Consider the following 230,686-nt stretch of genomic DNA (forward strand, 5'->3'; position numbering starts at 1 on the left):
GATACGGGTCGCTGCCATCGAGCACCAGCCAGTCGGCGCGCTTGCCGATGTCGAGGGCGCCGATCGGTTGCCCCAGGGCCTGGGCGCCGCCTTCCAGCGCCGCGTCAAACAGGGTGCGGCCGACCATCGGCTGATCCGCGCGATGCAAGCGGTTGCGCCGTTGATCCCGCAGGCGCTGGCCATATTCCAGCCAGCGCAGTTCTTCGACCACACTCAGCGATACATGGCTGTCAGAGCCGATCCCCAGGCGCCCGCCTTGGGCGAGGAAGTCCACGGCCGGGAAAATCCCGTCGCCCAGGTTGGCTTCGGTGGTCAGGCACAGGCCGGCAATCGCCCGGCTCCTGGCCATGAGGCTGACTTCCTGGGCGTTGGCGTGGGTGGCGTGGACCAGGCACCAGCGCTGGTCGACTTCAGTGTTTTCGTACAGCCATTGCAGCGGGCGGGCGCCGCTCCAGCTCAGGCAATCGTCGACTTCCTTCTGCTGCTCGGCGATGTGGATGTGCACCGGGCACTCACGGTCACTGGCGGCCAGCACCTCCTGGATCTGCCCGGGCGTCACGGCACGCAGCGAGTGGAAGCACAGACCCAGCGCCTGGGACGGCTGCCCGGCCAGGATCGGCTGCAAGCGTGACTGAAGCTTCAAGTAGTTTTCGGTGCTGTTGATGAACCGGCGCTGCCCGTCATTGGGCGCCTGGCCGCCAAAACCGGAGTGGCTGTAGAGCACCGGCAGCAGCGTCAGGCCGATACCGGCGGCGCTGGCGGCGTGGCTGATGCGCAAGGCCAGTTCCGCCGGGTCGGCGTAGGGCGCGCCGTCGGTGTCATGGTGCACGTAATGGAATTCGGCGACCGAGGTGTAACCGGCCTTGAGCATTTCGATGTACAGCTGGCGGGCGATGATGCCGAGTTGGTCGGGACTGATTTTTCCGACGAGGCGGTACATCAAGTCACGCCAGGTCCAGAAACTGTCGTTGGGATTGCCCGCCACTTCCGCCAGCCCGGCCATGGCCCGTTGGAAGGCATGGGAGTGCAGGTTCGGCATACCCGGCAACAGCGGACCGCCCAGCCGTTCGGCGCCGTCTGCGTGGGAACCGGCCTGGACATGGGTCAGGACGCCTTCGGCATCCACCTCAAGACGTACATCATTGGCCCATCCACTAGGCAGCAGCGCGCGTTCGGCAAAGAAGGCGGACATGGTTCAACCTCATCGTGCGTAATTTGTATATACATATACAGACGTTTGCCTGGCCGGTAAACTCCGGCAAGCTAGCATTCTTATCCGCAGAACAAGGAACCGCCGTGTCGACTCCGCCTGCCAAACCGCCGCTGGCCGCAAACATGGGTGACAGTCCGGCACCCCTGTACGCCCGCGTCAAACAGATGATCACCCAGCAGATCGACAGTGGGAACTGGCCGCCGCATTACCGCGTGCCGTCGGAAAGCGAACTGGTCAGCCAACTGGGCTTCAGTCGCATGACCATCAACCGTGCTCTGCGGGAAATGACCGCCGACGGCCTGTTGGTGCGCATGCAGGGTGTCGGTACCTTCGTGGCTGAGCCCAAGAGCCAGTCCGCGTTGTTCGAAGTGCATAACATCGCCGATGAGATCGCCTCCCGTGGCCATCGCCACACTTGCCAGGTCATCACCCTGGAAGAAGAAGCGGCCGGCTCCGAGCGGGCCCTGGCCCTGGACATGCGTGAAGGCCAGAAGGTGTTCCATTCGCTGATCGTGCATTTCGAGAACGACATTCCCGTGCAAATCGAGGACCGTTTCGTCAACGCACTGGTGGCGCCGGACTACCTCAAGCAGGACTTCACCGTACAAACGCCCTACGCCTATCTGAACCAGGTCGCGCCGTTGACCGAGGGCGAGCATGTGGTCGAGGCGATCCTGGCCGAGCCAAGTGAATGCAGTTTGCTGCAGATCGAAAGGGGCGAGCCGTGCCTGTTGATCCGCCGACGCACCTGGTCCGGACGCCAGCCGGTGACCGCCGCGCGCCTGATCCATCCGGGCTCCCGTCACAGTCTGGAAGGGCGCTTTCACAAATGAGCCATTTGAAGGTTTTACGCGCGGCAGACTACCCACGCATGCCGTGGAAAAACGGTGGCGGCAGCACCGAAGAAATCACCCGCGATACCGGCGCCGGCCTGGAAGGTTTCGGCTGGCGCCTGTCGATTGCCGACATCGGTGAGTCGGGCGGCTTCTCCAACTTCGCCGGTTACGAACGGATCATCAGCGTCTTGCAGGGAGACGGCATGACGCTGAACGTCGATGGCCAGGCCACGCGGCCTCTGCATCCGCTGGACCCTTTTGCGTTCAGCGGCGAGAGTCATGTGTATTGCACGCTGCTGGGCGGACCGATTCGTGACTTCAATCTGATCTACGCGCCGCAACGTTACCGCGCGCGGTTGCAGTGGTTGGGCGGCCAGCAGCGGTTTTTCAGTGAGGCGCAAACGGTGCTGGTGTTCAGTGCCGCTCCGGGACTGGCTATCAAGATCGGTGAATCCGCCGTTGATTTGGGTCTCTACGATTGTTTGCAACTGAGCGGTAACACCGGGTTGGTGGATGTCTCGACCCACGGCCAATGCTGCGTGATTGAGCTGACTGCCCACTGATTTCAGCGTCTTGAGTACCCTGTGGGAACAAGGCTTGCCCGCGACGAAGACGATGCGGTCTGCCAGAAAATCGACTCGCCTGCATCGCGGGTAAGCCTTGCTCCCACAGATAGATCCCCTCGCCACAAGGTGCCTGCCTGCTGTTTCTTCTGCGCACCAACTTGTTACCGAATGCCCCAGCGTGGCGCAACACCACGCGTCAGTGACGCTCCGATTTCCCCCTCGAAAACCCTCTTAAAAAATTTCATGTCGCTCAGCAGCCCTTAAATCACAAGGCTTTCAGCTAATTGCCCAACTGTTTCTGAACACCATCTCTAACAAGTTGGCCGCTTGATTGCATATGCTTGTACATACAAGTAAAGACGTATGCGTATGAGTCACCGATATTCAACGCAACGTTCGCTAAATCGAAGCCCGCTGCCCGGGCTGGTCTGGATTGATCGCTGAGGAGTTTTTGCTGTGACCGACGCTACCCGCAAACCCGAAAAATACCGTGACGTTGAAATCCGTGCCCCTCGCGGTAACACGCTGACCGCCAAGAGCTGGCTGACCGAAGCGCCGCTGCGCATGCTGATGAACAACCTCGACCCGGAAGTGGCCGAGAACCCCAAGGAACTGGTGGTCTATGGTGGCATTGGGCGCGCGGCGCGCAACTGGGAGTGCTACGACAAGATCGTCGAAAGCCTGACCAACCTCAATGACGACGAAACCCTGCTGGTGCAATCCGGCAAGCCGGTGGGCGTGTTCAAGACCCACAGCAACGCCCCTCGCGTACTGATCGCCAACTCCAACCTGGTGCCGCACTGGGCCAGTTGGGAGCACTTCAACGAACTCGACGCCAAGGGCCTGGCCATGTACGGCCAGATGACCGCCGGCAGCTGGATCTACATCGGCAGCCAGGGCATCGTGCAAGGCACTTATGAAACCTTCGTCGAGGCCGGTCGCCAACACTACGACTCCAATCTCAAGGGGCGTTGGGTCCTGACCGCCGGCCTGGGCGGCATGGGCGGTGCGCAACCCTTGGCCGCGACCCTGGCCGGTGCGTGCTCGCTCAATATCGAGTGCCAACAGGTGAGCATCGATTTTCGCCTGAAAACCCGTTATGTCGACGAGCAAGCCACCGACCTCGACGACGCCCTGGCGCGCATCGAGAAATACACCGCCGAAGGCAAGGCGATTTCCATCGCACTGTGTGGTAACGCTGCCGAGATCCTGCCAGAAATGGTCCGTCGTGGTGTGCGCCCAGACATGGTCACCGACCAGACCAGCGCCCACGACCCACTCAACGGCTACCTGCCGGCCGGTTGGACCTGGGACGAATACCGTGCCCGCGCCAAGACCGAGCCCGCCGCTGTGGTGAAGGCCGCCAAGCAATCGATGGCCGTTCACGTCAAAGCCATGCTGGCCTTCCAGAAAATGGGCGTGCCGACCTTTGACTACGGCAACAACATCCGCCAGATGGCCCAGGAAGAGGGCGTTGAAAATGCCTTCGACTTCCCAGGCTTCGTCCCGGCGTATATCCGTCCGCTGTTCTGCCGTGGCATTGGCCCGTTCCGCTGGGCCGCGCTGTCCGGTGACCCGCAGGACATCTACAAGACCGACGCCAAGGTCAAGGAGCTGATCCCCGACGACGCCCATCTGCACAACTGGCTGGACATGGCCCGCGAGCGCATCAGCTTCCAGGGCTTGCCGGCCCGTATCTGCTGGGTTGGCCTGGGCCAGCGCGCCAAGCTGGGCCTGGCGTTCAACGAGATGGTGCGCAGCGGTGAATTGTCGGCCCCTATCGTGATCGGTCGCGACCACCTGGACTCCGGTTCCGTCGCCAGCCCCAACCGTGAAACCGAATCCATGCAGGACGGTTCCGATGCGGTCTCCGACTGGCCGTTGCTCAACGCCTTGCTCAACACCGCCAGCGGCGCGACCTGGGTTTCGCTGCACCACGGTGGCGGCGTCGGCATGGGCTTCTCCCAGCACTCGGGCATGGTGATCGTCTGCGACGGCACCGATGAAGCGGCCGAGCGCATTGCTCGCGTACTGCACAACGACCCGGCCACTGGCGTGATGCGTCATGCCGATGCCGGCTACCAGATCGCGATTGATTGCGCGAAGGAGCAGGGGCTGAACTTGCCGATGATCACCGGCAAATAACCCCGGAGCCCCTGTGGGAGCGAGCTTGCTCGCGGTGAGGGCGTGTCAGTCAACAGCAGTGTCTACTGACCCGCCGCTATCGCGAGCAAGCTCGCTCCCACAGGGGAAACTGCAGTGCAGATGAATTCCAGAACAATCCACCAGAGGTTGAACCATGGCTGTCAGTAGCACACGCGCAAGCAGCAAGCCGTTGATCGAGAAACGCTCGATCGACTACATCCCGGAAACGGAGCGGCACGGCCGATTGTTGAGCCAGTTCACCCTCTGGATGGGGGCCAACCTGCAAATCACAGCCATTGTCACCGGTGCATTGGCGGTGGTGCTTGGCGGTGATGTGTTCTGGTCGTTGATCGGCTTGCTGATCGGCCAGCTGCTCGGCGGTGGCGTCATGGCGTTGCATGCCGCGCAAGGGCCCAAGCTGGGCCTGCCGCAGATGATCTCCAGCCGGGTGCAGTTTGGTGTGTATGGCGCGGCCATCCCGATCGTGCTGGTGTGCCTGATGTACCTGGGTTTCACTGCTACGGGAACCGTGCTTTCCGGCCAGGCGCTGGGCCAGTTGTTTGGCGTCAGCGACAGTGTCGGCATCCTCATTTTCGCCAGTGTCATCGTGCTGGTCACGGTGCTCGGTTATCGGGTGATTCACTTCATTGGCCGTGTCGCCAGCATCATCGGTGTGATCGCCTTTGTTTACCTGTTCGCTCGCCTGATCAGCCAGACGGACGTTGGCGCACTCCTGCAAATCCGCCATTTCAGTTGGAGCAGTTTCCTGCTGGCGGTGTCGCTCGCGGCCTCCTGGCAGATCGCCTTCGGCCCCTACGTGGCGGACTATTCCCGTTACCTGCCGAGCAAGACGTCTTCGGTGAAAACCTTTTTTGCCGCAGGCGCCGGTTCAGTCATCGGCGCCCAGGTGGCGATGATCCTCGGCGTGTTTGCCGCCGCTTCGGCCAATGGGCAGTTCGCCGGTCACGAAGTGGCCTACATCGTGGGCCTGGGCGGGACCGGCGCCACCGCTGCGCTGCTGTATTTCAGCATCGCGTTCGGCAAGGTCACCATCTCCACGCTGAACTCCTACGGCAGCTTCATGTGCATCGCGACCATCATCAGCGGTTTTCGTGGTCACCTGAACGTCACGCGCTTGCAGCGCCTGGTCTTCGTGCTGGTCATCGTCGGTGCCGCGACCCTGATCGCGCTGCTCGGCCAACACTCGTTCCTCGGTGCGTTCAAGTCCTTCATCCTGTTCTTGCTGGCGTTCTTCACACCGTGGAGCGCGATCAATCTGGTGGACTACTACTGCATCACTCGCGAGCGCTATGACGTGCCGGCACTGGCCGACCCGAACGGTCGCTACGGTCGTTGGAACGCCCTCGGTATCAGCGTCTATGTCTTCGGCGTACTGGTCCAACTGCCGTTCATCGCCACCAAGTTCTATACCGGTCCGCTGGTGGCGGCCATGGGTGGCGTGGACATTTCCTGGATCATCGGCCTGGTGGTTCCGGCGGTGCTGTATTACGTCGTCGCCAAGAAGTGGCACAGCGCTGTACCCGATCAATTGATCCTGCCGGTCGAGCAGGACACGGTTGACGCACAACCGAGCAGGGCGGGCCGCATTCAAGCGGTCTGATGGGACGTTGACAGGGCTGGATGCCTCTTGACTGCCGTAAGCCAATCCAACCGATTAGGAGCGTCACATAATGAAGTCGAACAAGACCCTGCTGACCACATTGTTTTCCATGGGCCTGCTGGCCAGTGCCGGCGCCACGCAAGCGGCGGGTTGGTGCGAGTCGGGTAAACCGGTGAAATTCGCCGGCCTGAACTGGGAAAGCGCCATGCTGCTGACCGACGTCCTGCAAGTGGTGCTGGAAAAAGGCTACGACTGCAAGACCGACAGCCTGCCAGGCAACTCCATCACCATGGAGAATGCCCTGAGCAGCAACGACATCCAGGTGTTTGCCGAAGAGTGGGTCGGTCGCAGTGAAGTCTGGAACAAGGCCGAGAAGGCCGGCAAGGTAGTCGGCGTCGGTGCCCCGGTCGTGGGTGCCATCGAAGGCTGGTACGTGCCGCGCTACGTGATCGAAGGTGACGCCAAGCGCAAGCTCGAACCTAAGGCTCCGGGCCTGAAGAACATTGCGGACCTGGGCCAGTACGCCGCCGTGTTCAAGGATCAGGAGGAGCCGTCCAAGGGCCGCTTCTATAACTGCCCGGCCGGCTGGACCTGCGAGCTGGACAACAGCGAAATGCTGAAAAGCTATGGCCTGGAAAAAACCTACACCAACTTCCGTCCAGGCACCGGCCCGGCCCTGGATGCAGCGGTGCTGTCGAGCTACAAGCGCGGCGAGCCAATCCTGTTCTACTACTGGTCGCCAACGCCGCTGATGGGCCAGGTCGACTTGGTGAAACTGGAAGAAAAACCCGGCGTGGATAAAAGCGTGAGCATCAAGGTCGGCCTGTCCAAGACCTTCCACGACGAGGCCCCGGAACTGGTAACCGTGTTGGAAAAGGTCAACCTGCCTATCGACATCCTGAACCAGAACCTCGGGCGCATGGCCAAGGAGCGGATCGAGTCGCCGAAACTGGCGAAGATCTTCCTGAAGGAACATCCTGAAGTCTGGCACGCCTGGGTCAGTGAAGACGCGGCCAAGAAAATCGACGCGGCTCTGTAGGTCGAATACCCCCGGCCAATCCTAGGGCTGGCCGGGACGTTCACTGCATCCACTTGATCGAGAGTCTCTTATGTTTCCCGAAAGCTTTACCTTCTCCATCGCCGACTGGGTCAACGGTTGGGTCGACTCCCTGGTGACCAACTATGGCGATGTGTTCCGGCACATCTCCGACACCCTGCTGTGGGCCATCGTCAACCTCGAAGGCCTGCTGCGCATGGCGCCCTGGTGGCTGATGCTGGCCATCGTCGGCGGCATCGCCTGGCACGCCACCCGCAAGGTCGTGACCACGGCGGTGATCGTCGGCCTGCTGTTTCTGGTGGGCGCGGTGGGCCTGTGGGACAAACTGATGCAGACCCTCGCGCTGATGCTGGTGGCGACGCTGATCTCGGTGTTGATCGGCATTCCACTGGGCATTCTTTCGGCGCGCAGCAATCGCTTGCGTTCGGTGTTGATGCCGTTGCTGGACATCATGCAGACCATGCCGAGCTTCGTGTACCTGATTCCGGTGTTGATGCTGTTCGGCCTGGGCAAGGTCCCGGCGATTTTCGCCACGGTGATCTACGCCGCGCCGCCACTGATTCGCCTGACCGACCTGGGCATCCGCCAGGTGGACGGCGAAGTGATGGAAGCCATCAACGCCTTTGGCGCCAACCGCTGGCAACAGCTGTTCGGCGTGCAACTGCCCCTGGCCCTGCCGAGCATCATGGCCGGGATCAACCAGACCACCATGATGGCCCTGTCGATGGTGGTCATCGCCTCGATGATCGGCGCCCGAGGCCTGGGTGAAGACGTTCTGGTGGGCATCCAGACCCTCAACGTCGGCCGCGGCCTGGAAGCCGGGCTGGCGATCGTGATTCTCGCCGTGGTCATCGACCGCATTACCCAGGCCTATGGTCGTCCTCGGCATGAGGTGAGCAAATGAACAACGCAACCATCAGCAAAATCGAAGTCAAGAACGTCTTCAAGATTTTCGGCAATCGCTCCAAGGAAGCCCTGGCGCTGATCCACCAGAACAAGACCAAGGACCAGGTGCTGGCCGAAACCGGTTGTGTGGTCGGGGTGAACGACCTGTCGCTGAGTATCGGCACTGGCGAGATCTTCGTGATCATGGGGCTGTCCGGTTCCGGCAAGTCCACGTTGGTGCGCCATTTCAACCGGCTGATCGACCCTACCAGCGGCGCGATCCTGGTGGACGGCGAAGACATCCTGCAACTGGACATGGACGCCCTGCGCGAATTTCGCCGGCACAAGATCAGCATGGTGTTCCAGAGCTTTGGCCTGCTGCCCCACAAGAGCGTGCTGGACAATGTCGCCTACGGCTTAAAAGTGCGCGGCGAGAGCAAGCAGGTGTGCGCCGAACGGGCGTTGCACTGGATCAACACCGTGGGCCTGAAAGGCTACGAGAACAAATACCCGCACCAGCTCTCCGGCGGCATGCGCCAGCGCGTCGGCCTGGCCCGGGCCTTGGCCGCGGATACCGACATCATCCTGATGGACGAAGCCTTCAGCGCCCTCGACCCGCTGATCCGCGCGGAAATGCAGGACCAGTTGCTGGAACTGCAAAAGACCCTGCACAAGACCATCGTGTTCATCACCCATGACCTCGACGAGGCCGTGCGCATCGGCAACCGCATCGCGATCCTCAAGGACGGCAAGCTGATCCAGGTCGGCACGCCCCGGGAGATTCTGCACTCACCGGCGGATGAGTATGTTGATCGGTTCGTGCAGCGGCGGGCGGCGGTGGTTTGAGGAATTTGTGGTGGCTGGGCTGGCCCCATCGCGAGCAAGCTCGCTCCCACATTGGAATGCGTACCCCTGTGGGAGCGAGCTTGCTCGCGATAGGGCCGGCAAAGCTGGATCCATGTTCAGGTTGTAAGCATGAGGTTGGAAATGTCCCAGGCTGAAAAAATTGTTATCGCCGACGCCCCGTTGCGTTGGCAGGACGTGGTCGCCGTCGCTCGCTTCGGCGCTGAGCTTGAGCTGTCCGCCCAGGCCTGGGCGCGGATCGACAATGCCCAGGCCATCGTCCAGCGCATCGTCGCAAGCGGCGAGCGCGCCTATGGCGTCAACACCGGCCTTGGGGCCTTGTGCAATGTCTCGCTCAAGGATGAGCAACTCAGCCAACTGTCGCGCAACACCCTGCTCAGCCATGCCTGTGGCGTGGGCGCTCCGTTGGCCGATGAACAGACCCGGGCGATTCTCTGCGCCGCCATCCTCAATTACAGCCAGGGCAAGTCCGGCATCCATCGTCGGGTGGTCGAAGCTTTGCTGGCGCTGCTCAATCGTGGCATCACACCGCAAGTGCCCTCCCAAGGTTCGGTGGGTTACCTGACCCACATGGCCCATATCAGCATCGCGCTGCTGGGCGTCGGCCAGGTCAGCTATCGCGGGCAAATAATCCCGGCGCAACAGGCCCTGGCCGCAGAAGGTTTGCAACCGGTGCAACTGGGGGCCAAGGACGGTCTGTGCCTGGTCAACGGCACGCCGTGCATGACCGGCCTCAGTTGCCTGGCCCTGGCCGATGCGACGCGCCTGCTGCAATGGGCCGATGTGATCGGCGCCATGAGCTTCGAAGCCCAGCGCGGCCAGATTGCCGCGTTCGATGGCGAAATCATCGCCCTCAAGCCACATCCGGGCATGCAGCAAGTTGGGAGCAACCTGCGGGCCTTGCTCGACGGCAGCGAAGTCATTGCCGCGAGCCTGGGCATTCGCACCCAGGATGCCTTGAGCATCCGCTCGATTCCCCAGGTGCACGGCGCGGCTCGCGACCAGTTGGCTCACGCCCGGCAACAGATCGAAACCGAACTCAACGCGGTGACCGATAATCCGCTGCTGCTGGGTACGCCGGAGAACTTCCGGGTCGTGTCCCAGGCCAATCCCCACGGCCAGTCGGTTGCCTTGGCGGCGGATCTGCTGGCGATTGCCATGGCTGAGATCGGCTCTATCGCCGAGCGTCGCCTCGACCGCTTGATCAACCCCCACGTCAGCGGCCTGCCAGCCTTCCTGGTGGCCAACCCCGGGGTGAACTCGGGGATGATGATCGTGCAATACGTCGCCGCCTCGCTGTGCGCGGAAAACAAGCAACTGGCGCAACCGGCGGTGCTCGACAATTTCGTCACCTCCGGGTTGCAGGAAGACCATTTGAGCATGGGCACCAACGCCGCCCTGAAGCTGCACCGGGCGCTGGAAAACTGCACGCAGATCCTCGCCATCGAATACCTGCTGGCGGCCCAGGCTTTTGAATTTCTCAAGGCCCAGCGCTTCGGCGCCGGCACCGACATCGCCTGGAAACTGCTGCGAGAACGCGTCCCGGCCTACGACCAGGATCGCTGGCTGGCGCCGGACATCGCCAGTGCCGCCGGCCTGCTCAAAGACCCAAACGTGCTGCACAACGTATTACCGAATTTGAACTGATCAAAAAAGCGCCAGCGTGCCAAGGCACCTATTGCCCACAAGGCATCGCCCAAAAAGCGAAGGTGACGGATAACGGAACATTCCGGAGCGACTGGCGGGTGAAAACAAAACTCTCAAAAGGAGCAATACATGACTGCCTTAAACCTGATTCCCGGCCAATTGAGCCTGGCTCAATTGCGTGACATCTATCAGCAACCCGTGACCTTGAGCCTCGACGCCAGCGCGTCTGCGCAGATCGAGGCCAGTGTTGCCTGCGTTGAACAGATCCTTGCCGAGAACCGCACCGCCTACGGCATCAACACCGGTTTCGGCCTGCTGGCCTCGACCCGCATCGCCAGCGAAGACCTGGAAAACCTGCAGCGCTCCCTGGTGCTGTCCCATGCCGCCGGTGTCGGCGAGCCGATCAGCGATGCGCTGGTGCGGCTGGTCATGGTGCTCAAGGTCAACAGCCTGAGCCGGGGTTTTTCCGGCATCCGCCGGCAGGTGATCGATGCGCTGATTGCGCTGATCAATGCCGAGGTCTACCCGCACATTCCGCTCAAGGGTTCGGTCGGTGCTTCCGGTGACCTGGCGCCACTGGCTCACATGTCCCTGGTGCTGCTGGGCGAAGGCAAGGCCCGCTACAAGGGCGAATGGCTGCCGGCCGTCGAGGCCCTGAAAGTCGCCGGTCTCGCGCCGCTGACCCTGGCCGCCAAGGAAGGCCTGGCGCTGCTCAACGGCACCCAGGTGTCCACCGCGTTTGCTCTGCGAGGCCTGTTCGAAGGCGAAGACCTGTTTGCCGCTGCCCTGGCCCTGGGCGGCCTCACGGTGGAAGCGGTGCTCGGCTCGCGTTCGCCATTCGATGCACGCATCCATGCCGCACGTGGCCAGAAAGGCCAGATCGACGCCGCCGCTGCCTACCGCGATTTGCTGGGCGAGCGCAGCGAAGTCTCCGATTCGCACCAGAACTGCGACAAGGTCCAGGACCCGTACTCCTTGCGCTGCCAACCGCAAGTGATGGGCGCCTGCCTGACTCAGTTCCGCCAGGCCGCCGAAGTGCTGGTGATCGAGGCCAACGCGGTGTCGGATAACCCGCTGGTGTTCGCTGCCGAGGGCGACGTGATTTCCGGCGGCAACTTCCACGCCGAACCGGTGGCGATGGCGGCCGACAACATGGCCTTGGCGATTGCCGAGATTGGCTCCCTGAGCGAGCGTCGCATTTCGTTGATGATGGACAAGCACATGTCGCAACTGCCGCCGTTCCTCGTCGCCAATGGCGGGGTGAACTCCGGTTTCATGATCGCCCAGGTCACCGCCGCGGCCCTGGCCAGTGAAAACAAGGCGCTGTCGCACCCTCACTCGGTGGACAGCCTGCCGACCTCGGCCAACCAGGAAGACCACGTCTCCATGGCCCCGGCCGCCGGCAAGCGCTTGTGGGAAATGGCCGAGAACACCCGTGGCATCCTCGCGGTGGAATGGTTGGCGGCCTGCCAGGGCTTGGACTTGCGCGGCGGCCTGAAGACCTCCGCTAAGTTGGAACAGGCCCGGGCCCTCTTGCGCGCAGAAGTGCCGTTTTATGAGAAGGACCGCTTCTTTGCGCCGGACATCAACGCGGCCAGTGAATTGCTGGCGAGTCGGTGCCTGAACGAATTGGTTACGGCGCAATTGTTGCCGAGCCTGTAAGGGCCTCATCGCGAGCAAGCTCGCTCCCACAGGAGGCGGGGTTGAACACTCATTTGGGGTACACCCTGCCCCCTGTGGGAGCGAGCTTGCTCGCGATTCGATTTTGAATGAGACGAGGAGACTCGGGATGAAAACCCTCTGGCAAAACTGCCACGCCGCCACCATGGCCCAGGGCGTCTACTCGATCATCGAAGACGCCGCTATCGTCACCCAGGGCGAGCACATTCAATGGATCGGCCCGCGAGCCGAACTGCCGGGCGGTGACTACCCGGCGGTCAACGACCTCAAGGGCGCCTGGGTCACCCCGGGGCTGATCGACTGCCACACTCACACGGTGTTCGGCGGCAACCGCAGCGGTGAGTTCGAGCAGCGCCTGCAAGGCGTCAGCTACGCCGAGATCGCCGCCGCCGGTGGCGGTATCGCCAGCACCGTACGCGCGACCCGGGCCGCCAGCGAAGACGAGTTGTTCGCCAGCGCCGCCAAACGCCTGAAAAGCCTGATGCACGACGGCGTGACCACGGTGGAAATCAAATCCGGCTACGGCCTGGACCTGGCGAGCGAGCGCAAGATCCTGCGCGTCATCCGCCGCCTCGGCACCGAGCTGCCGGTCAGCGTGCGCAGCACCTGTCTGGCGGCCCACGCCTTGCCGCCGGAATACAAAGATCGCGCCGATGACTACATCGAGCACATCTGCACCGAGATGCTTCCAGCCCTGGCGGCCGAAGGACTGGTGGATGCGGTGGATGCCTTTTGCGAATACCTGGCGTTTTCCCCGGCACAAGTCGAGCGGGTGTTTATCACGGCGCATGAACTGGGGCTGCCAGTGAAGCTGCACGCCGAGCAATTGTCGTCGCTGCACGGTTCCAGCCTTGCGGCGCGTTACCAGGCGCTGTCGGCCGATCACCTGGAGTTCATGACCGAGGATGATGCCAAGGCCATGGCTGAATCCGGGACCGTGGCGGTGCTGTTACCGGGCGCGTTTTATTTCCTGCGCGAAACCCAATTGCCGCCCATGGATGCCCTGCGCAAGCATGGCGTGAAAATCGCCGTGGCCAGCGACCTCAACCCCGGCACCTCGCCGGCACTGTCGCTGCGCCTGATGCTGAACATGGCCTGCACCTGTTTCCGGATGACCCCGGAAGAAGCCCTGGCGGGAGCGACGATTCATGCGGCCCAGGCCTTGGGCATGGCTCAAACCCACGGTTCGCTGGAAGCCGGCAAGGTGGCGGACTTTGTCGCCTGGCACATTGACCGCCCAGCTGACCTTTCGTACTGGCTCGGTGGCGACCTGGAAAAACGCGTCGTGCGTCACGGCGTGGAAATCGATTGAGGAGAACGGTTGTGGAGAAGGTCCTGAATTTCAAGCAAGGGCGCGTGCCGCTGTTGATCAGCATGCCTCACGCCGGCCTGCGCCTGACCCCGGCGGTACAGGCCGGGTTGATCCCCGAGGCCCAAAGCCTGCCAGACACCGACTGGCACATCCCAAGGCTCTACGAGTTCGCCGCCGAGCTGGGCGCCAGCACCCTGGCCGCCGAGTACTCGCGGTTCGTCGTCGACCTCAACCGCCCCGCCGATGACAAGCCGATGTACGTTGGCGCCACCACCGGTTTGTACCCGGCGACGCTGTTCGATGGCGTGCCGCTGTTTCGCGAAGGGCTGGAGCCGTCAGCTGCAGAGCGCGCGACTTATCTGCAGCAGGTCTGGATGCCGTACCATCAGGCGTTGCAACAGGAATTGGCGCGGCTCAAGGCTGAGTTCGGCTATGCCTTGCTGTTCGATGCCCATTCGATCCGTTCGGTGATCCCGCACTTGTTCGACGGCAAGCTGCCGGACTTCAACCTCGGCACGTTCAACGGTGCCAGTTGCGACCCGACCCTGGCCAGCCAGCTCGAAGCCATCTGCGCGCGCCATGGCGAGTTCACCCACGTGCTCAACGGGCGGTTCAAGGGCGGACACATCACCCGGCACTATGGCAACCCGGCCGAAGACATCCACGCGGTGCAGCTGGAACTGTGCCAGAGCACCTACATGGAAGAGTTCGAACCGTTCAACTACCGCGCGGACCTGGCGGAGCCGACCCAGGTGGTGCTCAGGGAATTGCTGGAAGGCTTCCTGGCGTGGGGGCGGCAGACGTACAAGAAATAAAGACCTGCGCGATTCTTCTGTGGCGAGGGGCGTCATCTGTGGGAGCACAGCTTGCTCGCGATACAGGCGCCTCGGTGTCAGGGGAGCCGCAGTGTCTTCATCGCGGGCAAGCCTTGCTCCCACAGATCCTCCCGCTACAGGTTTGTTTTGTTCTTGAGCCTCGTGCGGGAACGGTCGTCACCGTGCAAAACCGCGTCGCCACAGTTCATCTTCGGCCCCTCGACGCTGCGTAATGTTTTGGGCACGGTGCAGCAAGACACCGACCTACAATAAACCGCTGCCGCACGAGACCTTCCCGATGAAAAGACTGTTCAAACGCTGTCTGTCGATCCTCTGCGGTACCACCCTCTTGAGCGCCGGGGCGATGGCCATCGAGCCTGCGGCGTGCCAGACCGTGCGCATGGGCGTGGTCAACTGGACCGACGTGATCGCCACCAGCGGCATGGCCGATGTGTTGCTCAACGGGCTGGGCTACGACAGCAAGCAGACCAGCGCCGTGCAGCAGATTATCTTCGCGGGCATCCGCGACAAGCGTCTCGACATTTTCCTGGGCTACTGGAAGCCGGCAATGGACAAGAACATCGCGCCGTTCCTGGCGGCCAACCAAGTGAAGGTATTGGACACGCCGAGCCTGGCCGATGCCCAGGCCACCCTGGCTGTTCCAGACTACGTGGCAGCGGCGGGGCTCAAAACCTTTGCCGACATCGCCCGGTTCAAGGATCAACTGGGCGGCAAGATCTACGGCATCGAGCCGGGCAGTGGGGCCAACACCACCATCAAGACCATGATTGAAACCAATCACTTTGGCCTCAAGGACTTCAAGCTGATCGAATCCGGTGAAGCGGGCATGCTGGCCGCGGTGCAGCGCGCAGTGAATCGCAAGGAGTTCGTGGTCTTCGTCGGCTGGACCCCGCACCCGATGAACATCAACATGAACATCACCTACCTGACCGGCAGTGAGGATGTCTATGGCCCGAACGAAGGCGCCGCGACCGTCTCCACCGTCACCGCGCCGGACTATGCCCAGCGCTGCCCGAATGTGAACCGTTTGCTGGAAAACCTCACCTTCACCACCGCCCAGGAGAGTCAGTTGATGGTCCCGATCATGGAGCGCAAGACGCCCCAGGACGTCGCTCGGCAATGGTTGCGCGATCATCCCGAGGATTTGCAACGCTGGCTGGCCGGTGTCACCAGCTTCGACGGCAAGGATGGCGTGGCGGCGGTGCAGGCCAGTCTCAAAAACTGAACTACCTGGCTGCTGCGGGGTGATTTATCTGTGGTGGAGTGATTTATTTGTGGGAGCAAGGTGGTGTTCTTCATGGCCTCATATCCACTCTCTAGACAGATGTCAGCCTTCATCGACAAAACCCTGAGCTTCAACAGCCCGGACGACAGCCTCGCCGGTTTGCGCCAGGCCTACAGCCAAATGTGCCGGGCGTTCACTCCGGCATGCCCGCCAACACTGGCAATCGAGGACTTCGAGCTGGCCAGTGTGGCTGTGCGCGCCTATCACCCACGAGGTGCCGCGCCACCCGCCGGCTGGCCGTGCATCCTCTATCTGCACGGCGGTGGTTGGGTGGTGGGGGACCTGGACTCCCATGACTTCATCTGCATGGAGCTGGCGGCAGCCCTTGGTGCGCTGGTGGTGGCGATGGATTATCGGCTGGCGCCAGAGCATCCGTTTCCAGCCGGGTTGGACGATTGCCTCGCCGTGTGGCGCCACCTGGCAGCCGCGCCCTTTGCCATCGACCCGCGTCGTCGGTTGGTGGTCGGTGACAGTGCCGGCGGCAATCTCGCCGCTGCGTTATGCCTGGCCTTGCGCGATGCCGGGCAAGCGTTGCCCCGGGCCCAGGTGCTGATCTATCCGGCACTCGGTGGCTCGGCAGCACTGCCATCGCGCCGTGAATGTGCCGATGCGCCGCTGTTGAGCAGCCATGATCTGGACAGTTATCACGCGCTTTACCTAGGCGGTGCCGCACCGTCGCCCGGCGCCATGCCGTTGCTCGCTGAGCATCTGGACGGCTTGCCGCCGGCGTTGATCGCCGTGGCGCAGTGGGACCCGCTGCGCGACGATGGCGTCCTCTATAGCGAGCGGCTGAACGCCGCAGGGGTAGCCTCTGTGTTGTACATGGGCGAAGGGTTGGTCCACGGTTGCCTGCGCGGTCGGGGCCAGGTGCCGGAGGTCGATCGGATGTATCGCACGCTGCTGGCGTACCTGGCTGACATGCTTTGACTGCGCAGGGGACATGCTCATTAAGGTAATTCGGGTTTATGATGCCGGACGGCAGACTAAATAGAAGTCCCCACAGGGATGACTCGACCCCTTACGGAGCGCGCAATGCAGACTTTGTACCCGCAGATCAAACCCCATGCCCGGCACGATCTGGCTGTCGATGACACCCACACGCTCTATGTCGATGAAAGCGGTTCCCCGGAAGGCCTGCCGGTAGTGTTCATTCACGGCGGCCCGGGTGCTGGTTGCGATGCACAGAGCCGCCGCTACTTCGATCCGAACCTGTACCGCATCGTCACTTTCGACCAGCGCGGCTGCGGTCGGTCAACCCCCCATGCCAGCCTTGAGAACAACACCACCTGGGATCTGGTCGAAGACCTGGAGCGCATCCGCAAACACCTGGGCATCGAAAAATGGGTGCTGTTTGGTGGCTCCTGGGGCTCGACCCTGGCCCTGGCCTACGCCCAGACTCATCCAGAGCGGGTACACGGTATGATCCTGCGTGGGATCTTTCTCTGCCGGCCGCAGGAAATCGAGTGGTTCTACCAAGCCGGTGCCAGTCGCCTGTTCCCCGATTATTGGCAGGACTACATCGCACCGATCCCGTTGGACGAGCGCGACGACCTGCTCAGCGCTTTCCACAAGCGCCTGACCGGTAACGACCAGATCGCCCAGATGCACGCGGCCAAGGCCTGGTCCACGTGGGAAGGCCGCACCGCGACCCTGCGTCCGAACCCGCTGGTGGTCGATCGCTTCTCCGAACCGCAGCGGGCGCTGTCGATCGCCCGGATCGAATGCCACTACTTCACCAACAATGCCTTCCTCGAACCCAACCAGTTGATTCGCGACATGGGCAAGATCGCCCATTTGCCGGGCGTCATCGTGCATGGCCGCTACGACGTCATCTGTCCGCTGGACAATGCCTGGGAGCTGCATCAGAACTGGCCCAACAGCGAACTGCAGGTGATTCGCGACGCCGGCCATGCCGCTTCCGAGCCTGGGATCACCGACGCCCTGGTGCGCGCCGCTGCGCAAATGGCCCGGCGCCTGCTCGACCTGCCGCCTGAAGAAGCATGAAGGGGCTGTTGCAACGAGTTCGCTGCGCACGGGTCGAAGTATCAGGCGAGATCGTCGGGGCCGTGGATCAAGGTTTGCTGGTGTTGGTGGCCGTCGAGCCAGGGGATACCCGGGCCAGCGCCGACAAACTCCTGCATAAGCTGCTTAACTATCGAGTGTTCAGCGACGCCGACGGCAAGATGAACCTGTCCCTGGCAGATGTCGGTGGTGGGTTGCTGCTGGTGTCGCAGTTCACCTTGGCGGCCGATACAAAAAGTGGTTTGCGCCCGAGTTTTTCGACAGCCGCACCTCCGGCCCTGGGAGAAGAGTTGTTCAACTATTTGCTCACCCAGGCGAAACAGGTGCATGGCACTGTGGCATCAGGTAGATTCGGCGCCGACATGCAGGTGCATTTGGTCAACGATGGCCCGGTAACCTTCCTGTTACAGGTCTGAAAGCGTTTGAAACATCTTTTCGAGCCTGTTTCGAGGTAAAACAGGGAGTTTTCTCGATAAATACTTTGCTACCCCTGATGCGTTGTCACGCGGGCTACTAGATAATCGCGCGCTACGGGGGATCAGCGTTCGCTGGTCCATTTGACTTAGGTAGAGACTTGTCCTGGACCGTTTGGGGAATCATTTTGTCCCATCGGAGTCGGAACAATGCTCGCCAACTTGGCAAGAGTGGTCCGCAGGAACGGTTTTTCAGTGCCGTTACCGTGCAGATACTTTATCTGGCCGTTGGTTTTTTGATCAGTTTTCGGCGAGGGTTGCTCGTGATTGTTAGTCCCTGTAATGCACCAAAAATGACTGCCAAACGGTTTAGAAACGCTCTGGTAGCGGGCTCGGCCCTGCTGTGCCTGTTCGGCGCGGGCCAACTGTGGGCATTCAGCCTGGATGATGTATCGGCGAAGGCTAAAGAGCTGGCCGGGCAAAAATACGAAGCCCCGCGCAGCAATCTGCCGAACGAATTCCGCGAAATGAAATTCGCTGACTACCAAAAAATTCGTTTCCGCACCGAAAAAGCCGAATGGGCCGACCAGAAGACACCGTTCAGGCTGTCCTTCTATCACCAGGGTATGCATTTCGACACGCCGGTGAAGATCAACGAAATCACTGCGACCACCGTTGAAGAGATCAAGTACGACCCGTCGCGCTTTGACTTCGACGATCTGAAATTCGATCCCAAGGCCACTGAGCAGCTGGGTTACGCGGGTTTTCGCGTGTTGTACCCGATCAACAAGGCTGACAAGCAGGACGAGATCATGACCATGCTGGGCGCGAGTTATTTCCGCGTCATCGGCAAGGGCCAGACCTACGGTTTGTCTGCCCGCGGCATGGCCATCGATACCGCGTTGCCATCGGGTGAAGAATTTCCGCGCTTTCGCGAATTCTGGATCCAACGTCCGAAACCAACCGATAAGCACCTGGTGATCTTCGCCCTGCTGGATTCGCCGCGCGCCACTGGCGCCTATCGCCTGACCCTGCGTCCGGGCACCGACACCGTGGTCGACGTGAAGTCGCGCATGTTCCTGCGTGACCGCGTGACCAAGCTGGGTGTGGCCCCGTTGACCAGCATGTATCTGTTCGGCGCCAACCAGCCGTCCAAAGTGCTGAACTACCGTCGCGAACTGCACGACTCCAGCGGCCTGTCGATCCATGCCGGTAACGGCGAGTGGATCTGGCGTCCGCTGAACAACCCAAAACACCTGGCCGTGAGCAACTTCTCGGTAGAGAACCCGCGTGGTTTCGGCCTGTTGCAACGGGGGCGTGACTTCAGCCATTACGAAGACCTCGACGACCGCTACGACAAGCGCCCAAGTGCCTGGATCGAACCGAAAGGCGATTGGGGCAAGGGTACCGTCGACCTGGTGGAAATTCCGACCGCCGACGAAACCAACGACAACATCGTTGCCTTCTGGAGCCCGGAAAAACTGCCTGAGCCAGGCCAGCCGCTGGACTTCAGCTACCGCCTGCACTGGACCCTCGACGAGGCCAGCCTGCACTCGCCGGACAGCGCCTGGGTCAAGCAGACCCTGCGCTCCACCGGTGACGTGAAGCAATCCAACCTGATCCGTCAGCCGGACGGCAGCGTCGCCTACCTGGTGGATTTCGAAGGTCCGTCCCTGCAAGACTTGCCGGAAGACGCCGATGTGCGTAGCCAGGTGAGCGTTGGCGAAAACGGTGAGATCGTCGAGAACAGCGTGCGTTACAACCCTGAAACCAAGGGCTGGCGCTTGACACTGCGCTTGAAGATCAAGGATTCGAAACAGGCCACCGAAATGCGCGCAGCACTGGTCCGTCCATTGACGCCTGTCGAAGCCCCGGCCACCGCGCACTCCGTGACCACGACCCTGGCCAAGGCCGACAAAGTCGCCCGCCAGCAGACCGAAAAAGAACTCGCGAAAGAAAAAGAGAAAGAAGAAGCCAAGACCGTCAAGACGGCGGACGCGGCTGTTGAACCGACCCCAACCCAGCAGGAACCGGAACCGACTGAACAAGTCCTGACCGAGACCTGGAGCTATCAGTTGCCAGCCGATGAGTAATACTCCAGTACAGCCAGAGACGCTCAGCGAGTACCTGGCCCATTTGCCCATGACCGATGAGCAGCGCGCCGAACTGGCGGGCTGCAAGTCCTTCAGCGAATTGCATGAACGCCTGTCGTCATCGACCTTCGACGCGCCCGCCGAGGCGGCGCAAGCCTCGGTGGGCCGCCGGCTGACCCTGAGCACCGCCGAAGAGCTCGAAGACGCCGAGATGCTGGGGCTCGACGCCAGCGGTCGGGTCTGCCTGAAAGCGACGCCGCCGATTCGTCGGACCAAGGTCGTACCGGAGCCGTGGCGCACCAATATCCTGGTGCGTGGCTGGCGGCGCCTGACCGGTCGTACCAACCCACCGAAGCCGCCCAAGGATGAGCGCGTGCTGCCGCATGCACGCTGGCGTACCGTGGGCTCGACCCGTCGCTACATCCTGCTGATATTGATGCTCGGCCAGACCATCGTTGCCGGCTGGTATATGAAAGGCATCATGCCGTACCAGGGCTGGTCGTTCGTGGACCTGGACGAAGTCCTGCATCAACCGCTGTTGCAGACCGCCACGCAAGTGCTGCCGTATGCGCTGCAAACCAGCATCCTGATTCTGTTCGGGATCCTGTTCTGCTGGGTCTCGGCGGGTTTCTGGACGGCGTTGATGGGCTTTCTCGAATTGCTCACCGGTCACGACAAGTACCGCATCTCCGGTGCCAGCGCCGGTAACGAGCCGATTCCCAAGGACGCCCGCACTGCGCTGGTGATGCCGATCTGCAACGAAGACGTGCCACGGGTATTCGCCGGTTTGCGCGCCACGTTCGAGTCGGTGGCTGCCACCGGTGACCTGGATCGTTTCGACTTCTTCGTGCTCAGCGACAGTAACGAAACCGATATCTGCGTGGCCGAGCAACAGGCCTGGCTGGATGTCTGCCGTGAAGCCGGTGGCTTCGGCAAGATCTTCTATCGCCGCCGTCGCCGTCGCGTGAAGCGCAAGAGCGGTAACCTCGACGACTTCTGCCGTCGTTGGGGCAGCGACTACAAGTACATGGTCGTGCTCGACGCCGACAGCGTCATGAGCGGCACGTGCCTGACCAGCCTGGTGCGCCTGATGGAAGCCACGCCGGACGCCGGCATCATCCAGACCGCGCCTCGCGCCTCGGGCATGGACACGCTGTATGCGCGCATGCAGCAGTTCGCCACCCGGGTGTACGGTCCGCTGTTCACCGCTGGCCTGCACTTCTGGCAGTTGGGTGAATCCCACTATTGGGGCCACAATGCGATCATTCGCATGAAACCGTTCATCGAGCACTGCGCCCTGGCGCCGCTGCCCGGTAAAGGCGCGTTCGCCGGTGCCATCCTGTCCCACGACTTCGTCGAAGCGGCACTGATGCGCCGTGCTGGCTGGGGCGTGTGGATTGCCTATGACTTGCCGGGCAGCTATGAAGAGCTGCCGCCGAACCTGCTGGACGAACTCAAGCGTGACCGTCGCTGGTGCCACGGCAACCTGATGAACTTCCGGCTGTTCCTGGTCAAGGGCATGCACCCGGTGCACCGTGCGGTGTTCCTGACCGGCGTGATGTCCTACCTGTCGGCACCGCTGTGGTTCTTCTTCCTGGTGCTGTCCACTGCGTTGTTGGCCGTGAACACGCTGATGGAGCCGCAGTACTTCCTCGAGCCGCGCCAACTCTATCCGTTGTGGCCACAATGGCACCCGGAAAAAGCCATCGCCCTGTTCTCCACCACCATCGTGCTGCTGTTCCTGCCCAAGTTGCTGAGTATCGTGCTGATCTGGGCCAAGGGTGCGAAGGAGTTTGGTGGCAAGTTCAAGGTGACGCTGTCGATGCTCCTGGAGATGTTGTTCTCCATGCTGCTGGCGCCGGTGCGGATGATTTTCCACACCCGTTTCGTGCTCGCTGCGTTCCTGGGCTGGGCTGCGACCTGGAACTCGCCACAACGTGACGACGACTCCACGCCATGGAGCGAAGCGGTCAAGCGCCACGGCCCGCAAACCTTGCTGGGCTTCTTCTGGGCCTTGCTGGTGATCTGGCTGAACCCAAGCTTCCTGTGGTGGCTGGTGCCGATCGTGGGTTCGCTGATGTTGTCGATCCCGGTGTCGGTGATCTCCAGCCGCGTGGGCCTGGGCTTGAAGTCCCGTGATGAAAGCCTGTTCCTGATCCCTGAGGAATACGCACCGCCGCAGGAACTGCTGTCGACGGACCAGTACACCCATGAAAACCGTTGGCACGCGCTGAACGACGGCTTCATCCGGGCAGTGGTCGATCCACAACAGAACGCCTTGGCGTATGCGCTGGCAACTTCGCGTCACGGCCAGGCCGAGCCGATCGAGTGGCTGCGGGTCGAGCGCGTTCGTCACGCCTTGAAGGCCGGCCCTGCCGGTCTCAGCAACGCCGAGCGACTGGCCCTGCTGAGCGACCCGGTGGCCTTGTCCCGCCTGCACGAGCAGGTCTGGAGCGAGGCGCATCCGGAGTGGCTGGCGGCGTGGCGTGAGTCGGTGAAGGCCGATCCTCACGCACCGTTGCTACCGCTACAGCCGGTGAGCGTGCAGCCTCAAGTGGCATGACGAAGAGCCCCGCAAACTAGCGGGGCTTTTTGTTTGTGCGCTGCCAGTTCGATTGATGACTGCTTTTTGGGTTATGGAGATTTTCTCGGATAGCGAGAGTAATCGCTACCAAGAATTCGCTCTGATCAAATCGTCTCCTTTTTTCCTCAAAGCCCAGACCTGGCGAGGGAGCAGGGAAAGGTGGCACTCGGCTTTCGCGTCCAGCAATGAAATTGCGGTGACCACTGTGGTATCGGTCCAATGGATTCTGAATTCGAGGTGGTTGAGCTCGTTTATGCAGCAAAACGCCAAAACTACTTAACGTGCCAACCGCCGCCAGTGCCACCAAGGCGATCAGGAGCGGGTCATTGACGGGCGAATCAGGATGGTGCTCCTCCATTCGGTTCAGCACGATATAACTTACGGTCCCCGCAAAGGCGCTGCTGGCGGCCAGTACTTTATTAACTCGCCCGAATTTGCTACCCGCGACAAAGGGCAACCGTCGTACCAGTCCTTTAGGAGCAAGCAACGGAAGTACATAGCTTCCGCCGAACTCCATCAGCCCATTCGCAAGCCACAGTAACCCTTGCGCAATCCGCCCTGTGGGATCCGTACGATTAATGGGATCTCCCTGGCAATATGCATAACAATTCAGTCCACCGTCCCCAAAGGGGCTTAAGCGGTCAGGGCTGTTAAAGCGCATCAGAACAGGATTGAACGCGCGGTACCCATTTCCCAGCAAGTAGCAACCAGTAATCGTCTGGTTCCTTTCGCCATTGAAAGCCAGAAGACTGCTCATAGCCGTCTGAGCGGTGCGATAGCCATAAGGCGTATAGATTGAAGTGCCGTCGCTACTCTGTAGCACCGAGCGATGCTTGTCGGTCATAAGTAATGACGTACGCGTGTTGTTCTCGTAGCTTTCCGCCAGCAATACATCCATGGTCTGAAAAATCTGATACTGAAGGGGGCCTTGGATTTCTGTAGTCAGTCGATCTAGTTGATAGAAACAGTCACGCCGGGGCTGATTGGCTGACACGTGGCCGACCAAACGATCAAGAGCATCATAGTGGAATTGGATTAGCAGTCTGCCAGGAATGTTGAGCATCGATCATATCCGCAAGCCAGACGATTTCTCCAGTCTCCGTCGGTCTGGGGTAGGTGTCCACTAACAGAACTGCTAGGTTCCATGAAAGTAATGAACCTATACGATGATCAATTTCAAGGGCTTGTGAGGTACGGTGATCAGTTGTAACTGTTTAATAACGAAAGGTTACCTTGTGAAGGGATACTAATTGTTGCGCCGAGATGTTTTGTAATGTTGGGTGGGTTTTATAGTGAGTTATTCGGATTTTAATTCCTCTGCTATTGGTTTTTTCGGAAGTTGGCACGCCTGAATAGGTTGGACGATAGTGAGGTCTTCAACTTTTAAGGCGGAATATCGTTTGGGTAAATCATGTAACAAATAATTCTGTTCGTGACGATTGAAACTGTGGGGAATAAGTAAAGGAAATATTTAGATAATTAGTCACGATTAGGCTAACTTTACATGCGGGCATGTGGTTATTAAGGTTCGGCACGTCATGGAAGGCGCATCATAGGGTCATGGTCGAACTGAACTTTTAAGACTAGCCGGTTGGAAGCCTGATGAATTTTTTGCCTGATTACAAAAAACAAAGCCTGACTGAACATGAAGTTTTTGGCTTGTCAGTAAAATATAATCTTGCCGATGGTCACAGTTACATTTCCGCGAAGACGCATTTCAGGGGGGTGCTATTTAATCTACCTGATCTGTGGGATTCGGCGGTCGAAACGCCTATTCCACAAATGGAAGTGGCTTTTAAAGGTGTTTTTGCAGATTATTTTTCACTGCCAGGTTTAAAAACGCACAAGCATTTTTCAGTTTGTCCGACCGCGTCAAATAGTATCGACATAGTGGGGGCTTGGGCGCGATCGAAAAACTTGAGAGTCGGACTCGTCGAGCCAACATTTGATAATCTGGCTCAGTTGCTTCGACGTAGAGAAGTAACAATTGAAGCCGTTCCAGAAAATGTGTTTTACAACTTGGGACTGCTGGAGGATTTTGTTCAGGACAAAAAACTCGATGCTCTGTTCATGGTTAATCCCAATAACCCGACAGGATTCGTCAGTGACGCGGTCATGATGAAAAGCATTGCCGAGCTATGCTCTCGACTCAATGTGATTTTAATACTCGATACTTCCTTTCGGTTCTGCCATGAACACCCAATCGACGAGTACACGATTCTGATTGAAAAGGGTGCTTCATTTATCGTTCTGGAGGACACTGGTAAACAGTGGCCGACCCTGGATGCCAAGGCGAGCCTGCTTTCATACAGTGAGGACTTGGCGCAGGATATCAGAGCCATCTACGAAGAAATTTATCTTTGCAGCTCTAATTTTGTATTAAGAGTGATTATTGCTTTTATCGAGGCGACGCTGAAAAGGGGTGGCCTAGATTACATGCATTCGATTATTTCTAAAAATACCGAAACGGTGCGTTCCCAACTCATCGGGACGCGAGTCTCTATTGAGACTCCGCTTTCGCGTTCAGTCATGACGGTGATGTGGCTTAATATAAAGCGAACCGGGCTCTCGGATCTGGAGTTGACTGACTACCTTGCCTCCTATGATGTGGCTGTACTGCCTGGAAGGTATTTCTATTGGAATAGCCATGACCTCGCAGGACACGACCGTATAAGAATTTCCCTTTTGAAACCGGATGATCAATTCGGCCCCTCGATCTCACGCTTGAGGCACGCTTTACTCGAAATTGAATCGGCCAAAGGTCGCAATATTTCTGCAGAGAAGGTTTCGGAATGAGAAAGGTATTAGTGACTGGGGATTTTGACATCGACAAGGCGTTATTTCCAAATGACATTGAGCTTGTCCATATCAGATGCCCCGTTGACGAGCAGCAAATTCTGGATTTGTTACCCGACATACATGACTATATTCTGGGTGGGCCCGAGTATTTGTCAGTTCAGTTAATAGACACCGCGACTCAGTTGAAAAACGTCGTCGTCATGGGAACTGGGACGGCGAGCTTCGTGGATATCGAATACGCCACAAAAAAAGGCATACGTCTTACTAATACGCCGCATATGAACGTCAACGCAGTGGCAGAATTCACGTTGGCCATGCTTACCATCTGCCTGGCAAAGGTTCCTGAAAGTATTGAGGCCGTTAAAGAGGGAAGTCGGTGGATCCAAACACCCAGGCCTTCCGTGTCCGACTTGAGCATCGGTTTTGTGGGGCTGGGAGCCATTGGCACCGAGATGGCACATCAGCTACATTTGCGTGGCTGTTCGAACATGAAATATTGGTCCCGAACCAAAAAGCCTGAGCTCGAAAGAGCAATGGGAATAAAATATGCAACTCTGATCGATATGATGGCTACGGTTGATGTTCTGTGCATTCATCTTGCAGGTTGTTTGGAAACTCGAAAACTGATCGATGAAGTCGTATTGAAGGGGGCGAATCCTAAACTTAAGATTTTCAATATGTCAAGCCCATGGATCATTTGTCCTATAGCACTTGAAAAATACCTTTCCACTCATCCCGAGGCGTTTTGTTTTATCGATGGTTACTACAATGAGTGGGTAGAAAATAAAGGTCAGCATGAAGACCCTCATGGCCTGCTTTCTCTATCTGGCAAAAATCTGGTGATAACTTCTCACTTGGCTGCACAGGAACGCGGTACGGTCAGTGATATCTTCGCCAAGGCGGTAAAGCATGTCATTGAGTTTCCCATGGAGAGGTGAAGTATTCGGCCTATTGGCAGTAAATGCCATTGCGTGGATCCTATCGAAAACCAGTTCTATAGTGGATTCTCTATAAAAGTCGATGAAGGGGGGCGTGGATAACGTCCCCCAATCTTTTATGCCAACGATAATTTGCATCTCGAGCGTAAAGCGAGTTTTCCCCCTGTTCTTTCACTTCGAGCCGCGGAGACCCTGTTTCGCTACCTTCCATTAAGCAGCTTTAATAGGTTTTACCGAAAAACATCCCTGGCCAATTCGCTATTTCATCCTCCGATGCTATCGAATCGTCTAAAGAGGCTATAGACCTTCTTGACGGCTACGAAAAATGTGACGAACACTACCATCACGAATACCGAGACGAATAAAGTCAGCCCATTGAACAAGGCATCCAAGGCAACGGATGCGAACACGATCATTGGCAAGGCCGCTACCAAAAAATATAGCAATACTTTTGAGTAGAAAGCCGCTGGTAATAACGCAAACGTAAAAATTGATGAGTGAATATAGTCAACGGGTAGATCACGCTGAGTAATAAATGAAAATGAGTTCAGCGCCAGGATAAAAGTAACGCTCGCGACCACGCCTGTCAGCATGACAAATAAATACAAGCCGGAATTTACCGCGCTTGCCAGAAACGGCGAAGGGTCTATTTTATTCGAGATGGCGCAAACAATAATCACGAATATGGCACTCCACAAGTAGTGGACTTGACACCAGCGAAATAGAATCAATGTGAGCAGGTTGACTGGTCGCACCAGTAAGATATCGATCCGCCCCTGGGTGAGCTGTCGAAAGAAACCGGCTATAGCGGAACTAAAGAAGCTAACGACCAAACCGCCTAGCGCGTAGGACATAAAGAAAATCAGTAACCAGTTGGTATTTATCTTGTCCGTGGCAACGAAAGCGCTGATGACATCAAAAAAAATGAACTGTAGGCTGTAAAGTGTGACTAATGCAAGAACGCCTCCAAGTAAATTTATTTTATACCTGGCTTCTTCCTTTGCTGCATTTTTAATAAACATGAATATATGCATTTAACCTCCCGCTCCCGAGTAACGGTTGCCAGCGAATCTAAAAATGACCTTGCAAGCCATCAACATGATTGAAAACCAGATGCCATAAAGGCTCAGAAGCTCTATAAGTAACTCGTTGCTTGGGCGTAGCAGAAACTCTGCCGGACCACTGATTATCAATCTGAATGGGTTGTAGCGCATCAAGGGTTGAAGAAAGTCTGGCCAATAAGATAGTGGGAGTAACGTACCGCCGATGACATTTGCCAAGATGGCCTGGAAACTCAGGATCATGTCAGGGCGGGTTAGCCAAAACGTAGACAAAGACATTAGGAAGCCGAGTAAAAAGCAGAAAAACAGATTAAACAGGCTCAACATTATGAAGCCGATAACCCCAGTTCCTACAGCGCCTGAAGCTATTACGAAGAGGGCGATAAGCAATATGGGTACGTAATAAAGAATGCTTTCCCCCAAGAAAATAAACAGGTTGTACTTAAAGTAGCTTATCGGCTTTACAAAAATCCCCTCCAACTGCCCTTCATGCACATTCGTGGCGACTCTGAATATCAGGTCGTAAGTGTTGTTTAAGCGGTTGAGGGCTAGCACCGCGACATAATAGAGGTATGTTTCTGCTAGCGTATATTGGGGTAGGGTTTCGGTGTTGGTATCTTGGTAAACAAAGCCCCATATTGCAAACTGTATAAAAAAAGGTACACCTGTAGCGATTATCAGGTCGGTTATTAACATGGACCTGTCTCGGTATGCCGAGAGTAGTCCTGTTTGCACTAGCTTGAAATAGGCGACTGTATTCACTGTTTACTTACCGGACCATGTCTTGAAAAGATTTACGACACTATTTTCAAAATCCAGAGGAGAAACTTCCAGGTCATAGATGCCATCTTTGAATAAGCTGAAAATTGCGCCGATGGAAGCCCTGGGAACTATGTAGGATATTTGGTTGGGTCCGTCGTTAAGAATACTTATGTCTGGTTTTTTTTGAATGGCTTTCTTAAATGCCTGAAGGTCTTTCTCGCTTTGAGTTGTATTCTGAGTGCTTACCGTCAGTTTTACGTTAGCTCTGAAGTTGGCGCTTAATTCGCGCATGGATCCGTCAAAGCGAATATTTCCTTTGTCGATGATGATGGCATCATCACAACAAGATTCTATATCGCCCAAATCATGACTGGTTAGAAACACGGAAAGGTTGTTGGTTTTTCTTTCATGATTCAAGTATTTGCGTATTTCATACTTCGATGTTACGTCTAGGCCCACAGTCGGCTCGTCCAAAAAAATAAGTTTTGGAGAATGCATCAGATTCAGGGTCAGTTCACATTTTACTCGCTCACCCAGGCTTAGATTGCGGACCGGCTTGTGAAGGACTTTAGCCAGATTCAAAGCATCAGACAGCTCCGAAAGTCTCCGCTTGTAGTCTTCGTCCGCTATGCCATAAATTTCTCTATAAGTGTCGAGACTTGTTTTGACTGGTAAATCCCACCAGAGTGATGTCTTATGACCGAAGACTACCCCTATTTGTTTCAGGAATCTTTTTTCACGAAGGCTTGGATCATGTCCGAGAACCCTCACTTGTCCTGAGGTCGGTTTTTGTATGCCACACAATATTTTTATCAAGCTGGACTTTCCCGCACCATTGGGTCCAATAAATCCAACGGCTGCGCCTTCTTCAATAGTTAACTCTATGGAGTCCAACGCCTGGAATGTTTCATATTTTGGTTTTATTAATTGCTTGCACCAATCGGCTACACTTCTAGTCTCTTTGGCTAAATAATATTTTTTGCAAACGGACTTCAGGCTGATCAAACTATTCATGGGATATAAGTCTTATAGAAGTGTTTATAGCACTTGGCGGATGTGCAGCGCGAAAGCCGCTTCGGTTCTATGCTCAAAGCTCTTTAAGTGTTTCATTGGCTATTTCAAAAAAACGATTGCCAATATTTTCGATAAACCTTGCATCATGGGAAACGACTATTGCAGCGGGATTCAGGCGCTGGATTTCCTTCTCCAGTGTCTCCTGGGAGCTTATGTCCAGATGATTTGTAGGCTCATCCAGAATCAAAAAGTTTGGCTTGTTCAAGCGCAATGCCAACATGGCAAGCCGACTGCGTTCACCATAGCTGAGCTGCCCAAATTTTTTTGGGCGCTTGGGTATGAAAATCCTGCTGAGGCGAGTTTGTTGATCGCCTGCTGTTGATCAATTTCGAAATTGCTCGAGAAGAACTCCAATATGCTCGACGTTTCTGGTAAGGCGGAAATATCTTGATCGAGAAAGCTTACCTTGGCGGACGGACTAAGCGTGATCTCGGTTGCTGTTCTGGAAAGAATGGCCTTTAGCAAAGTGCTTTTGCCTGATCCGTTTACGCCAGAAATAACGATTCGATCACCTTTGTTTATGACAAGGGATTCGATGGATAAAAGCAAGTTTCCAGCGGTTGAGTGCAATTGAAGGTTTTTGATCTGGAGGATTTTTCTTGCATTGAAGTTATCGATAGCCAGGGTAATATTTTTTTTGCGTGGTGTTTTTGCGGTCGGTATGGCTGATTCTAGATTTTTAACTCTTCTCTCAATTTTTTTTGCCTTTTGAAGCGCATTGTCACTGTGATTGTTTATGCCCAGTTGTCGTTGGTAGTGTGCGCTTTTTTTTAATCTCTGAATCTCACTCAGCGCCACAGCCCTGGCTTCGGAAAGAGCCTGTTCTTGTTCCAGAAGTAAATTTCTCGCCCGTGTGAAACTCGCGTTAAAATAAGAGGATCCCCGGCCGCTAAGAAGCAAAGTGCTTTTCGTAACCGAGTCCAGGAAGTCTCGGTTATGGCTGACTACCGCAAAGGTGGGTGTAATGCGGTTATCTCTAAGCAAGCGAATGAGATGCTCTATATGTGAGCGATCCAGATGGTTCGTAGGTTCATCCAGTAGCAATACATCAGGCTCCAAAATGACCGCTTGGGCAATCATCACCATCTTTTTCCAACCGCCACTTAATTGAGCGAATCGGAGTGATCGATGGCCTTCCGGGAAATTTAGCAATTCGAGCGTGTAGTCGGCTTTCCATTTGTCCGTAGTGGCATCGGATAAACAACTTTCCAGTATCTCAACTGCACTGGACTCGTTCCATTCGTCGGGGAATCCCTGCTCTACGTAGTGGCAGCGTAGCCCTCGGACATGCGTTATGTCGCCCTCATGCTCATCCAGTATCTTTGCGATACTGCGCAGTAGTGAACTCTTTCCAGAACCGTTATCCCCGACTATGCCCAGTCGGTCACCACTGGATATTGTCAGGTTTAGGTGCGAGAAAAGTAAATTTCCATGGATAGATAAAGAAACGTTATCCAGCTTTATCAGTGACATGGTTAATTGAATTCCCATTCTCTAACAATACTTCTGCGTTTGTAGGATTTCTGCGCGGGCCACGCATCCACCTCTCGGTGTAATAACGTAATGGGGTAGCCGAATAGAAAGGAAATTCGATTTCTGAGTTCTTGTAGTATTTCAGGCATGTTTTTATGTGGCTCACCTGAGTATTGTGTAACGAGTTCTACTGTTTCTGGATTTTTTTGTATCAAGCGAAAGTTTTTCAAGGTTTTGTCGGGTGTGATCAATATGTCGTCTATCGCGGCTAGAAGAGACGCACTCGGCACGACTTCCAGGTCCCGGGTGCGGAAGGCATCGTCACGTCTACCGTTTATTTCCTTGAGAGAGGTGCATGCGCTGCCGCATTCGCAAAGGCGACTGGAGGTATTTTTCTTGGCCAGATCTCCATGATCAAACCGAATCAATGGCATCAGCTCGTTGTTGAGATCCGTGCAGATGACGTTGCCAAAGCCTCGGGCGTCGGCGTTGACAATTTCCAGATACACACCGTCTTCAACAACATGATAGTTTCCATGAATGCATTGGGTTGCAATCATTCCTATTTCTTCTGAGCTGTACTCGTCGTACAGCGGGAGACCCAGCGCGTCAGAGTAATAGTCACGCTCCTGCTGAGTGCTGGACTCGGAGTTCGTTAATATAGCCTCCACCCCGCTATTTTTCAGCTGCTCTTTGTGTTGAAGTATAAGCGGAAGATAGCTTGGTAGCGTAATAAGCAGCTTGGGCCGGAGATGGAGCAGGTGTTCGCCTAATGGGGTGTCAGGCAGTAAGTCTGGTAATTGGAACGTTCTGTATTTTCCATGAAGGGACGAGAACGCCAACCCTACGTGATGAATTAGGTACAGCCAATCATGCTCTTGTAGTTTCTCCCTCAAGCATGAGTCGTAGAAGCGCATGACTTGTAGGTGATCGAGGATGATGTCCTCGTCATCGCTATATACTGTAAACGGATTTCCGCTGGAGCCGGATGTGCGAGAGGTGTTGGCATACTTAAGGTGCCGAGGGTTATTGACTATTTTGCTTGGTTCGACACTATTGAGAAGCGATTTGCTTACGATGGGAAGCTTTTCGAAGTCTGAGAAGCTGGACAGACTTCCCAGCTCGTACCCACACGCTCCATATAATTCACGATAAAAGGGTACGTTGGTGAAAGCGTTATCGACTAGCCTCTTTATTTTCAATAGCTGAAATTTTCTTATCGCTTGCTCTGACTGACGCAAGAAATCACTCAGCTGTTCGGAATTTTTCGACCAAAGTTCCAAGGCCTGGCCTTGCAATTGATGATGGTCAGTGTCTCGTACGGGTACCGGGCTGACCAATTTTTTTATTGCTGTTAACGCACTGTGTTGTAGTTTTGGATCACAATTTTTTTCTGTCGTGACGAAGTTAGCCATCTAACGGGTCTGCCTGTGTTAAGTTGACGTTGCTGATTTTGGAAGGGTTAGATGAATATGTCTGCTGGAGCGATTTGAAAATGCTTGCCGTTATCGGGTGCGACGGTAATGCGCCGGCAGATGCTTTGACCCAGTCGTGGATAATTGCTTTATGATGAGTTGTTCCGTTTTGACGGCGGCGAATCTACAAAAAGGTAGAGGCGCCCGTAAAGCGAAAAAAATATAAAAGATATTTCGGACGTAACTGGTTACTTCTTTGTGGTTTAGTTACGTCAGGTGCCAAGGCTTTTCGGATTGGCAAATTTTGCTGGTCATGATTGGAAACAATCTAGAGGTTTTTCTTTCGCTTGATAGTCGTCTATGTTTTCTGCTTGGGGAAGTCAGGTTTTTTGAAATGATGACTATTGGAAATGCAGGATGACTTCCCTGGCAATGGCCAGGGTGGGCTTTGGTCGAATTAATAATCATGTCTCATCAAGGATGACGAGGTTTTATGGTTGATTTTAATGCGCTATTACCAGAAATGATTGTCTCTGACATGAAGTGTAGTTTGAAGTTTTACTGCAAGGTGATAGGTTTCAATGTTGAGTATGAACGGCCGGAAGACGGCTTTGCTTTCATTTCATATCATGGAAGTCAATTGATGTTGGAGCAGGACCGTCAGGATACGTCTCCCTGGCGAGTTGGTCCGCTGGAGAAACCCTATGGACGCGGAATGAATCTTTCAATCGAGTGTCCCGATGTCAAGACTTTGGCGAGAGCGCTCGTATTGTCTGGGTATACGTTGCGCAAGCCTATAGAGGAGCATTGGTATAGGGAAAATAAAGAGCTCCAAGGCGAGAGCAACTTCCTGGTGCTTGATCCCGACGGCTATTTGCTTCGATTTGCCCAGGATTTAGGCCGTAGACCATTGCCACGAGACGAGCTTTGAGGCTCAGGCTGGGCACTGCTGGGTAAGGCTGCGGTGTCCAGCTACGCGGCGGTGCTGATGACTCAACCATCCGCCTCGCTCGCGTACGCCCTGGACCTGTTTGATTCATCCAGATGTTCGGCAGGGAAAGAATGCTTCATCGACCTCAGTCGTTCAATACGTCAGAAGTCGATGCCTCCTGGATGCAACTGGTTGAGGACATCCATTAATCGCGGGAAGTGTTTTCAGGTCTTGAACTTGCCAACCAGCGATTGAAGATGCGTCCCCAACCGCGCCAGCTCAGCACTCGAAGCGGCGGTCTCTTCACTGGCCGCCGAGGTCTGTTCAGACACGTCGCGCACATTCAGCACACTACGGTTGATCTCTTCAGCCACCGCACTCTGCTGCTCAGCCGCCGCGGCGATCTGCTGGTTCATCGACTGGATCGCCGACACCGTGCGAGTAATATTCTCCAACGAACCCCCGGCACGGCGGGTCAGTTCGACGCTGCTTTCGGTCAAGCTGCGGCTGTTGTCCATGATGGTCGCGACCTGCTCGGTGCCGCTTTGCAGGCCCACGATCAGTTCTTCGATTTCTTCCGTGGACTTCTGGGTGCGTTGGGCCAGGCTGCGGACCTCATCGGCCACCACGGCGAAGCCGCGTCCGGCCTCACCGGCACGGGCCGCCTCGATGGCCGCGTTGAGGGCCAGCAGGTTGGTTTGCTGGGCCACGGACTTGATCACGTCCAGGACGCTGCCAATCTTGTCGCTCTCACGCTTCAAATCGCCCATGGCGGCGGTGGAGTTACCCACCTCTTTGGCCAGGCGCTCGATCTGGGCGATGGCTTCGCCAACAACCTTGTCACCTTCACGGGCCTGCTGATCGGCTGCGACGGCGGCTTCGGAGGCTTCCTCGGCGTTGCGCGCGACTTCCTGCACCGTCGCGGTCATTTCGTGCATGGCGGTGGCGACCTGATCGGTTTCCACTTTTTGGCTGTTGACCCCGGCGCTGGTCTGCTCGGTCACGGCCGAGAGCTGTTCGGCAGCGCTGGCGATCTGGGTAACACCTTCGCTGATGCCACCGATCAATTGCCGCAGGCCCACGGTCATGCTTTGCATGGCGCGTTGCAGTTGGCCCAGTTCGTCGCGACGCTCGGAGGTGAGGTTGTGAGTCAGGTCGCCGGCGGCCACGCGCTCGGCGACCTTCAAGGTCTCGCCGAGTGGACCGACGATCTGCCGGGTGATGAACAGGGCGGCGATCACGCCAAAAAGCAGCGCCAGGGCGGCAGCAGCGATCAGGACAGACTTGGCCTGGCCGGTATCATGGTCACGCACGGCTGTCTGGGATACGGTGAGCTTCTGGCTGGAGTCGATCAGTATCTTGCCTTGCTCACTCATTCGTTGCAGTGCTGCATTGTTATCCAGCTGGGAGTCGCGGAACTGGCTGACCGCCGCGCGATAGACGTTCATCGAGTCGCTGGCTTGTTGGAGGGTATCGGCGTGTTCCTCGGGTAGCTGGGCCGGCAAGCGTGCCAGTAGCTTCAGGACATCGGTGATAGCATCGATGGCCGGTTGCTGGGCCTCGCTTTTTCCGCTGTAGGTGTAGCCGCGAACCTGATAGCGCGCCTGTTGGATCGCCTTGCTCAGGGCCACCACACTGTTGAACTGGGTTATATCGCCGGCTTGCAGCGAGGCTTTTTCCACCCCGGCGACGTGGGCCACGGTGCTGTCGGCGCTGGCGCCGAGCTTGCTGCGGGCGTCTTCGCGGCTGACGGTGGCGCTGGTCATCTGGGCGAAGGCGCTTTTGTATTCGGCGACGGCGGCCAGTTGCGCATCGATCAGCGCGACGTCGGCCGGTTGTTCGATCAATAGGCGAGCAGTCTTCAAGCCCTCTTCGAGCTTGCCCAGCAGGTCGTTGACCGGTTGCGGTCCTTTCTCGCCCCGCGTGGTGTTGTAGTCGATGCTGGCCAGGTTCAAGTCTTTGCTCAAGTCGTTGAGACTGGCAATAAACCCCAGTTTGTCCCCCCGACTGATGACGTTGCCCAGGCCGGACCAACCGGTGAATGCAATCATCAAGGTGAGGAATAGCACCAGGCCGAAGCCTGCGCCGAGTTTGCGATTAACGCTTACGTTTCCCAGACCCTGGGCAAGCCACCGGAACATGCAGATACTCCCTTGTAGCGCTTAATTGGTTTTATCAGCGCTATATCGGCAGTTTGGGCAGTATCTGTAGAAAATAGACGTCATGCATTCCCGTGGCGAGGGAGCAAGTACCCACGCCACGGAGTGAGTTGTGCCTAAGCATCAAACCCGGAATCGCCCCACCAACGTCTGCAAATGAACCCCCAATCGCGCCAGTTCAGCGCTGGAGGCGGCGGTTTCTTCGCTGGAGGAGGCGGTTTGTTCGGAGACATCGCGAACGTTCACGACGCTGCGGTTGATCTCTTCGGCCACGGCGCTCTGCTGCTCGGCCGCAGCGGCGATCTGTTGGTTCATCGACTGGATCGCCGAGACTGTGCGGGTGATGTTTTCCAGTGAGCCGCCGGCACGACGGGTCAGTTCGACGCTGCTGTCGGTCAGGTTGCGGCTGTTGTCCAGGGTGGTCGCGACCTGCTCGGTGCCCGATTGCAGGCCCAGGATCAGCTCTTCGATTTCTTCGGTGGACTTCTGGGTGCGCTGGGCCAAGCTGCGAACCTCGTCGGCCACCACCGCAAAACCACGCCCGGCCTCACCGGCACGGGCCGCTTCGATGGCGGCGTTGAGAGCCAGCAGGTTGGTTTGCTGGGCGACGGACTTGATCACGTCCAGCACGCTGCCGATTTTGTCGCTCTCGCGTTTGAGATGACCCATGGCTTCGGTGGAGTTGCCGACTTCCTTGGACAGGCGTTCGATCTGGGCGATGGCTTCACCGACCACTTTTTCGCCTTCGCGAGCCTGTTGGTCAGCGGCGAGGGCCGCTTCGGAGGCTTCCTCGGCATTGCGCGCCACTTCCTGCACCGTGGCGGTCATTTCGTGCATCGCGGTGGCGACCTGGTCGGTTTCCACTTTCTGGCTGTTGACCCCGGCGCTGGTCTGCTCGGTGACGGCTGAAAGCTGTTCGGCAGCGCTGGCGATTTGCGTGACGCCGTCGCTGATGCCGCCGATCAGTTGCCGCAGGCTGATCACCATTCGCTGCAGGCTGCCTTGCAATTGGCCCATGTCGTCACGGCGGGTGACCACCAGGTTCTGACTCAAGTCGCCGGAGGCGACACGTTCGAGGGCAACCAGGGTCTGCTGCAGTGGACCGACGATCTGCCGGGTAATGATCCATGCGGCCAGCAGGCCAAACGCTAACGCCAGGATGGTGACGATGATCAGCGTTTCTTTCGCTTGAGCCGTTTCCTGGTTGCGCTTCTCGATTTGCGAGGTCGTCAATTGATTGTTCAGCACATCCAAACGGGTGTCTTGATCCAGCATTTTCTTGAGGGCCGCGGCACTGGCTACCTGTGAGTCACGGAACTGACTGACAGCCGCGCGATAGGCTTTCATCGATTCGCTGCTTTGTTGCAGGTTGGCGGTGTGTTGTTCCGGGACTTTGCCCGGCAGGCTTTCAAGGGTTTTCAGGACGTTATCGATGGCATCCAGTGCCGGTTGCTCGGCATCGGCCTTGCCGCTGTAGGTGTAGCCACGGACTTGATAACGGGCTTGCTGGATGGCCTTGCTCAGGCTTACCACACTGTCGAATTGAGCAACGCTATCGCCTTGGCGCACGGCATTTTCGACTTCGGTTACCTTGGCCACGGCGTTGTCGGCGTTGGCGCCCAGTTTGGATCGGGCCGACTCGCGGTTCTGCGTTGCTTGGGTCAAGTCGGCAAAGGCGCGTTTGTATTCATCGAGGATCGCCAGTTGCTGATTGAGCAACTCCTGGTCTGCCGGACGTACAAACTGTTTGAGGGCCGCCTGAATGCTCTCCTGAAGCTTGCCCAAGAGCTCGCTGACGGCCGCTGGCCCTTGTTCGCCGCGCCGCATCTCGTAACTGAGGCTCGCGACGCGCAAATCCTTGGCCAACTCATTCAGGCTGGCGATGGACGCCTGTTTATCAGCGCGGCTGATCACGCTGCTCAGGCTGTTCCAACCCGCGAAGGTGCTCAGGAGGGTCATGAGCAGCACCAGGCCAAAACCAAAACCTAGCTTGCGATTGACACTTACGTTTCCCAGCTTTTCGGTGAGCCAACTGAACATGCCGATACTCCCTCGAACCTTTTATAGGCCTTATGAGGAGAGTATCGACCATGTCACAGGGATCTGTAGAAAATAGGCGAGGGGCCACTTGCACGGTGCGGGCAGGCTCTGCAACCAGCGGGGATAAATCCACCCTGTCACAAAGGTGCTCAGGCCGCTGGGATCAGAACAACCGTGCGAGCAGCGCGGTGACCGCGGTCTCGACCCGCAGGATCCGCTCGCCCAGTTGCACCGGTTGCAGGCCGGCCTTGGCCAACAGGTCGATCTCGTAGGGAATCCAGCCGCCCTCCGGACCAATGGCCAGTGTCACCGGTTCTGTCAGCGCGCGAGGGCAAGGCGGGTAGTTGCCAGGATGACCCACCAGGCCCAAGGTGCCGTCGGTAATGGCCGGCAGGCGGTCTTCGACGAAGGGCTTGAAGCGTTTTTCGATGATGATTTCTGGCAGCACGCTATCCCGGGCTTGTTCCAGGCCCAGGATCAGTTGCTCGCGGATGGCCTCGGGCTCGAGGAACGGCGTCTGCCAAAAGCTCTTTTCCACGCGATAGCTGTTGACCAGCACCACGCGCGGCACGCCCATGGTGGCGACGGTCTGGAACACCCGCCGAAGCATTTTCGGACGCGGCAGGGCCAGCACCAGGGTCAGCGGCAACTTGGCGGGTGGAGGCTGGTCGAGGGTCACTTGCAGTTCGGCCTCGCGGGCCTCCAGGCGCAGCACCTGGGCCGTACCCATCAACCCACCGATGCGCCCGACTCGCAGGCTGTCACCGACGGCGCTGCGATGGACTTCCTGCATGTGGGTCAACCGGCGATCGCTCAGGATCACGCGGTCGGGCTCGATGAAGTCGGCCTCTTCGAGCAGCAGCAGGTTCACGCTTGGGTCGCTGGCGGCTGGTCGTTGTGGTCATCGACCGGTTGTTCCTCGGGCTCTTCTTCCCGGCGTTTGCGCACCAGGCCACCGAACAGGATGCCGATCTCGAACAGCAGCCACATCGGCACGGCCAGCAGGGTCTGGGAGAAAATGTCCGGTGGGGTCAGGATCATGCCGACGACGAAGCAGCCGATGATCACGTACGGGCGGACTTTCTTCAGGTATTTGACGTCTACCACGCCGATCCACACCAACAGCACCACCGCCACGGGAATTTCAAACGCCACGCCGAAGGCGAAGAACAGCGTCATGACGAAATCCAGGTAACTGGTGATATCGGTCATCATTTCCACGCCCGCCGGAGTGGCGGCGGCGAAGAATTTGAAAATCAGCGGGAATACGAAGAAATAGGCGAACGCCATGCCGGTGTAGAACAGCAGGATGCTCGACACCAGCAGCGGCACGGCAATGCGTTTTTCATGCTTGTACAGGCCCGGTGCGATGAAGCCCCAGATCTGGTGCAGGATCACCGGGATCGCCAGGAACAGCGAGACCATCATCGTCAGCTTCAGTGGTGTCAGGAACGGCGACGACACGTCGGTGGCGATCATCGTCGCCCCCACTGGCAGGTACTGGCGCAGCGGCGTGGAGACAAAGGTGTAGATCTGCTGGGTGAAGGCGAACAGCCCGGCGAAGATGATGAAAACCGCCGCGACGCAACGCAGCAGGCGCGTGCGCAACTCGGTGAGGTGCGATACCAGCGGCATCGGCTGGTCGTTTTCAGGGATATCGCTCATGGGGCTCGCGGCGGCAATGTAGGGTCGTTGGGCGCAGGGACTGCGGGGGACGCTGTATCCGCTGCCGTCGATATCACTGGAGCAGGCTCAGCCACGGGCACCGTGCCATCCACCGGCGCCTGGGGGGCAATCGTCGGCTCGGCCACAGGTTGGACCGGCGTCGGCTCCTGCTGGGTCGGCGTGAAGATTTTCCGCGCTTCCTGCTCCAGGGACAGAATATGTTCGTTGTGAAGCTGCCGACGGATGTCGTCGGCGCCGATTTCACGTTCAACTTCCTGTTTGATCGCATTGAAGCTGCGCTTTAGACGGCCGATCCACAGACCGGCGGTGCGCGCAGCACCCGGCAGGCGCTCGGGGCCCAGTACCAGCAGGGCGACGAGGCCGACGAGCAGCAGTTCAGTGAAGCTGATCCCAAACATTAGTCAGTGCTCACGAGTCTTTGCGGATGGGCTCTTCGACTTTCTGAGCCTGCACGTCGATGGTATTGGGCGCATTCACAGGCTGAGTGGCTTGTGGGTGTACCGGTTGGGCCGGTTGTACGGGTTGAGCCTGGGCCGCCGTCGGGTCGGCCGGTTTTTCGTCATCGTTCATGGCCTTGCGAAAGCCCTTGATCGACTCGCCAACATCGGTGCCGAGGTTCTTCAGTTTCTTGGTACCGAACACCAACACCACGACGACCAGGATGACGATCCAGTGTTTCCAGTCAAAGATACCCATGGGGCTATTCCTCTCAAAAGTTGATCAGGCGGACGGGCGCGAGGCTTTCTCGACGTGCCCGGACAGACCGAAGCGACGGTCCAGTTCATCCAGTACGGCCTGCGGATGCTGCCCCAGTTGGGCCAGCATGACCAGGCTGTGGAACCACAGGTCGGCGGTCTCGTAGATCACGTCGCTGCAATCGCCACTGATGGCGGCGTCCTTGGCGGCGATGATGGTCTCGACCGACTCTTCGCCGACTTTCTCCAGAATCTTGTTCAAGCCCTTGTGGTACAGGCTGGCGACATAGGAACTGTCGGCCGCGGCGCCCTTGCGCTCTTCCAGCACCTGGGCCAGGCGGGTCAGGGTGTCACTCATGGGTATGTCCTGAATAAATGGCATGCGGGTCCTTGAGCACCGGGTCGACGGTTTTCCAGTCGCCGCTCTCGAAGACGCGATAGAAGCAGCTTTGACGGCCGGTGTGGCAGGCAATCTCACCGACTTGCTCGACCATCAGGATGATGACGTCGCCGTCGCAGTCCAGGCGCATCTCATGCAGGTGCTGCACGTGCCCGGACTCTTCACCTTTGCGCCACAGCTTGCCACGGGAACGTGACCAATAGATGGCGCGGTTCTCGGCGGCGGTCAAGGCCAGCGCTTCGCGGTTCATCCAGGCCATCATCAATACGCGCCCGGTCTTGTGGTCCTGGGCGATGGCCGGCACCAGGCCGTCAGCGTCCCACTTGATCTCGTCCTGCCAGTTTTTCATCTTTGACTCCGACCATGGGCCGCGCACCTGACGTTGGCGGGCCCAGCGTTGAAACAGTGTGCCAGCGCGAACCGGTGCTGGCTATCGGCGAACGACCAGATACAAACCAACCGCCACCATGATCCCGGCAGGCCAGTGACCCAGTTGGCTCAACGGCCCGCCGCTCGCCAACACTGCGCCGCCACCCAGGTGAGCCGCACCCAGCAGGCGCAGGAACCAGTCGTCCTTGCGTCGGTGCCACGGTGGCGCCGGGTCGTGTGCGTGGGGCTGCGACATGCGTTCGAGCAGGTCGCGGGTCATGTTGGCCAGGTGCGGCAGCTGTTCGAACTGGCTCTGCACGTTGCCCAGCAAGGTCTTGGGGCTGACGCGCTCGCGCATCCAGCGTTCGAGGAACGGTTGGGCGGTGTTCCACAGGTCGAGGTCCGGGTACAGCTGGCGGCCGAGGCCTTCGATGTTCAACAGGGTTTTCTGCAACAGCACCAACTGCGGCTGAACCTCCATATTGAAGCGTCGCGCAGTCTGGAACAGGCGCATCAGCACCTGGCCGAAGGAAATATCCTTTAACGGTTTTTCGAAGATCGGTTCGCACACGGTGCGGATCGCCGCTTCGAACTCGTTGAGCTTGGTTTCGGCCGGTACCCAGCCCGAGTCGATGTGCAGTTGGGCGACGCGGCGGTAGTCACGCTTGAAGAAGGCGAACAGGTTGCGGGCCAGGTAGTCCTGGTCTTCCGGGGTCAGGCTGCCGACGATGCCGCAGTCGATGGCAATGTATTGCGGGCTCCACGGCTGCACCGTGCTGACGAAGATGTTGCCCGGGTGCATGTCGGCGTGGAAGAAACTGTCGCGAAACACCTGGGTGAAGAAGATCTCCACGCCACGTTCGGCCAGCAGTTTCATGTCGGTGCGCTGGTCGGCCAGGGTCGCCAGGTCGGTGACCTGGATGCCGTAGATGCGCTCCATCACCAATACTTTCGGTCGGCACCAGTCCCAGTAGACTTGCGGCACATAGAGCAGCGGCGAGCCTTCGAAGTTGCGACGCAGCTGGCTGGCGTTGGCCGCCTCGCGCAGCAGGTCGAGTTCGTCGTAGATGGTTTTCTCGTAGTCCTGGACCACGTCCACCGGGTGCAGCAGGCGGGCATCGGCCGACAGCCGCTCGGCGGCCCGAGCGAGGATGAACAGCCATGCCAGGTCCTGGGCAATGATCGGCTTGAGGCCTGGGCGGATGACCTTGACCACCACTTCTTCGCCGCTCTTGAGTTGCGCGGCGTGCACCTGGGCGACGGAGGCCGAGGCCAGGGGCTCGACATCGAAACGGCTGAAGACTTCGCTGATTTTCTTGCCCAGTTGCGCTTCGATCAACGCCACCGACAGCTTGGAATCGAACGGCGGCACGCGGTCTTGCAGCAGCATCAGCTCATCGGCGATGTCTTCGGGCAACAGGTCGCGACGGGTCGAGAGGATCTGCCCGAACTTGATGAAGATCGGCCCCAGGTCCTGCAACGCCAGGCGCAGGCGTGCGCCGCGACTCAAATCCAGCGTCCGGCGGGGAACCAGCGCCACGGCAGCACAAAGCGCAGTGCCAGGAGAAACCAGGGCAGCGGCAGGGCGAACAGCAGGTCATCGAGGCGGTAGCGGATCACGACGCGCTGGATGCGCAACAAACGGCGGACGGCAAGCAGCTTCATGCGTTATCGCTTGGTTTCAAGGGATCGGGAAAGGCGCTCGAAACGCGCCTCGAGACGTTCCAGGTCAAGTTTGATCTGGTCCAGTTCATTAAAACGGGCTTGTGCTTCGCGTTGGCCTACGAGGGTACGCGATTCTTCAGCCAGGTATTCACTCAGATTCTGCCCCAGGCTGGCGAAGCCCTGGCGATACCAGCGAGTGCGACTGCGCAGATGACCGCTGAGCAATTGTGTGGCCACCGGGCCGATCCAGCGGGACACTTCGTATTCCCAATCCAGCTCCAGGTCCTGGAGAATCGCCGCCAGCTCCAGCAGCACGCCACTGTCGCCGTCGAGCTCCACGTCGGGGCTGTGCAGCACCGCGGTCTTATCCTTGCCCAGGGCCAGGTTCAGCAGGCTCGACGCTGGGGCGCGCAACGTGCAGTCGACCTCGGCCTCCCAGTGCCCAGCGAGCATCAGGCCTTCGTCACTGGGCAGGATGAACAACCGCAACGCCGGGCTGCGGCAGTCGACGGCGATCACGCTGCCGCTCAAGCGCGCCAGGCGCGCGAGCGCCGTGCTGTCCAGGCGCAACACCCGGTTGAGGCCGAGTTCGACGCTGGCAAGCAGCCCGGTGAGCAGCATCAGGGTTTGATACCGCGGTGCAGGGCGACGATGCCTGCGGTCATGTTGTGGTAGGTCACGCGGTCGAAACCGGCCTCGACCATCATCGACTTCAGGGTTTCCTGGTTCGGGTGCATGCGGATCGATTCGGCCAGGTAGCGATAGCTTTCCGAGTCGTTGGTGATCAGCTTGCCCATCAGCGGCATGAAGGCGAACGAGTAGGCGTCATAGGCCTTGGACATCAGCGCATTGGTTGGCTTGGAGAACTCCAGCACCAGCAGGCGGCCACCGGGCTTGAGCACGCGCAGCATCGAGCGCAGGGCATCTTCCTTGTGGGTGACGTTGCGCAGGCCGAAGGCGATGGTCACGCAGTCGAAATGGTTGTCGGGGAACGGCAGCTTTTCAGCGTCGGCCTGGACGAACTCGACGTTACCGGCCACACCCAGGTCCAGCAGGCGGTCGCGGCCGACCTTGAGCATGGATTCGTTGATGTCGGCCAGGACCACCTGGCCGGTTGGCCCGACGATATGGGAAAACTTCTTCGTCAGGTCGCCCGTGCCGCCGGCGATGTCGAGCACGCGATTGCCGCTGCGCACGCCCGACAGTTCGATCGCGAAACGCTTCCACAAGCGGTGCATGCCGCCCGAGAGCAGGTCGTTCATCAAGTCATACTTGGCGGCTACGGAGTGGAAAACCTCAGCGACTTTTTCCGCTTTCTGGCTTTCCGGCACGTTCTTGAAGCCGAAGTGAGTGGTGGGTTCGGCATCGCTGCCTTTGCGCTGATCAGTCATATCGCGGTCACCAAAAAAGAATGCGGGACATTCTAATCCCGGTGGAGGGCTTTGTCTTGGCAAGGCTGAAGGTAAGATGGGCAACCGCCGGGACGTTTTGACGCAGCCAGGGTCTGAAACGTTCAGGCAAGTCCCGATAACACAGGAGTCACCCGATGGCCCGTATAACTGTTGAGCGTGCCCATGGCCTGGGCAAGGAAGCGGCGCGAGAGAAAGCCGACAAGCTGGCGCAGAAGTTGTCCGACAGCTATGGCCTGGAGCCGCAGTGGGAGGGCGACACCCTGAAACTCAAGCGTTCCGGGGTCAAGGGCGAAGTGCATGTGGGCGAGGACTCGATCCGCGTCGACGTGGAGCTGGGCATGTTGATGTCGGCCATGAGTGGGACGATCAAGACGGAAATTGAAAAAGCGCTGGATAAAGCGTTGGCCTGATCGACCGAAAGGGTGGGTGGAAGGCATGGCTCAAGTTCACCACCGATAACCTGTGGGAGTGAGCTTGCTCGCGATGGCATTGTTTCAGTCACATCAACGTTGGCTGACACTCCGCCATCGCGAGCAAGCTCGCTCCCACAGGAAGGCGTTACAGCCGGTGAGATGTGGGTCAGTTGTTAGGGTGCCCTTTCTAATTATTGTCACTACTTTGTGCCTGAGCCCGACCGTGTGCGGGCAGTTCCTCAAACCTTTTTTCGAGTGAGGTGCACCATGGCCAAAGTTATTCTGAAGAAAAAAACCGACGTTGAATCTTCCACGCTCGGCGACGTGAAAACGTACGCGCGCAAGATCTGGCTGGCGGGCCTGGGCGCCTACGCGAAGGTCGGCCAGGAAGGCGGCGAGTACTTCCAGGAGTTGGTTAAGGCTGGCGAAGTTATTGAAACCAAAGGTAAAAAGAAAATTGCCGGGAAACTTGAAGCGGCCAACAGCGAATTGATTGAAGCCAAGAGCGACGTCAATACTTTCAAGGCTCGGGTTGAAGTACAACTCGATAAAGTCGAGAAGGTATTTGATGCCCGTGTTGCAAGTGCCTTGAATCGTATCGGCATTCCGTCTAAACATGACGTTGAGACACTCTCTGCTAAGCTCGATGAGCTGACAGCATTGCTCGAACGTGTCGCGCGTAAACATTAAGGAGAACGGGATGGCTGGCAAAAAAATCACTGAAAAAGAAGGCAGCTCGTGGGCCGGGAAGATTGAAAAATACTCCCGCAAAATCTGGCTTGCTGGTTTAGGCGTGTACTCGAAGATCGACTCTGACGGCAGCAAGCTCTTCGAGTCCCTGGTAAAGGACGGCGAGAAGGCCGAAAAACTCACCAAGACGGCGGTCGGCAAACAAGTCGATGCGGCCAAAGACACTGCCGAGTCCGCCAAGTCGCGAATCGGCGGCGTGAAGGATCGTGCGCTGGGCAAATGGGACGAACTGGAAGGGGCTTTCGACAAGCGCCTGAACAGCGCAATCTCGCGCCTGGGGGTGCCAAGTCGTAATGAAGTCAAGGCGCTGCACAGCAAGGTCGACACCCTGACCAAGCAGATCGAAAAGCTCACCGGCGCCAAAGTCGCACCCGTGGCGACCAAGACTGCAGCGGCCAAGCCGGCCGCTAAAACGGCGGCCAAGCCACTGGTCAAGGCTGCGGCAAAACCCGCCGCCAAACCTGCGGCGAAGGCAGCAGCCAAGCCCGCGGCTAAAACCGCAGCGGCCAAACCTGCTGCCAAGACGGCGGCCAAACCGGTCGCGGCGAAAGCAGCAGCCAAGCCTGCGGCCAAGCCAGCAGCCAAGACTGCAGCGGCTAAACCTGCTGCGGCTAAACCAGCCGCTAAGCCTGCGGCAAAAGCGGCGGCCAAACCTGCTGCGGCGAAAAAACCGGCCGTGAAAAAACCGGCCGCGCCAAAAGTAGGTACCCCCAGGGCGCTGGCTACGGCGGCCAAACCGGCAACCCCGGCGAGCACGGCGAACTCCGCTTCGGCTCCGACCCCGGTTGCCACTCCGACTACCGCGCCGGCTCCATCGACGCCTACCACCCAGTCCTGATTTTTACGGACATGCAAAAACGCCCGGCCTGTGAAGGTCGGGCGTTTTTTATGCGCCATGGATCCGGTGTGGGAGCGAGCTTGCTCGCGATTGCATTGTTTCAGTCACATGCAGGTTGACTGACACTCCGTCATCGCGAGCAAGCTCGCTCCCACAATGGACCATTGTACAAAGGCCTTCCCACTGCCGGCGGTCAGTCGTGCTCTTCCAGATAGCGCAACGCCAGTTGCTCTGTCGCCACCTTGGTCGCGGGCGGCAGGTGCGAGGCCACCAGCATCATGATCTGGTAGACCACCAACCGAACCTCGCCCTCGCGGTCCAGGATCCGCTGGTAGTCCAGGGAGAACAGCAAGGTCATGGTGATCTGTTCCACCAGTTGCCCCAGGGCTTGGGTATCGCTGACCAGCAACCCCTGGGCCTTGAGCTGCGCCAGCAGTGAGGCGAGGGTGCGCTTCAGGGCATTGAGCAACTGGCGGATGCCCTTGGCCAGCTTCGGCAGGCGTCCGGCCAGGTTCGACAGGTCCTGGAATAGAAAGCGGTACTGAGCCAGGCGCTCGACGATCAAGTGCAGGAACAGCCAGTAATCTTCCGGCGCCAACTGCACGTCCGCCGGAGGGTCCAGCAGCGGCGCCAGTTCGCCCTGGAATCGCTCGAACAGCCCGAGGATCAGCGGTTCCTTGCCATGAAAGTGGTAATAGAGGTTGCCCGGGCTGATGCCCATTTCGTTGGCAACTTCCAGGGTGGAGACGTTCGGTTCGCCCTTTTCGTTGAACAATTGCAGGGCACATTCAAGGATTCGGTCGCGGGTTTTCATCCGGTCTTCTTAATGATCAAGTCATGCCACGGCCAATCGCCTGGCCGTGGGGTCATGGCCTTCAGCGCACGCGAACATAGGTGCCGGGAGCTGCGTCCAGGGGCGGGTAGTTCGCATTGCCCAAGGTCATCCGGGTTTCGTGCTGGGCGCCGGAACGCTCCTGGATCCAGCCCAGCCATTGGGTCCACCAACTGCCTTCGACGTGTTTGGCGTCGTAGTACCAGGCCCGCGGGTCGCTGCTCAGTTTCACGCTTTCGATGTAGTTGGCCTTGGGGTTGCCCGGCGGGTTGAGGATGCTCTGGACGTGGCCGCTGTTGGAGAGCACGAAGCGTTTTTCGCCACCGAGCAACAGGGTCGAGCGATACACCGCGTCCCACGGCGTGATGTGGTCGTTGATGCCGCCCACGCTGAAGCTGTCCACCGTCACTTTCTGCAGGTCGATGGGCGTGCCGCACACTTCCAGGCCGCCGGGATGGGTCAGTGGGTTGTGCTTGAAGAAGTCCAGCAGGTCGCCGTGGTAAGCCGCCGGCAGGCGGGTGCAGTCGTTGTTCCAGTAGAGGATGTCGAAGGCCGGCGGCTCCTTGCCCAGCAGATAGTTGTTGATGAAGTAGGTCCAGATCAGATCGTTGGGGCGCATCCAGGCGAATACCCGGGCCAGGTCGCGACCATCGAGGATGCCCTTCTGGTAGGAGCGGCGCTTGGCGGCTTCGAGGGTCTGCTCGTCGATGAACAGCGTGGCCGGGCTGTCGATCTGGCTGTCCAGCAGGCTCACCAGGTACGTGGCACTGGCGACCCGGCGCAGCTGGCGCTTGGCTTGCAGGTGGCCTTGCAGGGCGGCGATGGTCATGCCCCCGGCGCAGGCGCCCATCAGGTTGACCTCGCGGGCGCCGGTGATCGCCCGGCAGACGTTCATGGCCTCTTCCACGGCCTCGACGTAGCTGGACAGGCCCCATTCGCGGTGGCGTACGTCAGGGTTGCGCCAACTGATGATGAAGACCTGCAAACCGTTTTTCAGGGCGTACTGGACGAAGCTGTTGGAAGGGCTCAGGTCGAAAATGTAGAACTTGTTGATCTGCGGCGGCACGATCAGCAACGGCTTGGCGTATTGCTTTTCGCTCATGGACCGGTACTGGATCAGCTCGAGCAATTCGTTGCGAAACACCACCGCGCCAGGGGTGGTCGCCAGGGTCTTGCCGACTTCAAAGGCATGGGGCGTGGTTTGTCGCGGCAACCCGTCGTTGTGCAGCAGGTCGTCCACCAGATGGCTGAGGCCTCGAACCAGGCTGGTGCCGCCGGAGTTGAACAGTTCCTTGACCGCCAGCGGGTTGAGCAGCGTATTGGACGGCGAAACGGCGTCGTTGAGCAGGGCGAAGGCGAAGTGGGCGCGGGTGCGGTCATCCTGGCTCATGGTGCTTTCGTCGATCCAGCTCGTCACCTGTTTCTGCCAGCTCAGGTAGGCCTGCAGGCTGCGGCGGTAGAGCGGATTGAGCTGCCAGGTGGGGTCGGCGAAACGCTGGTCGTTGGGGTTGGTGGGGTGCAGGGTCTCGCCCAGCAGCACTCGGCCCAGTTGACCGCCCAGCCTCAATGCATGCCGGGCACTGTGCACCGGGTTGCGCAAACCGTGTACGGCAACGCTGCGCAAGGTGGACAGCAGGTCCCTGCCACGCAGGCCGGTGACCGCACTTTGTGCGTTGATGAAGCTGGCAGGGGCGGGCATGGAACCCTTCGCCGGTTTGTCGCGCATGAGTCAACTCCTTCGTCATCAGGCTAAAAACAAACACACCGAACCAGATAACATAGTCGCTGTTTCGGGTCGCTGCGCGGTCCGGCGTCCTGCCAGGCGCTAATGGGCGGTTTCAGCCGCCCAGCGGCGAGGGATGCGGATGCATCACCGCACGCTGACGTTCTTCCTCCAGGAATTTCATGATGATCGGCGCCACCGCCTCGGCCCGGGTGATCAGGAACAGATGGCCGTCATCGATGATGTGTAATTGGGCATTGGGAATGCGCCAGGCCAGCATGCGCATGTTGATCAGCGGGATCAGCGGGTCGTCGTCGCCGGCCAGCACCAGGGTCGGCTGGTGGATCTTGTGCAGCCAGTGGATGCTGGTCCAGCCCAGGCCGGCGAACAGTTGCCAGTAATAACCGAGCTTGCCCGCCGAACGAACCTTGGCCGCATGGCTGGCCGCCAGGCTCGGGTCGCGACGGAACGATCCGCCGTAGATCAGCGGGGCGATACGCATCACATGGGAAGGTTGAACGTAGCGCCGGGGGCTGGCCATCATCCACAGTACCTTCGGTTTGCCCGGTACCATCACCGCCCCGGCCGCCGTGGCCGCCAGTACCAGCTTCTTGCAGCGCTCGGGGTAGTCATAGGCGAACTGCTGGGCCAGGGCGCCCCCCCAGGACACGCCGATCACGTTGACCTGCCCGTAGTCCAGGTAATCGAGCATGCGCGCGGTGAGTTTGGCCAGGCCAGGAAAGCGATACGGCCGGTTGGGCGTCGATGAACCGCCGACGCCGGGCACGTCAAAGGCGATGACTTCCAGGTCCGGGTCCAGGGCCTGGATGAACGGGAACACCAGCTCGAGGTTGGCGCCGATGCCGTTGAAAATCAGCAGCGGCGTCAAGTGAGGCTTGCCGGGACGTACCGCGGTGCGCAAGGTCTGGCCATCCAGATCGACGGTACGGAAGATGTACGGTTGCGGCATGCTTCAAGCCCTATGGGTTGGGTCGCTGTCTTTCATTTTTTTTCCCGATCCCCTGTGGGAGCGAGCCCGCTCGCGATGACGGCGGTACATCCAACATCAATGTGTTCCGATACACCGCAATCGCGAGCAGGCTCGCTCCCACATTGGATCTGCCGCGAACATGAGTTTGCGTTCACCAGCGATGCGGGCCTTACATTTTCATGTCGGCTGCCGGAGTGCTTTCGTGAGCAAACCCACTCCTGCAGCGGACGAGTTGCATCCCTTAGCGTTCATGCACATAAGTGCCGGGCGCCGCTTCACCGGCCGGGTAGGCCTTGTTGCCCAGCACGGTCGGGGCTTTCTTCAGTTTGCCCGAGCGCTCGGCCTGCCAGGCCTGCCAGTGCAGCCACCAGGAGTCGGTGTGCTTGGTTGAATTCTCCTGCCAGTCCTCGGCCTTGGCCGGCATGTCATCACTGGTCATGTAGCGCGACTTGGGGTTGCCTGGCGGGTTGAGGATGCTTTGGATATGCCCGCTGCTCGACAGCACGAACTCCACCTTGCCGCCAAACAGCTGTGCCGACTTGTAGCAGGACTTCCACGGTGTGATGTGGTCGTTGGTACCGGCGAGGGAAAAGATGTCGGCGGTGACCTGCTTGAGATCGATGGGCGTGCCGCACACTTCCAGTGCATTGGGGCGGATCAGTGGGTTGTTCTTGAACATTTCGATGAGGTCGCCGTGGAACGCCGCCGGCAGCCTCGTGGTGTCATTGTTCCAGAACAGGATGTCGAACACCGGTGGCTCGTTGCCCAACAGGTAATTGTTGACCCAGTAGTTCCAGATCAAGTCGTTGGGGCGCATCCAGGCGAACACCTTGGCCATGTCGCGACCTTCGAGTACACCGGCCTGGTAGGAATGGCGCTTGGCCGCTTCCAGGGTCTGTTCGTCGACGAACAACGCCACGTCGGTGTCCAGGGTGGTGTCGAGCACGCTGACCAGCAGGGTCAGGGCATTGACCTTTTTCTCGCCGAGGGCGGCATAATGGCCCAGCAGCGCGGTGCAGGTGATGCCGCCCGAGCAGGCGCCGAGCATGTTCACGTCCTTGCTGCCGGTGATGGCCGTGACCACGTCCACCGCTTCCTTGAGCGCCTCGATGTAGGTCGACAGGCCCCACTCGCGCTGTTCCTTGGTAGGGTTGCGCCAGCTGACGATGAAGGTCTGCACGTTGCTGCGCAGACAGAAACGCGCCAGGCTCTTGTCCGGGCTCAGGTCGAATACATAGAACTTGTTGATCTGTGGCGGCACCACCAGCAGCGGTCGCTCGTGGACCTGTTCGGTGATGGGCCGGTACTGGATCAGCTCCAGCACGTCGTTGCGAAATACCACGGCGCCTTCGGTCACGCCCAGGCTCTTGCCGACCTCGAACGCGCCCATGTTGACCTGGCTAGGCATCCCGCCGTTGTGCACCAGGTCCTTGGCCAGGTGGGACAGGCCATCGAGCAGGCTCTTGCCGCCGGTTTCGAAGAAGCGCTTGACTGCTGCCGGGTTGGCCGCCGAGTTGGTCGGGGCCATGGCTTCGGTCATCAGGTTGATCACGAAATGTCCGCGGCTGATGTCCGCGGGCGAGAGGTTGCTGTCGTCGATCCAGGCGTGCAGCTCCTTGCGCCACGCCAGGTAGGTTTGCAGGTAACGTTTGTAGAGTGGGTTCTGGCTCCACGCCGGGTCAGCGAAGCGACGGTCGTCGCCGGCCGGTTGCAGCTCGGATTTGCCGAACAGGACATTCTTGAGTTCGACGCCGAAATGGGCGACATGCTTGACGCTGTGCAGCGGTTGCTTGATGGCCTGGGTCAGCACCATCCGGGCAGAGGCCAGCAGGTCTTTCCTGCGCAAGCCGACGACGGGATTCAACCCCAGGGTATTTTCCGAGGCTTGGTACTTCAGGTCATCGTTGTTCTTGTTGCTCATCTACGACGCTCCATTGTCCTTCAGACGAGTACCCGGATCGTGCCATGAAGCCACACAGCCAATACCAGGTACGCTGCTCGGGTGACCATTAATTCCGCATCGAGGGCCAATGAGGAAACGTATGCCAGGAACTCGGCGGTTCCTTTGCAGGTAACTTGCCAGCTCCATTGGTTACCCGAGTTTAATTTTTTTCGCAAGCAGGCCAGTCATTGACCTTGTCGCGCGCGCATTCAAGCAGATGAGTCTAGAAAAATCGCCCTAAAGCGCCAGCCCTTGAGTTAGAGCATCAGCTTGACGACGGATGCGTTCGGATCGCGGGTTTTTCCGGCGGCCTTGAGTTCGCCAAGATAATCGTTCCACAAGTCTTCCTGACGCACCGCTAGCTGGTAGAGATAGTCCCAGGTGAACAGCCCGCTGTCGTGGCCGTCGTCGAAGGTCAGTTTCAGTGCGTACTGGCCGGCCGGTTCGACCTTGGTCAGGCCGACGTTGAGCTTGCCGTATTGCAGGATGGGTTTGCCATGGCCCTGGACCTCGGCGGAAGGCGAGTGCACCCGCAGGAACTCGGCGGGCAGGTGATACTCCTCGTCCGGCGCGTATTTGAGCGTCAGGGTCCTGGAGGCTTTGTGCAGGTTGATGGCGGTGGGGAGCTTGGTCATGGCCTGTGATCCGTCTCTGAAGGACATCTTGATCTATAAACGACACAGTCAAATGTGGGAGCGGGCTGTGTGGGAGCAAGGCTTGCCCGCGATGAAAACGCCGCGGTCTCTTGAGGACCGCAGCGCCTGGATCGCGAGCAAGCTTTGCTCCCACACAGCCCACTCCCACAGGTCCCGGGAAACCTGTCAGTGGGTTACAGGATATACCGCGACAGGTCTTCGTTCTGCGCCAGCTCACCCAGGTGGCTGTTGACGTACTCGGCGTCGATGAGGATCGGCGCTTCGCTGTGGGCGCTCGCCAGGTCGCCGGCGCTGAACGAGACTTCCTCGAGCAGGCGTTCGAGCAGCGTGTGCAGGCGACGGGCACCGATGTTCTCGGTCTTTTCGTTGACCTGCCAGGCGATCTGGGCCAAACGCTTGATGCCTTCTGGCGTGAACTCGATGCTCAGGCCTTCGGTCTTGAGCAGCGCGCAATACTGTTCGGTCAGGGACGCGTGGGGCTCGCTGAGGATGCGTTCGAAATCTTCCGGCGTCAGCGCCTTGAGTTCGACACGGATCGGCAGGCGACCCTGCAACTCCGGCACCAGGTCGCTCGGCTTGCTCAGGTGGAACGCACCGGAGGCGATGAACAGGATGTGGTCAGTCTTGACCATGCCCAGCTTGGTGTTGACCGTGCAGCCTTCAATCAGCGGCAGCAGGTCGCGTTGCACACCTTCGCGGGACACATCGGCACCGCCGACATTGCCGCGCTTGGCGACTTTGTCGATTTCGTCGATGAACACGATGCCATGCTGCTCGACCGCCTCCAGTGCCTTGGCCTTCAACTCTTCTTCGTTGACCAGGCGGCCGGCTTCCTCATCGCGCACCAGTTTCAGCGCTTCCTTGACCTTGAGCTTGCGGTTTTTCTTCTTGCCCTTGCCCATGTTGGCGAACAGGCTCTGCAACTGGTTGGTCATCTCTTCCATGCCTGGCGGCGCGGAAATATCGACGCCGGCCATTTCGGCCACTTCGATCTCGATTTCCTTGTCGTCCAGCTGGCCTTCGCGCAGGCGCTTGCGGAACAGTTGGCGAGTGTTGGAGTCCTGGGTCGCGGCGGCGTCGGCGTTGAAGCCCATGCGCGCCGGTGGCAGCAAGGCGTCAAGGATGCGCTCTTCGGCGGCGTCTTCGGCGCGGTGGCGGACCTTGGTGATTTCCTGTTCGCGCAGCAGCTTGATGGCGGCATCGGCCAGGTCACGGATGATCGACTCGACGTCGCGGCCGACATAACCGACTTCGGTGAACTTGGTGGCCTCGACCTTGATGAACGGCGCGTTGGCAAGTTTGGCCAGGCGTCGGGCGATCTCGGTTTTACCGACACCGGTCGGGCCGATCATCAGGATGTTCTTGGGCGTCACTTCAACGCGCAGCTCTTCAGGCAGCTGCATCCGGCGCCAGCGGTTACGCAAGGCGATGGCGACGGCGCGTTTGGCATCGTCCTGGCCGATGATATGGCGATTGAGTTCGTGGACGATTTCGCGGGGAGTCATGGACATAATAATTGGCGGTCCTCAAGCAAGAATGAATGCCGTGGCGCTAGGCCAGAACAGGCTTATTCCGCGAGGTCCTGCTCCTCAATGGTCTGGGTGTGGTTGGTGAATACACAGATGTCGGCGGCGATGCCCAGGGCAGTCTCGACGATCTCGCGGGCCGACAGGTCGGTCTTTTTCAACAGGGCGCTGGCCGCGGCCTGGGCGTAGCCGCCACCGGAACCCATGGCGATCAGGCCATCCTCGGGCTCAACGACGTCGCCGTTGCCAGTGATGATCAGGGAGGCGTCCTTGTTGGCGACCGCGAGCATGGCTTCGAGGCGGCTCAGGGAGCGGTCGGTGCGCCATTCCTTGGCCAGTTCCACGGCGGCACGGACCAGGTGGCCCTGGTGTTTTTCCAGCTGGCCTTCGAAACGTTCGAACAAGGTGAAAGCGTCGGCGGTGGCCCCGGCGAATCCGGCGATGACCTCGCCGTGATACAGGCGGCGGACTTTCTTCGCGTTGCCTTTCATCACGGTGTTGCCCAGTGAAACCTGGCCGTCGCCGCCCATGACGACTTTGCCATGACGGCGGACTGAAACGATGGTGGTCAAGGGAGAGTCTCCACGCAGCGGGGCGAAAATGCCCGGATGGAACTCATATGGGGGTGGCGCGGGGATTTTCAACTGTGGGGCGGGGAAGGGGATGAGTGGTGCTGCGGGGCGTCGAATGCGTGGAATGGCAAACCATCATGGCTGGGCTAGCAAAACAGCTATTGTGGCGAGGGAGCTTGCTCCCGCTGGAGCGCGTAGCGGTCCCCAGCTCTTGGGGCCGCTTCGCAGCCCAGCGGGAGCAAGCTCCCTCGCCACAAAAGCCACGAAGCCACAGGTGTTTTCTGCGCAGATCAGCGGCTCTGGCGTTGTTGTAACAACAGATTGCTGAAACCGCTGCCGGCCAATTGTTTCTGGGCCTTGGTCAGTTCCTCGCGGTTGCTGAACGGCCCGACCAGTACCCGGTACCAGGTTTCGTCCTTCACGGTGCCGGACTCCACCGACACGGACTGGCCCAGCAGAATGATCTGCGCCCGGACCTTGTCGGCGTCGGCTTCCTTGCGGAACGAACCGGCCTGCAGGAAGAACTTCGTCACCGGCGCGGCTTTCTGCACCGGTGGGGCCGGTGGCGGGGTGATGCCGGCCAGGGCTGCCTGGGCGCGAGCGGTGTCGATTTTCGCCGCTTCGGCCGGGGTTACCGGCGTGGTGGGCACTTGCGGTGTCGGCAGGGTTTTCTCCGGCACGGCCTCGGGCGGCACAATGACTTCCGATTCCGGCAGCAAGGTGTAGAAGTCGTACTTCGGCTTCACCGGTTGCGTCGGGCTCGGCGGGGTCTTGTTGGCCTCGGCGATCCGCGTGGCTTTCTGCTGCTCTTGCCGGACGCGCTTGACGTCATCGCCCTGGCCCGGCTCCAGCTTCATCAGAAACACAATGAAAGCGCCGACCGTCAGGCCGATGGCCATCCACAACCAGCCCGGAATCGGTTTTTTGGCTGGAGGCTGGTAACGACTGGCGCCGCGTTTGGGTGCAGGTTTTTTCTTGGCGGCCAACTTACATGCGCTCCAGGGTTTCCAGGCCCAGCAGTTCCAGGCCTTGCTTGAGCGTACGCCCGGTCAGCGCGGCGAGGCGCAGGCGGCTCTGCATTTGCTCTGGGGTTTGCGCGCTCAGGATCGGGCAGTTCTCGTAGAAACTGGAGAACAGGCCGGCGACATCGTACAGGTAGGCACACAGGGTGTGCGGCGTGCCCTTGTCAGCGACGTTATTCAACACTTCACCGAACTGCGCCAGCTTCGCCGCCAGCTCCTGTTCGTGAGCGGCTTGGAGCACGATGCGGCCGTCCACTTCATTGAAGTTTTTGCCGAGCTTGCGGAACACACCGGCCACGCGGGTGTAGGCGTACAGCAGGTACGGCGCGGTGTTGCCTTCGAAGTTGAGCATCAGGTCGAAGTTGAAGCTGTAGTCGCTGGTGCGGTGCTTGGACAGGTCGGCGTATTTCACCGCGTCGATGCCCACGACCTTGGCGATCTTGCGCAGTTCGTCTTCGGCCAGCTCGGGGTTCTTGCCCTTGACCAGGGTATAGGCGCGGTCCTGGGCTTCGGTCAGCAGGTCGATCAGCTTCACCGTGCCGCCATCGCGGGTCTTGAACGGGCGGCCGTCGGCGCCGTTCATGGTGCCGAAGCCCATGTGTTCCATGTCCATCGGATGGGTCACGAAACCGGCCAGGCGCGCGACTTCGAACACTTGCTGGAAGTGCAGGGCCTGGCGCTGGTCGACAAAGTACAGCACCCGGTCGGCCTTGAGCACGCCGTTGCGGTAGCGCACGGCCGCCAGGTCGGTGGTGGCGTAGAGGTAGCCACCGTCAGCCTTGACGATGATCACCGGCAGCGGCTCGCCATCGGCGGTCTTGAACTGGTCGAGGAACACGCACTGGGCGCCGTTGCTTTCCACCAGCATGCCCTTGGCCTTGAGGTCGTTGACCACGTTGATCAGGTCGTCGTTGTAGGCGCTTTCACCCATCACGTCGGCCATGGTCAATTTGACGTTCAGCAGCTCGTAGATTTTCTGGCAATGGGACAGGGAGATGTCCTTGAACTTGCTCCACAGTGCCAGGCACTCGGCATCGCCGGCCTGCAGCTTGACCACCAGGCCCCGGGCGCGGTCGGCGAACTCGGGCGACTCGTCGAAGCGTTGCTTGGCGGCGCGGTAGAAGTTCTCCAGGTCCGACAGCTCATCGCTGGTGATCGGGTTTTCCTGCAGGTAGGCCATCAGCATGCCGAACTGGGTACCCCAATCGCCCACGTGGTTCTGGCGGATCACCGTGTCGCCGAGAAACTCCAGGACCCGGGCCACGCCGTCGCCTATGATGGTCGAGCGCAGGTGGCCGACGTGCATTTCCTTGGCCAGGTTGGGGGCCGAGAGGTCGACCACGGTGCGCTGCAACGGGCCGGCCTTGCGCACGCCGATGCGTTCGTCAGCCAGGGCCGCGTCCAGGCGCGAAGCCAGGGCCTGGGTGTTCTGGAAGAAATTGATGAACCCGGGGCCGGCAATGTCCGCCTTGCTGACGTTCTCGTCGGCCGGCAGGGCGGCGATGATTTTCTCCGCCAGGTCCCGTGGCTTCATGCCGGCCGGCTTGGCGAGCATCATCGCGATGTTGCTGGCGAAGTCGCCGTGGGTCTTGTCGCGGGTGTTTTCGACCTGAATCGCCGGCGACAGGCCTTCTGGCAGCACACCTTCAGTGACGAGTTGGGCGATGGCTTGCTGGATGAGCTGGCGAATGGTGTCTTTCATGGTCTTCTCTTTCAACCGCAGGCGCGGCGGCGCTTCGATGCGCTGGTGGAAAAACTGGGCATTATCCGTGGCGAAGACGGGCTTGCCAACTGTAGCGGGTCCATATGGCTGTTTGCGAGACGACTGACAGTTGACCTGTCCCTCACAGATAGACTCAAACCCTGTGGGAGCGAGCTTGCTCGCGATAGCGGTGTGTCATCCAACATCAATGTTGTTGTGCCACCGCAATCGCGAGCAAGCTCGCTCCCACAGGGCATGGTATGAGTCGATGTTGCAATCAGCCCATCAATACAAATCCACCGGATCCACATCCAGCGACCAGCGCACCGCCCGCCCGCTGGGCATCTGTTCCAGCACCAGCAGCCAGGCGCTCAGCAGTCGATGCAGCGGTGCCCGGGCATTGGCCTGTAATAAAAGCTGCGCGCGATAGCGCCCGGCCCGCCGCTCCATCGGCGCCGGCACCGGGCCCAGGAGTTCGATGCCGGTGAGGTTCTGCTCCGCCAGCAAACGCTCTGCCTCGCTGCAGGCCTCATCGAGAAAGCCTTCGGCCTGCCCCGGCTTGTGGGCTTCGGCCCGCAACAATGCCAGGTGGGTAAAGGGCGGCAGGCCGGCGCTGCGGCGCTCGCTCAAGGCCTGTTCGGCGAAGGCGAAATAACCTTGCTCGGTCAGTTGGATCAGTAACGGATGATCGGCCAGGTGGGTCTGGATGATCACTTTGCCCGGCTCCTCGGCCCGCCCGGCCCGGCCTGCGACCTGGACGATCAGCTGCGCCATGCGCTCGCTGGCGCGGAAGTCTCCGGAAAACAGTCCGCCATCGGCGTCGAGGATTGACACCAGGGTGACGCGGGGAAAGTGGTGCCCCTTGGCGAGCATCTGCGTGCCCACCAGGATGCACGGCTGGCCCTTCTGGATCGTGGCGAACAACTGGTTCATCGCGTCCTTGCGCGAAGTACTGTCGCGATCCACCCGCAGTACCGGGTAATCGGGGAACAGGATGCCCAGCCGTTCTTCGGCCCGCTCGGTGCCGGCGCCGACCGGGCGCAAGTCCACTTTGCCGCACTGCGGGCAATGCCTTGGCACGCGCTCGGCGTGGCCACAATGGTGGCAACGCAGCTCGCCATGGCGTTGATGCACGGTCATCCGCGCATCGCAGCGCTCACAGCCAGACATCCAGCCGCAGTCGTGGCACAACAGGGTCGGGGCAAAACCACGGCGATTGAGGAACACCAGGACCTGTTGCCCGGCAGCCAGGGTCTGGCCGATGGCTTGCTGCATCGGCCCGGAAATACCGCTGTCCAGCGGGCGACTTTTCACGTCCAGGCGCAGGAAGCGCGGTTGCTTGGCGCCGCCGGCCCGCTCATTGAGGCGCAGCAGGCCGTAGCGGCCGGTGTAGGCGTTGTGCAGGCTTTCCAGCGATGGCGTGGCCGAACCAAGGACGATCGGGATGTTTTCCTGGCGGGCACGCACCAGCGCCAGGTCGCGGGCGTGGTAGCGCAGGCCTTCCTGCTGTTTATAAGAGCCGTCGTGTTCTTCGTCGATGATGATCAGGCCAGGGTTCTTCATCGGTGTGAACAGCGCCGAACGGGTGCCGATGATGATATCGGCCTCGCCGTCACGGGCGGCGAGCCAGGCTTCCAGGCGTTCGCGGTCGTTGACCGCCGAATGCACCAGGGCGATCCGGGCGTTGAAGCGCTGTTCGAAGCGCGCCAGGGTTTGCGGGCCGAGGTTGATTTCCGGAATCAGTACCAGGGCCTGCTTGCCGGCCTCCAGGGTCTGGCGGATCAGTTGCAGGTAGACCTCGGTCTTGCCGCTGCCGGTGACGCCCGCCAGCAGGAAGGCGTGATAACTGTCGAAGCCTGCCCGGATCGCTTCGCAAGCGGCCCGTTGTTCGGCGTTGAGTGGCAGTTCCGGCTGTGCCAGCCAATGCTCATGGCGGGCACCAGGGGCGTGCCTGCGGATCTCCACCTGGACCAGATCCTTGGCCAGCAACAGATCGAGGCTGTCTTTGCTGAGCATCAGCTTGCTCAGCAATTGATGGGCTACACCGTGGGGATGCTGGGCCAGGGTTGCCAGGGCTTCGCGCTGGCGCGGCGCGCGGGCGATGCGCGGATCGTCCAGCGAGGCGCCGGGTGCGATCGACCAGAACCGTTCCTGGCGTGCCTCGGCCGGTTCGCCCTGGCGCAGCAGCACCGGCAGCGCCCAACTCAGGGTGTCGCCGAGGCTGTGCTGGTAATACTGAGAGGTCCACAGGCACAGCTTGAACAGCGCTGCGGGCAGCGGTGGCGTGGCATCGAGCAGGGCCAGGGCCGGCTTGAGCTTGTCGACCGGGACCTCGCTATGGTCGGTGACCTCCACTAGGATGCCGATCATTTCCCGTCGGCCGAACGGTACCCGCAGGCGCATGCCCGGTTGCAACTGGGCACGCGGGACCCCGGCCGGAGCGCGGTAGTCGAACAGGCGGCGCAGGGGCGAAGGCAGGGCGAGGCGCAGGATGGCGTCGGGCACGCGGGGGATCTCGATAGGCGGACAAGTTCGCAAGGCTGAGCACGACTCAATGTGGGAGCGCGCTTGCTCGCGATGGCTGCGGCACAGCCAGCATCACTGCAACTGACCCACCGCTATCGCGAGCAAGCTCGCTCCCACAGGGATTGTGCTTGAGGCCGGGAGCCTAGCAGACGGTTGGTACAAGTCATAGCTTGCGTGATTGATGTTGTCTGGTAGAATCCGCGGCCTAATTACGTGCGGTATTCAACAATAGTGTTGGGTGGCGGCACGCTAGCCTGAGGAAAACAGCATGAAAACCGATATCCATCCGGAATACCCAGTAATTGCCGTAACCTGCAGCTGCGGCAACAAGTTCGAAACGCGTTCGACCTACGGCAAAGCCCTGGCGATCGACGTTTGCAACGAATGCCACCCGTTCTACACCGGCAAGCAAAAGACTCTGGATACCGGCGGTCGTGTTCAGAAGTTCGCCGATCGTTTCGGTGCTTTCGGCAAAGTTGCTCCAAAAGCCTGAGGCTGATCATTTTGGATGGTCGTCTCGACCGCTCCAGACTGATGAAAAAGGCGTCCCTTGTGGGCGCCTTTTTTGTGTCTGCGATTTGGCTCGGTGGTGCCCAAGCGTCCTGTCCTTCGCCGGGCAACCTGCCCCAGGTGGCGGTGCAGCGCGTGGTGGATGGCGATACCTTGTACTTGGAGGATGGCCGCCGCGTCCGGATGATTGGGCTCAACAGTCCCGAGTTGGGCAAGCGAGGCCGCGCCGACGAACCGTTCGCCGTGGCGGCGCGTCAGCGACTCGAAGCCCTGGTAGCCGCCAGCGATGGACGGGTGGGCGTGTTGCCTGGCAAGGATGACCGGGATGATTACGGCCGTACGCTGGCCCATGTCTACAACGCCCAGGGCGAGAACCTGGAGGAGCGGTTGATTGCCGAGGGGCTGGGGTTTGTGGTGGCGGTCGCGCCGAACGTCGAGCTGGTCAGTTGCCAGCAAATGGCCGAACGTCATGCGCGGCAAGCCCGATTCGGTCTCTGGAAAAAATCGCCCGTCGTGCGAGCGGAGCAAATCAAAGCACCCGGTTTTGTGCTGACGAGCGGACGTGTCGAAAGCGTGCAGCGCAATCGCGGTGGCATCTGGATTGAATTACAGGGGGCGATTGTCTTGCACATTACGCCCAGTGTGCAGCGGCGCTTCGACGCCTCGGCCCTGGAGAAGCTAAAGGGCCGAAGAATCGAGGCCCGTGGCTGGGTCGTGGACCGCGCCCGACGTGGCGGCAACAAGGCCGGGCAGGCGCGATGGATGTTGCCGCTGACCGATCCTGCCATGTTGCAAACGGTCTTGTAAGAAAAAAATTGTAGACATTTTGTTGATGGATTGTATGCATATGACCCTTGTGTTTCGCGGCTCTTGGCCCAAAGTCGTAGGGTAGGGCGCTTGACAGCAGTGACTGGTCAGTCTTGTGGGGACTTTGCGAGGCGCGTATCCTCGGCGGTCCGTCTGTCCAACACAGTAAAAAGCGGAATGCCCACATGTCTGATCTGAAAACTGCCGCTCTCGAATATCACGCTAATCCTCGTCCAGGGAAGCTGAGTGTCGAGCTCACCAAGGCCACCGCTACTGCTCGCGACTTGTCGCTGGCCTACAGCCCCGGCGTAGCCGAACCAGTGCGCGAAATCGCTCGCGACCCTGAACTGGCCTACAAATACACCGGTAAAGGCAACCTGGTTGCAGTCATTTCCGATGGCACCGCGATTCTCGGCCTGGGTAACCTCGGCCCATTGGCTTCCAAGCCAGTCATGGAAGGCAAGGGCGTGCTGTTCAAGCGCTTCGCCGGTATCGACGTATTCGACATCGAAGTCGACTCCGAGAGCCCGCAAGCCTTCATCGACACCGTCAAGCGCATCTCCATCACCTTTGGCGGCATCAACCTGGAAGACATCAAGGCACCTGAGTGCTTCGAGATCGAGCGCGCCCTGATCGAACAGTGCGACATCCCGGTATTCCACGATGACCAGCACGGCACCGCGATCGTTACTGCGGCCGGCATGATCAACGCCCTGGAAATCGCCGGCAAGACCCTGCCGGAAGCCAAGATCGTCTGCCTCGGCGCCGGCGCTGCGGCCATCTCCTGCATGAAGTTGCTGGTGAGCATGGGCGCCAAGATCGAAAACATCTTCATGGTCGACCGCACCGGCGTGATCCACTCCGGCCGCGACGACCTGAACCAGTACAAGGCCGTGTTTGCCCACGCGACCGAGAAGCGCTCCCTGGCGGACGCGCTGGACGGTGCCGACGTATTCGTCGGCCTGTCGGGTCCGAACCTGCTGAGCGCGGAAAACCTGTTGCGCATGGCGCCGAACCCAATCGTGTTCGCATGCTCGAACCCGGACCCGGAGATCTCTCCGGAACTGGCTCACGCTACCCGCAACGACGTGATCATGGCCACCGGCCGTTCGGACTACCCGAACCAGGTCAACAACGTACTGGGCTTCCCGTTCATCTTCCGCGGTGCCCTGGACGTTCGCGCCAAGCGCATCAACGAAGAAATGAAAGTCGCGGCCGCCAACGCCCTGCGCGAACTGGCCAAGCTGCCGGTGCCTCAGGAAGTGTGCGATGCCTACGGCGGCATCAAGCTGGAATTCGGTCGTGAGTACATCATCCCGAAACCAATGGATGCTCGCCTGATTACCCTGATCTCCGACGCCGTGGCCAAGGCCGCCATCGAGACTGGCGTGGCTACCCTGCCGTATCCGAAGAACTACCCGCTCAAGAGCGTGGATGACGTGTTCAACGGCTAAGTCGTTGTAGCGCTTCAACGAAAGCCCCGGCTCCTGCGAGCCGGGGCTTTTTTGTGCCTGCGAATGGGTGTGAGCGCAGCAAATCCCCTGTGGGAGCGAGCTTGCTCGCGATAGCGGCGGACCAGCTTGCATCAATGTTGAATGCCAGACCGTCATCGCGAGCAAGCTCGCTCCCACAGGGGGGATGCAGGAGCAGACAAAAAAGCCCCGCACTTCTTTCGAAGGCGGGGCTTTTAAGATTGTCGCTGATCAGAACAGATCGATCGGCGCCGCTTCGTCTGCTGGCAACGGGCTGCCCGGTGCCACGCCGTTGCCCAGCTCGTTGACCGACGGTGGCGTGTCTTCGCTCTTGAACAGTTCGAAGTACGCACCCGGGGTGCCCGGCGTGGCGGCGCGGCCACTGACCGGGTCGACCCGCAGGCTGAGGATGCCTTCCGGCTCCGGCTGGGTGTGAGGCGGTTTGTCCTTGAGGGCGGCGCCCATGTAGCTCATCCAGATCGGCAGCGCCACGGTGCCACCGAACTCGCGGCGACCCAGGCTTTCGGGTTGGTCGAAACCGGTCCAGACAGTGGTCACGTAATCGGCGTTGTAGCCGGAGAACCAGGCGTCCTTGGATTCGTTGGTCGTACCGGTCTTGCCCGCCAGGTCAGTGCGACCCAAGGCCAGGGCGCGGCGGCCGGTGCCGAGCTTGATCACGTCCTGCAGCATGCTGTTGAGGATGTAGGTGGTACGGCCATCGACAATGCGTTCGGCGATGGCGGGCGCCTGCGGCAGGCCTGGGGCCGTGGTGGCTTGGCTCGGTGCCGCATTGACCGTGAACGTCTCGCTGGACGGTGCGGCGACGCCATCGCTGGCCTGCTCGCCCGAGGGCACGCGTGGCGGGTTGGCGACGAACAGTGTCTCGCCGTTGCGGCTTTCGATCTTGTCGATGATGTACGGGGTGATCTTGTACCCGCCGTTGGCGAACGTACTCCAGCCCGTGGCGATCTCCATTGGCGTCAAGGTCGCGGTACCCAGGGCCAGGGACAGGTTGCGTGGCAGGTCCTGCTTGTTGAAGCCGAACTTGCTGATGTAGTCGATGGTGCGGTCCACGCCCAGTGCCTGCAACAGGCGGATCGAGACCAGGTTGCGGGACTTGTACAGCGCCTCACGCAAGCGAATCGGGCCGAGGAACGTATTGGTGTCGTTCTTCGGTCGCCAGACCTTGTCCAGGTATTCATCGACGAACACGATCGGCGCATCGTTCACCAGGCTGGCGGCGGTGTAGCCGTTATCCAGGGCGGCGCTGTAGACGAATGGCTTGAAGCTCGAGCCCGGCTGGCGCTTGGCCTGCAACGCCCGGTTGTAGTTGCTTTGCTCGAAGGCGAAGCCACCCACCAACGAGCGGATGGCACCGTCCTGCGGGTCGAGGGACACCAGGGCGCCCTGGGCGGCCGGGATCTGGCTGAACTTGAGGGTGTTGTCCGCCTGGCGCTGGACACGGATCAAGTCTCCGACCTGGGCAACGTCCGACGATTGCCGTGGGTTGGCGCCCATGCTGTTGGTATTGAGGAACGGACGGGCCCATTTCATGGTGTCCCAGGCCACGTGCTCCTCCTGCTCGCCGTTACGGGTCAGCACCTTGATGCCGTCCTTGTCCACCGACGTGACAATCGCCGGTTCCAGGCTGCTGATGGTGCGCTGCTTGGTCAGCTCCAGGGCCCAGGCTTCCTTGGTCTTGCCCGGCAGGCGCGATTCAGGGCCACGGTAGCCATGGCGCTGGTCGTAGCTCATCAAGCCTTCGTGCAGCGCGGTGTTGGCCATTTCCTGCAAGTTGCTCGGCACCGTGGTAGTCACGCGGAAACCTTCGGTATAAGCATCGCTGCCATAGCGCCCGACCATCTCGGCCCGGGCCATCTCGGCGATATACGGGGCGTTCACTTCCGGGGTTGGCACGTGATAGCTGGCGTTCAGCGGCTCATTGATCGCGGCGGTGTAGTCGGGCTCGCTGATTTTGCCGAGCTTGTACATGCGCCCCAGGATCCAGTCGCGACGCTCCTTGCTGCGCGCCGGGTTGGCCAGTGGGTTGAAGCGCGACGGTGCCTTGGGCAGGCCGGCAATCATTGCCATCTGTGCCAGGCTCACATCGCGGATCGACTTGCCGTAATACACCTGCGCCGCCGCCTCGATGCCGTAGGCGCGGTTGCCCAGGTAAATCTTGTTCACGTACAGCTCAAGGATTTCATCCTTGGTCAGCTGGCGCTCGATTTGCAGGGCCAGGAGGATCTCGGTGGTCTTGCGCGAGAAGCTGCGCTCGCTGGTCAGGAAGAAGTTCTTGGCCACCTGCATGGTGATGGTGCTGCCGCCGGACTGGATGTGCCCGCTCTTGACCAACTGGCTGGCGGCACGCATCAGGCTGCCTGGGTCGACGCCGTAGTGATTGGCGAAGTTGTCGTCTTCAGCACTTAGTAACGCATTGATGAAATTGGGGGGAATGTCGGCGAAACGGATCGGCGTGCGGCGCATTTCGCCAAATTCGGCGATCAACTTGTTGTCGCTGCTGTACACCCGCAAAGGAATCTGCAACTGAATACTTCTCAGTGCCTCCACGGACGGTAATCCCGGACTAAGGTAAAGGAAGGCACCGCTCAGGCCCAAGAGCAGTCCGCAGAAAACGGCGACGATGGACCATCCGAAAAATTTCAGCAGACGAATCAAGGCTTTTGGATATCCAGGCAAAGAATGAAAAGGCGCCAGGTGCAGGGATGGACCCGTGCTTGCAACAAAGCGAAAAAAAACGCTGGGCATTATAAGCATTTTTTTTCGTCGGGAATGCCATCCCGACGTCTGTCGGACCGGCGTGATTGAACGCAATGCATATTAGAGAGTCCGTAACTCACGGATAGTCATAGGGAATTGGTAGTGCTACGACTCTTCAATAAAAAAGCCCATGCGCTTCTGGGGATCGACATCAGTTCGACGTCGGTGAAGCTGCTTGAGTTGAGCCGCCAGGGCGAGCGATACCGCGTCGAGTCCTACGCGGTCGAACCGTTGCCAGCCAACGCCGTGGTCGAGAAGAACATCGCCGAGCTCGAAGGGGTGGGCCAGGCATTGTCGCGCCTGCTGGCCAAGGCCAGGACGCCCTTGCGGAGCGTGGCGGTGGCCGTGGCGGGTTCGGCGGTGATCACCAAGACCATCGAGATGGACGCCGGGCTGTCCGACGATGAGATGGAAAACCAGCTCAAGATCGAGGCCGATCAATACATCCCCTATCCCCTGGATGAGGTGGCCATTGATTTCGAAGTGATGGGTGTTTCGCCGCGCAGTAACGAGCGCGTCGAAGTGTTGCTGGCGGCGTGCCGCAAGGAAAACGTCGAGGTCCGCGAGGCCGCGTTGGCGCTCGCCGGGCTGACGGCCCGGGTGGTCGATGTAGAGGCTTATGCGCTGGAACGTGCTTTCGGCCTGCTCGCCACGCAACTGGCTGCTTCCCAGGAACGGCTGACCGTGGCGGTCATCGACATCGGCGCCACCATGACCACCCTCAGCGTGCTGCACAACGGGCGCATCATCTATACCCGCGAGCAATTGTTCGGCGGTCGACAACTGACCGAGGAGATCCAGCGTCGCTATGGCCTGACGCCCGAGCAGGCCGGCCTGGCCAAGAAGCAGGGTGGGTTGCCGGACGATTATCCCAGTGAAGTGCTGCAGCCTTTTCGCGAGGCCCTGGTACAGCAGGTCTCGCGGTCCTTGCAGTTCTTCTTCGCCTCGGGCCAGTACAGTGCGGTGGACCACATTCTGCTGGCCGGAGGCACGGCTTCGGTCGCCGGCCTGGATCGGCTGATCGAGCAGCGCCTGGGCACGCCGACCCAGGTGGCAAACCCGTTTACCAATATGGCCCTGGGCAGCAAGGTCAATGCCGGGGCGCTGGCCAGTGATGCGCCAGCGCTGATGATTGCCTGCGGGCTGGCCCTCAGGAGTTTCGACTGATGGCGCGGATCAACCTGCTTCCCTGGCGCGAAGAGCTGCGCGAAGAACGGCGCAAACGCTTTTTGCTGGCCCTGGTGGGTGCGCTGGTCGGCGCGGTCGGCGTGGTCCTGGTCGCGGTCCGGTACATCGACAGCGCCATCGACCGCCAGGTCGCTCGCAATAGCCATCTTTCCGAGCAGATCGCCGTGCTGGACGAACGCATCAAACAGATCAGCGAATTGAAGGCTCGTCGCCAGCAATTGCTGGAGCGCATGCGCATCATCCAGGACTTGCAAGGTAACCGGCCGGTCAGTGGGCGCATCTTCGACCAGTTGGTGCGGACCTTGCCGGATGGGGTGTATTTCACTGAAGTGAAGATGGAAGACCGCACGCTTTCGATCAAAGGTGCCGCGGAATCGAACAACCGGGTCTCGGACCTGATGCGCAACCTGGACTCGTCGGACCTGTTCGACACGCCCAGCCTGACGGAGGTCAAGGCCACCACCGCCGGGCAGCTCGACCAGGCCAATGTCTTCCAGCTGACGGTTCGCCAGACCCGCCCGGCCGATGCGGGGGACGCCCAATGAAACCAGGGGAGTGGTTAGACGCACTGCGCAAGATCGATTTCAGTGACCTGGACACCAACAACATCGGCTCCTGGCCGGCGCCGATCAAATGGCTGGCCGGGGTCCTGCTGGTGGTGCTGGTGCTGGGGCTGGGCTATAACTTTGCCTTGAGTGACCTGGAGAACCAATTGCAGCAGGTGCGCGAGGAAGAAAACACCCTCAAGGCGCAGTTCGAGGGCAAGGCCCACATGGCCGCGAACCTGGAGCGCTACACCGAGCAGATGAAGCAGATGGAAACGTCTTTTGGTGTGCTGTTGCGGCAATTGCCCAGCGATACCGAAGTGCCGGGCCTGCTGGAGGACATTACTCGCACCGGCCTGGGCAGCGGCCTGGAGTTCGAGGAAATCAAGCTACTGCCGGAGGTCACCCAGCCGTTCTACATCGAGTTGCCGATCCAGATCACCGTCACCGGCGGCTACCACGACCTGGCGACGTTCGTCAGTGGGGTGGCGGGGCTGCCCCGGATTGTCACGCTGCACGATTTCGAGATCGCACCGATGGAGCCCGAGGCAGGCGCAAAACTGCGCATGAGCATCCAGGCCAAGACCTACCGGTACAACGAGCAAGAGGCGCAACCATGAGGCCGGTGTGTCGCATCTGCCTGCTGGCAGGCCTGGTCGCGCTGTCGGGCTGCGGTAACGACGATGGTTTCAGCGACCTGGACGCCTACATGAATGAAGTGCGCCTGCGGCCGCCCGGCAAGATCGAGCCAACGCCGACGTTCAGGCCTTACGAAACCTTTACCTACAGTGCCGCCAACCTGCGCAGCCCGTTTTCCCGGCAGGTCCGCGTGGACCAGGCCGAGCGCCAGCGGGGCACGCGCAACGTCCGGCCGGACCCGAACCGGGTCAAACAGTACCTGGAGGGCTTCAACATCGAGCAGTTTGAAATGGTCGGTACGATCTCCAACGTCAGTGGCTCCTTCGCGCTCCTGCGGGGCGCGGGCGGGGTGCATCGGCTCAAGGTCGGTGACTATCTGGGACGCAACGATGGGCGGATCGTCAACATCAGTGCCACCCAGGTCGATGTGGTCGAAATCGTTCCCGATGGCGAGGGTGCCTGGCTGGAGCGACCACGGACCATTCCTTTGAAAGAGCATTCATAGTGGAACTCGAACAATGAACAGGTTTTTTTCAGCCCTCGGTATTTCGCTATGGATAGCGTTGTTGTCGCCGATGGTTCATGGGGCCAGCCTGAAGACGTTGGATGTGGCGGCGTTGCCGGGGGACCGTGTCGAGTTGAAGCTCACCTTCGACGGGCCACCGCCGACACCCCGGGGCTACACCACCGAGCAACCGGCGAGGATTGCACTGGACCTGCCGGGCGTGACCAATCAGCTTTCCAGCAAACGCCGCGACCTGGGCGGGGGCAATGCACGCAGCGCTACCGTGGTCGAGGCTGGGGATCGTACCCGGTTGATCATCGGCCTTACCCAACTGGCGCCGTATGACACCCGGGTCGAAGGTAACAATCTGTTCGTGGTGGTTGGCAAGGGCGCCGTCTCGACGAGTACTGCCCCGAAGAGCTCCGCCCAGGCCCCGCGCCCGGCGGTTGTCAGCGCTGCACCTGCGAGGGCCAGTGCGCCAGTGGGCAAGGCGATTCGTGGCGTGGATTTCCAGCGCGGGACCCAGGGCGAAGGCAATGTGGTGATCGACCTGTCTGATCCGTCCATTGCCCCGGACATCCAGGAGCATGAAGGCAAGATCATCCTCAACTTCGCCAGGACCCAGTTGCCCGAGCCGCTGCGGGTGCGCCTGGACGTCAAGGACTTCGCCACCCCGGTGCAATTCGTCAATGCCAGCGCCGGCAGCGACCGGGCGACCATCAGCATCGAACCCAGCGGCACCTTCGACTACTCGACCTACCAGACCGACAACAAACTCACCGTCAGCGTCCGGCCCATGACCGTCGACGACCTGCAAAAACGTAACGCCGACCGCGCGGCCTACAGTGGCGAGAAGCTCTCGCTCAACTTCCAGGACATCGAGGTGCGTTCGGTCCTGCAACTGATTGCCGATTTTACCAACCTTAACCTCGTCGCCAGCGACACGGTGCAGGGTGGCATCACCCTGCGGTTGCAGAATGTGCCCTGGGACCAGGCGCTCGACCTGGTGCTCAAGACCAAGGGGTTGGACAAGCGCAAGGTCGGCAACGTGCTGTTGGTGGCTCCGGCCGACGAAATTGCCGCCCGTGAGCGCCAGGAACTGGAGTCGCAGAAGCAGATTGCCGACCTGGCGCCGCTGCGGCGTGAACTGTTGCAGGTCAACTATGCGAAGGCGACGGACATCGCCAAGCTGTTCCAGTCGGTGACCAGTGCCGAGGCGAAAGCCGATGAGCGCGGCTCGATCACGGTCGATGAACGCACCAACAACATCATTGCCTACCAGACCCAGGACCGCCTCGACGAACTGCGCCGGATCGTGGCGCAACTGGATATTCCGGTACGCCAGGTGATGATCGAGGCGCGGATTGTCGAGGCTAACGTCGACTACGACAAAAGCCTGGGCGTGCGCTGGGGCGGCTCGGTTCAAAACAAGGGCAACTGGAACTCCTCGGGGGTCACCACTGGCAATTCCACCACCGTTGGCACGCCGGGTAGTACCAGCACCAACCAGCCGTTTGTCGACCTGGGCGCCTCGGGCAATACCTCGGGCATCGGCATTGCCTTCATCACCGACAACGTCTTGCTGGACCTTGAGCTGACGGCCATGGAGAAAACCGGCAACGGGGAGATCGTCTCCCAGCCCAAGGTGGTGACGTCCGACAAGGAGACGGCAAAGATCCTCAAGGGCACGGAAATCCCTTATCAGGAAGCCAGCTCCAGCGGCGCTACGTCGGTGTCGTTCAAGGAGGCTTCGCTGTCGCTTGAGGTGACGCCGCAGATCACTCCAGACAACCGGATCATCATGGAGGTCAAGGTCACCAAGGATGAGCCGGACTACCTGAACAAGGTGAATGATGTACCGCCGATCAAGAAAAACGAGGTCAATGCCAAGGTCCTGGTCAATGATGGCGAGACCATTGTGATTGGCGGGGTTTTCTCAAATACTCAGAGCAAGGTTGTAGATAAGGTGCCATTTCTTGGCGATGTGCCGTATCTTGGCCGCCTTTTCCGGCGTGATGTGGTTTCGGAGAAAAAATCCGAGCTGCTGGTGTTCCTCACTCCGCGTATCATGAATAACCAGGCGATTGCTGTGAGTCGTTGATTCTGTGCGAAATTTGATTCTTGTTGGGCCGATGGGCGCTGGAAAAAGCACCATCGGCCGTTTGCTGGCCAAAGAGCTGCGCCTGCCGTTCAAAGATTCCGACAAGGAAATTGAATTGCGCACGGGCGCCAATATCCCATGGATTTTCGACAAGGAAGGCGAACCGGGCTTTCGTGATCGTGAGCAGGCGATGATTGCCGAGCTGTGCGAGTTCGATGGCGTGGTGCTTGCCACCGGTGGTGGCGCGGTGATGCGCGAAGCCAATCGTCGGGCGCTGCATGCCGGCGGACGAGTGGTCTATCTGCATGCGTCTGTCGAGCAGCAGGTCGGTCGCACCGCCCGGGATCGCAACCGCCCGCTGTTGCGCACCGCCGATCCGGCCAAGACCCTGCGCGACCTCCTGGCGCTGCGTGATCCGCTGTATCGGGAGATCGCCGACCTGGTGGTGGAAACCGACGAGCGGCCGCCGCGGATGGTGGTGCTGGATATTCTCGATCGCCTTCAGCAACTGCCTCCCCGTTAATGCGTTTGGCGAAATGCGCTATCCTCGACGTCCCGTCATGGCCCGCCTGGGGCGTGGCGGATGGCCATTAACTGGTGTCAGAACAAGCACCGTGGACTTTCGTTAATTGCAGGCAGGACGCCTGATTCCATCTTCTCTGTGGGGACACATGCAGACACTTAAGGTCGACCTGGGCGAGCGCAGCTACCCGATTCATATTGGCGAAGGCTTGCTGGACCAGCCCGAACTGCTGGCGCCGCATATCGCCGGGCGGCAAGTGGCGATCATTTCCAATGAAACCGTCGCACCCCTGTATCTGGAACGTCTGACCCGCAGCCTGTCGGCCTTCTCGGTCATTTCCGTGGTATTGCCCGACGGCGAAGCCTTCAAGAACTGGGAAACCCTGCAACTTGTTTTCGATGGCCTGCTGACCGCACGCCATGATCGCCGCACCACGGTGCTTGCCTTGGGTGGTGGTGTGATCGGCGACATGGCCGGTTTTGCAGCCGCTTGTTATCAGCGCGGCGTCGATTTCATCCAGATTCCCACCACACTGCTGTCCCAGGTCGATTCGTCGGTGGGCGGCAAGACCGGGATCAACCATCCGCTGGGCAAGAACATGGTCGGTGCTTTCTATCAGCCCAATGTGGTGCTGATCGATACCACCACCCTCAATACCTTGCCGGCCCGCGAACTGTCTGCGGGGCTGGCGGAAGTCATCAAGTACGGGCTGATCTGCGACGAGCCGTTCCTGGGCTGGCTCGAGGAGAACGTCGACCGCCTGCGTGCACTGGATCAAGCGGCCCTGACCTACGCCATCGAACGCTCCTGCACCGCCAAGGCTGCCGTGGTGGGTGCTGATGAGCGTGAGTCGGGGGTGCGTGCCACCCTCAACCTGGGTCACACCTTTGGCCATGCCATCGAAACCCACATGGGCTATGGTGTCTGGCTGCACGGTGAAGCGGTCGCGGCCGGTACGGTCATGGCCCTGGAGATGTCTGCGCGCCTGGGCTGGATCAGCGAACAGGAGCGTGATCGCGGTATTCGTCTGTTCCAGCGCGCCGGATTGCCGGTGGTTCCGCCCGAGGAAATGAGCGAGGCGGATTTTCTTGAACACATGGCAATCGACAAAAAAGTGATCGACGGTCGTCTGCGTCTGGTGCTGCTGCGCCACATGGGCGAAGCGGTGGTGACCGACGATTATCCGAAAGAAGTTCTACAGGCCACGCTGGGAGCGGACTACCGCGCCCTGGCTCAGCTTAAAGGTTAATAAGATCCGATGACTAGTTTGCATGCCGACGAGGCTTTCCTCGGCCATTTCCAATTGAGTCATGACCCTTTCGCACCGCGGGTCCCGGGCTTCAAGTTCTTCCCTGCCCAGCGCAAACCGGTACTGGGCCAGTTGCATCACCTGGCGCGCTACAGCCAGTTGCTGCTGGTGGTCACCGGTCCCCAGGGCAGCGGCAAGACTTTGTTGCGCCAGGCCCTGGTGGCCAGCACCAACAAGCAGTCCGTGCAAAGCGTGGTGGTGTCGGCCCGTGGCGCCGGCGATGCTGCTGGTGTATTGCGTCAGGTGGCCCAGGCGCTGAACGTCGCGCAGGCCGAAATCGGTGCAATTCTCGATCAGATCGTGCAGTTGGCACTGACCGGGCAGGAAGTCTATCTGCTGGTGGACGATGCCGAGCAACTCGACGAGTCGGCCCTCGAGGCCCTGCTGGCCCTGGCAGCCGGTGCGCCGGAGGGTCGCCCTCATGTGTTCCTGTTTGGTGAGTCGTCGCTGATCGCCGACCTGGACCAATTGAGCCTTGAGGAAGAGCGCTTCCACGTCATCGAGCTGGCGCCCTACACCGAGGAAGAAACGCGTGAATACCTGGCCCAGCGTCTTGAGGGTGCGGGCCGGGGTATCGAACTTTTTACCGCCGATCAGATCTCTGAGATTCACGAAAGCGCCGACGGTTGGCCTGGCAACATCAACCAGGTCGCTCGCGATGCTCTGATCGAAGTCATGATTGCCAGCCGCTCAGCGGTGAAGCGTCCAAGTATGGGGTTCAACATGCCGAAGAAACACGTATTGGCAATTTCCGCCGTCGTCGTGGTCGCGGTTGCCGCCGCCTGGCTGATGCCGGGTCGTACCAAGGCACCCGCCACGGGTGCCCCTGCCAACGAACAGGCGCAACTGCCTCTCGGCCAAGGGACGCCGCAACCCAACGGTGGTGCGCCGGCAGTGGAATTCGCCGGCAACACCCAGCCGATGCCACTGCCGTTGGTCGGCCAGTCGCAACCGGTCATGCGTGGCCCGCTGGCTGAAGCGGCCGGCGGCATCACCGAAGGCGACGATGGCGCAGCGCCACCGATCGACGACAGCAGCGACGTGCCGCCGACCGTGACCACCACCGCGCCGCCTGTGGGCGTGCCAGCCGGTCCTGCTCCGACGCCTGGTCCGGCCGCCAAACCGACCCCGGCGCCCACCCAGGTGGCCACCGCCAAGCCTGCCCCGGTTCCGGCGCCTGCCGCCAAACCCGCGGCGCCAGCACCCGCAGCCAAGCCTGCTGCTGCCCCGGCCAAGGCCACGGGCGGTAGCTGGTACGCCGGCCAGGCACCGGGCAACTACGTGGTGCAGATCCTCGGTACCAGTTCCGAAGCCGCGGCGCAGAACTTCGTCAAGGAACAGGGCGGCGAGTACCGCTATTTCAAGAAAGTGCTCAACGGCAAGCCGTTGTATGTCATCACCTACGGCAGCTTTGCCAACCGTGATGCAGCCGTTTCCGCCATCAAGGCCTTGCCAGCGAAGGTTCAGGCTGGTAAACCTTGGCCTCGCACTGTCGCCAGCGTCCAACAGGAACTGGCAGCAACTCGCTGAAGATTCGGCGGCCTTACCCAGGCCGCCTCTCCCGGCAACCTCAAAATTTCCGCAAGGGCGGGCGACCTTTCAGGCCGCACGCCTTGTGGTGTCTGCGTCACAGTAGCGTTTGAGTCGTAGCGGTCGAACCCAAAAAAGTTTTGACTAGCACAGCATATAGCTTTAAACCTTTCACAAATGCGACATGGATTTGCGACAGTTCGTCGTCAAATTTGTGGGCCTCTGTGTCGGTGTGTACAATGACCTCCCTTTTGCCCCCGCAAAGCTGGCGTACGTTCGGCGCGGCATGCAACTGGTTGAATTGAAAAGAAATTTGCCTCGATAAGGGGCAGCCTGGTGAGAAAGTGTCTATGAAAGCAGGTCTGTACCAACCAGATGAATTCAAGGATAACTGTGGTTTCGGCCTGATAGCCCATATGCAGGGCGAGCCCAGCCATACCCTTTTGCAAACGGCCATTGAGGCCCTGACCTGCATGACCCACCGTGGTGGGATCAACGCCGACGGCAAGACCGGCGACGGTTGTGGCTTGCTGATTCAAAAACCCGACGAGTTCCTGCGTGCCGTAGCCCAGGAAACGTTTGGCGTGACCCTGCCCAAGCAATACGCCGTGGGCATGGTGTTCTTCAACCAGGACCCGGTGAAGGCCGAGGCCGCTCGCGAGAACATGAACCGCGAGATCCTGGCCGCCGGCCTGCAACTGGTCGGCTGGCGCAAAGTGCCGATCGACACCAGTGTCCTCGGCCGCCTGGCGCTTGAGCGCCTGCCGCAGATCGAGCAGGTGTTCATCACAGGCGAAGGCCTGAGCGACCAGGACATGTCGATCAAGCTGTTCAGCTCCCGTCGTCGCTCGTCCGTGGCCAATGCCGCCGACACCGATCACTACATCTGCAGCTTTTCCCACAAGACCATTATCTACAAAGGCCTGATGATGCCGGCGGACCTCACCGCCTTCTATCCGGACCTGAGCGACGAGCGCCTGAAAACCGCGATCTGCGTGTTCCACCAGCGCTTCTCCACCAACACCCTGCCGAAATGGCCGCTGGCCCAGCCATTCCGCTTCCTCGCCCACAACGGCGAGATCAACACCATCACCGGCAACCGCAACTGGGCCGTGGCCCGTCGCACCAAGTTCGCCAACGACCTGATGCCGGATCTCGAAGAACTCGGCCCACTGGTCAACCGCGTGGGCTCGGACTCCTCGAGCATGGACAACATGCTGGAACTGATGGTGACCGGTGGTATCGACCTGTTCCGCGGCGTGCGCATGCTGGTGCCGCCGGCCTGGCAGAACGTCGAGACCATGGACCCGGACCTGCGCGCCTTCTACGAATACAACTCCATGCACATGGAACCGTGGGACGGCCCAGCCGGTATCGTCATGACCGACGGTCGCTACGCCGTGTGCCTGCTGGACCGTAACGGTCTGCGTCCGGCGCGTTGGGTCACCACCACCAACGGGTTCATCACCCTGGCGTCGGAAATCGGCGTCTGGAACTACAAGCCCGAAGACGTCATTGCCAAGGGGCGCGTAGGCCCGGGCCAGATCTTTGCCGTGGACACCGAAACCGGCCAGATCCTCGACACCGATGCGATCGACAACCGCCTCAAGTCCCGTCATCCATACAAGCAATGGCTGCGCAAGAATGCCCTGCGCATCCAGGCGACCATGGAAGACAACGACCATGGTTCGGCGTTCTACGACGTCGACCAGCTCAAGCAGTACATGAAGATGTACCAGGTGACGTTCGAAGAGCGTGACCAGGTGCTGCGTCCGCTGGGCGAGCAGGGCTACGAAGCGGTCGGCTCCATGGGTGACGACACGCCGATGGCCGTGCTGTCGCAGCGCGTGCGTACGCCGTACGACTATTTCCGCCAGCAGTTCGCCCAGGTGACCAACCCACCGATCGACCCGCTGCGCGAAGCGATCGTGATGTCGCTGGAAATCTGCCTCGGTGCCGAGCGCAACATTTTCCAGGAGTCGCCAGAACACGCCTCGCGGGTGATCCTCAGCTCGCCGGTCATTTCCCCGGCCAAGTGGCGCTCGTTGACCAACCTCGACCGCCCGGGCTTTGCGCGCCAGGTCATCGACCTGAACTACGACGAAAGCGTCGGCCTGGAAGCGGCGATCCGCAACGTCGCCGATCAGGCTGAAGAAGCCGCGCGCGCCGGTCGTACCCAGATCGTGCTCAGCGACCGTCATATCGCGCCAGGCAAGCTGCCGATCCACGCCTCGCTGGCCACCGGCGCGGTGCACCATCGCCTGACTGAAAAAGGCCTGCGCTGCGACTCCAACATCCTGGTGGAAACCGCCACCGCCCGCGATCCGCATCACTTCGCGGTGCTGATCGGTTTCGGTGCCTCGGCGGTGTATCCGTTCCTGGCCTATGAAGTGCTGGGCGACCTGATCCGCACCGGTGAAGTGCTGGGCGACCTCTATGAGGTGTTCAAGAACTACCGCAAGGGCATCACCAAGGGTTTGCTCAAGATCCTGTCGAAGATGGGTATCTCGACCATCGCCTCGTACCGTGGCGCGCAACTGTTCGAGGCCATCGGCCTGTCGGAAGAAGTCTGCGAGCTGAGCTTCCGTGGCGTGCCGAGCCGCATCAAAGGTGCGCGTTTCGTCGACATCGAAGCCGAACAGAAAGCCCTGGCTGCCGAAGCCTGGAGCCCGCGCAAGCCGATCCAGCAGGGCGGTTTGCTGAAGTTCGTCCATGGCGGCGAGTACCACGCCTACAACCCGGACGTGGTCAGCACCTTGCAAGCCGCCGTGCAACAGGGCGACTACAGCAAGTTCAAGGAATACACCTCGCTGGTGGACAACCGTCCGGTGTCGATGATTCGCGACCTGCTCAAGGTCAAGACCCTCGACACGCCGTTGGACATCAGTGAAATAGAGCCGCTGGAATCGGTGCTCAAGCGCTTCGATTCGGCCGGTATTTCCCTGGGCGCCTTGTCCCCGGAAGCCCACGAAGCCCTGGCCGAAGCCATGAACCGCCTCGGTGCGCGTTCCAACTCCGGCGAAGGCGGCGAAGACCCGGCGCGCTACGGCACCATCAAGAGTTCGAAAATCAAGCAGGTGGCGACCGGCCGCTTCGGTGTGACGCCGGAATACCTGGTCAACGCTGAAGTGCTGCAGATCAAGGTGGCCCAGGGCGCCAAGCCCGGCGAAGGCGGCCAGTTGCCCGGCGGCAAGGTCAACGGCCTGATCGCCAAGCTGCGCTACGCGGTCCCTGGCGTGACCCTGATCTCGCCGCCGCCGCACCACGACATCTACTCGATCGAAGACTTGTCGCAACTGATCTTCGACCTCAAGCAGGTGAACCCCAAGGCGCTGGTCTCGGTGAAACTGGTGGCGGAAGCGGGTGTTGGCACCATCGCGGCCGGCGTGGCCAAGGCGTATGCCGACCTGATCACCATTTCCGGCTACGACGGTGGCACCGGTGCCTCGCCGCTGACCTCGATCAAGTACGCTGGTGCGCCGTGGGAACTGGGCCTGGCTGAAACCCACCAGACCCTGCGCGGCAACGATTTGCGCGGCAAGGTCCGGGTGCAGACCGACGGTGGCCTGAAGACCGGCCTGGACGTGATCAAGGCCGCCATCCTCGGCGCCGAGAGCTTCGGCTTCGGCACCGCGCCGATGATCGCCCTGGGCTGCAAATACCTGCGCATCTGCCACCTGAACAACTGCGCCACCGGCGTGGCGACCCAGAACGACAAGCTGCGCAAGGACCACTACATCGGTACCGTCGACATGGTGGTGAATTTCTTCACCTACGTGGCCGAAGAGACCCGTGAGTGGCTGGCGAAGCTGGGCGTGCGTTCGCTCGAAGAGCTGATCGGCCGTACCGACTTGCTGGAAGTGCTCGAAGGCCAGACCGCCAAGCAGCATCACCTGGACCTGACCCCGTTGCTGGGCAGTGATTACATTCCGGCAGATAAGCCACAATTCTGCCAGGTCGAGCGCAACCCGCCATTCGACAAGGGTGAACTGGCCGAGAAGATGGTCGACATGGCCGCTGCGGCGATCAACGACCTGAGCGGTGCCGAGTTCAACCTGGATATCTGCAACTGCGACCGTTCCATCGGCGCACGGATCTCCGGCGAAATCGCGCGCAAGCACGGCAACCAGGGCATGGCCAAGGCGCCGGTCACCTTCCGCTTCAAGGGCACCGCAGGCCAGAGCTTCGGCGTCTGGAACGCCGGTGGCCTGAACATGTACCTGGAAGGTGATGCCAACGACTACGTGGGCAAGGGCATGACCGGCGGCAAGCTGGTCATCGTTCCGCCCAAGGGCAGCGTCTACAAGACCCAGGACAGTGCCATCATCGGCAACACCTGCCTCTACGGCGCCACAGGCGGCAAGCTGTTCGCCGCCGGCACCGCAGGCGAGCGTTTTGCCGTGCGTAACTCCGGGGCCCACACTGTGGTGGAAGGTACCGGCGATCACTGCTGCGAGTACATGACCGGTGGTTTTGTCTGCGTGCTGGGCAAGACCGGTTATAACTTCGGCTCTGGCATGACCGGCGGTTTCGCCTACGTGCTCGACCAGGACAACACCTTCGTTGACCGGGTCAACCACGAACTGGTGGAAATCCAGCGGATCAGCGGCGAGGCAATGGAAGCCTATCGCAGCCACCTGCAAAACGTGCTGAACGAGTACGTCGCGGAAACCGACAGCGAGTGGGGTCGTGAACTCGCCGAGAACCTCGATGACTACTTGCGCCGTTTCTGGCTGGTCAAGCCTAAGGCTGCCAACCTGAAATCGTTGCTTTCCAGCACTCGTGCCAACCCGCAGTGATATGCGCCTGAAGAGTTTGATGAGGTTTTAACAATGGCTGAACGTCTGAATAACGACTTCCAGTTCATCGATGTCGGGCGCAAGGATCCGAAGAAGAAACTGTTGCGTCAACGCAAGAAAGAGTTCGTGGAAATCTACGAGCCTTTCAAACCCCAGCAGTCGGCCGACCAGGCCCACCGCTGCCTGGGCTGCGGTAACCCGTATTGCGAATGGAAGTGCCCGGTGCACAACTTCATTCCCAACTGGCTGAAACTGGTGGCCGAGGGCAACATCCTCCAGGCCGCCGAGCTGTCCCACCAGACCAACACCCTGCCGGAAGTCTGCGGTCGGGTGTGCCCGCAGGATCGCCTGTGCGAGGGGGCGTGCACCCTCAACGACGGTTTTGGCGCGGTGACCATCGGTTCGGTGGAGAAGTACATCACCGACACCGCGTTCGCCATGGGCTGGCGTCCTGACATGTCCAAGGTCAAGCCGACCGGCAAACGCGTGGCGATCATCGGTGCCGGCCCGGCGGGCCTGGGCTGTGCCGATGTGCTGGTGCGTGGTGGCGTGACCCCGGTGGTGTTCGACAAGAACCCGGAAATCGGCGGTCTGCTGACCTTTGGCATTCCCGAGTTCAAGCTGGAAAAGACTGTGCTGAGCAATCGTCGCGAAGTCTTCACCGGCATGGGCATCGAGTTCCGCCTGAACACCGAGGTGGGCAAGGACGTGACCATGGAGCAACTGCTCGCCGAATACGATGCGGTCTTCATGGGCATGGGCACCTACACCTACATGAAGGGCGGCTTTGCCGGTGAGGACCTGCCGGGCGTCTACGACGCACTCGACTTCCTGATCGCTAACGTCAACCGCAACCTGGGCTTTGAAAAGTCGCCGGAAGATTTCGTCGACATGAAAGGCAAGAAGGTCGTGGTGCTCGGCGGTGGCGACACGGCGATGGACTGCAACCGCACGTCGATCCGCCAGGGCGCCAAGTCGGTGACCTGCGCCTACCGTCGTGACGAGGCGAACATGCCCGGCTCGCGCAAAGAGGTGAAGAACGCCAAGGAAGAAGGCGTGAAATTCCTCTACAACCGCCAGCCGATTGCCATTGTCGGTGAAGACAAGGTCGAAGGCGTGAAGGTGGTCGAGACCCGTCTCGGCGAACCCGACGCCCGCGGCCGCCGCAGCCCCGAGCCGATCCCCGGTTCCGAAGAAATCATCCCGGCCGACGCCGTGGTGATCGCCTTCGGCTTCCGTCCAAGCCCGGCGCCGTGGTTCGAACAGTTCGAGATCCAGACCGACAGCCAGGGCCGCGTCGTGGCACCTGAGCAAGGTCAGTACAAGCACCAGACCAGCAACCCGAAGATCTTCGCCGGTGGCGACATGGTCCGCGGTTCCGACCTGGTGGTAACGGCGATCTTCGAAGGCCGTAATGCGGCGGAAGGGATCCTGGATTACCTGGGGGTCTGATCAGGCAACACAAAAGCTGTGGGAGTGAGCTTTGTGGGAGCAAAGCTTGCTCGCGATCCATGCGCCTCGGTGCCCAAGAGACCGCGGTGTTTTCATCGGGGGCAAGCCTTGCTCCCACAAAACTGCTCCCACAGTAATTTTTGTGGTGGCGAAAATTGAGCCGCACCGCGACAAATTGCCCCGATAGATAAAAGGCACGGCTCTTGCCGTGCCTTTTGCCTCGCGCTCTGAGAAAATGCCCGCACTTTTTTTCCGGATGCCGACATGACTGCCCTGAAGAACGACCGTTTCCTTCGCGCCCTGCTCAAGCAACCCGTAGACGTCACCCCGGTGTGGATGATGCGCCAGGCCGGTCGCTACCTGCCGGAATACCGCGCCAGCCGTGCCAAGGCCGGTGACTTCATGAGCCTGTGCATGAACCCCCAGTTCGCCTGCGAAGTGACGATGCAGCCTCTGGATCGGTATCCGCAGCTGGACGCGGCCATCCTGTTCTCCGACATCCTGACCATTCCCGATGCCATGGGCCAAGGCCTGTACTTCGAGACCGGCGAAGGCCCGCGCTTCAAGAAAGTCATCAGCACCCTGGCCGACATCGAGGCCCTGCCGATTCCCGATCCGCAGAAAGACCTGGGCTACGTCATGGACGCGGTCAGCACCATTCGCCGTGAACTCAACGGTCGTGTGCCGCTGATCGGTTTCTCTGGCAGCCCTTGGACCCTGGCCACGTACATGGTCGAAGGCGGCTCGTCGAAGGACTTCCGCAAGACCAAGGCCATGCTCTACGACAACCCGCAGGCCATGCACCTGTTGCTGGACAAGCTGGCCCAGTCGGTCACGTCCTACCTCAACGGCCAGATCCTGGCCGGTGCGCAAGCGGTGCAGATCTTCGACACCTGGGGCGGCAACCTGTCGGCGGCGGCGTACCAGGAATTCTCCCTGGCCTACATGCGCAAGATCGTCAGCGGCCTGATCCGCGAGCACGAGGGTCGTAAAGTACCGGTGATCCTGTTCACCAAGAACGGCGGCCTGTGGCTGGAAAGCATCGCCGATGCCGGCGCCGACGCCCTGGGCCTGGACTGGACCTGCGACATTGGCAACGCTCGCGAGCGTGTCGGTCACAAGGTTGCCCTGCAGGGCAACATGGACCCGACCGTGCTTTACGCCAAGCCCGAAGCCATCCGCGCAGAAGTCGGGCGCATCCTGGCCAGCTACGGCAGCGGCAGCGGCCATGTGTTCAACCTCGGCCATGGCATCACCCCGGAAGTCGATCCGGAACACGCCGGTGCTTTCCTGCGCGCGGTGCATGAGTTGTCGGCGCCCTATCACCAGTAATCATGCCCAGCGTTACCCAGCCTGTCCGGCCTCGTGCCTGGACAGGCTTTTTTTTGCCCGGTTGTTTATTTGTTCAATATGAAATTTGTTAGTTGTTTTGTATGAAGTATCTGTTTGTGTTCGTTTGATAGCTATTTCTATTCGTAAGAAGTTTCTCGAACTATGTAATAGAAATAGCTTCAGAGATCATTCCTTCTGTTTTGAGAGATTTTTCCTACATAGGAAATACTCAACTTTCTATAAGGTTCGGCGCTTGTCAGGTTACGCGCTGAACGACCCGGCGCACCTTTCAAGATGGCGGTGATACGTCTTTCAATCTCGATGAGTAGTCTGGAATTTATATGAACAACAACTTCAAGAAGAACAGTGTGTTAACGGGGTGTGCTTCGTCGTTAGTTCTGTTGTCGGCGATGATGGCTTCCCAGAGTGTGTTTGCCCACGGTTTCGTCGAAGTGCCACCTTCCCGTGCGCTGCTGTGCCAGAAAGGTATCAACAAAAACTGCGGCGGCGCGCAATACGAGCCGCACAGCACCGGCGAGACCTTCAAGGGCTTCCCGAATGGGGCCGGTGGCGGGCCGCTGCAAGGCCCTATCGACGGCAAAATCGCCAGCGGCGGCAATCCCAACTTTTCTGCTCTTGATGCGCAATCGGCTTCGCGCTGGCACCCGAGCGAAATCAGGGACCGCAACGTCACCTTTCAATGGCAATACGTCGCGGCACACCGGACCAGCAAACACGAATACTTCATTACTCGCGAGGGTTGGAACCCGAACGAAGCGCTCAAGCGTGCCTCGTTCGACAGCACGCCGTTCTGTACGGTGGATGGCGGTCAACAGATTCCGGTAGGCGGTACCCCGCACAACTGCGTCATTCCTGACAGTAAATCGGGTCATCACGTCATCCTGGCCGTCTGGACCGTGGGCGACACGGATAACGCGTTCTACAACCCGGTGGATGTGAACATTCTCGCCGAAGCCGCATTGCCGGGCGGCTGGTTGCCGGTAGGCAGCATTACCCCATCGACCTCGTTGCTGGCGGGTGACAAGGTCAAGGCCCGGGCGTTCTCCGCCAGCGGCGAAAATGCTGAGTACAGCGTAGAAATCAGCATCGACAACGCTGAAGAAGGCAAGCCTGAGAACTGGTCGTTCAAACTGGCCGAAGCGATCAACAACGCCCACGCCCTGATTCGTGCCGGTATCCGTGACGACGACGGCAATATCACGCCGGTCAAGGGGACTAACAGGCTGTACGCCCAGAAAGAAAGCGATGTGACCGGTTATCAAGTGCAACTGGACATGCAAGAAGACGCCAGCGCCAGCATGGAAATTTCTTCCCTGCAGCCAGAGTACGTACTCGACAAAGGCCGGGGCAGCGTGACCTTCACTGCCCAGACGAACCGCAAGATGAACCTCGAGGCCACCCTGTTCGATGAAAAGAACAAGCAGGTCGGTGTCGTCAGCCAGACCTCGGGAGAAGGCAGCACCGGCCTGAGCCTGGACGTGCGCAGCGCCCCCGGCGCCCATACCCTGACGTTGGTGGGGACCACCGAAGACGGGCGCACCACTCGTCAGAAGACCCAGGAGGTCACCCTGACCGGCGAAGGCGCCGGCATCGAGTACGACTTCGTCTTCCCTGAAGGCATCAGCGACTACACCGCCGGCACGAAAGTGCTGCAGCCCAAGACTGACGAAGTCTTCGAGTGCAAGCCGTTCCCGGCGTCCGGCTACTGCAAGCAGTACAGCCCGACGGCGAACGCTTTTGAGCCGGGTCTCGGTGCGTCCTGGCAGAGCGCCTGGGACAAGCTGTAAGTCCTGACAGGCAGGCCCCAGGCGATCCGCGCGGATTGCCTGGGGCCTTCAGACGAGGGGCGCAATGATGCCTATCAACTATTCCACGCGACGGGTGCTGCTGCACTGGCTGTCGGCGGCCATCATCTTATGGGCGCTGGCATCCGGTTTTTATGTGGCGTTCAACCCGGTGTCGGCTTCGACCGAACATTGGATCGGCTCACTCAATGTGTCGCTGACCACGCTGTTCATTCCGTTTTTCGTGTGGCGGGCCTGGCTGTTTTTTTGTGAGCTGGAGCCCCGTGGGGCAGCGCTTTCATTGAACAAGAAGCTGGCCTTGGCGGTGCATACGCTGATTTACCTGACCATCGGCGTCGTGCTGGTGACAGGCGTGCTGATGATGAAAAGCGCCATCAGTGTCTTCGGCCTTGTTCGCTTCCCTCAACCATTGGCTGAGCCGGCGCTGATCGAACTGGCCAACACCCTCCATATCCTGTCTTGCGTGGTGCTTTCGATGTTGATTGCACTGCACCTGTGCGCGGTGCTCTGGCATGAGTTTTCCGGGCGCAGGGTGGTACGGCGAATGTCTTTCGCCAAGCCAGTGGGCGCGATGAGCCGGAGAGCGCAAAGGTGAGCTTGCCTGTCCTTGGCCGCCGTCTGCCGAAGCTGCTGCTGGTGCTCGTGCCGCTGCTGTATGGGGTATTGCTGGCCGGCCAAGAGTGGCGCTTTCACCAGGGATTGGGTCGTGATGTGCCGGTGCTGGCCGACCCGCCAGTGGTTCCGGCTCGTGACCTGCCCAACGTGCAAGCCGTGGCGACCGTGCTTGGCCTGGCGCCTGAAGGTGCCCAGGCGCCCAGCGCCGAATCGATTACGTTGCAGGCCAGTTTTGTCGCCGGCCAAGGCTTGTCGCGGGCATTGCTGGCGGACGCCGCCGGCCCGCGCATTTACCAGGTGGGTGAGCGCTTGCCCGGTGGCAGCGTGCTGCGTCGGGTCGAGGCCAGCCACGTGCTGTTGTGGCGCAACGGAAGGGAAGAGCGCCTATCCCTGCAACAGGACGTCAAGCCCTTGCTGCGCCGATTGAGCCCCGAAGACGGGCGCCATGCCACGGTTCATTCCTCGCAATACCTACGCCCGGTGGCCGGGCAATCAGAGTGATCGAATTCATGAACAGCTTTATCCGGGCCCGTGTAGCGCGCGTCCTGTTCGGCCTTGCGGTGGTTTGCCCATTGACGTTCCCCGGTTTGCTGCGAGCCGAGGAGGCCCAGTGGCAACTGGCGATGAACAACGCGGAACTGCGCGATGTGGTCGAGGAGTTCTCCGAGATCCTGGGCAAGACCGTGGTGCTCGATCCCCGGGTATCGGGGCGTATTACCGTCATGTCCCGCGAAGCACTGGACCGCGAAGGCGTACGTCGGTTGTTCTACTCGGTGCTCGATGCGCACAACTTTACGGTGATCGACGAAGGCGAGCGGATCCTGATCACCCCGGTCAGCGATGCCAAGACGCGTGCCGGTATCGCCGATGAACAAAGCGCCACACCGTCGCAATTCGTCACCCGGGTCCTCGACTTGCAATCGAGCATCGCTGCTGATGTTGCCGGGTTGGTCCGGCCCCTGGTGTCGGCCAATGGTTACGTCGGCCCTTCGGTATCGTCCAATGCCTTGGTGGTGACCGACACCGCTGCCAATGTCCAGCGCATCGCCGGGGTGGTACGGCAGTTGGATTCAGGGCGCAACCGCAATCATGTGGTGGTGCGGTTGCAGCACGCCTTGGCCGCGGACATAGCGCCGCTGATGGAAGCCTCCGGCGGCAAGCGCGAGGGGGAGACGGCGGGCGCGGTGATCGCCGATGCCCGCAGCAATCGGCTGGTGATCATCGGCGCCCCGGCGGTGCGCCAGCGCTTGATCGACCTGGCCCGGAGCCTGGATGTCCCGGCCGTTGCATCCCGGGACAACGCCCGGGTCATCCGCCTGCGCCATAGCGATGCCAAGCAATTGGCCGAGGTGCTGGAGGCGGTCGGGCAGGACAAGAAAACCACGCCGGCACTGGCCGGCCTGCGGGAAACGGCCAGCGCCAGCCCGTTCATGATCAAGGCCGATGAAAGCCAGAATGCCTTGGTGTTGATTGCCGAGCCGGCCCAGGTCCGCATCATCGAGAACATCGTCCGAGAGTTGGACCAGCCCCGGGCCCAGGTGCTCATTCACGCGGCCATCGTCGAGGTCACTGGGGATATCTCCGAAGCGCTGGGGGTGCAGTGGGGGCTGGAGAGTGGCAGCGCGACAGGGGCCATCAACTTTCCGGGAACCGACATCCCGATCATCGGGTTGGACCTCAACAAGCTGGATAAGAAGACTGAAGGCGTCTTCCTGCGGCTGGGCGGCGATCGCTTCAGTGCGCTGGTCTCGGCGTTGGCGAGCAATACCCATAGCAACCTGCTGTCCACCCCCAGCCTGCTGACCCTGGATAACCAGGAAGCGGAAATCATCGTGGGCCAGAACGTCCCGTTCAAGACCGGCTCCTACGCCACCAGCGGCAACGGTGCGGACAATCCGTTCACCACCGTGGAGCGCAAGGACGTCGGCATCAGCCTCAAGGTCAAGCCCTACATCAACGAAGGCTCGACCTTGCGCCTTGAAGTCGAGCAGGAAGTTTCGGACATCGCGCCGTCTGTTTCCGGTGTGGACTCCTCTGACCTGATCACCAACAAGCGGGCCTTGAAGAGCACGATCCTGGCGGACGATGGCGAGATCATCGTGATCGGCGGCCTGATCCGCGACAGTGTCCGAACCCAGCAAAGCGGTGTGCCGTTGCTGCGCAGTATTCCGTACCTGGGCGCGCTGTTTCGCTGGAACCGCGACACCCAGACCAAAAGCAACCTGATGGTATTCCTGCGTCCGACCATCGTACGCAGCAACGAAGACTTGGCCGAGGTCAGCCGCCAGCGCTACGACGCGCTCCGGGAGTTGAGCAAACCCGGTTCGCGAGCAAACAATTCGCTGCTGTTGCCCCGGGATGCCCGCCAGTTGTTCGATTCGTCCACGGATGCGTCGGTGGCCGATCCGCAACCGCGTTCGGGGGCCCTGTGACGGACCCGCAGGCCCCGTTGCCCTTTGGTTTCGCCAGACGTTTCGGTGTGCTGCTCGAAGGCGCCGGGCCGACCCTGACCCTGGTGATGCGCGGCGATACGCCCCTGACCGCCGTGGCGGAAGTGCGGCGACTGTGCGGGCGGGATTTGCCCATCCAGGTGCTGGAGCCGGCGCCGTTCGCCGCGCGCCTGGCCAGCGTCTATCGCCAGGGCCAGAGTGCCGCCGAGCAGGTGGCCCAGGGCCTGGACGAGGAACTGGACCTGCTCAGCCTGGCCGACCAAATGCCGCAGACCACCGACTTGTTGGAGCAACAAGGTGATGCGCCAATTATCCGGCTGATCAATGCCCTGCTCAGCGAGGCGGTCCGCGAACACGCCTCGGACGTGCACCTGGAAACGTTCGAGCAATACCTGTCGGTGCGCATGCGCATCGACGGTCAGTTGCAGGAAATGCTCCGTCCACGCCGGGAGTTGGCGAATCTGCTGGTGTCGCGGATCAAGGTCATGGCCCGTTTGGACATCGCCGAAAAACGCGTGCCCCAGGATGGACGAATGGCTTTGCGGCTGGCCGGGCACGAAGTCGATGTGCGGGTCTCCACACTGCCGTCGGCCCATGGCGAGCGTGTGGTGTTGCGTCTGCTCGACAAGCAGGCCGGGCGCCTGGACCTGCAGCGCCTGGGCCTGCCTGACGACACCCTGGCCGGGCTGCGCCAATTGCTCGGCAAACCCCATGGCATCGTGTTGGTCACCGGGCCCACGGGCTCGGGCAAAACCACCAGCCTGTACGCGGCGTTGAGCAGCATCAACGACCAGAGCCGCAACATTCTCACCGTCGAAGACCCCATCGAATATCACCTGCCGGGCATCGGCCAGATGCCGGTCAATCCGAAAGTCGACATGACCTTTGCCCGTGGCCTGCGGGCCATTTTGCGCCAGGACCCGGACGTGGTGATGGTCGGTGAAATTCGCGATCGCGAGACCGCCGAAATCGCCGTCCAGGCGTCCCTGACCGGGCACCTGGTGCTCTCGACCCTGCACACCAATACCGCCGTCGGCGCGGTCACGCGGCTGGTGGACATGGGCGTGGATGCGTATCTGCTGGCGTCGTCCCTGGCCGGCATCGTGGCCCAGCGCTTGTTGCGCACCTTGTGTCCGTCCTGCAAGACGCCCTATGTGGCCGACGCCGCCACGTGTCGACGCCTGGGGCTTGAAGCCAGCGCCGCGCCACGGCTGTTCAAGGCCCAAGGCTGTGATCAATGCCAGAAAGGTTATCGAGGGCGCATCGGCATTTACGAACTGGTGAATATCAGTGCCGCGTTGTCGCAGCTGATTCACGAGGGGGCCACCGAGCAGGCGTTGGCCTCTGAGGCGCGCAAGAGCTCCCGCAGTCTGTTCCAGGACGGGCGCCAGCGGGTTCTCGAAGGCCTGACCAGCGTCGATGAACTGCTGCGCATCACCCAGGAGGATTAGCGCCATGCCGACCTTCGACTACCGGGCCGAAGATGCCCAGGGCCGACGCTGCAAAGGCCGTGTGGAAGGCGACAGCCCCCGCCATGCCCGTCAGTTGTTGCGTGAGCGCGGCTTGCTGCCCAGTGAATTGCGTGAAGCCGGGGAGCCGCGAACCCTGGGGGGGTGGCCTGGCGGGGGACGTCTGAACCCGGCTGACCTGGCGTTGCTGACGTTGCAGCTGTCCACCCTGATCCAGGCTGGCCTGCCCCTTGAGGAAGCCCTGGGGGCCGTGGCGCAACAGAGTCAGAAGCGCCATGTCGTGCACCTGCTGTCGGCGGTGCGCAGTCGGGTGATGGAAGGTCATGCGTTGGCGACGGCACTGAGGGCATTTCCCCAGGCGTTTCCCGAGCTGTTCTGCGCCACCGTTGCCGCCGGCGAGCAATCCGGCCACTTGGGCCAGGTGCTGGAGCAACTGGCGTCCTACACCCAGGCGCGCCAGGCATCGCGCCAGCGCATTCAACTGGCGTTGGTGTACCCGCTGATCCTGATGTTCGCCTGCGTCGCGATCGTCGCGTTTCTGCTCGGCTACGTGGTGCCGGATGTGGTGAAGATTTTTATCGACAGTGGCCAGCCGTTGCCTTGGCTGACCCAGGCGTTGATCACGGTGAGCGACGGCTTGCGTCGCTACGGTCTGCTGCTGTTCGGGGCCCTGGCCGGGATGCTCGGGCTGTGGCGCTGGAGCCTGCGCCAACCGGTGTGGCGCCTGCGCTGGCATTGCTTGTTGCTCAGGCTGCCGTTGCTGGGCGAGGTGCTGCGGGCGATGGAAGCGGCCCGCTTCGCCAGCACCCTGGCGATCCTGAGCAAAAGCGCTGTGCCGCTGGTGGAGGCCTTGCACATCGCCGCCCAGGTGATCGGCAACCTGACCATTCGCGCGCGCATGGCCGACGTGGCTCGTTCGGTCCGCGAGGGCGGAACCCTGACCCGTGGCCTGGAACTGGGCGGGGATATCCCGCCGCTGATGTTGCACATGATCGCCAGCGGTGAACGAGCCGGCGAGCTCGACAGCATGTTGGCCCGCGCCGCCGAACAGCAGGAGGCCAGCCTCGCGGCGCGCATCGCGCTGGTGGTGAGCCTTTTCGAACCGGCCATGTTGGTGCTGATGGGCGGCGTCGTGCTGCTGATCGTCATGGCCATTCTGCTTCCTATCTTGAGCCTCAACCAATTGGTGAATTGACCCATGAAACTTCAAAGCAACCGACCGGCGCGTCCCCAGCGCGGCTTCACCCTGATCGAAATCATGGTGGTGGTGGTCATCATCGGCATCCTCGGTGCCGTCGTCGTGCCGCAGTTCATGAGCCGGCCGGACCAAGCCAAGGTCACGGCCGCGCGCACCGATATCCAGGCGATTGCCACGGCCCTGGAAATGTACCGTCTCGACAACGCTCATTACCCCTCGACCCAACAAGGCCTGGACGCGCTGAGCAAGCGTCCGGCCGGTACGCCCGTGGCAAAGAACTGGAACCCCCAGGGTTATCTGAAAAGCCTGCCGATCGATCCCTGGGGCACGCCCTACCAGTTCCTCAACCCCGGCCTCAAATCACTCGATGGCGGCTATGACCTGTACTCGCTGGGCGCCGATGGCGTGCCGGGTGGCGAGGGGTATGCCGCTGATATCGGCAATTGGGCCGAGTGAACATGGGCCGCCATTCTCGGGGGTTCACCTTGCTGGAACTGATGGTCGTCATTGTGTTGATCGGGGTCGTGATGGGCATGGTCAGTCTGGCTATCGGCCCGAGCCCGACGCGTGAGGCTCGGCAGCAAGCCCAGGACTTCGTTCGTGTGGTCCAGCAATTGCGCGAACGCGCGGTGCTGGATGGGCTGGAATACGGGGTGCGTGTACAGCCTCGCAGCTATCAGGCGTTGCGACTCGAGTCACAGGGCTGGACGGCGGTGTCGGCGGCGCATCGGCTGCCTGAAAGCCTGACACTTGGGTTGGAGCAGGACGGCCATGTCCTGGCGCTCGATGATGCCCTAGGCCCACCACAGTTGCTGATGCTCAGCAGTGACGAGATCAGTCCGTTCAGGTTGTTCATCAAAGTCGCTGGCCAGACGATTTCCCGGGTTGTGAGTGATGGCCTGGCGGAGCCGTTGATCGATGGCTGACGCTCGCAGGCTGGCCGCCGATTGCCAGGGGTTCACGCTGTTGGAAGTCATGGTCGCGCTGGCGATTTTCGCCACGTTGGCGGCGGCGGTGCTGTCGGCCAGCCAGTTCGTGCTCAAGCAAAGCGCCGGGCTCGAGGACCGTTTGTTCGGCGCCTGGCTAGCGGACAACCAACTCAGCGAGCTCCGTCTGCAAGCCGCTACGCCACTGGGCCAACAGCGTCTGGCCCGGCGCCTGGATCAGCGCGATTGGGTCTTGCAACAGCGTGTCGCCCCGGCCCGCGACCCACATCTGCTCCAGGTCGAGATCCAGGTCAGCCGGGCTGGCAGCCCAGCGGTCGTGCACTGCACCACCGGATGGATCCGCAACCGTCATGAATAGACAGTCGGGCTTTACCTTGTTGGAACTGGTGATTGCCATCGCCGTTTTTGCCTTGCTCGGCCTGGCCAGTTGGCGCCTGTTCGATGGCGTGGTGCGTACCCAGCAGGGCGCCGGCCAACATGAGCGCGAACTCAGGGCCTTGCAACGTGCGGTGGGGGTGATCGAACGGGATGTGTGGCAGGCCGTTGCCGGTTCCATCGTGCTCGCGTCAGGGCGCCTGCAATTGCAGCGTAGCCATTGGCCCAATCCACTGGACCAGCCGCGCAGCGAGCGGCAAACGGTGAGCTTTCGACTCGAGGGCGCGGCGTTGTGGCGCGACAGTCGCGGTGAAGGGCCGGTCATCGTGCAACAGCAGAAATTGCTCGAGGACGTACGTCACCTGAGCTGGCGTGTATTCGATGCGCAACGGGGCTGGCACGACGAAACCGTGCGCGGCAACGCGCCGCTGGCGTTGGAACTGGTGATGTCCACGGGGCGTTTCCAGCAGGTCCGTCGCGTGCTGCTGTTGCCTGGGTCGTTGCCGTGAACCGGCAACGAGGCGTGGCGCTGATCAGTGTGTTGTTGGTCCTGAGCCTGGCGCTGTTGCTCACCGCCGGCATGCTGCGCAGTCATCGCCTGTTGTTGCAGAGCAGCGCACAGCAGTTGCAGCACATCCAACTGCGTCAATTGGGGCTGGCCGCTGAAGCCTGGGCGCAGGCGGTGTTGGAAGGTAGCGCGATAACGTCGTCCGGGCCGGTAGACCTGAGCCAGGATTGGGCCCGGCGCAAACCTGTGTTCGAGATGGAGGACGCCGAGGTTCACCTCAATATCGAGGATCTGTCCGGGCGCCTGAACCTCAATGCGCTGCTGGCCCAGGGTCAAACCGATCAAGTCACTCTCGGTCGTTGGACGCGATTGTTGGCATTGCTGGATTTACCCGCGTTCTCATTGCCCCAGGTCGGCTCGGTGCAGGAGTTGAGTCAACTGCGCCTGTTGCCGGACATCGACGGCCAGGCGCTGCGGCGCCTGGAGCCTTGGGTGGTGTTGCTGCCCAGGGATGCCCTGCTCAATATCAATACCGCACCACTGCCAGTGTTGATGAGCCTGGACGGCATGGAGGAGGGGCCGGCCAAAGCGTTGATCAACCAGCGTCGCCACCAGCCATACGCCAGCGTGCAGGCCTTCACCAATGATCCGCTGTTGTCCGGGGTGGGCATTGGCAGCCATGGCCTGGGCGTCAGCAGCCGCTGGTTCCGAATCACCGTGAGCGTGGCCCGTGCCGGCAGCCGCCTGCGCCTGGCCTCGGACATCGAGCGCGACCCCGTTAGCGGACGCTGGACTGTGGGTCAGCGTCGTTTTTTACCTATCAGCCCCGCGAGCTCCCTTAGATGAAAACCTGGCTTTACCTGACGGCCGATGGCATGGATGCGCCTTGCGTCAACTGGCCGTGTTGCGTGTGGTCGCCCACGGGCGAACGACGCAGCCTGCCCCTGCATGAAGCCGCCCGCGAGTTGAATGGGCGGCTCGTCGACGTGCTGTTGCCGATGGAAATGTGCAGCTGGCTGCGCAGCGATCCGTGGCCTTCCCGACGCCAGCCGCGACCCCAGGCTCTCGCATTCGCCATCGAAGAACAGTTGAGTGAAAACCTGGAGACGTTGCACATCAGCGTCGGCGCGCGCGACCGTCAGCAGCGCTATCCACTGATGGTGACCGAGCGAGGCCGATTCCAGGCACTGCTGGCGCTGCTGGCCGCGCAAGGCATCGATGTACGTGCGATGTATGTCGACGCCGACCTGCTGCCCGATGACAGGACTTTTGCGGTGCGTTGGTTCGGTCGCTGGCTGTTGGGCGGGGCATTGCCGGCGCGCGTGTCGCTGTCGGCCCAGGCCCTGGCCGTGCTCAAGCCTGACTTGCCCGAAGAGATTCACTGGCTGGACGAGGGGCGCGATCGCGAAGGTATCGATGAGTGGCTGCTCAGCGCTGGCGGACATCCCATCGACCTGATGCAAGGTGAGTTCCGTCGACGTCACCAGCCGCTGGCGTGGCGTGGCGTGGCGGTTGCCGCGTTGGGATTGCTATTGCTCACCTGGGCGTTCAGCGAGGGTCGCATACGATTTCTTGAAAGCGAAGCCCGTCATCTGTACGCCCAGGGCGAGCAGCGATTCAGGTCGCTGTATCCCGAGCAAACCCGGATCGTCGACCTGGCGGCGCAGTTCCAGGCGTTGCAGGGTCGCCGTGGGCAAAGCCAGGACACCCAGGTCGCGCGTCTGGTCCGTCTGACGGAGCAGGTCATTGGCGCGAGCAGCGTCGCAGTACAGCGCATCGATTTTCGGGAAGACGAGGGTTGGAAAATCCAGCTCACCGCCAACAGTTTCGTCGAGCTTGAGCAACTGCGCGAACGCGGGCAGCAAAACGGACTGCCCGTCTCCCTGGGTAGCGCCAGCAAACAGAACAACCGCGTGCAGGCCACCCTCACGCTGGAGAACAGTTGATGAACTTCGTTAGCTTGATTCAGGCCTGGGGGAGGGTGTCACGCCGTGAGCAACAATTGTTGCTGGGCCTCGTCGGACTGTTGCTGGTGGTCGTGGCCTACACCTTGATTTGGCAACCGACTCGGCAACGGCTGGAGGTTGCCGAGCGACAGTATCGCCAACAGGTTGAGCTGCACGCCCGAATCCAGCGCGCCGAACCCACTCGGGATCTGACCGCCGCGACACGGCCCTTGTCGGTGCGAGTCAACGACAGTGCGACCGCGGCGGGGTTGGACATTGCAGAGATGGAAGTCGATGGCGATTCGTTGCGGCTCGTCGTCAGTGGCGATGCCAATTCGTTGCTTCATTGGTTGGATCAACAAGAGCGGGAGGGCGCGGTGCTGCAATCGCTCACTCTGGAAGCTGAGAATGGTTTGCTGGGCGCGCGGGTGGTTTTGCTTCAATGACCGAACTCGGTGGCGCCTTGTAGGAACTGCCGAAGGCTGCGATCTTTTGATCTTGGTCTTTTACTCCAGATTCAGTTGTCTGGGACAAGATCGCAGCCTCGTTGCACTCGGCAGCTCCTACACCAGGTTTGGACAGAGACCTCGTTCGGCCTAAACCTGAACATTCCCCGGCAACAACGGTAACTTCGCCAGTTTCACCGCCACCAGCAACGCCACCACCAGCAACGTGCCGATGAACAGGCCGACACCGTTCCACCCGGCCAGGTGCCAGGCCACGCCGCCCGCCGTCCCTGCGACACTCGAACCGGCGTAGTAGCTGAACAGGTACAGCGATGATGCCTGGCCCTTGGCCTTGAGAGCGCGGCGGCCGATCCAACTGCTGGCGACCGAGTGGGCGCCGAAGAAACCGAAGGTGAACACCAGCATGCCCGGGATCACCAGCGTCAACGGCGTGGCCATGGTCAGTGCGAGGCCGGCCAGCATCAGCGCGATGGTTGCCCAGAGCATTTTGCGCCGACCGAGTCTGTCTGCCAGTGCACCGATTTGCGCCGAGCTGTAGATGCCCGACAGGTACACCACCGACAACAACCCGACGAAGGCCTGATCCAGATGATAAGGCTCGGCCAGCAAGCGGTAGCCGATGTAGTTGAACAGCGTCACGAACGCACCCATCAACACGAAGGCTTCGAGAAACAGCAACGGCAGGCCGGCATCGCGAAAGTGCATGGTGAAACCGTCCAGCAAGCTGCGCGGGTGCAGCGAGCGAGGGCGGAAGTTGCGTGACTCGGGCAGGATCCTCCAGAACACCGCCGCGGCGATCAGGGCCAGTCCGCCGATCACCAGCATCGCGGTGTGCCAGCTGACAAAGTCGATCAGAACCCCGGTAATCAGGCGCCCGCACATCCCGCCGATGGCGTTGCCGGCAATGTACAACCCCATCGCCAGGCCGATGTGCTTGGGGTGGATTTCTTCGCTCAAATAGGTCATCGCGACCGCAGCCAAGCCGCTCAGCGACAGCCCCACCAGGGCGCGTAGCAGCAGCACACCGTGCCAGGTCGGCATCATGGCACTGGCGATCGTGCACACCGAGGCCGCGAACAGCGCCGCGACCATCACTGGCTTGCGACCGATGCGGTCGGAAATCGGGCCGGTGATCAACAGGCCGATGGCGAGCAGGCCGGTCGCCACAGACAGGATCAGGCTGCTCTGTGCCGCGTTGATGGAAAACTCCTTGGACAGCAACGGCATCATCGGTTGCACGCAGTACAGCAAGGCGAAGGTCGCAAAGCCACCGCTGAACAGCGCCAGCACCGTGCGCATGAACAACGGCGTGCCTTTCTCGATGTAGATGTCCTTCAATTCGGCAGTGACATCATCCTGCACACGAGGTGGGATTTCATGGGCCAATGGAGCGACAGCAGTTTTCACGGTGGACCTCGAACAAGCACGGCCAGGCAGGCAATGAAAAAAGCATATAGCCAGCTAATGTTTCTATCCAATATATTGTTCGACCTGTTTAAGACGTTCTGCGACCTATTGGATTGCCCATGGAATTGCGTCACCTGCGTTACTTCATCGCTGTGGCCGAAGAGCTGCATTTTGGTCGCGCCGCCCTGGCGCTGGGCATTTCCCAGCCGCCTTTAAGCCAGCAGATCCAGGCGCTGGAGCAGGAAATCGGTGCGCGACTGTTCGAGCGCACCAATCGCCGGGTTGAACTGAGCGAAGCTGGGCGACTGTTCCTCGAAGAGGCGCGACGGGTGCTGGCCCAGGTCGATAAGGCGGCTGACGTGGCCCGCCGTGCCCAGTTGGGCGAGTTGGGCGAGTTGAAAATCGGCTTTACGTCCTCGGCGCCGTTCAACTCCACCATTCCCCAAGCGATCTTCACATTTCGCCAGCGCTTCCCGGCCGTGCATTTGAACCTGCGGGAAATGAGCAGCACCCAGGTGGCCGATGCCCTCATGGACGAGACGATCGAGGTGGGCATCATGCGGCCTTTGCCCCTGCCCGACTCCCTTCAGGAAATCGAACTCAGCCGCGAACCGCTGGTGGCCGTGCTCAGTTCCAAGCATCCCCTGGCCCAGGGCAGCGAAGCAGGGCTGTTCCTCTCGGCGCTGGCCCAGGAACCCTTCGTGTTTTTCCCCCGCAGCTACGGCAGCGGCCTCTACGCACAACTCCTGAGCCTGGCCCGCGATGCCGGCTTCAGTCCGCATTTCGCCCAGGAAGCCGGCGAGGCCATGACCATCATTGGCTTGGTCGCGGCGGGGCTGGGCGTCTCGGTATTGCCGGCGTCCTACCAGCGCATGCGGATTGATGGCGTGGTCTATCGACCGCTGCTCGACCCGGCGGCGGTGTCGGCAGTGTGGCTGGTACAGCGCAAGGATCAGCGTTCGCCGATGGCGAAGGCGTTTGTGGAGTTGTTGACCAAGGATACCGGGACTGTTTGAAGTGGTGGCCAATCAATCGAGGGCGACGTTATGTTGGCTTGAGCGGATGTATTGATCATCCTTCTGTGTGGTGGCGATAAAGGCAGTCAAACTCGCGATATAAAACAAGCCAGGCTCATTGCGAAATCCTGGCAGGAGCAAAACCCATGACCGAACAATTCACTCGCTGGGACTCTGCCGAGTACCTCAAGACCGAAGAGGACATGGCTAACTATCTGGATGCATGCATGGAAGAGGCAGGAGATGATCCTGCATTCATCGCAAAAGCCTTGGGAACCCTTGCACGCGCTCGCGGAATGACCCAGGTGGCCCGTGAAGCCGGGCTGTCCCGGGAAAATCTTTACCGCGCCTTGTCGGGGGAGGGAAATCCTGAGTTCGGCACTATTTTGAAAGTTGTCAAAGCATTGGGACTGAAACTGCATGCCAGCACCTGAACAGGTCAGCATGATGGATGACAGACCAGCCTGTTTGTGAAGGGCGCCGTAAGGCGCCCTTTCTCGTTATAGCCGCAGCATCGACTGATATACCCGGTGGGAGCAATCATCTACCGTTTTCTTCAGCCCTCCCAAACCGTCGCAGGCTTATTGACGTGATAGTCATAAAACCCTTGGAGGGTCCAGGTATCGCCCTTGCGTTCAAATGCCGCGCGCCACGCGCCCCTGCCACTTCCAGGTGACAGTTGCGCCATGTCGTACCAGTAATATTTGTTGATGCGTTTTGTCGTGGCTCTGCCGGCTCGAATGTCATCCATGATTTCTGTCATCTTGGCTCTGGCCGCTTCGGGAAAGTTGTCATATGACATCTGGGTTTCTGCCAGTGTGCTGAGGCTCACCGTAAATTTTTCTGTTGCGGTTGATGCTTCTGCCAGTACCGGCGCAGTGCTGGTGGTCGGTGACTTGCCAGGCACCTTTTTCGTCGGCAATTGGGTCACGACTTCGATATCAAAGGTGTCGTAGTTCGGGAGGTTTTTTGTGAAGTTTGTGATGTCCTCGCCGGTGACCAATAACGTCTTTCGCAGCGACGTGCCTTTGTTGGCGATGACATAGGGAATCTTGTTGTTGCGGATTTCCGTCAGCAGTCCAGGCTTGTGTCTTCTTTTCATTTCGTCCCTGAAGGCGCTGAGTTTTTTCTTTTTATATTCAAGAAAGTTTTCTGGGGTTGTTTTATAGGTTTCCCTGGCGGCTTCTGCTTCGGCCCCATCCCCTGAGTACACGTCGCCCAGATCGGCCCAGACACGCTTTTCCGCTGCTTCGCGCACATCATTAATGTCGTTCTGGATTTTGGTCATGGCCGCTTTCTTTTTTCCCTGGTCAGGGATGATGGTGATGAATAAGGCGCCGGTGAGGTTGTCGGGCAAGGAGGACATCATCATCCTGAAGTTGCCTTCGCTGTCGAAAAGCTCCTTCTTGAGTGGCAGGGTCATGTCGAATATTTTTACTTTTTGTGCGGCAGTAAGCTGGATCCCTCTGACCTGTGAATCGATGTCCCGGGTGCAGTAGTCGACGGCCTGCCAGACGTTGTATTTGTACAGCAGGCTTTCGTGGGGCTTTTTATGTTGCGCGAGACCTTGGAGTCCGTTGTTTATCTGGGTGATGCGTGAACGATAAGTGTCTATATCGCGCACGCCGATATCATTCATGCTCTCGTGCAGGATGCGCTCGGCCAACGCTTCTGGCATTGAATGGATGACCTTCGTTGCCGTATTCACCACGTCCCGGGAGGGCCAGTGATGGTCGACGAGCACGCCCTCTACCAACGCGTTATAGGTCTTTTGTTGCGGGGTTTCCGGGGGCCGTCTGAAGAGACTCAGCAGGGGGCCACCACCCAGTAGCCGTTGTGGTGCTTCGATGTGCCACCGGCCATTTTTCCAAGTCACTGGCAGTTGTTGAGTACGGTTGTTCGACGCATGGATGATCCGCTCGCCTGCTTGTATCGCGGTTTTACTGTAGCCACTCCCCAGCTTTAAATAGCCTTGTCCGCCCGCGTCCCTGAACAGGTTACGACCCTCGGGTATCAGCCCTTTGCCGTCAAAGCCTTTGAGCAGGTACGGCGCCAGTTCCGGGTCAGGCATGCGCGGCAGGGACGACAGTTCTGGGTGGTCCTGGCTTCGGCGTCGGGCTGCGCGGGCCATGATCAGGTCTTGCCCAGCCTCTGCCATGACCTCGCCCAACCCGTTGATGAAATCACCGGTCCACTGGCTGAAGGTGCCACCTTCGTCCTTTATTGCCGACACTGCGGCGCCTGCGACCATCACCGGCAGGATCGCGCGTCCCAATACCCCGCCCAGTCGGCCCCCGTAGAACATGGCCATAGCGCCCGTCAGCAACGTGACGCCATTGCGGCGCCCCGTCTGGGCCGCCGCGCTGTCGCGCTCGGTGTTGGTCACCGTCAGCACATCTACCGTTTTGAGCGCGTGGGTGAGCTGCGTTTCATGCAGCGCCTTGAGCAGGTCGCCTTTAACCACCGGGGACGCGACCTTCAACGCGAAATCATCCTGAACCCGATGTCTTATCCACGAGAAGGTGGGCTGCGTGACTTTCTTGATTTTCTCGTTGAGGGTCAGGTTTTCCGCTGCCGGCACCAGGCTGGCAAGCTGATCGGCTTGTTCCATCAACGGCAGTTGCGCAATCAGCCAGCGGGTCATGTCCAGCGTGGCGGTGAGTGCCGTGACCAGGGCCACTTCCAGCTCCCGGTCGCTTTGCGCGTGGATGTCCCTGTACATTTTTCCGTCCGGCGCGCCCGGTGTGTACAGCGTCAATGACGGCCGGCTGGAGAGTTTCCTGACGCCAAAGGCCAGCAGCTCTTTCAGCACACTGTCGCCCCACTGGATCTGACGCACCACCACCTCGTGCCCGTTGACCTTGCGGCGTTCCTCAGGCATCGCGCTGTCCAACGCCGCCAGCACCAGGTTCAGGCCGGTGTTGTCCTTATCGTGTGTAAAGTCCCCCGATATATGCGCGGCCCACGCCTGCGCCCGCATTTGTTTGGCTTTCAGAGCCATCCATTGTGCCTGACGCTCCCGGGCCGCAAGCTGCAGCGCGGGCGGGAGACGGGCACCCACATTCGCCCTTTCAATGATCTCTACGATCTGCGCAAAGCTTAGCGGCCCCTCTTCGGTGTGGTGGGAAGCGTTGCGTTCGTCCGGTGTCAGGTTGGACATTGCCCACTGCGTCATGGAACGGCAATCGTCGAATATCGCCTCCACGTTGCCTAGCGATACCCCGGACCCGAACGGTGACTCGCCCGTGGGCGCGTGCGAGTCGATGGTCTGCTTGCGAATACATAGGGATACCTGGTCAGGATCGACTGGGGCGTATTTGTCCTTGATGAACCCGGCGAGCAGCGTGCGGGTCCGGTCCTGGAGGGCGTCAGGGGACGCCAGCGTCACGGGATCTGGCGGGGGTGGGGTATCCGCCAGGGTTATCTGCAGGTCCTGCAGCGCGTTCCACCAGGCCACGCGGTCGCTGCCGATCACGTTCGGGTTGGCGTGCAGCCAGTCGTCCAGTTTTTTCTGGTACAGCCGTAGCGCGCGCTCGTCCATGGCGCCCGCCAGGTCCAGCCGGTCCTTGAGGTTCGCCGCGGTATCCAGCCTGGCGATCCAGGCGCTGATGTCCTCATCCTCTCCCAGCCCGTTCAGCAACGCGTCGCTCACGGCGGTTTTTTGCGCCGCTCGCAGATCCGTCACCAGGTAGGCAAGGAAGTCCCCGGCGATGGGGGCGATGGTCACGCCATACTGAACGTTATCGTCGGCCTCCAGGCTGGCCTTCAGCGCCGTCAGGTCCGCGTACACCTCCAGCGGCTTGCCCAAGCGGTACAACACCGCGCTTGCCGAGTCGGTATTGTCATGTCGGGTCAGTGCAACAGCGCCTGACACCGGCACGCTGAACCCCCATCCTTCGGGGGTGATCCTCAGGCTGTAGACCCCGGGCCGGTCACGCTCCGCCAGCCTGGCGCGAGACGTTGCGTCCGGTGCCGACAGCGCATGTTCCGTCAGCGCCTTGTGCAGCGGCAGGCTCAGGGTTCCATCGAGTTGGTGGAGATCGGCCTGTGCCTTGAGTTGCCTACCGAATTCATCGGCCAGCCATTGGCTGACGCTGCGGTCCTGGCTAGCGTCGGGCGGGGTGTCCCAGAAGTTGTCCAGCGCCCGCGTCAGCATTTGTTCATACGACGTCGGGGTGACGCTGATCAGTTGCTTGATTGCTTGCTTGGCGTCACGGTTATTCAGGGCTGCCGGCATATCCGTGACGCTGTTCCGATCGGTGACGATGTCGATATTGCCCAAATCGTCGAAGAACTCGTGGGCATTGATCTTTCCTGCCACCGCACACCAGAAGAGCGTGTCGAGGGGGACTGTTTGCGCCACCGTTCTAAACGCCGGCGCGTTGGCTGCGCGTTCAGTTGGGGGGACGGCTTCATCTTGCCGTCGGCACACGAGTATTTCTTTGACGGCCAGCGTGTTCACCAGGGTGGGGAAGGCTTGCCTGAACCCATCATCCAAGTGCCGCGCAGCCACTGTCGAGGCGCGCGGAACGGCATCGTTCAGGCGGATCATCTGCTGCTGCGAGGCATTGAGTTGGTGTATCAGCAGGGCGCTAGCGGTTGGTAAGGGGGTGTTCTCCAGCATGTTCTCTTCCTGAAAGTTTTTCGGAAGGAACAACCTATTGAAGACGTGCGAAGAGGGGGCGGTATATAGATACCGCATGGCGTGCTGCCAGGCGGTGTACCGAAGTTGTGGATACATGATCGATGGGGCCGCGAGCCTGTTGGCGATGGGCCTTGACGGGTCATGCTAACGCTCATGTTTTATCACGCAAAAATACCAGGATCGCCTCGCAGGTTGCCTGTGTTTTTTCTTCCAGTACCCAATGCCCAGTGTTGTGCAATATAAAAGAGTACGGTTGCGTAGTGATACATTTGACTTGCTCGGCCAAGGTATTTCCTCTCGAATGGTCCCCACCGATGGTGAGCACAGGCACCGTCAGTTTATTGTTGGCGAATGCTTGATTATCACTCACATCATGCTCTATCCAGGCTGAATAAAGCATGAAGGCCGCCTCCATGCGTCCAGGCCGGGAATGATCTTTCACCAAAGCCACACGCACCTCGTCCGGCATTGTGTCGTTGCCGGGAAATACAAAGTCGTCAAAAAACATGTCCAGGTAAGTTTGTTCCTGACCTTGGATCATGGTGAGAGCCGTCTTGCCAAAGAAGCGGAAATGCCACTTGCTCGCAAGGCGGGCTTGCGGGTCTCCGTTATAAGCCGTTTCCCACCCTGGGATGCCAGGAATGAATCCGTCCATCAGGATGATACGTTTGGTTTCATCGGGATAAAGTGCTCCGTAGGCATAGGCGATCATTAAACCCATGTCATGGCCGACAATATCAACCTGTTTGATGTTCAGGTGGATGACCAGTTCGTGCAGGTCATGCGCCATGCTTTTTTTGTCATAGCTGCTTTCTGAAATATCGGTTTCTCCAGCACCGCGATAATCAGGAACGATAGGCGTATAACCGGCACGCACCAATGGCCCCATCAATACTTCCCAATTGCGCCAGCTTCCCGGGAACCCATGCACCAGCAGCACCGGGTTTGCGCCATCACCGCTTGTGAGATAGTGCATGCGGATACCGTTCACGTACACGTAGGCCCGTGTGAATGATGCACCCCCTACAACAATGTTTTGTTCCACAGAAGGCGATGTGGCCTGGTGTCGAGAAGATAAGGCGGTGACGCCCGACCAGGCTATGGAATCCATCATTTTCTCGTCCATTTTGGGAACCGAATTAATTTCATGAGATACGCCGTGCAGCGCATAAGTAGCGCTGAACTGTTTGTCGAGCGTTAACTTGTAAGGTGTTCTTAAGGCGTTTAAAGCCTGTGGCTTTCCGAATGCCATCGATACTGTCGAAGTTGACAGTTCCGACAAGCGGCAATTGTTCCGATTGAGACCCGGCAGAGCAGCGGCAGGTGCAAAAGTAGGCCGGAACTTGCATCGGACTCCTGTTGACTGTAGGAAAAGTCGCATTTCTAGTTGCGATGTTTCCTATTCGCTCCAGATGCCCACGATGTTGGGATTGCGATTCACCAGCGTTGCAACGTTTTATTCATCATTCCGAATCATCTGGCTCAGTGCTCTTTCCCGGCAGAAAGGGGAGCAGACTGAAGCCCGTGAATAAGGCCTTGGAAATGCACTCAACTTTATACGCCTCATACACCAACGAAGTCTCCTGTGAGTATCTCCGTCATTTGGACGATTTGTACGTGGTGCAACAGCAACTCGATGGTGTTGACGAAAAAGTCATCACATTTATTAATCAACAAAAAGCATTCGTCGAAGCTCATCCCCCCATCGCTATTTACCGAGTGGCCACCGAGGGCAGCCAGACGCGTAACGGCGCAACGATCCAGCAAGTGTCATCGTCGTTGACGTTCACCTTGGATAATGGCTTGAAAGTACGAGCCGCGCAGAAAGGCGACGAGGTGGTATACGCCGATGGCAGCACAGCGCGGATCGTAACCGCCGCCGGGGCGGCCAACAGTAATATCGCCCTGGTCGGCAGCCGTTTGAGCAATGGCGACGAGATCATCAATACGCTTCAGAGACGTTTTCTGATCATCGTGCGTAAAGGCGTGCCGATGGCCGACGACTTTTTGCCCGCTCTCAAACTGGCGGATGTTCATTACTTGCACTCGAATGGGGTGAAGGAGGACATCCAATGAACGAGGGCTACTTCATCGGCTTGGGTGACAAGACCACTTGTGGTGGGAAAGTGCTAGAGGGCGATAGCAGGGGCAATCTGTTTGGCCTGCTGCAAGCCCGCGAAGGTGATCGTGTCTCGTGTGGACAGGATGGAAAAACCTATCAGATCAGGGGGGGCATTGCGCATATGGTCAGCCATGGCAGGCATCTGGCCGGCACGCTGGATAGCCAGAGTACCTGCCCCTGCAAGGCGCGACTGATCCCTTCGGTATTCTGGGCTACCTACAAATGAAGAGGCGCAGGTGATGACGGCAGCTCCAGCCAACATCAACGGTGCTGACCCACCGCAATCGCGAGCAAGCTCGCTCCCACAGGATTGGGTGGCGTACCCAGATATTGCGTACACCATAGATCCACTGTGGGAGCGAGCTTGCTCGCGATTGCGGTGGATCGGTGCACTCAGCCGTGCCGGGCTTATTGCACCTTCGCCAAATCCCCTTTCAACGCAACGCCCGCCATGATCGCGCCGGCGTGGCATTCGTAGGTAGTCGGGTCCTTGCGTTCGTTGCTCTTGTAGAAGCTGACGATGTTGGTGACGGCGTTGGCGCCGGCGTTCTTGGCCGCTTGGTGCAGGCTGATCAGGGCCGATTGCAGCACCCATTCGCAGGCGACTTCATCGGACTTGTTGAACGCGTTGGTTTTCTTGTTGGTCACGGCACCCGGGCTGACGACAGTGACGTTGCCGGCCGGTTTGTTGCCGGCCAGGTAGAACTTCACGCTGCCGTCGATCTTGCCGGTGCGGATGGCTTCGGCGACGACTTTGTCGAACGGTAGGAACAGCGCGGTATCGCGAGCCTGGCTGATGGCTGGCAGGGTGCTGAGCAACAGGGCGGCGGTTACGGCGATTTTCTTCAACGACATCATGGTCTCCTTGACGAGGGGTAACAGCAGTTTGAATTCGGTTCAGTGCCAGCGGCGGAAGATCAGCGAGGTGTTGACCCCACCAAAGGCGAAGTTGTTGTTCATCACGTATTCGTTGCTCATCGACCTGAACTCGTTGCGCAGGTAGTCGAGCTTGCCGCATTGGGGGTCAACCTCATCGAGGTTGAAGGTGTGCACGTAGAGGTCGCGGTTCATCATCTCGATGCTGAACCAGGATTCCAGCGCCCCGCAGGCACCCAGGGTGTGGCCGAGGAAGCTTTTCTGCGAACTGATGGGCATGTGTTCGCCGAACAGGCTGCTGGTGGCCAGGGTCTCGGCAATGTCGCCCTGTTCGGTGGCGGTGCCGTGGCCGTTGACGTAGCCGATGGCTGACGGTTCGAGGCCGGCATCTTCCAGGGCCAGTTCCATGGCCCGGCGCATGGTGAGCAGTTCGGGGCGGGTGGCGTGCTGGCCGTCGGCGTTGCTGCCAAAGCCGACGATCTCGGCATGGATCCGCGCGCCACGGGCCAGGGCGTGTTCCAGTTCTTCAAGCACGAGCATGCCGGCACCTTCACCGATCACCAAGCCGTCGCGGTCCTTGTCGTAGGGGCGCGGGCTGGTCTGTGGGGCATCGTTTTTCAGGCTGGTGGCGTAGAGCGCGTCGAAGACCATCGCTTCGGTCGGGCACAGTTCTTCGGCGCCACCGGCGAGCATCAATGGCAGGCGCCCGAACTTGATGGCCTCGTAGGCATAGCCGATGCCATGGCTGCCGCTGGTGCAGGCGCTGGAGGTGGGAATCAGGCGCCCGGTCAGCCCGAAGAAGATGCTGATGTTGGCCGCCGTGGTGTGGGGCATCATCCGCACGTAGGAGTTGGCATTCAGCCCTTCGGCCACGCTGTTGAGCAGCATGTTGCCAAACGCCTTGATCTCGTCGGTGCTGCCGGTGGACGAACCGCAGGACACGCCCATGCGCCCATCCTTGATCGACTCGTCGCCCAGCAGGCCGGCGTCGGCCAGGGCCTGTTCCGCCGACGCGACCGCCAGGCGCGAAACCCGGCCCATGCTGCGCAGTTGCTTGCGGGTCCAGCGGGCCGGTACCTGGAAGTCGTCGATGGGGCCGGCCAGGCGGGTGTTCAGTTCGGTGAAACGGTCCCACTCATCCATGCGCCGGATGCCGCTGCGGTTGGCGGCGAAGTTGGCGGCGATGGTCTCCCAGTCGCTGCCTATGGAGGTGATACCGGCCATGCCGGTGACGACGACGCGCTTCATCAGCACAAGCCTCCGTTGACGGCCAGGACTTGCCGGGTGATGTAGCCGGCCTCAAAGGACATCAGGAAGTTCACCGCACCCGCCACTTCTTCCGGGGTGCCCATGCGCTGGGCGGGGATCATTTTCATCAGTTCTTCCACGGGTACGTTTTCATCGAGCATGGCGGTGTCGATCAGGCCTGGCGCGACGCAATTGACGGTGATCTTGCGCTTGCCCAGCTCGATTGCCAACGCCTTGGCCGCGCCGATCAAACCGGCCTTCGAGGCGCTGTAGTTGACTTGGCCGCGATTGCCGATCAGCCCGGAAACCGAGGTGATGCAGACGATCCGCCCGGCGGCGCGACGACGGATCATCGGCATCATCACCGGGTGCAGCACGTTGTAGAAACCGTCGAGGTTGGTGCGCATCACCACATCCCAGTCGTCTTCGCTCAGGGCTGGGAAAGCACCGTCGCGGGTCAAGCCGGCATTGAGCACCACGCCGTAATAGGCGCCGTGGGTTTCGACGTCGGCTTCGAGAATGGCTTTGCAGGCGGCGCGGTCGGATACGTCGAATTGCAGCACACGCGCCTGGCGGCCCAGGGCCTGGATTTCTGCCTGGACGGCTTCGGCTTCGGCGCGGCCACTGCGGCAATGCAGCACGATGTCGTGCCCGGCCTGGGCCAGGCGCAGGGCGATGGCGCGGCCTATGCCACGGCTGGAGCCGGTGACCAGTACGGATTCAGTCATGACGGGTTTCCTGTTGCGGACGGTTCATGAAGGTAATGGGCGGCCTGGGGCGGACGGAATACGTTGAGCCGGGCCGTGGCGTGGATGCCGTGGGCGTGTATGTGGCATTCGAACACGCCCATGCCGTTGTCATCTTCCAGGGAACGCACGCCATGGATGGTCAGTTCGGTACCGACGGGAAAACAGTCGACGTTACATTCGAACTTGCGGGTGCCGAGTAAAAAGCCCAGTTCCACGGCATCGCCGCGCTGACGTGCATGGCAACCGGCAAACGCCGCCACGCTCTGGGCCATCAGCTCGATGCCGACCCAGGCCGGCAGCGCGCCGTCGTCGCGGTTGAACAAACCGCCAGGTTTGACGGTGGTGCAGGTATGGATCTGTTCGTCATCGAACGACAGGATCCGGTCGATGAGGATCATGTCGCCGGCATGGGGCAGCAGTTCGGCGAGCGGCCAGTCAATCATGGGGCGTCTCCGATAATCAGGCTGACGTTGTTGCCGCCGAAGGCAAATGAATTGCTCATCAGGCGGCGTGGGGTGGCCGGGTTCAGGCGGGTGCTGGCGGTGACCCAGTCCAGCGCTGGCAGGGCCGGATCGGCCTGGCCGTCCCAGACATGCGGCGGCAGGGCCTGGGCGCTGTTTTGCGTGCTCAGGGCCAGCCAGCAGAACGCCGCTTCCAGCGCCCCGGCCGCGCCGAGGGTATGGCCGGTCATGGGTTTGGTGGACGAGCAGGGCACGCCCGCCGGGAACAGCCCGGCCACCGCCTGGCTCTCCATGGCGTCGTTGTGCTGCGTGGCGGTGCCATGCAGGTTCAGGTAGTCGATCTGGCTGGCCTCGAGGCCAGCGCAGCGCAGGGCTTTTTCCATGGCCTGGCGGGCGCCGCGACCGCTGGGTTCGGGGGCGGAAATATGGTGGGCATCGGAACTGGCGCCGTCGCCGAGCAAGGCAATCGGTGTCCCGTCGCCTGGCGTCTTGCTCATGAGGAACAGCACGGCTGCTTCGCCAATGTTGATGCCGCTGCGGTTCACCGAAAACGGATTGCAGCGTTCGTTCGACACCGCTTCGAGTGCGGAAAAACCGTTGAGGGTCAGTTTGCACAGGCTGTCCACGCCACCGCACAGCACGGCATCGCACAGGCCCAGGTTCAGCAGGCGCCGGGCACTCATCAAGGCGCGGGCGCTGGAGGTGCAGGCCGTGGAAATCACATAGGACGGGCCGCTCAGGCCGAGCCAGTCGGAAAGAAAGTTGGCCGGCGCGCTGAGTTCCTGTTGCTGGTAGTCGTAGCCGTCGGGGAAGTGTTGCTCGCGCAGGTAATGGGCAATGCCCTGGCTGGCCTCATCGATTCCCGAAGTGCTGGTGCCCAACACGATGCCGATGCGGGCGCGACCGTAGGCCTGGATGGCCTGGTCGATCTCGGCGCGAATCTGCAGCCCGGCTTCCAGCAGCAGTTGATTGTTGCGGCTGCGATGCGCCAACAGGGTTGGGGGAATGGGGGCGAGTTCACCCGGCACCGCGGCAACCGGCAACGCACGTTCGGCGACCCAGCCGTCCTGGATACGCACGCCCGAGCAGTCGCCGGCAAACAGGTTGCGCGCGACGGCGTGCTTGTCGCGGCCCAGGGCACAGATCACCCCGAGGGCATTCAGATAGGCGGTCATGGGGCGTTCTCGGTCAACGGTGTGATGCGGTAGCGGGGGCCTTGGGTCAGGCTCATTTCAAAATCCAGCGGCTGCGTGTAGCGCACCTGCCAGCGACTCTCGAGGGTCCGTTGCGACGCCTGTTGCCGGGCGGCCGGGTAGTTGCCGGGCAGTTCGGCTTCAGGGGTCAGAGCGAACAACAGCGCGGCGAACAACTCCCGGGCCTCGGCATTGGGCGGCAGCAGACCGTCGGCTTGCCACTGGCCGGCGACCAGGCGCTGGCGGGCCACGGGAATGCCCAGCGGGTCCATCATCGACCAGCGGATGCCAGCGTCTTCGCGCTGGATCACCAACAACCAGTCCTGGCGTTGGCCGGCCAGGGTCCGCTCGATGTGCAGTTGCATCGGCAAGGCCAGGGTTGGCGTGCGCTCGGGCAGCGGCGCATGGCTGGCGCAGGCGCCGAGCAGCAACAGGCAGCCGATAAGCAGGGCACGAATCATCCGATGGCCCCTTCGACGGGCTTGCGAGCCACCACATTGACCAGGGTTTCCTCTCGCTCGCCAAACGGTTTGGCACGGCGCAGGCCAAAACGCTCCAGCAAGCCGAAGTCCTTGGCGCGGCTCCACCACAGGTAGGGGTAGGACACATTACGGGCTTCGAACTGGAAGCCTTGCCCGCGGATCATCTCCAGGTACTGCGCGGCACTTTTCTGCACGTGCATGGGATGACGGAACAGCCAGCGAATCACCCAGGTATCGATGTAGGCTTCGGTGGATTCGGCGAACATCAAGTAGCCGCCGGGCTTGAGTACGCGGTAGAACTCGGCGAGGGCCTTTTCCTGTTCCACCAGGTGATGGAACGTCTGGTGGCAGAACAGCAGGTCGACGCTGGCATCGGGTACTGCCAATGTCGCGCAGTCGCTGCCGATCAGTTCCACGGCCATGCCCTGGCGCGCGGCTTCCTCCCGACTCAAGTCCAGGCTGTGGGGGTCGGCGTCCACGCCGATCAGATGTTGCGGCGCGAAGACCTGGCGCAGGTACTGGAAGGACTTGCCCTGGCCGCAGCCAGCGTCCAGCAGCACCGGGTTGGCCGGCAGCGGGGTGCTGAACAGGCTGCGCAGGTCGTTGATCGCCACGCGCAACACATGGTGCTGCCAGGTGTGGCTGCGCAGGAACCAGAAGCCGAAACGGGTTTCTTCGACGTAGTTGTCGCTCAGGTAGCTCATGGTTGCTGACTCATGGTGCCGGGCTCGCACAGATTTCCGAGAGCATGCGCAGGCGCCGCTTGGGTTCGCTGACGAACGGGTTGCGCTGATCCCAGGCGTAGCCGGCCAGGATCGAGCTGATCATGCGACGAATGTCGTCCGAACCTTCGGTGTAGAAAATCACGTCCTGGAAGGTGCCGGCGTACCAGCCCTCGACGTAGCAGCGGAAGGTGTCGACGCCGCGCTTGAGGGGTTCGGCAAACTCGCTTTGCCAGTCCACGCTTTCACCTTGCAACTGACGGTGGAGTAAGGCGGCGGCCATGCTCGCCGAACGCATGGCGATGGTCACGCCAGAGGAGAACACCGGGTCGAGGAATTCCGCAGCGTTGCCCAACAGGGCAAAGCCAGGGCCGTGCAGGGTCTTGACGTTGGCCGAGTAGCCGCCGATGGTTCGCGCGGGGGTGTCCCACACCGCGTTGCGCAGCAGGCCGGCCAGGCTTGGGGTTTCGTCGATGAAACCGCGCAAGCAGGCATCGAGGTCGTCGGTGCGGCCAGCGAAGTGTTCCGCGGCGGCGACCACGCCCACCGAGCAACGCCCGCCGCTGAACGGAATGGTCCAGAACCACACGTCGCGTTTGCTTGGGTGGGTGGTGATCAGAATCTTTTCTCGATCGAAAGCCGGGGCGTCGATGCGATCCTCGATGTGCGTGAACACCGCCTGGCGCACCGGGAAATTCGACGGGGCTTCAAGATCCAGCAGGCGCGGCAGGACACGGCCATAGCCGCTGGCATCGAGCACGAAGTCGGCCTCGATGCCGTACTCGCTGCCGTCTTCGCGCTGCACGCCCAGTTGGGGCTTGGCGAGGCTGAAATCGGCCTTGGCAATCGCTTGGCCGTAGCGGATCTCCACGCCTTGCAGCGCGGCCTGGTCGGCCAGCAACTTGTCGAAATCGGCGCGTTGTACCTGGAAGGTCGTGGGCTTGCCATTGCTGAAGGTATCGCCGAAATCGAAGGCGCTGTAGCGCTCGCCCCAGGCAAACGCGGCGCCGTTCTTGCGCTGGAACCCGGCGGCATTCACCGCGTCGAGCATGCCGGCTTCTTCGACAAAATCCAGGCAATGGGACAACAGGCTCTCACCGATGGAGAACCGGGGGAAATGCTGGCGCTCGATGACCAGCACATCGTGGCCCTTGCGCTTGAGCAGCGCGGCGGCGATGGCGCCGGAAGGGCCTGCGCCGATGATGACGACCTGTCGACGTTCCATTTCAACTATTGGCACTGGAGCTCCTGGCCGGGACGGCAATCGAGGGAATACGGTGGAAACCGGTCACGGCCGGTAGCAATGTGGCGATCAGCCCCATCAGCATCAGCGTGAAATACAACGCGGGGCTGATGAGCTGTTGTTGCAAGAGCAGATTGAGGAAGACGATTTCACTCAAGCCGCGAATGTTCAGCAAGACACTCTCGCGCCAGCGACTGGCGCTGGCGAATGACGCCTCGGCCCAACCCAGGCCCAGCCAGTTGCCCAGCAGTTTGCTGGCAATGGGCAAGAGCAGCAACGCCGTCAATTGCAGCCAGTCGAGGCTGCCGATGGCGCTATGGACGTCGATCTGCACAATGCCGAACGTGAGGATCAGCGGGATCGCCAGGTACGTCTGCAAACCCTGCATCCAGGCGATATTGAGCGCCAGCCTCAAGGGCACTTTGAGCGCGGCCATGCACAGCAGATAACCAATGCCGACGATCAGCGCATTGAGCCGGTAGTGCTCGGCCACCACCAGCAGGGCAAAAAACACACCGCTGTACAGCAACGGCTGGCGCAGGCCAACCAGGCGCAACAGCAGCGGCACACAGGTGCCTGCCAACGGCAACAGCAGGCTGCCCAGGTGGAGGCTGCCCTGGGCCAGGCCGAACAGGGTCCAGCAGGCGAGGTCGATCAGGATCGCCGTTTGTACCAGTCGCCGGGTGGCGGCGGGTGGGTAATCGATGTGACGCAGGTACAGGTACAGCACCGGGATCGCAGTGAGCGCAAACAGCAGTCCCACCGCCAGGGAGCTGATCCAGGGCTGGGGCGGCAGCAGCCAGCACGCTGTCGCCAGGCCGCAGGCGAACGGAACGACGAAGCTTGGCAGGGCGATTTTCACGCTCTGGCGGTCCAGGCGCAGGTCGATCACGTCGCTGAGGATGTGCCCCAGCAACAGCGCGAACGCGAGGCTGTAAAGGTTCTTCAGCCACACCGGTGACACCAGTTGCGCGCCGCTGAGCTGCCAGCCCGGCTCGATCCAGAAATACATCAACAGCGGCAGGCCGAAGGTCGCCAGCAACAATTGGCTGACAATCGGGATCAACCCGAAGCGAGCGCCTAGGCGAGTGGCGACTGCGAACAGCCCCAGGGCCATGAGCCAGAACAACAGGATCATCATCGGGCGGGCTCCGCGACCGCAGCCGCGTGGGCTTGATGTCCGGCCCACGGCGCCAACATGAAGCTGAAGGCCAGCCCCAGGCTCACCGCCAGACCGAAGTTGCTCACCGCCGGTGTGCTGGACAGCGCCAGCAGGCCGAACGACAGCCAGGTAGTGACCGCCGCCAGCAACGTGCCCAGCAGGCTCACGGCGGCACCGCCGATCTGCTCGCGCATCAGGATCGCGTAGTCGACGCCGATGGCCGTCACCAGCAACAGGCCGAACAGGCTGAACAAGGTCAGTGGCTGCCCCAGCCAACCGAGGCTCGCCAGGCTGCACAGCGCGGCCAGCAACGGCAGTGCCACGATGCGCAAGGCGCCGCCGACGCCAAACGGCCAGATCAGCAGCACAATCAGCACGCAGGAGGCCAGTTTCAACTCGGCGGCGCTGACCTGCGTGGCGGCGAAGACCCGGTTCAGGTCGCCCAGGCGATCCACCAGTTGTACGCCCGGCAAATCCACCGCCTGCACCCGCAGCAATGCGGCATTGTTCAAGCCTTGGAGGCTGATCATGGCGGCCACGCCTTGCCCTGTCGGCCCGAGCCAGAGTGTGCGATAGGGCTCGGCCAAGGGTCCGGTCAACGCGACATCGATGTCTTGCACCGGCAAGGCTTGCAGTTGCGCCAGCTCCGCTTGCAGCGCGGCGACCGGCACACCCAGGTCCAGCAGCGGTTGCCAGAAGGCTGGCAAGCGGGCCAGGGCCTCACGCACCTTCTGCTGTTCGGCGGGCGGGCTGACCAGTTGATTCAGCGACAGGTAGCCCTGGAGTTTTTCCAGGCCGATCAACTGATCCAGCCGCTCGTTGAGGGCGGTCTGGCGCTCCAGCAGTTGGGACTGATCGTCGGCGCGGATCAGGAAGAACTGGCTGGTGGGCTGGAAGCCGGTGATGCGCGCGATGTCCCGGGCTTCGTCGGTGAGGTGCTGGGGCGTGCCGATCCACTGGCGAATGTCGTTTTTGGTGGTCAGGTGCCAGAGGCCACCTGCGCAAAAGCTCAGCAGCAACACCAGCAGCACTGGCGTGGGTACCCGCGCCAACAGCGCTTGGCGGGCCTGGAGCAGGCATTCGCACAACCGCAGCGGCCACTGGGCCGGACGCAAGTCGGCACCCTTGAGCAGTGCCGGCAGCAGGCAGACGGCGGTCAAGTAGGCGCCCACCAGCCCGGCGGCGGAAAAGATCGCGATCTGGGTCAGGGCCGGGAACGGTGTCCAGGCCAAGGCCAGGTAGCCGATGCAGGTGGTCGCCAGGCTCAGGCTCAGCCCCGGCAGGGTCAGGCGCAAGGCCGGCCAACTGCGCCATGGCTTGAGGCTCCAGCTCTTGGACAGGTAGTGCAATGGGTAGTCCACTGCGACGCCGATCAGGCTGGAACCCAGTACCAGGGTCATCACATGCATGCGCCCGAACAGGGCCACGCAGGCCACCGCGCCGAACAGCATGCCCACCAGCACCGGCATGAACGCCAGCCATACGCGCAGGCGTCGGAAGGCCAGCAACAGCAGCAGCAAGATGCCGACCGTCGCGCCACCGCCGACCCAGGTGATTTCTCGCGACGCTTGTTGCTGGCCGCTGGCGGCGTACAGCAGGCCGCTGGCCGCCAGCAGTTGACCTTGGGCCTGGCCCGCCTGGTCGCGACTGCGTTGCAGCAGTTCGGCCACTTGCAACGGCAGGTTCATGTCGAAGGCGTTGCCTTGGGCGCGGGCCCGCAGCATCACCCAGCTTTTACCGTCGGCATCGGCGACCAACGCACCGCTGCCCAGGTCGAACTTTATCGCGCCGCGTTGTGGCTGGCTGTTCTGGATGCGTCCGGTCAGGCCCAGCCAGTCGTCCTGGTTCGGCACCAGGCTGAAGCCGCTGAACGGGTCGAACAGGGCCTGCACCCGTTGCTGGATGAACGCCTGGGGCTGTTCGATCAATTGCTGCCGGTCCGCCGCCGAGAGCATCGCCAGCCGCCCGTTGAGCAATTGTGCGCGCAGCGCCGGCAAGTCGGCCTGCAACGTCCACTGGACCTTGTCGAACAGACCGCTGGCCTGCCATTGCTCGCCGAGGGTTTGCGCCAGGGCGATGGCTTGCTGGCGATCGGTGTGACCAACCAGCACCAGCATCTCGCGATTGAGCGGCTCCTGCATGCGTTGTTCGGCGATGAGTTCCAGGGCATCGGGCGACGTGCCCGGCACCAGCTCCATGAGATTGGCCGACAGCGGCGCGCCGTTGCGCCATTGCCAACCGGCGAGCGCGAGCACTGCCAGCAGCAGGATCAGGAACAGCCGGGGCAGCATCCGTTCACTCGGTAAAATCATGTTGCTCCGCTTCGCTCAAGGGTTGTGCGCTGTTGCTGTCCTGCATGCGCAGCACGGTACTGTCGCCTTGGGTTTCCAGCAATTCGATGCGCTGCACCAGTTCGCCACCGTCGATGTTGATCTGCTTGAAAACCTGTTTGAGCAGCACCGAGCGCGGGGTCAGGGTGAGCTTCCATTGTTGCGGCTCGCCCGACAGGCTCAGTTCGAAATCCCGTTGCAGGCCACTGCTGTCGCCCTGCAATACCGCCAGGAACAAGCGATTCTGCTCGGCGCCGGCGCTCTTGTTGGGCAGCATCTGCCAGGCGTTGCCATCCCGCCGGGCGATGCCCTGGGCGGTGATGCGGTAGTCCTGTTGCAGCGGGGTTTGCAGCAGCCACAGCAGCCCGTGGTTTTTCGCCAGCACGAAGCGCCCCTTGCTGGTGAGGGGCTGGGGCAGGGCCCGCAGGTGTTTTTCCTGGATGAACTGTCCGTGAATCACTTGCGGGCGGGCCAGTTGGTCGCTCAACTGTTGCAAGTCGAACGCCTGGGCCAGGGGTGCCAGGCAGCACAGCAATAGCCAGACTGACAGGCGCTTCATGGCAGTTTCCTTTCCACGGCTTCGACAAAGACCCGGGGCGAGGCCAGCAGCATTTCACGGTTGCTCATGTCCACGGCTACCTGTACGGAGCTGGCACGGGTCAGGCGTTCGCCGGTTACTGCGTCGCTGATCAGGTAATTGATCTTCAGTCGGTTTTCCCACTCCACCAGGCTGGCTCGCACGGTCAGGGCCTGGCCGAACACGGCGCTGCGCACGTAGCGCAGTTGCAGGTCGATGATCGGCCATGCGTGGCCGGATTCGAGCATGTCGTTGTAATTGTGGCCGATCAGGTCGAGCAAGGCGCAGCGGGCCACTTCCAGGTATTTGACGTAGTGGCCGTGCCAGACCACGTTCATCGAATCGACATCGAAAAATGGCACCACGATCTGCGTGTCGACGTGCAAAACACCTTGGTTACGCATGCAGCCTCCAGTGTTGGTCGGCGATACGTTGCAGGCACAGGCGCAATTCGCCTTCCAGGGCGCGGTCTTCGATCACCGGGGGGAAATCCTCGGCCAGTTGCTCGTGCATGGCGGCCAGGGCCGGCGGCAGTGGGCGGGCGTCTTTGGCACGGCTGCGCAGCCACACGCCCTGGTTGGCGGCCAGCAAGGTGGCGGCGGCGACTTGTTCGGTCAGCTCCAGTACGCGGATCGCATCCCGGGCGGCGATGGTACCCATGCTCACCTTGTCCTGGTTGTGGCACTCGGTGGAACGCGAGAACACGCTGGCCGGCATGGTGTTTTTCAGGGCTTCGGCGGTCCAGGCACTGGTGCCGATCTGCACGGCCTTGAAGCCATGGTTGAGCATCGCCCGTTCGGCGCTGGCGCCGGACAGGTTGCTTGGCAGGCCGTGGTTGTAGCGCTCGTCCACCAGCAGTGCGAGCTGGCGATCCAGCAAGTCGGCGACGTTGGCCACCAGGTTCTTCAGGCTGTCCATGGCGAAGGCGATATGCCCACCGTAGAAATGCCCGCCGTGCAGCACGCGCTCGGCTTCGGCGTCGATGATCGGATTGTCGTTGGCGCTGTTGAGTTCGGTTTCGATGAACGCGCGCAGCCAGTTCAGGCTGTCGGCCAATACCCCAAGCACATGGGGCGCGCAGCGCAGGGAGTAGCGGTCTTGCAGGCGATGCAGGGGCGCGGTGGGGGCGTCGATCGCCAGGTCCTTGCGCAGCCACGCGGCGACTTGCATCTGCCCCGGGTGTGGCTTGGCGGCGAACAGGCGTTCGTCGAAGTGTTCCGGGTTGCCTTGCAGGGCGACGACGTTCAGCGCGGTGATGCGGGTGGCCAGTTGCAGCAGGTAGTCGGCGCGGGCGAAGGCCAGGCAGGCCAGGCCGGTCATCACGGCAGTGCCGTTCATCAGTGCCAGGGCTTCCTTGGGCCGCAGCACCAATGGGGTCCAGCCCAGTTCGCGGTGCACATCAGCGGCCAACCGCCGCTCGCCACGGAACATCACTTCTCGTTCGCCGGACAGCGTGGCGGCCACATAAGACAGCGGCGTGAGGTCGCCGCTGGCGCCGACCGAACCCTCTTGCGGGATCAGCGGCAGGATGTCGTATTCGAGGAAGGCCTGGAGCCGCTCCAGCAATTCGACCCGCACCCCGGACACGCCGTGGCACAGCGACTGCAAGCGCGCCGCCAGCACCGCGCGGGTGGCCTGGGCGTCGAGCAGCTTGCCCAGGCCGCAGCCGTGGAACGTGTACAGGTGACGCGGCAGGGCTTCGACGTGGTGCAACGGCACGGCCACCACGCAGGAGTCGCCGTAGCCGGTGGTCACGCCGTAGATCACGCCTTCCTTGTCCAGCAGGGAATCGAGGAATTGCGCACCCTTGGCAATGCGTTGGCGGAACGCCGGGTCGTCCTGCAATTGCGTCGGTGCCTGGCGGTTGGCCAGGGCCAACACATCTTCAATGCGTAAGGGGCGTTCGCCGAAGGTTACCGGCTCAAGAGTGGGCATCGTCATCGGTCTTCCAGAAAGGGTAAAAGTTGAACCACTGTTGGGGGCCCTGGAGGCAGTACTGCGCCAGGCGCTCGGCGTAGCGGCCGGCCCAGTGTGCGATCACTTGCTCGCGCTCGTTGCGCTTCCACGCCACGGCATCGGCGAAGGGTTCGAGGGTGACGCGATAGCGCCCCTCGTGCTTGAGGCACATCAGCAGGTTGACCGGGCATTTGAGCAGGCCGGCCAACAGCCAGGGGCCCTGGGGAAATGCCGCCGGGTGGCCCATGAAATCCACGGTCACGCTGCGCCCGCCGTGCAGCGGCACGCGATCGCCGGCAATCGCCAGCCACTCGCCGCGCTCCAGGCGTTCGCTCAACTGCAACATGATCACCGGGTCCAGCTCGCTGACCTGGATCAGCCGCAGGTGTGTGGCGCCCGCTTCACCGAGCAAGCGGTTGAACTGCTCGGCGTGCTTGGTGTGCACCAGCACATTCATGGTGACTTTCTCGCCCAGCTCGGCCAGGGCACGGCACATCTCCAGGTTGCCCAGGTGCGCGCCCACCAGCATCTGCCCGCGGCTATCGCGCAGGTGGTTGCGCAGCTGTGCCGTGTCGACGATTTCGATCTGGTCGATGCTCAGCTTGCCGTTCCAGACATCGAGTTTGTCCAGCAGGGAGTCGGCAAAGGCCATGAACTGTCCGAACACCCGCCAGCGGGTCGGGCGCAGCTCGGGACGTGCGCTCCAGTCGGCCAGGCGCTGCTGGTACTGCCAGGCCGCCCGGCGCGCGCTGCGGCCGAAAATGAAGAAGTACAGGACGATGCCGTACAGCACCGGGGTCAGTAAGCGCCGGCCCAGCACCTTGGCGGCGACTGCGGTGAGTTTCATCAGCCAGAAACTGCCGCGCTCCTGGCGGTCGGCCCAATGTTGCTTGTCTGCCTGAAGGCTCATGTCCGCCACCGTCGCCAGAGAATCAACGGCGCGCGCACCAGCATGCCGAAGAACAACCGGGTGTGCATGCTGGAGATCAGCACGTTGTCGTGGAACAGGCGAAAGTGCGAGACCCCATCCTGGGGGTAATGGACCCGGGTGTGCAGCCAGTGCATCGGTTGATTGCGCCAGGCCAGGCGCACGAGGATGTCCGAATCGAAATCCATGCGTTTGCCGATGTTGGCCGAGTCGATCAGTGCCAGGGTTGGCGGCAGCGGGTAGACCCGAAAGCCGCACATGGAGTCGCGGATTTGCAGGGACAGGCTGTTGATCCAGACCATGACGTGGGTCAGGTAGCGTGCGTACAGACGACCTTTCGGCACGCTGGCGTCGTAGCGCGGGTAACCGCAGATCACCGCATCCGGATGGGCACGGGATTGCTCGATGAAGGTCTTTACGTCGCTGAGGTCGTGCTGGCCGTCGGCGTCCACCTGCAAGGCGTGGCTGAACCCCAGGCGCGCGGCTTCGCGCAGGCCGGTCATCACTGCGCCGCCCTTGCCCTGGTTGACGGCCAGCCTGACCAGATGAACCCGCTCGCCTTCGGCCAACCGTTCCAGCACGGCGGCACACGCCGGGCTGCTGGCGTCATCCACCAGTACGCAGGGCAGGCCGTTGGCGAGCAACGCCTGGACCACGGCCGGGAGGGCGGTTTCGTGGTTGTAGACCGGGATGACGGCGCAGGGGTTATGCATGATTGCTGCCCTCCACAAATCCATTGTGGCGAGGGAGCTTGCTCCCGCTGGGCTGCGAAGCAGACCCTGGTTTTTCAAGAGCGAGTGCTTCGCACTCGAGCGGGAGCAAGCTCCCTCGCCACAGGAGGGCGGTGCAATTAATCATGAGTCATCCCCAGCACAATCCGTCCACTGGAACAGGCCGCCGTGTCATTGCGGTAGGCGAAGTACAGCTTGCCGCGTTCGCGGTCGAAGCGCAGGTGCAGTTGGACCTGATCGCCGGGGCGGACCAGTTGCTGGAATTTCAGCACTTCCATGCCGACGAATCGGGGCGGCAGGTCCAGCAATTGGCGGCCCAGGCTCAAGGCCCAATCGACCTGCACCACGCCCGGCAGTACCGGCGCTGTGGGAAAGTGGCCGCTGAAGTACGCAAGGTCCGCAGGCACGACCAGTTGCAGGTTCCACTCACCGTCGGTTTCGACGTGTTCCAACACTTCAGGCGCCTTGGGGCGTGGCGCCATCAGCAGCGCCTCGACCTCGGCCTGGGGCAGCTTGCCCTGGGCGTTGAGCGGCAACTGCCGCAACCAGCGCCAACGCCGTGGCAGGGCGAGGGTTTCGCAATGTTCGCTCAGGTGCCGGCGCAGGCCTTCGGTAACGGCGCGACGGCCCTGATTGCGCAAGGCACGCAGGCCAGCCTCGCTCAGCACCAGCAGCGCGCCAAGGGAGGCACGATTCTCCTGCACCACCCCCAGCCGCGCTTCGCTGACCCAGTCGTGGGCCACCAGCGCTTGTTCGAGCATCGGCAGGGAGATGCGTTTTTCTTCGAGTTTGACGATACGGTCTAGTCGTCCGAGGAGCTCAAAGCGCCCATCTTCTGCGATTCGGGCCGCGTCAGCGGTGTGTTCCACATGCCCGGTCGGCAGATAGGGCGAGGCGATCAGCAAGGCGCCGTCGCTGTCCTGGCTCAGTTCGACGTCGGCAAAGGGTTGCCACAATCCGCTACCCTGGCGCCAGGCGATGCCGCCGGTTTCCGAACTGCCGAAAATTTCCGTCGGCCATTGCCCCAGGCGCTGCTGCAAGCTTTGTGCAGCGTCGGGTGGCAAGGCGCCGCCAGAGGAGAACACCCGGCGCACGCTGCTCAGGGTCGGCCAATCGAGGTTATCGCCCATGCGTTTGAGCAGCGCCGGGCTGGCGACCCAGGCGAACGCCGGTTGGTCGCGGCTGGCGCGTTGCAGGTCTTCGGGGAACGCCAATTGCCGCCGCACGAACGCCCGCCCGGCGCACAGGGGCCAGAGCACCCGGAACAGCAACCCGTAGATGTGCTGGGTAGCCACGCTGCCGATCATGCAGGCCGGGCCCAGGTCGGCACCCCACAGGTGCTCCAGGGCCTGGACCTCGTTACTCAACTGGCGCAGGGTTTTCTCGATGCGCTTGGGCTCGCCGCTGGAGCCAGAAGTGCACAGGCTCAGCCAGCAGTGATCCAAATCCAGTTCGGCGGCGTCCATCGGCGCCTGTTGCAGGTCGCCGGGATGGGTGTCGCCGGGCTGGTCGGTCAGCCACAGGTCCACGTCCGCCGCCCAGCGCTGGCGTGTCTGCGCTTGCAAGTCGGCGGGAAGCAGGACCCGGACCCCAGCGCGCCAGGCACCGAGCAGGGCGACGGCCAGGTCGGCGGCATCTTCCAGGTGCACCGCCACCTGCCGCACGCCCCGGGCATGCAGGCCGGTCGCCAGGCGCAACGCCGCGTCCCGCAGTTGCGAGTGATTCAGCGCCGGATCGACCGCAACGGTGCGTTCCGGCTGAGCCTTGAGCAGCATCTGCTCAAGTGTTATCCAATTCATGGGCGGCCTCTTACCCGTTGTCGTATGAGCCATTCAATGGCAAACAGCAGCCCCATCAATCCGTAGGAAATCAGGCCGGTGTACAACATCCACCAGCTCAGCGGCGCCCAGAGGGTCAGGGCGGCGGCGAGCAAACCGTTACATAGGAAAAACACACTCCAGGCCACCGTGACCTGGCGGGTATACACCACCGCCTTGGCCGGCAGCTGCGGTTCGCGCAGGCGGGCCAGGCGTTCGATCATCGGCGGGCCGTATTTCAGGCTCAGCACGAACAGCCCGAGCATGAACGCGCTGATCAGCACCGGGTACCAGCGCAGCAGGAGCGGGCTGTCGAACAGCGCGAGCAATATGCAAAACACGATCGCCGTGGCCGCCATCCAGCGGCTGCCGGCCCCACCCTTGCCAAGCAATGCCCGGGCCAGCCACAGGCTACCCAGCAGCAGCCCGAACTGCCACGGGGCGAAGTGCTCCATGCCGAAATACACCGCAAAGGGGTACAGCAGGCCCGCCAGCAGCAGGCCGAGGCCAATCAGCCGGGTCATGCGGCCGGTTGGACCAGTCGATAAACCGCCTCGACCACGTCATTGACGGTGCGCACCGACTTGAATTCTTCGGCAGCGATTTTCTTGCCGGTCTGACGCTTGATATGGTCGATCAGGTCGACCGCATCGATGCTGTCGATTTCCAGGTCCTGGTAGAGGTTCGATTCCAGCGTCACACGCTCAGGGTCCAGCTCGAAAAGCTCGACCAGAGCATCGCGCAGGGTGTGGAAAATATCGTCACGAGTTTGCATGATCCGGTCTCAGGGGCGTTTTGCAGTGACGAAGGCCGCAAGGCTTGCCACATTGCTGAAATGGTTACGGGTGTCCTTGGCGTCGGCGTCTATCTTGATGCCGTACTCCTTCTGGATCGCCAGGCCTAGCTCCAGGGCATCCACCGAGTCCAGGCCCAGGCCTTCGCCGAACAGGGTCTGGTGGTCGCCGATGTCGTCGATGCCGATGTCTTCCAGGCCGAGGGCGTCGATGATCAGCTGTTTGATGTCACGGTGCAGATCGCTCATCTTCGGCGAGCTCCTTGATGTAATAGTGATGCAAAAAATCGTTGAGCCTGCGCGAAGCCTGGGGTGGCGGGCCGAGCGCGGCGAACGCCTGTGGGTCTATATCGGCCCCGACATGAAAACTGAAGTGCACGCGGCGCTGGGGGATGCGATACCAGGGTTCGGCCTTGGTCAGGGTCGTGGGGCAGACCTTGATCGTGACGGGCGTGAGGATTTTCGCACCCCGCAGGGCGATGGCCGCCGCCCCCCGATGAAAGGCCGGCACCTGGCCTGGCTGGGTGCGCGTTCCTTCGGGGAAGACGATCAGCGTCTGGCCCTCTTGCAAGGCGTCGCTGGCGGCATCGAGCATGTCCATGCTGCCGTCGTTGCTGATGTATTGGGTCGAATGCAGGGGGCCCCGGGTAAAGGGGTTGTCCCAGAGGCTTTGCTTGACCACGCAGTTGGCGTCGCGCACCAGCCCGATCAGGAACACCACGTCGATCAGCGACGGGTGGTTGGCAATGATCATCTGCCCGGGGCGCCCGAGTCGTTCGGCGCCATCGATCTGATAGGTGAGCACCCCGGTACGGGCCATGAACCGAATAAAGAACCAGAACAACCGCCCGACCGTGCGGCGGGCCCTTTGGCGGTGGGCCTGGGCATCGCCGGGCCACCAGGCCAGCAACGGGAACACCAGTAAACGCAGGCACAGCCCGCCCAGCCCGAACAGGGCGAAGCTTGCAGCGGTCGCGACCAGGCGCCAGCAATAGGCGTCGCGATGTTTACCGGTCACCGGTTGCGTTGCCAGGTCCATACACGATTCTTCCAGGCATGTTGGCAGGTGGTTTCGTTGTTCAGCAGGGTACGCAATAGATCCAGGGCATGGGGCCAGTCGCTACCAGACGATTGGCCGGCCTGCGCGCGCAGGTCCAGTTGCCAGTCATCGCCCGGGGTCAGCAGCAGGCCCATGGCATATGGAAACGGCACGTCGTCGACCCACGGCGCATAGACTTGCGGAGGCTGTTCTTCGGTGATCACCAGCAGCACCGCAGGCGATCCTTCGTTCAATAGCGCGACAGCCTCCAGCACACCGTGTTCCAGCCCGTCCCCGGTCGCGGCCAGGGCGGTCATTTCGCTGGTTTCGCCGCGCATGATCGACCACAGGCCAATCACCGCGTTGTGCACCGACAGGCTGAATTGGGTCGGCGACAAAGGCTGGTCGGCTGCCAGGTCCTTGAGAATCTCAAAAGTGCGCGGGGTTTCGCCGTGGCGGGAAATAAAGACCAACGGTAGGTCCGACCGGCCCTCGGCCAGTGGCCAGCCGACGCTGAAGGCCATCCGCGCCAGGCGGCTGAGGCGCCGGCGCTGCATGGCCGGCAGGAACGAAACGTCAGGGGCGGCATCGCTGGCCGGCAATACGACCGGCTGTCGGCTCCATGCCTGCCAATCGGCCACGCTTTCGAGCCCAGGGGCCCACGTGCGCCATTGGGCGATATTGAAATTGATCACAAACTACACCCCACCCCTGCGGGCTTTTATTGTCACGGTTCAGTGGTTTGACCCGCGTCCAACCCTGCATGGCCTTGCGACCCAAGTGGCGCGCATTATCCCGGTGCGGTTGGCTTGTAGCAAATACTGGTTACATATTGTCCAGCGAAATGTACGGCTTGGTTCAGTCGCGAACTATTGTCACGACTATTGCCGGCCTGTCTGTCGGTTTTTTCTGTCATTTGTCGAGCGAATTGACGCTTCGATTGTTGGAAACGCCACTGTTGCCGTAGTCCTTCTACGCAGAAGGTAGCTAAGCGGTGTCGCTGCCTACTACACTCGGGAATCTTTGATACACGGAGGTTTTGACATGCGGCGCGTGGTGTTCAATCAGAAAGGTGGCGTGGGCAAGTCCAGCATCGCCTGCAATCTGGCGGCAGTCAGCGCCAGCGAGGGCTATCGCACGCTGTTGGTGGACCTGGACGCCCAGGCCAACTCCACTCAATACCTGACTGGCTTGACCGGCGATGACATTCCCATGGGCATTGCCGATTTCTTCAAGCAAACGCTGTCGTCCGGGCCGTTCTCGAAAAAGAACAAGGTGGATATCTACGAAACGCCGTTCGACAACTTGCACGTGATCACCGCCACGGCGGAGCTGACGGATTTGCAGCCCAAGCTTGAGGCCAAGCACAAGATCAACAAGCTGCGCAAACTGCTTGAAGAGCTGGAGGAGGATTACGACCGGATTTACCTGGACACCCCGCCCGCGCTGAATTTCTACGCGGTTTCAGCGTTGATCGCCGCTGATCGGGTGCTGATCCCCTTCGACTGTGACAGCTTCTCCCGTCAGGCCCTGTACGGCCTGCTGGCGGAAATCGAAGAGCTCAAGGAGGACCATAACGAAGGCCTGGAAGTCGAAGGCATTGTGGTCAACCAGTTCCAGGCCCGGGCCAGCCTGCCGCAGCAGATTCTCGACGAACTGATCGCCGAAGGCCTGCCCGTATTGCCGGTGTACCTGAGCAGTTCGGTGCGCATGCGCGAATCCCACCAGGCCAGCCTGCCGCTGATCCACCTTGACCCACGGCACAAACTGACCCAGCAGTTCATGGAATTGCATAGCCTGCTGGAAAGCGCCTGACCGATAGAGATCCATTGTGGGAGCGAGCTTGCTCGCGATAGCTGCCGGGCAGTCGATGCAGTATTGACTGATACACCGCTATCGCGAGCAAGCTCGCTCCCACAGTGCTTTGATTCAAATCCCCTGGCTGCGCAACCACCCCATCAGCTGCGGCAACGGCAGCGCCCCGCTCTGGCGCGCCACCTCCCGGCCATCCTTGAACAGAATCAGGCTGGGAATCGAACGGATCCCCAACTGCGCCGATAACGGCTGGTTGGCTTCGCTGTCGAGCTTGGCCAGCCGGCATTTGCCTGTCAGTTGCGCGGCGGCCTGTTCGAACACGGGCGCGAAGGACTTGCACGGTCCACACCAATCGGCCCAAACATCCACCAGCAACGGCAGGTCGCCCTTGATCTGGCTGGCGTAGTCGCCTTGCTTGAGTTCGAACGGCTTGCTCAATAACACCTGGGCCTTGCAGCGCCCGCACTTGGGCTGGTCGCCCAGGCGTTCGACGGGTATGCGATTGAGCCCGTTGCAATGGGGGCAGGGGATCAGCATCAGGTCAGTCTCCAGAAAATCATTGGCACAGATCGAACACTATATAGAAACCACCGCAAAAACTTGTGGGAGCGAGCTTGCTCGCGATTTCGGAATATCAGTCAAGAAGGCATTGACTGTCAGACCGCTATCGCGAGCAGGCTCGCTCCCACAGGGGGTATGTGTTGCCGGTTATTTTGCGTTGGTCAGCGTGTTGTAGCTGGTCATCAGGTTGCGGTAGTCCGGGATGTGGTTGGAGAACAGGGTTGCCAAACCTTCCACATCGTTGCGCCAGTCGCGGTGCAGCTCACACGCCAGGCCGAACCAGGTCATCAGTTGCGCACCGGAGGACGACATGCGGTCCCAGGCCGATTGACGTGTCAGCTCGTTGAACGTGCCGGAGGCATCGGTCACCACGAACACGTCGAAGCCTTCAGCCAAGGCCGACAGTGCCGGGAAGGCCACGCAGACTTCAGTCACCACGCCAGCGATGATCAGTTGCTTCTTGCCGGTGGCCTTGATGGCCTTGACGAAATCTTCGTTGTCCCAGGCGTTGATCTGGCCGGGACGAGCGATGTACGGCGCGTCCGGGAACAGGTTCTTGAGCTCGGGCATCAGGGGGCCGTTGGGGCCGGTTTCGAAGCTGGTGGTGAGGATGGTCGGCAACTGGAAGTACTTCGCCAGGTCGGCCAGGGCCAGCACGTTGTTCTTGAAGCGGTCCGGGTCGATGTCGCGCACCAGGGACAGCAGGCCGGCTTGGTGGTCCACCAGCAGGACGGCGGCGTTATCTTTGTCGAGACGGTTGTAGGAAGTGGTCATGGCGTAGTCCTCTTTAAGTTTTGGTTGCCGAAGGTTTCGGCGTGGTTAAGGTTTTCAAATGTCGGTGTAGCGATTGATCGGTGACTCATCCGGTCGAAGCGTCCGGCTTCAATCCGTGTTGCGTTTCGATGGGTGTAGATTAAAACTGGCACCTTTGATGCGCTAGACTGCAAAAATCCGCCTTAGCGTTCTATTTGGAGAACGATCATCGAAGACCTCAACACGCTTTACTATTTCACCCAGGTGGTCGAGCACCGCGGTTTCGCCGCCGCTGGCCGGGCGCTGGACATGCCCAAGTCGAAACTCAGCCGGCGTATTGCCCAGTTGGAGGAGCGGCTCGGGGTGCGGTTGCTCCATCGCACCAGCCGCCACTGCACGTTGACGGAGATCGGCCAGGCCTATTACCAGCGCTGCCTGGCGATGCGGGTCGAAGCCGAGAGCGCGGCGGAAGTGATCGAGCGCAACCGCTCCGAGCCCCAGGGGCTGGTGCGCATCAGTTGCCCGACGGCGCTACTCAACAGTTGGGTCGGGCCGATGCTGACCCGCTACATGCTCAAGTACCCACGGGTGGAGTTGTTCATCGAGAGCACCAACCGCCGGGTGGACCTGATCCATGAAGGGTTCGACATTGCCTTGCGAGTGCGCTTTCCGCCGCTGGAAAACACCGACATGGTCATGAAAGTACTGAGCAACAGCACCCAATGCCTGGTGGGCGGCCCGGCGTTCCTGGAGCGTTTGTCTTCACCCGCGTCCCCGGCGGACCTCAACGGCTTGCCCAGCGTGCACTGGGGCGCGGCGCAGCGTGAATACCAGTGGGAATTGTTCGGCCCGGACGGCACCCGCGCGCTGATCCGCCATGAACCGCGCATGGTCACCGACGACCTGCTGGCCCTGCGTCATGCCGTGCTGGCCGGCATTGGCATCGCTCACCTGCCCACCGTGGTGGTGCGCGAAGACATAGCCGCTGGCCGGCTGGTGGAACTGGTACCGGGCTGGACGCCCAAGTGCGGGATCGTCCATGCGATCTTTGCTTCGCGCCGGGGGTTGCTGCCGTCGGTGCGTACGCTGATTGATTTTCTGGCCGAGGAATTCAGCCAGAGTGATATGGCGTAGCGTGGAGGCAGCTATGCCAGCGTATTTCCCTTGGGTGGGCTTGCTTGGGATGGTGGCCTGATAGTTGGTCGGGGTTTTTGACTGGGTACATATCCATTGTGCGGTCACGGCGGCTTATGGTTCCGCCCTTACGGCGGCTCACTTTTGAGAAGCGCAAAAGTAAGCAAAACGCTTCTGCCCCACCACTCGGTGCCTCGCTTAGGCTCGGCATGCCCTCACTCCGGCATTGTTCCGTGGGCCCGCCGCGAAGGGCCATCCATGGCCCAGCGCGGCTATCCCGGCATCCATGCCGGGATGCCCACTCCACAATGCCTGCGTTCGGCCAGCGTGGCTAACGGGGCGCCCGAAATCAACGTCCACCGCGAGGCGGCCTAGTAGCCGACCTGGCTCTCCCGGTCGTACACCCATCAGACTTGTTTGAGCAGGTCCTGTGGGAGCAAAGCTTGCTCGCGAAGGCGGGCCTGACAGCCGACCTGGCTCTCCCGGTCGTACACCCATCAGACTTGTTTGAGCAGGTCCTGTGGGAGCAAAGCTTGCTCGCGAAGGCGGCCTGACAGCCGGCCTTGCTCTCCCTCTCGTACTCCAATCCCATTGTGGGGCTTGTACTCAAGGCTGCCATTCATCAGGTGCGCCGCACTGAAAAGGTGTCACGGCCTCAAAAAGACACCACGTATCTGTTTGCAGACTCAGGAGGTCCCATGAGCCATCCTCAAGACCCAGCCACTCCCCAGGCAGTGGACAACCCCAACGACGACGGCTTCGTCCTCGGCACCGCCGGCCGCGACGAAGACCCCAACGCCGCCCCGTCCTACGCCACCGACCGCCGCCACGACCGGGATGAACTGACCCCTGGAGACGCCCGCGGCATGCCCGGTTACCCGGAGAAAAAAACGCCGGCCAAACCGGTTGGCGAAGAGGGTGCCGAGACGGAACCGGGCATCGAGACGCCTGAGCAGGGGAACGATAAGGTTGGGTGAGCAGGACTCATATCTGCTCACATTTCTTACCGAGACCTAAAGCTTTTGGCGACTAGGCTGGAAACCAGCAAGAACTAACCATTTGTCTAACTGGCGCTATCGCAATTTGCGATGCGCCAGATTTGTGTTTAACTTCCCCATAGCAAAATGCGATAAGGACGTTGCATGCATGTGATCACTGAGAAACGCATTTGGGAGGCCAAGGAGAAATGGCCACATTCAGCGAATGCGTTGGATCAATGGTATCGGCTGATTTCGCAGCGATGAAATCCATATTTCCGGCAACCGACAAGGTCGGTCCGCTGCATGTGTTTGACATCGGTGGAAACAAGTTGCGGCTGATTGCGGTGATTCGATACCGAGCGCAGCGTCTGTATATCAAATGCGTGCTTGACCATCGGGAATACGACAGAGGCAAGTGGAAGGAGGAAAAGGGATGAGTGCACTGATCGAACAAGTCGCCGCCCATTGGGAGTTTGTGTCGCCCTTGTTGCGTAAGCCCAGGAGCGAAGAGGATTACGACCGGTTGGTCGCGGCGCTCGATGAATTGTTGGAATTGGTTGGCGAAGAAGAAGCCCATCCGCTGATGAGCCTGGTGGACATCATCGGTGAATGGATCGAGGCCTGGGATCATCAACACCGGCCGATGCCCAAGGCAACTGGCGTTGAGGCGCTCCGTTATCTGATGCGCGAACACGGCTTGAGCCAGAGCGATTTGCCGGGCATAGGCACCCAGTCGGTCGTGTCGGAGATATTGAGCGGCAAGCGCCAGCTCAATTTGAGGCAGATCCGCTGGTTGGCGGAACGCTTCGGCGTATCGGTTGAAACCTTTATTTGATGGCTGGGCGTGCTCATTGTTTTGTGGCGAGGGAGCTTGCTCCCGCTCGGTTCTGTAGGAGCTGCCGAAGGCTGCGATCTTTTGATCTTTCGCTTTAGACTCAAGTGTCTGGGGAAAGATCGCAGCCTCGTTGTACTCGACAGCTCCTACAACGCAGCCCAGCGGGAGCAAGCTCCCTCGCCACAGGGTTATGTGTTTGGCGGGAGGGCTACGACGAGCAACTGATCTCCAGATGCTTGCCCCACTCCGGCGGACGTTGCGCATAGCTGTCCATGCCCGGTTGTTCTTCGAAGGGGTTGCTCAGCACGGTGTGCAGACGGCGGACTTCGTCGTAGTCACCGGATTCGGCGGCGTCGATGGCTTTCTGCGCCAGGTAGTTGCGCAGCACATACAGCGGGTTCACCGCGTGCATGCGGGCGCGGCGCTGGTCTTGGTCAATGGCGCCGTCGCGGTTGATGCGGGCGATATAGAGCTCGCCCCAGGCATCGAAACCTTTGAGGTCGACAAAGTCATCGCGCAAGGTGGCGACGGCTTGCGCGGGGGATTGATCGCCCAGCCGGCGGAAGAACAGGCTGTAGTCGACGCCGCTGTTTTGCATCAATTGCAGCAAACGCTCCACCAGTTTCTGGTCGTCTTCTTCGGCAAGGGTCAGGCCGAGGCGGCGGCGCATCAGGTCCAGGTAGTGGGCCTGATACAGCGGCAAGTACAAGCCAAGGGTCTCACGCAGGGCTTCGACGCTGATGAACGGCGTCAAGGCCTGGGCCAGGGCGCTGAGATTCCACTGGCCGATAGGCACCTGGTTGCTGAACGAGTAGCGGCCCTGGTCATCGGAGTGGTTGCAGATGAAGTTGGCGTCGAAGTCGTCGAGGAAGGCGAACGGCCCGAAGTCGAAGGTGATGCCCAGGATCGACATGTTGTCGGTGTTCATCACGCCGTGACAGAAACCATAGGCCTGCCATTTTGCAATCAGCTCGGCGTTGCGCTCGACGATTTCGCGGAACATCGCCAGGTACGGTTCCGGCTGTTCACGGCACTCGGCAAAATGCAGGTTCAATACGTGTTCGGCGAGGGCCGCATGCAGCTCGGGTTTCTTGGTGTAGTAGAAATATTCGAAATGCCCGAAGCGCACATGGCTGGGCGCCAGGCGCAGCACCATGGCGGCGCGCTCCTGCTTTTCGCGCCACACCGGCGTGTCCGAGCCGATCACACACAAGGCGCGGGTGGTGGGGATGCCCAGGGCATGCAGGGCTTCGGAAGCGAGAAATTCGCGAATCGAGGAGCGCAGCACCGCGCGCCCGTCGCCCATCCGTGAGAACGGCGTCTGGCCGGCGCCCTTGAGGTGCAGGTCCCAGTGCTCACCGGCCTCGTTGTACACCTCACCCAGCAGCAACCCGCGGCCGTCGCCCAATTGCGGGTTGTAGTGACCGAACTGATGCCCCGAATACACCATCGCCCGGGGCTCGGTTTCGGCCCACAACTTGTGGCCGCCAAAGATCTCGGCAAACAGCGGTGCCTGGGCTTCGGCCGGATCGAGGTCGAGCAACGCCATGGCTGCCGGGCTGGCGACCACTAGCCGCGGATTGTCGATCGGCTCGGGCAGTACGTGGGTCGATAGACCGTCGCCCAAGCGGGCGAAACGGTTATCGAAGGTCAGGGTTTCCAGCGTTTTCATGGCGTCTCCGGCGCGATGCCTGCTGGCACCCCGCGATCAGTCGAGTATATCTTGCGGTGGCTCGGGCACCGGTTTGATGTTGGCTACGGTCGAGGGCACGGGCGTGATGGATTTTTTGTCAGGCTCGGTGGGTACCAGTTTGTATTCCTGGCCCTGAAGGTTCTTCAGATAGATTTCCATCTGTCGGAAGGAGATGTTGATGTGCTCCTTCTTGAACTCACGGTTGATGAAGCGGTTGATCTCATCCAGCACCGGGTTGCGGTCGCCGAGGTCGCGCACGTGCATGCGCAGTTCATGGTCCAGGGTGCTTTCACCGAAGTTCAGGAAGTACACGATCGGTTCCGGTTCCTTCAGCACACGTGGGTTCTCCCGCGCGGCCTTGAGCAGCAATTCGCGCACCCGGTCCAGGTCCGAGCCGTAGTCCACGCCCAGTTTCAGGGTCACCCGGGTCACGGTGTCGGTCAGCGACCAGTTGATCAGTTGCCCGGTGATGAAGGTCTTGTTCGGGACAATGATGTCCTTGCGGTCGAAGTCGGTGATGGTGGTCGCACGAATGCGGATCTTGCTCACCGTGCCCGACAGGTTGCCGATGGTGATGGTGTCGCCGATCCGCACCGGGCGCTCGAACAGGATCATGATGCCGGAGATGAAGTTGGCGAAGATTTCCTGCATGCCGAAGCCCAGGCCCACCGACAGCGCGGCCACCAGCCATTGCAGTTTGTCCCAGCTCACGCCCAGGGTGGACAGGGTGGTGACGAAACCGACGCCGGCAATCACGTAGGACAGCAGCGTGGTGGTGGCATAGGCGCTGCCCTGGGCGAGGTTCAGTTTCGACAGCACGAACACTTCCAGCAGGCCCGGGAGGTTGCGCGCCAGGGCGAAGGTGATGCCGATGATGATCAGCGCGCCGAGCATGTCGCCAATGCTGATGGGCACCATGCTCATGTTGGCGCCAGTGCCGCTGGTGTATTCGTAGAGGGTGATGTTGTCCAGGTATGAGAACACGCTGATCAGGTCCGACCAGACCCAATACAACGCGGCGATAAAACCGCCCAGCAGCGCCAGGCGGATCAGGCGCAGGGACTGCTCGTTGACCTTTTCGATGTCCAGGGTCGGTTCCTCGACCACCGCTTCGCCGTCGCCGGCCTCCCTGGCGGCCTGACGCTTGGCCAAGGCGCGCTGGTAGGCCAGGCGCCGCGCCGCCACCGACAGGCCACGGACGAAGGTGGCTTCGATCACCAGCCAGAACATCAGCAGGTACAGGGTATTGATCAACCGGTCGCTGAGTTTCAGCGCGGTGTAGTAGTAGCCGAAGCACACCGCCACGAACAGCGCGATCGGCAGCGCGGTGAACAGCACCCCGACAGCCTTGCGAAACAGCGAGGTGTTCTGGTGCGTTGGGCTGCTCAGCAGCAGGCGGCTGAGCAACCACGCCATCAGCGCGTAGCAGGTCAGTACCACCGGCATGCCGAGCACGTCGTCGGCCAGGGTCGAGGGTTGCAACTCGGCCACGGCCACCACGGCCACCAACGCCAGCACCACCAGGCCAAGCCGGCGGATCCAGCCCTGGAGGAATTCGACCTGGGGTTTCTCCCAGCGGAAATGCAGCTCGGCTACGCCGCCCGGCGCCAACACCCTATAGGCGGTGTAGAACACCAGCCAGGCCTGGCCGATCTGCAGCAGTGCCGCCCCGAGGTTGGCGTTCTGGCCGCGGGCGTCGATCTGCAAGGCATAGCCGCAGAGGGTCAGTGCCAGGGCCACCGGCATCGCCAGCAGGATATTGATCAGGATCGCCTGGGGAGTGTGCCACTGGCTGTCGCGCTTGAAGTGACCAACGTCCTGGTGAACCTTGTTCAGGCGAGCATAGAGACTCTTGCGCCGCCACTGCAGCGCGCCGATCAGCAGCGCCAGGGGCAGGAACAACAGTGGCCGCTGGGTCAGGCCATCGGCCAGCTCACTGAGGCTCGAAGCCCAGGGCAGCGAATCGATCTGTTTTTCCAGGCGTACCGGCACCGTACGCATCCATTCGAAATCCAGCGGTTTGTTGCTGGGAATCCAGAACATCTGCTCTTCGAGGGTCGCCCGCAGGTTCTGGGCGGTGCTGAGCAGTTGCTTCTGGTTGAGCTGCAAGGTGATGGATTCGTTGAGTACCGCACTTAACTCGCGGTTCAGGCGCTCCAGCAGGTCGACGCGGGTCAGCGCCAGTTCCAGCAAGGTCTTGCGCAGTTGCGGCGTGGCTTGTTCCGATGGCTGGGAGGCCAGCAGGTTGTCGACATAGGTGCTTGGATTGTTCAGCAGCTCACGCTGTTGGCTGACTTCGAATTGGTACAGGCGGATGTCGGCGATCTGGTCGGCCAGGTTCTGGTCCAGCTTCAAACGCGGCAAGGTCTGGCGCTGCTTGTAGAGGATCTTGGAAAGCAGCAGGCTGCCCTTGAGCACGCTGATCTGCTCGTCCAGGGCGGCGTCGGTCTGGGTGACGCTGTCCAGCAGTTGCTTGGTCTGCAAGTTCTGCTGGGTGACCTCGTTGAGACGGTCGGTACTTTTGAGCAGGTAGTCGGATAGCTTCAGGTTGGCCGCGCTTTCGGTCGCCAGCAAGCTGCTGCCACCGGCCTTCTGGGCTTCGATGGATTGCTGGGTCACCGTCTCCTGGGATTGGGCCAGGCGCTTGCGGTTGATCAGGTTCTGCAGGTCCTGGATTTCCTGCTCCATGCGGGCGATTTTTTCCATCAGCAAATCGTGCTGACCGTTGCCCAGGTCTTGCAGTTGGCTGTTGCCAGCCAGCTCCTGGCGGCGCAGCGGAATCAGCGCATTGAGCGCCGCCAGCTCGGCGTTGAGCTGGTCGCGCTGCTCGGCGCTCAGGGTTTTGCCAGCGTCTCGGCCGGCCTTGAGGGTGGCGTTGATCTGCTGGATGCGGGTTTGGCTGCTGGAAATTTCCGCCTGGGCACGCTCGGGGCGGGTCTGGGCGGTGATGATCAGGCTGTTGGCATCGGCCAGGGCTTTTTGCAGGTCACCCTGCTGGGTGGAGCGATCCGTGAGCATTTGCTCGAGCTGGGGAATCGGTAGGTTGGCGTAGCGTTGCGCCACTGGCACCACGGTGGTGCTCTTGAGCCGCGCCAGCTCGCGTTGATTCTCGATGTTCTGCTTGGGCGCGGTCGCCAGTTGCTGCTTGAGCGCCTGCAGTTTCTGTTCGTAGTCGGCCTTGTTGCTGAGCTGAGTCAGCGTGTTCTGCAAGACGGCCTGCAGGGCTTTCTGGTCGGCTTCCGGCAGTTTGCGGTCGGCAATCTTGTCCAGGCTGGCCTGCACTGAAGCGCTGGCGGGAAGATCAGCGGCTTGCAGTGTGCAGACGGAGAGACTCAGGCCCAGCAGGGCGATGGCGAAAAAGGAGCGCAGGGTAGGCATAAAGACCGGTCGAGCAAGTGAGAGTGGGAGCAGTTTAGAGGAACAGGCCGGGACCCGGGCGACTTCCTTCGGGGAATCTGACGCCCACTTTGCCGATCTTGTTCCCGTCCATGGCCGCGACGGTCCACAGGGTGTTGTTCCAGTCCACCTGGTCGCCGACCACCGGCGCACCGCCGACTTTCTGGGCAATGAAGCGGCCCAGGGACATGTCCGGATCGATGCCGTCCAGTTTTAACCCGTACAGTGCCGCAACCGCGGCCAGCTGGGCGTCTCCTTCGAGTACGAAGTCGCCGAAGAAACGCAAATCCAGGCCCCGTTGTGGCGCCTGGCTGAACAGTTTTCCCAGGGCGGGCAAGTCGTGTTCATGGCCGATAACACACAGTAAATCATCGACTTCCAGCACCGTACTACCCGACGGATGGAGCAGTTGCTGGCCACGAAACAGGGCGGCGATGCGCGTGCCTTCGGGCATTTTCAGGTCCCGCAGGGGCGAGCCGATGCACCATTTTTCCGCGCCCAGGCGATAGATGAACAGTTCCCACTCACTGGTGACGTGGACCTCCAGCGCCGCCCGGGAAATCGGCAGCGGCTCTGGCGGGACGGTGACATGCAGCAACTTGGCGACCCACGGCAGGCTCGTGCCCTGCACCAGCAGCGAAACCAGCACGATAAAGAACGCCAGGTTGAAATAGAGCTGGGCGTGGGGCAGGCCGGCCATCAACGGGAAGACCGCGAGGATGATCGGCACCGCACCGCGCAGGCCGACCCAGGAGATAAAAGCTTTTTCGCGACCGTGGAACGCCTTGAACGGCAGCAGGCCGACCATGACCGACAGCGGGCGCGCAAACAGGATCATCCACAAGGCCAGGCCCAGGGCGGGCAGGGCGATGGGCAGCAGGTCGTGGGGCGTGACCAGCAACCCCAGCACCAGGAACATGCCGATCTGCGCCAGCCAGGCCATGCCGTCGAGCATGTGCAGGATGCCGTGGCGGCTGCGCACCGGGCGGTTGCCGATCACCAGGCCGCACAGGTACACCGCGAGAAAGCCGCTGCCGTGCAGGGCGTTGGTCAGGGCGAACACGGCCAGGCCGCCGCTGATGACCAGGATCGGGTAGAGGCCGTTGGCCAGGTTGATGCGATTGACCAGTTGCAACATCAACCAGCCACCGCCCAGGCCAAGCACCGAACCAATGCCAAACTCGCGCACCAGATGCCCGAGAAGGCTCCAATGCAGGCCGGTTTCGCCACTGGCGAGCATGCCGATCAGGGTGACAGTCAGGAACACCGCCATGGGGTCGTTGCTGCCGGACTCGATCTCGAGGGTCGCGCTGACCCGTTCGTTCAGGCCCTTGCCGCCCAGCAGCGAGAACACCGCCGCGGCATCGGTCGAGCCGACGATGGCGCCAATCAGCAGGCCTTGGATCAAATTCAGATTAAATAGCCACGCCGCTGCCAGGCCGGTCAGCCCGGTAGTGATCAGCACCCCGACCGTGGCCAGCGACAACGCCGGCCACAGCGCTACGCGAAAGCTCGAGACCCGCGTGCGCAAGCCGCCGTCGAGCAGGATGACGGCCAAGGCAAGGTTGCCGACCAGATAGGCCGTGGCGTAGTTATCGAAAAGAATACCGGCGCCGTCGACACCGGCCACCATGCCCACGGCCAGGATGATCACCAGGATCGGGATGCCCAGGCGGGACGAAAGAGAACTCACCAGAATGCTCGCACCTACCAGCAACGCGCCGATCAAGAACAGGCTGTTGATGGTCGTCGCAGTCAAAGGCGTTACTCCGGGAAAACTGAAGGGCGGGCAGAGACTGACCATGCAGTCTGCGTGCCAGCGATTCTAACCTGTTGAAATGTGATGCTGTCAAAAAAGGTTGGGGATTTGGGGACAAGCGCGGCAGCTATACCGTGGCGAGGGGAACTTGCTCTTGCTTGGCTCTGTAGGAGTTGGCGAAGCTTGCGATCTTTTGATCTTTCGCTTGGGACTCAAGCGTTTGGGGAAAGATCGCAGCCTCGTTGCACTCGACAGCTCCTACGCAGCTCCTACGCAGTTCATACGCAGCTCTTGGGAAAGCTCCCTCGCTGCGGATTAAAGGCTGAACCGCCCGACCATGCTGTTCAGGTCCACGGCCAGGCGTGACAGTTCGGCACTGGCGGCGGTGGTCTGGTTGGCGCCGGTGGCCGATTGCACCGACAGGTCGCGGATGTTCACCAGGTTACGGTCCACTTCACGGGCCACTTGGGCCTGCTCTTCGGCGGCGCTGGCGATCACCAGGTTGCGTTCGTTGATCTCGACGATGGCGGTGTTGATGGTGTCCAGGGACATGCCGGCACCGCGAGCGATGTTCAGCGTCGACTCCGCGCGTTCGGTGCTGTTGCGCATCGAATCCACGGCGTGTTCGGTGCCGCTCTGGATACTGCCGATCATGCGCTCGATCTCGCTGGTCGACTGCTGGGTGCGGTGGGCCAGGGCGCGGACTTCGTCGGCCACCACGGCAAAACCACGACCGGCCTCACCGGCACGGGCGGCTTCGATGGCGGCGTTCAGCGCCAGCAGGTTGGTCTGGTCGGCCAGGCCGCGGATCACGTCCAGCACCTTGCCGATGTCGCGGGACTCGTTGGCCAGGTTGCCGATCAGCGTGGCGGTGCTCTGCACGTCGGCACTCATGCGTTCAATGGCGCTGACGGTTTCCTGCACCAGGTCGCGGCCATCGCCAGCGGACGTGGTTGCGTTTTTCGACGCTTCAGACGTGCTCACCGCATTACGCGCGACTTCTTCCACAGCGCTGGTCATCTCGTTGACCGCGGTGGCGGCCTGTTCGATTTCGTTGTTCTGCTGGGTCAGGCCGCGGGCACTTTCGTCAGTGACAGCGTTGAGTTCTTCGGCCGCCGAAGCAAGTTGCGTGGCCGAACCGGAGATCCGTTGCAACGTGTCGCGCAGTTTTTCCTGCATGGTCGACATCGCCCGCAACAGGCGACCGGCTTCGTCGCTGCCATCGACGACAATCGGGCGGGTCAGGTTGCCCTTGGCAATTTCCTCGGCGGCGCTCAGGGCATTGGCAATCGGCTTGGTAATGCTGTTGGTCAGCAGCCAGGCGAACAGCAGGGTCAGGCCGGTGGAAACGACCAGCAACATGACCACCCAATTGAAGGCTTCGGAATATTGTTGTGCCGCCCCGACGTTGAACGCGTCGGCCTGCTGGTTGTTGATCTCCATCAATTGGGCGAGAGCAGCGTTCATCGCCTCGGAGTTATCCAGCACTTCACCGTTGATCAGTACGCGCAATTCTTCGAGCTGATTATTGCGCGACAGGGTCCTCATCCGCTCGTCGAACTGACGGTACTGACCCAGCAATTGCACCAATTTGTCGTAGGCGGCTCGTTCCTGGGGGGAGCTGATGAGCTTTTCGTACCCCGCCTGGGCCGTGCGGATCTGCTGGTTGCGTTGTTCGAGCAGGGCGACGGTTTTCTGTTGGGTATCCGGTTCGCGGTTGACCAACAAGCGGTAGGACAACACGCGCAGGCGCAGGGTGAGCTGGTTGAGCTCATCCAGGGCCTTGAGACTGGGCACGCTGTTGTCGACGATATTTTCGCCGGAACTTCGGATCTGGCCCATCTGGACCAGTGCGAACACCCCAAGGGCCAGCATCAGCGCGCCGATCAGGAGAAAGCCGAGAAACGCTCTTGGCGCGATGTTCATATTTCGTAGAGACATGGGAAGTACCGGAAGGAGGTGTGTTCGTGCGGAGCGTTAACGGCTGCTTAATGACTTATCGGTCATACGACTAAAGTCTTGAGGGGACTGCGCACTTTTGTCGCAGGGCAGACATTGCAACACGACGAAGGGCAGGAACCAGATCCCCTCCCTACAGTCTCTACAACTCGCGAGCGAAGCACCGCCGCCCATAACCGTGGCATCGGCGGTGACTTTTCTTTATCGTACGCGCCCCTTGAAAATGCCTGGAAATCAATATGTTGGAAACATCCCTCAGCCAGCTTGAGCAACTGGTCAACGACCTGGTGCAACAGAACCGTCATCTCACCGGTGTGAATGAAACCCTGAACGCGGAACTTGCCAGGGCCAAGGATGAAAACGAGAGCCTGCAACTGAGCCTCATGGAACAGGAAGAGCTGCACGGCGCCACCGCCGCCCGTATCCAGGCGTTGATCGAGCGCGCTAGCAATGGGTCCGTCAGCGCATGAAGCACGGTGCCGATGGGGTAACGGTTCTCTCGATCCTGGGAGAAGATTATTCAATCAAGGCGCCGGCCGGGCAGGAACAGGCCCTGCTGGACGCCGCTGCCATGCTCAAGGCCGCCCTGGCCGACACGAAAAGGAAATACCCGACGTTGATCGGTGATCGCCTGTTGGTATTGGCGGCCATGAACCTGTGTTCGCAACAGATCGAAATGCAGAAGCAACATCAAGCGGAACTCGACCGTTACCAAGAGCAAGTCAGCGCCACGGTCGATGTGATTGCCAAGACCATTCAGCAGGCCTGAAACCGCCAGCGAGGGTTGACTGTGGAGCTTGTGTGGGGGCGAGCTCGCTCGCGATAGCGTCAGCACCGCTACCTTTGTGTTGGCTGAAACACCGCTTTCGCGAGCAAGCTCGCTCCCACAGCAGGTCGGTCCACTTGGAACCCCTTGTGGGAGCGAGCCTGCTCGCGATGGGATGTCAACCGCGCCACAAACGCTGGGTTAGAACCACTCATCCCGCATCCCCAGGCACGTCTCATCCCGCGCCTCGAGAATCGCCAGTTCATGATGACAACCCGGCACTTCCCAGGTCAGGAAGTAGCGCGCCGCTTGCAGCTTGCCTTTATAGAAGTCGCTGTCCGCGGCATTCCCCTTGGCCAGGCCTTCCTCGGCCCGAATCGCCTGTTCCAGCCAGCGCCAGCCGATCACCATGTGCCCAAACACCTTCAGGTACAGCGCCGAGTTGGCGAGGCTGCTGTTGACCTTGCCTTGGCCCAGGTCCGTCAGCAGGCCAAGGGTGACGGTTTGCAGGCGTGCCACCAGCGCTTCCAGCGGCTGGCGCAGTGGTGTCAGTGATGCGTGGGCCTGGGCGCGTTCAGTGGTGTCGGCTACCAGGCGGATCAATTGCTTGAGCCCGGCCCCGCCGTTCTGCGCCAGCTTGCGCCCCAGCAGGTCCAGGGACTGGATGCCGTGGGTGCCTTCATGGATCGGGTTCAGGCGGTTGTCGCGGTAATACTGCTCCACCGGGTATTCGCGAGTGTAGCCGTGGCCCCCCAGAATCTGGATCGCCAGCTCGTTGGCCTTCAGGCAAAACTCGGAGGGCCAGGATTTGACGATCGGGGTCAGCAAATCCAGCAGCTCATGGGCACGCCGGCGCTCGGCTTCGCTTTCCAGGGTGGTGGTGTCGTCGAACAAGCGCGCCGCGTACAGGCCCAGGTCAAACGAACCTTCGACGTAGGCCTTCTGGGTCAGCAGCATGCGGCGCACATCGGCGTGCTGGATGATCGCCACCGGCGGCGTGGTTGGGTCCTTGCTGTCGGGCACCCGGCCTTGCGGGCGTTCGCGGGCGTATTCCAGGGAATACAGGTAGCCGGCGTAACCCAGCATCACCGCGCCCATGCCGACGCCGATCCGTGCCTCGTTCATCATCTGGAACATGTAGCTCAGGCCGTGGTGCGGTTTGCCTACGAGGTAACCGACGCATTCGCCGTTGTCGCCGAAGTTCAGCGCGGTAGAGGTGGTGCCACGCCAGCCCATCTTGTGGAACAACCCGGCCAACAGCACGTCGTTACGCTGGCCGAGGCTGCCGTCGTCGTTGACCAGGAACTTGGGCACGATAAACAGCGAAATGCCCTTCACGCCCGGCGGCGCGTCCGGCAATTTCGCCAGGACCATGTGCACGATGTTTTCCGACAACGGATGATCGCCGCCAGAAATGAATATCTTGTTGCCCTTGAGTCGATAGCTACCGTCAGACGCGGGCTCTGCACGGGTTCGAATATCCGACAGCGAAGAGCCCGCGTGGGGCTCGGTCAGGGCCATGGTGCCGAAGAAGCGACCGTCGATCATTGGTTGCAGGAAGCGTTGCTTCTGCTCCTCGCTGCCGAAGCTTTCGATCAGGTTCGCCGCGCCCATGGTCAGGAACGGATAAGAGGTCGAAGCGGCGTTGGCCGATTGGAAATGCGCGAAGCAGGCCTGGGACAGCAGCGTCGGCAGTTGCATGCCGCCAGCCTCGAAGCTGCGCGCCGCGTTGAGAAAGCCAGCCTCGAGGAAGGCATCCACCGCCGGTTTCACCTCGGGAATCAGAATCGCTTCGCCGTTCTCGTAGCGCGGTTCGTTTTCATCATTCTTGCGGTTGTGGGGCGCGAAAAATTTCTCGGCGATGCTGCGGGCCGTCGCGAGGGCCGCGTCGAAGGTTTCGCGATTGTGCTCGGCAAACCGCTCGCGCTGGGTCAGGCCCTCGGCATCGAGGACTTCATACAGCTCGAAAGCCAGATTGCGGGAACTGAGCAACGTCTCGGACATGGCGGCCTACCTTTTTTTGGGATGGGCCGAGTCTAGGCGTGGGAATGGAGGCTGAATAGGATGATTGATTTAAGTGATGGAGGAGTGAGGGTGCCGTTAATCAATGTGGGAGCGAGCTTTGTGGGAGCAAGGCTTGCCCGCGATGAAAGCGCCACGGTCTCTTGAGGATCGCGGCGCCTGGATCGCGAGCAAGCTTTGCTCCCACAGGGTCGGTGGACTGAGCATCCATTGCAGATGCTCAGTTATGTCGCTTAGCCGATAGTCATCAAGCTGGCATTACCACCCGCGGCCGCGGTGTTGACGCTCAAGGCCCGCTCGATCACCAGACGCTCCAGCGCCACGCTGGTTTCGCCCTGGGACAAACCATGCACCCCGACGATGGCGCCGGCACGCTTGGCCACTTGCTGGCAAACGCCGCGCAGTTGGTCCGAATCGCCGTGATGCAGGACAGCGTCGAACAGCACGTCGTCCTTGGTCCAGTCAGCCACCCGCTGGATGCGCGCCTGAAGGTCTTTCGGCAAACGGGCGAACAAGGCCTTGCTGGTGTCGGTTTCCGGCCACACGGCCGAGCCGCCCACGGCCAGTACCGCCGCCAGTTGCGTCAGCAGGTCGCCTTCCACGTCGGCCAGGCACAACACGTGCTCTCGCGGCAGGATGGCGTAGCTGTTGCGTTCGCCTGTCGGGCCGGTCAGGGTCCGGGTAATGCCGCTTTGCGACTGGGCCGCGAATTGCGCGCACAGGGTGCTCAGCTCGGCGAGCTTCTGGCTGTCGGCCCAGGCTTGCAGCGCGGCCAGGGGTTTACCCATGGCTTCGCGCAAACGCAGGTCCGGCGCGGTGAGGGCATCGCCACGGGCGAAGGATTGCTGGATGGCATCGGTAGGACGTGTCGACAGCAGGCGGTACAGGTACAGCGGACCACCGGCCTTGGGACCGGTACCCGACAGGCCTTCGCCGCCGAACGGCTGCACGCCGACCACAGCCCCGACAATGTTGCGGTTCACGTAGACGTTGCCCGCATGCACATTGTCGATGACCTTGGCGATGGTCTCGTCGATGCGCGTGTGCACGCCCAGGGTCAGGCCGTAGCCGGACGCGTTGATCTGGTTGATCAACTGATCCAGTTCCTTGCGCTTGTAGCGGACCACGTGCAACACCGGGCCGAAAATCTCGCGTTGCAGCTCGTCGAAGCTTTCCAGTTCGATCAGGGTTGGCATCACGAAGGTGCCGCGCCTGCATTCGTCGCTGTCGGCGATTGCCATCTGGTACACGTTGCGACCTTTGTCGCGCATGGCCTGGATGTGTTTCTCGATGCCGGCCTTGGCTTCGGCGTCGATCACCGGGCCGATGTCCACGGACAGGCGTTCAGGGTTGCCAAGGCGAGATTCGGCCATGGCGCCCTTGAGCATTTCGATGACGCGGTCGGCGGAATCTTCCTGCAGGCACAGGACCCGCAGGGCCGAGCAGCGCTGGCCGGCACTGTCGAAGGCTGACGAAACCACGTCGATGACCACTTGTTCGGTGAGCGCCGAGGAGTCGACGATCATGGCGTTCTGGCCACCGGTTTCGGCGATCAACGGGATCGGACGGCCCTGGTTGTCCAGGCGACCGGCGATGTTGCGTTGCAGCAGGCGCGCGACCTCGGTGGAGCCGGTGAACATCACGCCTTTGACCCGCTCGTCACCCACCAGGCGGGCACCGACGGTTTCGCCGCGACCCGGCAGCAGTTGCAGCACGCCCTCCGGAATGCCGGCTTCGAGCATCAGGCGCACAGCCTGGGCAGCCACCAATGGCGTCTGCTCGGCGGGCTTGGCCAATACCGGGTTGCCGGCGGCCAGGGCAGCGGCGACCTGGCCGCTGAAAATCGCCAGCGGGAAGTTCCACGGGCTGATGCAGACCACCGGACCCAGTGGGCGGTGGGCGTCGTTGGTGAAGTCGTTGCGAGCCTGTACCGCGTAGTAGCGCAGGAAATCCACGGCTTCACGCACTTCGGCAATGGCGTTGGCGAAGGTCTTGCCGGCTTCGCGGGCCAGCAGGCCCATCAGCGGCTGGATCTCGCCTTCCATCAGGTCGGCGGCACGCTCAAGGATCGCGGCGCGCTCGGCCGGTGGCGTGGCCTGCCAGATCGGTGCGGCGTTAAGGGCGCACTGAATGGCGTTGTCGACGTCGACGACCGTGGCTTCCTGCACATGGCCGACCACGTCGCGGTGATCGGACGGGTTCAGTACGGGGGCCGGGGTTTCTTCGCTGGCGGCACAGCCGAGCATCGGCACGGCTTTCCAATCGTTATGGGCAGTGGCAAGCAGGGCGCAGGACAGCGATGCCAGGCGATGCTCGTTGGCCAGGTCGATGCCGCTGGAGTTGGCGCGGTCGCTGCCATACAGGTCGCGCGGCAGTGGGATGCGCGGGTGTGGCAGGCCGAAACCGCCTTCCAGCGTCGCCATCTGCTCGATGCTGGCCACTGGATCGGCCACCAGCTCCTGGATCGAAATCGATTGGTCAGCGATACGGTTGACGAACGAAGTGTTCGCGCCGTTTTCCAACAGGCGACGTACCAGATAAGCCAGCAGTGTCTCGTGGGTGCCGACCGGTGCGTACACGCGGCACGGACGGTTCAGCTTGCCTTCGGAAACCTTGCCTACAACCTGTTCGTACAGCGGTTCACCCATGCCGTGCAAGCACTGGAATTCGTACTGCCCCGGGTAATAGTTCTGACCGGCGATGTGGTAGATGGCTGCCAGGGTATGGGCGTTGTGCGTGGCGAACTGCGGGTAAATAACTTCGGGCACCGACAGCAGCTTGCGGGCGCAAGCGATGTAGGACACGTCGGTGTACACCTTGCGGGTATAGACCGGATAGCCTTCCAGGCCTTCAACCTGGGCGCGCTTGATCTCGCTGTCCCAGTACGCGCCTTTCACCAGGCGGATCATCAGGCGATGACGGCTGCGGCGGGCCAGATCGATGACGTAGTCGATCACATACGGGCAACGCTTCTGGTAGGCCTGGATCACGAAGCCGATGCCGTTCCAGCCGGTCAGTTGCGGTTCGAAGCACAGGCGCTCGAGCAGATCCAGGGACAATTCGAGGCGGTCGGCCTCTTCGGCGTCGATGTTCAGACCGATGTCGTATTGCTTGGCCAGCAGGGTCAGCGACAGCAGGCGCGGGTACAGCTCTTCCATGACGCGCTCGTACTGGGCGCGGCTGTAACGCGGGTGCAGGGCGGACAGCTTGATGGAAATGCCCGGGCCTTCATAAATCCCACGACCGTGGGAGGCTTTGCCGATCGAGTGGATGGCTTGTTCGTACGAGGCCAGGTATTTCTGGGCGTCATGTTCGGTGAGCGCGGCTTCACCCAGCATGTCGTAGGAATAGCGGAAACCCTTGGCTTCGAACTTGCTGGCGTTGGCCAGGGCCTCGGCGATGGTTTCGCCGGTGACGAACTGCTCGCCCATCAGGCGCATGGCCATGTCGACGCCCTTGCGGATCATCGGCTCGCCGCTCTTGCCGATGATACGGCTCAGGGAGGAGGTCAGGCCGGCTTCGTTATGGGTGGCGACCAGTTTACCGGTCAGCAGCAGGCCCCAAGTGGCGGCGTTGACGAACAGCGACGGGCTGTTGCCCAGGTGTGGCTGCCAGTTGCCGGTGCTGATCTTGTCGCGGATCAGGGCGTCACGGGTGCCTTTGTCCGGGATGCGCAGCAGCGCCTCGGCCAGGCACATCAGTGCTACACCTTCCTGGGAAGACAGGGAAAATTCCTGCAGTAAACCCTGAACGATACCGGCACGGCCGCCGGCACTTTTCTGGTTGCGCAGTTTTTCAGCAATCGAAGCCGCCAGCTTGTTGGTGGCTTCGGCCATTTGTGCCGGCAGGCGGGCCTGCTCGATCAGCATCGGCACCACTTCCGGCTCTGGGCGGCGGTAAGCAGCAGTGATGGAGGCGCGCAGGACCGATTGCGGCAGGATGCTCTCGGCAAATTCGAGGAAGCATTGGTGAGCATGGTCGACCTGCACATCGCCGGCATCATCGCTGTCGGTGCGAGGTGAACCGTTCAGCTCGGTCAGGGTTGCACCACCCTCGAGTTTTTCCAGGTAATTGAAAATTGCCTGCTTGATCAGCCAGTGCGGCGTGCGATCAATCGAGGTTGCGGCGGCCTTGAGGCGTTCGCGGGTCGGGTCATCGAGTTTGACCCCAAGGGTGGTGGTAGCCATATTTTTATCCTCATGTTTACCACGTATGGCGTGGCATCAGCTGGCGGCAAGATTAGCTGCGCGGTGATTGAGGTGCAACCGGGTGCAACCCTTTTTTTCTCGAAATGACCGGCAGTTCATCTGGAAGTAAATTCTGCCCCGTCTATCTTGCACTGGCTTAGTGCTTTGGCGTCTAGCTGAGTGCTGGGAACTGCACTAAAAGGGAGCAAAAAGCACGGATTTTGCGATAAAACCGATCAGGTGCAACTTATTCGAGCGAAACTGGTTGCACCTTATTTGATTTGTTGAATAGCATTCGTGGCCAAGGTGCAACCGGCGTCAAAGTCGAGGGGCATCGGCTGATGGCTTTCCTGGGGAAACATCAGTCATAAATTCGCGGGACCGCAAATCGTCGCTACAACGTCTATGTTGTCGACGCTTTCAACTGCCACCGCATCATAAAAACAAAGCCAGGGCGTAACTCATGAGTGTTAGTAATCCCACCTTGATCACTTTCGTGATCTACATCGCAGCCATGGTCCTGATCGGCCTGATGGCTTACCGCTCCACCAATAACCTTTCCGATTACATCCTGGGCGGTCGCAGCCTGGGCAGCGTGGTCACGGCATTGTCCGCCGGTGCTTCCGACATGAGCGGCTGGTTGTTGATGGGGTTGCCGGGTGCCATCTACATGTCCGGCCTGTCGGAAAGCTGGATCGCCATCGGCCTGATCATCGGTGCCTACCTGAACTGGCTGTTCGTGGCCGGTCGCCTGCGGGTACAGACCGAGCACAACGGTGACGCCCTGACGCTGCCGGATTACTTCTCCAGCCGTTTCGAAGACAAGAGCGGCCTGCTGCGGATCATCTCTGCGGTGGTGATCCTGGTGTTCTTCACCATCTACTGCGCTTCCGGCATCGTCGCTGGCGCCCGTCTGTTCGAAAGCACCTTCGGCATGTCCTACGAGACAGCGCTGTGGGCCGGTGCCGCGGCGACCATCGCCTACACCTTCGTCGGCGGTTTCCTGGCCGTGAGCTGGACAGACACCGTGCAAGCCACCCTGATGATCTTCGCGCTGATTCTCACGCCGATCATTGTGCTGCTGGCCACGGGCGGCGTGGACACCACGTTCCTGGCGATCGAAGCGAAAGATCCTACGTCGTTCGACATGCTGAAAAACACCACCTTCATTGGCGTGATCTCGTTGATGGGCTGGGGCCTGGGCTACTTCGGCCAACCGCACATCCTGGCGCGCTTCATGGCCGCCGACTCGGTCAAGTCGATCGCCAAGGCGCGTCGCATCTCCATGACCTGGATGATTCTCTGCCTGGGTGGCACCGTGGCCGTTGGCTTCTTCGGGATCGCTTACTTCTCGGCGCACCCTGATGTGGCCGGTCCCGTGACTGATAACCCAGAGCGCGTGTTCATCGAGCTGGCGAAGATCCTGTTCAACCCATGGGTTGCCGGCGTGTTGCTGTCGGCCATCCTGGCGGCGGTGATGAGTACCCTCAGTTGCCAGTTGCTGGTGTGCTCCAGTGCCTTGACCGAAGACTTCTACAAGACCTTCCTGCGCAAAAGCGCTTCCCAACTGGAACTGGTCTGGGTCGGCCGCGCCATGGTGCTGCTGGTGGCCTTGGTCGCCATCGCCCTGGCCGCCAACCCGGAAAACCGTGTACTGGGTCTGGTGAGCTACGCCTGGGCCGGTTTTGGTGCCGCGTTCGGTCCGGTTGTCCTGATCTCCGTGATCTGGAAGCACATGACCCGCAATGGCGCGCTCGCCGGCATCCTGGTGGGTGCGATCACCGTGATCGTCTGGAAGCATTTCGCGTTGCTGGGCCTGTACGAAATCATCCCGGGCTTCATCTTCGCCAGTGTGGCCATCTACATTGTCAGCAAGATGGGCTCGCCTACCGCGGGTATGCTGCAGCGTTTCGACGCGGCGGAAAAAGATTTTCGTTTGAACCAGTAAGGCCTCCAGCGCGGCCTCGATGGCTCGCAGGAGGGTTTGCATGAAAAAGGCCCGTCTCCAATGGAGTCGGGCTTTTTTTTGGCGGAATTTATCGACCGTGGGCCTATTCCGTGTGGGAGCGAGCTTGCTCGCGATAGCGGTGTATCAGTTTGCCTGGATGCTGAATGTGGCAGCGCATCGCGAGCAAGCTCGCACACATGCCTGTCACTGCATGTCGATATCGGGCTGGTTGAGAAAGATCAACACGCCCAGGATCGCCATATAGAACCTGAACGCAGCGTCCTGGCCATTCCAGATTTCTGATTGCCACATCAGGAACCACTCGCCGCCGACGACCATGAAACCAAAGAACCAGACGAAGAAGCCCACTGTCAGACCGGCAACGGCCCACCCCTTGGCGCGTGCGAACACCAGGGCTTCGGCTTGACGCACCTGCCACAGTTTCAGTGCGCCGTAACCCAGCAACCCTGCCGTCAGCGCTTCGCCGAGGATGATCAGCCAATAGGCACCGTGCCACATCCACGGTTGATCGATGGCCCGGTACCGGGCGGCGTTGTCGGGGAAGGTGGTATCCATGCTCAGTACGTGATGGACGAAATTGAAGTTGGAGCTGTAGTCCGTGATGTTATTGAACACGGTCAGGAAGGCGAAGGCGGCGAGTGCCAAGGTCATTGCGATTTTTGCGTAACGGATCGTCATCGGTGCGTCCTTTGCTTTTTTGCGACGAAAGAACGTTAGCACGGCCAGTTGCAGTCCCGGGGGCCGTCACTTTGCAGGAAGTTGCTGGTTGTTCGGGCAGCGACTTCAGTTTGCCGCCATGCAAGGAATGTCTGTCGGAAAGCACAGCGCATGCTGCGTGCTTTTATCTTCTTGGGTGTAAGGCAAATCTGTTTTTCATGACGGTCGCTCAGCTTTGCGTGGGGCTCATGCAGAATCGCCCGCCTCCATTTCGCAGAGGCACATCGGATGTTCCCGCCTGCCAACCAACCGCGTTTCACGCTGACGCTCGACGGCGTACCGAATGAGCTCAAGGTGCTTGAGTTCAAGGGCAAGGAAGCCATCAGCCAACCCTATCGTTTTGACCTGGAACTGGTCAGTGAACGGTCCGACCTGGCGCTGGAAGAGCTCCTGCATCGCCAGGCATTTCTGCGGTTCGATGCCTGGCAGGGTGGCATACACGGTCAGGTCTATAGCGTGGCCCAGGGGGATTCGGGCAAGCGCCTGACCCGTTACCAGATCAGCCTGGTGCCGCGTCTGGCCTACTTGCGGCATCGCATCAACCAGCGGATTTTCCAGCACCTGAGCGTGCCCGATATCGTTGCCCGGGTGTTGAAGGAGCACGGGATCCTGGCGGATGCCTGCCAGTTCACGCTTGGCGGGCAGTACCTCGAACGCGAGTATTGTGTGCAGTATGGCGAAAGCGATCTGGTCTTCATCGAGCGGATATGCGCCGAAGTCGGCATCCATTATCACTTCAGGCACCGTCCGGATGGCCATCTGCTGGTGTTCGGTGACGACCAGACGGTGTTTTCCCGCCTGCCCGAGTCGACGTTGTACATGGCGGACAGCGGCATGGTCGCCGACGAGCCGGCAATCAAGCGCCTGGCGGTGCGGCTCCAGACCTGCACCACTGCCGTGACGTTGCGCGATTACGACTTCCGCAAGCCCGGCTTGTTATTGCAAACCCACCTGGACAATCGGCAGCGCCCTGCGCTCGAAGACTATCGCTACCCCGGCGGTTTCTGCGCCCGTGACGACGGCAAGCATCTGACCCGGCGCGCCCTTGAGCGCCATGGCACCGACCACTGCGTGGCAGAAGGTGGCAGCAATGAAAGCGCCCTGGTCAGCGGACATTTCATGCGCATCAAGGAGCATCCCCGGCAACCGTGGAATGATCTCTGGCTCCTGACGCAGATCGACCATCATGGCCGTCAACCGCAGGTGCTGGAAGAAACAGCCGCCGCCGGCCCGAATGAATTCCAGGGCTACAGAAATACCTTTCTCGCCACGCCATGGGACGTGTTCTTTCGGCCACCTTTGCATCACGAAAAGCCTCGGGCCCATGGTTATCAGTCAGCGGTGGTGACCGGACCGGTGGACAGCGAGATCCATTGCGATGAATTCGGCCGGGTCAAGGTGCAGCTGGTCTGGGATCGCGACGGTAAACACGACGAGCATTCCAGTTGCTGGCTGCGTGTGGCCTCCGGTTGGGCCCACGATCACTATGGCGCAGTGATGATCCCCCGGGTTGGCATGGAAGTCCTGGTCGGGTTCATTGATGGTGACGTGGACAAGCCGTTGGTGGTGGGTTGCCTGCCCAATGGCGCCAACCCGGTGCCGCTGGACTTGCCGGCGGACAAGACCCGCAGCCTGCTGCGCAGCCGCAGCAGCCCCGGCGGGGGAGGTTACAACGAACTGCGCATCGAAGATCGCAAGGGGGCCGAGGAGATCTACCTGCGGGCCCAGCGAAACTGGACCCAGCATGTGCTGCATGACCAGCGGGTACAGGTCGATCATGAGCGCAACATTGTCGTCACGGGTACGGCGCGACACGAGCTCAAGGCCGATGAGCAGCGCCTTACCCATGGGCGCCGTCGGGCAGAAGTGCGGCAGGACGATCATCTGCTGGTGAGTGGCGAGCGGCATATCCGCGTCACCAGCCAGGTCCTGAGTGCCAGCCAGCAGTTTCATGTCAGCGCCGGCCAACACGTGGTGTTGGACGCGGGAGCCAGCGTGACCCTCCAGGCCGGCGGCCATTGGATCAATATCGGGGCCGGCGGGATCTCCAGCAGCGTGCCGATCGAGGTCGGAGGGGCGCCGATGGCGGTCATGAGCGCGGCATCGGGCTCTCCAGGCAGCGCCGAGAAGCGGGTCGCTGCAGCGCCTGCGCTTTCCCTTGCGCAAACACTCAGTTTCCAAGGCTCGGCGCCGTTCTGCGAGGAGTGTGAACGTTGCAGAAACGGCGCCTGCGTAGCGCCGTCGGTCTTTCACAAACCTGTCGATGCCCAGGAGCGGCCATGAACAGCAGTCAATCTCCCCGCGCCTGGCTTGAGGAACATCCTTTGCAGGCCTGCGAGCAACTTTTCGCCATTTTCAGCAACGTCAGCAGTGCCGGGGTATTGTCGGCCTGGCGGCGCTCGATGAACTCGCAGGCGAGCCCGATCTGGGCCGACACACCTTACGCCGAGTGGGAATCGGTCATGCCCTATGTAGGGCTTGTCAGCGCGAACAGCGGCTTTCTTGATTGGATAGTCGCCACCGACTCGCTCGATTGGGGTTGGCTGGCGGTTTCGGGTGTGGACCAGCAAACCCTTGCCGAACATTTGCGGGGGCTCACGCAGGTGCTGTTGCCTGGTGGCAAGCCGGTCTTCCTGCGTTTTTGGGATGGGCGCTTTATGGGGCCGATCCTGCAATCGACGGAAGTGGAGGCCGGGCAACTCTTGCCGGTTATCAAACGTTGCCTGATCAACGGGCGGTCCCTTGAGGTCGTGGGAAATGCCCAGCGGCCGGCCCAGGCTTTTCCCTGGTGGCAAGTGCCTGTCGCTCTGTTGGACGCGATGGCCGAGAGCCCGACGGACTGTCTGCTGGACAACGTGCTCACTTGGCTCGGTGAAGAACATCCGCAAGTGTTCGAGCGGGTCGATGGCAGCGTCCTGCGCTGCAAGATTGCCCACTTTCTTGAGCGATCCAGGCCTGCTGAGGCGTTAAAGGCGCCATTGCAGGCGTATTTGCTGCGAGAGCTGGGCTGATGCTGGCCTGTCCGCCGGGCTGCGAACCCCTGACGTGCGACGCGCTTCGAGGTAAACTCGTCGCCCTTCGCAGGAGCCGCCATGAATTATCGCCACGCCTTCCACGCCGGCAATCACGCCGATGTGTTCAAACACCTGACCTTGACCCGCCTCATCGGCTTGATGTCGCGCAAGGAGCAGCCCTTCGCCTACCTTGATACCCACGCGGGCATCGGGCTGTACGACTTGCAGGGTGACCAGGCCAACCGTACCGGCGAGTACCTGGAAGGCATTGCGCGGTTGTGGGGTGAGGGTGATCTGCCGCCGCTGACCGCCGATTACATGAAGGTGCTGCACGAGATGAACCCGGACGGGCAGTTGCGCTACTACCCGGGCTCGCCGGAGCTGGCGCGGCGCCTGACCCGCTCCCAGGACCGTGTGCTGCTCAATGAGAAACACCCTGAAGACGGCGTGTTGCTCAAGGACAACATGAAAGGCGACCGTCGCGTGGCGGTGCACCTGGGTGAGGGTTGGCATGTGCCGCGGGCGTTGCTGCCGGTGGCAGAGAAGCGTGCCCTGATGTTGATCGATCCGCCCTTTGAACAGCTGGACGAGATGCAGCGCTGCGCTGCCTCCCTCAAGGAGGCCATTGGCCGGATGCGCCAGACAGTGGCGGCGATCTGGTATCCGGTGAAGGACCAGCGGATGTTGCGCCGCTTCTACCAGGACCTGGCCGGCACGGGAGCCCCGAAGCTGTTACGCGTGGAGCTGCTGGTGCACCCATTGGCGACGCCCAATAGCCTGAACGGCTCCGGCCTGGCGATTGCCAATCCGCCGTGGGGGTTGGAGGAGGAGTTGCGTGAACTGCTGCCGTGGCTGTCGAAAAAACTGGGGCAGACCCAAGGTGGGTGGCAGATGGATTGGTTGATCGCTGAAAGCTGATGCAACGATGGCGTCTGGAAGACCGCCATCGCGAGCAAGCTCAGCTCCCAAATGGGGGGGACGGGGCCGCAGGAATTGCCACCGTCACCCATTCCTGTGGGAGCCGAGCTTGCTCGCGATGACGGTGGTTCAGCTGCATTGATGTTGAATGTGCCGCCACCATCGCGAGCAAGCTCGCTCCCACATGGGGGCGGGGCCGCAGGAATTGCCACTGCCACCCATCCCTGTGGGAGCCGAGCTTGCTCGCGATGACGGTGGTTCAGCTGCATTGATGTTGAATGTGCCGCCACCATCGCGAGCAAGCTCAGCTCCCACATGGGGGCGGGGGGTGTCCGCAGGAATTGCCACCGCCACCCATTCCTGTGGGAGCCGAGCTTGCTCGCGATGACGGTGGTTCAGCTGCATTGATGTCGAATGTGCTGCCGCCATCGCGAGCAAAGCTCAGCTCCCACACTGGGTCTGGGCTTAGAGAGTCAGATCGGGCACGTCACGCCCGTACCGCCGATCCCGCAATAGCCTTCAGGGTTCTTCGCCAGGTATTGCTGGTGGTAGGTCTCGGCGAAGTAGAACGTCGGTGCTTCTTCGATTTCGGTGGTGATGGTGCCTTTGCCTGCCTTGGTCAACTCGGCCTGGAAGACTTGCTCGCTGTGCTTGGCCGCCGCCAGTTGAGCCGGGTTGGTGGCATAGATCACTGAGCGGTACTGGGTACCGATGTCATTGCCCTGGCGCATGCCCTGGGTCGGGTTGTGCAGTTCCCAGAACATTTTCAGAAGCTGCTCGTAGCTGACTTTTTCCGGCTCATAGACCACCAGTACCACTTCACTGTGGCCGGTCAGGCCCGAACAGACTTCTTCATACGTCGGGTTCGGCGTGAAGCCGCCGGCGTACCCCACCGCTGTACTGACCACGCCTTCGCGCTGCCAGAACTTGCGCTCTGCGCCCCAGAAGCAGCCGAGGCCAAAGATCGCGAAATCCACGTCCATGGCAAACGGGCCCAGCAGCGGCGCGTCGAGGACGAAGTGTTTTTCCGGCACGCTCATTGGCGTTTCGCGGCCAGGCAGGGCTTGTTCTTGAGTAGGAAGCACGTTTTTATTCACCAGGATTTCCGAGCGCAAGACCATTGATCAGTCCTCTCAGTCAGATTGAATTGAGCGAAATAGACCGTCAGTGTGCCCAATGCCGATTAGTTAAGAAAGACACAGTGTTGGCGAGGGGATGGACGTATGGGGCTGCGGCCGTCAGACAAGCGGCCCGCGGGGGTAGCGCTTGAGCTTTTCGATCAGCTCGGCGCCGGGAATTGGCCGGTCGAACAGGTAGCCCTGGCCGACGTCACAGCGGTGGCGCCGCAGGAACGTCAGTTGCTGGGCGGTTTCGATGCCTTCGGCCACGACCTTGAGTTTCAGGTTGTGGGCCATGGCGATCACCGCCGAGGTGATTTCCATGTCGTCCTGGTTGTCCGGGATTTCGTGGATGAAGCTGCGATCAATCTTGATGATGTCGATCGGGAATTTCTTCAGGTAACTGAGGGACGAATAACCCGTGCCGAAGTCGTCCATGGCCAGGGTCAGTCCCAGGCGCTTGAGCTGGTCGAGCTGCAAATGGGTGTCTTCGGTGGCTTCCAGCAACAGGCCTTCGGTCAGCTCCAGTTCCAGCAGCCGGGCCGGCAGTTGTTCCTCCTTGAGAATGCTGGCGATGGAGGCGACCAGGTCCGGGTCGGAGAACTGCTTGGGCGACAGGTTGATCGCCACTTGCAGGTTGCCCAGGCCGGCGGCGGTCAGTTGCTTGCTCATGCGGCAGGCCTGGCGGGCGATCCATTTGCCGATGGGAATGATCAGGCCGGTTTCTTCGGCCACGCTGATGAACTGGTCCGGGCGGATCATGCCCTTTTCCGGATGGTTCCAGCGCAGCAGCGCCTCCATGCCCAGCAGGCGGCCGCTGCGTAGGCACAACTTGGGCTGGTAGAACACGTCCAGTTCATTCTGGGTCAAGGCGCGGCGCAGGTTGTTTTCCACGAACAGCTTGTAGCTGGCCTCGGCATTCAGCGCCTCGGTGAACACCTGGACCTGATGCTTGCCGTTGGCCTTGGCCTTGTGCAGGGCCAGGCCGGCGTTACGCATCAGGGTCTGCGGATCGCGGCCGTGCAGTGGCGCGCAGGCCAGGCCCACGGAACCGGTCACGCTGATCAACTGGTTATCGACGAACATGGGTTTGTCGAGGGTCATCAGCAACTGGCTGGCGATCTGCTGCCCGGATTCCAGGCCCGTGTCGTCCAGCAGGACCGCGAATTCGTTACTGGCAAATCGCGCCAGGCTGCCGCTGGGGCTCAAGCTGTTGCGCAGGCGCCGGGCCAGGCTGATCAGCAATTTGTCACCGGTCTGGTGGCCGAGGCTGTCGTTGATGCGCTTGAAGTTGTCGATGTCCACCAGCAGCAGGCTGATGGGCGAATCACTGTCCCGGGCGAAGCGTTCATCGAGGTTGCGAATGAACGCCGGACGGTTGCCCAGGTTGGTCAGGTTGTCGGTGTAGGCCAGGCGCTCGATGCGCTGCTGCGCCAGTTTGGTCTGGGTGATGTCTTCGTAGATGCCGATGTAGTGGGTCAGCTCACGGTTGTCGCCGTAGACCTTGGAAATCGACAACTGGCCCCAGTAGGGTTCCAGGTTCTTGCGCCGGCTCTTGAACTCGCCCTGCCAACTGTTGCTCTGGGCCAGCGCCGAGGGCGCGTCGAACAGCAGTTCGCTGAGGTTTTCCAGGGCCGGCAGTTCCGAGAGGCGCTGGCCGTGGACTTCCTCGGTGGTGTACTGAGTGATCGCGGTGAAGCTCGGGTTGACGTACTCCACCACACCGTCGCAATTGACCAGCAGGAACGCGTTGGCGCTCTGCTCCACCGCACGCTGGAACAAGTGCAGGGCGCTGGTGGCGGTACGTCGGTTGTGGTTGTTGATGACCTGGGCGAACTGGTCCGCCAGCTCGCCGGCAAAGGCGATTTCATCTGACTGCCAGGCGCGGGTGGCGCCCACTTGCTCCAGGCACAGCACGCCCACCACCTGGCCGTCGATGCGCACGCTGGCGTCGAGAATGGCATTGACGTCGCGGGCGCGTAGGCTCTCGGCCATTTCCCGGGTGCGCGGGTCACGGATCGCGTTGTGAGCGTCAATGGCGCGGCAGGTCTGCAGCGCCTCCATGTAGTCGGGAAAGTCGTTGGCATCGATGACCGCTGGCAGGAAGTAGTCCTGGGATGCGCGGTTGTAGGCAGAGATCGGCACCAGCTTGCCATTCTCCAGGTTCCAGAGGCTGGCGCAGTCGATCTGGTAAATGTCACAGGCGCTGCGGGTGATGAGTTCGGCGGCTTCGAGCAGGGAGTTGTTGGCGCTGTAGCGTTGACGGGTCAGCAGCAGGATCAGGTCCTGCTGGGCGCGTACCCGGTCCAGGTGCTGGAGCTGCTCTTGCTGGGCGCGCTGGTTCAGTTCCAGGGCGATCTGCAGGCGTGAGTTCTGGGTTTCCAGGTCCAGGGCTGGCATAGAGGGTTCGCCTTGCAACAAATTGTCCACCGCCAGCAGGTAACCGCGCAGCAGATGACGATTGTGTTGCTTATAGGCTTCACCCGTCTCCAGCACGTTCATCGGGCCCTTGGCGGTGTGGAGCGTGTAGCGAATCTGGTAATGCGCGGCCTGGGCCAATTGTTGCTGGATGGCGTCGTGCAACTGATAGCGTGCTTCGGGCTCCATCAAGCTGGCGTAAGGCGCACTGACCAGCGAGCACAGCTCCACCGCCGGTAGGCCAAAGTATCGCTCGCAGTTGGGATCGAGGAACAACAGCGCCCAGCTTGCTTCATTCAGCCGTTCGAAACGCAGCATACCGAGCCGCGAGGGCACCGGTAACTGCGTCACTACCTCGGCCGCCATACGGCTGGCGGCATCGGGTTGGCTTTTCATGGGGAAACTCGCTTCGAAAATGCTGATCGCGCCGGGCTGACGCCCTCGTTATTACGGATTGGCGCAAGGTTGCATCATTGCGGCACTGGCTGACAAGAGAGATGAAGGCCAAGTGCTATAAACCTTTTATCGGCCGACGAGAGGATTTCTCCAGTCGTCGACCGATCAGAGGACATGGAAAATCATTGCAGTGGGATATGAACGGTCTGCAAGGGGGTGCCGTCCCGGTCGTGGAAGGTGACTTGAAGGCTCTGGGTCGTGACATGCAGGCGGGCGAAGTTGTCCTGGCTCACCACTTTGCTGGTCAGTTCATAGCGGTACTCACCGCTTTTGGTGTGGGCCATGGGCCTGTTGAAAATAAAATCCGAGGCTTTCGCAAAAGGTAGCCATTTACTGTTGTAGAACGGCGAGGAAACCACGGTGTTGACCTCGAAATCAGGATCCTCGCTGTGACGCAGGCGGCTGGTCATGGAGCCGTGGACATCGCCCGAGACGAAAACCACGTTTTTGATCCGATGGCGGCGAATGGTTTCCAGCAGGCGCAGGCGTTGTTCCGGGAAGGCCTGCCAGGCATCGCCGTCGTTGTGCTTGCTGTCAGGGAAGAACATGACGCTGGTCACGATGAGTTTGACCCGGGCGGGGCTGTTGACGAGCCATTCAAGCAAGGACTGCTCCTGCTCCTCGTCGAGGATGCGCCGATCGTGCGCCGACAGGTTGCGTTGCGTCCGGCTGTCGGTGACGAACCATTGAATATCGCCGTGGGTGAAGGTGTACCAGTAGCGGGTTAACGACTTGTCTAATGTTCCGTCGCCCGACAGTTCATGGGCGGGCCCGTGACTGGCCTGATAAAGCCTATAAGCGGCGATGGCGTTGGCGTATAGAACATCGTCGTTACCGGTTTTCCTGGCGGGCCAGTTGTCTTCGATCTCATGGTCGTCAAGGATCATGTAGGTCGGGGTGCCAGACATCAGTTTCCGGATATGCGGCTGGGTAAATACCGATCGGTATCTGAAAAGAATGTTCTGATAGGTTCGGTCCGGTCCTATGACATTCAGGTCATCCAGATAAACCTGATCGCCGGTCATCAGTACCGCGCTGATCGGTGGCTCGGCCTGCGCCACGATGCGGTTGATACCGGCAAAGGTGCGGTCCCCCAGCCCCGGTAGCAACGGGGTGCCGGCGGCGATTCGCAAGTAGCGACAAGAGCCCACGATGTAAGCGCGTGGCGCATCGGTTTTGTTGGCCGGTGTGCGTAGGCGGTAGGTGTCCCTGGGCCATTGCAGCGGCAGTTCCTGGACGGTTTCCAGGGTATGGCTCGGGCTCAGGGGGCTGAACCAGCCGGCCTGGTACTCGTAGGCGGTATCGGGTTGAAGGCCTTTCAACACGATGACATCGGACATGTCGCGGTAGGCCTTCAATTCGACAAAATGCCCTTTCGACCAGCGTGTATCGCCTTGGCGCCGGTGGCGAATACCGGCGAATACCCGGTTGTTGCCGCGATCGCCGCGCAGGAATATCCGGGCGTGGTCCGTTGTCGTGTGGCCGACAATGGGGCTGAACGAGCCCCATGAAAGACAGGACACCGTTTCCCCCTTACGATAAGGGATAGGCAAACGGTTATGTTTATGACTAATAGCAACGATAAGAGTGGGGAGCTTTTGGGCCAGGAGCGGCGACGCCGCTGGAGTCCAGAGCAAAAGCTGGCCATGGTTCGCGAGAGCCTTGAGCCAGGGCAAAGTGTGTCGGTCGTCGCTCGACGCAACGGCATCAATGCCAACCAGTTATTCCTGTGGCGCAAGCTGTATCAGGACGGCAGCCTGTCGGCGGTCAGTGCTGGCGAAGCCGTGGTGCCGGCCTCCGAGCTGAGCGATGCGCTCAAGCAGATCCGTGAACTGCAACGGATTCTGGGCAAGAAAACGATGGAAGCCGAAATCCTCAAAGAGGCCGTGGAGATCGCCCGGTCGCGAAAATGGATTGCGCACTCACCCTTGTTGCCGGGGGACGACCAGTGAAGCTGGTCAGCGAATGTCTCGGTGTGGCGCGCTCGCAATTAACGGTTCGAATCAAGCAATCGGTATCGCCCAAGACACGGCGAAGCAGACCTGTGGACGACGCTGAGTTGGTGGTTGAAATCCAACAGCAGGTCAGCGAGTTGCCCAGCTATGGCTACCGTCGTGTCTGGGGATTACTGCGTCGGGAACGTGAAACCCATTCGCTGCCGGCGATCAATGTGAAGCGGGTTTACCGGGTCATGCGTGATCACAACTTGCTGCTGGAGCGTCGACTCAAACAGCCCGGCGTGCCGCGTCGGCACGAAGGCCGTATTGCCGTGAAAACCAGCAATACGCGTTGGTGCTCGGACGGCTTTGAGTTCCGCTGCGAGGACGGCGCCAAACTGAGCGTGACCTTCGCCCTCGATTGCTGTGATCGCGAAGCCATCGGCTGGGTGGCAAGCCCGACCGGGTACAGCGGCGATGATATCCGCGATTTGATGCTGGAAAGCGTGGAGAAGCGCTTCGGTGATCAATTGCCCACCACGCCGGTGCAATGGCTAAGCGACAACGGCTCGGCGTACACCGCCGAACAGACACGCCTGTTTGCTCGGCAGATCGGTTTGCAGCCGGTGACCACGCCAGTTCGCAGCCCGCAGAGCAACGGGATGGCGGAGAGCTTCGTGAAGACGATCAAGCGTGACTACGTGGCGCACATGCCCAAACCGGATCGGGAAACGGCGTTGCGTAACCTGGCAATTGCCTTCGAACATTACAACGAGCAGCATCCGCACAGCGCTTTGAAATATCGCTCGCCGAGGGAGTTCAGGCGCTTGGCGGCAGCATCAATTTAACAGGGAGTTGGTGTCCGGTTTTGTAGGGGCAAGTCCAGGGGCCAACGGTAGGTTTGAACATATTCGAATCCATTCGAAGTTTCAGTAGAGGGGGCAAACATCAAGTTGCCTTGAGCCTCTGATGCTAAGGCTCGATGCGGAATAAATATTGATCAGGGAGAGGGCGCAAGTTGTGAGTAATGCCTAACAGAAGGCGTAGTCATTTCAAACTTGTGTGGTAGGAAAGTTGCTGCGCCACCTGACCTTCCGCCATCGCGAGTAAGCTCCCACAGAGGGCTTGTGGTGCTCCTGTGGGAGCGAGCTTGCTCGCGATGAGGCCGGCACATCCAGCACCCAGGCTGCCTGGCTTGAATTCCAGGCAAAAAAAGCCCCGCCAAACGGGCGGGGTTGAGGTACGAGCGTGGCGCTCGGAAAACAGTGCTCCGAATGGCCCTCCGCAAGGGAGGGCCGCCCGGTGTTACAGCAGGATGGTGCGGATGTCGCCCAGCAGGTCGCTCAGACGCTTGGTGAAGCGTGCGGCGGCGGCGCCGTTGATCACACGGTGATCGTAGGACAGCGACAGTGGCAGCATCAGCTTCGGCTGGAAGGCTTTACCGTCCCAGACAGGCTGGATGGTGGCCTTGGAAACACCCAGGATCGCCACTTCCGGCGCGTTGACGATCGGCGTGAAGCCGGTGCCGCCAATGTGGCCGAGGCTGGAGATGGTGAAGCAGGCGCCCTGCATGTCATCGGCGGTGAGCTTCTTGTTCCGGGCTTTTTCGGCCAGGGCAGCGGCTTCGGCAGCCAGTTGCAGCAGGCTCTTCTGGTCGACGTTGCGGATGACCGGTACCAGCAGGCCTTCCGGGGTGTCGACGGCAAAGCCGATGTGCACGTATTTCTTGCGGATCACAGCCTTGCCGCTTGGGGCGAGGGAGGCGTTGAAGTCCGGCAGTTCCTTGAGCAGGTGCGCACAGGCCTTGAGCAGCAGGGGCAGTACGGTCAGCTTGACGCCGGCCTTTTCCGCCACGGCTTTCTGCGCAACGCGGAAGGCTTCCAGCTCGGTGATGTCAGCCTGGTCGAACTGCGTCACGTGGGGAATGTTCAGCCAGCTGCGGTGCAAGCTCGACGCGCCGATCTGCATCAGGCGGGTCATGGCCACTTCTTCGGTTTCGCCGAAGCGGCTGAAATCCACTGCCGGGATCGGCGGGATGCCAGCGCCACCCGAAGCGCCTTCGGCCGGTGCGTTCTTGGCCTTCTGCATCATGGCCTTGACGTAGGCTTGCACGTCTTCCTTCAGCACGCGGCCGTGTGGGCCGCTCGGGCCGACAGCAGACAGCTCGACGCCGAATTCACGGGCCAGCTGACGCACCGCAGGGCCGGCGTGCACCTTGGCACCGCTTGGTGCAGGCGCGGCGACCGGGGCTGGGGCAGCCTCGGCCTTGGCGGCAGGTGCGGCGGCTGGAACTGGGGCCGCTTCGGACTTGGCAGCAGGCGCAGCGGCCTGGGCGGGTGCGGCAGGTGCCGCAGCGCCAGCGACCTTGAGCTTCAGGATCAGGTCACCGGTGCCGACTTCGTCTTCCAGCTTGATCTCGACGCTTTCCACCACACCGGCGGCTGGCGATGGGATTTCCATGCTGGCCTTGTCGGATTCCAGGGTGATCAGCGACTGGTCGGCTTCGACGGTGTCGCCGACCTTGACCAGTACTTCGATGATCTTGGCCTTGCCCGACGAGCCGATGTCCGGGACATGAATGTCCTGGACCGTGGCAGCGGCAGGCGCAGCAGCTGGCGCGGGAGCCGCTTCGGCAGCCGGTGCGGCGGCAGGTTTTTCAGCCGCGGCCGGGGCCGCAGCAGGGGCGGGTGCTTCAGGCGCCGCAGCGGCGCCCTCGACTTCCAGCTCCAGCAGTTCGTCGCCTTCTTTCAGGCGATCGCCCAGCTTCACTTTCAGGCTCTTGATCACACCGGCCTTCGGCGCAGGCACTTCCATGCTGGCCTTGTCCGATTCAAGCGTCAGGATGCTCTGGTCGGCTTCGATACGGTCGCCGACCTTCACAAACAGTTCAATTACTTCACCTTCACCGCTGCCGATGTCAGGTACGCGAATGAGTTCGCTCACGAAAATTCTCCTCAGCAGTCCAGTGGGTTGCGTTTTTCTGGATCGATGCCGAACTTGACGATGGCCTCGGCCACCACCTTGGGTTCGATATCGCCACGGTCAGCCAGGGCTTCCAGGGCTGCCAACACAACGAACTTACGGTCGACTTCGAAGAAGTGACGCAGCTTCTTGCGGCTGTCGCTACGGCCGAAACCGTCGGTGCCCAGCACTTTGAATTCCTTGGAAGGAACCCACTGGCGGATCTGCTCGGCGAACAGCTTCATGTAGTCGGTAGAGGCGATGACCGGACCTTTGCGGCCGTTCAGGCATTCTTCGACGTAGCTCAGCTTTGGCTTCTGGCCAGGGTGCAGGCGGTTGCTGCGCTCTACGGCCAGGCCGTCGCGACGCAGTTCGTTGAAGCTGGTGACGCTCCACACGTCGGCACCGACGTTGAACTCTTCACGCAGGATCTTCGCCGCTTCACGCACTTCGCGCAGGATGGTGCCCGAGCCCATCAACTGGACGTGGTGCGCCGCTTCGCGGGTGTCTTCCTCAAGCAGGTACATGCCCTTGACGATGCCTGCCTCGACACCGGCCGGCATGGCTGGCTGCTGGTAGGACTCGTTCATCACGGTGATGTAGTAGAAGACGTCCTGTTGCTCTTCGGTCATCTTCTTCATGCCGTCCTGGATGATCACCGCCAGCTCGTAGCCGTAGGTCGGATCATAGGTGCGGCAGTTCGGGATGGTCCCGGCCAGCATGTGGCTGTGGCCGTCTTCGTGCTGCAGGCCTTCGCCGTTCAGCGTGGTCCGGCCGGCGGTACCGCCGATCAGGAAGCCACGGGTACGGCTGTCGCCAGCCGCCCAGGCCAGGTCGCCGATCCGCTGGAAGCCGAACATCGAGTAGAAGATGTAGAACGGCAGCATCGGCTGGTTGTGGCTGGAGTACGAAGTACCGGCGGCAATGAACGAGCTCATGGCGCCCGCTTCGTTGATGCCTTCTTCGAGGATCTGGCCTTTCTTGTCTTCGCGGTAGAACATCACCTGGTCTTTATCGACTGGCTCGTAGAGCTGGCCGACGGACGAGTAGATGCCCAACTGGCGGAACATGCCTTCCATACCGAAGGTACGGGCTTCGTCCGGGATGATCGGGACGATGCGCTGGCCGATTTCCTTGTCCTTGACCAATTGCGCGAGGATCCGCACGAAGGCCATGGTGGTGGAGATTTCACGGTCGCCCGAGCCGTCCAGGATCGCCTTGAGGGTCTCCAGTGGCGGGGTCGGGATGCTGAAGCTCTTGGCGCGACGCTGTGGTACGAAACCGCCCAGCGCGGCACGGCGCTCGGCCAGGTAACGGGCTTCGGCGCTGCCTTCTTCGGGTTTGAAGAACGGCAGGTTTTCCAGCTCGCTGTCCTTGACCGGAATGTCGAAGCGGTCGCGGAACAACTTCAGGCTGTCGACATCGACTTTCTTGGTGTTGTGCGCGGTGTTCTTCGCTTCGCCGGCGCCGGTGCCATAACCCTTGATGGTCTTGGCCAGGATGACGGTTGGCTGCTCTTTGTGGTTGACCGCTTCGTGGTACGCCGCATAGACCTTGTACGGGTCGTGGCCGCCACGGTTGAGTTTCCAGATCTCGTCGTCGGACAAGTCGGCAACCATGGCCTTGAGTTCAGGCGAATTGAAGAAGTGCTCACGGACGAACGCGCCGTCCTTGGCCTTGTAGTTCTGGTATTCGCCGTCGATGACTTCGTCCATGCGACGTTGCAGGATGCCGTCGACGTCCTTGGCCAGCAGCGGGTCCCAGAAACGGCCCCAGATGACTTTGTTGACGTTCCACTGGGCACCACGGAACACGCCTTCGAGTTCCTGGATGATCTTGGCGTTGCCGCGAACCGGGCCGTCGAGGCGCTGCAGGTTGCAGTTGATGACGAAGATCAGGTTGTCCAGTTTCTCGCGGCCGGCCAGGGAGATTGCGCCCAGGGATTCCGGCTCGTCGCACTCGCCGTCGCCCATGAAGCACCAGACTTTTTGCTTGCCGGCCGGGATGAAGCCACGGGCTTCCAGGTACTTCATGAAGCGCGCCTGGTAGATCGCCTGGATCGGGCCCAGGCCCATGGAAACGGTCGGGAACTGCCAGAAGTCCGGCATCAGCCAAGGGTGCGGGTACGAGGACAGGCCATTGCCGTCCACTTCCTGGCGGAAGTTGTTCATCTGGTCTTCGGTGATGCGGCCTTCCATGAACGCACGGGCATAGACGCCTGGCGATGCGTGACCCTGGAAGTAGATCAGGTCGCCGCCGTGTTCGTCGGTCGGGGCCTGGAAGAAGTAGTTGAAACCGATGTCATACAGCGTCGCACTGGAGGCGAAGCTGGAGATGTGACCGCCCAGGTCAGAATCTTTCAGGTTGGTACGCATGACCATGGCCAACGCGTTCCAGCGTACCAGCGAGCGAATGCGGCGTTCCATGAACAGGTCGCCAGGCATGCGTGCTTCGTGGGTAACGGGGATCGTGTTGCGGTATGGCGTGGTGATGGCGTAGGGCAGTTGCGAACCGCTGCGGGTTGCAAGTTCGCCCATACGGGTCATCAGATAATGAGCACGGTCTTCGCCTTCTTTGTCGAGAACCGATTCCAGGGCGTCCAGCCATTCCTGGGTTTCGACGGGATCGAGGTCTTGCATGGCTTGCTCCAGGGCGGAAAGGCTACCAGAATCGGTTGCCTGAGTTTGCGACTGGCCTTGTGGGCAGACGATATAAATTCTTGGATTGCCGAAGGTTGTTTCGGCGGCGTGTAGTTTTACTACAAATCGTCGGCCGTTTCAGCCTTTCGAATGTATAGACGAGTAGTAAAACTACACATGAGCGGCTTCTGGCCCCTCGTTTCGTTGTGAGAATAATCGTTACTGTTGGTCTTTAGCCAACTCGAACAGGTAAAAACTTGATGCCGGCTGCCAATAAAATCAGATTTTCAGCTATTTATCATCTTTGTTCGACAGTCAACCCGGTAGTGTCTTTTGAAAAAACACTACATCCAGCCTCTCCCGCGCCGATCAAGGATAGACCATGAGCCTGCCCTCGCTTGCCGAAGTACCGGCGATTCTCCAGTCATTGGTCAGTCGTGCCGAGCAGTCGTTCCGTGCGGTGGTCGCCTTGTTCGACGACGATCACGGGTTGTCGGCCTGGCCCCCACAGCGTTGGGAGGCGTTCAACCGTGTTGCCGCCGCCAGCGACTTTTTCATCGAGCAGTGTGTCCGTGACCCGGTGATGCTGCTGGAGCTGGTGCGCAGCGGCGAACTGGACCGCAGCCTGGCGCCCGGTGAAATGTGCGCGCAGATCGGTGCCGCCGTGCAGGCCGCCGAGACTGAAGAAGAACTGGGCCGCGTCCTGCGCCGCCAACGCACCCGCCAGCAGGTGCGGATCATCTGGCGCGACCTGACCCGCCAGGCCGACCTGGTCCAGACCTGTCGCGACCTCTCGGACATGGCCGACACCTGCATCGACCAGGCCTATCAATGGTTGTACCAGCGCCTCAGCCAGCAATTCGGCACACCCACCGGACGGCGCAGCGGCGAGCCGCAGCAGATGGTCATCCTGGGCATGGGCAAGCTGGGTGCGGTGGAGCTGAACCTGTCATCGGACATCGACCTGATCTTCGCCTACCCCGAGGGCGGCGAAACCGTTGGTGTCAAACGACCGCTGGATAACCAGGAGTTTTTCATCCGCGTCGGCCAGCGCCTGATCAAGGCCCTGGACCCGATGACGGTCGACGGCTTCGTGTTCCGCGTCGACATGCGCCTGCGCCCCTACGGCTCGGCCGGGGCGCTGGTGCTGAGCTTCAATGCCCTGGAGCAGTATTACCAGGATCAGGGCCGCGACTGGGAACGCTACGCCATGATCAAGGCGCGCGTGGTGGCGGGCGACCAGGTGGCGGGTGCGCAATTGCTCGACATGCTGCGCCCGTTCGTCTATCGCCGTTACCTGGATTTTTCCGCCATCGAAGCGCTGCGCACCATGAAACAGCTGATCCAGCAGGAGGTGCGGCGCAAGGGCATGGCCGACAACATCAAGCTGGGCTCGGGCGGCATTCGTGAGGTGGAGTTCATTGCCCAGGCGTTCCAGTTGATCCATGGCGGTCGCGACCTGAGCTTGCAGCAGCGTCCGCTGCTCAAGGTGCTGGGGACCCTGGAAGGCCAGGGCTACCTGCCGGCCAAGGTGATCGACGAGCTGCGCCAAGGCTATGAATTCCTGCGTTATACCGAACATGCGATCCAGGCCATTGCCGACCGCCAGACCCAGATGTTGCCGGACAACCCGCAGGACCAGGCGCGCATTGCGTTCATGCTGGGTTTTGCCGACTGGCCGGCCTTTCACGAGCAATTAATGTACTGGCGCGGGCGTGTGGCCTGGCATTTCGGCCAGGTCATCGCCGACCCGGATGACGAGGAGGGTGGCGAAAGCGAAGTGGTGGTGGGCGGCGAATGGTTGCCGTTGTGGGAAGACAGCCAGGATGAAGAGGCGGCGTGTCGTCAGTTGGAGGAGGGTGGCTTCGTCGATGCACCCAAAGCCCTCAAGGCGTTGGCCGCCCTGCGCGGCAGCCCGCAACTGCGCGCCATGCAGCGCCTGGGACGCGAGCGTCTGGATGCCTTCATTCCACGTCTGCTGGCCCAAGCCGTGGAACATGCCGATCCAGACCTGGTGCTGGAGCGGGTTCTGCCCTTGGTGGAGGCCGTGGCCCGCCGTTCGGCCTACCTGGTGCTGTTGACGGAAAACCCCGGCGCCCTGCGGCGTTTGCTGACGTTGTGTGCGGCGAGTCCGTGGATTGCTGAACAAATCACCCGTTTCCCCTTGCTGCTCGATGAATTGCTCAACGAGGGCCGGCTGTTCAAGCCGCCCTTGGCGCCGGAGTTGGCGGCGGAGTTGCGTGAGCGCCTGACGCGCATCCCCGAGGATGACCTTGAGCAACAAATGGAGGCGCTGCGGCATTTCAAGCTGGCGCACCGCCTGCGGGTGGCGGCCTCGGAAATTGCCGGCAGCCTGCCGCTGATGAAAGTCAGCGATTACCTGACCTGGCTGGCCGAGGCGATTCTCGAACAAGTGTTGGCCCTGGCCTGGCGCCAGACGGCCGCCAAGCACGGCGTGCCATTGCGCACCGATGGCAGCCTGTGCGATCCGGGCTTCATTATTGTCGGTTACGGGAAAGTCGGCGGCCTGGAATTGGGGCATGGTTCTGACCTGGATCTGGTGTTCATCCACGATGGCGATCCTCAGGCGGAAACCGACGGCCCGAAACCCATCGACGGTGCACAGTTCTTCACCCGGCTCGGCCAGCGGATCATTCACCTGCTGACTGCCCAGACCAATTCCGGGCAGTTGTATGAAGTGGATATGCGTCTGCGACCGTCCGGGGCGTCGGGACTGCTGGTCAGCTCCCTCGGGGCGTTTGCCCGTTACCAGGAGAACGAAGCCTGGACCTGGGAACATCAGGCGTTGGTGCGGGCGCGGGTGCTGGTGGGCAGCCAGGACGTGGGCCAGGCGTTCGAGAAAGTGCGTGCCCAGGTGTTGGGACGCAAGCGTGACTTGCCGACGCTGCGCCAGGAGGTCAGCGAGATGCGTGCCAAGATGCGCGATAACCTTGGCAGCAAGGCCACCGCCGCCGGGACCGCGCCGAATGCCTTCGAGGCCACGGCGCCCTTCGACCTCAAGCAGGATGCCGGAGGTATCGTCGATATTGAATTTATGGTGCAATACGCGGCCCTGGCGTGGTCCGAGGAACACCCGTCGCTGGTGCGCTACACCGATAACATCCGGATTCTGGATGGGTTGCAGGAGGTCGGGTTGATGCCGGCCGAAGACGCCAGCCTGTTGCGCGAGGCCTATAAAGCCTTCCGCTCCGCCGCTCACCGCCAGGCCTTGCAGAAAGACCCGGGGGTGATAACCGGTGATCAGTTCGTGGACGAGCGCCGGCAGGTACTGCGGATCTGGCGGGAGCTGGGCCTGAGCTGAAGGTTTAAATGTGGGAGCGAGCTTGCTTGCGATAGCGGTAGGTCAGGCAGCATTGATGTTGGATGCGTTGGCCTCATCGCGAGCAAGCTCGCTCCCACAGTAGATTTGTGGTGCTGCGCAGTAGTTGAAGCCTATGCAGAACCCTGTGGGAGCGAGCTTGCTTGCGATAGCGGTAGGTCAGGCAGCATTGATGTTGGATGCGTTGGCCTCATCGCGAGCAAGCTCGCTCCCACAGTAGATTTGTGGTGCTGCGCAGTGCTTGAAGCCTATGCAGAACCCTGTGGGAGCGAGCTTGCTTGCGATAGCGGTAGGTCAGGCAGCATTGATGTTGGATGCGTTGGCCTCATCGCGAGCAAGCTCGCTCCCACAGTAGATTTGTGGTGCTGCGCAGTGCTTGAAGCCTATGCAGAACCCTGTGGGAGCGAGCTTGCTTGCGATAGCGGTAGGTCAGGCAGCATTGATGTTGGATGCGTTGGCCTCATCGCGAGCAAGCTCGCTCCCACAGTAGATTTGTGGTGCTGCGCAGTGCTTGAAGCCTATGCAGAACCCCTGTGGGAGCGAGCTTGCTCGCGATTGCGCAATGTCAGGCAGCATGGGTGTCGGATGTGATGGCCCCATCGCGAGCAGGCTCGCTCCCACAGTGTTGTAGATTAGGGCAACAGGCAACGACCTAAGCCACAGTGATTCTCGAGGCGGGGAGGCGTAGGCCTCCCCGTATCGTTTTTGGAAAGCACATGAATATTCTGATCGTTGGGCCCAGCTGGGTCGGTGACATGGTGATGGCGCAGACACTGTTCCAGTGCCTGAAACAGCGTCATCCGCAGTGCGAAATCGACGTCCTGGCCCCCGAGTGGAGCCGGCCGATCCTTGAGCGCATGCCAGAAGTACGCAAAGCCTTGAGCTTCCCGCTCGGCCACGGCGTGCTGGAGCTGGCGACCCGTCGGCGCATTGGCAAATCCCTGGCCGGTCAGTACGACCAGGCGATCCTGTTGCCCAATTCGTTGAAATCGGCACTGGTGCCGTTTTTCGCTGGCATCCCCAAGCGTACCGGCTGGCGGGGCGAGTTTCGCTACGGCCTGCTCAACGACGTGCGCACCCTGGACAAAGAACGTTATCCGCTGATGATCGAGCGCTTCATGGCGCTTGCCTGCGAGCCTGGGGCCGAGTTGCCCAAGCCGTATCCACGACCGAGCCTTGCGATCGACCCGGTTACCCGCGAAGCGGCGCTGGCCAAGTTCGGCCTGAGCCTGGACCGTCCGGTATTGGCCCTGTGTCCGGGAGCCGAGTTCGGTGAATCCAAGCGCTGGCCGGCCGAGCATTATGCCCAGGTTGCCGAGGCGAAGATTCGCGAAGGCTGGCAGGTCTGGCTGTTCGGCTCGAAAAAAGATCACCCGGTGGGCGAGGACATCCGCTCGCGACTGATCCCGGGCCTTCGGGAAGAGTCGGTGAACCTCAGCGGCGACACGTCCCTGGCGGAGGCCATCGACCTGCTGTCCTGCGCCGATTCGGTGGTGTCCAACGATTCCGGCCTGATGCACGTGGCCGCGGCCTTGAACCGCCCATTGGTGGCGGTCTACGGTTCCACCTCGCCGGGCTTCACGCCACCGCTGGCCGACAAGGTCGAAGTCGTGCGCCTGGGCATCGAGTGCAGTCCGTGCTTCGACCGCACCTGTCGCTTCGGTCATTACAATTGCCTGCGCCAGCTCGTGCCGTCGTCGGTGAACGAGGCCCTGGAGCGTCTGCAGGGCACACCTGTGGAGGTTCGGTAACTTGCGGGTATTGCTGATCAAGACCTCTTCGCTGGGGGATGTGGTCCACACCCTGCCGGCGCTGACCGACGCGGCGCGGGCGATTCCTGGCATCAAGTTCGATTGGGTGGTGGAAGAAGGCTTCGCCGAAATTCCCACCTGGCACCCGGCCGTGGGCAAAGTCATCCCAGTGGCGATCCGTCGCTGGCGCAAGAGCCTCTGGCAAACCGTCAAGAGTGGCGAATGGCGACGCTTCAAGCAGAGCGTGCGCGGCGAAAAGTACGACCTGGTCATCGACGCCCAAGGCCTGCTGAAAAGCGCCTGGCTGACCCGTTACGTCAAGGCCCCGGTGGCCGGTCTGGATAAAAACTCGGCGCGTGAGCCCCTGGCGGCGCGCTTTTATTCCCGGCGCCTGGCGGTGGCTCGCGGTCAGCATGCGGTCGAGCGCGTGCGTCAGTTGTTCGCCCTGGCGCTGGGCTATGACTTGCCGCAAACCCAGGGCAGCTATGGCCTCGACATCGACCGATTGGTGGAATTGCCACGCCCTTACCCCTACGTGGTGTTCCTGCACGGCACGACGTGGGAGTCCAAGCATTGGCCCGAACTTTACTGGCGCCAGCTCACTGAGCGCATGGGGCAGTTTGGCGTGGTGGTAAAACTGCCGTGGGGCAACCCGGCCGAGAAGGCCCGGGCCGAACGCATCGCCAACGGGCTGCGCAATGCCTTGGTGCTGCCGAAGCTGAACCTCGGCGGGATGGGCAAGGTGCTTGCCGGTGCCCAGGCCTGCGTGGCTGTGGACACCGGTCTCGGGCATCTGGCCGCGGCCCTGGACGTACCGACCATTTCGCTACTCGGCCCGACCAATCCGGTGCTGACCGGCGCCTACGGCAAGGGCCAGATTCACCTCGCCAGTGATTTCCCTTGCGCGCCGTGCATGCAGAAACAATGCACTTACCCGCCGACCGCCGAAGATGCCCGGCGGTTTGATCTGAAACGCGAGCAGCCCCTGTGCTTCACGCGTCTGAACCCCGAGCGTGTTGCCAGCCACCTGAGCACGTTATTGGCTGAGGAGCCGCGCTGATGCAATTGGCTTTTGTCCTTTACAAGTACTTCCCCTTCGGTGGCCTGCAGCGTGACTTCATGCGCATCGCCCTGGAATGCCAGCGACGCGGTCACCAGATCCGCGTCTACACGCTGATCTGGGAAGGTGACGTGCCCCCGGCTTCGAAGTGCTGGTAGCGCCGGTCAAGGCGCTGTTCAACCATCGCCGCAACGAGAAGCTCAGTGCGTGGATGGAGGCCGACCTGGCCAAGCGCCCGGTGGACCGTTTGATCGGCTTCAACAAGATGCCCGGCCTGGACGTGTACTACGCCGCCGACGGCTGCTTCGAAGACAAGGCGCAGAACCTGCGCAATTCGCTGTACCGACGCTGGGGTCGCTACCGGCATTTCGCCGAATACGAGCGGGCCGTGTTCGCCAAGGACGCCAAGACTGACGTGTTGATGATCTCCGAAGTCCAGCAGCCACTGTTCATCAAGCACTACGGCACGCCGCTTGAGCGCTTTCACCTGCTGCCGCCGGGCATCGCCCAGGACCGCCGTCGGCCCGCCGACGCTGACGAGATCCGCGCGGCGTTCCGGGCTGAATTCGAGCTGGCCGCCGACGACCTGCTGCTGGTACAGATCGGTTCCGGGTTCAAGACCAAGGGCGTGGATCGCAGCCTCAAGGCCCTGGCCGCGCTGCCCGCCGAATTGAAAAAACGCACCCGGCTGTTTGTAATCGGCCAGGACGACCCCAAAGTATTCCAATTGCAGAGCGCCGCGCTGGGGCTCGGTGACAACGTACGGTTCCTCAAGGGCCGCAGCGACATCCCGCGTTTCCTGCTGGGCGCCGACCTGTTGATCCATCCGGCGTACAACGAGAACACCGGCACCGTACTGCTCGAAGCGCTGGTGGCCGGGCTGCCGGTGCTGGTCAGTGCGGTGTGTGGGTACGCCCATTACATCGCCGAGGCCGACAGTGGCCTGGTGCTGGACGAGCCGTTCGAACAAGCGCAGCTCACCGAGTACCTGGGTCGCATGTTGAACGATGCCGATGCCCGGGTGGCCTGGAGCCGCAACGGTCTGGCCTTCGCCGAGACGGCCGACCTCTACAGCATGCCGCAGCACGCGGCCGATGTGATATTGGCGGAGCACGCACAATGAAGTTGATGCTGGCCGAACCGTTCAAGAGCCTTTGGGCCGGGCGCGATGCGTTCGCCGAAGTCGAGGCGCTCAAGGGCGAGGTCTATCGTGAACTCGAAGCCCGGCGCACTTTGCGCACGGAGGTGGACGGCCGCGGTTTTTTCGTGAAGATCCACCGTGGCATCGGTTGGGGCGAGATCTTCAAGAACCTGTTCACCGCCAAGCTGCCGGTGCTCGGTGCAGGGCAGGAATGGAAAGCGATCCAGCGTTTGCAGGAAGTCGACGTGCCGACCATGACGGCTGTCGCCTACGGCGAGAAAGGCAGCAACCCGGCAGACCAGCACTCGTTCATCGTCACCGAAGAGCTGGCGCCGACCGTCAGCCTCGAAGACTTCAGCATCGACTGGGTCAAGCAGCCGCCACAACCGGCACTCAAGCGTGCGCTGATCGCCGAAGTGGCGCGCATGACCGGCATGATGCACCGCGCCGGGGTCAATCATCGTGACTGCTACATCTGCCACTTCCTGCTGCACACCGACAAGCCGGTGACACCTGCCGATTTCAAGCTTTCGGTGATTGACCTACACCGTGCCCAGACCCGCCCGGCCATCACCACTCGCTGGCGCAACAAGGACCTGGCGGCGCTGTATTTCTCGGCGCTGGACATTGGCCTGACCCGCCGCGACAAGTTGCGTTTCCTCAAGGGCTATTTCCAGCAACCGCTGCGGCGGATCCTCGCCGAAGAGGCTGCGTTGCTGGCCTGGCTCGAAGGCAAGGCCAACAAGCTGTATGCCCGCAAGCAGCGGTACGGGGACGCGCTCTGATGTCGGGGTGGAGCCTGGAGCCGGCCTACGCCGAGTTGGCGGAGGACTTTGGCAGCCTTGAGGCGGTGTTCGCGTTGCAAGGGGAACGTTTGACCCGTGATCCGTTGTCAGAGGTGATCCGGGTGCAGCGAAACGGCGTGAATTACTACGTCAAGCGCTACGTCGGGGCCGGCAAAGGCTTGCGGCGTTACCTGGGCAAACCGCGGGTCAAGTCCGAATGGCAGAACCTCAAGCGCTTCGCCAAATGGGGCATTCCCACCGCTGAGGTTGTAGGCTGGGGCTTGGAACGAAACGGCGCGACCTATGCCCGTGGCGCGCTGATCACCCGTGAACTGCCGCAAACCGAAGACCTCTCGGCCCTGGCCGACCGTCGCGATCCAAGATTGGCCGACCGCGGCTGGGTCGATAATGTGAGCCGGCAACTGGCCGACTACACGCGAACCATGCACGACCACCGTTTCACCCATAACGACCTGAAGTGGCGCAACCTGTTGATTGATGACTGCGCGCGGCTGTTTCTGATCGACTGTCCAAACGGGGACTTCTGGCGTGGCTTCTGGCTCAAATACCGTATTACCAAGGATCTGGCGTGCCTGGATAAAGTGGCCAAATACCATTTGTCGGCCACGCAGCGCCTGCGTTTTTACCTGCAATATCGCCAGAGCGACCGGCTCGATGCGTGCGACAAGAAGCGCATCCGTCACGTGGTGAGATTTTTCGAGGGGCGTGAATGACTGATTTTCTGGCCGCTGAAGACCAGGCGTTGTTGCAACGTCATGGTTTGGACAGCTTCGAGGCCTTGTGGGCGCGGCAACTGGACGCGGTGGACGAACCCAACACTTCGGGTGACGGCTGGAGCAGCGTATTCCGGCTGGAGCTGGAGGGGCGGGGTTATTACCTCAAACGACAAAGCAATTACCTGACTCGAACCTTGTCCCACCCGTTTGGCGAGCCAAGTTTCTCCCGGGAGTTTCGCAACATCAGCCGTTACCGCCAACTGGGCATTCCGGCCCTGCAAGCGGTGTTCTATGGTCAGCGCAAGGTGAACGGCGAGTTGCGGGCGATCCTGCTGACCCGTGCCCTGGACGGCTGGGATGACCTGGATTCACTGGTGCAGCGCTGGTCGAGCCTGACGGCGGCGCAGCGCACCACCATCCTCAACGCCTGCGGTCAGTTGGCGCGACGCCTGCACGGCATGCATCAGGTGCACGGTTGCTTCTATCCAAAACACATCTTCCTGCAAGCCACCGCCGACGGTTATCAGGCGCAATTGATCGACCTGGAGAAGACTCGGCCGCTATTGTTCGGCCTGCGTGATCGGGTCAAGGACCTGGAGCCGTTGCTGCGGCGCGCCTTTGTCTGGAGTGATGCCGATGTGCGCCAGTTACTGTCCAGTTATCTGGACCAGCCGCTCGACAGTGGGCTGGTCGACCGCTGGATGACCCGTCTGAGCGCTCGGCGCAGCCACAAGGAAGCCCGTTGATGCATTTGTCCGAATTGAAGAATGCCGGCCGCAGCCCCAGCCTGCCCATGAGTCTGGAACTGGCCGATGCCGCCGGCCCGGCAAAGTTGCAGCTGCTTTCGCTGTTGCGGGTGTTGCCGGGGCAACGTTACGTCGGTGCGGGCGTCTGGCGTGGCAGGCCGGTGTTGGCCAAATTATTGGTGGGCAGCAAGGCCGCCCGGCATTTCCAGCGGGAGCTGCAAGGCGTGCGCCTGCTGGCGGAGCAAGGGCTGACCACGCCGTTGTTGCTGGCCGATGGCCTGAAAGAGGGTGAAGGCGGCTGGTTGTTGTTCCAATTGCTCGAAGACGCCGAGAGCCTGGGGGATGCCTGGAAACAGGTCGAACACCTGCCATTGCTGGCCGACGAACAGGCGGCGGTATTGGCCGAAGCCCTGGGCGCTATCGCGCAATTACACAGCAAAGGCCTGTGGCAGGAAGACCTGCACCTGGACAATCTGCTGCGTCACGACGGCAAGCTCTACTTGATCGACGGCGCCGGCATCCGCGCTGAAACGCCAGGCCAACCGTTGTCGCGGCACAAAGTCCTGGAGAACCTGGGGGTGTTTTTTGCCCAGCTTCCCAAAGCCCTCCAGCCTTTCAATGAAGAGCTGTTGGTGTATTACCTGCTGGGCAACGCCGAACACGCGCTGCCCATGGAAGCGCTGCAAAAACAGATCGACAAGGTGCAAGCCTGGCGCCTGAAGGACTTCCTCGCGAAAGTCGGGCGCGAGTGCAGCTTGTTCAGCGTGCAGCGCGGGGCATTCGGCCTGCGGGCGATCCGTCGCGATGAAGAAACGGCCATGACGCCGGTGCTGGAGCAGGCCGATGCGTTGCTCGACCAGGGCCACCTGTACAAGACCGGCGGCGCGGCCAGTGTCGGCAAGGTCGAGGTGAACGGTCGTACCTTGGTGATCAAGCGCTACAACATCAAGGACTTCGCCCATTGGCTCAAGCGCTTCTGGCGCCCGAGCCGCGCCTGGCATTCCTGGCGCGAAGGCCATCGCCTGGCCTTTCTCGGCATCGCCACGCCCAAGCCCCTGGCTCTGCTGGAAAAGCGTTTCCTGTGGCTGCGTCGCGGCGCTTACCTGGTCACCGAGCACCTGGCGGGGCCGGACATCATCGAGCGCTTCGGCCCTTACGTGCAAAATGGTGATGCGCCCGAAGCCGAGTTGCTGGCATTGGATCGACTGTTCGCCGACCTGATCCGCGAGCGCATCAGCCACGGCGACTTCAAGGGCCACAACCTGTTCTGGCAGCACGACCGCTGGGCGCTGATCGACCTCGACTCCATGTGCCAACACCGCACCCACGCCAGCTTCGCCTCGGCCTACGCCCGGGATCGGGCGCGGTTCATGCGCAATTGGCCCGAGGACAGTGCGTTGTATCGGGTGATTGATGGACGGTTGCCCAAAACAGTCGATAGCGCCTCGTCGAACCACCCATGAAACTGGACAACGGCCCGCATTCACGGTTAGAGGTTTAAGGCCTCTTTTAAGCTATAATCCCGCCCTTTAGCTGCCCCGTGCCCTGGGCGCGCGGCACATCCATTTTTCGAGGCGCTTGTCGCCCGTATGCAGACATAAGAGGCTAGACCCCTGTGGCATTGACGATTCTTGGCCTGTCCGGCGCCCTTAGCCATGATCCTTCCGCGGCGCTGTACATTGACGGCAAGCTGATCGCGGCGGCCGAGGAAGAGCGCTTCGTACGCGATAAGCATGCAAAGAACCGCATGCCCTACGAATCGGCGAAGTTCTGCCTGGAGCAGGCTGGCATCAAGCCTTCCGACGTCGATGTGGTGGCGATCCCCTTCGCCCCGATCAGCCTGTTCGGCGAGGCGCGCTGGCACTACGCCAAGCGTTACTGGTACGCCCCGGACCGGGCCCTCGACGCGATCCTGATGGGCAACCGTCGCTACAAGCGCTATCGCCGCAAGATCGTCTGGTGCCTGGAGCAACTGGGCTTCGATCCGAAAAAGATCAAGATCGAGCCGGTCGAGCATCACCTGGCCCACGCTTCCAGCGCCTACCACTGCTCGGGCTTCCAGGAGAAAACCGCAATCCTGGGCATCGACGGCAAGGGCGAATACGCCACGACCTTCTTTGGCTACGGCGAAAACGGCAAGATCCACAAGATCAAGGAGTTCTTCGACCCGGACTCCCTGGGCGGCCTGTATGGCGCGATCACCGAGTTCCTGGGCTTTGAAATGCTCGACGGTGAGTTCAAGGTCATGGGCATGGCGCCCTACGGCGATGCCACCAAGTACGATTTCTCGCGTCTGGCCTCTTTTGAAAATGGCGAGCTGGTGATCAACACCGACTACGCCAACGTGATCGGCCTGCGTCGTTATAAAGAGAAGGGCAAGGGTTTCTACTTCTCGCCGAAGCTGATCGAATGGCTCGGCCCGAAACGTGAAGGCGACATCGCCGACGAGCCGTACATTCACTACGCGGCGAGCATGCAAGCGTTGTTCGAGAAGCTCGCGCTGCAAATGATCGACCACTACCTGGGCGACGTGCTCAAGGAAACCGGCAAACTGGCTTTTGCCGGTGGCTGCGCGTTGAACGTCAAGCTGAACCAGAAAATCATCGCCCGTGACGACGTCAAGGAGCTGTTCGTGCAACCGGCTTCCGGCGATGCCGGTACGGCGGTCGGCGCGGCGGCCTATGTGTCCCACGCCCGTGGTGTGCCGGTCGAGAAGATGGAGCACGTCTACCTCGGCCCGGCCTACAGCAACGAAGACGTGATCGCCGCGTGCGCCCGTCATCCGAGCAAGCCTGCCTGGCGCAAGATCGACAACACCCCCGAGCGTATCGCCAAGATCATGGTCGACGGCAACCCGGTGGCCTGGTTCCAGGGCCGCATGGAGTTTGGCCCGCGTGCCTTGGGCGGCCGTTCGATCATCGGTTGCCCGAGCGCCAGCGGCGTGGCCAACCGCATCAACGAACAGATCAAGTTCCGCGAGCGCTGGAGGCCTTTCTGCCCGTCGATGCTCGACACCGTCGCGCCGCAGATGATCAAGGTCGATCACCCGGCACCGTTCATGACCTTCACCTTTGAAGTGGCCGAGGAATGGAAAACCCGCGTGCCGGAAGTCGTCCATGAAGACGGCACCTCCCGGGCCCAGGTGCTCAAGCGCGAATACAACCCGCGCTACTACGACATGATGAAGGCCCTGGAAGTCCTGACCGGCAACGGCGTGTCGTTGAACACCTCGCTCAACCGTCGTGGCGAACCGATGATCTGCTCGCCGACCGATGCGCTGAACATGTTCTTTGGTTCCGACCTGCAGTACCTGATCATGGAAGACATTCTGGTGGTCAAAGACGGTGTGGATGCCTATGACTGAGGTGCTGATCAGCGTAGTCATCCCTGCTTACAATTACGCTGGAACTCTGCCGCGCGCGGTAGATTCGGTGATGAAGCAGTTGGGTGATGTCCGCGCTGAACTGCTGGTGATAGATGATGGTTCTACTGACGCAACGCCGCAGGTGCTGCAGGCGTTGTCGACCAAGTACGCCGGACGGTTCCGGTTCCTACGTAAGCCTAACGGTGGGCTGTCATCCGTTCGCAATCGAGGCATAGAAGAAACCACTGGGGATTTTCTGATTTTTCTCGATGCCGACGACGAGATGGCGGACGACGCGCTGGCGGCTTTGAAGCGGCATATCGCCATGCATCCGGCAAGCCGGATGATCATCGGCGGGTACTGGTCCGTTTTCCCTGGCGGCAAGCGCAGCCTGCAGTGCGTCAAGCATTTGCCGCCCACGGCGCGTCAGAAAATCCGTGGCTACCTGCTGGACAAGACGCTGCCGATTTCCAACGGTGCCTGCGCTATGCACCGGGATGTGTTCGGCCCCGGCACTTATCCCGAGCGCTTTCGTAACGTTGAAGATGTTCCCGTGTTTGCGCAGGTGTTGGCGCGCTTTCCCTGCACGGCTATCGATATGCCCCTCGCCTATATCCATAAACATGCCGACAGCATGCGCAACGACTTGGCCCAAAGTCTCGCCGCAGGTACGGATATTGTCGACGAAGTCTTTTCTCCTGAACGTATGCCGGCGGACCTGCATGATTTGCGTCAGCCCTTTTTTGCGCAACGTTGCCTCTCATTGTTTCGCGACTGTTATGTGGGCGGTAGATATAAACTGGCCAGGCAGTTTTATTTGCAGGCGTTGCGAACGGATTGGCGCGCTGTCATGCGCTGGTCCTACACGCGAAAGGCAGCGCGGCTGCTTATCAAATAAGTCGCATGTCCAAGCGCTAGACTGAATATCGAGCGTTGTCTTGTAGTGCCACAGCCCATGGACTGGATAGTCTGGCGTGATGTGGATTCAATTTTAAGGGGGGCAGTGATAGAACGTGCTGGTGATGTGAGAGCCCAGGCTCGGCGAGTATTTACCGAGTATCCTGTCCGGGTTGCTTTTTGGGGAAGTCTGCTGCTTTCGCTGGTAGCGGTGCTGGGGACGGCAACCGTTGGGCGTGACGCTGCGCTGTACATCGACATTGCCCAACACATTACTCAGCAAGGAGCCAAGGTCGCCTGGCAATCATTCGACTGGCCCTGGTTTTCCTTTCTCCTTGCCGGGACACATATCGCCCTGCATATTCCATTGGAGCTGAGTGCCTATCTTTGGTGCGGGCTGTTCCTGGCAGGCACCTGCGCCCTGATGGTGGACTGCGTCCGGCGCCAGACGCCGCAAGCTGCCGGCTGGGCTTGCCTGGTGGTGTTGGCGATGCCGGCGGTCAACACTTTTCGAAACGATATCATTCGTGAATTCGGTTTCTGGTTTTTCTGCACTCTGACGCTCTGGTTGGCGCTGCGTTGGCAAGAGCGCGGTGGCTGGGTTCGCGCGAACACTATTCATCTGGCTATTGGCGCAGCCGTGCTGTTCCGTTTGGAAGCGATTTTGTTGCTTCCTGCGCTGGGTCTATGGCAGTTGCCCAATCTGTTTTCCTCCGCTCGGCGCCAGCGTTTTGTCCAGTTCAGTCTGGTGCCCGTGGTGGTTGGGGCCATTGGGCTGTCGATTTTCGATGTGTTTTCATCGCCCCGGCTGGCTGACTACCTGAGCATGATTGACGTCCGTACCATTTTTGCTGCGTTCAACCTGCTGAGTGACCAATTCGCCAACTCCCTGACCTATAAATACTCTCGGGACGATGCGGGACAGATCATTTTCTTTGGGATCCTGGCGACGCTGCTCATCACATTCGTCAAGCTGATGGGGCCTTTCGCTGCGCCTTTCGCGTTACGACGCAACTGGGGGGTGCTGCGGGTGTACTGGCGCGATTATCGTCCATTCGCCTGGGCGGCGGCATTGTATGTATTGGTTCTGGTGGTGTTTTTCATGCGCCAGCAATTCATGAATTCACGGTACATGAGTTTTCTGAACCTGCTGAGCGTACCCTTCCTGGCTTTGGCGCTGGCAGCCTTCGTCGGACAGTTTCCACGCCTGGGCAAGGTCATCATAGTGCTGGGGTTGCTGGTGATGCTGTCCAACGTGATCTCCACCGGCGCTGGAAAAACCCATTTCGTGGAGGCCGGTCGCTGGATGGCGGCGAATACTGAGCCTGGTGCCCCGGCATACTTCGAAGACGGACGCATCAGCTACTACGCTGGCCGAGGGTACTCGTTGCAGGTGATGACCCGCGAGCAAGCGATGACTGAGCACGCCGGCGATTTTCGCTATTTTCTGATCGAGGCTCGTGAAAACGAGCCATGGCTGGTTGAGTGGCTAGCGCAACACAAGCAGAAAATCATTGCTCGATTTGCCAATCGCAAGGGCGCTACGGTGCTGGTCGTTGGGCCCTGAACCTCAAGCCAGCAACAGGCGCAAGGCATTGATCAATGATGTCCGTCGATTCGCTGGCAGGCCTTGGCTATAGCCTTCGATGAAGTCGGCCCCGGCGTCCCGTTCGAGCAGCCAATGGCGATCCTCCTTGTAGCGCAGCAGGTGGGCAAAATTGCGCAGCCGCTTAGTGTCGCTCAGTGCGCGGCGCTGGCAGCGCAGGTCGGCAATGTCGATGAGGCCCAGGGTGTTTTCAGGCGTCAATACCACGTTGCCAAAATGCAATGAGCGGAAGTACACGCCTTTCTCGTGCAGTCGTGCGATAAAAGCTCCAAGTTCGAAACGCAAGGTATCGACCTCTTCTCCGACTGTTTTCAGGTGGCGGATGGTCTGGCCTTCCAGCGGACTGTAATACACCGCATCGCGAGCGATGCTGGCTATCCGGTAGACACCGAGCACAGTGGGGCAGGGTATGTCGCGCTTGAGCAAGGCCTCGGTGTTGTGGGCAAAGCGACAGGCATAGGGCAGCAGCAGTGCCGAAGTGAATAGCCGTTTGCGTCTGAACAGTTTCAGGTAACGCCCGTCTTGCAGCAACAATACCTTGTCGCCGCTGCCGTCAGCCTCGAGCACTTTCGCACCTTCGCGAAGCGCGAGGTAGGAAGAGTGATTGAGTGTTTGCATTCGTCATCCCCCAAAAATTGACCCGCATCTTAACCGACTTGATCGGGATTGACCTGTCGCTGCCCTCATAAAAGGGGCGGTGGGGTGTGATAGCATTGCTTCTTTTTTAAAGTATGGATTCCCATGAGCAGTCCTGACGTTCCCGCTCAGTCTACGCTGAAGATATATCTGCGCCTGCTGACCTACGTGCGCCCCTACGCGGGGTTGTTTTTGTTGAGTATCCTGGGCTTCTTGATCTTCGCCTCGACCCAGCCGGTGCTGGCCTACATTCTCAAATATTTTGTCGACGGGCTGGCCAATCCGGAGGCGAGCCTTTTCCCGAACAATCCGTACCTCAAGGACCTGCAACTGCTCCAAGCCGTGCCGATGATGATTGTGATCATTGCGTTATGGCAGGGCGTTGGGTCCTATCTGGGCAACTTCTTTCTCGCCAGGGTTTCCCTTGGACTGGTCCACGACCTGCGTGTGGCGCTGTTCAACAAGCTGCTGGAGTTGCCCAACCGTTACTTCGATAGTCATAACTCCGGACATCTGATTTCCCGCATCACTTTCAACGTCACCATGGTCACTGGCGCGGCTACCGATGCGATCAAAGTCGTCATCCGCGAGGGGCTGACCGTAGTGTTCCTGTTCGTTTCGCTGCTGTGGATGAACTGGCGGCTGACGCTGGTGATGCTGGCGATCCTGCCCTTGATTGGAATCATGGTGAACAGCACCAGCAAGAAATTCCGCAAGCAGAGCAAGAAGATCCAGGTGGCCATGGGGGACATCACTCACGTCGTGTCCGAGACTGTCCAGGGGTTTCGCGTCGTGCGCAGTTTCGGCGGCGAAGAGTACGAGAAGAACCGCTTCGAACGCGCCAGCCAGAGCAACACCGCCAAACAGTTGAAAATGACCAAGACCGGCGCGGTATATACCCCGATGTTACAACTGGTGACCTACGTGGGCATGGCCGTCGTCATGTTCCTGGTGCTTTTCCTTCGCGGTGATGCCTCGGCCGGCGACCTGGTCGCCTACATCACCATGGCCGGACTTTTACCCAAGCCGATCCGCCAGTTGTCGGAAGTCAGTTCCACCATCCAGAAGGGTGTGGCCGGCGCCGAAAGTATCTTCGAACAGCTGGATGAAACCCCAGAAGTCGATCAGGGCACCCTTTCCCTGGATCGTGTCAACGGCCGGTTGGAAGTCAGCAACCTGAGTTTCAAATACCCAGGCTCCGACAAACTGGTGCTCAATGACATCAGCTTTGTTGTCGAGGCCGGGCAGATGGTCGCGTTGGTGGGGCGTTCCGGTAGCGGCAAGTCGACCCTGGCCAATCTGGTGCCGCGTTTTTATCAGCATGAGCAGGGGCAGATCCTGCTTGACGACGTGCCGATCCAGGAATTGACCTTGCGTAGCCTGCGGCGTCAGATTGCCCTGGTGAACCAGCAGGTCACGCTGTTCAACGACACGGTGGCGAACAACATCGCCTACGGTGATCTAGCGGGTGCGCCACTGGCCGATATTCAAGTGGCCGCAAAAGAGGCCTATGCCGATGAGTTTATCGTGACGATGCCCCAGGGCTACGAAACCCTGGTCGGCGAGAATGGCGTGCTGCTCTCGGGCGGCCAGCGGCAGCGCCTTGCGATTGCGCGGGCGCTGCTCAAGGATGTTCCGATACTTATTCTCGACGAAGCCACCTCTGCGCTGGACACCGAGTCGGAGCGCCATATCCAGGCTTCCCTCGACAACGCCATGAACAACCGAACTACACTGGTGATTGCGCACCGCCTGACGACCATTGAAAAGGCCGATCTGATTCTGGTCATGGACCAAGGCAAGATCGTTGAGCGTGGTACCCATCCGCAATTGCTAGCGATGAACGGCTTCTATTCGCGCTTGCACGCCCGGAACTTCAAAGAGAGCGATGACGAAGCTGGCGCACACACGGTCGGAATATGCTGAGGATGCTGCGCTGCTGGCGTGAGCGGGGCTGGACACCCATCGACTCCACGGCATACGCCCAGGCTTGGCATCGTTTCGGCGGCAGCGTGGTAACACACCCCGACGTGGTCGAGCGCCTCGCCGGGCTTGCCGGGCTGCCGGTCCGCTACCTGGGCTGGGAGCGCGATAACCAACTGGTTGCAGCGATCCCCTGCTGGGGTAGGCATTTGGCCTTGTCCAAGGACGTGCTCAAGCGCGAGGGCAAGCGTGGCGTGTTCGACCTGGGCAATGCGGAGGTCATACTTCCCATCGCCGAGGGCGCTCAAGTCCCTGTGCGCCAGCGCATGCGCTATGTCTCCGAACACAATGCCGCGAATATCACCACCCTCAAGGCCCAGCCCGAGGGGCTGGCGCTGGCTCGTGAACCTGAGGATTACAGCAAGAAATTTCGCTACAACCAACGCCGTGAACAGCGTCTGCTGGAAGAGGCGGGCGGAAGTATCCGGCCGATGCTGGAGCTGAGCGCCAGTGAGCAGGCGACCATCTATGCCGACCTGTTCAAGCGCCGCTGGAATTTCGAGGTGCCGGGCAAGGCCCACCTGACGGAAGTCTTCAGCCTGTTGCGCGAATTCATGACCGGTTCGCTGATTTATCTGGGTGACGAGCCGGTAGCCGTGCAGATTCTGTATCGGGTCGAGGCGCCCAAGTGGGTTAGCCTGGAATACATCAATGGGGGCGTGGACCCGCAAAACCGCGAATTCAGTCCCGGTAGCGTGCTCAGCTTCGTCAATACCCACGCCGCATGGGAAGAGGCGCGAGCGTTGGGCAAGTCCCTGCGTTACTCCTTCGGCCGCGCCGATCGTGAATACAAGGATCGCTGGTGTCATCGGGCTCCGGTTTATCAGGTGTGAGCGAGGTCAGGCAGTCATGAGTGGACGCAAGCAGCAGTTGCTTAAACGCCACCGACAGCGCAAGCGGATGGTACTGCTCGGTGCATTGTCGACAGCGTTGCTGTTCGGTATTTTTGTCGCGTGGTGGCCATTGCCACTGTTTCTGATGATGGGCTGGGTCGCCCATGAGGCCTGGTTTTCCGATCATCTGTTCTATGCGCCAGGCGACGATTATCGCTATGACTTTCCGGCGGGCACGCCGCAAATTCCTGTGACGCTGACCGATGGTTTCCTGACGGTGTCGGGTGAGTTCGTGATGGGGCAGACCCTGATCTTGCAAGTTCGGGTCAAGAGCCACTGGTTGGGGCGTTTTCTTGATCCGCAGGTGTGGATCGGCGAAGACCGGCAGGATCTGGAGCGCGGGGTCGCGGGCGAGCGTTTTCTCAATCTGTCCGGGCAGGGCTCGACATTGTCCGAAGGAGTCCTGAAGGTACGAGGGCGCTTTTGCAGCCTGGCGTCGCAGGCGACTTTGCACGTTCTGAGCAATCCGGATTTCGGGCGGCAACCGTTGCTTATCATCGCGCCTCATGCAGACGATGCCGAACTCGCAGCTTTCGGTGTTTACAGTCGAGCGTCCGAGGTGGCTATCGTCACACTGACCCAGGGGGAAATAGAGGCCGAGAACTATCGTGCCATGGGGCTGGATTCCTCTCAGGCCGCCCGGCTCAAGGGCCGTTTACGCAGTTGGGACAGTCTGGCGGTCCCCCTGTGGGGCGGCGTGCCGCAACGGCAATGTACGCAGTTGGGTTATTACTGCCTGCAACTGCATGCAATGGCAGGGCAGCCCGAGCAAAGCTTCGGCTCCCTGGAGTCTGGCGAAAAGGACATCCGTAGCGTGCGTCGTTTCAATTCCTTGAGCTTGCCGGGTGACATTGATGGCGAGCCTACTTGGCGTAACCTGGTCGCTGACTTGACGCGTCTGCTTGAGCATCATCAGCCCGAAGTCGTGCTGACGCCCCATCCTGAACTGGACCCCCACAGCGATCACGTCGCTAGTACTCGTGCGTTGATGGAGGCGATTGAGCTCAGTAGCTGGCGTCCGCGTACATTGCTGCTCTATGCGAATCATCTGCATGACAACGATCGTTGGCCCATGGGGCCCGCGGGTTATGGCACTGCCCTGCCACCCGCCATCGAGCCGTTACCGGCCGATGGGTTATGGAGCCCTTTACTGGATGAAGCCACTCGGATGGACAAGGCCATGGCCCTGGGCATGCAGCACGATCTGCAAGGCCGTCCGCCATTCAAGAGGCGGCTGCGCCGAGTGATCCAGCGATTGTTGGCCGGGCGTTGCTGGCCTCGCACGGGGGAAGATGAATTTTTCCGCAAGGCAGTACGTCGGCATGAGCTTTTTTGGGTGCGTTCGCTGGATGCCGCGCGGCCGGATGGCCATTGACCTCTTTGTCGGCGATCGGTGAAATGTCCTATTCTGTGGTCTACCCGGTGAGCCGGTCGGCACGCGTGAAGCGGCTGTGCGCGAACGGGTAAGCCATTACGGCGATTCGACCTCAGGGAGATGTTGAGCATGGACAGTGCGTCAAAGATGTTATCGCAGCAGTCGTGCGTTCTATCCCATGCGCAGATTGTCGCGCCGCGGGCCCGGGCGACGATCAAGTCACAGCGACCGCAGTGCTTCTGGCTGACTGGGCTATCCGGGGCGGGTAAGTCGACGTTGGCCAATGCGCTTGAGGTGCGATTACACGAACAGGGTTTCCATACGAGTCTGCTCGACGGTGACAAGCTGCGCCAGGGGTTGTGTCGCGATTTGGGCATGGGGCCCGAGGCACGCAAAGAGAATGTCCGGCGTGTTGCCGAAGTGGCGAGGTTGATGGTCGACGCGGGCCTGATCGTGATTGTCGCTGTCATTTCCCCATTTCGAGTTGACCGGGAGGCTGCGCGGCAATTATTTGAGCCCGATACTTTTCTTGAAGTTTATGTGAGCACGCCTTTTGAAGTCTGTGCCCAACGTGACCCGAAGGGGCTTTATCGGGAGGCGCTCGCGGGGCGGCTCAAGGATTTCACCGGGCTCGACAGCCCGTACGAGGCGCCGCAGTCACCGGAGTGCGAGATAAACACTTGCGAGGTGGAGCTGGCGACCGCTTGCACCCGGCTCATTGAGTTGTTGAAAAACTGAGCGATGCACCCGTTTATTGTCAGGGACAAGCCTTTACCAAGCCTGTGCTAATATCCCCGCCCTGTTCATTTTGTATGTGGGATGCTCCATGAAGTTGTCCATGCCGCGATTCGATCAAGCCCCTGTATTGGTGGTCGGCGATGTCATGCTCGACCGCTATTGGCATGGCGGTACCTCACGGATTTCCCCTGAGGCGCCGGTACCGGTGGTCAAGGTCGAACACATCGAGGATCGCCCCGGTGGTGCCGCCAACGTTGCCCTGAACATCGCTGCCCTCGGCGCTCCGGCTTCGCTGGTGGGCGTGACCGGCGACGACGAGGCTGCCGACAGCCTGACCAATAGCCTCAAGGGCGCGGGCGTGCGGGCGATATTCCAGCGCATCGCGCATCAGCCGACCATCGTCAAGCTGCGGGTCATGAGCCGTCACCAGCAACTGCTGCGCATCGACTTCGAAGAACCGTTCGCCACCGATCCACTGGCCCTCGGTGCCGAGGTCGACAACCTGCTCGAAGGCATCAAGGTCCTGGTGTTGTCGGACTACGGCAAAGGCGCGTTGAAAAACCACCAGGTGCTGATCCAGGCTGCGCGTGCCCGTGGGATTCCGGTCCTGGCCGATCCCAAGGGCAAGGATTTTTCCATCTACCGTGGGGCCAGCCTGATCACGCCGAACCTCAGCGAGTTCGAAACCATCGTCGGCGGTTGTGTCGATGAGCACGAACTGGTGAGCAAAGGCGCGCAATTGATGCAAGACCTCGACCTCGGTGCCTTGCTGGTGACCCGTGGCGAGCACGGCATGACCCTGCTGCGCCCCGATCATCCGGCGTTGCACCTGCCGGCCCGTGCCCGTGAAGTGTTCGACGTGACGGGTGCTGGCGACACCGTGATTTCCACCCTGGCCGCGGCGATCGCCGCCGGCGAGGAACTGCCCCATGCGGTGGCCCTGGCGAACCTGGCGGCAGGCATTGTCGTCGGCAAGCTCGGTACCGCGGCTATCAGCGCCCCCGAGCTGCGTCGTGCCATCCAGCGCGAGGAAGGCTCCGAGCGGGGCGTGCTGGGCCTGGAGCAATTGCTGCTGGCCGTTGACGATGCCCGTGCCCACAACGAACGAATCGTCTTCACCAATGGATGCTTCGACATCCTGCACGCCGGCCACGTGACCTACCTCGAGCAGGCCAGGGCCCAAGGCGATCGCTTGATCGTCGCGGTCAACGACGATGCCTCCGTGAGCCGTCTCAAAGGGCCTGGTCGTCCGATCAACAGCGTCGACCGGCGCATGGCGGTTCTCGCCGGCCTGGGTGCGGTGGACTGGGTGATCAGCTTCAGCGAAGGCACGCCAGAAAACCTGCTGCGCCAGGTCAAGCCGGATGTGCTGGTCAAGGGCGGTGACTACGGGATTGATCAGGTCGTGGGTGCGGACATCGTCACGGCCTACGGCGGTACAGTGAAGGTGTTGGGGCTGGTGGAAAATAGTTCGACGACGGCTATTGTCGAGAAGATTCGCAGCCGTTGAAGGGATCATTTTGTATTCCGGGGAAGGCCTTGTATGACAAGCGCTGCCTTTGCGGCCTGAGCTTGATCATGGGCCCAGCTTGTTTCGTTTCGTGGTTAATTAACTTATGAAAGTCATGCTTCTGGTTATGGATGAACAGCGTGTGATCCTCGATCGACTGTATGAAGTCGTGCGAGAGAATTGCGACGACTGCACAATCTATCGCTTGAGTAAGCCGCAGCAAATGAAACTTGGCAAGTTCCTGGCTTCGGTCAATTACGAAGATTTCGATCGGGTGGTGATTTTTTCGCGGGTCAAGCGCCTGGCCTCACAATTGAGCGTATTGAAGTGTATTCCGGGGCTGATCTTCCTTGAGCACGACGCTTATCAGAACTACATGCGCGAAAGTAAATATCAGGGTGTCTACTCGCGTCTTTACCGCCGCTTGCCCAGTTGCCGCGCCTTGGTATCAGGGGCTGTGGTGGCTCGCCGAATGCAAGCCGAGAACATCGATGCGGTGTTCGTCTCCAAAGGTTATGACGAACAGATGCTGCACAATACCGACGGCGTCCGCGATATTCCCGTTGGTTTTCTCGGCAGTCTCAAGAGCACTGAATATGCTCAACGCAAAGCGCTGCTTGAATCCCTGGTACAACGCACCGGCATGCTCGTGACACGCACCGAATCGGGTCGCGAGTATCTGGAAACGCTCAATCGCATCAAGATCTTTGTCAGCGCCGATCTGGGGATGGGCGAGTTCATGATCAAGAACTTCGAGGCCATGGCCTGCGGTTGCGTGTTATTGGCGTGGAGCCAGGGCGAGGAAGATCGATTGCTGGGTTTCGAGGACATGGAAAACACCGTTTTCTATCGCTCCGAGGACGAGGCCGTGCAGAAGCTCGAGCTGCTGCAGCGTGACCCGGAACTGGCCGCGCGGATCGCCCGCAATGGCCAGGCCTTCGCCGAGAGCCGCTATTCGTTTGCGCGCGTCGGGCGCGTCTTGGCCGAGGAAATCCAGCGGGAAATGCGTCCCTGGCAAGCCCCTTCGGCGCTCACTCGCGGATGGGTCAAGCTGCGCTATGGAATGAAGGTGCCGGGGTAACCGACATGACGGATCGTGTACCGCAAATCAGCGATGAAATGGCGTTCGACAAATTGCCGGGGGGCCATCAATCGTTGACGGAGGCCTTGCCACAGGCGTTGAAGGATTGTTTGGAAAGGGCGTCACGGGTGGTGCTGGTGGCGAATAACCCAGCGATCACCGCGGCCGACTTCCAGGCACTTGAAATCGGCAGTGACGATGTGGTCGTGACCTTCAACACCTGCGTGAAGTCGGCACTGCTCAGTCCGCGCAGCGTCAATGTGTTCGTCCATGGCTTTAATGCCCCCGACGCCTATTTCTTCGGCCTGCCCTACAACGCCGAGGTGCAGCGATTGTTCGGCTTGCCCGACGCACGTTGTTTCACGATGTTGGTGGGATGCACCGGGAATATGTCGCCACTGCCAGGCGTGGCCTTGTATTGGGAGCGCATTCCATTACCACCTTTGTGGAACTACCCGGTCAACCGGGAGGGAGGCAAGCGCTATGTCGGTCCGTCGACGGGTTTCAATGTGCTGGTGCTGTTCGATTGGTTGCGTGGCCATGCAGGTTATAACTACCAGATCATGACGCTGGGTTTTTCCAACGAGGCCGGAAAGTTCTGGAGCGGGCACGCTTGGGATTATGAGCGCCAGTGGCTGCTCCAGGCTGATGTGAGTGTTGTGCCGTTGCAACGCTGCCGTTGGTGGCAAAGGTGGTTTCGTCGCCGTTGAGTCGCATTGGCGCGTTGAGTCGCCTGATACGATGCCACCGGGCAATTCTTTTTTACGACAAGGGCAGGACGCGTGTTGAAAGTTGCGCTGGCATTTTTTGGTATTCCGAGAAACTCGGAAATCTGCTTTCCCTCTATTCGAGAAAACGTCCTGGCGCACATTCCTGCCGGGAGTGAAGTGCAGTGTTTTTATCACCTGTACAAAATCGACGAAGTCCGCAACCCGCGCTCCGGGGAGCAAGGTGAACTGAAAGCGGACAACTATGCACCGTTCACCACCATGACCGGTCGCCTCGACTCTACCGAAGGCGTCCTGGAGCGTTGGGACTTCGAGCGGGTCAAGTCCTTGGGCGATACGTGGGCAGATGGGCATGCTTCGCTCAGAAACCTGATCTACCAGCTCAACTCCCTGAATGCCGTGACGGCCATGATGGAACCGTTTGATCCGGATTTCGTCGTGTTTGTGCGGCCTGACAATTTCTACCACAGCGCGCTTCCGGCGTATGTGTTCGCTCACGCTGATGCACGCAGATTCAATGCCTACATTCCAGACTGGCAATGGTGGGGGGGCTTGAACGACCGTTTCGCTATTTGCGGGCGTGATGCCTACCGAGCCTATGGCAAGCGCATCGAGCGCATATTCGATTTTTGCGAGGCGACGGGCCGGCAACTGCATTCCGAGCGTCTGCTCAAATACGCGTTGCAACAAGCCCGGGTAAAGGTGTGCACCCTGCCAACCACCGCGTCACGGGTACGCATCGATGGCAGCTTCGCCGAAGAATCGTTCTCGCCCAAGCGTGGCATGGGCAAGCGTGAAAATCGTTATTTCCATCTGTTTGCACGGTGGCGAACCTACCTGGATAAACGGCGTTCCAGCTGACGCTATTTGTGTAGCGTCCCGCGAACCATGCGCATCAGGCCCATGGCTTTCTTGTGCAAGCTGGTCAAGCCTTGGCGACGAGGCGTGTGCACGACCAGGCCTTGTTTCACCAGCCAATCCTTCCAACGGATGCGTTCGTCGCGAACCACCCAGCCCTCTTGGCTGGCGAAGCTTTCAGCCAGATGCAGGCCTCGGGTGCTGGCCGCGACCAACTGATCACGTTTAAGCGTATAGAGCTCTCCGATCGGCTTGCCGTCTTCAAGCGGCATCAGGTACAGGTCGGGTCGCTTGCGATCCAGGCGCGCCACCAACTGGTCGCCTTCCAGGCGCTCATCGACGTGAAACAGGCTCAGGGACTTGGCTTCCTTGGGCACATCCAGACGCAAGTCATAGATCAGTTGCAGCGATGCCGTGGGCAGGTGCACGTAGGCCCTTGGCCGCTCGATCAGTTGCAGGTTGGCGCTGCGCACCGGACGGGCCGAGCCCGACAGCGGCGTCAGGCGAAACGGCAGGGCTTCGCGATAGTGCAGGGCGCTGGCATAGGGGGCCGGTAGCCAGGTGTCGTTGAAACGTCCGCCGAGCCAGCCTTCTGGGGTTTCCAGCAGGCATTCCTCGGCAATTTCGCTGATGGCGGTGAGCAGCGGCAGGTTCAGTTCGTGGGCCGGCACGTAGCCGGAAATCAGCTTGAGTACCACATCGCCGCGATCCTGCCGACGTTGGCGCACCAGTACCCAATAATCGCGGTTCTGCCAATGCAGGGTCAGGCGCACCGAGACGCCCAGGTTCGCCAGCTCCAGGGAAAAGCGCTCGGTATCGGCCACCGCTACCGGGCGGCGGCGCTGCAAGGTCTGGGCGAAATTGAGCGGCATCCCGACGCTCTGGTACGTCAGGCCTTCGGGTGTCGCTTCGACGAACAGGGGCAGGGTCTTGAAGTTGCTCGGGTTTTTCCTGATGAGCGTACGCGGCATGTCGGCTCCTTCCTTAAGGCCGCGTAGGGCGGCGTCAGTGTTTACGCAGGACCTTGGCTACGGTCGCGACGTTATGGGCGAGGTGCAGCGGATTGATGGTGCCGACAATAGCACTGGCGACCCCAGGATGCTCAAACAACAGTTCGAAACTGGCGCGAACCGGGTCTACCCCGGGGCTCAGGCAAACGTGCCCGCTGGCCAGGGCTTTCTTCACCAGGATCGCTTTGCCGTGTTTGCTGGCGTAGTCAATGACCGTCTTTTCGTTTCGTTCGTTCAGATTGTAGGTGACCATCGCGCAATCGCCTTGCTCCAAGGCCTTCAAGCCACCGTCGACGGTCTTGCCGGAAAAACCGAAGCCGCCGATCTTGCCCTCGCGCTTGAGCGCCGCCAGGGTCGGGTAGACCTCGCTGTCGTTGAGGATCGCCAGGTCGTTGCCGTCGGAATGCACCAGGACCAGATCGATGTAGTCGGTTTCCAGGCGCTGGAGGCTGCGCTCCACCGAGAATCGAGTATGGGCGGCACTGAAGTCATGGCGCGACTGGCCGTCGCTGAATTCTTCGCCGACCTTGCTGACAATCACCCAGTCCTGGCGCTGGCCGCGCAACAGCGGGCCGAGGCGCTCTTCGCTGCGGCCATAGGCCGGCGCGGTGTCGATCAGGTTGATACCCAGCTCGCGCGCCAGTTTGAGCAACATGCGCGCTTCGTCGTCATCGGGAATTTGAAAGCCGTTGGGGTATTTGACGCCCTGGTCGCGACCGAGCTTGACGGTGCCCAGGCCCAAGGGGGAGACCCGCGGGCCGTCATGGCCCAGGGGGCGATAGAGGTCATGCAGGGTCGGTTGGCTCATGGCAGCAGTTGCTCCCAGGCAGGGACGCCCATCGGCGGCTTTGGCAGCTGCGGCAAGGGGGTCGGGTGAGTGGGCTGGATACCATCGCGTTGCAGTGCATTGCACACCCGATCGGCAAAGTCCGGAGCCAGGGCCAGTTTGGTCGGCCAGCCCACCAGCAGGCGATCCTGCTCGGCGAGGAAGGCGTTGTCCGGACGGGTCAGGCCCGACTGCAACGGTTCGGCGCGGTCAACCCGCAGCGTGGCCCATTGTGCGGTGCTCAGGTCAATCCAAGGCAACAATTGGCCGAGTTCTTTCTGGGCGGCGGCGATCTGCGCGGCAGGCTCGCGGGTCACGCCATCGCCTTCGGCCAGATCGCCACCCACGTACCAGACCCATTGGCCATCGGCCGCCGGATGAGTGGTCACGGTGACGCGCGGCTTCGGTCCGCCGCCCAGGCAATGGGCGTAGAGCGGCTTGAGACTGGGGCCCTTGACCAGGACCATGTGCAGCGGTCGGCGCTGCATGGCTGGCTGGTCCAGGCCCAAGGCGTTGAGCAGGTCGGCGGTGCCGCCTCCGGCGCTGAGGACAATGCGTTGCGCGCGAATCTCGCGGCCATCGACCTTAAGTCCGATCAGCTCGCCGCCTTCGCGCAGCGGTTCGATGTGTTGCCCGGCGAGCAAGCTGTCGCCGGCCAGTTCCGCCAGGCGCGCGATCACGCTCGGCACGTCCACCACCAGCTCGGCCAGGCGATAGACCTTGCCCTTGAAGCGTTTGTCTTGCAGGGCCGGCGGCAGTTGGTCGCCCTTGACCTGATCGACCCGCCCGCGTACGGCCTTGCTGGCAAAGAAACTGGTGAGGTTGCCGGCCAGGGTGCCGGGGGACCAGAGGTAATGGGCGTCGGACAGCATGCGCACGCCGGACAGGTCCAGCTCACCTTCACCTTTCAGGGCTTCGCGCCAGCGACGCGGCATGTCGGCGATGGCTTCCGAGGCACCGGTCAGGGCACCATGCAAGGCGTACTTGGCGCCGCCATGGATGATGCCTTGGGATTTGACACTCTGCCCGCCGCCGAGGCTGGCGCTTTCCACCAGCACGGTCGAAAAACCCTGGCGACGCAGGCGTGCATTGAGCCAGAGGCCGGCGACGCCTGCGCCGACAATCAGAATGTCGGTGGAAATAACGGATGGCATGAGCGACCTCAGTGTTCAAGACGAGGGCGCAGTATACAGACTCGATGCGCGGGGAATTTGTTGGCGATCAACGTCGACAGCTTGCGAGAAAAGCTTTCGTGGCGAGGGAGCTTGCTCCCGATTGGGTGCGAAGCGCCCATAAAAAATGGGGCTGCTGCGCAACCCAGCGGGAGCAAGCTCCCTCGCCACAAGCGCATTCCAGCTCAATGAAAATGTATTTCAGTTCGGATGACAGTGGGTTTTCAGTGTCCTGCAGTCTTGGAGAACAGTTGAATCACCACCACCCCCAACACAATCAACGCCATCCCCAGCATCGCCGGCACGTCCAGTTTCTGCCCGTAGATGAACAACGCCGCGACACTGACCATGACGATCCCAAGCCCAGCCCAGACCGCATAGGCCACGCCCACCGGTACGGTGCGCACCACCAGCGTCAGCATCCAGAACGCGGTGCCGTAGCCGACGATGACCAGCAGCAAGGGCAGGGGCGTGCTCAGGCCCTTGATCGCTTTCATCGAAACGGTGGCGATCACTTCAGCGCAGATGGCGATGGCCAGGTAGTAGTAGGCGTTCATAGGCGGTTCCTCTTCGACGGTTGCGTCTTTCGATGGGGCCATTCTAGAGATAGGTCAGATGCGGTAAAGTCATTACCTATCTGCAATCAAGATAGGTTGAGCCATGAACGTTCAGTGGAACCTGGAGCAATTGCGGTTGTTTGTCGGGGTCGCCGAGAAGCGCTCGTTTTCGGCCGTGGCCCGGGATCAGCGCAAGGCCCAATCAGCCATCAGCAGTGCGATTGCGTTGCTGGAGACGGATTTGGGCGTGAGCTTGTTCGAGCGCAGCAGCGGCCGTCAGCCCAGGCTCACCGACGCTGGCGAAGCCTTGCTTGAAGAGGCCAGGGAAGTGCTGCGCCAGTGCGAGCGCCTCAATGGCCGGGCCCTGGCCCTGATGCGCGGACAGGAAGCGTCGCTGCGCCTGGCCCAGGACGAGGCCATGCCCTATCAGCCGGTCATCGACAGCCTGGCGGCCCTGGCCGAGCAATTCCCCACCCTCGAAGTGCAACTGGCCAGCGCCGCCCAAGGCGATGTGGCGCGCAAACTGGTGGAGCGCCGCGCCGACCTCGGCTTGCTGTTCTATCACGACCAGATCCCCGAGGCGCTGGAGCGCCGGGTGTTGGGCAGCGTCGAGATGGTCACGGTGTGTGGCCGGGGCCACCCACTGGCGAGCCACGATTATGTGACCTGCCGGGAGATGGCTCGACACCGCCAGTTGTTGATGGCGACCCAGTCCAGCGTCTACCCCGGCAGCGAGCAGGCCAGCCCGCAGGTTTGGCGGGCCGACAGTTTTTACGTGTTGGCCGAATGGTTGAGGAGTGGCCTGGGCTGGGCCTGGCTGCCACGGCACGTGGTGCAATATCCGGCGTATCTGGGCGACATGGTCGAGCTCAACAGCGAATGGACCCCGCCGGCCCTGGTGGTGGAACTGGTCTGGCGCCGCGATGAACCCCTGGGCCCGGCCGCGCGTTGGCTGGCGGAACGTTTTGCCGTGCAGTTGCAGGCGATTGGCTGAAAACCCGATAAACTCCGCCGCCATGAACAGAACTCTCTATAGCGCGTTGTTTTACCTGGGGCTGCCACTGGTAGCGATTCGGCTGTGGTTGCGGGCCCGCAAGGCGCCGGCTTATGCCCGGCGCATTGGCGAGCGGTTCTCCTGGGGGCTGCCGGTCATGGTGCCGGGGGGCATCTGGGTCCACGCGGTGTCGGTGGGCGAGAGCATCGCCGCCGCGCCCATGATCCGCGCCTTGCTGCAACGTTATCCACAGCTGCCGATCACCGTCACGTGCATGACGCCCACCGGTTCGGAGCGGATCCAGGCGTTGTTCGCCGACGAGCCGCGCATCCAGCATTGCTATTTGCCTTACGACTTGCCTTGCGCTGCCAAGCGTTTTCTCGACCGGGTCCGACCGTCCTTGGCGGTGATCATGGAAACCGAGCTGTGGCCCAATCACATCCATCAGTGTGCCAAGCGCGGCATTCCCGTGGCCCTGGCCAACGCGCGGTTGTCGGAGCGTTCGGCGCGGGGTTACGCGCGATTCCCCAAGTTGACCAGACCGATGCTCGCCGAGATGAGCCTGTTCGCCGTACAAACCGAAGCCGAAGCCGAGCGTTTTCGCCAGCTGGGCGCCAGGGCGGAAACCGTCGACGTCACCGGTTCCATCAAGTTCGACCTGACCATCGACCCGCAACTGCTCGAAGACGCCAGTGCCTTGCGCCGCCAGTGGCAGGCAACCGAACGCGCGGTATGGATCGCCGCCAGCACCCACGAGGGCGAGGACGAAGTGGTGTTGGCCGCCCACCGTCGGCTGCTTGACAGCTATCCCGATGCGTTGTTGATCCTGGTGCCGCGTCATCCCGAGCGCTTCGACTCAGTGCATCAACTGTGTGAAAGCGAAGGGTTGGTCACGGTGCGTCGCTCCAGCGGGCAGCCCGTGACCGCGCAGGCTTCGGTGTTGCTCGGTGACACCATGGGTGAGCTGCTGTTTCTCTACGCGTTGGCCGACAGCGCGTTTGTCGGTGGCAGCCTGGTGCCCAACGGTGGACACAACCTGCTCGAGCCGGCGGCGCTGGCGAAACCGGTGCTCAGCGGACCGCACCTGTTCAACTTCCTCGAAATCGCCGCGCAACTGCGCGTTGCCGGTGCGCTGGCGGAAGTCGAGGATGCCCAAAGCCTGGCCCTGGCGGTACAACGCCTGTTCGAACTGCCCCGCGATGCCCAGCGTATGGCCGAGGCGGGATTGAGGGTGATGCGCAGCAACCAGGGCGCGTTGCAGCGGTTGCTGGAGGGGTTGGGGCGGTTGCTCGCTGGGCGGTGATCGTTGCACTTTGGCGAACGCTGTTGTGGCGAGGGAGCTTGCTCCCGCTGGACCGCGAAGCGGTCCCGTTTCTGGTGGATGCTTCGCACCCAAGCGGGAGCAAGCTCCCTCGCCACAAAAGATGAACTGTCGTTAGTGAGGACGATGGTTCACTGAGCCGGCCGCGAACGCAACTGCTGCGCCGCCGCCTGGGCCAGGTCCGGCGGCAGGAAGTCGCGGTCCGGGTTGTAATCGAGCTTGAGGTAGCGCGACAGGTCTTGCAGGTCCGCCGGACTCAAGGTCCCGGCTGCCTGCTTGAGACGCAGGTTGTCGAGGATGTAGTCGTAGCGGGCGTTGTTGTAGTTGCGCACCGAGGTATATAGCTGGCGCTGGGCATCGAGCACATCGACGATGTTGCGGGTGCCGACCTGATAGCCAATCTCCGTGGCTTCCACCGCGCTCTGGTTGGAGATGATCGACTGGCGTCGAGCCTGGACCTGTTCCACATCAGTGTTCACCGCGCGGTGCAGGTTGCGCGTGTTCTCCACCACCTGCCGGCGCAGGCCTTCGCGTTGCTGTTCGGTCTGGGTGAGTTGCGAGTAGGACTCGCGCACCTGGGAACTGGTCAGTCCGCCGCTGTAGAGCGGGATACTCAGTTGCAGGCCGATGGTGCGTTGCTCGGCATCACCGCCGTAGCGCTGGCCAGTCGGGCTCGGGTTGGTGAAACCGAGGCCATCGTTGTCGCCTTTCTTGTACTGGGCTATCGCATCGAGGGTGGGCGCGTGGCCGGCCTTGCGCTGACGCAGCGTATCCTCGGCGGCGGTCACGGCGTAGTTGCTGGCCAGTAAATTCAGGTTCTGCTTGGCCGCCGTATCCACCCAGGCCTTGGCGTCGTTCGGTGCCGGCGGCAGGATTGGCAAGGTATGGACGATGCCCTGCAGCGAGTTGTATTGACGGTTGGTCAGGGTGATCAAGGCTTCGAAGGCGTCGTCGACCTGGCGCTGGGCGAGGATCCGGTTGGCCCGGGCAGTGTCGTAGCTGGCCTGGGATTGCAGCACATCGGTCTTGTCCGACAGGCCCACGTCGAAGCGCTCGTTGGACTGGTCGAGCTGACGCTTGAACGCCGCCTCCTCAGCCTTGGTCGAGGCCAGGTTGTCTTGGCTGCGCAGCACATTGAAATAGCTCTCGGCGCTTTGCAGGATCATGTTTTGTTCGGTGGCCGACAGTTGCAGCGACGCTTGTTCGTCAACGGACTTTGCCGCCTGCAACTGAAACCAGCGATCGGCGCGGAAAATCGGTTGGGACAGCGTGGCCTGGTAAACCGTGGCACTGCGGGTGGCGCTCATCGCTGGCTGGTCGAGTTCGGTACGGGTGTTGTTCAAGTCTGCACCCGCCGAGAGGTTCGGCAGTAACCCGGCGCGCGCCTGGGGCACCACTTCCTTCTGGGCGCCGTACTGGGCGCGGGCTGCGGCCAGGTCAGCGTTGTTATCCACCGCTTCCTGATACACGCTCACCAGATCGGTTTTGGTGGTCAGGGGCGCTTCGGCAGCCCATGCCATTGCGTTGGACGCACAAGACACGGCAAGGGCCAGTGAAAGTTTGCGCAGCATGAGGCTATCCCTAGTTCATAAAATGAGAGTGCGCAATTAGAAGCGCCGCGTAGCGAGTGTAGTTGTGCGATGGCGCGGCAACAATCCTGTATATGCGCCATTCATCACGCCTTTTGCCCTGGTGATGGCGTTCTCTCGAGGTTGTGTCTAGACTGGCCGGGTTCTTGTCGGGGTGCCTTGCTATGAGGCTGAGATCGAATAATTTCGGATCCCGTTGAACCTGATCAGGTTAGCGCCTGCGTAGGGAACAAGATTTCTCGTCACCCGGCGAGTCCTCTTGTGCTTCGTCCGGGATGTTGTTCGACCATCGACTTTCGATCTTCGAACATGCTCGAGCAGTAAGCACAGCGTCCGCACTTCCGTGCAGGGACGCGTCCATTCGTTACAGGTTCGCTCCGACAAAAATCCACTGCCTGGATGTGTGTCTGGAGAGCCCGTGATGACGATAAAACCAAAAAACGCGACCAATCTAAGTGAATCGGCCCAAGTCGATCAGCAATCGGTTCAGCCCTTTACCCGCTCGCAAAAAATCTATGTCCAGGGCAGTCGCCCGGATATCCGCGTGCCCATGCGCGAAATCAGCCTCGACGTGACCCCCACCGACTTCGGCGGCGAAATCAACGCGCCGGTCGTGGTGTACGACACCTCGGGCCCCTACACCGACCCAAACGTGATCATCGACGTGCGCAAAGGCCTGGCCGACGTGCGCTCTTCGTGGATCGAAGCCCGTGGTGACACCGAGCGCCTGGCGGGCCTGAGCTCCAACTTCGGCCAGGAACGCCTGGCCGACCCCGAGCTGACCAAGCTGCGCTTCGCCCACGTGAACAACCCGCGTCGCGCCAAGCCGGGTGCCAACGTCAGCCAGATGCACTATGCGCGCCAAGGCATCATCACCGCCGAGATGGAATACGTCGCCATCCGCGAAAACATGAAGCTGGAAGTCGCCCGCGCCGCTGGCCTGCTGGACCAGCAACACGCTGGCCACAGCTTCGGCGCCAGCGTGCCGAAAGTCATTACCCCGGAATTCGTGCGTGACGAAATCGCCCGTGGTCGCGCAATCATCCCGGCCAACATCAACCACACCGAACTGGAACCGATGATCATCGGCCGTAACTTCCTGGTGAAGATCAACGGCAACATCGGCAACAGTGCGCTGGGTTCGTCCATCGAAGAAGAAGTGGCGAAGCTGACCTGGGGCATCCGCTGGGGTTCGGACACGGTCATGGACCTGTCCACCGGCAAGCACATCCATGAAACCCGCGAGTGGATCATCCGCAACTCGCCGGTGCCGATCGGTACTGTGCCGATCTACCAGGCCCTGGAAAAAGTTGGCGGCGCGGCCGAAGACCTGACCTGGGAGCTGTTCCGCGACACGCTGATCGAACAGGCCGAGCAGGGCGTCGACTACTTCACCATCCATGCCGGCGTGTTGCTGCGCTATGTGCCGATGACCGCCAAGCGCGTCACCGGTATCGTCAGCCGTGGCGGTTCGATCATGGCCAAGTGGTGCCTGGCGCACCACAAAGAGAACTTCCTCTACACCCACTTCGAAGACATCTGCGAAATCATGAAGGCCTACGACGTCAGCTTCTCGCTGGGCGATGGCCTGCGTCCGGGCTCGATTGCCGACGCCAACGACGAAGCGCAGTTCGGTGAGCTGGAAACCCTCGGCGAGCTGACCAAGATCGCCTGGAAGCACGACGTGCAATGCATGATCGAAGGCCCCGGCCACGTGCCGATGCAGTTGATCAAGGAAAACATGGACAAGCAGCTCGAGTGCTGCGACGAGGCGCCGTTCTACACCCTCGGCCCACTGACCACCGACATCGCGCCGGGCTATGACCACATCACCTCCGGCATCGGCGCGGCGATGATCGGCTGGTTCGGTTGCGCGATGCTCTGCTACGTCACCCCGAAGGAACACCTCGGCTTGCCGAACAAGGATGACGTGAAGACCGGGATCATCACCTACAAGATCGCCGCGCACGCAGCCGACCTTGCCAAGGGCCACCCGGGCGCGCAGATCCGCGACAACGCCTTGAGCAAGGCGCGCTTCGAGTTCCGCTGGGAAGACCAGTTCAACCTCGGCCTGGACCCGGACACCGCCCGTTCGTACCACGACGAAACCCTGCCGAAGGACTCGGCCAAGGTGGCGCATTTCTGTTCGATGTGCGGGCCGAAATTCTGCTCGATGAAAATCACCCAGGAAGTGCGCGAATACGCGGCCAACCAACGCATCGAAGCGGTGGATGTGGATGTCGCCCAGGGATTGGCGGAACAGGCCGAGCGATTCAAGAAGGAAGGAAGTCAGCTTTACAAGAAGGTTTGACCTGAGCTGAAGGCGGCGGTGTCTTTACCGCCGTCATCGCGAGCAAGCTCGCTCCCACAGTAGATCGTCGGTGTACGCAGATTTTGTGTTCGCAGCAGGTCCACTGTGGGAGCGAGCTTGCTCGCGACAGCGGTCGATAAAACAACAAATATCCCCCTGAGATAACCCCCTTGAACATCCAACCCAGTACCTATTCCCCAGACACGGCTGTCCCCACCGACAAACGCGTCTTTGGCGCCCGCGATCTGTTTTCCCTGTGGTTCTCCCTGGGCATCGGCCTGATGGTCTTGCAGGTCGGCGCCTTGCTTGCGCCGGGCTTGGGCCTGAGCGGTTCGCTGCTGGCGATTTTCCTCGGCACGCTGGTGGGCGTCCTGCTGTTGGCGGCTGTCGGCGTGATCGGCAGCGATACCGGCCTGTCGGCCATGGCGGCGCTAAAGCTTAGCCTCGGCGGCAAGGGCGCGAGTGTGCCGGCGGTGTTGAACCTGCTGCAGTTGATCGGCTGGGGTTCATTCGAAATCATCGTCATGCGCGATGCCGCCAGCCTGCTCGGCGCCCGGGCTTTCAGTGAGGGCAGCCTGGGCTCGAATCCGCTGTTATGGACACTGTTTTTCGGCGCCCTGGCGACCCTGCTCGCCGTGAGCGGCCCGCTGACGTTCGTGCGTAAAGTGCTGCGTAAGTGGGGCATCTGGCTGTTGCTGGCGGCGTGCATCTGGCTGACCTGGAACCTGTTTGCCAAGGCCGACCTGGCGGCGCTGTGGGCCCAGGCCGGTGACGGCTCGATGCCGCTGGCGGTCGGGTTTGACATCGCCATTGCCATGCCGCTGTCCTGGCTGCCGCTAATTGCCGACTATTCGCGCTTCGGTAAACGCGCCAAGAACGTCTTCGGCGGCACTGCGCTGGGCTTCTTCATCGGCAACTTCTGGCTGATGAGCCTGGGCGTGGCCTACACCCTGGCGTTCGCGCCGAGCGGTGAAGTCAACGCGTTGCTACTGGCCCTGGCTGGCGCCGGGTTGGGCATTCCGCTGCTGCTGATTCTGCTGGATGAGTCGGAAAATGCCTTCGCCGACATTCACTCGGCGGCGGTCTCCAGTGGCATGTTGTCGGGGCTGAAGGTCGAGCACTTGGCATTGGCGATTGGCGTACTCTGCACCTTGATCGCCTGCTTCGCGCCGTTGGCGCAATACCAGAACTTCCTGTTGCTGATCGGCTCGGTGTTCGCACCGCTGTTCGGCGTGGTGCTGGTGGACCACTTCATCCTGCGCAAGCGCAGCCGCCAAGTGATGTCAGTCGCATTGCGCTGGCCGGCCCTGTTGGCCTGGTTGGGTGGGGTGAGCACTTATCACTTGCTGGCCAACGTCTATCCGGACATCGGCGCAACCCTGCCTTCGCTGATTCTGGCAGGGTTGCTGCAACTGTTGCTGGGCCGGGCTTTCAGCTACGGCCGGGGAACAGCTCGGGCTTGAGGATGCCATTGAGGCGCGGGTAAGCGATCTTCAGTTCGATGTGGCCCAGGGCGTACGGGGCGATGGTGCTGGTTTCGTATTTGAGGATCACCCCGCCGTAGGTCAGCGCAATGTGCGGGGTTTTCTGGAACGACCACTGCTTCATGAACTCGGGCTCCTGATCCAGTTTGGTGCTGATCAGCCAGCTGTTGTGGGCGACCTGGGCGGCTTTCCAGAAGGCCTCTTCCTGGCCCGGCAGCAGCATGTCCGACAGCGTCAGCACCTTGTGCTGTGGCCGCGAATAGTTGATGAAGCCGCGTCCCGGCGTACCGTGGGCGCCGCCGGTGTCCAGGTAACTGGACAATTCGATGATCACCAAGCCGTCATGCTGCTCGCGTACCTTGGCTTGCAAGTAACTGCTGTTGCGTGGCGCGGCGCTGCGCAAAAACTGCTCACGATAGGCCGCCAGCGTCGGCGCCAGCGGGGCGCCCGGAGTGGCGCGGGTCAGTTCCAGCAGGCGTTTTTCAACAATGCCGTCCAGGACCGGCTCGGCGGGAAAACGCAGGGTGTCGATGTTCACCAGCGGGCAGTCGGCACTGGCGCAACCTGGTTGCAGTTGCTCCGACGCATCGCGGGTGGTTTCCAGCGGTGCGCGGTAGTTGGGTTGGAACAGGCTTTGGCAAGCGCCCAGGGTCAGGGCAATGGCGGCCACGGAGGCAGTTTTGAAAAGCGACATGGGCGTCCTTCATGGAACAGGGAAAGGCGAAAAGTTACCCGCTTCGACTGCCAGCAGGACAATCAGTTCGCCACTAAGCTCATTAGAGTTCTTTCACCTTCTGCCGTCCATCCCGATGAGTGGAAAGGGGCTGCATCAAAAGGTACGGGCGCGTTAGGATGGCGCGAAGCCGAGGTTGGAACCTCGTATTGATCGACTGCACACGAGGATTGTCATGACCGATTTCGCCAACGCCACACCCAACACCGTGGACATCGTCAAGCGTGAAACCTGCTTCAAGGGTTTCTATAAGCTCGACCGCCTTGTCCTGCGCCATGAGCTGTTTGCCGGTGGCATGAGCCGTGAAATCAGCCGTGAATTGTTCGTGCGTCATGACGCGGTGTGCGTGCTGCCCTACGATCCGCAACGCGATGAAGTGGTGTTGATCGAGCAGTTTCGCGTGGGCGCCATTGGCAAGACCGTCAATCCCTGGCTGGTGGAGCTGGTGGCCGGCCTGATCGACAAGGACGAGCAGCCGGAAGAAGTTGCTCATCGCGAAGCGCAGGAGGAAGCTGGGCTTGCCTTCGCTGCGCTTTGGCCGATGACCAAGTATTTTCCATCGCCGGGCGGCAGCGATGAATTCGTACATTTGTACCTGGGGCGTTGCGACAGCACGGGGGCGGGCGGCCTGCATGGCCTTCTGGAGGAAGCCGAGGACATTCGGGTGAAGGTCTGGGCTTTTGAGGACGCCTTGCAAGCCGTGCGCGACGGGCGTATCTGCAACGCGGCCAGCATCATTGCCTTGCAATGGCTGGCCTTGAATCGCGATGAAGTGAGGGGGCTATGGTCCTGAACAAGCTGCGCGACCGCTATCGCGTCGATCTGGTGGGGTTGCAGGCCGCCTGCGAGGCCAACTACGCGCGCTTGATGCGCTTGTTGCCGGACATGCGCAACGATCCGGCGCCGCGGCGTATCGCCGTGACCCATGGCGATCAGATGCTGGGCGTGCTGGCTCTGGAAGTGCTGCAGACCTGCCCCTACACCACCACGCTGCAAGTGCGCCAGGAGCACAGCCTGCCCTGGCTGCCGGTGCCGCAGCTGGAGGTCCAGGTCTATCACGATGCGCGCATGGCCGAAGTCGTCAGCGCCGAACATGCACGACGCTTTCGCGGCATCTATCCTTACCCCAATGCGTCAATGCACCAGCCGGACGAAAAGGCCCAATTGAACCTGTTCCTGGGCGAGTGGCTGAGTCATTGCCTGGCGCTGGGCCACGAGTTCGAAGTCGTTCGGTAGTTGTGAACCGGTTCCGGTTCGCGGGTTTCCCCTTTCGATCATCCCCCAGCATAATTGCGGTTCCATGCAACGGCGTGACTGCGCCTGGGAGAGAGCGATTTGCCGAGCGTATCCAGCTTGACCACTGCCGATGCGGCGTTGCTGGTCCAACTGTCTGACAGCCATTTGTTCGCCGAGGCCGATGCCTCGTTGCTGGGCATGAATACCCGTGACAGTTTGCGGGCGGTCATTGATTTGGTGCTCAAGCAGCAGCCGGACATTGACCTGATGCTCGCCACCGGGGATCTGTCCCAGGACGGTACGCTGCAGTCTTACCAGGCGTTTCGGCAATTGACCGCGCGAATCGATGCGCCGGCGCGGTGGATTCCCGGCAACCATGATGAGCCGCAGGTGATGCTTGAGGCGGCGGTCAAGAGCCCGTTGCTCGATCCGGTGGTGGACATTGGCAACTGGCGCGTGACGATGCTCGATTCCGCCGTGCCCGGATCTGTGCCAGGGTTTTTGGCCGAAGAACAGTTGATTCTGTTGGCCAATGCCTTGAGTGAGGCGCCGGAGCGTCATCACCTGGTGTGTCTGCACCATCATCCGGTTTCAATTGGGTGTGCGTGGATGGAGCCGATTGGCTTGCGTAATCCTGAGGCGCTGTTTGCCGTGTTGGATCGGTTTCCTCAGGTTCGGGCGGTACTTTGGGGGCATGTGCATCAGGAAATTGACCAGATGCGCGAGGGGGTTCGTTTGTTGGCTTCGCCTTCGACTTGTATTCAGTTCGAGCCCGGGAGTGAGGATTTTGCAGTGGGCTTGCAGGCGCCTGGGTATCGGTGGCTGCGATTGTTGCCAGATGGGGCAGTGGAAACGGGGGTTGAGCGGGTGGTTGGGTTTGCCTTTACCGTCGATTATGGGGCTAACGGTTATTGAGCCTTGATGGGGGGACGAGGTGGCCTTACAGCCGACCTGGTTCTCCCCAATTGCTGCGAACTTGTTCGCGGTAGCTATCTGATAGGCCAATCAATCACCACCGGATTCACTCCGGCAGTTCATACACATAAATCTTCTCGGCCTCCATCTGATACCCGGCATCGGCCAGTTCACTGGTGGACGGCTTGACCTGCATCGGCCCTTCGACCCAGTACGGTTGGTACAACTCGTCGAGCTTGACCCCGACTTCACTTTTCACATGCACGATCTGGTTGGACGGCGGTGGCGGTACGTGGATGCAGGCGCCGAAATACGGCACCAGCAAGAAGTCCGTGGTGCGACCTTCCTCGCTGACTTCCAGTGGCACGATGTAGCCCGGCAAACGAATCTGCTGGCCATCGAGGGCCTTGACTACCGGGGCGTTGGGCAAATCCTGCCTGGCGGCTGGAGCGGACTCGGCGGCCAGGGCGTCGCTCATCTTCGACAAGTCGTGCAGCGGGGTCATGTCCGGCACTTCTGGCGGTGCGTCCGGCGGGATCATTTCCGACCAGGCCAGGTCCCTTGGTTCGGCTGCCCACAGCGGCAGGGCGACCATCATCAACAGCGCAAACAGGGCGCGGGGCATTTTCAAGGTCCTCATAGACGGATCGACAGGCCGTCGGCCAACGATTGGCGATAGGCACGCCAGGCCGGCACGCTGCCCATCAGCAGGGCAGCGACCAGGATGCCAGCCAGCAGCGTCCATTCATATTCGCTCGGCCAACCCAGCGGCAGGTACAAGCCGTAGGCCGACTGCACGTAACCTTGGGCGGCGGTGATGCCGATGTACAGCAAGGCCAGCCCGGCGATGACCCCGGCCAGCGCCAAGGCGAAGGCTTCGAGCACCAGCAGCGTTGCGATGTGCCACGGCCGCGCGCCGACCGAACGCAGGATCGCCATTTCCCGACGACGTTCGTTGAGGCTGGTGAGAATAGCCGTGAGCATGCCGATCAACCCGGTCAGGACCACGAACAGCGAAATCACGAACAAGGCTTTTTCCGCTGTGCCCATCAGGCTCCACAATTCCTGCAGCGCCACACCGGGCAGGATCGCCAGCAACGGTTCGCCACGGAACTCGTTGATCTCGCGCTGCAAGGCAAAGGTCGAAATCTTGCTGTTGAGGCCGAGCATGAACGCGGTGATCGCCTGAGGCGTGAGGTCCATGTTGCGGGCCTGGTCGGCGCTGATGCGGCCATTGCCCTGGGCCGGCACGCCGTTCTTCCAGTCAATGTGGATCGCCTCCATGCCGCCGAGGCTGATGTGCAACGTGCGGTCCACCGGGGTGCCGGTGCGCTTGAGAATCCCGACCACGGTGAAGGGCTTGTCGTCGTGCTTGACCAGGCTGATCGCCGCCACGCCGTGGGCCAACACCAGTTTTTCGCCGAGTTTGTAGTGCAGCGCCTCGGCCACTTCGGCACCGAGCACGACTTCGAACGGATCGCTGGCAAAGGCCCGGCCATCGGCCAGCGCCAGGTGCTGCTGGCGGCCGTACTGGTAATGCTCGAAGTAGGCCTCGGTGGTGCCCATCACCCGATAACCACGGTGGGAATCGCCAAGGGACATGGGGATCGCCCACTTCACTTTCGGGTTGCTGGCGAAGTGTTCGAAGCTGTCCCAGCGAATGTTGTTGGTGGCGTTGCCGATGCGAAACACCGAATACAACAGCAGGTTCACGGAACCTGAGCGGGCGCCGACGATCAGGTCGGTGCCACTGATGGTGCTGGCGAAACTGGCCCGCGCCTCGGTGCGTACCCGCTCTACTGCCAGCAACAAACAAACAGAAAGGGCGATGGCAAACGCGGTGAGGATCGCGGTGAAGCGACGGTTCGCCAGGCTGGCCATGGCTAGACGGAACAAATACATCTCAAACCTCGAGTGGCGTGGCGGCGCGATTGAGATCGGCCAGCGACAGGTTGCGGTCGAACAGTGGCGCCAGGCTCTGGTCGTGGCTGACGAACAACAGGCTCGACCCGGCCTCGCGGCATTCGGCGAACAACAGCCGCAGGAAGTTTTCCCGGGCATCGTAGTCCAGGGCTGAAGTCGGTTCGTCAGCGATCACCAGTTCTGGCTGGCCAATCAGCGCCCGGGCGGCGGCGACCCGTTGTTGCTGGCCGATGGACAACGAGTCGGCGCGCCGCTCCAACAGGTTCGAATCGGTCAGCCCCAGGTGGGCCAGCAGCGTGGCGGCGGCTTGATCGACGCTGCCGTGGCGCTGCACGGCCCGTTGCGCCCGCAGCTTGGAAAAGTGACAGGGCAGCTCGACGTTTTCGCGCACCGAGAGAAACGGCAGCAGGTTGAACTGCTGGAAGATGTAGCCGGTGTGGTCGACGCGAAAGCGGTCGCGACTGCCGGCGCCCAGTTCGCTGAGTTCCTGGCCGAGCAGGCGAATGCTGCCGCGATCCGGCGTCTGCACCCCACCCAGAAGGCCCAGCAATGTGGTCTTGCCGCTGCCGCTCGGCCCTTTGAGGAACAGCGTTTCGCCGGCCTCCAGGCGAAACGCCGGGATATCCAGCAACGGCGGATGCCCGGGCCAACTGAAGCCCAGGTCGGACAGTTCGATGAGTGCTTGGGTCATGTTTGCCGCTTCAAATAGTGGAACCAGTGGAACACCTGTGGGAGCAAAGCTTGCTCGCGATGAGATCACCACATTCAATTTGTATGTTGACTGTCGGACCGCTATCGCGAGCAAGCTTTGCTCCCACCAGGCTTGTTCTCACATTGGGTTTGCGGTGAATCAGAACTTCAGGGTGGGCGCCTTGGCCGTCACTTCCACGCCTTGCTGGCCGCTCGGGCTGATCAGTTGTACCTGAATTTTCTGGGTGGCCGGGAAGGTTTTGAACACGGTCGCCAGGTCCAGGTTGCTCAATGCACCCGGGGTGGCGCAGGTGAATTGGTAGTGGGCATGGATCTCACTGTGCTCGTGATGTTCGTCGCCGTCGGCGTCTTCATCGTGGTCTTCGTGGCCTGGTTCATCGCCGAACAACGGGCTTTCCAGTTCCTGCTGGGCCACGGTGCATTGGGCGGCGGCCGGCAGGTTGAACAACGCCAGCGGCTTGTCCAACTGCGCGCGTACGGCGGCAACCTTGGCCTTGTCGGCATCGCTGGTGGCGGCGTGTTCGAAGCCCACCAGGTTCATCGCCGGGCTTTCCAATTCCAGCTCCAGGGTCTGGCCGTCCAACGCAGCGTTCAATCGGCCAACCCCGTGTTCGTGGGCGCCAAGGCTGCCGTGCTCGTGGTCATGATCGTGTTCGACCGCCGCATGAGCGACAGCCAATGGCAGCAGGGCGAACGGCAGGGCAAGAAGCAGACGACGCATGACGAGTCTCCAGAAAGTACGAGTTGTGTTATGTAATCTTATAACGAAAGTGCGCAGAGTTTGACCGTCTGCTTGGCGTCGCGCAAGGGCCATGGGAGCATGCGTACATGAAATATTCAGGAGCACGGTGATGTTGCGGATACGCGGAACCGTCGGCGATTGGCCGGTGGACTTGTCGATCGAAATGGATGAGGGCGACTGGGCGCAGCTCGGCGCGCAATTGCAAGTGGCCAAGTCTGAAGTCGCGGCGGCACCGACGGCCAGTCCGGTGGCCAATCCAGTGAGTCCGGACGATGCCCAATGGCAGATCGCCAAGGAACTGCTGCGCAAGGCCGGGCAACTGAGCGGCCCGGACTTGCTGGAACAGCTCGAAGGCCTCACCGGCAGCGCCTCGGCGGGCAAGCGCCTGTTGGTGCGCTTGCGCCATAGCCCGGATGTAAAAGTCATCAGCGGCACCGACACACCGCTCTACAGCTGGCACGAAGCTGTGTAGGCGCTGACGAGCGAAGCGAGGCTGCGATCTTTACCCCTGACGCTTGAGTCTCGAGCCAAAGGTCAAAAGATCGCAGCCTTCGGCAGTTCCTACAGGGGGATCAATACAACGCCGCGAACAACTTGCGGCGGTACGTCGTCACCAGCGGATGGTCATTACCCAGCAGTTCGAACACCTGCAGCAAGGTCTTGTGGGGCAGGCCTTCGCTGTAGCTGCGGTTGCGCACGAACAGCTTGAGCAGTGCATCGAGGGCCGCTTCGTACTGCTGGCGCGCCAATTGCTGGATCGCCAGTTGGTACACCGCTTCATCGTCTTGCGGGTCTTTCGCCAGGCGCGCCTTGAGGTCGGCGGCGTCCGGCAGGTGCTTGGCCAGGCCGAGGAACTGGATCTGCGCCTTGGCGCCGGCGAGGGCGGCCTTGTGCTCGTCGCTTTTCACCGCGTCGAGCACAGTTTGCGCTTCGTCCAACTCACCGCGCTCGGTCAGGCAGCGGGCATACAGGATCAGGGCCTTGGCGTTGGTGTTGTCTTCACCCAGCAATACCGTGAGCACGGCTTCAGCGTCGGCGAAACGACCGTCGTCGAACAGCGCCTGGGCCTGTTCGAATGGGTCAGCCGCAGCCGGAGGTGGCATCTGCACATGGGGTTCGAGCATGGTTCGCACGGCCGATTCCGGCTGGGCACCGGCAAAGCCGTCGACGGGTTGGCCGTCCTTGAACAACACCACCGTTGGCAGGCTGCGAATGCCGAAGCGGGCGACAATGTCCTGCTCGATGTCGCAGTTGACCTTGGCCAGCAGCAGCTCGCCTTGATAGCTCTCGGCGATGGTTTGCAGCATCGGCATCAGCGCTTTGCACGGCGCACACCACTCGGCCCAGAAATCCACCAGTACCGGTTTGTGGAAAGAGTTGGCGATCACCGACTGGTCGAAATCGGCGGTGGTGGCGTCGAAGATGTAGGGCGTTTCCTGAGTCATGGGCAATCTCGTAGAGCGCTTGAATGGGGCAACTATACGGCTTGGTGGGGGGTGGCTGAAAGCGGTGGGAATGGTGGGAGGTGTATTGATTGGCGGGGCCTCATCGCGAGCAAGCTCGCTCCCACAGAGGCGATGGTTTTTTCGAACAATGTGTGAACACCATAGAACCCTGTGGGAGCGAGCTTGCTCGCGATGCTTTTAAGCCTGACGCCGCGCGTGGTACAGGCTCACATGCCGGAATTCCTCCGGCTCGGCCAGGTCCGGCAAAGTCATGGCTTCCAGCATTTCGATGCGCCGGTACAGCGGGTGCTGGAAATCCCGTACCCGGGAGTCGGCCACCAACGCCTCACGGCCACGGCTAAGGAATTGATCGAGCAGCGGCAGGTTGGCACGGTCGTAGAGCACATCGGCGACCAGGATCAGGTCGAAGCGATCAGCCTCGGCAAAGAAGTCCGTCGAATACCCCAACTCCACGCCATTGAGTGCGGCATTGGCCCGGCACGCGGCAATCGCCAGTGGGTCCAGGTCACAGGCCACCACCTCCAGTGCCCCAGCCTTGACCGCCGCAATGCCCGCCACGCCGGAACCGGCGCCAAAATCCACTATGCGCTTGCCCTCGACCCATTGCGGCTGTTCGGCCAGGTAGCGCGCCATCGCCAGGCCGCTGGCCCAACAGAAGCTCCAGTACGGCGGCTCGTGGAGAATGCGGCGGGTTTCTTCCGGGCTGAAGGCGCGATCCATGTTGTCGCCGTCGATCAGCCACAGCTTCAAGTCGGTGCCGGGCAGCGGGCAGGCCACCAGGCGCGCGTCGCCCAGCAACTCACCCAACGCCCGTTGCAGGTCTTGCGGTGCACTCATGGCGCTTTGACGAATTGCAGGGTGCCCAACGCTTGGGTGGTCGGTTGGCTGATACGTTGTTCCGGCAGATGCAGGATCAACTGGCCGGACTGGCTGGCGCGGCCACGCAACTCTACGCGGGCACCCACCGGGAAGGCTTCGGGGTTGAAACGCAGGTGGAAGGGCAGGGCCTGGTTGGTGCCGATCAGGCTGGAGCTGGCGAGCAATTGCTGTGGGCGGTCCTTGTCATCGATCACCAGCAACGCCAGTTCGACCTCGGCGCCGGCCGGCACGCCTTGCAAGGTGCCGCTCAATTCGCGCTGATAGGCCGGCAGCGGCCCCAGCTCGGCCGCCTGGCGGGCTTTTTCCTGGGCCTGTTTCGGCGCCGGGGCCGGTGCGGGGGCTGCAGGCTTGGGGGCGTCGCTGCTGCACGCCATCAGCAGGCTGAAAAGACTGAGCAAAACGAGCGATCGTAGCGGCATGTGTGGCTCCAGCAAGGTGAATTCCATGGATCTGACGGTAAGCCCGTCTGTATACCGTAAACCCTATGGCTTGTCTTGCCAGTGGGATGCGCTACCATGGCCCTCCCTTTTTTTGTTGCCTGCCACCATGCACTGTCCCTTCTGCGGTGCCAACGACACCAAGGTCATCGACTCGCGACTGGTCGCCGAGGGCGAACAAGTCCGCCGCCGCCGCGAATGCCTGGCTTGCGGCGAGCGTTTCACGACGTTCGAGACCGCTGAACTGGTGTTGCCGCGCCTGATCAAAACCGACGGCAGCCGCCAGCCGTTCGACGAAGACAAACTGCGCGCCGGCATGCAGCGCGCCCTGGAAAAACGCCCGGTGAGCGTCGAGCGCCTCGAAGCGGCGCTGGTGCACATCAAGCACAAGCTGCGGGCCACCGGCGAGCGCGAGGTCAAATCCCTGGTGGTCGGTGAGCTGGTGATGGCCGAGCTGCAGAAGCTCGATGAAGTCGCCTACATCCGCTTCGCCTCGGTGTACCGGCGCTTCCAGGACCTTAACGAGTTCCGCGAAGAAATCGACCGCCTGGCCCGCGAACCGGTGAAACAATGACCGGCGCGGCGCAGCAGGCCGTCCTCGACGCCCATTACATGGCCCGTGCCTTGGAGTTGGCGCGGCGCGGTCACTACACCACCCACCCCAATCCCCGGGTCGGTTGCGTGATCGTGCGTGACGGGCAGATTGTCGGCGAAGGCTGGCACATCCGCGCCGGCGAGCCCCATGCCGAAGTCCATGCCCTGCGCGCCGCTGGCGAACAGGCCCGCGGTGCTACGGCCTACGTGACCCTTGAACCGTGCAGCCATCACGGGCGTACGCCGCCGTGTGCCGATGCGCTGGTGAATGCTGGCGTGGTTCGGGTAGTCGCGGCGATGCAGGACCCCAACCCGGAAGTCGCCGGGCGCGGCCTGCAACGGTTGGCCCAGGCCGGTATCGCGACTGAAAGCGGCGTGCTGGAAGGCGAGGCGCGCAAGCTCAATGAAGGTTTCCTCAAGCGCATGGAACACGGCCTGCCGTTCGTGCGGGTCAAGCTTGCCATGAGCCTTGATGGCCGCACCGCCATGGAAAGCGGCGAAAGCCAGTGGATCACCGGCGCGGCCGCACGCTCGGCGGTACAACGCCTGCGCGCCCAGGCCAGTGTGGTGCTGACCGGCGCCGACACGGTGCTGGCGGACAACGCCCGGCTGACCGTGCGCGCCGAGGAGCTCGGGCTCGATGCGCAGCAGACCGCGCTGGTCATGAGCCGTCCGCCGCTGCGGGTGCTGGTGGACGGTCGTTTACGAGTGCCGTTGGATGCCCCGTTCTTCAAGGCCGGCCCGGCGTTGGTCGCGACCTGCATGGCGGTGGAAGAACAATACGCCAACGGTCCCGAATGCATGATCGTGGCGGGCGATGACGGCCAGGTTGATCTGCATCGCCTGCTGGTGGAGCTGGCGGGCCGTGGCGTCAACGAGGTGCTGGTGGAAGCCGGTCCGCGCCTGGCGGGGGCTTTCGCCCGGCAAGGGCTGGTCGACGAGTTCCAGATTTTCATCGCCGGCAAGTTCCTCGGTTCTTCGGCGCGGCCGCTGCTGGACTGGCCGCTGGCGCAGATGAAAGACGCCCCGCAGCTGAAAATCACCGAAATCCGCGCCGTGGGCGACGACTGGCGAGTCATCGCCGTTCCCGTTCTGCAGGCGAGCGTATAATTCCCGGCTTTCGCGCAAGCGGCGGCCTGTTCTCGAGGAGGACTCCATGTTTACCGGCATCATCGAATCCATCGGCAGCATCCGTGCACTCACCCCCAAGGGCGGCGATGTGCGGGTCTACGTCGAAACCGGCAAGCTCGACCTGAGCGACGTCAAGTTGGGCGACAGCATTGCGGTAAACGGCGTGTGCCTGACCGCCGTTGAACTGCCAGGCAACGGATTCCTGGCGGACGTCAGCCGCGAAACCCTCGACTGCACGGCCATGAACGATCTCAAGAGCGGCAGCCCAGTCAACCTGGAAAAAGCCCTGACCCCCACCACTCGCCTGGGCGGGCACCTGGTCAGCGGCCACGTGGACGGCGTCGGTGAAGTGGTCTCGCGCACGGATAACGCCCGGGCCGTGGAATTTCGCATCCGCGCGCCGAAGGAGCTGGCCAAGTACATCGCCCACAAAGGCTCGATCACCGTCGACGGCACCAGCCTGACGGTCAACGCAGTGGATGGCGCCGAATTCCTGCTGACGATCATTCCCCATACCCTGAGCGAAACCATCATGGCCTCTTACCGGCCAGGTCGCCGGGTCAACCTGGAAGTCGACTTGCTGGCCCGTTACCTGGAGCGCCTGCTTATGGGAGACAAGGCCGCAGAGTCTGACTCTTCACAACGGCGGGCGGGTAACATCACTGAAAGTTTTCTGGCCGCCAACGGCTACCTCAAATCCTGACCCAAGGGGGTGCCGCGTGGCGCTCAATAGCATCGAAGAACTGGTTGAAGACATCCGCCAAGGCAAGATGGTCATCCTCATGGATGACGAAGACCGCGAGAACGAAGGCGACCTGATCATGGCCGCCGAGTGCTGCAAGGCCGAACACATCAACTTCATGGCCAAGCACGCCCGCGGGTTGATCTGCATGCCGATGACCCGCGAGCGCTGCGAGCTGCTGAAGCTGCCGCTGATGGCGCCGCGCAACGGCTCGGGCTTCGGCACCAAGTTCACCGTGTCCATCGAGGCCGCCGAGGGCGTGACCACCGGTATCTCCGCGGCTGACCGTGCGCGCACCGTGCAGGCCGCTGCCGCCCGGGACGCCAAGGCCGAAGACATCGTCAGCCCCGGCCACATCTTCCCGCTGATGGCCCAGGCTGGCGGCACCCTGGCCCGCGCCGGCCACACCGAAGCGGCATGCGACCTGGCGCGCATGGCCGGCTTCGAGCCCAGCGGCGTGATCTGCGAAGTGATGAACGACGACGGCACCATGTCCCGTCGTGCGGAACTGGAAGCCTTCGCCGCCGAACACGACATCAAGATCGGCACCATTGCCGACCTGATCCACTACCGGATGATCCACGAACGTACCGTTCAGCGGATTGCCGAGCAGCCGCTGGACAGCGAACTGGGCCAGTTCAACCTGGTGACCTACCGTGATTCGGTGGAAGGCGACGTGCACATGGCGCTGACCCTGGGCACCGTGTGCGCCGAAGAGCCGACCCTGGTGCGGGTGCACAACATGGACCCGTTGCGTGACCTGCTGATGGTCAAGCAGCCCGGCCGCTGGAGCCTGCGGGCCGCCATGGCTGCGGTGGCCGAGGCCGGCAGCGGCGTGGTGCTGCTGCTCGGGCACCCGCTCGATGGCGACGTGCTGTTGGCGCACATTCGTGAAACCAGCGACCAGGTGCCGGTGAAAAAACCGACCACCTACAGCATCGTCGGTGCCGGTTCGCAGATCCTGCGTGACCTGGGCGTGCGTAAAATGCGCCTGATGAGTGCACCGATGAAATTTAATGCGATATCCGGTTTCGATCTGGAAGTTGTAGAATACGTGCCCTCCGAATAATGACCTCGTTTACTTGAGGAGGTCGCCTCTGTGGGAGCGAGCTTGCTCGCGATAGCGGTACGTCAGGCAACATCAATGTTGCTGATCCGGCGCCATCGCGAGCAAGCTCGCTCCCACAGGGGCCGCTTCTTTGAATTGAAGTTGTGTATTCGTGGCTAAATATCATTGAGGAGCGCGTATCGAACGTGCTCTGGCTCTTTAAGAGATCTGACGAATGACCCTGAAGACCATCGAAGGTACCTTCATCGCCCCCAAAGGCCGCTACGCTCTGGTAGTGGGCCGTTTCAACAGTTTCGTGGTCGAGAGCCTGGTTGGCGGTGCGGTCGATGCCCTGGTTCGCCATGGCGTGAGCGAAAGCGACATCACCATCATCCGTGCGCCTGGCGCCTTCGAAATTCCGCTGGTTGCGCAGAAAGTCGCTCAAAAGGGCGAATATGCGGCGATCATCGCCCTGGGCGCGGTCATTCGTGGCGGTACTCCGCACTTCGAATACGTGGCCGGTGAATGCACCAAGGGCCTGGCCCAGGTGTCCATGGAATTCGGCGTGCCAGTCGCTTTCGGCGTACTGACCGTTGATTCCATCGAGCAAGCCATCGAACGTTCCGGCACCAAGGCCGGTAACAAAGGTGCCGAAGCTGCCCTGTCCGCCCTGGAAATGGTCAGCCTGCTGGCGCAGTTGGAGGCCAAGTGATTAGCGACGAAAGCGATCGTTTCAACCCGCGCGATCCCAAGCCAGCCGATGCCGGCAAGCCGTCGAAAAGCGTCAAGCGTCGCGAAGCCCGTCAGCTTGCGACCCAGGCGCTGTATCAATGGCACATGGCCAAGCAATCGCTGAACGAGATCGAAGCGCAGTTTCGGGTCGACAACGATTTCAGTGATGTCGACGGTGCTTACTTCCGCGAGATCCTGCATGGGGTCCCGCAGTTCAAGTCCGAAATCGACACCGCGCTCACGCCTTGCCTGGACCTGACCATCGAAGAGCTGGACCCGGTTGAACTGGCGGTTTTGCGCCTGTCCACCTGGGAACTGCTCAAGCGCGTCGACGTACCGTACCGCGTAGTGATCAACGAAGGGATCGAGCTGGCGAAAGTCTTCGGTTCCACCGATGGCCACAAGTTCGTTAACGGCGTGCTCGACAAACTCGCCCCGCGTCTGCGTGAAGCTGAAGTGAAGGCGTTCAAGCGCTGATTGGCGCTTGCGGCGACTATGGGTGAATTTGAGCTGATCCGTAACTACTTCGCCGCCGCGCCTTGCGCGCAGGGCGGCGAGGGCGTTGCGCTGGGGATCGGTGACGACTGCGCCTTGCTCGCCGTTCCTCCCGGGGAACAGCTGGCGGTGTCCACCGACACGCTTGTGGCCGGTGTGCATTTTCCAGACCCGTGCGACCCGTTCCTCCTCGGCCAGCGCTCGCTGGCCGTGGCGGTCAGCGACCTGGCTGCCATGGGCGCCAGGCCTTTCGCCTTTACCCTTGCCCTGACCTTGCCGACGGTGACCGCCGATTGGCTGCAAGCCTATGCCTGCGGTTTGAACCAGATGGCCGTGGCTTGTGGCGTGGCGCTGGTGGGCGGGGACACCACACGTGGGCCCCTGAGCCTGACCATGACGGTGTTTGGCCACGTGCCGTCCGGCCAGGCCCTGACCCGTAGCGGCGCGCGGCCCGGCGACTTGCTGTGTGTGGGCGGCGAGTTGGGCAATGCCGCCGGCGCATTGCCGCTGGTGCTCGGCCAGCGCAACGCCGAACCTGCGATTGCCGAGCCGTTGCTGGCCCATTACTGGTCGCCACGTCCGCAGATCGACCTGGGCCTGGCGTTGCGCGGCAAGGCCAGCGCGGCGATGGATATTTCCGATGGCCTGCTGGCTGATTGCGGGCATATCGCCCAGGCATCAGGGGTGGCTCTTCAGATTGAACGGGATCGACTGCCACTGTCCAATGCCCTGATAGGGTTTCTTGGTCAGGCGGATGCCGCCCACGCGGCCCTGAGCGGCGGTGACGACTACGTGCTGCTGTTCGCTGTGGCACCGGCCCGAGTGGCGACATTGCAGGCCGAAGGCTGGCCGATCCACGTGATTGGCGGCGTACTGGCCGGGCAAGGCGTCACGCTGGTCGACAGCGTCGGGCACGACATCACCCCGCAAGTAAGGGGCTATCAACATTTTCGGGAGACACCGTGACAGATCATCCCAACCAGGTCCCGGCAGAGTTCGTTCCGCCTTCGGTCTGGCGCAATCCCTGGCATTTCCTGGCATTTGGCTTCGGTTCGGGTACTTTGCCCAAGGCCCCGGGCACTTGGGGCTCGCTGGTTGCGCTACCCTTCATACCGTTGTGGCAGATGTTGCCGGACTGGGGCTACTGGCTGATGCTGGGCATCACCATGCTGTTTGGCTTCTGGCTGTGTGGCAAAGTGGCGGACGACCTTCGGGTGCACGATCATGAAGGCATCGTCTGGGACGAAATGGTCGGCATGTGGATCACCTTGTGGCTGGTACCGGAAGGCTGGTATTGGTTGCTGGCGGGTTTCCTGGTGTTCCGTTTCTTCGATATCCTCAAGCCGTGGCCGATCCGCTGGATCGACCGGCATGTACACGGAGGTGTCGGTATCATGCTCGATGATGTGTTGGCCGGGGTTTTCGCCTGGCTGGCAATGCAAGGATTGGTGTGGTGTTTCACCTGAGGGAGCCAGGCATGGGCGTAAGCCGCGCACTACTGCTGTTGCTGTGTTTAGGAACCTGTGTGGGTGCAAGGGTGGCCGAGTCGACGCCGCTGCCTGACAAGATCCGTGCGGCCAGCGAAGAGTGGGCCGATTACACCCAGGCCGATGGCCAGGGCATGGGCTGGGACATCTTGCGCGCGGTCTTCGAGCCTGAAGGCGTCAAGCTGGAGATCCGCAGCGTGCCCTACACCCGCTCGATCGGGTTGGTGCAGCGTGGGGAGATGGACGCACAGGTCGGCGCCTATCGCGATGAAACCGAAGGGCTGCTTTACCCGCATTGGCACTACGACGTCGATCATATCTATGCCCTGGGACTGGCCTCCAAGCCGTCACCGACGTTGGCGACGATTGGCAACTATCGACTGGTGTGGATGCGCGGGTACGAATACAACAACTACCTGCCCAACATCCGGCGTTTCAATGAAATCCACCGCGCCGTGGGTATCTTGCCGATGCTGGCCCATGATCGTGCCGATTTTTATATCGATGCGTTGATGGAAATCCAGGATGTGCTGGCCAAGGCTGACGATCCCAAGCAATTCAAGCTTTCGCCGCTGATCAATTTGCCGCTGTACCTGGGCTTCGCCAACAACGAAAACGGTCGTGCGTTGCGAGCACTGTACGACCGACGCATGGAGGTGCTGGTGAAGAGCGGTGAGTTGAAACCGATTTTCGAACGCTGGAAGCAACCCTATCCTTTCGACGAGAATGGCAAGCCACCGAAGCCGTGATCAATCTTATCGATGATGATTAGCGATAATTGAGCCTAAGCGTCTGTCGGATCGTGCTGTTACAATGCCCGCCTCTGCGAATCTCCAGTACTAAATCAGGAGCACACCGGTGCCTGTCGTTTTTGTTGCCGCTTCCAAGCTGCCAACGCCCTTTGCGCAATTCACCATGCATGGTTTTCTCGATGAAGCCACCGGCCGCGAGCACGTCGTGCTGAGCCTGGGTGATTTCGCCGACGGTGCGCCGGTGCTGGGCCGCCTGCATTCCGAATGCCTGACTGGCGATGCCCTGTTCAGCCAGCGCTGCGATTGCGGTTCGCAACTGGAGGCCGCCCTGCAGGCCATTGCCCGTGAAGGCCGTGGTGTGTTGCTGTACCTGCGTCAGGAAGGGCGTGGTATCGGCTTGTTAAACAAGATCCGCGCCTATGAACTGCAAGATGGCGGCGCCGATACCGTGGAAGCCAACGAACGCCTGGGCTTTGCCGCCGACCTGCGTGACTACAGCATTTGCTTGCCGATGCTCGAGCACCTGGGTATCAAGTCCCTGCGGCTGATGACCAACAACCCACGCAAGGTCAAGGCCTTGACCGACATGGGCATCGTGGTGGCCGAGCGTGTGCCGCTGCACACCGGTCACAACCCCCACAACAAACTCTACCTGGCGACCAAGGCCAGCAAGCTCGACCACATGATGGGTAACGAGCACCAAGGCGAGGTTGACCGGGCGTGACGCGCGGTCAGGTTCGGCGGCGACTGTCGGTCAGTTGGTGGAAATACCTGGCCCTGGCCTTGCTGCCGCTGTTCGTGATCAACGCAGTGTTCGGCCAGGGCGAAGCGATTCTGCCGGTGCTGGCGATGCCGCTGTTCATTGCTGGCATGGCGTCGATGTTTGTCAGCCTGCGATTTTTCGGGCCGTACAAGCAAGCCCTGATCGCCACCCAGAAAGCCCTCGACACGCCCGAAGAACCCCAGGCCTGGATTGACCTGGCGGCCCGTCGCCGCTCAGCTTTCCTGGTGGCCGGGCTGCCGGCCTGGGTCGGCGCCCTTGCCGTATTCGTGGGCCTGGAGGCGGTGCCGTTGATGCTGCTGGCCTTGTCGACCGCCGTGTTGTTCTACCTGTACCGTATCCCGCGTCAACTCGGCTGATGAGCCGCTGGCTGGCGGTCTTGCTGCTGGCGGTCAGTGCCTCGACGATGGCGGCTACGCGGGTCGTCAGCCTTGCGCCGTCGTTGTCGGAAATCGTCGTTGAACTGGACAGCGCCGACCTGCTGGTGGGCGTGCTGGATGGTGGTGATCGTTCCCCAATCCTTAAAGACCTGCCTTCCGTAGGGCGTTACGGCCAACTGGACATGGAGCGCTTGCTCAGCCTCAAGCCCGACCTGCTTCTGCTCTGGCCCGGCAGTGTCGGCCCGACCCAGCGCGAGCAGCTCAAGGGCTTGGGTATTCCCATTTATGTCGCCGAGCCCCGCAGTCTCGACCAACTCATCGCGCAAATTGAAGACATTGCCAGGCAGCTCGGCCGCCCGGAGCGGGGCGTGCAACGGGCGACGCAGTTGCGTGTGCGTTTGGAGGCGTTACGCCAGCGCTATCGACGGGACCCGCCGTTGCAGGTGTTCTACCAGGTCTGGGACCGGCCGCTGTACACCGTCGGGGGTGGTCAGATCATCAGTGATGCGCTGGCGGTGTGCGGGGCCCACAACGTCTTCGCCGACCTGAGCGTGCCGGCCCCGCAGGTGAGTGTGGAAGCGGTGCTGCAACGCAATCCGCAGATCATCCTTGCCACCGAGCAGGCGCAGCTCGACGCCTGGAAAACCTGGCCGGTGGCGCAGGGGCGGTTGTTGCTGGTCAATGACAAGGGGCTGGAGCGGCCCAGTGGGCAGATGATCGAGGCGACGGCCCGGTTGTGTGAGTTGATTGCGCCAGAGAGGTAGACCGCGGTGCCTGCAATCGCGAGCAGGCTCGCTCCCACAGGGGGGTACACATTCCAACTGTGGGAGCGAGCCTGCTCGCGATGAGGTCCGCCCAGGCGCCACAGGTTCTGGATCAGAGAGAGGGGGTCCAAGTCACCCCAAACAACCAGGTCCGACCTTCCTCCCGATACCCATACTGGCCCCCATCATGGCTATACAGCGCCCGGCTGTAACCCTTGTCCAGCAGGTTATCCACCTTCATTTCCAGCTTCACCTCCCGGGTCAGGGTCCAATTGCCGCGCAACCCGAGCAGGGCATAGCCGCCCAGGGCGTTGCGGTTGTTCTCGTCGTCGTAGCTGTCACTCACCGCTTGCCAGGTGGCGCCCAGGCCCAGGCGGTCGAATTGCCGGTCCAGGTCCAGGCTCAAGGTCCGCCGGGCGCGGCGGGCCAGGGTGTGGCCGCTGTCACGGTCGCGTGGGTCGATGATGGCCAGCCCCAGGTTGCCCTGCCAGCCGAACACATCCTGCAGGTAGGCCATCTCAAAACCGTTGATCCTTGCCGAGGCAACGTTCTGTGGGCGAGAGTTGCTGCCAAAGATGATCGCGTCTTCCAGGTCCGTGCGGTACAGCGAGGTCTCCAGGCGGGCGCTGTCGCTCAGTTGGCTGCGCCATTGCAGCTCGTAGCCTTTGGCCGTTTCGGGTTTCAGGTCAGGGTTGCTGAAGTCCGGGTAGTACAGGTCGTTGAAGGTCGGCGCGCGGAAGCTTTCGCTGTAGGTCAGCAACAGGTCGTTGTCCGGATTGAGCGGCAGGGTGAACGTGCCGCTCCAACTGTTCTGGCCGCCGAATTGCTGGTTCTGGTCGCGACGCAGGCCCAGCTCGGTGGAGAACGTTTCGGCCTGGAAGCGGTGCTGGATGAACGCGGCACGGTTCCAGCGGCTGTCTTCGTCGAACGGCGTGCTGCTGTTGACCCGGTCCTGATACCAGTCGCCGCCGACGATCAGGCTGTTGCGCTCGTCCAGCTTCACGTCGTTCTGCCAGGTTACGGAATCGCGGTAGGTGTTGAACACTTCGCGGACGTCGCTGAGCTTGTCGAAGGTTCTTTCACGGTTCTCGCCGTGGCCCAGTTCCAGGCGCGATTTCCAGGCCTCGTTGATTCGCCCGTCCACATAGGTGCTGAAGCTGCTCACCGCAAACTCGCTGTAGGGTTGCTGGGGCAGGGATTCGAAAGTGGCCGGGTCGAAGCGGCCAAACGGGTTGTCGTATTCGCTTTTGCCGCGGTTATCCAGCAGGTTCAGGCCGACTTCCAGGTCATCGCTGGCCGCATGGCTCAGGCTCAGGCTGAAGGACTGGTTGCGGTTGGCATCGTCGTCGCGGTCGCTGGCGTAGGACTGGCGGGTCCGATTGCCGCCAGCGCTCTCGTCGAGGCTGGCGCCGAGGTTGAAGCGGGTCTGGTCGTCGCCGCCGGACAGGCCCAGGCTGCGTTCCCAGGTCTGATGGTTGCCGACACCCATATGCAGGCGCGGTTGCAGGCCTTGCTCGTTACCGCGACGGGTGAAAATCTGAATGACGCCGCCCACCGCATCGGCACCGTAGATCACCGAGCGCGAACCGCGCAGCACTTCCACACGCTCGATCTGGTTGATGTTCAGGCGTTGCAGGTTGCTGTCGCCGGAGGTGGCGTTGCCGATGCGCTGACCGTCCACCAGCACCAGGCTCTGGGCCGATTTGGTGCCGCGAATGTAAATCCCCGGCAGGCTGCCGCGCCCACCCAGTGGTGCCACCTGCACGCCTGGCACGCGGCTGAGCAAGTCCGTGACACTGGCCGGCTGCAAGCGATCGATGTCGTCGCGGGTGAACACGGTATTGGCGGCGCTGCTGTCGTTGCGGGCCTCGACCTGGCGGTTGGCGCTGATCACGACGTCGGGCAGCTTCAGGGCCTGGTCGCGTTCGAAGGTGTCGGCCAGCAATTCAGGGCCTGGCAGTAGGGAAAGGCTGAGGGCGAGGCGCAGTTTCATGGGGGTTCCGCAAAATATGGCTCCACGCTAACCCCTGTGGGAGCGAGCTTGCTCGCGATAGCAGTGGGTCAGTCAATATAGGTGTCGACTGGTCTACCGCTATCGCGAGCAAGCTCGCTCCCACAGGGGGATCCGCGTGGTTTGAGGATTACAGGCCCAGCCGCTGCAACCGCTGGCGCACCGCCGCTTCGATCCCTGCCTCATCCAGCCCGCATTCGGCGAGCATCTGCGCCGGCTTGGCGTGTTCGACGTAGCTGTCCGGCAGGCCCAGGTGCAGCACCGACTTGAGAATGTTCTCCCGGGCCAGGAACTCGCTGACCGCCGCGCCGGCGCCGCCCATGATGGCGTTTTCCTCGAGGGTGACCAGCAGTTCATGGCTGCCGGCCATCTCGCGCACCAGGGCTTCGTCCAGCGGTTTGACGAAGCGCATGTCCACCACGGAGGCGTCCAGAGTCTCGGCGACTTTCAGGGCTTCGGCCAGTTGCACGCCGAACACCAGCAGGGCGGTTTGCTTGCCCTGGCGGCGGATCACGCCCTTGCCGATCTCGATTGGCTCGAGGTCGGTCGAGATCGTCGCGTTCGGGCCGGTGCCACGGGGGTAGCGCACTGCCGCCGGGCCATTGAACAGGTGGCCGGTGGTGAGCATCTTGCGCAGCTCGTTTTCGTCGCTCGGGGTCATCACCAGCATGCCGGGGATGCAGCGCAGGAACGACAGGTCGAAGCTGCCGGCGTGGGTCGGGCCGTCTTCGCCCACCAGGCCGGCGCGGTCGATGGCGAACAGCACGTCGAGGTTCTGTACCGCGACGTCATGGATCAGTTGGTCGTAGGCCCGCTGCAGGAACGTCGAATAGATCGCCACCACCGGCTTGGCGCCTTCGCACGCCATGCCGGCGGCGAGGGTCACGGCGTGCTGCTCGGCAATCGCCACGTCGAAATAGCGCTGCGGGTAGCGTTCGCTGAAGGCCACCAGGTCCGAACCTTCCTTCATCGCCGGGGTGATGCCCACCAGGCGCGGGTCGGCGGCGGCCATGTCGCACAGCCATTGGCCGAACACGCCGGAGTACTTCGGTCCGCCGGCCTTTTTCGGCGCGGCCGCCGGAGCGTCCAGGGGTTCGAGCTTGGTGATGGCGTGGTAGCCGATCGGGTCGACTTCCGCCGGGGCGAAGCCTTTGCCTTTCTTGGTGACCACGTGCAGGAACTGCGGGCCCTTGAGGTCGCGCATGTTGCGCAGGGTGGCGATCAGCGTGGGCAGGTCGTGGCCGTCGATGGGGCCGATGTAGTTCCAGCCCAGCTCTTCGAACAGCGTGCCGGGGACCAGCATGCCCTTGGCGTATTCCTCGGTGCGGCGGGCGATTTCCCAGGCGCCGGGCAGGCGCGACAGCACTTTCTTGCTGCCTTCGCGCATGCTGGCGTAGGTACGGCTGGAGAGGATCTTCGCCAGGTAGTTGGACAAGCCGCCGACGTTGCGCGAGATCGACATGTCGTTGTCGTTCAGGATCACCAGCATGTTGGCGTCGACTTCCGGCGCGTGGTTCAGTGCCTCGAAGGCCATGCCCGCCGTCAGTGCGCCGTCGCCGATCACGGCAATGGCCTTGCGGTCGCTGTTTTGCAGGCGGGCGGCAATCGCCATGCCCAGGGCGGCGCTGATGGAGGTGCTGGAGTGGCCGACGCCAAAGGTGTCGTATTCGCTCTCGGCGCGGCGCGGAAAGGCGGCGATACCGTCCTTCTGACGCAGCGTGCCCATGCGCTCGCGACGCCCGGTGAGGATCTTGTGCGGGTAGGCCTGATGCCCCACGTCCCACACCAGCCGGTCGTCCGGGGTGTCGAACACGTAATGCAACGCGATCGTCAGCTCGATGACGCCCAGGCCCGCGCCGAAGTGCCCACCGGTCTGGCCGACCGTGTAGAGCAGCTCCAGGCGCAACTCATCGGCCAGGGTTTCCAGCTCGGCTTCACCCAGGCGACGCAGGCCGTCCGGCGTGTTGGCGCGGTCCAGCAGGGGCGTGGTCGGGCGCTTGCGGGGAATCTCTTGAAACGTCGTGGGCATCAGGCGAATCGTTATAGGTATAGAAAGAGGCGGCAGTTTACCTTATGGATCGCAAGCTGCCCACGCGTTGGCCGGAACTTGGCCGATACGCACTTATGAATGGGTTGACCCTGTATCAGCTGCGTCGTTCGACGATATAACGCGCCAAGTCGCGCAACGGCTCGGCCGCCGCGTCAAAGGGTCGCAGCGCGGCCAGGGCCTGGTCACGCAACTCCAGGGCATAGGCCTTGGCGGTGTCGAGGCCGAGCAGGGCCGGGTAGGTCGGTTTGTCGCGCGCGATGTCGGCACCCTGGCGTTTGCCCAGGGTCTGGGTATCGCTTTCGACGTCGAGGATGTCGTCCTGCACCTGGAACGCCAGGCCGATGGCCCGGGCATAGGTCTGCAGGGCTTGTAACTGGGCGGCTGTAGCCCGGCCGCTGGCGAGGGCGCCGAGTTTGACGCTGGCCTCGATCAAGGCGCCAGTCTTGTGCCGATGCATGTATTCCAGGGCGCTCTGGTCCAGCTTCAGGCCCACTGAGCCCAAATCGATGGCCTGGCCGCCGACCATTCCGGCGGGGCCTGCCGCCAGCGCCAGGGCACTGACCATGTCCAGGCGAAGCTGCGCCGGGCAATCGCTCAGGGCAGGGTCCAGCAGAGCGCTGAAGGCCAGGCTCTGCAAGCCGTCGCCGGCCAGGATGGCGCAGGCTTCGTCGAATTGCTTGTGGGTGGTGGGCTGGCCGCGACGCAAGTCGTCGTCGTCCATGGCCGGCAAATCGTCGTGCACCAGCGAATACGCGTGGATCAACTCCACCGCACAGGCGGCGCCGTTGGCCTGCTCGGCCTGGCCGCCCAAGGCTTCGCACGCGGCGTAGGCCAACAGCGGCCGTACACGCTTGCCGCCGTTCATCACGCTGTAGCGCATGGCTTCGTACAGGCGCGCCAGTTCCGGGCTCGGGGCGCTGAACAAGGTATCCAATGCAGCATTGACCCGGGCCTGGCTGCTGGCCTGATAGGCGCCGATCATTCAGGCTGTTCCGCGTCGAAAGGTTCTTCGGTCAGCTCGCCGTCGCGTTCGAGCAGCAATTGCACCTTCTGCTCGGCCTGGGCCAGCGACGCCTGGCAGTCGCGAGTCAAGCCGATACCCTGCTCGAAGGCGGTCAGCGAGTCTTCCAGCGACAATTCGCCGTTCTCCAGCCGTTCGACCAGCGTTTGCAGGTCGGCCAGAGATTGTTCGAAATCCAGTGCAGCTTTTTTGCGGGCCATGGCGGCTATTCCGGTTGCTTGTTAAACCGGCGCGACACTAGCAGACATGGGGTATTGGGGCAAATCAGGACCTACCGCTCTTGTGGCGAGGGAGCTTGCTCCCGCTGGGCTGTTTAGGAACTGTGTAGGAGCTGTGTAGGAGCTGTCGAGTGCAACGAGGCTGCGATCTTTCCCCAGGCACTTGAATCTCAAGCGAAAGATCAAAAGATCAAAAGATCGCAGGCTTCGCCAGCTCCTACACGGCGCAGTCGAGCGGGAGCAAGCTCCCTCGCCACGGGATTGCGCCAAATTTAAGTCAGTTTCCGTATTCGGCTCATTTGGTGAGCCGAATAAATCCTCTATTCGGCTCACGCACCCCTCAGTACGTGATTTCCCACACAGAATCGCGCGTTCCCCGATTGTTAATAACCCGCCGAATCGCTAACCTTCGCGCCATCTACGGCCCCCTTGCGACGGGGCCTTCAGACGAAGCCCGAATAATGACAAGTGCGTTGAGGATTGACGCCGGGTTGCGTCGTGCATGGCAGGAGGCATACGTGCGTTTTCTTTCTTTATTGATCGTGCTGATGGGCGCGCCGCTGGCGTGGGCGCAGCCCTCTGCTGAAATGTCGGAGCCGGTGGGCGGTTGGCGCTACAGCGGCTTGCTCGATCGCACCGAAAATCCGCAAGTCGCCTACCCCACACCACCCATCGACCGGGGCGTTCAGCGCAATCGTACGATGATCGAAGGCCGGATCAAGGCCATGGGCACGATGCGCCAACCCCACAGCCTGTCGGTCAACGGCAATCCACTGAACCTCTACACCGACGAAGAGGGGCGTTTCGCCCGGCCGTACGCGTTCGGCGCCGGCTCCAACAGCGTCGAGGTGCGCAGCTCCGAAGGCCAGTCCCTCAAGCGCGTGCAATTCTATGAAGCCAACAACCTGCGCACCCCGGCGCAGATCCGCGTGGTGCTGGGCTGGGACGATCCGAAGGCCGAACTCGATCTGCATATCGTCACACCCGACGGCCAACATGCGTTCTTCGGCCAGCCGGCGCTGAGCAACGGCGGCGGTCTCGACCCTGATGGCGTCGATGGCCCCGGCCCTGAAATGTTCACCATGACTGCGCCGATGCACGGCACCTACCTGGTCTACGTGAACTATTGGGGCAACTACGGCAGCGGCGGCTACAACTTCGATGAAACCAGCAATGACAACGAGGTGATTACCTCGCAGATCAACCTGGTGCTCAACGAAAACACCGTCAATGAAAAACGCGAGACCTTTGTCGTGCCCCTGCGCGCCATTGGCGATCTGTTGCTGGTCAAGACTTTCAACTACTAAATCCGCTCCACGGATGAACAGGCCCTTGTGAATATGAGCGACAACACTGCTTCCCCGACCACGCCGACACCTGTCGCCAAACCTGTGCGCCGCTGGCCGGCGATGCTGATCGGGCTGTGCCTGGTGGCGGGTGTCGCCGCCGGGTTGGGCTGGTTCATGACCAAGCCCAAGGCGCCGCCCATGGAGTTGGCGTTGGACAAACTCGGCCTGAGCCGTCCCGACGGCTTGCTCGAGGCCCATTCCTTGAGTCAGTTGCCCAAGGATCTGTTGGCGGTGCCGTTCCTCAAGGCCACGCTCACCGAGGACTTCGTCTTCTATTACGAGGCCCATGCCGACCGTCTCGGGCTCATCGGCAGCCTGCGCCGGATCATCTACGAGCACGACCTCAAGCTGCAGGACAGCCTGATCGAAGAGCTTTTCGACCAGCCGGCCGATGTCGCGCTGTGGCGCGGTGCCGACGGTCGCCTCAAGGACTTCCTGCTGGTGATGGATCGCGGTGGCTTGGCCAAGGTCCTGGAGCCGCTGGCGAAAGTCGCCCTGGACGACACGCAGCTGAGCAAATTCAGCGATCTGAAGGTCGCGGGTGATGAGGTCGCGCTTTACCAATTGAGCTACAACGCCAGCAAATCCCTGCTCTTTGCCTCCCACGGCGACAAACTGGTGGTGTTGTCCAACCCGGCAAAACTCTATGACCCGGCTAACGGCCCATCGGATGAGCGCGGCAGTGTGTCGACGACCGCCCTGGCCGCTTTGCTCAACGGCGACAAATTGTTCCCCGAAGCGTTCGGCCTGCCGCCCAAGGCGCCAGAGGTCAAGCAACGCATCTCGGTCAACGCCAGCGTGCTCGCCATGGGCTACCAGCGTTTCATCCCGAACTTCGCCGGCTTGCGTTTCGACATGGATGACAAGGGCTGGCACAGCTTCCTGGCCATGGACGAGCTGGAAAACCAGCCGGACTTCGACTTCAAGCCAATCTGGCAAGCCATGCCCATGGGCGCCAGTGCCTGCGTCGCCTTGCCGTTGGCCGCAGAACCCCAGAAACCGCTGCTGGTGAAACTCGGCGCCGACGAGAAGGCCGCCCAGGCCATGGTCGACCATGTGGCCGGCGCGGCAGGCCTGTGCTGGTACGCCGATTCGCGGTTGTACACACCGTTGCTGGTGGCGAGCCTGAACGAAGACGACGGCAAGGTCGACGCCGACCTGGGCAAGCTGTTCGGCTCGATGGTGGGCGCCTATGAGAACAATGTCGCCGAACACGCGTTCCCGGTTGTCGAGAAGCAGGAAGGCTCGATGCACCAATGGCAGCGCCAGGTGAGTTCCAACTTCGGCCCATACCTGGCCAAGGACTCGCTGCAACCGGACGCCATCACCGGCAAGGCGTTCCTGCGCGTCAGCCTGGCACGCCACGGTTCGACCCTGGTGTTCTCCCTTGACGACAAGCTGGTGGACAAGGCCCTCGGCACCCTCGACAAGCGTTTCCCGCCGATGGCCGACGTGGTGCCCAAGGATGTGTTGATGCCGATCTATTTCGGCCCCGATTCCATGGCGCAACTGATGCAGCGCGAAACCCTCGACAGCCTGCCCCAGGACATGGAGCCGGTGTTCTATAACGCCGCGCAAACCTACCTGATCCCGAAACTGCGCACCCTGGGTGGTTATGGCAAGTACGCCCTGACGTTGCCGGCCGGCAGCGAGCCGGACGGGCACTGGCAGTGGTTGCCACTGGAATGGAAAGCGCTGTGACAGCACTGATCCGCAACCCCGCGTTGACGCTGCTGCTGGCGCTGCTGCTCGGTGGGCCTGCGCTTGCCGTCGAGGCGCCGTCGCTGGATGTGCAGCAATCCCAGGTGTTTCGTGCCTGGTTCGTGCGCATCGCCGAGGAGCAACTGAGCAAAGGCCCGAGCCCGCGCTGGTATCAGCAGGACTGCGCCGGCCTGGTGCGGTTTGCCGCCAACGAGGCGCTCAAGGTCCACAACGATAAGTGGCTGCGCAGCAATGGCCTGTCCAACCGCTACCTGCCGCCGGAGCTTGAGCTCAGTGACGCCCAGCGGCGCCTGGCCCAGCAATGGCAGCAGGGTGGCGGCAAGGTCGGGCCCTATGTCAACGCCATCAAGCTGATTCAGTTCAACAGTCACCTGGTGGGCCGCGATGTGGCCCAGGCCCGTCCCGGCGACCTGATGTTCTTCGATCAGGGCGACGACCAGCACCTGATGATCTGGATGGGCCGCTACATCGCCTATCACACTGGCACCACAACCCCTACCGACAACGGCATGCGCTCCGCAAGCCTGCAACAACTCATGAACTGGAAGGACACCCGATGGATACCCGACGCAGCCAACCCCAACTTCATCGGCGTCTATCGACTCAACTTTCTCTCCCAATGACCGGTGCCCGCATGCTGCGCTTGTGTTCAAAATTGCCCCTGCTGTTTGCCTTGTTGCTGGCACCTGTCGTGAACGCCGAAGACACGGTGGAGCCCAGCGGCTACACGCCGGTGTCCGGTGAAAGTTTCTTCCTGCTGGCCGACAGCAGCTTTGCCAGCGACGAGCAGGCCATGGTCCGCCTCGAAGCGCCGGGCCGCGACTACCGTCGGTTTCGCATGGAGCCCTACGGCGGCGCCGATATCCGCGTCTATCGCATCGAAAAGCCGCTGGATTTCCTAAAGCGCCAGAAGAACCTGCACCGTGTGGTCAGCGACGGTCAGTTCAAGGGCGAAGGCCTGTCGAACACCCTCGCGTACCTGTGGGACAACTGGTATCGCAAGTCCCGTCGAGTGATGCAGCGGGCGTTCTCCTACGAGTCCCGTCAGCAAGTCACCGAAGAAGTGCCGGAACTGAAGATCGGTGATGCCCTGGTCGCGCCGACCCCTTACGACGCACCGGCACAATTCGCCTTGATCCCGGGTTTGCCGGTGGTCAGCCAGTTCCGTTATCCGCTGTGGCAAGCCAAGCCGATCCAGCCGCCTGCGGGCGTCAACCTGGCCGGTTCATCGAGTGAGTTTGTCAGCGTCTCGCCGGGCAACGTCTATGTGCCGCTGGGCCAACTGAAGCCGGGCCTGTACCTGGTGGAAGCGCTGGTCGGCAAATACCGCGCAACCACCATGGTCTTCGTTTCCAACACCGTGGCGGTGAGCAAGATTGCCGGCGATGAATTGCTGGTCTGGGCTGCACGCAAGCATGAAGGGCGTTCGGTGCCCAAGGTCAACGTGCTGTGGACCGACGGCCTGGGCGTAATGAACAGCGGTGCCACCGATGAAGACGGCCTGCTGCGCCTCAAGCACGTCAGCCCGGAGCGTTCGTTCGTCATCGGTGAAGACGAGGAGGGCGGGGTATTCGTCTCGGAAAACTTCTACTACGACAGCGAAATCTACGACACCAAGCTCTACGCTTTCACCGACCGGCCGCTGTATCGCCCAGGTGATTGGGTGTCGCTGAAAATCGTCGGTCGTGAGTTCAAGAACGCCCGTGATTCGGTGCAACCGGCTGCCGCCGACGTCAATGTCAGCGTGCTGGACGCCACCGGCACCGAGCTGCAAACCCTGGCCCTGAAGCTCGATTCCAAGGCCGGCACCCAAGGCCGTTTCCAACTGCCGGAAAACGCCGTTGCCGGCGGCTATGAACTGCGCTTGCGCTACAAGGACCAGCTCTACAGCAGCGCCTTCCGTGTCGCCGAATATGTCAAGCCGCACTTCGAGATCGCCCTGAACCTGGCCAAGCAGGACTACCGCACCGGCGAGCCGGTCAAGGGCAACCTTGTGCTGCTGTACCCGGACGGCAAACCGGTGGTGAATGCCACGGTGAGCCTGAGCCTGCGCGCCCAGCAACTGTCGATGGTCGATAACGAGCTGCAATACCTGGGGCAATTCCCGGTCGAGCTGACCAGCAGCGAAGTGACCACCGATGCCAAGGGCAACGCGACCCTCGACTTGCCGGCCGCCGACAAGCCAAGCCGCTACACGCTCACCGTGTTCGCCAGCGATGGTGCGGCGTATCGGGTCAAGACCACCAAGGAAATCCTCATCGACCGCGGCGCGGCGAATTTCCGCCTGAGCGCTCCCCAGCGGTTCAGCGCCGCCGGCCAGAAGGTGTCGTTCAGCTATGCCAACGAAGGCGGCAACGAACAAGCCAAAGCCGTGACGCCAGGCAGCTACGCCTGGGTGCGCCTGGAAGACCAGAGCACCGGCGAAGGTAAGTTGGCAGCCAAGGACAAGGGCTTCAGCCTGACCTTCGAGCGCCCCGGCACCTACAACATGACGCTCAAGGACGATCACGGCCGGGTCATTGGCGCCGCCGCCCATGCGGTGACCGGTGAAGGCATCAAGGCTGTGCCGGGCACTGTCGAGATCGTCTTCGACAAGGCTGAATACAAGACCGGTGACGAAGCGCTGGCGCTGATCACCTTCCCGGAGCCCGTCAGCGATGCGCTGCTGTCGCTTGAGCGGGACAAGGTCGAGGCCACGGCGCTGCTGTCCAAGGGCGGCGACTGGCTGAAGATGGAAAAGCTCAGCGACACCCAATACCGCGCGCGCATTGCCGTGAAGGATAACTTTGCGCCCAACCTGACCTTCTCGGTGCTGTACACCAAGGGCGGCCAGTACAGCTTCCAGAACGCCGGCATCAAGGTGGTCACGCCGCAGATCGACGTTGCCGTCGTCACCGACAAAGCCACCTACCGCCCGGGCGACACGGTGACCGTGGACCTGAGCACCCAGTTCGCCGGCAAGGCGATCCCGGCGCACCTGACGGTCAGCGTGGTGGACGAAATGGTCTACGCCCTGCAACCGGAAGTGGCTCCGAGCATCGATCAGTTCTTCTATCACCCGCGTCGCAACAACGTGCGCACCAGTGCCAGCCTGTCGTTCATCAGCTACGACGTGGCGCTGCCAGGCAGCCCAGGCGCGCCGGGCAAGGCCAACCGCAGCGAACGCGGGGTCAAGGTGCTGGAGCGGCCACGTCGTGAAGACGTCGACACCGCTGCATGGCAACCGGAACTGGTCACTGACGCCAGCGGCAAGGCGCGCTTCACCTTCAAGATGCCGGACTCGCTGACCCGCTGGCGCATCACCGCCAAGGCCATCGCCGACGACGGCCAGGTGGGTCAGAAGAAGCAGTTCATCGCTTCGGAAAAACCGCTGTACCTGAAGTGGAGCGGCCCGACCCGTTTCCGCACGGGCGACAAGCCGCAACTGGGCCTGTTTGTGTTCAGCCAGTCTGAAAAACCACTGAAGGCCGAGCTGCTGATCCGTTACGCCGGCGCTGAACAGCGTGTGGTGGCGGACCTGAAAAACGGCATCAACTACGTGGCGCTCCCGACCCTGGAGCTGAGCAGTGGCGACTTGAACGTGCAGTTGCAATTGAACGGCGAAACCCAGGACGCCCTGGCCATGCGCTTGAACGCCAGCGGCAACGGCTGGCAAGTCACCCAGAACCAGCGCCTCGATGTGGCGAGCGGCGACACCCCGCTGACCCTGCCGGCCGACGCCAGCGATATCCGCCTGCGCCTGGACGACAGCCCGCAAGCGTTGTTCCGTTCGGCCCTGGATGACCTGCTGAGCTACCCATACGGTGGCGTCGAGCAGACCGCCAGTCGTCTGTTGCCGTTGAGCATTGCCTATCCGACCCTGGCGTCGAACCCGCAGATCCGCGACCGCTTGCGGTTGATCATGCAAAACAGCCGCTTGCGCCTGGTGCAGATGGCCGGCCCTTCGGCCAGCTTCACCTGGTGGGGCCAGGACGGTGAGCCAGATGCATTCCTCACCGCCTATGCCTATTACGCCGACTGGCACGCCAGCAAGGCGCTGGACCTGAGCCTGCCGCCGGAACACTGGCAACGGGTGCTGGAGGTCTACGCCAAGCAGGCCGGTGATACGCCGCTGCTGCAACGTGCGCTGATCCTGTCGTTCGCCAAGCAGATGCAACTGCCGGTGAACACCTTGCTCAGCGGCCTGATGGATGATCTGGCCAAGGCCAGTGAAGACACTGCCGAGAGCGTGCTGGACAGCGGTGAAGACAGCCTGGTCATGAACGCACCGGACTCGGCCCTTGGCCTGGCCAGCGCCCGTGTCTTGACCGCGTCCCTGGCGAAACAGGCGAAGGTGCCGTTGCCGGCGGCCTTCAGCCGTCAAGCAGACGCCGCGCAACAGCAGTTGGAACTCAGCTCGCAACCCTTCGTTGAGGCTTTGTTGTTGTCGTTGCAGAGCTTCGATCAAGCCCGTGCCACTGCATTGCTGGAACGCGTGCTGCCGCAGCAGTCCACCCTGGAGCGGGCCCTGGCCCTGACCTGGTTGCAGCGCAGCATCGAACAGGCGGCGCCGGCCGTGGCGCTGGCGCCGGGTGAAGGCTGGGCCGCCAAACAGGGCGCGACCGGTGAAACCTACTGGCAGTGGCAGGGCGCGCAGCTGCCGACCATGCTGACCCTGACCGGTGCCCAGGAGCGTCCATTGCAAGCGGCATTGAGCTTCCAGAGCCAGCAACCGCCGCTCGCGCCGATGGCCGTGTCCATCACCCGTCGCCTGTCGCGTCTGGTGCCGGGGGACGAGGCCTTTACCTTCAAGCTCGAAGCCGTCGGTAACAAGCCGTTGTCCAGCGACAGCCTTTACCTGGATGAAGTGATCATCAACAGCAAGGCCCCAACGCCACTGCGCTACGGCATGCTTGAAGTGCCGCTGCCGCCGGGCGCCGACGTGGAGCGCACCACCTGGGGCATCCAGTTGATGGGCAAGGCCGACAGCGAACCGACGTCCCTGGAAAAGGCGCGCTTCGAGCCGGGCCAGATGGCCTATGCCGTGCCGGTGGATGCCCTCAGTGGCGAGCTGCGCCTGCGGCATTTGGTGCGCTTCTCCCAGAAGGGCCAGTTCAGCTTGCCGCCAGTGCGCTTCACCCAGGTCTACGCGCCACAGCATCAGGCGCGGGAACAGAAACCGGCGCTCGGTCAGGTCACGGTCAACTGACATGGGCCGACTGCGGGTCTGGTGGTGGTTGTGCTTGATCCCTGCGCTGGCGACAGCGCAGGACGAGCCGTTGCGCCTGGCCTTCGACGGTCAGTTGCTACGAGTGAGCCAGACCCAGGTGCTGGATCGCCAGCCGTTGCCCGACTCCTTGCAGGCGCCACTGGGCAGCCTGTGGAAGCTGTTTGTCTACGCCTGGCTGGTGGACACCGACGCTCGCGAACCGGTCTATGAGTGCCGCGGCGAGTCGAAGGAAGAAGTCTATTGCTGCAATGCCGGGCAGAGCATCGGTCGTGACCAGGCACTGGTGAAATCCTGTGGCCTGTATTTCGAGCCGCAGCGGCTCGGGCTGTCGGCCTCGAACTGGCGTGATTACTGGCAGGCCCGTCAGGCGCCGGCCTGGTTGTTGGACCTGCCGACCTTGCAGCCCCAGACGCAGGTGCCCGTCGTGCAATTGCTCAAGGCCCTGGCCACGCTGCCGGCCCAGGAGCAGGCCCGACGGGTGCTGCTGGATGTGGCGCTCAGCGCGGCCGACGGGCGGCTGGTCGGTGAATTGGGCAGTCGCCTGCGGGTCAAGACCTGGAGCTGGCTGGGTGACCAGGGGCCTTCATCGCGACAGGGCGGTTTCGCCGGTTGGCTGGTCGACGGCACCCCGGTGTGGGCCGGTGGCCGCGGCACCAGCCAGCAGGTCTTGAAGGTCTACGGCGAAGGCTTGGCGGCGGCATTGCCATCGCGTTGGCCGGCGGAAACCGGGCGTTGCGTGGAAGTCGGCCTGTTTGCCCGCTATCCGTTGCAACGGGTGATGTCCGGTGACCGTCCGGCCTCGCCGGGTCAACTGCGCGGCGATTACCGCGTCGAATTCACCAATGGCAACCAGTTGGACATCCACAGCGATGGCGAACTGTTCCTGCTGCCCAGCAAGCTGGTGGCGCGCCTGGACCGGGAGGAATACGTCGCCCGAGTCCTGCAGCGCGAAGCCAAGGCCGAGCCTGCCGAAGCCGCCAAGGCACTGGCGGTGGCGATCCGCACCTATTTGCTGCAGAACGCCCAGCGTAACGGCGATTGCCTGAGCATCGACGACAGCAGCCATCGCCAGCGTGTCGCGCCGCGCCCGGCGGCGCCTGAAGCCCGCGCCATTGCCGCCTGGACCAGCGACCTGGTGCTGGCCGGCACCGATGTCACCTACCACTCCGACCAGCCTGGGCCGGACAAACTGTCCTGGGCGCAAGCGGTAGAACAAGCCAACGCCGGCCAACGCTACGACGCCATCCTGCTGCACGCCTACCCGCGTGCCAGCCTCAGCCGCTGGGATAACCCGGTGGCCTCCTGCGAAGCGCTGCCGGCCGCCCAGGATTGGTTGCTGAAGCAGCGGCGCGGCTGGCGTGAGCGGCTGGAAAGTGAAGTGGGCTACAACGAAATCAGCGCTTTCGCCGTCTGTCGCGTCGCCTTTGGCCGGCCTTATGTCGACCGCGAGCGCCAGCGCATCTACGTGCGCGGCGTGCTGTCGCTGCAAGACCGCCTCGACCTGACCCATGAATATTTGCACCTGGCCTTCGAAGCTCATCCCAACGGCCAGGACGAAACCTATATCGAAGGGCTCGCCCGTCACCTCTTGCTGGAATAGACCATGACACTCCGTTATCCACAGGTCTTGCTGTTGCTCTGCGCCCTGACCGCGTTACCACCGGCCATGGCCGCCGACACCATCAAGCTCGACACCCCCGTCGGCGGCTGGCGCAGCGGTGCGCCAGGCGGTGAAGGCGAAAGCTTCAGCCAGACCGTCAACTACCCGGCCTCGTCGGTCAACACGCCCCCGGACCAGGCCAACACCGCGCGCATCACCGGCCAGATCAAAAGCGCGCCCAAGGACAGCAACGCGCCGGGCCAACTCATCGTCAACGGTGTCAGCCTGCCGCTGAAGCTGGATGAGGAAGGCCGCTTCGACCGCCCGTTCTCGTTCCCCAACGGCAGCAACAGCGTTGAAGTGCGCAGCGCCGATGGCCAGCAGCGCCACCGCACGCAATTTCTCAACACCAGCGGCGGCGCCACACCGGCCAAGCTGCGGGTCCTGTTGACCTGGGACAGCGACGGCACCGACCTTGACCTGCACCTGGTTACCCCGGACGGCGCGCACATCTGGTACGGCGACCGCGTCGCCCCCAACGGCGCCGCCCTCGACGTCGACGTCACCACCGGCTACGGCCCGGAAATCTTCGCCATGCCCGCGCCGATCAAAGGCCAGTACCTGGTGTATGTGAACTACTACGGTGGCGGTTATCGCAGTGAAGAAGACAGCGAGGAAGGCGAGGGCGGCGGTGAACAAGCGCAACAAGCCCTGACCACCGCACAAGTCACCGTGATCACCGAAGAAGGCACGCCGAGCGAAAAGATGGAAACCTTCGTGGTGCCGATGCGGGCGGTGGGGGAGCTGACGTTGGTCAAGAGTTTTAGTTACCCGTG

Annotated in this window: 193 protein-coding genes, 7 pseudogenes and 1 riboswitch (2 of these 201 cut by a window edge); of the genes and pseudogenes, 111 read left to right on the plus strand and 89 right to left on the minus strand. The window is 61.2% G+C overall.

Going from position 1 to position 230,686, the window contains the following annotated elements; genetic code table 11:
• A protein-coding gene (locus KI237_RS02255; RefSeq protein WP_212798621.1) for a formimidoylglutamate deiminase crosses the window boundary here: on the minus strand, positions 1-1,192 show its 5' portion. The gene continues 173 nt to the left of window position 1, outside the view; only the first 1,192 of its 1,365 coding nucleotides appear in the window; the start codon lies at positions 1,190-1,192; its stop codon lies off the left edge, out of view.
• A gap of 143 nt (positions 1,193-1,335) precedes the next feature.
• Between KI237_RS02255 and hutC the strand changes: the two genes are divergently transcribed.
• The 17 genes from hutC (at position 1,336) to mdoH (ending at position 23,038) form a co-directional block, all read left to right on the plus strand.
• On the plus strand, positions 1,336-2,046 hold the full coding sequence (gene hutC, locus KI237_RS02260) for a histidine utilization transcriptional repressor HutC (protein WP_212800535.1): 711 nt from the start codon (positions 1,336-1,338) through the stop codon (positions 2,044-2,046).
• On the plus strand, positions 2,043-2,612 hold the full coding sequence (locus KI237_RS02265) for a HutD/Ves family protein (protein WP_212798622.1): 570 nt from the start codon (positions 2,043-2,045) through the stop codon (positions 2,610-2,612). Before hutC ends, KI237_RS02265 begins: the two co-directional genes overlap by 4 nt.
• A 459-nt stretch (positions 2,613-3,071) precedes the next feature.
• The gene (gene hutU, locus KI237_RS02270) at positions 3,072-4,760 is read left to right on the plus strand and encodes a urocanate hydratase (RefSeq protein WP_092222286.1); all 1,689 of its coding nucleotides are present in this window, start codon (positions 3,072-3,074) and stop codon (positions 4,758-4,760) included.
• 154 nt (positions 4,761-4,914) lie between these two features.
• Positions 4,915-6,381 carry a purine-cytosine permease family protein gene (locus tag KI237_RS02275; protein WP_212798623.1) on the plus strand — a complete coding sequence of 489 codons (1,467 nt, stop codon included), beginning with the start codon at positions 4,915-4,917 and terminating at the stop codon, positions 6,379-6,381.
• A 70-nt stretch (positions 6,382-6,451) separates the two neighbouring features.
• Entirely contained in the window at positions 6,452-7,420 is a 969-nt protein-coding gene (locus KI237_RS02280) for an ABC transporter substrate-binding protein (RefSeq protein WP_212798624.1), read from the plus strand.
• A gap of 70 nt (positions 7,421-7,490) precedes the next feature.
• Complete coding sequence (locus KI237_RS02285) at positions 7,491-8,342, plus strand: ABC transporter permease (RefSeq protein WP_212798625.1); 852 nt, start codon at positions 7,491-7,493, stop codon at positions 8,340-8,342.
• Positions 8,339-9,169, plus strand: a complete 831-nt coding sequence (locus tag KI237_RS02290) for a quaternary amine ABC transporter ATP-binding protein (protein WP_212798626.1) — start codon at positions 8,339-8,341, stop codon at positions 9,167-9,169. Before KI237_RS02285 ends, KI237_RS02290 begins: the two co-directional genes overlap by 4 nt.
• 141 nt (positions 9,170-9,310) lie before the next feature.
• Positions 9,311-10,834, plus strand: coding sequence for a histidine ammonia-lyase (gene hutH, locus KI237_RS02295; protein ID WP_212798627.1), 1,524 nt, complete (start codon positions 9,311-9,313; stop codon positions 10,832-10,834).
• A 129-nt stretch (positions 10,835-10,963) separates the two neighbouring features.
• On the plus strand, positions 10,964-12,496 hold the full coding sequence (gene hutH, locus KI237_RS02300; protein WP_212798628.1) for a histidine ammonia-lyase: 1,533 nt from the start codon (positions 10,964-10,966) through the stop codon (positions 12,494-12,496).
• 127 nt (positions 12,497-12,623) lie between these two features.
• A complete protein-coding gene (gene hutI / locus KI237_RS02305; RefSeq protein ID WP_212798629.1) occupies positions 12,624-13,826 on the plus strand; it encodes an imidazolonepropionase in 1,203 nt (400 codons plus the stop codon).
• Between the two features lie 11 nt (positions 13,827-13,837).
• Complete coding sequence (gene hutG, locus KI237_RS02310) at positions 13,838-14,641, plus strand: N-formylglutamate deformylase (protein ID WP_212798630.1); 804 nt, start codon at positions 13,838-13,840, stop codon at positions 14,639-14,641.
• 298 nt (positions 14,642-14,939) lie between these two features.
• A complete protein-coding gene (locus KI237_RS02315; protein WP_212798631.1) occupies positions 14,940-15,887 on the plus strand; it encodes a choline ABC transporter substrate-binding protein in 948 nt (315 codons plus the stop codon).
• Positions 15,888-15,959: 72 nt separating this feature from the next.
• Complete coding sequence (locus tag KI237_RS02320) at positions 15,960-16,874, plus strand: alpha/beta hydrolase (RefSeq protein ID WP_212798632.1); 915 nt, start codon at positions 15,960-15,962, stop codon at positions 16,872-16,874.
• 105 nt (positions 16,875-16,979) lie between these two features.
• Positions 16,980-17,951, plus strand: coding sequence for a prolyl aminopeptidase (gene pip / locus KI237_RS02325; protein WP_210642444.1), 972 nt, complete (start codon positions 16,980-16,982; stop codon positions 17,949-17,951).
• Positions 17,948-18,385 (plus strand): D-aminoacyl-tRNA deacylase, encoded by a 438-nt coding sequence (gene dtd, locus KI237_RS02330; RefSeq protein WP_063323331.1) that lies wholly within the window; start codon positions 17,948-17,950, stop codon positions 18,383-18,385. Before pip ends, dtd begins: the two co-directional genes overlap by 4 nt.
• Before the next feature lie 350 nt (positions 18,386-18,735).
• A complete protein-coding gene (locus KI237_RS02335; RefSeq protein WP_249410685.1) occupies positions 18,736-20,475 on the plus strand; it encodes a glucan biosynthesis protein G in 1,740 nt (579 codons plus the stop codon).
• On the plus strand, positions 20,468-23,038 hold the full coding sequence (gene mdoH, locus KI237_RS02340) for a glucans biosynthesis glucosyltransferase MdoH (RefSeq protein ID WP_212798634.1): 2,571 nt from the start codon (positions 20,468-20,470) through the stop codon (positions 23,036-23,038). Before KI237_RS02335 ends, mdoH begins: the two co-directional genes overlap by 8 nt.
• A gap of 16 nt (positions 23,039-23,054) precedes the next feature.
• Here mdoH and KI237_RS02345 read toward each other — a convergent pair whose 3' ends face one another.
• Positions 23,055-24,122 carry an RHS repeat-associated core domain-containing protein gene (locus tag KI237_RS02345; RefSeq protein WP_212798635.1) on the minus strand — a complete coding sequence of 356 codons (1,068 nt, stop codon included), beginning with the start codon at positions 24,120-24,122 and terminating at the stop codon, positions 23,055-23,057.
• A 539-nt stretch (positions 24,123-24,661) separates the two neighbouring features.
• On the opposite strand from KI237_RS02345, the gene KI237_RS02350 reads away from it, so the two are divergent.
• Together KI237_RS02350 and KI237_RS02355 are read left to right on the plus strand one after the other, a co-directional pair.
• On the plus strand, positions 24,662-25,855 hold the full coding sequence (locus tag KI237_RS02350; RefSeq protein ID WP_212798636.1) for an aminotransferase class I/II-fold pyridoxal phosphate-dependent enzyme: 1,194 nt from the start codon (positions 24,662-24,664) through the stop codon (positions 25,853-25,855).
• Positions 25,852-26,796 carry an NAD(P)-dependent oxidoreductase gene (locus KI237_RS02355; protein WP_212798637.1) on the plus strand — a complete coding sequence of 315 codons (945 nt, stop codon included), beginning with the start codon at positions 25,852-25,854 and terminating at the stop codon, positions 26,794-26,796. Before KI237_RS02350 ends, KI237_RS02355 begins: the two co-directional genes overlap by 4 nt.
• A gap of 263 nt (positions 26,797-27,059) precedes the next feature.
• On the opposite strand, the gene KI237_RS02360 is transcribed toward KI237_RS02355, so the two are convergent.
• The 6 genes from KI237_RS02360 to KI237_RS02385 form a co-directional block, all read right to left on the minus strand.
• Positions 27,060-27,818 carry an ABC-2 family transporter protein gene (locus KI237_RS02360; protein WP_212798638.1) on the minus strand — a complete coding sequence of 253 codons (759 nt, stop codon included), beginning with the start codon at positions 27,816-27,818 and terminating at the stop codon, positions 27,060-27,062.
• Between the two features lie 12 nt (positions 27,819-27,830).
• Positions 27,831-28,553: a hypothetical protein gene (locus KI237_RS02365; protein ID WP_212798639.1), complete on the minus strand. Its 723-nt coding sequence runs from the start codon at positions 28,551-28,553 to the stop codon at positions 27,831-27,833.
• 69 nt (positions 28,554-28,622) lie between these two features.
• Entirely contained in the window at positions 28,623-29,633 is a 1,011-nt protein-coding gene (locus tag KI237_RS02370) for an ABC transporter ATP-binding protein (RefSeq protein WP_212798640.1), read from the minus strand.
• A gap of 73 nt (positions 29,634-29,706) precedes the next feature.
• On the minus strand, positions 29,707-29,979 hold the full coding sequence (locus KI237_RS02375) for an ATP-binding cassette domain-containing protein (protein ID WP_212800536.1): 273 nt from the start codon (positions 29,977-29,979) through the stop codon (positions 29,707-29,709).
• The gene (locus tag KI237_RS02380) at positions 29,895-31,184 is read right to left on the minus strand and encodes an ATP-binding cassette domain-containing protein (RefSeq protein WP_502937099.1); all 1,290 of its coding nucleotides are present in this window, start codon (positions 31,182-31,184) and stop codon (positions 29,895-29,897) included. The genes KI237_RS02375 and KI237_RS02380 overlap by 85 nt, the downstream gene beginning before the upstream one ends.
• Positions 31,169-32,581 carry a phenylacetate--CoA ligase family protein gene (locus KI237_RS02385; RefSeq protein WP_212798642.1) on the minus strand — a complete coding sequence of 471 codons (1,413 nt, stop codon included), beginning with the start codon at positions 32,579-32,581 and terminating at the stop codon, positions 31,169-31,171. The genes KI237_RS02380 and KI237_RS02385 overlap by 16 nt, the downstream gene beginning before the upstream one ends.
• A gap of 493 nt (positions 32,582-33,074) precedes the next feature.
• On the opposite strand from KI237_RS02385, the gene KI237_RS02390 reads away from it, so the two are divergent.
• The gene (locus KI237_RS02390; RefSeq protein ID WP_212798643.1) at positions 33,075-33,512 is read left to right on the plus strand and encodes a VOC family protein; all 438 of its coding nucleotides are present in this window, start codon (positions 33,075-33,077) and stop codon (positions 33,510-33,512) included.
• A 224-nt stretch (positions 33,513-33,736) separates the two neighbouring features.
• On the opposite strand, the gene KI237_RS30840 is transcribed toward KI237_RS02390, so the two are convergent.
• The 13 genes and pseudogenes from KI237_RS30840 to ubiE all read right to left on the minus strand — a co-directional run bounded on the left by KI237_RS30840 (position 33,737) and on the right by ubiE (position 43,917).
• On the minus strand, positions 33,737-34,609 hold the full coding sequence (locus KI237_RS30840) for a methyl-accepting chemotaxis protein (RefSeq protein ID WP_502937100.1): 873 nt from the start codon (positions 34,607-34,609) through the stop codon (positions 33,737-33,739).
• Positions 34,595-35,653: pseudogene (locus KI237_RS30845) on the minus strand (methyl-accepting chemotaxis protein); the annotation flags it as partial. The gene KI237_RS30840 and the pseudogene KI237_RS30845, both read right to left, overlap by 15 nt.
• Positions 35,654-35,794: 141 nt before the next feature.
• Positions 35,795-36,688 carry a methyl-accepting chemotaxis protein gene (locus KI237_RS30850; RefSeq protein WP_502937101.1) on the minus strand — a complete coding sequence of 298 codons (894 nt, stop codon included), beginning with the start codon at positions 36,686-36,688 and terminating at the stop codon, positions 35,795-35,797.
• Positions 36,689-36,697: 9 nt separating this feature from the next.
• A pseudogene (locus tag KI237_RS30855) lies at positions 36,698-37,711 on the minus strand (methyl-accepting chemotaxis protein); the annotation flags it as partial.
• Between the two features lie 163 nt (positions 37,712-37,874).
• Positions 37,875-38,582 (minus strand): 16S rRNA (uracil(1498)-N(3))-methyltransferase, encoded by a 708-nt coding sequence (locus KI237_RS02405; protein WP_212798646.1) that lies wholly within the window; start codon positions 38,580-38,582, stop codon positions 37,875-37,877.
• Positions 38,579-39,376 (minus strand): twin-arginine translocase subunit TatC, encoded by a 798-nt coding sequence (gene tatC / locus KI237_RS02410; protein ID WP_502937072.1) that lies wholly within the window; start codon positions 39,374-39,376, stop codon positions 38,579-38,581. Before tatC ends, KI237_RS02405 begins: the two co-directional genes overlap by 4 nt.
• Positions 39,373-39,795 carry a Sec-independent protein translocase protein TatB gene (gene tatB, locus KI237_RS02415; protein WP_212798647.1) on the minus strand — a complete coding sequence of 141 codons (423 nt, stop codon included), beginning with the start codon at positions 39,793-39,795 and terminating at the stop codon, positions 39,373-39,375. Before tatB ends, tatC begins: the two co-directional genes overlap by 4 nt.
• Positions 39,796-39,805: 10 nt before the next feature.
• Entirely contained in the window at positions 39,806-40,093 is a 288-nt protein-coding gene (locus KI237_RS02420; RefSeq protein WP_212798648.1) for a twin-arginine translocase TatA/TatE family subunit, read from the minus strand.
• A gap of 24 nt (positions 40,094-40,117) precedes the next feature.
• Positions 40,118-40,450: a phosphoribosyl-ATP diphosphatase gene (locus KI237_RS02425; RefSeq protein WP_003186671.1), complete on the minus strand. Its 333-nt coding sequence runs from the start codon at positions 40,448-40,450 to the stop codon at positions 40,118-40,120.
• Positions 40,443-40,841 (minus strand): phosphoribosyl-AMP cyclohydrolase, encoded by a 399-nt coding sequence (hisI, locus tag KI237_RS02430; RefSeq protein WP_212798649.1) that lies wholly within the window; start codon positions 40,839-40,841, stop codon positions 40,443-40,445. Before hisI ends, KI237_RS02425 begins: the two co-directional genes overlap by 8 nt.
• Positions 40,842-40,922: 81 nt before the next feature.
• Positions 40,923-42,526 (minus strand): annotated as a pseudogene (ubiB, locus tag KI237_RS02435) (ubiquinone biosynthesis regulatory protein kinase UbiB).
• A pseudogene (locus KI237_RS02440) lies at positions 42,523-43,147 on the minus strand (ubiquinone biosynthesis accessory factor UbiJ). Before KI237_RS02440 ends, ubiB begins: the two co-directional pseudogenes overlap by 4 nt.
• Complete coding sequence (gene ubiE / locus KI237_RS02445) at positions 43,147-43,917, minus strand: bifunctional demethylmenaquinone methyltransferase/2-methoxy-6-polyprenyl-1,4-benzoquinol methylase UbiE (protein ID WP_003196937.1); 771 nt, start codon at positions 43,915-43,917, stop codon at positions 43,147-43,149. Before ubiE ends, KI237_RS02440 begins: the two are co-directional and overlap by 1 nt.
• Positions 43,918-44,072: 155 nt before the next feature.
• Between ubiE and KI237_RS02450 the strand changes: the two genes are divergently transcribed.
• The 3 genes from KI237_RS02450 (at position 44,073) to KI237_RS02460 (ending at position 45,939) form a co-directional block, all read left to right on the plus strand.
• Positions 44,073-44,348, plus strand: coding sequence for a polyhydroxyalkanoic acid system family protein (locus tag KI237_RS02450; protein ID WP_063323320.1), 276 nt, complete (start codon positions 44,073-44,075; stop codon positions 44,346-44,348).
• A 270-nt stretch (positions 44,349-44,618) separates the two neighbouring features.
• Positions 44,619-45,041 (plus strand): phasin family protein, encoded by a 423-nt coding sequence (locus tag KI237_RS02455; RefSeq protein WP_212798651.1) that lies wholly within the window; start codon positions 44,619-44,621, stop codon positions 45,039-45,041.
• A 10-nt stretch (positions 45,042-45,051) separates the two neighbouring features.
• On the plus strand, positions 45,052-45,939 hold the full coding sequence (locus KI237_RS02460) for a phasin family protein (protein WP_212798652.1): 888 nt from the start codon (positions 45,052-45,054) through the stop codon (positions 45,937-45,939).
• 193 nt (positions 45,940-46,132) lie between these two features.
• Here KI237_RS02460 and KI237_RS02465 read toward each other — a convergent pair whose 3' ends face one another.
• From KI237_RS02465 to KI237_RS02510, 10 genes are all read right to left on the minus strand, one after another.
• A complete protein-coding gene (locus tag KI237_RS02465; protein ID WP_212798653.1) occupies positions 46,133-46,753 on the minus strand; it encodes a TetR/AcrR family transcriptional regulator in 621 nt (206 codons plus the stop codon).
• Between the two features lie 61 nt (positions 46,754-46,814).
• The gene (phaC, locus tag KI237_RS02470; protein WP_212798654.1) at positions 46,815-48,497 is read right to left on the minus strand and encodes a class II poly(R)-hydroxyalkanoic acid synthase; all 1,683 of its coding nucleotides are present in this window, start codon (positions 48,495-48,497) and stop codon (positions 46,815-46,817) included.
• A gap of 112 nt (positions 48,498-48,609) precedes the next feature.
• Entirely contained in the window at positions 48,610-49,464 is an 855-nt protein-coding gene (phaZ, locus tag KI237_RS02475) for a poly(3-hydroxyalkanoate) depolymerase (protein ID WP_109752028.1), read from the minus strand.
• A gap of 262 nt (positions 49,465-49,726) precedes the next feature.
• Positions 49,727-51,406, minus strand: coding sequence for a class II poly(R)-hydroxyalkanoic acid synthase (gene phaC, locus KI237_RS02480; protein ID WP_212798655.1), 1,680 nt, complete (start codon positions 51,404-51,406; stop codon positions 49,727-49,729).
• 278 nt (positions 51,407-51,684) lie between these two features.
• Positions 51,685-52,062, minus strand: coding sequence for a gamma-butyrobetaine hydroxylase family protein (locus KI237_RS02485; protein WP_212798656.1), 378 nt, complete (start codon positions 52,060-52,062; stop codon positions 51,685-51,687).
• A gap of 194 nt (positions 52,063-52,256) precedes the next feature.
• On the minus strand, positions 52,257-53,594 hold the full coding sequence (gene hslU / locus KI237_RS02490) for an ATP-dependent protease ATPase subunit HslU (RefSeq protein WP_212798657.1): 1,338 nt from the start codon (positions 53,592-53,594) through the stop codon (positions 52,257-52,259).
• 56 nt (positions 53,595-53,650) lie between these two features.
• Complete coding sequence (gene hslV / locus KI237_RS02495) at positions 53,651-54,181, minus strand: ATP-dependent protease subunit HslV (RefSeq protein ID WP_212798658.1); 531 nt, start codon at positions 54,179-54,181, stop codon at positions 53,651-53,653.
• A 290-nt stretch (positions 54,182-54,471) separates the two neighbouring features.
• Positions 54,472-55,167 (minus strand): SPOR domain-containing protein, encoded by a 696-nt coding sequence (locus KI237_RS02500; RefSeq protein WP_072344971.1) that lies wholly within the window; start codon positions 55,165-55,167, stop codon positions 54,472-54,474.
• A 1-nt stretch (position 55,168) separates the two neighbouring features.
• Positions 55,169-56,905 (minus strand): arginine--tRNA ligase, encoded by a 1,737-nt coding sequence (gene argS, locus KI237_RS02505; RefSeq protein ID WP_212798659.1) that lies wholly within the window; start codon positions 56,903-56,905, stop codon positions 55,169-55,171.
• 285 nt (positions 56,906-57,190) lie between these two features.
• Positions 57,191-59,410 carry a primosomal protein N' gene (locus KI237_RS02510; protein ID WP_212798660.1) on the minus strand — a complete coding sequence of 740 codons (2,220 nt, stop codon included), beginning with the start codon at positions 59,408-59,410 and terminating at the stop codon, positions 57,191-57,193.
• A gap of 289 nt (positions 59,411-59,699) precedes the next feature.
• Here KI237_RS02510 and rpmE point away from each other — a divergent pair, with 289 nt between their 5' ends.
• The 3 genes from rpmE to KI237_RS02525 all read left to right on the plus strand — a co-directional run bounded on the left by rpmE (position 59,700) and on the right by KI237_RS02525 (position 62,202).
• A complete protein-coding gene (gene rpmE, locus KI237_RS02515; protein ID WP_212798661.1) occupies positions 59,700-59,924 on the plus strand; it encodes a 50S ribosomal protein L31 in 225 nt (74 codons plus the stop codon).
• A gap of 41 nt (positions 59,925-59,965) precedes the next feature.
• Positions 59,966-60,748, plus strand: a complete 783-nt coding sequence (locus KI237_RS02520; protein ID WP_212798662.1) for a thermonuclease family protein — start codon at positions 59,966-59,968, stop codon at positions 60,746-60,748.
• 185 nt (positions 60,749-60,933) lie between these two features.
• Positions 60,934-62,202, plus strand: coding sequence for a malic enzyme-like NAD(P)-binding protein (locus tag KI237_RS02525; protein WP_212798663.1), 1,269 nt, complete (start codon positions 60,934-60,936; stop codon positions 62,200-62,202).
• Positions 62,203-62,451: 249 nt separating this feature from the next.
• On the opposite strand, the gene KI237_RS02530 is transcribed toward KI237_RS02525, so the two are convergent.
• Entirely contained in the window at positions 62,452-64,896 is a 2,445-nt protein-coding gene (locus KI237_RS02530; protein ID WP_212800538.1) for a penicillin-binding protein 1A, read from the minus strand.
• Positions 64,897-65,103: 207 nt separating this feature from the next.
• Here KI237_RS02530 and KI237_RS02535 point away from each other — a divergent pair, with 207 nt between their 5' ends.
• The 24 genes from KI237_RS02535 (at position 65,104) to KI237_RS02650 (ending at position 92,704) form a co-directional block, all read left to right on the plus strand.
• Positions 65,104-66,168, plus strand: coding sequence for a pilus assembly protein PilM (locus KI237_RS02535; RefSeq protein WP_212798664.1), 1,065 nt, complete (start codon positions 65,104-65,106; stop codon positions 66,166-66,168).
• A complete protein-coding gene (locus tag KI237_RS02540) occupies positions 66,168-66,734 on the plus strand; it encodes a PilN domain-containing protein (RefSeq protein ID WP_212798665.1) in 567 nt (188 codons plus the stop codon). Before KI237_RS02535 ends, KI237_RS02540 begins: the two co-directional genes overlap by 1 nt.
• Positions 66,731-67,354 carry a type 4a pilus biogenesis protein PilO gene (gene pilO / locus KI237_RS02545; protein WP_212798666.1) on the plus strand — a complete coding sequence of 208 codons (624 nt, stop codon included), beginning with the start codon at positions 66,731-66,733 and terminating at the stop codon, positions 67,352-67,354. Before KI237_RS02540 ends, pilO begins: the two co-directional genes overlap by 4 nt.
• Positions 67,351-67,878: a pilus assembly protein PilP gene (locus tag KI237_RS02550; protein WP_212798667.1), complete on the plus strand. Its 528-nt coding sequence runs from the start codon at positions 67,351-67,353 to the stop codon at positions 67,876-67,878. Before pilO ends, KI237_RS02550 begins: the two co-directional genes overlap by 4 nt.
• A 13-nt stretch (positions 67,879-67,891) precedes the next feature.
• The gene (locus KI237_RS02555) at positions 67,892-69,979 is read left to right on the plus strand and encodes a type IV pilus secretin PilQ (RefSeq protein WP_212798668.1); all 2,088 of its coding nucleotides are present in this window, start codon (positions 67,892-67,894) and stop codon (positions 69,977-69,979) included.
• Positions 69,980-69,983: 4 nt separating this feature from the next.
• A complete protein-coding gene (aroK, locus tag KI237_RS02560; RefSeq protein ID WP_212798669.1) occupies positions 69,984-70,502 on the plus strand; it encodes a shikimate kinase AroK in 519 nt (172 codons plus the stop codon).
• A 148-nt stretch (positions 70,503-70,650) separates the two neighbouring features.
• Complete coding sequence (gene aroB / locus KI237_RS02565; RefSeq protein WP_212798670.1) at positions 70,651-71,751, plus strand: 3-dehydroquinate synthase; 1,101 nt, start codon at positions 70,651-70,653, stop codon at positions 71,749-71,751.
• 9 nt (positions 71,752-71,760) lie between these two features.
• On the plus strand, positions 71,761-73,341 hold the full coding sequence (locus KI237_RS02570) for an AAA family ATPase (RefSeq protein ID WP_212798671.1): 1,581 nt from the start codon (positions 71,761-71,763) through the stop codon (positions 73,339-73,341).
• 350 nt (positions 73,342-73,691) lie between these two features.
• Positions 73,692-78,140 (plus strand): glutamate synthase large subunit, encoded by a 4,449-nt coding sequence (gene gltB, locus KI237_RS02575; RefSeq protein WP_212798672.1) that lies wholly within the window; start codon positions 73,692-73,694, stop codon positions 78,138-78,140.
• Positions 78,141-78,173: 33 nt separating this feature from the next.
• A complete protein-coding gene (locus KI237_RS02580; RefSeq protein ID WP_007909438.1) occupies positions 78,174-79,592 on the plus strand; it encodes a glutamate synthase small subunit GltD family protein in 1,419 nt (472 codons plus the stop codon).
• A 264-nt stretch (positions 79,593-79,856) separates the two neighbouring features.
• A complete protein-coding gene (gene hemE, locus KI237_RS02585) occupies positions 79,857-80,924 on the plus strand; it encodes a uroporphyrinogen decarboxylase (protein ID WP_212798673.1) in 1,068 nt (355 codons plus the stop codon).
• 341 nt (positions 80,925-81,265) lie between these two features.
• On the plus strand, positions 81,266-82,732 hold the full coding sequence (gbpA, locus tag KI237_RS02590) for an N-acetylglucosamine-binding protein GbpA (protein WP_212798674.1): 1,467 nt from the start codon (positions 81,266-81,268) through the stop codon (positions 82,730-82,732).
• A 67-nt stretch (positions 82,733-82,799) separates the two neighbouring features.
• Entirely contained in the window at positions 82,800-83,345 is a 546-nt protein-coding gene (locus KI237_RS02595; protein ID WP_212800539.1) for a cytochrome b, read from the plus strand.
• The gene (locus KI237_RS02600; protein WP_212798675.1) at positions 83,342-83,866 is read left to right on the plus strand and encodes a type II secretion system protein N; all 525 of its coding nucleotides are present in this window, start codon (positions 83,342-83,344) and stop codon (positions 83,864-83,866) included. Before KI237_RS02595 ends, KI237_RS02600 begins: the two co-directional genes overlap by 4 nt.
• A gap of 8 nt (positions 83,867-83,874) precedes the next feature.
• Positions 83,875-85,797, plus strand: coding sequence for a type II secretion system secretin GspD (gene gspD, locus KI237_RS02605; protein ID WP_212798676.1), 1,923 nt, complete (start codon positions 83,875-83,877; stop codon positions 85,795-85,797).
• Positions 85,794-87,266, plus strand: coding sequence for a type II secretion system ATPase GspE (gspE, locus tag KI237_RS02610; RefSeq protein WP_212798677.1), 1,473 nt, complete (start codon positions 85,794-85,796; stop codon positions 87,264-87,266). The genes gspD and gspE overlap by 4 nt, the downstream gene beginning before the upstream one ends.
• Positions 87,267-87,270: 4 nt before the next feature.
• On the plus strand, positions 87,271-88,479 hold the full coding sequence (gspF, locus tag KI237_RS02615) for a type II secretion system inner membrane protein GspF (protein ID WP_212798678.1): 1,209 nt from the start codon (positions 87,271-87,273) through the stop codon (positions 88,477-88,479).
• Between the two features lie 3 nt (positions 88,480-88,482).
• Positions 88,483-88,938, plus strand: coding sequence for a type II secretion system major pseudopilin GspG (gspG, locus tag KI237_RS02620; protein WP_212798679.1), 456 nt, complete (start codon positions 88,483-88,485; stop codon positions 88,936-88,938).
• Positions 88,939-88,940: 2 nt separating this feature from the next.
• Positions 88,941-89,408, plus strand: a complete 468-nt coding sequence (gene gspH, locus KI237_RS02625) for a type II secretion system minor pseudopilin GspH (RefSeq protein WP_212798680.1) — start codon at positions 88,941-88,943, stop codon at positions 89,406-89,408.
• On the plus strand, positions 89,401-89,787 hold the full coding sequence (gene gspI / locus KI237_RS02630) for a type II secretion system minor pseudopilin GspI (RefSeq protein ID WP_212798681.1): 387 nt from the start codon (positions 89,401-89,403) through the stop codon (positions 89,785-89,787). The genes gspH and gspI overlap by 8 nt, the downstream gene beginning before the upstream one ends.
• Entirely contained in the window at positions 89,780-90,313 is a 534-nt protein-coding gene (gspJ, locus tag KI237_RS02635; protein WP_212798682.1) for a type II secretion system minor pseudopilin GspJ, read from the plus strand. Before gspI ends, gspJ begins: the two co-directional genes overlap by 8 nt.
• Positions 90,310-91,158 (plus strand): type II secretion system protein GspK, encoded by an 849-nt coding sequence (locus KI237_RS02640; protein ID WP_212798683.1) that lies wholly within the window; start codon positions 90,310-90,312, stop codon positions 91,156-91,158. Before gspJ ends, KI237_RS02640 begins: the two co-directional genes overlap by 4 nt.
• The gene (gspL, locus tag KI237_RS02645) at positions 91,155-92,258 is read left to right on the plus strand and encodes a type II secretion system protein GspL (RefSeq protein WP_212798684.1); all 1,104 of its coding nucleotides are present in this window, start codon (positions 91,155-91,157) and stop codon (positions 92,256-92,258) included. The genes KI237_RS02640 and gspL overlap by 4 nt, the downstream gene beginning before the upstream one ends.
• Complete coding sequence (locus KI237_RS02650; protein WP_212798685.1) at positions 92,258-92,704, plus strand: type II secretion system protein M; 447 nt, start codon at positions 92,258-92,260, stop codon at positions 92,702-92,704. Before gspL ends, KI237_RS02650 begins: the two co-directional genes overlap by 1 nt.
• A 150-nt stretch (positions 92,705-92,854) precedes the next feature.
• On the opposite strand, the gene KI237_RS02655 is transcribed toward KI237_RS02650, so the two are convergent.
• Positions 92,855-94,111 (minus strand): MFS transporter, encoded by a 1,257-nt coding sequence (locus tag KI237_RS02655; RefSeq protein ID WP_249410742.1) that lies wholly within the window; start codon positions 94,109-94,111, stop codon positions 92,855-92,857.
• 140 nt (positions 94,112-94,251) lie between these two features.
• On the opposite strand from KI237_RS02655, the gene KI237_RS02660 reads away from it, so the two are divergent.
• Positions 94,252-95,148, plus strand: coding sequence for a LysR family transcriptional regulator (locus tag KI237_RS02660; protein ID WP_212798687.1), 897 nt, complete (start codon positions 94,252-94,254; stop codon positions 95,146-95,148).
• A gap of 146 nt (positions 95,149-95,294) precedes the next feature.
• Positions 95,295-95,582 (plus strand): addiction module antidote protein, encoded by a 288-nt coding sequence (locus tag KI237_RS02670; protein WP_212798688.1) that lies wholly within the window; start codon positions 95,295-95,297, stop codon positions 95,580-95,582.
• Positions 95,583-95,704: 122 nt separating this feature from the next.
• Here the strand turns inward: KI237_RS02670 and KI237_RS02675 are convergent, their stop codons facing one another.
• Positions 95,705-99,772: a dermonecrotic toxin domain-containing protein gene (locus KI237_RS02675; RefSeq protein WP_212798689.1), complete on the minus strand. Its 4,068-nt coding sequence runs from the start codon at positions 99,770-99,772 to the stop codon at positions 95,705-95,707.
• Positions 99,773-99,944: 172 nt separating this feature from the next.
• Entirely contained in the window at positions 99,945-101,045 is a 1,101-nt protein-coding gene (locus KI237_RS02680; protein WP_249410687.1) for an alpha/beta fold hydrolase, read from the minus strand.
• Positions 101,046-101,317: 272 nt separating this feature from the next.
• Between KI237_RS02680 and KI237_RS02685 the strand changes: the two genes are divergently transcribed.
• On the plus strand, positions 101,318-101,869 hold the full coding sequence (locus KI237_RS02685; protein WP_249410688.1) for a hypothetical protein: 552 nt from the start codon (positions 101,318-101,320) through the stop codon (positions 101,867-101,869).
• Entirely contained in the window at positions 101,866-102,141 is a 276-nt protein-coding gene (locus tag KI237_RS02690) for a PAAR domain-containing protein (protein ID WP_212798690.1), read from the plus strand. The genes KI237_RS02685 and KI237_RS02690 overlap by 4 nt, the downstream gene beginning before the upstream one ends.
• Positions 102,142-102,323: 182 nt before the next feature.
• Here the strand turns inward: KI237_RS02690 and KI237_RS02695 are convergent, their stop codons facing one another.
• The 21 genes from KI237_RS02695 to KI237_RS02795 all read right to left on the minus strand — a co-directional run bounded on the left by KI237_RS02695 (position 102,324) and on the right by KI237_RS02795 (position 120,917).
• On the minus strand, positions 102,324-102,770 hold the full coding sequence (locus KI237_RS02695; protein ID WP_025211438.1) for an excinuclease: 447 nt from the start codon (positions 102,768-102,770) through the stop codon (positions 102,324-102,326).
• Between the two features lie 42 nt (positions 102,771-102,812).
• Complete coding sequence (locus KI237_RS02700) at positions 102,813-104,039, minus strand: beta-ketoacyl-ACP synthase (RefSeq protein ID WP_212798691.1); 1,227 nt, start codon at positions 104,037-104,039, stop codon at positions 102,813-102,815.
• On the minus strand, positions 104,039-104,767 hold the full coding sequence (fabG, locus tag KI237_RS02705) for a 3-oxoacyl-ACP reductase FabG (protein WP_212798692.1): 729 nt from the start codon (positions 104,765-104,767) through the stop codon (positions 104,039-104,041). Before fabG ends, KI237_RS02700 begins: the two co-directional genes overlap by 1 nt.
• A complete protein-coding gene (locus tag KI237_RS02710; protein WP_212798693.1) occupies positions 104,764-105,231 on the minus strand; it encodes a hotdog family protein in 468 nt (155 codons plus the stop codon). Before KI237_RS02710 ends, fabG begins: the two co-directional genes overlap by 4 nt.
• A complete protein-coding gene (locus KI237_RS02715; protein WP_212798694.1) occupies positions 105,228-106,424 on the minus strand; it encodes a beta-ketoacyl-[acyl-carrier-protein] synthase family protein in 1,197 nt (398 codons plus the stop codon). The genes KI237_RS02710 and KI237_RS02715 overlap by 4 nt, the downstream gene beginning before the upstream one ends.
• Positions 106,421-106,903 carry a DUF3261 domain-containing protein gene (locus tag KI237_RS02720; protein ID WP_212798695.1) on the minus strand — a complete coding sequence of 161 codons (483 nt, stop codon included), beginning with the start codon at positions 106,901-106,903 and terminating at the stop codon, positions 106,421-106,423. The genes KI237_RS02715 and KI237_RS02720 overlap by 4 nt, the downstream gene beginning before the upstream one ends.
• Positions 106,900-107,628, minus strand: a complete 729-nt coding sequence (locus KI237_RS02725; protein ID WP_212798696.1) for a class I SAM-dependent methyltransferase — start codon at positions 107,626-107,628, stop codon at positions 106,900-106,902. Before KI237_RS02725 ends, KI237_RS02720 begins: the two co-directional genes overlap by 4 nt.
• Positions 107,629-107,638: 10 nt before the next feature.
• On the minus strand, positions 107,639-108,886 hold the full coding sequence (locus KI237_RS02730) for an NAD(P)/FAD-dependent oxidoreductase (protein WP_212798697.1): 1,248 nt from the start codon (positions 108,884-108,886) through the stop codon (positions 107,639-107,641).
• Complete coding sequence (locus KI237_RS02735) at positions 108,873-110,030, minus strand: sodium:proton antiporter (RefSeq protein WP_212798698.1); 1,158 nt, start codon at positions 110,028-110,030, stop codon at positions 108,873-108,875. Before KI237_RS02735 ends, KI237_RS02730 begins: the two co-directional genes overlap by 14 nt.
• On the minus strand, positions 110,027-112,363 hold the full coding sequence (locus KI237_RS02740) for an MMPL family transporter (protein ID WP_212798699.1): 2,337 nt from the start codon (positions 112,361-112,363) through the stop codon (positions 110,027-110,029). Before KI237_RS02740 ends, KI237_RS02735 begins: the two co-directional genes overlap by 4 nt.
• Complete coding sequence (locus KI237_RS02745; protein ID WP_212798700.1) at positions 112,347-112,940, minus strand: outer membrane lipoprotein carrier protein LolA; 594 nt, start codon at positions 112,938-112,940, stop codon at positions 112,347-112,349. Before KI237_RS02745 ends, KI237_RS02740 begins: the two co-directional genes overlap by 17 nt.
• Positions 112,937-113,362 (minus strand): acyl-CoA thioesterase, encoded by a 426-nt coding sequence (locus KI237_RS02750; protein ID WP_212798701.1) that lies wholly within the window; start codon positions 113,360-113,362, stop codon positions 112,937-112,939. The genes KI237_RS02745 and KI237_RS02750 overlap by 4 nt, the downstream gene beginning before the upstream one ends.
• Entirely contained in the window at positions 113,355-114,899 is a 1,545-nt protein-coding gene (locus tag KI237_RS02755; RefSeq protein WP_212798702.1) for an HAL/PAL/TAL family ammonia-lyase, read from the minus strand. Before KI237_RS02755 ends, KI237_RS02750 begins: the two co-directional genes overlap by 8 nt.
• Positions 114,880-115,824: a lysophospholipid acyltransferase family protein gene (locus KI237_RS02760; protein WP_212798703.1), complete on the minus strand. Its 945-nt coding sequence runs from the start codon at positions 115,822-115,824 to the stop codon at positions 114,880-114,882. The genes KI237_RS02755 and KI237_RS02760 overlap by 20 nt, the downstream gene beginning before the upstream one ends.
• Positions 115,821-116,555, minus strand: coding sequence for a glycosyltransferase family 2 protein (locus tag KI237_RS02765; protein WP_212798704.1), 735 nt, complete (start codon positions 116,553-116,555; stop codon positions 115,821-115,823). Before KI237_RS02765 ends, KI237_RS02760 begins: the two co-directional genes overlap by 4 nt.
• Positions 116,556-116,692: 137 nt before the next feature.
• A complete protein-coding gene (locus KI237_RS02770) occupies positions 116,693-118,372 on the minus strand; it encodes an ApeI family dehydratase (protein ID WP_212798705.1) in 1,680 nt (559 codons plus the stop codon).
• Positions 118,369-118,914 (minus strand): COG4648 family protein, encoded by a 546-nt coding sequence (locus tag KI237_RS02775; RefSeq protein ID WP_058543721.1) that lies wholly within the window; start codon positions 118,912-118,914, stop codon positions 118,369-118,371. The genes KI237_RS02770 and KI237_RS02775 overlap by 4 nt, the downstream gene beginning before the upstream one ends.
• Complete coding sequence (locus KI237_RS02780) at positions 118,911-119,165, minus strand: acyl carrier protein (RefSeq protein WP_003197040.1); 255 nt, start codon at positions 119,163-119,165, stop codon at positions 118,911-118,913. Before KI237_RS02780 ends, KI237_RS02775 begins: the two co-directional genes overlap by 4 nt.
• 9 nt (positions 119,166-119,174) lie before the next feature.
• A complete protein-coding gene (locus KI237_RS02785) occupies positions 119,175-119,432 on the minus strand; it encodes a phosphopantetheine-binding protein (protein ID WP_014336216.1) in 258 nt (85 codons plus the stop codon).
• Positions 119,413-120,222 carry a lysophospholipid acyltransferase family protein gene (locus KI237_RS02790; RefSeq protein ID WP_212798706.1) on the minus strand — a complete coding sequence of 270 codons (810 nt, stop codon included), beginning with the start codon at positions 120,220-120,222 and terminating at the stop codon, positions 119,413-119,415. Before KI237_RS02790 ends, KI237_RS02785 begins: the two co-directional genes overlap by 20 nt.
• Positions 120,198-120,917: a beta-ketoacyl synthase chain length factor gene (locus KI237_RS02795; RefSeq protein ID WP_212798707.1), complete on the minus strand. Its 720-nt coding sequence runs from the start codon at positions 120,915-120,917 to the stop codon at positions 120,198-120,200. The genes KI237_RS02790 and KI237_RS02795 overlap by 25 nt, the downstream gene beginning before the upstream one ends.
• Before the next feature lie 349 nt (positions 120,918-121,266).
• Between KI237_RS02795 and KI237_RS02800 the strand changes: the two genes are divergently transcribed.
• Positions 121,267-122,037 (plus strand): ParA family protein, encoded by a 771-nt coding sequence (locus tag KI237_RS02800; RefSeq protein WP_212798708.1) that lies wholly within the window; start codon positions 121,267-121,269, stop codon positions 122,035-122,037.
• 114 nt (positions 122,038-122,151) lie between these two features.
• On the opposite strand, the gene trxC is transcribed toward KI237_RS02800, so the two are convergent.
• Both trxC and ycaC read right to left on the minus strand, forming a co-directional pair.
• The gene (gene trxC / locus KI237_RS02805; RefSeq protein WP_212798709.1) at positions 122,152-122,574 is read right to left on the minus strand and encodes a thioredoxin TrxC; all 423 of its coding nucleotides are present in this window, start codon (positions 122,572-122,574) and stop codon (positions 122,152-122,154) included.
• A 171-nt stretch (positions 122,575-122,745) separates the two neighbouring features.
• The gene (gene ycaC / locus KI237_RS02810) at positions 122,746-123,372 is read right to left on the minus strand and encodes an isochorismate family cysteine hydrolase YcaC (protein ID WP_212798710.1); all 627 of its coding nucleotides are present in this window, start codon (positions 123,370-123,372) and stop codon (positions 122,746-122,748) included.
• A gap of 207 nt (positions 123,373-123,579) precedes the next feature.
• Here ycaC and KI237_RS02815 point away from each other — a divergent pair, with 207 nt between their 5' ends.
• The 4 genes and pseudogenes from KI237_RS02815 to KI237_RS02830 all read left to right on the plus strand — a co-directional run bounded on the left by KI237_RS02815 (position 123,580) and on the right by KI237_RS02830 (position 126,300).
• Positions 123,580-124,485 carry a LysR family transcriptional regulator gene (locus KI237_RS02815; RefSeq protein WP_212800542.1) on the plus strand — a complete coding sequence of 302 codons (906 nt, stop codon included), beginning with the start codon at positions 123,580-123,582 and terminating at the stop codon, positions 124,483-124,485.
• Between the two features lie 698 nt (positions 124,486-125,183).
• Complete coding sequence (locus KI237_RS02820; RefSeq protein WP_212798711.1) at positions 125,184-125,462, plus strand: hypothetical protein; 279 nt, start codon at positions 125,184-125,186, stop codon at positions 125,460-125,462.
• A gap of 165 nt (positions 125,463-125,627) precedes the next feature.
• Positions 125,628-125,902: pseudogene (locus tag KI237_RS02825) on the plus strand (type II toxin-antitoxin system HigB family toxin).
• A complete protein-coding gene (locus KI237_RS02830; RefSeq protein WP_212798712.1) occupies positions 125,899-126,300 on the plus strand; it encodes a helix-turn-helix domain-containing protein in 402 nt (133 codons plus the stop codon). The pseudogene KI237_RS02825 and the gene KI237_RS02830 overlap by 4 nt, the downstream one beginning before the upstream one ends.
• A 208-nt stretch (positions 126,301-126,508) precedes the next feature.
• On the opposite strand, the gene selO is transcribed toward KI237_RS02830, so the two are convergent.
• From selO to KI237_RS30865, 5 genes and pseudogenes are all read right to left on the minus strand, one after another.
• A complete protein-coding gene (gene selO / locus KI237_RS02835) occupies positions 126,509-127,972 on the minus strand; it encodes a protein adenylyltransferase SelO (protein WP_212798713.1) in 1,464 nt (487 codons plus the stop codon).
• 36 nt (positions 127,973-128,008) lie between these two features.
• On the minus strand, positions 128,009-131,371 hold the full coding sequence (mscK, locus tag KI237_RS02840) for a mechanosensitive channel MscK (protein WP_212798714.1): 3,363 nt from the start codon (positions 131,369-131,371) through the stop codon (positions 128,009-128,011).
• 34 nt (positions 131,372-131,405) lie between these two features.
• Complete coding sequence (locus KI237_RS02845; RefSeq protein ID WP_212798715.1) at positions 131,406-133,148, minus strand: potassium/proton antiporter; 1,743 nt, start codon at positions 133,146-133,148, stop codon at positions 131,406-131,408.
• A gap of 315 nt (positions 133,149-133,463) precedes the next feature.
• The gene (locus tag KI237_RS30860) at positions 133,464-134,336 is read right to left on the minus strand and encodes a methyl-accepting chemotaxis protein (protein ID WP_502937103.1); all 873 of its coding nucleotides are present in this window, start codon (positions 134,334-134,336) and stop codon (positions 133,464-133,466) included.
• 30 nt (positions 134,337-134,366) lie between these two features.
• Positions 134,367-135,089: pseudogene (locus tag KI237_RS30865) on the minus strand (MCP four helix bundle domain-containing protein); the annotation flags it as partial.
• Between the two features lie 257 nt (positions 135,090-135,346).
• Between KI237_RS30865 and KI237_RS02855 the strand changes: the two are divergent.
• Together KI237_RS02855 and KI237_RS02860 are read left to right on the plus strand one after the other, a co-directional pair.
• Positions 135,347-135,577, plus strand: coding sequence for a hypothetical protein (locus tag KI237_RS02855; RefSeq protein ID WP_212798717.1), 231 nt, complete (start codon positions 135,347-135,349; stop codon positions 135,575-135,577).
• Positions 135,574-135,876, plus strand: coding sequence for a cell division protein ZapA (locus KI237_RS02860; RefSeq protein ID WP_212798718.1), 303 nt, complete (start codon positions 135,574-135,576; stop codon positions 135,874-135,876). Before KI237_RS02855 ends, KI237_RS02860 begins: the two co-directional genes overlap by 4 nt.
• A gap of 198 nt (positions 135,877-136,074) precedes the next feature.
• On the opposite strand, the gene KI237_RS02865 is transcribed toward KI237_RS02860, so the two are convergent.
• Both KI237_RS02865 and putA read right to left on the minus strand, forming a co-directional pair.
• Positions 136,075-137,877, minus strand: a complete 1,803-nt coding sequence (locus tag KI237_RS02865; protein ID WP_212798719.1) for an acyl-CoA dehydrogenase — start codon at positions 137,875-137,877, stop codon at positions 136,075-136,077.
• A gap of 251 nt (positions 137,878-138,128) precedes the next feature.
• A complete protein-coding gene (gene putA / locus KI237_RS02870) occupies positions 138,129-142,082 on the minus strand; it encodes a trifunctional transcriptional regulator/proline dehydrogenase/L-glutamate gamma-semialdehyde dehydrogenase (RefSeq protein WP_212798720.1) in 3,954 nt (1,317 codons plus the stop codon).
• 463 nt (positions 142,083-142,545) lie between these two features.
• Here putA and putP point away from each other — a divergent pair, with 463 nt between their 5' ends.
• Positions 142,546-144,030 (plus strand): sodium/proline symporter PutP, encoded by a 1,485-nt coding sequence (putP, locus tag KI237_RS02875; RefSeq protein ID WP_212798721.1) that lies wholly within the window; start codon positions 142,546-142,548, stop codon positions 144,028-144,030.
• A gap of 204 nt (positions 144,031-144,234) precedes the next feature.
• On the opposite strand, the gene KI237_RS02880 is transcribed toward putP, so the two are convergent.
• Complete coding sequence (locus tag KI237_RS02880; protein WP_212798722.1) at positions 144,235-144,729, minus strand: DUF2165 family protein; 495 nt, start codon at positions 144,727-144,729, stop codon at positions 144,235-144,237.
• A gap of 267 nt (positions 144,730-144,996) precedes the next feature.
• Here KI237_RS02880 and KI237_RS02885 point away from each other — a divergent pair, with 267 nt between their 5' ends.
• The 3 genes from KI237_RS02885 to KI237_RS02895 all read left to right on the plus strand — a co-directional run bounded on the left by KI237_RS02885 (position 144,997) and on the right by KI237_RS02895 (position 148,700).
• Entirely contained in the window at positions 144,997-147,051 is a 2,055-nt protein-coding gene (locus KI237_RS02885) for a type VI secretion system Vgr family protein (RefSeq protein ID WP_212798723.1), read from the plus strand.
• Positions 147,048-147,779: a DUF4123 domain-containing protein gene (locus KI237_RS02890; RefSeq protein ID WP_212798724.1), complete on the plus strand. Its 732-nt coding sequence runs from the start codon at positions 147,048-147,050 to the stop codon at positions 147,777-147,779. Before KI237_RS02885 ends, KI237_RS02890 begins: the two co-directional genes overlap by 4 nt.
• Positions 147,780-147,860: 81 nt before the next feature.
• Positions 147,861-148,700: a 23S rRNA (adenine(2030)-N(6))-methyltransferase RlmJ gene (locus KI237_RS02895; RefSeq protein WP_212798725.1), complete on the plus strand. Its 840-nt coding sequence runs from the start codon at positions 147,861-147,863 to the stop codon at positions 148,698-148,700.
• A gap of 473 nt (positions 148,701-149,173) precedes the next feature.
• On the opposite strand, the gene msrA is transcribed toward KI237_RS02895, so the two are convergent.
• The 3 genes from msrA to KI237_RS02910 form a co-directional block, all read right to left on the minus strand.
• On the minus strand, positions 149,174-149,821 hold the full coding sequence (gene msrA / locus KI237_RS02900) for a peptide-methionine (S)-S-oxide reductase MsrA (RefSeq protein WP_212798726.1): 648 nt from the start codon (positions 149,819-149,821) through the stop codon (positions 149,174-149,176).
• Positions 149,822-149,938: 117 nt separating this feature from the next.
• Complete coding sequence (locus KI237_RS02905; RefSeq protein ID WP_212798727.1) at positions 149,939-152,632, minus strand: putative bifunctional diguanylate cyclase/phosphodiesterase; 2,694 nt, start codon at positions 152,630-152,632, stop codon at positions 149,939-149,941.
• A gap of 182 nt (positions 152,633-152,814) precedes the next feature.
• A complete protein-coding gene (locus tag KI237_RS02910) occupies positions 152,815-154,215 on the minus strand; it encodes an alkaline phosphatase D family protein (protein WP_212798728.1) in 1,401 nt (466 codons plus the stop codon).
• 42 nt (positions 154,216-154,257) lie between these two features.
• Between KI237_RS02910 and KI237_RS02915 the strand changes: the two genes are divergently transcribed.
• Positions 154,258-155,477, plus strand: a protein-coding gene (locus KI237_RS02915) for an IS3 family transposase (protein WP_376741864.1) whose coding sequence is annotated in 2 segments (ribosomal slippage) — positions 154,258-154,603 and positions 154,603-155,477 — 1,221 coding nt in all. Because the reading frame shifts where the segments join, the coding sequence is not laid out codon by codon here.
• Positions 155,478-155,934: 457 nt separating this feature from the next.
• Here KI237_RS02915 and aceF read toward each other — a convergent pair.
• Complete coding sequence (gene aceF, locus KI237_RS02920) at positions 155,935-157,572, minus strand: dihydrolipoyllysine-residue acetyltransferase (protein WP_212798729.1); 1,638 nt, start codon at positions 157,570-157,572, stop codon at positions 155,935-155,937.
• Between the two features lie 11 nt (positions 157,573-157,583).
• Positions 157,584-160,229 carry a pyruvate dehydrogenase (acetyl-transferring), homodimeric type gene (aceE, locus tag KI237_RS02925; protein ID WP_212798730.1) on the minus strand — a complete coding sequence of 882 codons (2,646 nt, stop codon included), beginning with the start codon at positions 160,227-160,229 and terminating at the stop codon, positions 157,584-157,586.
• Between the two features lie 382 nt (positions 160,230-160,611).
• On the opposite strand from aceE, the gene glnE reads away from it, so the two are divergent.
• From glnE to KI237_RS02980, 11 genes and pseudogenes are all read left to right on the plus strand, one after another.
• Complete coding sequence (glnE, locus tag KI237_RS02930) at positions 160,612-163,551, plus strand: bifunctional [glutamate--ammonia ligase]-adenylyl-L-tyrosine phosphorylase/[glutamate--ammonia-ligase] adenylyltransferase (RefSeq protein ID WP_212798731.1); 2,940 nt, start codon at positions 160,612-160,614, stop codon at positions 163,549-163,551.
• Positions 163,552-164,285: 734 nt separating this feature from the next.
• On the plus strand, positions 164,286-165,320 hold the full coding sequence (gene waaF / locus KI237_RS02935; protein ID WP_212798732.1) for a lipopolysaccharide heptosyltransferase II: 1,035 nt from the start codon (positions 164,286-164,288) through the stop codon (positions 165,318-165,320).
• A 1-nt stretch (position 165,321) separates the two neighbouring features.
• On the plus strand, positions 165,322-166,380 hold the full coding sequence (waaC, locus tag KI237_RS02940) for a lipopolysaccharide heptosyltransferase I (RefSeq protein ID WP_212798733.1): 1,059 nt from the start codon (positions 165,322-165,324) through the stop codon (positions 166,378-166,380).
• Positions 166,380-167,503 (plus strand): annotated as a pseudogene (locus KI237_RS02945) (glycosyltransferase family 4 protein). Before waaC ends, KI237_RS02945 begins: the two are co-directional and overlap by 1 nt.
• Positions 167,500-168,306 carry a lipopolysaccharide core heptose(I) kinase RfaP gene (rfaP, locus tag KI237_RS02950; protein ID WP_212798734.1) on the plus strand — a complete coding sequence of 269 codons (807 nt, stop codon included), beginning with the start codon at positions 167,500-167,502 and terminating at the stop codon, positions 168,304-168,306. Before KI237_RS02945 ends, rfaP begins: the two are co-directional and overlap by 4 nt.
• Positions 168,306-169,040, plus strand: a complete 735-nt coding sequence (locus KI237_RS02955; RefSeq protein ID WP_212798735.1) for a lipopolysaccharide kinase InaA family protein — start codon at positions 168,306-168,308, stop codon at positions 169,038-169,040. Before rfaP ends, KI237_RS02955 begins: the two co-directional genes overlap by 1 nt.
• On the plus strand, positions 169,037-169,789 hold the full coding sequence (locus KI237_RS02960) for a lipopolysaccharide kinase InaA family protein (RefSeq protein WP_212798736.1): 753 nt from the start codon (positions 169,037-169,039) through the stop codon (positions 169,787-169,789). The genes KI237_RS02955 and KI237_RS02960 overlap by 4 nt, the downstream gene beginning before the upstream one ends.
• The gene (locus KI237_RS02965) at positions 169,789-171,252 is read left to right on the plus strand and encodes a lipopolysaccharide kinase InaA family protein (RefSeq protein ID WP_212798737.1); all 1,464 of its coding nucleotides are present in this window, start codon (positions 169,789-169,791) and stop codon (positions 171,250-171,252) included. Before KI237_RS02960 ends, KI237_RS02965 begins: the two co-directional genes overlap by 1 nt.
• A 152-nt stretch (positions 171,253-171,404) precedes the next feature.
• Complete coding sequence (locus KI237_RS02970) at positions 171,405-173,153, plus strand: carbamoyltransferase family protein (RefSeq protein WP_212798738.1); 1,749 nt, start codon at positions 171,405-171,407, stop codon at positions 173,151-173,153.
• On the plus strand, positions 173,146-174,051 hold the full coding sequence (locus KI237_RS02975) for a glycosyltransferase family 2 protein (protein WP_212798739.1): 906 nt from the start codon (positions 173,146-173,148) through the stop codon (positions 174,049-174,051). The genes KI237_RS02970 and KI237_RS02975 overlap by 8 nt, the downstream gene beginning before the upstream one ends.
• A gap of 57 nt (positions 174,052-174,108) precedes the next feature.
• Positions 174,109-175,617: a hypothetical protein gene (locus KI237_RS02980; RefSeq protein WP_249410689.1), complete on the plus strand. Its 1,509-nt coding sequence runs from the start codon at positions 174,109-174,111 to the stop codon at positions 175,615-175,617.
• Positions 175,618-175,620: 3 nt separating this feature from the next.
• On the opposite strand, the gene KI237_RS02985 is transcribed toward KI237_RS02980, so the two are convergent.
• A complete protein-coding gene (locus tag KI237_RS02985) occupies positions 175,621-176,274 on the minus strand; it encodes a lipopolysaccharide kinase InaA family protein (RefSeq protein WP_212798740.1) in 654 nt (217 codons plus the stop codon).
• Positions 176,275-176,397: 123 nt separating this feature from the next.
• On the opposite strand from KI237_RS02985, the gene msbA reads away from it, so the two are divergent.
• From msbA to KI237_RS03025, 8 genes are all read left to right on the plus strand, one after another.
• Positions 176,398-178,218 (plus strand): lipid A export permease/ATP-binding protein MsbA, encoded by a 1,821-nt coding sequence (gene msbA / locus KI237_RS02990; protein ID WP_212798741.1) that lies wholly within the window; start codon positions 176,398-176,400, stop codon positions 178,216-178,218.
• On the plus strand, positions 178,212-179,108 hold the full coding sequence (locus KI237_RS02995) for a GNAT family N-acetyltransferase (RefSeq protein WP_212798742.1): 897 nt from the start codon (positions 178,212-178,214) through the stop codon (positions 179,106-179,108). Before msbA ends, KI237_RS02995 begins: the two co-directional genes overlap by 7 nt.
• 16 nt (positions 179,109-179,124) lie before the next feature.
• Positions 179,125-180,543: a PIG-L deacetylase family protein gene (locus KI237_RS03000; protein ID WP_212798743.1), complete on the plus strand. Its 1,419-nt coding sequence runs from the start codon at positions 179,125-179,127 to the stop codon at positions 180,541-180,543.
• A 147-nt stretch (positions 180,544-180,690) separates the two neighbouring features.
• Positions 180,691-181,281 (plus strand): adenylyl-sulfate kinase, encoded by a 591-nt coding sequence (cysC, locus tag KI237_RS03005; RefSeq protein WP_249410743.1) that lies wholly within the window; start codon positions 180,691-180,693, stop codon positions 181,279-181,281.
• Positions 181,282-181,369: 88 nt separating this feature from the next.
• Positions 181,370-182,791 (plus strand): bifunctional D-glycero-beta-D-manno-heptose-7-phosphate kinase/D-glycero-beta-D-manno-heptose 1-phosphate adenylyltransferase HldE, encoded by a 1,422-nt coding sequence (hldE, locus tag KI237_RS03010; RefSeq protein ID WP_212798745.1) that lies wholly within the window; start codon positions 181,370-181,372, stop codon positions 182,789-182,791.
• Positions 182,792-182,897: 106 nt separating this feature from the next.
• A complete protein-coding gene (locus KI237_RS03015; RefSeq protein WP_212798746.1) occupies positions 182,898-183,872 on the plus strand; it encodes a glycosyltransferase family protein in 975 nt (324 codons plus the stop codon).
• Between the two features lie 5 nt (positions 183,873-183,877).
• Positions 183,878-184,582 carry a hypothetical protein gene (locus KI237_RS03020; protein WP_212798747.1) on the plus strand — a complete coding sequence of 235 codons (705 nt, stop codon included), beginning with the start codon at positions 183,878-183,880 and terminating at the stop codon, positions 184,580-184,582.
• 72 nt (positions 184,583-184,654) lie between these two features.
• Positions 184,655-185,461: a hypothetical protein gene (locus tag KI237_RS03025; RefSeq protein ID WP_212798748.1), complete on the plus strand. Its 807-nt coding sequence runs from the start codon at positions 184,655-184,657 to the stop codon at positions 185,459-185,461.
• Between the two features lie 2 nt (positions 185,462-185,463).
• Here KI237_RS03025 and KI237_RS03030 read toward each other — a convergent pair whose 3' ends face one another.
• The 4 genes from KI237_RS03030 to KI237_RS03045 all read right to left on the minus strand — a co-directional run bounded on the left by KI237_RS03030 (position 185,464) and on the right by KI237_RS03045 (position 189,023).
• On the minus strand, positions 185,464-186,429 hold the full coding sequence (locus KI237_RS03030) for a metal ABC transporter ATPase (RefSeq protein WP_212798749.1): 966 nt from the start codon (positions 186,427-186,429) through the stop codon (positions 185,464-185,466).
• Between the two features lie 34 nt (positions 186,430-186,463).
• On the minus strand, positions 186,464-187,276 hold the full coding sequence (locus KI237_RS03035) for an aldo/keto reductase (RefSeq protein ID WP_212798750.1): 813 nt from the start codon (positions 187,274-187,276) through the stop codon (positions 186,464-186,466).
• Positions 187,273-188,448: an NAD(P)/FAD-dependent oxidoreductase gene (locus KI237_RS03040; protein WP_212798751.1), complete on the minus strand. Its 1,176-nt coding sequence runs from the start codon at positions 188,446-188,448 to the stop codon at positions 187,273-187,275. The genes KI237_RS03035 and KI237_RS03040 overlap by 4 nt, the downstream gene beginning before the upstream one ends.
• Before the next feature lie 242 nt (positions 188,449-188,690).
• The gene (locus KI237_RS03045) at positions 188,691-189,023 is read right to left on the minus strand and encodes a DMT family transporter (RefSeq protein WP_003197153.1); all 333 of its coding nucleotides are present in this window, start codon (positions 189,021-189,023) and stop codon (positions 188,691-188,693) included.
• 103 nt (positions 189,024-189,126) lie between these two features.
• On the opposite strand from KI237_RS03045, the gene KI237_RS03050 reads away from it, so the two are divergent.
• Positions 189,127-190,017, plus strand: a complete 891-nt coding sequence (locus tag KI237_RS03050; protein ID WP_212798752.1) for a LysR family transcriptional regulator — start codon at positions 189,127-189,129, stop codon at positions 190,015-190,017.
• A gap of 22 nt (positions 190,018-190,039) precedes the next feature.
• Positions 190,040-191,320 carry a lipid IV(A) 3-deoxy-D-manno-octulosonic acid transferase gene (gene waaA, locus KI237_RS03055; RefSeq protein ID WP_212798753.1) on the plus strand — a complete coding sequence of 427 codons (1,281 nt, stop codon included), beginning with the start codon at positions 190,040-190,042 and terminating at the stop codon, positions 191,318-191,320.
• A gap of 149 nt (positions 191,321-191,469) precedes the next feature.
• On the opposite strand, the gene KI237_RS03060 is transcribed toward waaA, so the two are convergent.
• Positions 191,470-192,909 carry a TolC family outer membrane protein gene (locus tag KI237_RS03060; protein ID WP_212798754.1) on the minus strand — a complete coding sequence of 480 codons (1,440 nt, stop codon included), beginning with the start codon at positions 192,907-192,909 and terminating at the stop codon, positions 191,470-191,472.
• A gap of 158 nt (positions 192,910-193,067) precedes the next feature.
• Positions 193,068-193,173, plus strand: a riboswitch (TPP riboswitch).
• 175 nt (positions 193,174-193,348) lie between these two features.
• On the opposite strand from KI237_RS03060, the gene thiC reads away from it, so the two are divergent.
• Positions 193,349-195,238, plus strand: a complete 1,890-nt coding sequence (gene thiC / locus KI237_RS03065) for a phosphomethylpyrimidine synthase ThiC (RefSeq protein WP_212798755.1) — start codon at positions 193,349-193,351, stop codon at positions 195,236-195,238.
• A gap of 170 nt (positions 195,239-195,408) precedes the next feature.
• The gene (cytX, locus tag KI237_RS03070) at positions 195,409-196,701 is read left to right on the plus strand and encodes a putative hydroxymethylpyrimidine transporter CytX (protein WP_212798756.1); all 1,293 of its coding nucleotides are present in this window, start codon (positions 195,409-195,411) and stop codon (positions 196,699-196,701) included.
• Here the strand turns inward: cytX and KI237_RS03075 are convergent.
• Positions 196,670-197,416 carry a DUF3298 domain-containing protein gene (locus KI237_RS03075; RefSeq protein ID WP_212798757.1) on the minus strand — a complete coding sequence of 249 codons (747 nt, stop codon included), beginning with the start codon at positions 197,414-197,416 and terminating at the stop codon, positions 196,670-196,672. The two genes, cytX and KI237_RS03075, sit on opposite strands and share 32 nt — an antisense overlap.
• Positions 197,417-197,630: 214 nt before the next feature.
• Here KI237_RS03075 and KI237_RS03080 point away from each other — a divergent pair, with 214 nt between their 5' ends.
• From KI237_RS03080 to cpdA, 3 genes are all read left to right on the plus strand, one after another.
• Positions 197,631-198,248, plus strand: coding sequence for an NUDIX domain-containing protein (locus KI237_RS03080; protein WP_212798758.1), 618 nt, complete (start codon positions 197,631-197,633; stop codon positions 198,246-198,248).
• Positions 198,239-198,691, plus strand: a complete 453-nt coding sequence (locus tag KI237_RS03085; RefSeq protein WP_003186471.1) for a DUF1249 domain-containing protein — start codon at positions 198,239-198,241, stop codon at positions 198,689-198,691. Before KI237_RS03080 ends, KI237_RS03085 begins: the two co-directional genes overlap by 10 nt.
• Before the next feature lie 99 nt (positions 198,692-198,790).
• Positions 198,791-199,606, plus strand: a complete 816-nt coding sequence (cpdA, locus tag KI237_RS03090; protein WP_212798759.1) for a 3',5'-cyclic-AMP phosphodiesterase — start codon at positions 198,791-198,793, stop codon at positions 199,604-199,606.
• A gap of 106 nt (positions 199,607-199,712) precedes the next feature.
• Here cpdA and KI237_RS03095 read toward each other — a convergent pair whose 3' ends face one another.
• The 4 genes from KI237_RS03095 to KI237_RS03110 form a co-directional block, all read right to left on the minus strand.
• Entirely contained in the window at positions 199,713-200,231 is a 519-nt protein-coding gene (locus tag KI237_RS03095; RefSeq protein WP_212798760.1) for a DUF3299 domain-containing protein, read from the minus strand.
• Between the two features lie 11 nt (positions 200,232-200,242).
• The gene (locus KI237_RS03100) at positions 200,243-201,508 is read right to left on the minus strand and encodes an ABC transporter permease (RefSeq protein WP_212798761.1); all 1,266 of its coding nucleotides are present in this window, start codon (positions 201,506-201,508) and stop codon (positions 200,243-200,245) included.
• Between the two features lies 1 nt (position 201,509).
• A complete protein-coding gene (locus KI237_RS03105) occupies positions 201,510-202,220 on the minus strand; it encodes an ABC transporter ATP-binding protein (RefSeq protein WP_212798762.1) in 711 nt (236 codons plus the stop codon).
• Between the two features lie 159 nt (positions 202,221-202,379).
• Positions 202,380-202,961: a DUF2796 domain-containing protein gene (locus tag KI237_RS03110; protein WP_212798763.1), complete on the minus strand. Its 582-nt coding sequence runs from the start codon at positions 202,959-202,961 to the stop codon at positions 202,380-202,382.
• Positions 202,962-203,091: 130 nt separating this feature from the next.
• Here KI237_RS03110 and KI237_RS03115 point away from each other — a divergent pair, with 130 nt between their 5' ends.
• A complete protein-coding gene (locus KI237_RS03115; RefSeq protein ID WP_212798764.1) occupies positions 203,092-203,454 on the plus strand; it encodes a hypothetical protein in 363 nt (120 codons plus the stop codon).
• Positions 203,455-203,554: 100 nt separating this feature from the next.
• On the opposite strand, the gene trxA is transcribed toward KI237_RS03115, so the two are convergent.
• The 3 genes from trxA to KI237_RS03130 all read right to left on the minus strand — a co-directional run bounded on the left by trxA (position 203,555) and on the right by KI237_RS03130 (position 205,746).
• Complete coding sequence (gene trxA / locus KI237_RS03120) at positions 203,555-204,427, minus strand: thioredoxin (RefSeq protein WP_060740415.1); 873 nt, start codon at positions 204,425-204,427, stop codon at positions 203,555-203,557.
• A gap of 198 nt (positions 204,428-204,625) precedes the next feature.
• Positions 204,626-205,285: a class I SAM-dependent methyltransferase gene (locus KI237_RS03125; protein ID WP_212798765.1), complete on the minus strand. Its 660-nt coding sequence runs from the start codon at positions 205,283-205,285 to the stop codon at positions 204,626-204,628.
• Positions 205,282-205,746 (minus strand): YbaY family lipoprotein, encoded by a 465-nt coding sequence (locus KI237_RS03130; RefSeq protein WP_212798766.1) that lies wholly within the window; start codon positions 205,744-205,746, stop codon positions 205,282-205,284. Before KI237_RS03130 ends, KI237_RS03125 begins: the two co-directional genes overlap by 4 nt.
• A gap of 127 nt (positions 205,747-205,873) precedes the next feature.
• Here KI237_RS03130 and nrdR point away from each other — a divergent pair, with 127 nt between their 5' ends.
• The 12 genes from nrdR (at position 205,874) to KI237_RS03190 (ending at position 214,670) form a co-directional block, all read left to right on the plus strand.
• Positions 205,874-206,338, plus strand: a complete 465-nt coding sequence (gene nrdR / locus KI237_RS03135) for a transcriptional regulator NrdR (RefSeq protein WP_212798767.1) — start codon at positions 205,874-205,876, stop codon at positions 206,336-206,338.
• A complete protein-coding gene (gene ribD / locus KI237_RS03140) occupies positions 206,335-207,468 on the plus strand; it encodes a bifunctional diaminohydroxyphosphoribosylaminopyrimidine deaminase/5-amino-6-(5-phosphoribosylamino)uracil reductase RibD (protein ID WP_212798768.1) in 1,134 nt (377 codons plus the stop codon). Before nrdR ends, ribD begins: the two co-directional genes overlap by 4 nt.
• A 46-nt stretch (positions 207,469-207,514) precedes the next feature.
• Complete coding sequence (locus tag KI237_RS03145) at positions 207,515-208,192, plus strand: riboflavin synthase (RefSeq protein WP_014340443.1); 678 nt, start codon at positions 207,515-207,517, stop codon at positions 208,190-208,192.
• A 16-nt stretch (positions 208,193-208,208) separates the two neighbouring features.
• Positions 208,209-209,300, plus strand: coding sequence for a bifunctional 3,4-dihydroxy-2-butanone-4-phosphate synthase/GTP cyclohydrolase II (gene ribBA, locus KI237_RS03150; protein ID WP_212798769.1), 1,092 nt, complete (start codon positions 208,209-208,211; stop codon positions 209,298-209,300).
• A 214-nt stretch (positions 209,301-209,514) separates the two neighbouring features.
• Positions 209,515-209,991: a 6,7-dimethyl-8-ribityllumazine synthase gene (gene ribH, locus KI237_RS03155; protein WP_003206025.1), complete on the plus strand. Its 477-nt coding sequence runs from the start codon at positions 209,515-209,517 to the stop codon at positions 209,989-209,991.
• A complete protein-coding gene (gene nusB, locus KI237_RS03160; protein ID WP_160390324.1) occupies positions 209,988-210,488 on the plus strand; it encodes a transcription antitermination factor NusB in 501 nt (166 codons plus the stop codon). The genes ribH and nusB overlap by 4 nt, the downstream gene beginning before the upstream one ends.
• 18 nt (positions 210,489-210,506) lie before the next feature.
• A complete protein-coding gene (gene thiL, locus KI237_RS03165; RefSeq protein ID WP_212798770.1) occupies positions 210,507-211,472 on the plus strand; it encodes a thiamine-phosphate kinase in 966 nt (321 codons plus the stop codon).
• On the plus strand, positions 211,469-211,972 hold the full coding sequence (locus KI237_RS03170) for a phosphatidylglycerophosphatase A family protein (RefSeq protein WP_003206020.1): 504 nt from the start codon (positions 211,469-211,471) through the stop codon (positions 211,970-211,972). The genes thiL and KI237_RS03170 overlap by 4 nt, the downstream gene beginning before the upstream one ends.
• A gap of 11 nt (positions 211,973-211,983) precedes the next feature.
• Positions 211,984-212,742: a substrate-binding periplasmic protein gene (locus tag KI237_RS03175; protein WP_212798771.1), complete on the plus strand. Its 759-nt coding sequence runs from the start codon at positions 211,984-211,986 to the stop codon at positions 212,740-212,742.
• A gap of 109 nt (positions 212,743-212,851) precedes the next feature.
• Positions 212,852-213,469 carry a GTP cyclohydrolase II gene (ribA, locus tag KI237_RS03180; protein ID WP_030140454.1) on the plus strand — a complete coding sequence of 206 codons (618 nt, stop codon included), beginning with the start codon at positions 212,852-212,854 and terminating at the stop codon, positions 213,467-213,469.
• Entirely contained in the window at positions 213,466-213,885 is a 420-nt protein-coding gene (locus KI237_RS03185; protein WP_212798772.1) for an MFS transporter, read from the plus strand. The genes ribA and KI237_RS03185 overlap by 4 nt, the downstream gene beginning before the upstream one ends.
• Positions 213,885-214,670: a cobalamin-binding protein gene (locus KI237_RS03190; RefSeq protein ID WP_502937073.1), complete on the plus strand. Its 786-nt coding sequence runs from the start codon at positions 213,885-213,887 to the stop codon at positions 214,668-214,670. Before KI237_RS03185 ends, KI237_RS03190 begins: the two co-directional genes overlap by 1 nt.
• A 112-nt stretch (positions 214,671-214,782) precedes the next feature.
• Here KI237_RS03190 and KI237_RS03195 read toward each other — a convergent pair whose 3' ends face one another.
• From KI237_RS03195 to KI237_RS03210, 4 genes are all read right to left on the minus strand, one after another.
• Positions 214,783-216,663, minus strand: a complete 1,881-nt coding sequence (locus KI237_RS03195; RefSeq protein WP_212798773.1) for a TonB-dependent receptor domain-containing protein — start codon at positions 216,661-216,663, stop codon at positions 214,783-214,785.
• A gap of 148 nt (positions 216,664-216,811) precedes the next feature.
• Positions 216,812-218,710, minus strand: coding sequence for a 1-deoxy-D-xylulose-5-phosphate synthase (gene dxs, locus KI237_RS03200; RefSeq protein ID WP_212798774.1), 1,899 nt, complete (start codon positions 218,708-218,710; stop codon positions 216,812-216,814).
• 115 nt (positions 218,711-218,825) lie between these two features.
• The gene (gene ispA, locus KI237_RS03205; protein ID WP_212798775.1) at positions 218,826-219,713 is read right to left on the minus strand and encodes a (2E,6E)-farnesyl diphosphate synthase; all 888 of its coding nucleotides are present in this window, start codon (positions 219,711-219,713) and stop codon (positions 218,826-218,828) included.
• Positions 219,710-219,952 (minus strand): exodeoxyribonuclease VII small subunit, encoded by a 243-nt coding sequence (locus KI237_RS03210; RefSeq protein WP_212798776.1) that lies wholly within the window; start codon positions 219,950-219,952, stop codon positions 219,710-219,712. Before KI237_RS03210 ends, ispA begins: the two co-directional genes overlap by 4 nt.
• Before the next feature lie 566 nt (positions 219,953-220,518).
• Between KI237_RS03210 and KI237_RS03215 the strand changes: the two genes are divergently transcribed.
• The 6 genes in view from KI237_RS03215 to KI237_RS03240 are tightly spaced (at most 33 nt apart) and all read left to right on the plus strand, a layout consistent with a single transcriptional unit that may run on beyond the window.
• Positions 220,519-221,277 (plus strand): YfaP family protein, encoded by a 759-nt coding sequence (locus tag KI237_RS03215; RefSeq protein WP_212800545.1) that lies wholly within the window; start codon positions 220,519-220,521, stop codon positions 221,275-221,277.
• A 33-nt stretch (positions 221,278-221,310) separates the two neighbouring features.
• Positions 221,311-223,020 (plus strand): DUF2138 domain-containing protein, encoded by a 1,710-nt coding sequence (locus KI237_RS03220; RefSeq protein ID WP_212798777.1) that lies wholly within the window; start codon positions 221,311-221,313, stop codon positions 223,018-223,020.
• The gene (locus KI237_RS03225) at positions 223,005-223,664 is read left to right on the plus strand and encodes a DUF1175 domain-containing protein (protein ID WP_212798778.1); all 660 of its coding nucleotides are present in this window, start codon (positions 223,005-223,007) and stop codon (positions 223,662-223,664) included. Before KI237_RS03220 ends, KI237_RS03225 begins: the two co-directional genes overlap by 16 nt.
• Positions 223,661-228,229 (plus strand): alpha-2-macroglobulin family protein, encoded by a 4,569-nt coding sequence (locus KI237_RS03230; protein ID WP_212800546.1) that lies wholly within the window; start codon positions 223,661-223,663, stop codon positions 228,227-228,229. The genes KI237_RS03225 and KI237_RS03230 overlap by 4 nt, the downstream gene beginning before the upstream one ends.
• A 1-nt stretch (position 228,230) precedes the next feature.
• Positions 228,231-229,850: a DUF2300 domain-containing protein gene (locus KI237_RS03235; protein WP_212798779.1), complete on the plus strand. Its 1,620-nt coding sequence runs from the start codon at positions 228,231-228,233 to the stop codon at positions 229,848-229,850.
• Between the two features lie 3 nt (positions 229,851-229,853).
• On the plus strand, positions 229,854-230,686 hold the 5' portion of the coding sequence (locus KI237_RS03240) for a YfaP family protein (RefSeq protein WP_212798780.1). Its footprint extends 1 nt past the window's final position; the window shows 833 of its 834 coding nt (coding positions 1-833); it begins with the start codon at positions 229,854-229,856; its stop codon straddles the right edge of the window (only 2 of its three bases are visible, at positions 230,685-230,686).

The sequence above is a fragment of the Pseudomonas sp. St316 genome (assembly GCF_018325905.1).
Taxonomy (GTDB): domain Bacteria; phylum Pseudomonadota; class Gammaproteobacteria; order Pseudomonadales; family Pseudomonadaceae; genus Aquipseudomonas.

Bases quoted from the DNA above. Each gene is read 5' to 3' on its own strand.
- KI237_RS02980 (WP_249410689.1), top strand. From the start codon at position 174,109: ATGGACTGGATAGTCTGGCGTGATGTGGATTCAATTTTAAGGGGGGCA.
- KI237_RS02450 (WP_063323320.1), top strand. From the start codon at position 44,073: ATGGCCCGTATAACTGTTGAGCGTGCCCATGGCCTGGGCAAGGAAGCG.
- KI237_RS02525 (WP_212798663.1), top strand. From the start codon at position 60,934: ATGTCTGATCTGAAAACTGCCGCTCTCGAATATCACGCTAATCCTCGT.
- KI237_RS02380 (WP_502937099.1), bottom strand. From the start codon at position 31,184: ATGGGAATTCAATTAACCATGTCACTGATAAAGCTGGATAACGTTTCT.
- KI237_RS02830 (WP_212798712.1), top strand. From the start codon at position 125,899: ATGAGTGCACTGATCGAACAAGTCGCCGCCCATTGGGAGTTTGTGTCG.
- KI237_RS02275 (WP_212798623.1), top strand. From the start codon at position 4,915: ATGGCTGTCAGTAGCACACGCGCAAGCAGCAAGCCGTTGATCGAGAAA.
- gspH (WP_212798680.1), top strand. From the start codon at position 88,941: ATGGGCCGCCATTCTCGGGGGTTCACCTTGCTGGAACTGATGGTCGTC.
- KI237_RS03015 (WP_212798746.1), top strand. From the start codon at position 182,898: ATGAAAGTCATGCTTCTGGTTATGGATGAACAGCGTGTGATCCTCGAT.
- KI237_RS02675 (WP_212798689.1), bottom strand. From the start codon at position 99,772: ATGCTGGAGAACACCCCCTTACCAACCGCTAGCGCCCTGCTGATACAC.
- KI237_RS02355 (WP_212798637.1), top strand. From the start codon at position 25,852: ATGAGAAAGGTATTAGTGACTGGGGATTTTGACATCGACAAGGCGTTA.
- trxA (WP_060740415.1), bottom strand. From the start codon at position 204,427: ATGACTCAGGAAACGCCCTACATCTTCGACGCCACCACCGCCGATTTC.
- phaC (WP_212798654.1), bottom strand. From the start codon at position 48,497: ATGCGCGACAAACCGGCGAAGGGTTCCATGCCCGCCCCTGCCAGCTTC.
- KI237_RS02425 (WP_003186671.1), bottom strand. From the start codon at position 40,450: ATGAGTGACACCCTGACCCGCCTGGCCCAGGTGCTGGAAGAGCGCAAG.
- KI237_RS02365 (WP_212798639.1), bottom strand. From the start codon at position 28,553: ATGTTAATAACCGACCTGATAATCGCTACAGGTGTACCTTTTTTTATA.
- KI237_RS03210 (WP_212798776.1), bottom strand. From the start codon at position 219,952: ATGGCCCGCAAAAAAGCTGCACTGGATTTCGAACAATCTCTGGCCGAC.
- KI237_RS30860 (WP_502937103.1), bottom strand. From the start codon at position 134,336: ATGTCGACCATGCAGGAAAAACTGCGCGACACGTTGCAACGGATCTCC.
- KI237_RS30840 (WP_502937100.1), bottom strand. From the start codon at position 34,609: ATGCAAAGCATGACCGTGGGCCTGCGGCAATTGATCGGTGGCATCAGC.
- KI237_RS02860 (WP_212798718.1), top strand. From the start codon at position 135,574: ATGAAGCACGGTGCCGATGGGGTAACGGTTCTCTCGATCCTGGGAGAA.
- KI237_RS03040 (WP_212798751.1), bottom strand. From the start codon at position 188,448: ATGCCATCCGTTATTTCCACCGACATTCTGATTGTCGGCGCAGGCGTC.
- KI237_RS03125 (WP_212798765.1), bottom strand. From the start codon at position 205,285: ATGAGTGCACCGCAAGACCTGCAACGGGCGTTGGGTGAGTTGCTGGGC.
- KI237_RS03195 (WP_212798773.1), bottom strand. From the start codon at position 216,663: ATGAAACTGCGCCTCGCCCTCAGCCTTTCCCTACTGCCAGGCCCTGAA.
- gbpA (WP_212798674.1), top strand. From the start codon at position 81,266: ATGAACAACAACTTCAAGAAGAACAGTGTGTTAACGGGGTGTGCTTCG.
- KI237_RS02460 (WP_212798652.1), top strand. From the start codon at position 45,052: ATGGCTGGCAAAAAAATCACTGAAAAAGAAGGCAGCTCGTGGGCCGGG.
- KI237_RS02350 (WP_212798636.1), top strand. From the start codon at position 24,662: ATGAATTTTTTGCCTGATTACAAAAAACAAAGCCTGACTGAACATGAA.
- KI237_RS02790 (WP_212798706.1), bottom strand. From the start codon at position 120,222: ATGGACCTGGCAACGCAACCGGTGACCGGTAAACATCGCGACGCCTAT.
- hutI (WP_212798629.1), top strand. From the start codon at position 12,624: ATGAAAACCCTCTGGCAAAACTGCCACGCCGCCACCATGGCCCAGGGC.
- KI237_RS02285 (WP_212798625.1), top strand. From the start codon at position 7,491: ATGTTTCCCGAAAGCTTTACCTTCTCCATCGCCGACTGGGTCAACGGT.
- KI237_RS03230 (WP_212800546.1), top strand. From the start codon at position 223,661: ATGACCGGTGCCCGCATGCTGCGCTTGTGTTCAAAATTGCCCCTGCTG.
- hslU (WP_212798657.1), bottom strand. From the start codon at position 53,594: ATGTCCATGACTCCCCGCGAAATCGTCCACGAACTCAATCGCCATATC.
- gspF (WP_212798678.1), top strand. From the start codon at position 87,271: ATGCCGACCTTCGACTACCGGGCCGAAGATGCCCAGGGCCGACGCTGC.
- ispA (WP_212798775.1), bottom strand. From the start codon at position 219,713: ATGATCGGCGCCTATCAGGCCAGCAGCCAGGCCCGGGTCAATGCTGCA.
- KI237_RS02265 (WP_212798622.1), top strand. From the start codon at position 2,043: ATGAGCCATTTGAAGGTTTTACGCGCGGCAGACTACCCACGCATGCCG.
- ribD (WP_212798768.1), top strand. From the start codon at position 206,335: ATGACCGGCGCGGCGCAGCAGGCCGTCCTCGACGCCCATTACATGGCC.
- KI237_RS02740 (WP_212798699.1), bottom strand. From the start codon at position 112,363: ATGATTTTACCGAGTGAACGGATGCTGCCCCGGCTGTTCCTGATCCTG.
- KI237_RS03190 (WP_502937073.1), top strand. From the start codon at position 213,885: ATGAGCCGCTGGCTGGCGGTCTTGCTGCTGGCGGTCAGTGCCTCGACG.
- KI237_RS02715 (WP_212798694.1), bottom strand. From the start codon at position 106,424: ATGACCGCCTATCTGAATGCCCTCGGGGTGATCTGTGCCCTGGGCCGC.
- KI237_RS02770 (WP_212798705.1), bottom strand. From the start codon at position 118,372: ATGAATTGGATAACACTTGAGCAGATGCTGCTCAAGGCTCAGCCGGAA.
- KI237_RS30850 (WP_502937101.1), bottom strand. From the start codon at position 36,688: ATGGGCCAATTGCAAGGCAGCCTGCAGCGAATGGTGATCAGCCTGCGG.
- KI237_RS02865 (WP_212798719.1), bottom strand. From the start codon at position 137,877: ATGTCCGAGACGTTGCTCAGTTCCCGCAATCTGGCTTTCGAGCTGTAT.
- KI237_RS03110 (WP_212798763.1), bottom strand. From the start codon at position 202,961: ATGCGTCGTCTGCTTCTTGCCCTGCCGTTCGCCCTGCTGCCATTGGCT.
- KI237_RS03235 (WP_212798779.1), top strand. From the start codon at position 228,231: ATGGGCCGACTGCGGGTCTGGTGGTGGTTGTGCTTGATCCCTGCGCTG.
- gltB (WP_212798672.1), top strand. From the start codon at position 73,692: ATGAAAGCAGGTCTGTACCAACCAGATGAATTCAAGGATAACTGTGGT.
- msbA (WP_212798741.1), top strand. From the start codon at position 176,398: ATGAGCAGTCCTGACGTTCCCGCTCAGTCTACGCTGAAGATATATCTG.
- KI237_RS02960 (WP_212798736.1), top strand. From the start codon at position 169,037: ATGACTGATTTTCTGGCCGCTGAAGACCAGGCGTTGTTGCAACGTCAT.
- KI237_RS03115 (WP_212798764.1), top strand. From the start codon at position 203,092: ATGTTGCGGATACGCGGAACCGTCGGCGATTGGCCGGTGGACTTGTCG.
- KI237_RS02455 (WP_212798651.1), top strand. From the start codon at position 44,619: ATGGCCAAAGTTATTCTGAAGAAAAAAACCGACGTTGAATCTTCCACG.
- KI237_RS02385 (WP_212798642.1), bottom strand. From the start codon at position 32,581: ATGGCTAACTTCGTCACGACAGAAAAAAATTGTGATCCAAAACTACAA.
- hisI (WP_212798649.1), bottom strand. From the start codon at position 40,841: ATGAAAAACTGGCAGGACGAGATCAAGTGGGACGCTGACGGCCTGGTG.
- KI237_RS03085 (WP_003186471.1), top strand. From the start codon at position 198,239: ATGGTCCTGAACAAGCTGCGCGACCGCTATCGCGTCGATCTGGTGGGG.
- KI237_RS02975 (WP_212798739.1), top strand. From the start codon at position 173,146: ATGACTGAGGTGCTGATCAGCGTAGTCATCCCTGCTTACAATTACGCT.
- KI237_RS03020 (WP_212798747.1), top strand. From the start codon at position 183,878: ATGACGGATCGTGTACCGCAAATCAGCGATGAAATGGCGTTCGACAAA.
- KI237_RS02680 (WP_249410687.1), bottom strand. From the start codon at position 101,045: ATGGCATTCGGAAAGCCACAGGCTTTAAACGCCTTAAGAACACCTTAC.
- cysC (WP_249410743.1), top strand. From the start codon at position 180,691: ATGTTATCGCAGCAGTCGTGCGTTCTATCCCATGCGCAGATTGTCGCG.
- KI237_RS03045 (WP_003197153.1), bottom strand. From the start codon at position 189,023: ATGAACGCCTACTACTACCTGGCCATCGCCATCTGCGCTGAAGTGATC.
- ubiE (WP_003196937.1), bottom strand. From the start codon at position 43,917: ATGACTGATCAGCGCAAAGGCAGCGATGCCGAACCCACCACTCACTTC.
- aroB (WP_212798670.1), top strand. From the start codon at position 70,651: ATGCAGACACTTAAGGTCGACCTGGGCGAGCGCAGCTACCCGATTCAT.
- KI237_RS03215 (WP_212800545.1), top strand. From the start codon at position 220,519: ATGGGCGCGCCGCTGGCGTGGGCGCAGCCCTCTGCTGAAATGTCGGAG.
- KI237_RS02750 (WP_212798701.1), bottom strand. From the start codon at position 113,362: ATGCGTAACCAAGGTGTTTTGCACGTCGACACGCAGATCGTGGTGCCA.
- KI237_RS02485 (WP_212798656.1), bottom strand. From the start codon at position 52,062: ATGACCAAGCTCCCCACCGCCATCAACCTGCACAAAGCCTCCAGGACC.
- KI237_RS02335 (WP_249410685.1), top strand. From the start codon at position 18,736: ATGACTGCCAAACGGTTTAGAAACGCTCTGGTAGCGGGCTCGGCCCTG.
- KI237_RS02820 (WP_212798711.1), top strand. From the start codon at position 125,184: ATGAGCCATCCTCAAGACCCAGCCACTCCCCAGGCAGTGGACAACCCC.
- KI237_RS03105 (WP_212798762.1), bottom strand. From the start codon at position 202,220: ATGACCCAAGCACTCATCGAACTGTCCGACCTGGGCTTCAGTTGGCCC.
- phaZ (WP_109752028.1), bottom strand. From the start codon at position 49,464: ATGCCGCAACCGTACATCTTCCGTACCGTCGATCTGGATGGCCAGACC.
- gspI (WP_212798681.1), top strand. From the start codon at position 89,401: ATGGCTGACGCTCGCAGGCTGGCCGCCGATTGCCAGGGGTTCACGCTG.
- KI237_RS02890 (WP_212798724.1), top strand. From the start codon at position 147,048: ATGAACAGCAGTCAATCTCCCCGCGCCTGGCTTGAGGAACATCCTTTG.
- hutC (WP_212800535.1), top strand. From the start codon at position 1,336: ATGGGTGACAGTCCGGCACCCCTGTACGCCCGCGTCAAACAGATGATC.
- KI237_RS02360 (WP_212798638.1), bottom strand. From the start codon at position 27,818: ATGTTTATTAAAAATGCAGCAAAGGAAGAAGCCAGGTATAAAATAAAT.
- gspJ (WP_212798682.1), top strand. From the start codon at position 89,780: ATGAATAGACAGTCGGGCTTTACCTTGTTGGAACTGGTGATTGCCATC.
- gspD (WP_212798676.1), top strand. From the start codon at position 83,875: ATGAACAGCTTTATCCGGGCCCGTGTAGCGCGCGTCCTGTTCGGCCTT.
- gspG (WP_212798679.1), top strand. From the start codon at position 88,483: ATGAAACTTCAAAGCAACCGACCGGCGCGTCCCCAGCGCGGCTTCACC.
- pip (WP_210642444.1), top strand. From the start codon at position 16,980: ATGCAGACTTTGTACCCGCAGATCAAACCCCATGCCCGGCACGATCTG.
- KI237_RS03080 (WP_212798758.1), top strand. From the start codon at position 197,631: ATGACCGATTTCGCCAACGCCACACCCAACACCGTGGACATCGTCAAG.
- KI237_RS02735 (WP_212798698.1), bottom strand. From the start codon at position 110,030: ATGATGATCCTGTTGTTCTGGCTCATGGCCCTGGGGCTGTTCGCAGTC.
- thiL (WP_212798770.1), top strand. From the start codon at position 210,507: ATGGGTGAATTTGAGCTGATCCGTAACTACTTCGCCGCCGCGCCTTGC.
- KI237_RS03220 (WP_212798777.1), top strand. From the start codon at position 221,311: ATGAGCGACAACACTGCTTCCCCGACCACGCCGACACCTGTCGCCAAA.
- rpmE (WP_212798661.1), top strand. From the start codon at position 59,700: ATGAAAACCGATATCCATCCGGAATACCCAGTAATTGCCGTAACCTGC.
- argS (WP_212798659.1), bottom strand. From the start codon at position 56,905: ATGAAAGACACCATTCGCCAGCTCATCCAGCAAGCCATCGCCCAACTC.
- waaA (WP_212798753.1), top strand. From the start codon at position 190,040: ATGAACAGAACTCTCTATAGCGCGTTGTTTTACCTGGGGCTGCCACTG.
- KI237_RS02765 (WP_212798704.1), bottom strand. From the start codon at position 116,555: ATGCATAACCCCTGCGCCGTCATCCCGGTCTACAACCACGAAACCGCC.
- KI237_RS02700 (WP_212798691.1), bottom strand. From the start codon at position 104,039: ATGAAGCGCGTCGTCGTCACCGGCATGGCCGGTATCACCTCCATAGGC.
- mdoH (WP_212798634.1), top strand. From the start codon at position 20,468: ATGAGTAATACTCCAGTACAGCCAGAGACGCTCAGCGAGTACCTGGCC.
- KI237_RS02420 (WP_212798648.1), bottom strand. From the start codon at position 40,093: ATGGGTATCTTTGACTGGAAACACTGGATCGTCATCCTGGTCGTCGTG.
- ycaC (WP_212798710.1), bottom strand. From the start codon at position 123,372: ATGACCACTTCCTACAACCGTCTCGACAAAGATAACGCCGCCGTCCTG.
- KI237_RS03050 (WP_212798752.1), top strand. From the start codon at position 189,127: ATGAACGTTCAGTGGAACCTGGAGCAATTGCGGTTGTTTGTCGGGGTC.
- KI237_RS02520 (WP_212798662.1), top strand. From the start codon at position 59,966: ATGAAAAAGGCGTCCCTTGTGGGCGCCTTTTTTGTGTCTGCGATTTGG.
- tatB (WP_212798647.1), bottom strand. From the start codon at position 39,795: ATGTTTGGGATCAGCTTCACTGAACTGCTGCTCGTCGGCCTCGTCGCC.
- putA (WP_212798720.1), bottom strand. From the start codon at position 142,082: ATGGCTACCACCACCCTTGGGGTCAAACTCGATGACCCGACCCGCGAA.
- KI237_RS02965 (WP_212798737.1), top strand. From the start codon at position 169,789: ATGCATTTGTCCGAATTGAAGAATGCCGGCCGCAGCCCCAGCCTGCCC.
- hemE (WP_212798673.1), top strand. From the start codon at position 79,857: ATGACTGCCCTGAAGAACGACCGTTTCCTTCGCGCCCTGCTCAAGCAA.
- KI237_RS02725 (WP_212798696.1), bottom strand. From the start codon at position 107,628: ATGAGCTACCTGAGCGACAACTACGTCGAAGAAACCCGTTTCGGCTTC.
- hldE (WP_212798745.1), top strand. From the start codon at position 181,370: ATGAAGTTGTCCATGCCGCGATTCGATCAAGCCCCTGTATTGGTGGTC.
- KI237_RS03035 (WP_212798750.1), bottom strand. From the start codon at position 187,276: ATGAGCCAACCGACCCTGCATGACCTCTATCGCCCCCTGGGCCATGAC.
- KI237_RS02800 (WP_212798708.1), top strand. From the start codon at position 121,267: ATGCGGCGCGTGGTGTTCAATCAGAAAGGTGGCGTGGGCAAGTCCAGC.
- selO (WP_212798713.1), bottom strand. From the start codon at position 127,972: ATGAAAACGCTGGAAACCCTGACCTTCGATAACCGTTTCGCCCGCTTG.
- KI237_RS03075 (WP_212798757.1), bottom strand. From the start codon at position 197,416: ATGTCGCTTTTCAAAACTGCCTCCGTGGCCGCCATTGCCCTGACCCTG.
- KI237_RS03130 (WP_212798766.1), bottom strand. From the start codon at position 205,746: ATGCCGCTACGATCGCTCGTTTTGCTCAGTCTTTTCAGCCTGCTGATG.
- thiC (WP_212798755.1), top strand. From the start codon at position 193,349: ATGACGATAAAACCAAAAAACGCGACCAATCTAAGTGAATCGGCCCAA.
- mscK (WP_212798714.1), bottom strand. From the start codon at position 131,371: ATGCCTACCCTGCGCTCCTTTTTCGCCATCGCCCTGCTGGGCCTGAGT.
- KI237_RS03000 (WP_212798743.1), top strand. From the start codon at position 179,125: ATGAGTGGACGCAAGCAGCAGTTGCTTAAACGCCACCGACAGCGCAAG.
- KI237_RS02550 (WP_212798667.1), top strand. From the start codon at position 67,351: ATGAGGCCGGTGTGTCGCATCTGCCTGCTGGCAGGCCTGGTCGCGCTG.
- KI237_RS03095 (WP_212798760.1), bottom strand. From the start codon at position 200,231: ATGCCCCGCGCCCTGTTTGCGCTGTTGATGATGGTCGCCCTGCCGCTG.
- KI237_RS02905 (WP_212798727.1), bottom strand. From the start codon at position 152,632: ATGAAAAGCCAACCCGATGCCGCCAGCCGTATGGCGGCCGAGGTAGTG.
- waaF (WP_212798732.1), top strand. From the start codon at position 164,286: ATGAATATTCTGATCGTTGGGCCCAGCTGGGTCGGTGACATGGTGATG.
- KI237_RS02995 (WP_212798742.1), top strand. From the start codon at position 178,212: ATGCTGAGGATGCTGCGCTGCTGGCGTGAGCGGGGCTGGACACCCATC.
- dtd (WP_063323331.1), top strand. From the start codon at position 17,948: ATGAAGGGGCTGTTGCAACGAGTTCGCTGCGCACGGGTCGAAGTATCA.
- KI237_RS02570 (WP_212798671.1), top strand. From the start codon at position 71,761: ATGACTAGTTTGCATGCCGACGAGGCTTTCCTCGGCCATTTCCAATTG.
- KI237_RS02855 (WP_212798717.1), top strand. From the start codon at position 135,347: ATGTTGGAAACATCCCTCAGCCAGCTTGAGCAACTGGTCAACGACCTG.
- rfaP (WP_212798734.1), top strand. From the start codon at position 167,500: ATGAAGTTGATGCTGGCCGAACCGTTCAAGAGCCTTTGGGCCGGGCGC.
- tatC (WP_502937072.1), bottom strand. From the start codon at position 39,376: ATGAGCGATATCCCTGAAAACGACCAGCCGATGCCGCTGGTATCGCAC.
- KI237_RS03030 (WP_212798749.1), bottom strand. From the start codon at position 186,429: ATGCCGCGTACGCTCATCAGGAAAAACCCGAGCAACTTCAAGACCCTG.
- KI237_RS02880 (WP_212798722.1), bottom strand. From the start codon at position 144,729: ATGACGATCCGTTACGCAAAAATCGCAATGACCTTGGCACTCGCCGCC.
- hutH (WP_212798628.1), top strand. From the start codon at position 10,964: ATGACTGCCTTAAACCTGATTCCCGGCCAATTGAGCCTGGCTCAATTG.
- KI237_RS02595 (WP_212800539.1), top strand. From the start codon at position 82,800: ATGCCTATCAACTATTCCACGCGACGGGTGCTGCTGCACTGGCTGTCG.
- dxs (WP_212798774.1), bottom strand. From the start codon at position 218,710: ATGCCCACGACGTTTCAAGAGATTCCCCGCAAGCGCCCGACCACGCCC.
- KI237_RS03225 (WP_212798778.1), top strand. From the start codon at position 223,005: ATGGAAAGCGCTGTGACAGCACTGATCCGCAACCCCGCGTTGACGCTG.
- KI237_RS02985 (WP_212798740.1), bottom strand. From the start codon at position 176,274: ATGCAAACACTCAATCACTCTTCCTACCTCGCGCTTCGCGAAGGTGCG.
- KI237_RS02690 (WP_212798690.1), top strand. From the start codon at position 101,866: ATGAACGAGGGCTACTTCATCGGCTTGGGTGACAAGACCACTTGTGGT.
- nrdR (WP_212798767.1), top strand. From the start codon at position 205,874: ATGCACTGTCCCTTCTGCGGTGCCAACGACACCAAGGTCATCGACTCG.
- KI237_RS02780 (WP_003197040.1), bottom strand. From the start codon at position 119,165: ATGCAAACTCGTGACGATATTTTCCACACCCTGCGCGATGCTCTGGTC.
- trxC (WP_212798709.1), bottom strand. From the start codon at position 122,574: ATGCTGATCCCCTGCCCCCATTGCAACGGGCTCAATCGCATACCCGTC.
- KI237_RS02345 (WP_212798635.1), bottom strand. From the start codon at position 24,122: ATGCTCAACATTCCTGGCAGACTGCTAATCCAATTCCACTATGATGCT.
- KI237_RS02465 (WP_212798653.1), bottom strand. From the start codon at position 46,753: ATGAAAACCCGCGACCGAATCCTTGAATGTGCCCTGCAATTGTTCAAC.
- KI237_RS02760 (WP_212798703.1), bottom strand. From the start codon at position 115,824: ATGAGCCTTCAGGCAGACAAGCAACATTGGGCCGACCGCCAGGAGCGC.
- hutH (WP_212798627.1), top strand. From the start codon at position 9,311: ATGTCCCAGGCTGAAAAAATTGTTATCGCCGACGCCCCGTTGCGTTGG.
- KI237_RS02370 (WP_212798640.1), bottom strand. From the start codon at position 29,633: ATGAATAGTTTGATCAGCCTGAAGTCCGTTTGCAAAAAATATTATTTA.
- KI237_RS03145 (WP_014340443.1), top strand. From the start codon at position 207,515: ATGTTTACCGGCATCATCGAATCCATCGGCAGCATCCGTGCACTCACC.
- KI237_RS02670 (WP_212798688.1), top strand. From the start codon at position 95,295: ATGACCGAACAATTCACTCGCTGGGACTCTGCCGAGTACCTCAAGACC.
- KI237_RS02555 (WP_212798668.1), top strand. From the start codon at position 67,892: ATGAACAGGTTTTTTTCAGCCCTCGGTATTTCGCTATGGATAGCGTTG.
- KI237_RS02785 (WP_014336216.1), bottom strand. From the start codon at position 119,432: ATGAGCGATCTGCACCGTGACATCAAACAGCTGATCATCGACGCCCTC.
- KI237_RS02280 (WP_212798624.1), top strand. From the start codon at position 6,452: ATGAAGTCGAACAAGACCCTGCTGACCACATTGTTTTCCATGGGCCTG.
- msrA (WP_212798726.1), bottom strand. From the start codon at position 149,821: ATGGTCTTGCGCTCGGAAATCCTGGTGAATAAAAACGTGCTTCCTACT.
- KI237_RS02650 (WP_212798685.1), top strand. From the start codon at position 92,258: ATGAACTTCGTTAGCTTGATTCAGGCCTGGGGGAGGGTGTCACGCCGT.
- pilO (WP_212798666.1), top strand. From the start codon at position 66,731: ATGAAACCAGGGGAGTGGTTAGACGCACTGCGCAAGATCGATTTCAGT.
- KI237_RS02540 (WP_212798665.1), top strand. From the start codon at position 66,168: ATGGCGCGGATCAACCTGCTTCCCTGGCGCGAAGAGCTGCGCGAAGAA.
- fabG (WP_212798692.1), bottom strand. From the start codon at position 104,767: ATGACTGAATCCGTACTGGTCACCGGCTCCAGCCGTGGCATAGGCCGC.
- aceE (WP_212798730.1), bottom strand. From the start codon at position 160,229: ATGCAAGACCTCGATCCCGTCGAAACCCAGGAATGGCTGGACGCCCTG.
- KI237_RS02895 (WP_212798725.1), top strand. From the start codon at position 147,861: ATGAATTATCGCCACGCCTTCCACGCCGGCAATCACGCCGATGTGTTC.
- KI237_RS02720 (WP_212798695.1), bottom strand. From the start codon at position 106,903: ATGATTCGTGCCCTGCTTATCGGCTGCCTGTTGCTGCTCGGCGCCTGC.
- KI237_RS02580 (WP_007909438.1), top strand. From the start codon at position 78,174: ATGGCTGAACGTCTGAATAACGACTTCCAGTTCATCGATGTCGGGCGC.
- KI237_RS02710 (WP_212798693.1), bottom strand. From the start codon at position 105,231: ATGATTGACTGGCCGCTCGCCGAACTGCTGCCCCATGCCGGCGACATG.
- ribH (WP_003206025.1), top strand. From the start codon at position 209,515: ATGACCCTGAAGACCATCGAAGGTACCTTCATCGCCCCCAAAGGCCGC.
- KI237_RS02955 (WP_212798735.1), top strand. From the start codon at position 168,306: ATGTCGGGGTGGAGCCTGGAGCCGGCCTACGCCGAGTTGGCGGAGGAC.
- KI237_RS03100 (WP_212798761.1), bottom strand. From the start codon at position 201,508: ATGTATTTGTTCCGTCTAGCCATGGCCAGCCTGGCGAACCGTCGCTTC.
- KI237_RS02695 (WP_025211438.1), bottom strand. From the start codon at position 102,770: ATGTCGTTGAAGAAAATCGCCGTAACCGCCGCCCTGTTGCTCAGCACC.
- KI237_RS02315 (WP_212798631.1), top strand. From the start codon at position 14,940: ATGAAAAGACTGTTCAAACGCTGTCTGTCGATCCTCTGCGGTACCACC.
- KI237_RS02755 (WP_212798702.1), bottom strand. From the start codon at position 114,899: ATGACGATGCCCACTCTTGAGCCGGTAACCTTCGGCGAACGCCCCTTA.
- phaC (WP_212798655.1), bottom strand. From the start codon at position 51,406: ATGAGCAACAAGAACAACGATGACCTGAAGTACCAAGCCTCGGAAAAT.
- KI237_RS03060 (WP_212798754.1), bottom strand. From the start codon at position 192,909: ATGCTGCGCAAACTTTCACTGGCCCTTGCCGTGTCTTGTGCGTCCAAC.
- glnE (WP_212798731.1), top strand. From the start codon at position 160,612: ATGAGCCTGCCCTCGCTTGCCGAAGTACCGGCGATTCTCCAGTCATTG.
- KI237_RS02320 (WP_212798632.1), top strand. From the start codon at position 15,960: ATGGCCTCATATCCACTCTCTAGACAGATGTCAGCCTTCATCGACAAA.
- KI237_RS02775 (WP_058543721.1), bottom strand. From the start codon at position 118,914: ATGACCCGGCTGATTGGCCTCGGCCTGCTGCTGGCGGGCCTGCTGTAC.
- KI237_RS02290 (WP_212798626.1), top strand. From the start codon at position 8,339: ATGAACAACGCAACCATCAGCAAAATCGAAGTCAAGAACGTCTTCAAG.
- KI237_RS02745 (WP_212798700.1), bottom strand. From the start codon at position 112,940: ATGAAGCGCCTGTCAGTCTGGCTATTGCTGTGCTGCCTGGCACCCCTG.
- putP (WP_212798721.1), top strand. From the start codon at position 142,546: ATGAGTGTTAGTAATCCCACCTTGATCACTTTCGTGATCTACATCGCA.
- KI237_RS02660 (WP_212798687.1), top strand. From the start codon at position 94,252: ATGGAATTGCGTCACCTGCGTTACTTCATCGCTGTGGCCGAAGAGCTG.
- KI237_RS03175 (WP_212798771.1), top strand. From the start codon at position 211,984: ATGGGCGTAAGCCGCGCACTACTGCTGTTGCTGTGTTTAGGAACCTGT.
- gspL (WP_212798684.1), top strand. From the start codon at position 91,155: ATGAAAACCTGGCTTTACCTGACGGCCGATGGCATGGATGCGCCTTGC.
- KI237_RS02885 (WP_212798723.1), top strand. From the start codon at position 144,997: ATGTTCCCGCCTGCCAACCAACCGCGTTTCACGCTGACGCTCGACGGC.
- KI237_RS02390 (WP_212798643.1), top strand. From the start codon at position 33,075: ATGGTTGATTTTAATGCGCTATTACCAGAAATGATTGTCTCTGACATG.